General features: G+C 63.8%; 210 protein-coding genes, 3 tRNA genes and 5 pseudogenes (2 of these 218 only partly in view). 136 read left to right on the top strand and 82 right to left on the bottom strand.

The features are described from left to right. The 7 genes in view from H7692_RS03340 to H7692_RS03310 are tightly spaced (at most 3 nt apart) and all read left to right on the top strand, a layout consistent with a single transcriptional unit that may run on beyond the window. On the top strand, positions 1-874 hold the end of the coding sequence (locus H7692_RS03340) for a nitrate reductase subunit alpha (RefSeq protein ID WP_222135951.1). It extends 2864 nt beyond the left edge of the window; the window shows 874 of its 3738 coding nt (coding positions 2865-3738); the start codon falls outside the window, past its left edge; it ends in the stop codon at positions 872-874. Next, positions 871-2397, top strand: coding sequence for a nitrate reductase subunit beta (gene narH / locus H7692_RS03335; protein ID WP_222135952.1), 1527 nt, complete (start codon positions 871-873; stop codon positions 2395-2397). The genes H7692_RS03340 and narH overlap by 4 nt, the downstream gene beginning before the upstream one ends. After that, a complete protein-coding gene (gene narJ, locus H7692_RS03330) occupies positions 2397-3101 on the top strand; it encodes a nitrate reductase molybdenum cofactor assembly chaperone (RefSeq protein WP_222135953.1) in 705 nt (234 codons plus the stop codon). The genes narH and narJ overlap by 1 nt, the downstream gene beginning before the upstream one ends. A gap of 3 nt (positions 3102-3104) precedes the next feature. Next, positions 3105-3806: a respiratory nitrate reductase subunit gamma gene (gene narI, locus H7692_RS03325; protein WP_222135954.1), complete on the top strand. Its 702-nt coding sequence runs from the start codon at positions 3105-3107 to the stop codon at positions 3804-3806. Then, a complete protein-coding gene (locus H7692_RS03320; RefSeq protein ID WP_222135955.1) occupies positions 3799-4611 on the top strand; it encodes a peptidylprolyl isomerase in 813 nt (270 codons plus the stop codon). The genes narI and H7692_RS03320 overlap by 8 nt, the downstream gene beginning before the upstream one ends. Further along, positions 4608-5630: a GTP 3',8-cyclase MoaA gene (gene moaA / locus H7692_RS03315; protein WP_227339767.1), complete on the top strand. Its 1023-nt coding sequence runs from the start codon at positions 4608-4610 to the stop codon at positions 5628-5630. Before H7692_RS03320 ends, moaA begins: the two co-directional genes overlap by 4 nt. A gap of 3 nt (positions 5631-5633) precedes the next feature. After that, positions 5634-5894 (top strand): MoaD/ThiS family protein, encoded by a 261-nt coding sequence (locus H7692_RS03310; RefSeq protein WP_222135956.1) that lies wholly within the window; start codon positions 5634-5636, stop codon positions 5892-5894. 112 nt (positions 5895-6006) lie between these two features. Here the strand turns inward: H7692_RS03310 and H7692_RS03305 are convergent. Further along, positions 6007-6306, bottom strand: a pseudogene (locus H7692_RS03305) (transposase); the annotation flags it as partial. A 140-nt stretch (positions 6307-6446) separates the two neighbouring features. On the opposite strand from H7692_RS03305, the gene H7692_RS03300 reads away from it, so the two are divergent. Next, positions 6447-7259 (top strand): universal stress protein, encoded by an 813-nt coding sequence (locus H7692_RS03300; protein ID WP_222135957.1) that lies wholly within the window; start codon positions 6447-6449, stop codon positions 7257-7259. 55 nt (positions 7260-7314) lie between these two features. Further along, positions 7315-8007 (top strand): Crp/Fnr family transcriptional regulator, encoded by a 693-nt coding sequence (locus H7692_RS03295; protein WP_222135958.1) that lies wholly within the window; start codon positions 7315-7317, stop codon positions 8005-8007. 9 nt (positions 8008-8016) lie between these two features. Here H7692_RS03295 and H7692_RS03290 read toward each other — a convergent pair whose 3' ends face one another. Continuing rightward, positions 8017-8688: an OmpW/AlkL family protein gene (locus H7692_RS03290; protein WP_227339766.1), complete on the bottom strand. Its 672-nt coding sequence runs from the start codon at positions 8686-8688 to the stop codon at positions 8017-8019. 167 nt (positions 8689-8855) lie between these two features. On the opposite strand from H7692_RS03290, the gene ccoN reads away from it, so the two are divergent. Genes ccoN through hemN form a run of 10 tightly spaced genes read left to right on the top strand, consistent with a single transcriptional unit; the run spans position 8856 to position 18148 of the window. Next, complete coding sequence (gene ccoN, locus H7692_RS03285; RefSeq protein ID WP_227339765.1) at positions 8856-10514, top strand: cytochrome-c oxidase, cbb3-type subunit I; 1659 nt, start codon at positions 8856-8858, stop codon at positions 10512-10514. Positions 10515-10526: 12 nt separating this feature from the next. Continuing rightward, on the top strand, positions 10527-11291 hold the full coding sequence (ccoO, locus tag H7692_RS03280) for a cytochrome-c oxidase, cbb3-type subunit II (RefSeq protein ID WP_222135961.1): 765 nt from the start codon (positions 10527-10529) through the stop codon (positions 11289-11291). Beyond that, positions 11288-11446 carry a cbb3-type cytochrome oxidase subunit 3 gene (locus tag H7692_RS03275; protein ID WP_222135962.1) on the top strand — a complete coding sequence of 53 codons (159 nt, stop codon included), beginning with the start codon at positions 11288-11290 and terminating at the stop codon, positions 11444-11446. The genes ccoO and H7692_RS03275 overlap by 4 nt, the downstream gene beginning before the upstream one ends. After that, complete coding sequence (gene ccoP, locus H7692_RS03270; RefSeq protein ID WP_222135963.1) at positions 11439-12401, top strand: cytochrome-c oxidase, cbb3-type subunit III; 963 nt, start codon at positions 11439-11441, stop codon at positions 12399-12401. The genes H7692_RS03275 and ccoP overlap by 8 nt, the downstream gene beginning before the upstream one ends. Beyond that, a complete protein-coding gene (ccoG, locus tag H7692_RS03265) occupies positions 12388-13845 on the top strand; it encodes a cytochrome c oxidase accessory protein CcoG (protein WP_222135964.1) in 1458 nt (485 codons plus the stop codon). The genes ccoP and ccoG overlap by 14 nt, the downstream gene beginning before the upstream one ends. After that, positions 13842-14312, top strand: a complete 471-nt coding sequence (locus H7692_RS03260) for a FixH family protein (protein ID WP_222135965.1) — start codon at positions 13842-13844, stop codon at positions 14310-14312. The genes ccoG and H7692_RS03260 overlap by 4 nt, the downstream gene beginning before the upstream one ends. Next, entirely contained in the window at positions 14309-16420 is a 2112-nt protein-coding gene (locus tag H7692_RS03255; RefSeq protein WP_222135966.1) for a heavy metal translocating P-type ATPase, read from the top strand. The genes H7692_RS03260 and H7692_RS03255 overlap by 4 nt, the downstream gene beginning before the upstream one ends. Continuing rightward, complete coding sequence (gene ccoS, locus H7692_RS03250) at positions 16417-16572, top strand: cbb3-type cytochrome oxidase assembly protein CcoS (RefSeq protein WP_222135967.1); 156 nt, start codon at positions 16417-16419, stop codon at positions 16570-16572. Before H7692_RS03255 ends, ccoS begins: the two co-directional genes overlap by 4 nt. Then, positions 16569-16796 (top strand): hypothetical protein, encoded by a 228-nt coding sequence (locus tag H7692_RS03245; RefSeq protein WP_222135968.1) that lies wholly within the window; start codon positions 16569-16571, stop codon positions 16794-16796. The genes ccoS and H7692_RS03245 overlap by 4 nt, the downstream gene beginning before the upstream one ends. Before the next feature lie 56 nt (positions 16797-16852). Next, positions 16853-18148, top strand: a complete 1296-nt coding sequence (gene hemN / locus H7692_RS03240) for an oxygen-independent coproporphyrinogen III oxidase (RefSeq protein ID WP_222135969.1) — start codon at positions 16853-16855, stop codon at positions 18146-18148. 525 nt (positions 18149-18673) lie between these two features. Here the strand turns inward: hemN and H7692_RS03235 are convergent. Continuing rightward, positions 18674-19678, bottom strand: coding sequence for a cupin-like domain-containing protein (locus tag H7692_RS03235; protein WP_222135970.1), 1005 nt, complete (start codon positions 19676-19678; stop codon positions 18674-18676). A gap of 137 nt (positions 19679-19815) precedes the next feature. On the opposite strand from H7692_RS03235, the gene H7692_RS03230 reads away from it, so the two are divergent. The 6 genes from H7692_RS03230 (at position 19816) to H7692_RS03205 (ending at position 30403) form a co-directional block, all read left to right on the top strand. Next, on the top strand, positions 19816-20874 hold the full coding sequence (locus tag H7692_RS03230; protein WP_222135971.1) for a LacI family DNA-binding transcriptional regulator: 1059 nt from the start codon (positions 19816-19818) through the stop codon (positions 20872-20874). 164 nt (positions 20875-21038) lie between these two features. Then, a complete protein-coding gene (locus tag H7692_RS03225; protein WP_222135972.1) occupies positions 21039-23963 on the top strand; it encodes a TonB-dependent receptor in 2925 nt (974 codons plus the stop codon). Positions 23964-24121: 158 nt separating this feature from the next. After that, entirely contained in the window at positions 24122-26116 is a 1995-nt protein-coding gene (locus H7692_RS03220) for a glycoside hydrolase family 3 protein (protein WP_222135973.1), read from the top strand. Between the two features lie 18 nt (positions 26117-26134). Further along, positions 26135-27646 (top strand): tryptophan halogenase family protein, encoded by a 1512-nt coding sequence (locus tag H7692_RS03215; RefSeq protein WP_222135974.1) that lies wholly within the window; start codon positions 26135-26137, stop codon positions 27644-27646. Continuing rightward, positions 27646-29112, top strand: a complete 1467-nt coding sequence (locus tag H7692_RS03210; protein WP_222135975.1) for a glycoside hydrolase family 30 protein — start codon at positions 27646-27648, stop codon at positions 29110-29112. The genes H7692_RS03215 and H7692_RS03210 overlap by 1 nt, the downstream gene beginning before the upstream one ends. A gap of 10 nt (positions 29113-29122) precedes the next feature. Next, positions 29123-30403, top strand: a complete 1281-nt coding sequence (locus H7692_RS03205; protein ID WP_222135976.1) for a sugar MFS transporter — start codon at positions 29123-29125, stop codon at positions 30401-30403. Positions 30404-30413: 10 nt separating this feature from the next. Here the strand turns inward: H7692_RS03205 and H7692_RS03200 are convergent, their stop codons facing one another. Next, a complete protein-coding gene (locus H7692_RS03200; RefSeq protein ID WP_222135977.1) occupies positions 30414-31211 on the bottom strand; it encodes an endonuclease/exonuclease/phosphatase family protein in 798 nt (265 codons plus the stop codon). 187 nt (positions 31212-31398) lie between these two features. Here H7692_RS03200 and H7692_RS03195 point away from each other — a divergent pair, with 187 nt between their 5' ends. The 6 genes and pseudogenes from H7692_RS03195 to H7692_RS03170 all read left to right on the top strand — a co-directional run. Beyond that, entirely contained in the window at positions 31399-32433 is a 1035-nt protein-coding gene (locus H7692_RS03195) for a cupin-like domain-containing protein (protein WP_222135978.1), read from the top strand. A gap of 18 nt (positions 32434-32451) precedes the next feature. After that, a complete protein-coding gene (locus tag H7692_RS03190; RefSeq protein WP_222135979.1) occupies positions 32452-33141 on the top strand; it encodes a GDSL-type esterase/lipase family protein in 690 nt (229 codons plus the stop codon). Further along, entirely contained in the window at positions 33135-35015 is a 1881-nt protein-coding gene (locus H7692_RS03185; RefSeq protein ID WP_227339764.1) for a glycoside hydrolase family 2 protein, read from the top strand. Before H7692_RS03190 ends, H7692_RS03185 begins: the two co-directional genes overlap by 7 nt. Then, positions 35015-35515: a hypothetical protein gene (locus H7692_RS03180; protein ID WP_222135980.1), complete on the top strand. Its 501-nt coding sequence runs from the start codon at positions 35015-35017 to the stop codon at positions 35513-35515. Before H7692_RS03185 ends, H7692_RS03180 begins: the two co-directional genes overlap by 1 nt. Before the next feature lie 51 nt (positions 35516-35566). Beyond that, positions 35567-35812 (top strand): hypothetical protein, encoded by a 246-nt coding sequence (locus H7692_RS03175; RefSeq protein WP_222135981.1) that lies wholly within the window; start codon positions 35567-35569, stop codon positions 35810-35812. Then, positions 35811-36086: pseudogene (locus H7692_RS03170) on the top strand (integrase core domain-containing protein); the annotation flags it as partial. The gene H7692_RS03175 and the pseudogene H7692_RS03170, both read left to right, overlap by 2 nt. On the opposite strand, the gene H7692_RS03165 reads toward H7692_RS03170, so the two are convergent. Together H7692_RS03165 and H7692_RS03160 are read right to left on the bottom strand one after the other, a co-directional pair. Then, the gene (locus tag H7692_RS03165; RefSeq protein ID WP_222135982.1) at positions 36043-37536 is read right to left on the bottom strand and encodes an MFS transporter; all 1494 of its coding nucleotides are present in this window, start codon (positions 37534-37536) and stop codon (positions 36043-36045) included. The pseudogene H7692_RS03170 and the gene H7692_RS03165 overlap by 44 nt on opposite strands. 103 nt (positions 37537-37639) lie before the next feature. Beyond that, complete coding sequence (locus H7692_RS03160; protein WP_222135983.1) at positions 37640-38680, bottom strand: LacI family DNA-binding transcriptional regulator; 1041 nt, start codon at positions 38678-38680, stop codon at positions 37640-37642. 309 nt (positions 38681-38989) lie between these two features. On the opposite strand from H7692_RS03160, the gene H7692_RS03155 reads away from it, so the two are divergent. From H7692_RS03155 to H7692_RS03130, 6 genes and pseudogenes are all read left to right on the top strand, one after another. Next, positions 38990-41815 (top strand): TonB-dependent receptor, encoded by a 2826-nt coding sequence (locus tag H7692_RS03155; RefSeq protein ID WP_222135984.1) that lies wholly within the window; start codon positions 38990-38992, stop codon positions 41813-41815. Positions 41816-41887: 72 nt separating this feature from the next. Further along, the gene (locus tag H7692_RS03150; protein WP_222135985.1) at positions 41888-43396 is read left to right on the top strand and encodes a tryptophan halogenase family protein; all 1509 of its coding nucleotides are present in this window, start codon (positions 41888-41890) and stop codon (positions 43394-43396) included. Beyond that, the gene (locus H7692_RS03145) at positions 43393-45195 is read left to right on the top strand and encodes an alpha-amylase family glycosyl hydrolase (protein WP_222135986.1); all 1803 of its coding nucleotides are present in this window, start codon (positions 43393-43395) and stop codon (positions 45193-45195) included. Before H7692_RS03150 ends, H7692_RS03145 begins: the two co-directional genes overlap by 4 nt. A gap of 11 nt (positions 45196-45206) precedes the next feature. Then, complete coding sequence (locus H7692_RS03140; protein WP_222135987.1) at positions 45207-46850, top strand: alpha-glucosidase; 1644 nt, start codon at positions 45207-45209, stop codon at positions 46848-46850. Further along, a complete protein-coding gene (locus H7692_RS03135) occupies positions 46847-48895 on the top strand; it encodes a glycoside hydrolase family 97 protein (protein ID WP_227339763.1) in 2049 nt (682 codons plus the stop codon). The genes H7692_RS03140 and H7692_RS03135 overlap by 4 nt, the downstream gene beginning before the upstream one ends. Positions 48896-48979: 84 nt before the next feature. Further along, positions 48980-49126, top strand: a pseudogene (locus tag H7692_RS03130) (glucose/galactose MFS transporter); the annotation flags it as partial. Positions 49127-49180: 54 nt separating this feature from the next. Here the strand turns inward: H7692_RS03130 and H7692_RS03125 are convergent. After that, positions 49181-49815 (bottom strand): annotated as a pseudogene (locus tag H7692_RS03125) (IS3 family transposase); the annotation flags it as partial. Between the two features lie 495 nt (positions 49816-50310). On the opposite strand from H7692_RS03125, the gene H7692_RS03120 reads away from it, so the two are divergent. Further along, entirely contained in the window at positions 50311-51537 is a 1227-nt protein-coding gene (locus H7692_RS03120) for an alpha/beta fold hydrolase (protein WP_201925842.1), read from the top strand. 151 nt (positions 51538-51688) lie between these two features. After that, positions 51689-51889: a hypothetical protein gene (locus tag H7692_RS03115; RefSeq protein WP_201925840.1), complete on the top strand. Its 201-nt coding sequence runs from the start codon at positions 51689-51691 to the stop codon at positions 51887-51889. A 22-nt stretch (positions 51890-51911) separates the two neighbouring features. On the opposite strand, the gene H7692_RS03110 is transcribed toward H7692_RS03115, so the two are convergent. The 3 genes from H7692_RS03110 to H7692_RS03100 form a co-directional block, all read right to left on the bottom strand. Further along, positions 51912-52349: a DUF4112 domain-containing protein gene (locus H7692_RS03110; protein WP_222135989.1), complete on the bottom strand. Its 438-nt coding sequence runs from the start codon at positions 52347-52349 to the stop codon at positions 51912-51914. Between the two features lie 56 nt (positions 52350-52405). Continuing rightward, positions 52406-53950 (bottom strand): ABC transporter substrate-binding protein, encoded by a 1545-nt coding sequence (locus H7692_RS03105; protein WP_227339762.1) that lies wholly within the window; start codon positions 53948-53950, stop codon positions 52406-52408. Between the two features lie 50 nt (positions 53951-54000). Continuing rightward, positions 54001-54087 (bottom strand) — tRNA-Leu (locus H7692_RS03100). Positions 54088-54176: 89 nt separating this feature from the next. Here H7692_RS03100 and H7692_RS03095 point away from each other — a divergent pair. Further along, on the top strand, positions 54177-55124 hold the full coding sequence (locus H7692_RS03095) for an ABC transporter ATP-binding protein (RefSeq protein WP_201925836.1): 948 nt from the start codon (positions 54177-54179) through the stop codon (positions 55122-55124). After that, positions 55121-55888, top strand: a complete 768-nt coding sequence (locus H7692_RS03090; RefSeq protein WP_201925834.1) for an ABC transporter permease — start codon at positions 55121-55123, stop codon at positions 55886-55888. Before H7692_RS03095 ends, H7692_RS03090 begins: the two co-directional genes overlap by 4 nt. Positions 55889-55921: 33 nt before the next feature. Here the strand turns inward: H7692_RS03090 and H7692_RS03085 are convergent, their stop codons facing one another. Together H7692_RS03085 and rpsA are read right to left on the bottom strand one after the other, a co-directional pair. Continuing rightward, positions 55922-56200: an integration host factor subunit beta gene (locus tag H7692_RS03085; RefSeq protein ID WP_201925832.1), complete on the bottom strand. Its 279-nt coding sequence runs from the start codon at positions 56198-56200 to the stop codon at positions 55922-55924. Positions 56201-56403: 203 nt separating this feature from the next. After that, complete coding sequence (rpsA, locus tag H7692_RS03080) at positions 56404-58116, bottom strand: 30S ribosomal protein S1 (RefSeq protein WP_201925830.1); 1713 nt, start codon at positions 58114-58116, stop codon at positions 56404-56406. A 355-nt stretch (positions 58117-58471) separates the two neighbouring features. On the opposite strand from rpsA, the gene H7692_RS03075 reads away from it, so the two are divergent. After that, the gene (locus H7692_RS03075; RefSeq protein ID WP_227339761.1) at positions 58472-59725 is read left to right on the top strand and encodes an adenylate/guanylate cyclase domain-containing protein; all 1254 of its coding nucleotides are present in this window, start codon (positions 58472-58474) and stop codon (positions 59723-59725) included. On the opposite strand, the gene H7692_RS03070 is transcribed toward H7692_RS03075, so the two are convergent. From H7692_RS03070 to aroA, 3 genes are read right to left on the bottom strand one after another with little or no spacing between them, the layout of a single operon-like run. After that, positions 59709-60338: a (d)CMP kinase gene (locus H7692_RS03070; protein WP_222135992.1), complete on the bottom strand. Its 630-nt coding sequence runs from the start codon at positions 60336-60338 to the stop codon at positions 59709-59711. The two genes, H7692_RS03075 and H7692_RS03070, sit on opposite strands and share 17 nt — an antisense overlap. After that, complete coding sequence (locus tag H7692_RS03065; RefSeq protein WP_201925824.1) at positions 60335-60604, bottom strand: CBU_0592 family membrane protein; 270 nt, start codon at positions 60602-60604, stop codon at positions 60335-60337. Before H7692_RS03065 ends, H7692_RS03070 begins: the two co-directional genes overlap by 4 nt. Continuing rightward, the gene (gene aroA, locus H7692_RS03060) at positions 60601-61929 is read right to left on the bottom strand and encodes a 3-phosphoshikimate 1-carboxyvinyltransferase (protein ID WP_222135993.1); all 1329 of its coding nucleotides are present in this window, start codon (positions 61927-61929) and stop codon (positions 60601-60603) included. The genes H7692_RS03065 and aroA overlap by 4 nt, the downstream gene beginning before the upstream one ends. Before the next feature lie 125 nt (positions 61930-62054). On the opposite strand from aroA, the gene H7692_RS03055 reads away from it, so the two are divergent. Both H7692_RS03055 and H7692_RS03050 read left to right on the top strand, forming a co-directional pair. After that, positions 62055-62378: an FYDLN acid domain-containing protein gene (locus H7692_RS03055; protein WP_201925819.1), complete on the top strand. Its 324-nt coding sequence runs from the start codon at positions 62055-62057 to the stop codon at positions 62376-62378. A gap of 133 nt (positions 62379-62511) precedes the next feature. After that, a tRNA-Ala gene (locus H7692_RS03050) sits at positions 62512-62587 on the top strand. A gap of 164 nt (positions 62588-62751) precedes the next feature. On the opposite strand, the gene H7692_RS03045 is transcribed toward H7692_RS03050, so the two are convergent. After that, positions 62752-63201 (bottom strand): RrF2 family transcriptional regulator, encoded by a 450-nt coding sequence (locus H7692_RS03045; protein WP_201925817.1) that lies wholly within the window; start codon positions 63199-63201, stop codon positions 62752-62754. Between the two features lie 150 nt (positions 63202-63351). Between H7692_RS03045 and H7692_RS03040 the strand changes: the two genes are divergently transcribed. The 3 genes from H7692_RS03040 (at position 63352) to H7692_RS03030 (ending at position 65286) form a co-directional block, all read left to right on the top strand. After that, on the top strand, positions 63352-63915 hold the full coding sequence (locus H7692_RS03040) for a hypothetical protein (protein ID WP_201925814.1): 564 nt from the start codon (positions 63352-63354) through the stop codon (positions 63913-63915). Between the two features lies 1 nt (position 63916). Continuing rightward, entirely contained in the window at positions 63917-64621 is a 705-nt protein-coding gene (locus H7692_RS03035; protein ID WP_227339760.1) for a hypothetical protein, read from the top strand. A 65-nt stretch (positions 64622-64686) separates the two neighbouring features. Beyond that, on the top strand, positions 64687-65286 hold the full coding sequence (locus H7692_RS03030; RefSeq protein ID WP_201925812.1) for an HD domain-containing protein: 600 nt from the start codon (positions 64687-64689) through the stop codon (positions 65284-65286). Between the two features lie 89 nt (positions 65287-65375). Here H7692_RS03030 and H7692_RS03025 read toward each other — a convergent pair whose 3' ends face one another. Both H7692_RS03025 and H7692_RS03020 read right to left on the bottom strand, forming a co-directional pair. After that, entirely contained in the window at positions 65376-66179 is an 804-nt protein-coding gene (locus H7692_RS03025; protein ID WP_201925810.1) for an enoyl-CoA hydratase-related protein, read from the bottom strand. Positions 66180-66768: 589 nt separating this feature from the next. Continuing rightward, on the bottom strand, positions 66769-67407 hold the full coding sequence (locus H7692_RS03020) for a hypothetical protein (protein ID WP_201925808.1): 639 nt from the start codon (positions 67405-67407) through the stop codon (positions 66769-66771). A 77-nt stretch (positions 67408-67484) separates the two neighbouring features. Between H7692_RS03020 and H7692_RS03015 the strand changes: the two genes are divergently transcribed. Beyond that, positions 67485-69080, top strand: coding sequence for a peptide chain release factor 3 (locus H7692_RS03015; protein ID WP_201925806.1), 1596 nt, complete (start codon positions 67485-67487; stop codon positions 69078-69080). 70 nt (positions 69081-69150) lie between these two features. Further along, the gene (locus H7692_RS03010) at positions 69151-69624 is read left to right on the top strand and encodes a hypothetical protein (RefSeq protein WP_222135994.1); all 474 of its coding nucleotides are present in this window, start codon (positions 69151-69153) and stop codon (positions 69622-69624) included. On the opposite strand, the gene dinB is transcribed toward H7692_RS03010, so the two are convergent. Next, entirely contained in the window at positions 69617-70672 is a 1056-nt protein-coding gene (gene dinB / locus H7692_RS03005; protein ID WP_390881102.1) for a DNA polymerase IV, read from the bottom strand. The genes H7692_RS03010 and dinB overlap by 8 nt on opposite strands. Before the next feature lie 173 nt (positions 70673-70845). Between dinB and H7692_RS03000 the strand changes: the two genes are divergently transcribed. The 8 genes from H7692_RS03000 to H7692_RS15200 all read left to right on the top strand — a co-directional run bounded on the left by H7692_RS03000 (position 70846) and on the right by H7692_RS15200 (position 80161). Next, positions 70846-70919, top strand: a tRNA-Gly gene (locus H7692_RS03000). A 197-nt stretch (positions 70920-71116) separates the two neighbouring features. Beyond that, positions 71117-72349: a tyrosine-type recombinase/integrase gene (locus H7692_RS02995; RefSeq protein WP_227339758.1), complete on the top strand. Its 1233-nt coding sequence runs from the start codon at positions 71117-71119 to the stop codon at positions 72347-72349. Between the two features lie 260 nt (positions 72350-72609). Continuing rightward, positions 72610-77526, top strand: a complete 4917-nt coding sequence (locus H7692_RS02990) for a type ISP restriction/modification enzyme (RefSeq protein ID WP_227339757.1) — start codon at positions 72610-72612, stop codon at positions 77524-77526. Between the two features lie 29 nt (positions 77527-77555). Beyond that, the gene (locus H7692_RS02985) at positions 77556-78347 is read left to right on the top strand and encodes a hypothetical protein (protein WP_227339756.1); all 792 of its coding nucleotides are present in this window, start codon (positions 77556-77558) and stop codon (positions 78345-78347) included. A 97-nt stretch (positions 78348-78444) separates the two neighbouring features. Next, entirely contained in the window at positions 78445-78633 is a 189-nt protein-coding gene (locus H7692_RS02980) for a helix-turn-helix domain-containing protein (RefSeq protein ID WP_227339755.1), read from the top strand. Positions 78634-78637: 4 nt separating this feature from the next. Beyond that, positions 78638-79396 carry a hypothetical protein gene (locus tag H7692_RS02975; protein WP_227339754.1) on the top strand — a complete coding sequence of 253 codons (759 nt, stop codon included), beginning with the start codon at positions 78638-78640 and terminating at the stop codon, positions 79394-79396. Next, the gene (locus tag H7692_RS02970) at positions 79393-80076 is read left to right on the top strand and encodes a hypothetical protein (RefSeq protein ID WP_227339753.1); all 684 of its coding nucleotides are present in this window, start codon (positions 79393-79395) and stop codon (positions 80074-80076) included. The genes H7692_RS02975 and H7692_RS02970 overlap by 4 nt, the downstream gene beginning before the upstream one ends. Beyond that, complete coding sequence (locus H7692_RS15200; RefSeq protein WP_413541439.1) at positions 80012-80161, top strand: hypothetical protein; 150 nt, start codon at positions 80012-80014, stop codon at positions 80159-80161. The genes H7692_RS02970 and H7692_RS15200 overlap by 65 nt, the downstream gene beginning before the upstream one ends. Here the strand turns inward: H7692_RS15200 and H7692_RS02965 are convergent. Further along, positions 80158-80805, bottom strand: a complete 648-nt coding sequence (locus H7692_RS02965) for a hypothetical protein (protein WP_227339752.1) — start codon at positions 80803-80805, stop codon at positions 80158-80160. The two genes, H7692_RS15200 and H7692_RS02965, sit on opposite strands and share 4 nt — an antisense overlap. A gap of 135 nt (positions 80806-80940) precedes the next feature. Beyond that, a complete protein-coding gene (locus H7692_RS02960) occupies positions 80941-81555 on the bottom strand; it encodes a Yip1 family protein (RefSeq protein ID WP_227339751.1) in 615 nt (204 codons plus the stop codon). A gap of 261 nt (positions 81556-81816) precedes the next feature. Here H7692_RS02960 and H7692_RS02955 point away from each other — a divergent pair, with 261 nt between their 5' ends. From H7692_RS02955 to H7692_RS02945, 3 genes are all read left to right on the top strand, one after another. Further along, complete coding sequence (locus H7692_RS02955) at positions 81817-82410, top strand: EF-hand domain-containing protein (protein ID WP_227339750.1); 594 nt, start codon at positions 81817-81819, stop codon at positions 82408-82410. 140 nt (positions 82411-82550) lie between these two features. After that, on the top strand, positions 82551-83285 hold the full coding sequence (locus tag H7692_RS02950) for a response regulator (RefSeq protein WP_201925788.1): 735 nt from the start codon (positions 82551-82553) through the stop codon (positions 83283-83285). Further along, positions 83282-84634 (top strand): sensor histidine kinase, encoded by a 1353-nt coding sequence (locus H7692_RS02945; RefSeq protein WP_201925786.1) that lies wholly within the window; start codon positions 83282-83284, stop codon positions 84632-84634. Before H7692_RS02950 ends, H7692_RS02945 begins: the two co-directional genes overlap by 4 nt. 33 nt (positions 84635-84667) lie before the next feature. On the opposite strand, the gene H7692_RS02940 is transcribed toward H7692_RS02945, so the two are convergent. The 6 genes from H7692_RS02940 to H7692_RS02915 all read right to left on the bottom strand — a co-directional run bounded on the left by H7692_RS02940 (position 84668) and on the right by H7692_RS02915 (position 89520). Beyond that, positions 84668-85468 carry an acyl-CoA thioesterase gene (locus tag H7692_RS02940; protein ID WP_222136003.1) on the bottom strand — a complete coding sequence of 267 codons (801 nt, stop codon included), beginning with the start codon at positions 85466-85468 and terminating at the stop codon, positions 84668-84670. Between the two features lie 7 nt (positions 85469-85475). Beyond that, the gene (locus H7692_RS02935; protein WP_222136004.1) at positions 85476-86648 is read right to left on the bottom strand and encodes a saccharopine dehydrogenase family protein; all 1173 of its coding nucleotides are present in this window, start codon (positions 86646-86648) and stop codon (positions 85476-85478) included. Positions 86649-87221: 573 nt separating this feature from the next. Then, positions 87222-87776: a dCTP deaminase gene (gene dcd, locus H7692_RS02930; protein ID WP_201925780.1), complete on the bottom strand. Its 555-nt coding sequence runs from the start codon at positions 87774-87776 to the stop codon at positions 87222-87224. 39 nt (positions 87777-87815) lie between these two features. Further along, the gene (locus H7692_RS02925) at positions 87816-88268 is read right to left on the bottom strand and encodes a cytidine deaminase (protein ID WP_227339749.1); all 453 of its coding nucleotides are present in this window, start codon (positions 88266-88268) and stop codon (positions 87816-87818) included. Continuing rightward, positions 88265-89020: a glycoside hydrolase family 25 protein gene (locus tag H7692_RS02920; RefSeq protein WP_227339748.1), complete on the bottom strand. Its 756-nt coding sequence runs from the start codon at positions 89018-89020 to the stop codon at positions 88265-88267. The genes H7692_RS02925 and H7692_RS02920 overlap by 4 nt, the downstream gene beginning before the upstream one ends. A 2-nt stretch (positions 89021-89022) precedes the next feature. Beyond that, positions 89023-89520 carry a UPF0262 family protein gene (locus H7692_RS02915; RefSeq protein ID WP_227339747.1) on the bottom strand — a complete coding sequence of 166 codons (498 nt, stop codon included), beginning with the start codon at positions 89518-89520 and terminating at the stop codon, positions 89023-89025. Between the two features lie 128 nt (positions 89521-89648). Here H7692_RS02915 and H7692_RS02910 point away from each other — a divergent pair, with 128 nt between their 5' ends. Further along, on the top strand, positions 89649-91160 hold the full coding sequence (locus H7692_RS02910; RefSeq protein ID WP_227339746.1) for a replicative DNA helicase: 1512 nt from the start codon (positions 89649-89651) through the stop codon (positions 91158-91160). Between the two features lie 111 nt (positions 91161-91271). On the opposite strand, the gene H7692_RS02905 is transcribed toward H7692_RS02910, so the two are convergent. The 12 genes from H7692_RS02905 to H7692_RS02850 all read right to left on the bottom strand — a co-directional run bounded on the left by H7692_RS02905 (position 91272) and on the right by H7692_RS02850 (position 103633). Then, positions 91272-92075: a phosphoadenylyl-sulfate reductase gene (locus H7692_RS02905; RefSeq protein ID WP_227339745.1), complete on the bottom strand. Its 804-nt coding sequence runs from the start codon at positions 92073-92075 to the stop codon at positions 91272-91274. Further along, positions 92068-92481 carry a DUF934 domain-containing protein gene (locus H7692_RS02900; RefSeq protein ID WP_222136010.1) on the bottom strand — a complete coding sequence of 138 codons (414 nt, stop codon included), beginning with the start codon at positions 92479-92481 and terminating at the stop codon, positions 92068-92070. Before H7692_RS02900 ends, H7692_RS02905 begins: the two co-directional genes overlap by 8 nt. Continuing rightward, the gene (locus H7692_RS02895) at positions 92474-94105 is read right to left on the bottom strand and encodes a nitrite/sulfite reductase (protein ID WP_227339744.1); all 1632 of its coding nucleotides are present in this window, start codon (positions 94103-94105) and stop codon (positions 92474-92476) included. The genes H7692_RS02900 and H7692_RS02895 overlap by 8 nt, the downstream gene beginning before the upstream one ends. A gap of 1 nt (position 94106) precedes the next feature. Beyond that, on the bottom strand, positions 94107-94403 hold the full coding sequence (locus H7692_RS02890; protein WP_033073443.1) for a DUF2849 domain-containing protein: 297 nt from the start codon (positions 94401-94403) through the stop codon (positions 94107-94109). Next, the gene (gene cobA / locus H7692_RS02885; RefSeq protein ID WP_201925761.1) at positions 94400-95188 is read right to left on the bottom strand and encodes a uroporphyrinogen-III C-methyltransferase; all 789 of its coding nucleotides are present in this window, start codon (positions 95186-95188) and stop codon (positions 94400-94402) included. The genes H7692_RS02890 and cobA overlap by 4 nt, the downstream gene beginning before the upstream one ends. Before the next feature lie 116 nt (positions 95189-95304). Next, positions 95305-96435 carry an ABC transporter ATP-binding protein gene (locus tag H7692_RS02880; RefSeq protein ID WP_222136013.1) on the bottom strand — a complete coding sequence of 377 codons (1131 nt, stop codon included), beginning with the start codon at positions 96433-96435 and terminating at the stop codon, positions 95305-95307. Positions 96436-96577: 142 nt separating this feature from the next. After that, positions 96578-97420, bottom strand: a complete 843-nt coding sequence (locus H7692_RS02875) for an ABC transporter permease (protein WP_222136014.1) — start codon at positions 97418-97420, stop codon at positions 96578-96580. After that, positions 97420-98325 carry an ABC transporter permease gene (locus H7692_RS02870; RefSeq protein ID WP_201925755.1) on the bottom strand — a complete coding sequence of 302 codons (906 nt, stop codon included), beginning with the start codon at positions 98323-98325 and terminating at the stop codon, positions 97420-97422. Before H7692_RS02870 ends, H7692_RS02875 begins: the two co-directional genes overlap by 1 nt. A gap of 22 nt (positions 98326-98347) precedes the next feature. Then, positions 98348-99454, bottom strand: a complete 1107-nt coding sequence (locus H7692_RS02865) for an ABC transporter substrate-binding protein (protein ID WP_222136015.1) — start codon at positions 99452-99454, stop codon at positions 98348-98350. Positions 99455-99545: 91 nt separating this feature from the next. Further along, positions 99546-100937, bottom strand: a complete 1392-nt coding sequence (locus H7692_RS02860; RefSeq protein ID WP_227339743.1) for a glutamine synthetase family protein — start codon at positions 100935-100937, stop codon at positions 99546-99548. A gap of 13 nt (positions 100938-100950) precedes the next feature. Continuing rightward, positions 100951-102174, bottom strand: a complete 1224-nt coding sequence (locus H7692_RS02855) for an NAD(P)/FAD-dependent oxidoreductase (protein ID WP_227339742.1) — start codon at positions 102172-102174, stop codon at positions 100951-100953. Between the two features lie 112 nt (positions 102175-102286). Beyond that, on the bottom strand, positions 102287-103633 hold the full coding sequence (locus H7692_RS02850; RefSeq protein ID WP_201925747.1) for a glutamine synthetase family protein: 1347 nt from the start codon (positions 103631-103633) through the stop codon (positions 102287-102289). 147 nt (positions 103634-103780) lie between these two features. On the opposite strand from H7692_RS02850, the gene H7692_RS02845 reads away from it, so the two are divergent. Beyond that, a complete protein-coding gene (locus tag H7692_RS02845; RefSeq protein WP_227339741.1) occupies positions 103781-105097 on the top strand; it encodes an aspartate aminotransferase family protein in 1317 nt (438 codons plus the stop codon). Here the strand turns inward: H7692_RS02845 and H7692_RS02840 are convergent. Continuing rightward, positions 105094-106290: an ATP-binding protein gene (locus H7692_RS02840; RefSeq protein ID WP_227339740.1), complete on the bottom strand. Its 1197-nt coding sequence runs from the start codon at positions 106288-106290 to the stop codon at positions 105094-105096. The two genes, H7692_RS02845 and H7692_RS02840, sit on opposite strands and share 4 nt — an antisense overlap. A gap of 189 nt (positions 106291-106479) precedes the next feature. On the opposite strand from H7692_RS02840, the gene H7692_RS02835 reads away from it, so the two are divergent. Together H7692_RS02835 and H7692_RS02830 are read left to right on the top strand one after the other, a co-directional pair. Next, positions 106480-106896 (top strand): hypothetical protein, encoded by a 417-nt coding sequence (locus H7692_RS02835; protein WP_222136020.1) that lies wholly within the window; start codon positions 106480-106482, stop codon positions 106894-106896. Between the two features lie 52 nt (positions 106897-106948). Continuing rightward, positions 106949-107950 carry a fumarylacetoacetate hydrolase family protein gene (locus H7692_RS02830; protein WP_222136021.1) on the top strand — a complete coding sequence of 334 codons (1002 nt, stop codon included), beginning with the start codon at positions 106949-106951 and terminating at the stop codon, positions 107948-107950. 62 nt (positions 107951-108012) lie between these two features. Here H7692_RS02830 and H7692_RS02825 read toward each other — a convergent pair whose 3' ends face one another. The 7 genes from H7692_RS02825 to H7692_RS02795 all read right to left on the bottom strand — a co-directional run bounded on the left by H7692_RS02825 (position 108013) and on the right by H7692_RS02795 (position 115122). Further along, a complete protein-coding gene (locus H7692_RS02825; protein WP_390881103.1) occupies positions 108013-109002 on the bottom strand; it encodes a type II secretion system F family protein in 990 nt (329 codons plus the stop codon). 70 nt (positions 109003-109072) lie between these two features. After that, entirely contained in the window at positions 109073-109993 is a 921-nt protein-coding gene (locus H7692_RS02820) for a type II secretion system F family protein (RefSeq protein WP_314817345.1), read from the bottom strand. Positions 109994-110109: 116 nt separating this feature from the next. Then, positions 110110-111384 (bottom strand): pilus assembly protein CpaE, encoded by a 1275-nt coding sequence (locus tag H7692_RS02815; protein WP_222136023.1) that lies wholly within the window; start codon positions 111382-111384, stop codon positions 110110-110112. Next, on the bottom strand, positions 111381-112025 hold the full coding sequence (locus H7692_RS02810) for a CpaD family pilus assembly protein (protein WP_201925730.1): 645 nt from the start codon (positions 112023-112025) through the stop codon (positions 111381-111383). The genes H7692_RS02815 and H7692_RS02810 overlap by 4 nt, the downstream gene beginning before the upstream one ends. A 24-nt stretch (positions 112026-112049) precedes the next feature. After that, positions 112050-113552 carry a type II and III secretion system protein family protein gene (locus tag H7692_RS02805; protein ID WP_201925728.1) on the bottom strand — a complete coding sequence of 501 codons (1503 nt, stop codon included), beginning with the start codon at positions 113550-113552 and terminating at the stop codon, positions 112050-112052. 1 nt (position 113553) lies between these two features. Next, a complete protein-coding gene (cpaB, locus tag H7692_RS02800) occupies positions 113554-114585 on the bottom strand; it encodes a Flp pilus assembly protein CpaB (protein ID WP_201925725.1) in 1032 nt (343 codons plus the stop codon). Between the two features lie 48 nt (positions 114586-114633). Further along, positions 114634-115122 carry a prepilin peptidase gene (locus H7692_RS02795; RefSeq protein ID WP_201925723.1) on the bottom strand — a complete coding sequence of 163 codons (489 nt, stop codon included), beginning with the start codon at positions 115120-115122 and terminating at the stop codon, positions 114634-114636. A 92-nt stretch (positions 115123-115214) separates the two neighbouring features. On the opposite strand from H7692_RS02795, the gene H7692_RS02790 reads away from it, so the two are divergent. Together H7692_RS02790 and H7692_RS02785 are read left to right on the top strand one after the other, a co-directional pair. Beyond that, entirely contained in the window at positions 115215-116345 is a 1131-nt protein-coding gene (locus H7692_RS02790; RefSeq protein ID WP_201925721.1) for an NAD(P)/FAD-dependent oxidoreductase, read from the top strand. A gap of 91 nt (positions 116346-116436) precedes the next feature. After that, positions 116437-116613: a YegP family protein gene (locus tag H7692_RS02785; protein ID WP_201925719.1), complete on the top strand. Its 177-nt coding sequence runs from the start codon at positions 116437-116439 to the stop codon at positions 116611-116613. Between the two features lie 10 nt (positions 116614-116623). Here the strand turns inward: H7692_RS02785 and rnhA are convergent, their stop codons facing one another. The 3 genes from rnhA to ispH are packed head-to-tail and all read right to left on the bottom strand — an operon-like array spanning position 116624 to position 119027. Then, positions 116624-117082 carry a ribonuclease HI gene (gene rnhA, locus H7692_RS02780; protein ID WP_201925717.1) on the bottom strand — a complete coding sequence of 153 codons (459 nt, stop codon included), beginning with the start codon at positions 117080-117082 and terminating at the stop codon, positions 116624-116626. Next, the gene (thrB, locus tag H7692_RS02775; RefSeq protein WP_201925715.1) at positions 117079-118041 is read right to left on the bottom strand and encodes a homoserine kinase; all 963 of its coding nucleotides are present in this window, start codon (positions 118039-118041) and stop codon (positions 117079-117081) included. Before thrB ends, rnhA begins: the two co-directional genes overlap by 4 nt. After that, the gene (gene ispH / locus H7692_RS02770; RefSeq protein WP_201925712.1) at positions 118041-119027 is read right to left on the bottom strand and encodes a 4-hydroxy-3-methylbut-2-enyl diphosphate reductase; all 987 of its coding nucleotides are present in this window, start codon (positions 119025-119027) and stop codon (positions 118041-118043) included. The genes thrB and ispH overlap by 1 nt, the downstream gene beginning before the upstream one ends. Before the next feature lie 148 nt (positions 119028-119175). On the opposite strand from ispH, the gene H7692_RS02765 reads away from it, so the two are divergent. The 9 genes from H7692_RS02765 (at position 119176) to tatC (ending at position 126370) form a co-directional block, all read left to right on the top strand. Then, positions 119176-119847, top strand: a complete 672-nt coding sequence (locus tag H7692_RS02765) for a hypothetical protein (protein ID WP_201925710.1) — start codon at positions 119176-119178, stop codon at positions 119845-119847. 128 nt (positions 119848-119975) lie between these two features. Further along, on the top strand, positions 119976-121703 hold the full coding sequence (argS, locus tag H7692_RS02760) for an arginine--tRNA ligase (RefSeq protein WP_222136024.1): 1728 nt from the start codon (positions 119976-119978) through the stop codon (positions 121701-121703). Further along, a complete protein-coding gene (locus H7692_RS02755) occupies positions 121703-122416 on the top strand; it encodes an SPOR domain-containing protein (RefSeq protein ID WP_201925706.1) in 714 nt (237 codons plus the stop codon). Before argS ends, H7692_RS02755 begins: the two co-directional genes overlap by 1 nt. 110 nt (positions 122417-122526) lie before the next feature. Next, positions 122527-123534, top strand: a complete 1008-nt coding sequence (gene nagZ, locus H7692_RS02750) for a beta-N-acetylhexosaminidase (RefSeq protein ID WP_222136025.1) — start codon at positions 122527-122529, stop codon at positions 123532-123534. Positions 123535-123539: 5 nt separating this feature from the next. Next, positions 123540-124310, top strand: a complete 771-nt coding sequence (locus H7692_RS02745) for a segregation and condensation protein A (RefSeq protein ID WP_222136026.1) — start codon at positions 123540-123542, stop codon at positions 124308-124310. Further along, positions 124307-124900 carry an SMC-Scp complex subunit ScpB gene (scpB, locus tag H7692_RS02740; protein WP_222136027.1) on the top strand — a complete coding sequence of 198 codons (594 nt, stop codon included), beginning with the start codon at positions 124307-124309 and terminating at the stop codon, positions 124898-124900. Before H7692_RS02745 ends, scpB begins: the two co-directional genes overlap by 4 nt. A 24-nt stretch (positions 124901-124924) precedes the next feature. Then, positions 124925-125152 (top strand): twin-arginine translocase TatA/TatE family subunit, encoded by a 228-nt coding sequence (locus H7692_RS02735; RefSeq protein WP_201925697.1) that lies wholly within the window; start codon positions 124925-124927, stop codon positions 125150-125152. 31 nt (positions 125153-125183) lie between these two features. Further along, positions 125184-125570 (top strand): Sec-independent protein translocase protein TatB, encoded by a 387-nt coding sequence (tatB, locus tag H7692_RS15155; RefSeq protein WP_201925695.1) that lies wholly within the window; start codon positions 125184-125186, stop codon positions 125568-125570. Further along, positions 125567-126370 (top strand): twin-arginine translocase subunit TatC, encoded by an 804-nt coding sequence (gene tatC, locus H7692_RS02725; RefSeq protein WP_222136028.1) that lies wholly within the window; start codon positions 125567-125569, stop codon positions 126368-126370. Before tatB ends, tatC begins: the two co-directional genes overlap by 4 nt. Positions 126371-126405: 35 nt before the next feature. Here tatC and H7692_RS02720 read toward each other — a convergent pair whose 3' ends face one another. Together H7692_RS02720 and mgtE are read right to left on the bottom strand one after the other, a co-directional pair. Further along, entirely contained in the window at positions 126406-126531 is a 126-nt protein-coding gene (locus tag H7692_RS02720) for an entericidin A/B family lipoprotein (protein WP_201925690.1), read from the bottom strand. Between the two features lie 222 nt (positions 126532-126753). Next, on the bottom strand, positions 126754-128202 hold the full coding sequence (gene mgtE, locus H7692_RS02715) for a magnesium transporter (protein WP_222136029.1): 1449 nt from the start codon (positions 128200-128202) through the stop codon (positions 126754-126756). A gap of 158 nt (positions 128203-128360) precedes the next feature. Between mgtE and H7692_RS02710 the strand changes: the two genes are divergently transcribed. Further along, positions 128361-128810, top strand: a complete 450-nt coding sequence (locus tag H7692_RS02710; protein WP_222136030.1) for a peptidylprolyl isomerase — start codon at positions 128361-128363, stop codon at positions 128808-128810. A gap of 82 nt (positions 128811-128892) precedes the next feature. Here the strand turns inward: H7692_RS02710 and H7692_RS02705 are convergent, their stop codons facing one another. Next, positions 128893-130029 carry an NAD(P)H-dependent flavin oxidoreductase gene (locus tag H7692_RS02705; RefSeq protein ID WP_222136031.1) on the bottom strand — a complete coding sequence of 379 codons (1137 nt, stop codon included), beginning with the start codon at positions 130027-130029 and terminating at the stop codon, positions 128893-128895. 104 nt (positions 130030-130133) lie between these two features. On the opposite strand from H7692_RS02705, the gene nadC reads away from it, so the two are divergent. The 9 genes from nadC to H7692_RS02660 all read left to right on the top strand — a co-directional run bounded on the left by nadC (position 130134) and on the right by H7692_RS02660 (position 141465). Further along, on the top strand, positions 130134-130982 hold the full coding sequence (gene nadC, locus H7692_RS02700) for a carboxylating nicotinate-nucleotide diphosphorylase (RefSeq protein ID WP_227339739.1): 849 nt from the start codon (positions 130134-130136) through the stop codon (positions 130980-130982). A 97-nt stretch (positions 130983-131079) separates the two neighbouring features. Then, entirely contained in the window at positions 131080-131775 is a 696-nt protein-coding gene (locus H7692_RS02695; protein ID WP_227339738.1) for a ribonuclease T2 family protein, read from the top strand. A gap of 95 nt (positions 131776-131870) precedes the next feature. Then, on the top strand, positions 131871-132098 hold the full coding sequence (locus tag H7692_RS02690; RefSeq protein ID WP_227339737.1) for a hypothetical protein: 228 nt from the start codon (positions 131871-131873) through the stop codon (positions 132096-132098). A 1038-nt stretch (positions 132099-133136) separates the two neighbouring features. Beyond that, complete coding sequence (locus H7692_RS02685) at positions 133137-134387, top strand: lipoprotein-releasing ABC transporter permease subunit (protein ID WP_201925674.1); 1251 nt, start codon at positions 133137-133139, stop codon at positions 134385-134387. Next, a complete protein-coding gene (locus H7692_RS02680; protein ID WP_201925672.1) occupies positions 134380-135057 on the top strand; it encodes an ABC transporter ATP-binding protein in 678 nt (225 codons plus the stop codon). The genes H7692_RS02685 and H7692_RS02680 overlap by 8 nt, the downstream gene beginning before the upstream one ends. A 30-nt stretch (positions 135058-135087) precedes the next feature. Continuing rightward, the gene (locus H7692_RS02675) at positions 135088-135633 is read left to right on the top strand and encodes a hypothetical protein (protein WP_227339736.1); all 546 of its coding nucleotides are present in this window, start codon (positions 135088-135090) and stop codon (positions 135631-135633) included. A 1-nt stretch (position 135634) separates the two neighbouring features. After that, positions 135635-136111 carry a glutathione peroxidase gene (locus tag H7692_RS02670; RefSeq protein ID WP_222136038.1) on the top strand — a complete coding sequence of 159 codons (477 nt, stop codon included), beginning with the start codon at positions 135635-135637 and terminating at the stop codon, positions 136109-136111. A 158-nt stretch (positions 136112-136269) separates the two neighbouring features. After that, the gene (gene dnaE / locus H7692_RS02665; protein WP_227339735.1) at positions 136270-139761 is read left to right on the top strand and encodes a DNA polymerase III subunit alpha; all 3492 of its coding nucleotides are present in this window, start codon (positions 136270-136272) and stop codon (positions 139759-139761) included. 99 nt (positions 139762-139860) lie between these two features. Further along, positions 139861-141465: a long-chain fatty acid--CoA ligase gene (locus H7692_RS02660; protein WP_222136040.1), complete on the top strand. Its 1605-nt coding sequence runs from the start codon at positions 139861-139863 to the stop codon at positions 141463-141465. A 140-nt stretch (positions 141466-141605) separates the two neighbouring features. Here H7692_RS02660 and H7692_RS02655 read toward each other — a convergent pair whose 3' ends face one another. From H7692_RS02655 to H7692_RS02640, 4 genes are all read right to left on the bottom strand, one after another. Beyond that, positions 141606-142700: a PA0069 family radical SAM protein gene (locus H7692_RS02655; protein WP_222136041.1), complete on the bottom strand. Its 1095-nt coding sequence runs from the start codon at positions 142698-142700 to the stop codon at positions 141606-141608. Between the two features lie 153 nt (positions 142701-142853). Further along, complete coding sequence (gene moaB, locus H7692_RS02650) at positions 142854-143378, bottom strand: molybdenum cofactor biosynthesis protein B (RefSeq protein WP_222136042.1); 525 nt, start codon at positions 143376-143378, stop codon at positions 142854-142856. Further along, on the bottom strand, positions 143368-145122 hold the full coding sequence (locus H7692_RS02645; RefSeq protein WP_227339733.1) for a transglycosylase SLT domain-containing protein: 1755 nt from the start codon (positions 145120-145122) through the stop codon (positions 143368-143370). Before H7692_RS02645 ends, moaB begins: the two co-directional genes overlap by 11 nt. A 3-nt stretch (positions 145123-145125) precedes the next feature. Continuing rightward, on the bottom strand, positions 145126-145917 hold the full coding sequence (locus H7692_RS02640; protein WP_222136043.1) for a uracil-DNA glycosylase family protein: 792 nt from the start codon (positions 145915-145917) through the stop codon (positions 145126-145128). Between the two features lie 118 nt (positions 145918-146035). On the opposite strand from H7692_RS02640, the gene H7692_RS02635 reads away from it, so the two are divergent. Genes H7692_RS02635 through H7692_RS02600 form a run of 8 tightly spaced genes read left to right on the top strand, consistent with a single transcriptional unit; the run spans position 146036 to position 155815 of the window. Continuing rightward, a complete protein-coding gene (locus tag H7692_RS02635; RefSeq protein ID WP_227339732.1) occupies positions 146036-147691 on the top strand; it encodes an electron transfer flavoprotein-ubiquinone oxidoreductase in 1656 nt (551 codons plus the stop codon). 25 nt (positions 147692-147716) lie between these two features. Next, the gene (locus H7692_RS02630; RefSeq protein WP_227339731.1) at positions 147717-149351 is read left to right on the top strand and encodes a hypothetical protein; all 1635 of its coding nucleotides are present in this window, start codon (positions 147717-147719) and stop codon (positions 149349-149351) included. Continuing rightward, positions 149348-150199 carry a 4-(cytidine 5'-diphospho)-2-C-methyl-D-erythritol kinase gene (locus H7692_RS02625; RefSeq protein WP_227339730.1) on the top strand — a complete coding sequence of 284 codons (852 nt, stop codon included), beginning with the start codon at positions 149348-149350 and terminating at the stop codon, positions 150197-150199. Before H7692_RS02630 ends, H7692_RS02625 begins: the two co-directional genes overlap by 4 nt. After that, positions 150196-150927 (top strand): N-formylglutamate amidohydrolase, encoded by a 732-nt coding sequence (locus H7692_RS02620; RefSeq protein ID WP_201925651.1) that lies wholly within the window; start codon positions 150196-150198, stop codon positions 150925-150927. The genes H7692_RS02625 and H7692_RS02620 overlap by 4 nt, the downstream gene beginning before the upstream one ends. Before the next feature lie 57 nt (positions 150928-150984). Further along, positions 150985-152844 carry a dihydroxy-acid dehydratase gene (ilvD, locus tag H7692_RS02615; protein ID WP_227339729.1) on the top strand — a complete coding sequence of 620 codons (1860 nt, stop codon included), beginning with the start codon at positions 150985-150987 and terminating at the stop codon, positions 152842-152844. Continuing rightward, positions 152841-153224, top strand: coding sequence for a hypothetical protein (locus H7692_RS02610; RefSeq protein WP_222136048.1), 384 nt, complete (start codon positions 152841-152843; stop codon positions 153222-153224). The genes ilvD and H7692_RS02610 overlap by 4 nt, the downstream gene beginning before the upstream one ends. Before the next feature lie 34 nt (positions 153225-153258). Then, entirely contained in the window at positions 153259-154611 is a 1353-nt protein-coding gene (locus H7692_RS02605; protein ID WP_227339728.1) for an NAD(P)H-hydrate dehydratase, read from the top strand. A gap of 1 nt (position 154612) precedes the next feature. Next, positions 154613-155815, top strand: a complete 1203-nt coding sequence (locus H7692_RS02600) for a class I SAM-dependent RNA methyltransferase (RefSeq protein WP_227339727.1) — start codon at positions 154613-154615, stop codon at positions 155813-155815. On the opposite strand, the gene H7692_RS02595 is transcribed toward H7692_RS02600, so the two are convergent. The 6 genes from H7692_RS02595 to H7692_RS02570 form a co-directional block, all read right to left on the bottom strand. Beyond that, the gene (locus H7692_RS02595) at positions 155812-156246 is read right to left on the bottom strand and encodes an MAPEG family protein (protein WP_201925641.1); all 435 of its coding nucleotides are present in this window, start codon (positions 156244-156246) and stop codon (positions 155812-155814) included. The two genes, H7692_RS02600 and H7692_RS02595, sit on opposite strands and share 4 nt — an antisense overlap. An 11-nt stretch (positions 156247-156257) precedes the next feature. Then, positions 156258-156689: an MAPEG family protein gene (locus H7692_RS02590; protein WP_201925639.1), complete on the bottom strand. Its 432-nt coding sequence runs from the start codon at positions 156687-156689 to the stop codon at positions 156258-156260. An 89-nt stretch (positions 156690-156778) separates the two neighbouring features. Then, complete coding sequence (locus tag H7692_RS02585; RefSeq protein WP_222136051.1) at positions 156779-158188, bottom strand: alpha,alpha-trehalose-phosphate synthase (UDP-forming); 1410 nt, start codon at positions 158186-158188, stop codon at positions 156779-156781. Next, the gene (locus tag H7692_RS02580) at positions 158185-159978 is read right to left on the bottom strand and encodes a glycoside hydrolase family 15 protein (protein WP_222136052.1); all 1794 of its coding nucleotides are present in this window, start codon (positions 159976-159978) and stop codon (positions 158185-158187) included. Before H7692_RS02580 ends, H7692_RS02585 begins: the two co-directional genes overlap by 4 nt. Further along, on the bottom strand, positions 159963-160694 hold the full coding sequence (otsB, locus tag H7692_RS02575; RefSeq protein ID WP_222136053.1) for a trehalose-phosphatase: 732 nt from the start codon (positions 160692-160694) through the stop codon (positions 159963-159965). The genes H7692_RS02580 and otsB overlap by 16 nt, the downstream gene beginning before the upstream one ends. A 56-nt stretch (positions 160695-160750) precedes the next feature. Further along, entirely contained in the window at positions 160751-161944 is a 1194-nt protein-coding gene (locus tag H7692_RS02570) for a type III PLP-dependent enzyme (RefSeq protein WP_222136054.1), read from the bottom strand. Between the two features lie 219 nt (positions 161945-162163). Here H7692_RS02570 and H7692_RS02565 point away from each other — a divergent pair, with 219 nt between their 5' ends. After that, positions 162164-163822 carry an FAD-dependent oxidoreductase gene (locus tag H7692_RS02565; RefSeq protein WP_222136055.1) on the top strand — a complete coding sequence of 553 codons (1659 nt, stop codon included), beginning with the start codon at positions 162164-162166 and terminating at the stop codon, positions 163820-163822. Between the two features lie 51 nt (positions 163823-163873). On the opposite strand, the gene H7692_RS02560 is transcribed toward H7692_RS02565, so the two are convergent. Continuing rightward, a complete protein-coding gene (locus H7692_RS02560; RefSeq protein WP_222136056.1) occupies positions 163874-165046 on the bottom strand; it encodes a carboxynorspermidine decarboxylase in 1173 nt (390 codons plus the stop codon). 2 nt (positions 165047-165048) lie between these two features. After that, entirely contained in the window at positions 165049-166257 is a 1209-nt protein-coding gene (locus H7692_RS02555) for a saccharopine dehydrogenase family protein (protein ID WP_222136057.1), read from the bottom strand. 64 nt (positions 166258-166321) lie between these two features. Here H7692_RS02555 and H7692_RS02550 point away from each other — a divergent pair, with 64 nt between their 5' ends. The 4 genes from H7692_RS02550 (at position 166322) to H7692_RS02535 (ending at position 169780) form a co-directional block, all read left to right on the top strand. Further along, complete coding sequence (locus H7692_RS02550) at positions 166322-167314, top strand: threonine/serine dehydratase (protein ID WP_222136058.1); 993 nt, start codon at positions 166322-166324, stop codon at positions 167312-167314. A gap of 53 nt (positions 167315-167367) precedes the next feature. Continuing rightward, positions 167368-167787: a hypothetical protein gene (locus H7692_RS02545; RefSeq protein ID WP_201925623.1), complete on the top strand. Its 420-nt coding sequence runs from the start codon at positions 167368-167370 to the stop codon at positions 167785-167787. Positions 167788-167978: 191 nt separating this feature from the next. Next, on the top strand, positions 167979-169130 hold the full coding sequence (locus H7692_RS02540) for a DUF3419 family protein (RefSeq protein WP_390881104.1): 1152 nt from the start codon (positions 167979-167981) through the stop codon (positions 169128-169130). Between the two features lie 26 nt (positions 169131-169156). Then, positions 169157-169780, top strand: a complete 624-nt coding sequence (locus H7692_RS02535; RefSeq protein ID WP_222136389.1) for a class I SAM-dependent methyltransferase — start codon at positions 169157-169159, stop codon at positions 169778-169780. Here H7692_RS02535 and H7692_RS02530 read toward each other — a convergent pair. The 3 genes from H7692_RS02530 to murI form a co-directional block, all read right to left on the bottom strand. Beyond that, complete coding sequence (locus tag H7692_RS02530; protein ID WP_222136059.1) at positions 169777-170931, bottom strand: endonuclease/exonuclease/phosphatase family protein; 1155 nt, start codon at positions 170929-170931, stop codon at positions 169777-169779. The two genes, H7692_RS02535 and H7692_RS02530, sit on opposite strands and share 4 nt — an antisense overlap. Before the next feature lie 105 nt (positions 170932-171036). Then, positions 171037-172257 (bottom strand): 5-aminolevulinate synthase, encoded by a 1221-nt coding sequence (gene hemA, locus H7692_RS02525; protein ID WP_201925617.1) that lies wholly within the window; start codon positions 172255-172257, stop codon positions 171037-171039. 144 nt (positions 172258-172401) lie between these two features. Continuing rightward, on the bottom strand, positions 172402-173208 hold the full coding sequence (gene murI, locus H7692_RS02520; RefSeq protein ID WP_222136060.1) for a glutamate racemase: 807 nt from the start codon (positions 173206-173208) through the stop codon (positions 172402-172404). A 153-nt stretch (positions 173209-173361) separates the two neighbouring features. Between murI and plsY the strand changes: the two genes are divergently transcribed. From plsY to H7692_RS02485, 7 genes are all read left to right on the top strand, one after another. Beyond that, positions 173362-173967 (top strand): glycerol-3-phosphate 1-O-acyltransferase PlsY, encoded by a 606-nt coding sequence (gene plsY / locus H7692_RS02515; RefSeq protein ID WP_201925613.1) that lies wholly within the window; start codon positions 173362-173364, stop codon positions 173965-173967. Then, complete coding sequence (gene dprA / locus H7692_RS02510) at positions 173964-175049, top strand: DNA-processing protein DprA (RefSeq protein ID WP_227339726.1); 1086 nt, start codon at positions 173964-173966, stop codon at positions 175047-175049. Before plsY ends, dprA begins: the two co-directional genes overlap by 4 nt. Before the next feature lie 81 nt (positions 175050-175130). Then, positions 175131-176690, top strand: a complete 1560-nt coding sequence (locus H7692_RS02505) for a vWA domain-containing protein (protein ID WP_227339725.1) — start codon at positions 175131-175133, stop codon at positions 176688-176690. Between the two features lie 111 nt (positions 176691-176801). Continuing rightward, the gene (locus tag H7692_RS02500; RefSeq protein WP_227339724.1) at positions 176802-177797 is read left to right on the top strand and encodes a hypothetical protein; all 996 of its coding nucleotides are present in this window, start codon (positions 176802-176804) and stop codon (positions 177795-177797) included. A 225-nt stretch (positions 177798-178022) separates the two neighbouring features. Next, positions 178023-178628 (top strand): hypothetical protein, encoded by a 606-nt coding sequence (locus H7692_RS02495; RefSeq protein WP_222136063.1) that lies wholly within the window; start codon positions 178023-178025, stop codon positions 178626-178628. Positions 178629-178694: 66 nt separating this feature from the next. Next, positions 178695-181250 (top strand): type I DNA topoisomerase, encoded by a 2556-nt coding sequence (gene topA, locus H7692_RS02490; protein ID WP_222136064.1) that lies wholly within the window; start codon positions 178695-178697, stop codon positions 181248-181250. A gap of 108 nt (positions 181251-181358) precedes the next feature. Next, complete coding sequence (locus H7692_RS02485; RefSeq protein WP_227339723.1) at positions 181359-182465, top strand: alpha/beta fold hydrolase; 1107 nt, start codon at positions 181359-181361, stop codon at positions 182463-182465. Here H7692_RS02485 and H7692_RS02480 read toward each other — a convergent pair whose 3' ends face one another. The 4 genes from H7692_RS02480 to lepB are packed head-to-tail and all read right to left on the bottom strand — an operon-like array spanning position 182466 to position 185355. Further along, positions 182466-182906: a hypothetical protein gene (locus tag H7692_RS02480; protein WP_201925600.1), complete on the bottom strand. Its 441-nt coding sequence runs from the start codon at positions 182904-182906 to the stop codon at positions 182466-182468. 9 nt (positions 182907-182915) lie between these two features. Continuing rightward, positions 182916-183809, bottom strand: coding sequence for a GTPase Era (era, locus tag H7692_RS02475; RefSeq protein WP_227339722.1), 894 nt, complete (start codon positions 183807-183809; stop codon positions 182916-182918). Beyond that, positions 183806-184489 (bottom strand): ribonuclease III, encoded by a 684-nt coding sequence (gene rnc / locus H7692_RS02470; protein WP_227339721.1) that lies wholly within the window; start codon positions 184487-184489, stop codon positions 183806-183808. Before rnc ends, era begins: the two co-directional genes overlap by 4 nt. Next, positions 184486-185355, bottom strand: a complete 870-nt coding sequence (gene lepB / locus H7692_RS02465) for a signal peptidase I (protein WP_227340041.1) — start codon at positions 185353-185355, stop codon at positions 184486-184488. Before lepB ends, rnc begins: the two co-directional genes overlap by 4 nt. A gap of 215 nt (positions 185356-185570) precedes the next feature. Between lepB and pgi the strand changes: the two genes are divergently transcribed. The 3 genes from pgi (at position 185571) to H7692_RS02450 (ending at position 189611) form a co-directional block, all read left to right on the top strand. Next, entirely contained in the window at positions 185571-187076 is a 1506-nt protein-coding gene (pgi, locus tag H7692_RS02460) for a glucose-6-phosphate isomerase (RefSeq protein WP_222136069.1), read from the top strand. Between the two features lie 110 nt (positions 187077-187186). Beyond that, positions 187187-188533 (top strand): glutathione-disulfide reductase, encoded by a 1347-nt coding sequence (gor, locus tag H7692_RS02455; RefSeq protein WP_227339720.1) that lies wholly within the window; start codon positions 187187-187189, stop codon positions 188531-188533. Between the two features lie 61 nt (positions 188534-188594). After that, positions 188595-189611, top strand: coding sequence for an NAD-dependent epimerase/dehydratase family protein (locus tag H7692_RS02450; RefSeq protein ID WP_222136071.1), 1017 nt, complete (start codon positions 188595-188597; stop codon positions 189609-189611). A gap of 109 nt (positions 189612-189720) precedes the next feature. On the opposite strand, the gene H7692_RS02445 is transcribed toward H7692_RS02450, so the two are convergent. Then, positions 189721-191130 carry a helix-turn-helix domain-containing protein gene (locus H7692_RS02445; RefSeq protein ID WP_222136072.1) on the bottom strand — a complete coding sequence of 470 codons (1410 nt, stop codon included), beginning with the start codon at positions 191128-191130 and terminating at the stop codon, positions 189721-189723. A 110-nt stretch (positions 191131-191240) separates the two neighbouring features. Here H7692_RS02445 and H7692_RS02440 point away from each other — a divergent pair, with 110 nt between their 5' ends. The 9 genes from H7692_RS02440 (at position 191241) to H7692_RS02400 (ending at position 200610) form a co-directional block, all read left to right on the top strand. After that, positions 191241-192773, top strand: coding sequence for an acyl-CoA carboxylase subunit beta (locus H7692_RS02440; protein WP_227339719.1), 1533 nt, complete (start codon positions 191241-191243; stop codon positions 192771-192773). After that, positions 192770-193048 (top strand): hypothetical protein, encoded by a 279-nt coding sequence (locus H7692_RS02435; protein WP_222136073.1) that lies wholly within the window; start codon positions 192770-192772, stop codon positions 193046-193048. Before H7692_RS02440 ends, H7692_RS02435 begins: the two co-directional genes overlap by 4 nt. 99 nt (positions 193049-193147) lie before the next feature. Next, positions 193148-193606, top strand: coding sequence for an OsmC family protein (locus H7692_RS02430; RefSeq protein ID WP_227339718.1), 459 nt, complete (start codon positions 193148-193150; stop codon positions 193604-193606). A 337-nt stretch (positions 193607-193943) separates the two neighbouring features. Then, positions 193944-194111 (top strand): hypothetical protein, encoded by a 168-nt coding sequence (locus H7692_RS02425; protein WP_222136075.1) that lies wholly within the window; start codon positions 193944-193946, stop codon positions 194109-194111. 1 nt (position 194112) lies between these two features. Next, complete coding sequence (gene mce / locus H7692_RS02420; protein WP_222136076.1) at positions 194113-194553, top strand: methylmalonyl-CoA epimerase; 441 nt, start codon at positions 194113-194115, stop codon at positions 194551-194553. Positions 194554-194733: 180 nt separating this feature from the next. Beyond that, positions 194734-196881, top strand: a complete 2148-nt coding sequence (gene scpA, locus H7692_RS02415; RefSeq protein WP_227339717.1) for a methylmalonyl-CoA mutase — start codon at positions 194734-194736, stop codon at positions 196879-196881. Positions 196882-196943: 62 nt separating this feature from the next. After that, entirely contained in the window at positions 196944-197978 is a 1035-nt protein-coding gene (bioB, locus tag H7692_RS02410) for a biotin synthase BioB (protein WP_227340040.1), read from the top strand. A gap of 121 nt (positions 197979-198099) precedes the next feature. Further along, entirely contained in the window at positions 198100-200106 is a 2007-nt protein-coding gene (locus H7692_RS02405) for an acetyl/propionyl/methylcrotonyl-CoA carboxylase subunit alpha (protein WP_222136078.1), read from the top strand. 132 nt (positions 200107-200238) lie between these two features. Continuing rightward, positions 200239-200610: a tRNA-binding protein gene (locus tag H7692_RS02400; RefSeq protein WP_222136392.1), complete on the top strand. Its 372-nt coding sequence runs from the start codon at positions 200239-200241 to the stop codon at positions 200608-200610. Between the two features lie 3 nt (positions 200611-200613). Here the strand turns inward: H7692_RS02400 and H7692_RS02395 are convergent, their stop codons facing one another. After that, entirely contained in the window at positions 200614-202005 is a 1392-nt protein-coding gene (locus tag H7692_RS02395; protein WP_222136079.1) for a peptide MFS transporter, read from the bottom strand. Positions 202006-202125: 120 nt separating this feature from the next. Here H7692_RS02395 and H7692_RS02390 point away from each other — a divergent pair, with 120 nt between their 5' ends. Beyond that, positions 202126-202533 (top strand): MAPEG family protein, encoded by a 408-nt coding sequence (locus H7692_RS02390; RefSeq protein WP_222136080.1) that lies wholly within the window; start codon positions 202126-202128, stop codon positions 202531-202533. A gap of 208 nt (positions 202534-202741) precedes the next feature. Here the strand turns inward: H7692_RS02390 and H7692_RS02385 are convergent, their stop codons facing one another. Continuing rightward, positions 202742-203509, bottom strand: a complete 768-nt coding sequence (locus H7692_RS02385; RefSeq protein ID WP_222136081.1) for a cyclase family protein — start codon at positions 203507-203509, stop codon at positions 202742-202744. Positions 203510-203702: 193 nt separating this feature from the next. Here H7692_RS02385 and H7692_RS02380 point away from each other — a divergent pair, with 193 nt between their 5' ends. The 6 genes and pseudogenes from H7692_RS02380 to H7692_RS02355 all read left to right on the top strand — a co-directional run bounded on the left by H7692_RS02380 (position 203703) and on the right by H7692_RS02355 (position 211315). Continuing rightward, a complete protein-coding gene (locus H7692_RS02380) occupies positions 203703-205334 on the top strand; it encodes an MFS transporter (RefSeq protein ID WP_201925565.1) in 1632 nt (543 codons plus the stop codon). Positions 205335-205377: 43 nt separating this feature from the next. Then, a complete protein-coding gene (alr, locus tag H7692_RS02375) occupies positions 205378-206421 on the top strand; it encodes an alanine racemase (protein WP_227339716.1) in 1044 nt (347 codons plus the stop codon). Between the two features lie 81 nt (positions 206422-206502). Next, positions 206503-206665: pseudogene (locus H7692_RS02370) on the top strand (transposase); the annotation flags it as partial. A 230-nt stretch (positions 206666-206895) separates the two neighbouring features. Beyond that, positions 206896-207432 carry a polyhydroxyalkanoate synthesis repressor PhaR gene (phaR, locus tag H7692_RS02365; RefSeq protein ID WP_201925561.1) on the top strand — a complete coding sequence of 179 codons (537 nt, stop codon included), beginning with the start codon at positions 206896-206898 and terminating at the stop codon, positions 207430-207432. Between the two features lie 40 nt (positions 207433-207472). Next, entirely contained in the window at positions 207473-208999 is a 1527-nt protein-coding gene (locus H7692_RS02360) for an aminoacyl--tRNA ligase-related protein (RefSeq protein ID WP_227339715.1), read from the top strand. Then, positions 209000-211315, top strand: a complete 2316-nt coding sequence (locus H7692_RS02355) for a ribonuclease R family protein (protein ID WP_227339714.1) — start codon at positions 209000-209002, stop codon at positions 211313-211315. It abuts the gene before it with no gap. Between the two features lie 110 nt (positions 211316-211425). Here the strand turns inward: H7692_RS02355 and H7692_RS02350 are convergent, their stop codons facing one another. Further along, positions 211426-212211 (bottom strand): helix-turn-helix domain-containing protein, encoded by a 786-nt coding sequence (locus H7692_RS02350; protein WP_227339713.1) that lies wholly within the window; start codon positions 212209-212211, stop codon positions 211426-211428. Positions 212212-212329: 118 nt separating this feature from the next. Between H7692_RS02350 and H7692_RS02345 the strand changes: the two genes are divergently transcribed. Further along, positions 212330-212722 (top strand): hypothetical protein, encoded by a 393-nt coding sequence (locus H7692_RS02345; protein ID WP_227339712.1) that lies wholly within the window; start codon positions 212330-212332, stop codon positions 212720-212722. Here H7692_RS02345 and H7692_RS02340 read toward each other — a convergent pair. Then, positions 212719-213174, bottom strand: a complete 456-nt coding sequence (locus tag H7692_RS02340) for a universal stress protein (RefSeq protein ID WP_222136087.1) — start codon at positions 213172-213174, stop codon at positions 212719-212721. The two genes, H7692_RS02345 and H7692_RS02340, sit on opposite strands and share 4 nt — an antisense overlap. Positions 213175-213333: 159 nt before the next feature. Between H7692_RS02340 and H7692_RS02335 the strand changes: the two genes are divergently transcribed. The 4 genes from H7692_RS02335 (at position 213334) to H7692_RS02320 (ending at position 218004) form a co-directional block, all read left to right on the top strand. Then, a complete protein-coding gene (locus tag H7692_RS02335; RefSeq protein ID WP_227339711.1) occupies positions 213334-214644 on the top strand; it encodes a pyruvate dehydrogenase complex dihydrolipoamide acetyltransferase in 1311 nt (436 codons plus the stop codon). Between the two features lie 46 nt (positions 214645-214690). Then, positions 214691-216088, top strand: a complete 1398-nt coding sequence (gene lpdA / locus H7692_RS02330) for a dihydrolipoyl dehydrogenase (protein ID WP_227339710.1) — start codon at positions 214691-214693, stop codon at positions 216086-216088. A gap of 129 nt (positions 216089-216217) precedes the next feature. After that, positions 216218-216604: a hypothetical protein gene (locus H7692_RS02325; RefSeq protein ID WP_201925540.1), complete on the top strand. Its 387-nt coding sequence runs from the start codon at positions 216218-216220 to the stop codon at positions 216602-216604. Between the two features lie 74 nt (positions 216605-216678). Continuing rightward, positions 216679-218004, top strand: coding sequence for an amidohydrolase family protein (locus H7692_RS02320; protein ID WP_413541438.1), 1326 nt, complete (start codon positions 216679-216681; stop codon positions 218002-218004). A gap of 25 nt (positions 218005-218029) precedes the next feature. Here the strand turns inward: H7692_RS02320 and H7692_RS02315 are convergent, their stop codons facing one another. Together H7692_RS02315 and H7692_RS02310 are read right to left on the bottom strand one after the other, a co-directional pair. Next, positions 218030-218809 carry a tyrosine-protein phosphatase gene (locus tag H7692_RS02315; RefSeq protein ID WP_201925536.1) on the bottom strand — a complete coding sequence of 260 codons (780 nt, stop codon included), beginning with the start codon at positions 218807-218809 and terminating at the stop codon, positions 218030-218032. A gap of 2 nt (positions 218810-218811) precedes the next feature. Then, entirely contained in the window at positions 218812-219615 is an 804-nt protein-coding gene (locus tag H7692_RS02310) for a crotonase/enoyl-CoA hydratase family protein (RefSeq protein ID WP_227339708.1), read from the bottom strand. A 50-nt stretch (positions 219616-219665) separates the two neighbouring features. Between H7692_RS02310 and H7692_RS02305 the strand changes: the two genes are divergently transcribed. Continuing rightward, entirely contained in the window at positions 219666-220805 is a 1140-nt protein-coding gene (locus tag H7692_RS02305; RefSeq protein WP_227339707.1) for an acyl-CoA dehydrogenase family protein, read from the top strand. After that, on the top strand, positions 220802-221521 hold the full coding sequence (locus H7692_RS02300) for an acyl-CoA dehydrogenase family protein (protein ID WP_227339706.1): 720 nt from the start codon (positions 220802-220804) through the stop codon (positions 221519-221521). Before H7692_RS02305 ends, H7692_RS02300 begins: the two co-directional genes overlap by 4 nt. A gap of 3 nt (positions 221522-221524) precedes the next feature. Here the strand turns inward: H7692_RS02300 and H7692_RS02295 are convergent, their stop codons facing one another. Next, positions 221525-222655 carry a CaiB/BaiF CoA transferase family protein gene (locus tag H7692_RS02295; protein WP_227339705.1) on the bottom strand — a complete coding sequence of 377 codons (1131 nt, stop codon included), beginning with the start codon at positions 222653-222655 and terminating at the stop codon, positions 221525-221527. A 101-nt stretch (positions 222656-222756) separates the two neighbouring features. On the opposite strand from H7692_RS02295, the gene H7692_RS02290 reads away from it, so the two are divergent. Further along, positions 222757-224094, top strand: a complete 1338-nt coding sequence (locus H7692_RS02290; RefSeq protein WP_227339704.1) for an alkaline phosphatase PhoX — start codon at positions 222757-222759, stop codon at positions 224092-224094. On the opposite strand, the gene H7692_RS02285 is transcribed toward H7692_RS02290, so the two are convergent. Continuing rightward, positions 224095-225345 (bottom strand): acetyl-CoA C-acetyltransferase, encoded by a 1251-nt coding sequence (locus H7692_RS02285; protein ID WP_201925524.1) that lies wholly within the window; start codon positions 225343-225345, stop codon positions 224095-224097. It abuts the gene before it with no gap. A 26-nt stretch (positions 225346-225371) separates the two neighbouring features. Beyond that, positions 225372-226154, bottom strand: coding sequence for an SDR family NAD(P)-dependent oxidoreductase (locus H7692_RS02280; RefSeq protein ID WP_201925522.1), 783 nt, complete (start codon positions 226152-226154; stop codon positions 225372-225374). Positions 226155-226280: 126 nt separating this feature from the next. Between H7692_RS02280 and H7692_RS02275 the strand changes: the two genes are divergently transcribed. The 4 genes from H7692_RS02275 to H7692_RS02260 form a co-directional block, all read left to right on the top strand. Next, the gene (locus H7692_RS02275) at positions 226281-227261 is read left to right on the top strand and encodes an NAD(P)H-dependent flavin oxidoreductase (protein WP_201925520.1); all 981 of its coding nucleotides are present in this window, start codon (positions 226281-226283) and stop codon (positions 227259-227261) included. A 133-nt stretch (positions 227262-227394) separates the two neighbouring features. Then, a complete protein-coding gene (locus H7692_RS02270) occupies positions 227395-227631 on the top strand; it encodes a hypothetical protein (protein ID WP_222136094.1) in 237 nt (78 codons plus the stop codon). Between the two features lie 256 nt (positions 227632-227887). Further along, positions 227888-228379, top strand: a complete 492-nt coding sequence (locus H7692_RS02265) for a DUF302 domain-containing protein (protein ID WP_222136095.1) — start codon at positions 227888-227890, stop codon at positions 228377-228379. After that, positions 228376-228514: the 5' end (the start) of a YeeE/YedE thiosulfate transporter family protein gene (locus H7692_RS02260; RefSeq protein ID WP_201925513.1), read on the top strand. The gene runs 803 nt beyond the window's last position; 139 of the gene's 942 nt are visible here — the first part of the coding sequence; the start codon lies at positions 228376-228378; the stop codon falls past the right edge of the window. The genes H7692_RS02265 and H7692_RS02260 overlap by 4 nt, the downstream gene beginning before the upstream one ends.

The raw sequence follows: 228514 nt of genomic DNA, 5'->3' as shown, positions 1-228514 counted from the left end.
GGTGATCCTGATGCTCGCGCCCGAAACCAATGGCGAGGTCGCGGTCAAGGCATGGGCCGATCTTTCGCGTAAGACCGGGCGCGATCACACCCATCTGGCGCTGCCCAAGGAAGAGGAGAAAATTCGCTTCCGCGACATCCAGGCCCAGCCGCGCAAGATCATCTCCTCGCCGACCTGGTCGGGACTGGAGAGCGAGCATGTCTGCTACAATGCCGGCTATACCAATGTCCACGAGCTGATCCCGTGGCGCACGCTGACCGGGCGGCAGCAGCTCTATCAGGACCACAAATGGATGCGCGCCTTTGGCGAGGGCTTTTGCGTCTATCGCCCGCCGATCGATACCAAGGCGGTCAAGCCGATGCTCGATGTGGCCAAGGACGCCCCGCACGTCATCCTGAACTTCATCACCCCGCACCAGAAATGGGGCATCCATTCGACCTATACCGACAATCTGCTGATGCTGACGCTGTCGCGCGGCGGGCCGATCGTGTGGATGAGCGAGGTGGATGCGGCCAAGGCGGGTCTGGTCGACAATGACTGGGTCGAAACCTTCAACAGCAACGGCGCGCTGGTCGCCCGCGTGGTCGTGTCGCAGCGGATGAAGGAAGGCACCCTGTTCATGTATCATGCGCAGGAAAAGATCACCAATGTGCCCGGATCGCCGCTGACCGGTCAGCGCGGCGGTATCCACAATTCCGTGACCCGCGCGGTGCTGAAACCGACCCATATGATCGGCGGCTATGTCCAGCTTGCCTATGGCTTCAACTATTATGGGACCGTCGGTTCCAACCGCGACGAATATGTCATCGTCCGTAAGCTCAGCAAGGTCGACTGGCTCGAAGGGGCCCTCGCCGATGGGGAGACCGCAGCATGAAAATCCGCGCACAGATCGGCAAGGTGCTGAACCTCGACAAGTGCATTGGCTGTCACACCTGCTCGGTGACGTGCAAGAATGTGTGGACCAGCCGCGAAGGCATGGAATACGCCTGGTTTAACAACGTCGAGACCAAGCCGGGCATTGGCTATCCCAAGGACTGGGAGAACCAGAAGCGCTGGAACGGCGGTTGGGTACGTACGCCCGGCGGTTCGATCCGCCCCAAGATGGGCGGCAAGTGGCGGCTTCTGGCGAAGATATTCGCCAACCCCGACCTGCCCGAAATCGACGATTATTACGAGCCCTTCACCTTCGACTACGCCCATCTGCAGAAGGCGGGCGAAAGCAAGGCGTTCCCTACGGCACGTCCGCGCAGCCTGATTTCGGGCGAGCGGATGGAGAAGATCGAATGGGGACCGAATTGGGAAGAAATCCTGGGCGGCGAGTTCGCCAAACGATCCGAAGATTACAACTTCGAAGGGGTCCAGAAGGAAATCTACGGCCAGTTTGAGAACACTTTCATGATGTATTTGCCTAGGCTGTGCGAACACTGCCTCAACCCGACCTGTGTCGCGGCATGTCCCTCGGGCGCGATCTACAAGCGCGAGGAGGACGGCATCGTCCTGATCGACCAGGAGGCATGCCGCGGCTGGCGCATGTGCGTGTCGGGCTGCCCGTACAAGAAAATCTATTACAACTGGAAAACCGGCAAATCGGAGAAGTGCATTTTCTGCTATCCGCGCATCGAGGCGGGACAGCCGACGGTGTGCAGTGAGACCTGCGTCGGGCGCATCCGCTATCTCGGGGTGATGCTCTATGATGCCGACCGGATCGAGGAAGCAGCGTCGACCGAAAATGTCGAAGACCTGTATCAGGCGCAGCTGGATATTTTCCTCGATCCCAATGACCCGGCCGTGATCGAGCAGGCGAGGCGGGACGGCGTGCCTGAAAACTGGCTTGAGGCTGCGCGCCATTCGCCGGTCTGGAAGATGGCGATGGAATGGAAAGTCGCCTTCCCGCTCCATCCTGAATACCGCACCCTGCCGATGGTGTGGTACGTGCCGCCGCTTTCGCCGATCAGCGCCGCTGCGAACGCCGGACAGATTTCGGTCAACAACAACATGCCCGATGTGCGCTCTTTGCGTATCCCGCTCAAATATCTCGCCAATCTGCTGACCGCAGGCGACGAGGAGCCGGTGGCGCTGTGCCTCGAACGGATGCTGGCCATGCGCGGCTATATGCGTTCGAAGTCGATCGACGGCGTGCAAAACGAAAGCATCGCCGAAGGCGTTGGCCTGACCGGCGCGCAGATCGAGGAAATGTACAAGGTAATGGCGCTGGCCGACTATGAGGATCGCTTCGTCATTCCGACCGGCCACCGCGAAGATGCCGAGGACATGTTCGAGGAACGCGGCTCTTGCGGCTTTTCCTTCGGCAATGGCTGCTCGGGCGGGTCAAGCGATACCAATTTGTTCGGCGCGCCGGCGCGCAAGAAACTCCAGACGCCGACGGAGGTGTTCTGATGCAATCGCTCCATCTGATCTCGCTGCTGCTGCAATATCCGTCGTGTGAATTGCAGGCGGTGGCGGCCGAAGTTCGTCAGCGGCTGGCGGCGGACCCGGCGCTGCCGCAGGTCGCTGTCGCCGCGCTCGACCCGCTGCTCAACAGGCTCGCGACGGGCGACATCTATGATGTGCAGGAAGCCTATGTCGAACTGTTCGACAGGGGGCGGGCGCACAGCCTGCATCTGTTTGAGCATGTCCACGGCGAGAGCCGCGACCGCGGGCAGGCGATGGTCGATCTGCGCCAGCGCTATCTCGATGCAGGGCTGGAGCCGGAAGGCAACGAACTGCCCGATTATCTGCCACTGTTCCTCGACTATTGCTCGACCCTGTCCGAAGCCCGCGCGCGCGACACGCTGGCAGAACCGGGCGTCGTGTTGATCGCGCTCGCGGCGCGGCTGGCCGACAAAGGGTCGGATTACGCCCCGGTGTTTACGCTGCTGTGCGAGGTTGCCGGCCTCGAAATGGATGCGGAGGCGGCCAAAGCCCTTCCCCCGGCCGAAGACCCGGAAACGCTCGAAGACCTCGACGCGCAGTGGGAAGAGGAGGAAATCCGTTTCACCGCCGACGCTGCGCCAGATCCTACCGCTGCTTGCCCGCAGGTGAGCGCGATCCTCGACCGGATGCGCGCGCCATTGCCCGTCAACCCCGCCAACAGGAGCTGAGCCATGGACATTTTCATCAATCACCTGTTGTTCGGTATCTATCCCTATATCGCGCTGGTGGTGCTGGCGCTCGGATCGATCATCCGGTTCGACCGCGAGCCCTACAGCTGGCGATCGGGCTCCAGTCAGCTTTTGCGGCGCAGGCAGCTGATTGCGGGCTCGGTGCTGTTCCATGTGGGCGTGATCTTCATTTTCTTCGGACACTTGATCGGCCTGCTCACCCCGATCGCGCTGTTCGACGCTCTGGGGATCAGTCACGGGGCAAAGCAGCTCCTTGCGATCGTCGCGGGCGGTATCGCCGGGGCCATGGCCATCGTCGGCGCGACCCTGCTCATCCATCGCCGCTTCTTCGATCCCCGCGTTCGCGCCAATTCCAGCTTCAGCGACAATATGATCATTTTGATCCTGTGGGTTCAGCTGGCGCTGGGCCTGGCAACGATACCGATCTCCGCGGGGCATCTCGACGGGCACGAGATGGTCAAGTTCATGAACTGGGCACAGGGCATCTTCACGTTCCGGGCCGATGCAGCGAGCCACGTGGCTGATGTCCACATAATTTTCAAACTGCACCTGTTCCTGGGGCTGACGATTCTTTTGCTGTTCCCCTTCACACGGCTTGTGCACATGCTGAGCGTGCCGGTTCGCTACCTGTGGCGCAGCGGCTATCAGATCACGCGCTCGCGCCGGAGCTTCGGCCGTGGCTGACCTTCTCGATCGCAGCCCGGTGCGTGTCGGGGGGGTCGAAATCCCGGAGGCCGCCATTGCCGCCGAGGCGCAAAACCATCCCGCCCCCGATGCCGAAACCGCTTGGCGCGAAGCCGCCAAGGCGCTTGCGATCCGTCAGCTGCTGCTTGCCGAGGCCGACCGGCTAGGACTTCCAGCTGCCGAGCGTCACGACGCGCAAGGCCGGGCGCTGACGGACGAGGATGCACGAATCGACGCGCTTCTGGAGAGTGAAATTGCGGTGCCCGTGGCAACCATTGCGGAGGCCCGGCGCTTCTACGATCGCCACAGCGCACGCTTCGCCAGTGATACGCTGGTCGAGGCTGAGCATATTCTGTTCTCGGCCGACCCCAACGATTCCTTCGCCTACAGTCTCGCAGTGGGCGACGCACGCATGGCCATCCGCAAGCTGCAGGCCGACCCGGCCTGTTTTGCAGAGATCGCCCGCACAAAATCGGCCTGCCCGTCAAAGGAACAGGGCGGCAATCTGGGCCAGATCGGCAAGGGGCAGACCATCGCCGAGTTCGAAGCGGCGCTGCTTGCTCTCGATGGGGGAGAATTGTGCAGCGAACCGGTGCGGACTCGCTTTGGCGTACACGTGATCCGCGCCGGGCGCCGGGTCGAAGGGCGTCAGTTGCCGTTCGAGGCGGTCGAGGCGTCGATCCGCGACTATCTGGAGGAAGCGAGCTATCGCAAGGCCACGGCGCAGTATCTCGCGATTCTGGCCAGCCGCGTACCGATCGACGGCGTCGAACTGCCGATCGCGGACGGGCCGCTCGTCCAGTGACCGATCGTCGCGCCCGCGTCCCCGACCTGTTGGCGCTCTCGCCACCCTTGCTGGACGGGATCGGCCGCCGCTTCGAATATCTACGCTTGTCGCTGACCGAGATATGCAATTTTCGCTGCACTTATTGTCTGCCCGAAGGCTATCGCAGGCCATGCAGCCGTCCGGTCGAACTGTCAGTCGAGGAGATCGCGCGCGCTGTCGCGGCGTTTGCAAAACTGGGGCTGTGGAAAGTCCGGCTGACCGGTGGTGAGCCGACGCTGCGCCGCGACTTCGACGCCGTCGCGCGCATGGTGGCGGCGGTTCCGGGCATCCGCCGCGTGGCGATGACCACCAATGGATATCGCCTTGCCGAGAAAGCGCAGACGTGGCGCGATTGCGGGATCAGCGCGATCAACATCAGCGTCGACTCGCTCGATCCGGCACGGTTCGCGGCGATCACCGGCCACGACCGGCTCGCGGACATTCTTCGCGGGGTTGCCGCGGCGCAGGCGGCGGGGTTCGAGAGCATCAAGCTGAACGCCGTGCTGATGCGCGGCATCAATGACGATGAACTGGAGGCGATGATCGATTTCGTCGCCAGCCGCGATCTCTCGCTAAGGTTCATCGAAGTCATGCGCACGAACGACAATGTCACCTTCTTTGCCAAACGCCATGTCGCGGGACAGACGGTGATCGACCGCCTGGAAGCCGCTGGCTGGCGCCGCCTGCCGCGTCAGCCGGGCGCAGGGCCGGCCATCGAGCTTGGCCATCCCGGTGCGAAGGGCCGGATCGGCATCATCGCACCCTATGCGCGCGATTTCTGTTCGAGCTGCAACCGGCTGCGGCTGTCGTCCGACGGCCGCCTCCACCTCTGCCTGTTCGGCGATGGCGGAATCGATCTGCGCCCGCATCTGGCCGACGAGGATCCCGCGGCATTGATTAGGCGGATTCGTTCCCTGGTCGCCACCAAGGCTCCGGCGCATCGCCTGCATGAAGGACAAAGCGGTGCTACCCCGCACCTTGCATCGATTGGAGGTTAACGCATGTTCCAGACCAACGTCAGCATCGAACTATGCGGACGACTGGCCGAACCTTGCGGACGGGTTCTCAGCATCGGCATCCCCAATGGCGGGCTGTCTGTCCCCGAAATGGTCGCGCGGCTGGTACAATATTATCCCGATCTGCTGCCCGCGCTCGCGCGGGGGCGCATTCGCGCCTGCGTCAATGAAACCATCGTGCCGGATCGGTCCAGGGTGCGGCCGGGCGATCAAGTGGCGCTATTCCCGCCCGTATCGGGCGGCTGACCATCGAACATCGGCGCTTGCTGCACCGCAAGCTCGCCGCTTAATATCATCCCCAGGACGAGGCCCGCACTCCGCTATTTTACGCCGCGAGTTGTGCCAAATGTTCTGACGGCGGACAGGCAAAATATGCCGACGCCTTGCGCAAGATCTCGATGGCCTGGCGCAACTCGCGGTTCTCGCGCTCAAGGGACTTGAGACGATCAGCCATCTCGGTCGGCACAACGGCGCGCTTGCCGCTATCGACCTCGACCTTCTTCACCCACTCATGAAGCGTCTGCGGAACGCAGCCGATCTTCGCTGCGATCGACACGATGGCTGCCCATCGTGACGGATGATCGCGTTCGTGATCCAGGACGATCCGTACCGCACGTGTGCGAACCTCAGGTGCAAATTTGTTTGTTGTCTTACTCATCGCAGACCCTTCCTCTCAGGAGTTAGGGCCTCCGGCAGTCCCGGGGCGGTTCAGTCAGTTCGCAAACGGCCACTTTGACCGTGATCAATGACGCCGGGTGCATTGCGGCATTATATCCCTGTCTCAGCAGGAGATTTGACGTGCGCAACATCTTGATTCACGCCGACGATGGTCCCGGAATGCCTGCACGAATGGAGAGCGGGCTGGCGATCGGGCGGCGGCATCGGTCGCATCTGGATTTCGTGATCAGCTCGCCGTTTCAGCAGTTCATTGCCACTGATCCGTTCGGCGGCATGTATCTGGCGGGCGAGCAGTTGTCGAAAGCGCAGGCGGCCGATGCCGCGCTCGATCGGCGGCTGCGCGCGGACCTCGAACGCGAAGATGTTCCTTGGAACGTGACGTTGGCCGATGGCGACGTGCTGGCGACGCTGGCGCTTGCCGCGACGCTGGCCGACCTCGTCATCGTCTCGCTCGGCACCGCCGACCGGCGCCGCAGCTTTACCCCGCCGATGATGGCGGGCGATCTGGCGATGGCGGTCCCCGCGCCGGTCCTCGCCATTCCGGAGACTTACGGGGCTATCGATCTCGACGCGCCGGTGATGATTGCGTGGAATGGCAGCCCGCAGGCGGCGCACGCGCTGCGCGCCGCGGTGCCGCTGATGCGCGATGCGGCGCAGGTTATCATGGTCACGATCGGTCAGGATGAGGGGCAGGTCGCGGCCGACGACGCGCTGCGCTACCTGTCGCGCCACGGCGTCCACGCCGAGCTGCGCCATGTCGAGCGCGGTGTCGAGACGGTCGAGGAGGCGCTCGAACGGACCGCCCGCGACATCGGAGCCGGCCTGATCGTGATGGGCGCGTTCGGCCATACCCGGCTTCGCGAGACGTTTTTCGGCGGAGTAACCCGTTATCTGCTGGAATCGGCACCAGCACCGTTGCTGCTTATGCACTGATCCGCAGCGGGCAGCTTGGCTTTTCAACCGCCGCCGGCTGCTGTACGGCGGCAGCATGACCGATTGTTCCACCTGTGTCGTCCGCAACCGCGCGATTTGCGCAAGTCTCGACGCGACGGAAATTCGGGCGCTGGGCAAGATGGGGCGCAAGCAAAAGGTTCGGCAGGGGCAGACCTTGCTGTGGGAAGGCGACGGCGCGCCCGTGGTGGCCAATGTCCTGACCGGGGTGCTGAAGCTGGTGGTGTCGACCGCCGATGGCCGCGAACAGATTGTCGGGATCGTGTTTCCCTCCGATTTCATCGGCCGTCCATTCGGCAAGGAAAGTCCTTACACCGTCACCGCGATGACCGACGCCGAAGTGTGCATTTTCAACCGCAACAATTTCGACGAATTCGCCAGCTCGCATCCAGACCTTCAACAGAAGCTGTTGCGCCGCACACTCGACGAGCTCGACCGCGCCCGACATTGGATGATGCTGCTTGGACGCAAGTCGGCTTCCGAAAAGGTCGCGTCCTTCCTGCTTGAGATGTCCGAACGCTTGTCGGGGCAAGGATGCGGCGCGACGATGCCCCAAGGCTGGTTTGAGCTGCCCTTCGGGCGTCAGCAGATCGCCGACATCCTGGGTCTGACGATCGAAACGACGAGCCGCCAGCTTACCAAAATGCGCGGCGAAGGCGTGCTCGACCTGCCGTCTCGCCGCGAGATCGTGATCAACGACCGCGCGGCGATGGAGACGATGGCGGGCTGACCCGCTGCGTCAGAAGCGAAAAGCGAGCCCGGCGCTGACAACCCACGGGTCGAGCTTGTGCCGCGTGCGCAACACTTCGGTCGGTCCGGCGAACCAGCGCGCGGTCGAGTGCACGAGATAGCGCTTGGCATCGAACGTCACCGCCAGTCCCTTAGCGTTTACCGGGACATCGATCCCAGCCTGAAACGCCATGCCCAGCGAATCGCCCATCTTTTGCCGGGTCGCGCCGAGCGCGACCGCCGTCGCACCGGGCTTTTCGTCGATGAAGATGAAATAGCTGGGACCGGCACCGACATAGGGCCGCGCGCCGCCGTCCTTGCCGAAATGATATTTGAGCGTGAGCGTCGCGGGGACGATGTTCGCATTCGACACCAGTCCTGCACCCGCGAGGCCGCCGCGTCCGACGACATCATGCTGGGTGACGCCCGCAATCGTTTCCAGCGAGATATTGTCGCTGACGAAATACTCAATCGCCACCGTCGGCACGATATTGTCATCGGCCTTGGTCTGCGTGCCCGCAGGCAGCCCGATCAGGTCAAGCTTCACGTCGCTGATCTTGCCGTCGGGCGCGACATAGGTCGCAAGCAGCTTGAACTGGACGTCGCCGCTTTTTGCCGCGGCTTGCCCGGGAACTGCCAGCGCGACGGCCAGCGCGGCGAGGGCGAAATATCGGCACTTCATGGTTTCTGGCTCCTGTTGTGGATGAAACCGTCCCTGCGCCGCCGGCCGCTGCGCCGCATTGATGAAGCGCAAGCAATTCGTTGATCCCGATCAATGTTTCGTTGGACCCGCGCGTCCATGAGCGACGCGAAGCGCGGCGCGAAGCCGCTGGAAGCGGGGACGAACATATGGACGGTCTGGTGATGAAAGCGGGCGGCTGGCTGTCGCTGGCGCTGCTCGCGCTGGTCATGGCGGCGCTGGCGGTCGATGCGCCGTTCGCAGTGCACATGATGATCGTCGCGGCCGCCTGTCTCGCCGTGCTCTGGGCGATGATTTCACGGGCCGATTATGGCGCGATTGCGCGCGGCATATTGAAGATGCCCGCCGATCAGGGCGTCTATGACGACGATCCGGTGCGCTGGGGCGTCATCGCGACGCTGTTCTGGGGCCTTGCGGGGATGGCGGCGGGGCTGTTCATCGCGCTCCAGCTCGCCTTTCCGGTGCTCAATCTCAATCTGGAATATACGACCTTCGGGCGGCTGCGCCCGCTCCACACCTCGGCGGTGATCTTCGCTTTTGGCGGCAATGCGCTGATCGCGACGAGCTTTTACGTCGTCCAGCGCACCTGCCGCGCGCGGCTCGCCTTTCCGAACCTCGCGCGTTTCGTCTTCTGGGGATACCAGCTGTTCATCGTCCTCGCCGCCACCGGCTATCTGATGGGCGTCACCGAGGCGAAGGAATATGCCGAGCCCGAATGGTATGTCGATCTGTGGCTCACCATCGTCTGGGTCGCTTATCTCGCGGTGTTCGTCGGCACGATCGTCAGGCGCCGCGAACCGCATATCTATGTCGCGAACTGGTTCTACCTCAGCTTCATCATCACGATCGCGATGCTGCACATCGTCAATAATCTGTCGATGCCCGCCAGCATTTTCGGTTCGAAAAGCTACGCCGCCTTTGCCGGGGTGCAGGATGCGCTGACGCAATGGTGGTACGGACATAATGCGGTCGGATTCTTCCTGACCGCGGGCTTCCTCGCGATGATGTATTATTTCGTGCCGAAGCAGGCCGAGCGGCCGGTTTACAGCTATCGCCTGTCGATCATCCACTTCTGGTCGCTGATCTTCCTCTACATCTGGGCGGGGCCGCACCACCTCCATTACACCGCGCTGCCCGACTGGGCGCAGACGCTGGGTATGGTCTTTTCGATCATGCTTTGGATGCCGAGCTGGGGCGGGATGATCAACGGGCTGATGACGCTCAACGGGGCATGGGACAAGATCCGCACCGACCCGATCATCCGCATGATGGTGATGGCGCTCGCCTTCTACGGCATGAGCACCTTTGAAGGCCCGATGATGTCGATCAAGTGGGTCAACTCGATGTCGCACTACACCGACTGGACGATCGGCCATGTTCATTCGGGTGCGCTCGGGTGGAACGGCATGATCACCTTTGCCTGCGTCTATTATCTGGTGCCGCGCCTGTGGGGCCGTCCGCGGCTTTACAGCCTGCGCATGGTCAACTGGCACTTCTGGCTCGCGACCGTCGGCATCGTTTTCTACGCCGCGTCGATGTGGGTCGCGGGGATCATGCAGGGGCTGATGTGGCGCGAATATGGCGCCGACGGCTACCTCGTCTACAGCTTTGCCGAAAGCGTCGCCGCGATGCACCCGATGTATCTGATCCGCGCCGCGGGCGGGGCGATGTATCTCGCCGGCTTCCTCATCATGATCGTCAACGTCTGGGCGACGCTCGCGGGCAGGGTTCGCGCCGAAAAGCCGATGACCGAAACCCCCTACAGCGCCGCAGCGGACCGTCCGCTCGCGCCCGTGCCCGCCGAATAAGGAGCCCGGAAGATGGCCACCCACCCCACCGAAAAGCGCCTGAGCCACAAGAAGCTGGAGCGCAACGTCACGCTGCTCGGCTTCTTCTCGCTGATCGCCGTCTCCATCGGCGGCATCGTCGAGATCGCGCCGCTGTTCTGGATCGACAATACGATCGAAAAGGTCGACGGGATGCGGCCTTATACCCCGCTCGAACTGGCGGGCCGCAACATCTATATGCGCGAGGGCTGCTATACCTGCCACAGCCAGATGATCCGCCCGTTCCGCGACGAGGTCGAACGCTATGGCCATTACAGCCTGGCGGCGGAGAGCATGTATGACCATCCGTTCCAATGGGGATCGAAGCGCACCGGACCCGACCTTGCGCGCGTCGGCGGGCGCTATTCGGACGAATGGCACAAGGCGCATCTGATCGATCCCCGCAGCGTCGTGCCGGAATCGATCATGCCGCCCTACGCCTTTCTGGCCGAGCGCGATCTTTACGTCGGCGATATGCGGGGCGACCTCACCGCGCTGTCGCGCGTCGGCGTGCCCTACAGCAAGGAAGCCATCGCCGCGGCGAACGAGGATCTGAAGGCGCAGGTCGATCCGGCGGCGGGCATCGATCTGCAGAAACGCTACCCAAAGGCGCAGGTGCGCGATTTCGACGGCAATCCCGATCGCCTGTCCGAAATGGATGCGCTGATCGCCTATCTCCAGATGCTCGGCACGCTCGTCGATGTCGAAAAGGCCGCCCCGCAGGAACAGGGCGCCGCGCCGCAGGAGACGAAGCGGTGAACTATAACGATCTACGCCATTTCGCCGACAGCTGGGGGCTGCTCGCGATGACCATACTGTTTCTGGGCCTTGTCGCCTGGCCGTTCCGCAAGGGATCGCGCCGCCGCAATGAAGAGGCCGCAACGGTGATCTTCAAGGACGACGAGCATGGCTGAAACGAAGAATAGCCCGGCCTCCGCCGGTGGGAAACGCATCGACGAAGCCACCGGCACGAGCACGGTCGGCCATGAATGGGACGGCATCGAGGAACTCGACACGCCGATGCCGCGCTGGTGGCTGTGGACCTTCTACGCCTCGATCGTCTGGGCGGCGGGCTATGTGGTCCTCTATCCCGCGTGGCCGATGCTCAACAGCGCCACGCAAGGCGTGCTGGGGTGGAGCAGTCGCAGCGATCTGGAGCGCGAGATGCAGGCGCACGCGGTGCGCCGCGCGCCGATCACCAATGCCATCGCGGCGACGGCGCTCACCGACCTGCCCGCCAAACCCGAACTGATGCAGGCGGCGGTGCAGGGCGGGGCCGCGGCCTTTCGCGTCCATTGCGTCCAGTGCCACGGCGCGGGCGGCGCGGGGGTGAAGAAGCTCTACCCGAGTCTCACCGACGACGACTGGCTGTGGGGCGGCGATCTCGCGAGCATCGAATATACGATCGCGCATGGCATCCGAAACCCCGATCACAAGGCGACGCGCACCAGCCAGATGCCCGCCTTCGGACGCGACGGCATTCTCGACGCGGCGCAGATCGCCGATGTCGTCAGCCATGTCCGCGTCATCAGCGGGCAGGAAAAGCCGAGCGCGGCCGCGGCGCGCGGCGAGGCGCTGTTTCAGGCCAGTTGCGCGGTGTGCCACGGTGCCACGGGCGCCGGCGATCACACCGTCGGCGCGCCGAAACTGACCGACGCCGTCTGGCTATATGGTGGCGACCGCGACAGCCTGACCGCGACGATCGCGCAGCCGCGTAACGGCGTGATGCCGCGCTGGGGCCACCGGCTCGATCCGGTGACGATCAAGATGCTCGCGACCTATGTCTATTCGCTCGGCGGCGGCGAGAAAGCGCCGGCGCCCACTCCGGCGCCAAAATCCGAAGGGCAGGGAGCCGATGGCCAGCCCTGACGACCTGACCGGCGAAAACGCGCCGCTCTATGCGGCGCGCAAAGGCGTCTATCCCAAAAAGGTCGATGGTCCCTTTCGTCGCTTCAAATGGGCGATCATGGGGATCACGCTGGCGATCTATTACGGCACCCCGTGGATTCGCTGGGACCGCGGGCCTTATGCGCCCGACCAGGCAGTACTCGTCGATCTCGCGAACCGGCGCTTCTACATGTTCCAGATCGAGATCTGGCCGCATGAATTTTATTATGTCGCGGGCCTGCTCATCATGGCGGGGATCGGCCTGTTTCTGGTCACCAGCGCGGTCGGGCGCGCCTGGTGCGGCTATGCCTGTCCGCAGACGGTGTGGACCGACCTGTTCCAGCACGTCGACCGGCTGGTCGACGGCGACCGCAATGCACAGATCCGCCTGGCCAATGGCTCTTGGACCTTTGAAAAGATTTCAAAGCGGGCGATCAAATATCTGATCTATCTGACGATTGCGTTCTGGACCGGCGGCGCGTGGATCATGTATTTCGCCGACGCGCCGACGCTGACCGTACAATTCTGGACGGGGCAGGCGGCGCCGATCGCCTATGTCACCGTTGCGGTGCTGACCGCGACGACCTTCATCCTCGGCGGTTTCATGCGCGAACAGGTGTGCATCTATATGTGCCCCTGGCCGCGCATCCAGACCGCGATGATGGACGAAAAATCGCTGCTCGTGACCTATAAGGACTGGCGCGGCGAACCGCGCGGCAGCGTCAAGAAGGCCGAGACGCATCCCGGCGCGTTCGGCGACTGCATCGACTGCAACCAGTGCGTCGCCGTCTGTCCCACGGGCATCGACATTCGCGAAGGGCCGCAGATCGGCTGCATCACCTGCGCCTTGTGCATCGACGCCTGCGACGGCGTGATGAAACAGGTCGGGCGGCCGCGCGGGCTGATCGATTATTGCACGCTCGACGATGCCGCGACCGAAAAGACGGGCGGGGTCGGCAAGCCGGTCATGAAAACGCTGCTGCGCCCACGCACGCTGATCTATTTCGGCATATGGAGCGCGATCGGCGCCGCGATGCTGTTTTCGCTGGGCCAGCGCACGCGGCTCGACCTCGCGGTCCAGCACGAGCGCAGCCCGCTCTATGTCCAGCTGTCCGACGGGCATATCCGCAACAATTACACGCTGAAACTGCGCAACATGGAAACGCGCCCGCGCCGCGTCGCGGTAACGGTCGACGGGCTGAAGGGTGCCGCGCTGTGGACCGAGGCGGGGTCGCGCGAAACCGCGGGTCGGCGCATCGAAATCTTGCTGTCCCCCGATAGCGTCACGCGGCTCAAACTGTTCATCGCGGCGCCCGGCGACGGACCGGCGCGGCAGGATTTCACCATCGCGACGCGCGGTCTCGACGGCGATCCGCGCGGCGACAACGACATCATCCAGTTCGACCGGCCGGAGGCAGGACAATGACCGAAAAACGGGCGCGCAAGGCATTCACCGGCTGGCACATGACGGCCATTCTTGTGGCCTTCTTTGCCACCGTCGTCGCGGTCAATTTCACGATGGCGCGGCTCGCCATGTCGACCTTTGGCGGCAAGGTGGTCGAAAACAGCTATGTCGCGAGCCAGCAATATAATCAGTTGCTCGCGCGCGCCGAGGCGCAGGACCGGCTGGGCTGGACGCCGTCGGTAACGCGCGACCGCGACCGGCGCGTTCGCATCGACATTCGCAAGGATGGCGAGCCGCTCGCAGGCCTCAGCGTCGGCGCGATGGCCAGCCATCCGCTCGGGCGCTCCGCCCCTCTCGCGCTTCGTTTCGCGGCGACAGAGGAAGGCGCGTGGCGCTCGGTCGAGCCGCTGGCGGAGGGGCGCCAGCGGCTCGACATCACCATTGCGAGGGGTGCGGACGAGGCGCGCTACCGGATCGACCTCCCATGACCGCCACCGCCCTCATCGAACGCGATTTCGCGGTTCCCGACATTCGCTGCGCCGGGTGCATCGCCAAGCTGGAGCAGGGGCTGGTGCGCGATCGCCGTATCGCGGCGGCGCGCGTCAACTTCACCGAAAAGCGCGTCCACCTGTCGTGCGTCCCCGATGCCGAAATGCCCGATCTGATCGGCGCGTTCACAACCTTGGGGTTCGAAGCGCATCCGATCGGTGACGCGCTGGGAGACGCCGATCCGGCGGCAGCAGGCAGCCGCGAATTGCTGCGCGCGGTCGCGGTCGCGGGCTTTGCGATGATGAACATCATGCTGCTGTCGGTCTCGGTCTGGTCGGGCGCGACGGGCGCGACGCGCGATCTGTTCCACTGGCTGTCGGCGGCGATCGCGCTGCCGACGGTGGCCTATGCCGGGCGGCCCTTCTTCCGCTCGGCGTGGCGCGCGCTTCGTCATCGCCAGACCAATATGGATGTGCCGATCAGCATCGGGGTGCTGCTCGCGAGCGCGCTCAGCGTCTATGAAACCGCGACGCACGGCCCGCACGCCTATTTCGACGGCGCGGTGATGCTGCTCTTTTTCCTGCTCGGCGGCCGCTGGCTCGACAGCGTGATGCGCGACCGCGCCCGCGGCGGCATCACCGCTTTGCTGCGTAACATGGGCACCGGCGCGATGGTGCTCGGCGACAATGGCAAGACGCGGTGGATCGATGCGACCGCGCTGGAGCCGGGGATGGTGATGCTCGTCGCGGCGGGTAAACGGCTGGCAGCGGATGGTGCCGTTGTCCGCGGATCCAGCCGTCTCGACCTGTCGCTGCTGACCGGCGAGAGCGCGCCGCAGTTGGTCCGCCCCGACGACCGTGTCCACGCCGGCACGCTCAATCTCGATGCGCCGGTCGAAGTCAGGGTGTCCGCCGTGGGCGCAGACACCGCGCTGGCCGATATCGCGCGCCTGATGGGCGAGGCGGCGCAGGGCAAGTCGCGTTACGTCCGCGTCGCCGATCGGGCGGCGCGGCTCTACGCCCCCGCCGTCCATGCACTGGCCTTGCTGGCGTTTGTCGGTTGGATGGTGATCGGCGCGGGCTGGCACCAGAGCCTGCTGATCGCGGTGGCGGTGCTGATCATCACCTGTCCATGCGCCCTCGGGCTGGCGGTGCCGGCGGCGCAGATTGTCGCGGCGGGCGAATTGATGCGCGTCGGGGTGCTGGTCAAGGATGGATCGGCGCTCGAGCGGCTGGCCGAGATTGACCGCGCGCTGATCGACAAAACCGGAACGCTGACGCTGGGTCGCCCCGAGGCCCGCAATCTCGAACGCCTCGACCCCCATGTCCAGTCGCTGGCGCTGGCGCTGGCGCAGGCCAGCCGTCACCCGCTGAGTGAGGCGTTGACGCGCGGATTGCAGGCGCTCGACGTCGCGCGCGCCGATGTCCATTCTATCCGCGAAACGCCGGGGTTTGGCGTCGAGGCGAAGTGGGGCGAGCATGTTGTGACCCTCGGCCGCCCGAGCGACCCCATCGAGGGCGATGCGCTGGCGACCCAGCTATCGATCGACGGCGCGCTCGTCGCCACGATCCGCTTCGCCGACCGGCTGCGCCCCGACGCGCGCGCCGCGATCGACGCGCTGCGCGCCGACGGCGTCGACGTGTCGATCCTGAGCGGCGACCGCGCCGCAGCGGTGGCGCCGGTGGCCCGCGAACTGGCGTTGACTGCGCAAACCGGAATGAGCCCTCAGGACAAGCTCGCCGCGCTCGTGCGCCAGAGCGCCAAGCACAAGGTGCTGATGATCGGCGACGGCCTCAACGACGGTCCCGCGCTCGCGGCCGGACATGCCTCGATGGCGCCGGGGTCGGCGAGCGACGTTGGCAAAAACGCCTCGGACTGCATCTTTCTTGGTGACCGGCTGATGCCGATCGTCGCGACGTTGCGAATGGCGCGCCGGACGCAGGCGATCGTCCGGCAGAATTTTGCGCTGGCGATTGGCTATAATGTCATCGCGGTGCCGCTGGCGTTCCTCGGCTACGTCACCCCGCTCGTTGCAGCTCTGGCGATGTCGGGATCTTCGCTGCTGGTCGTCGGCAACGCGATGCGACTGAAAAGGGCGATCCGGTGAACGGTCTCGCAGTCCTGATCCCGATTGCGCTCGGGCTTGGCCTGCTAGGGCTCGCGGCCTTTTTCTGGTCGCTGCGCCGCGGGCAATTCGACGATCTCGACGGCGCGGCGCTACGCATCTTTGTCGAGGATGAAGAGGAGGCGGCGCCATGATCGGCCGGGCGCTCGCTTCGCTGGGCGCGGGCACCGCTCTTGCGCTGGCGCCGCTGGCAGTCGATGCCCGCGCCCTGATTGTCCCCGATTGCGGCGGCGGTCGCCACCTGCTGCTCGTACCGGATGTGCCCGGCGGTAAAGGCAAAAAGGCGTGTGCCAAGGCCTGTCACGCGATGACCGAAAGGCGCGGAAAACCATTGGGTGTCAGGAAAGGCTGTTGCTGATCGCCGCGTTGATCTGGGTCAATGCGACCGCGCCAGCCACCGCCTAATCCATCAATATGTGGAGCTATCACCCCGACCTGCTGGCGACGCCCGTCCCGCGCTACACCAGCTATCCGACTGCGGTCGAATTCGGCGAGGATGTCGGCGCCGACGATTATGCCGCGGCGCTCGACCGAATCGAGTCAGCGACACCCGTCTCGATCTATGTCCATATCCCGTTCTGCGACCAGATTTGCTGGTATTGCGGCTGCAACACCGGCGCCGCGAACCGCACCCAGCGCCTGACCGACTATTTGGGGGCGCTGCGATCTGAAATAACCATGGTCGCCAAGCGCGTCGGCGGCCGCGCGCGCGTCCAGCGCCTTGCGTTCGGCGGCGGCAGTCCCAACGCCATCGCGCCGGTCGATTTCGTCCGCTTGCTCGACCGCATCCTGACCGTCTTTGACGTCAGCAGCCCCGACATTTCGATCGAGATCGACCCGCGCGGCTTTTCCGCCGACTGGGCGCGCGTCCTCGCGGCCTCGTCGGTCGGGCGCGTCAGCCTGGGGGTGCAGACCTTCGCGCCGCATATCCAGCAGGCGATCGGGAGGGTTCAGCCGCTGGCCGACATCGAAAATGCGGTGGCCGGTCTGCGCCTGCGCGGCATCGACGCGATCAACTTCGACCTGATGTACGGCCTGCCCAGGCAGAGCCTGACCGAACTCGACACGACGCTCGACGAAACGATCCGCCTTGCGCCCAGCCGCGTCGCATTGTTTGGCTATGCACATTTACCCACGATGATCCCCCGCCAGCGGCGGATCGACGCCAGCAACCTGCCCGATCAAAGACTTCGCTTCGAACAGGCGGAACTGGGCTTCAATCGCCTAACCGAAGCCGGCTATATCCCCATCGGCTTCGATCATTTCGCGCTGCCCGCCGATCCGCTGGCCATCGCCGCAAGCGCAGGGCGGGTGAACCGCAACTTTCAAGGCTTTACCGACGACGATGCGCCCATCCTGCTCGGCTTCGGCGCCAGCGCGATCAGTAAATTTCCGGACCTGATCGTCCAGAACGAAAAGCGCGCGGGACATTATCGCGACCTTATCGCCGAAGGTCGGCTCCCGGTGACGCGCGGGGTATTGATTGACGCGATCGAACACGAGCGCGGCATGATAATTCGTGATTTGCTTTGCGCCGGTCGCGCACGCATCCGTGCATCGATGGTTGAGGCGACGCACATCGTGATGGCGGCTCTCGAAGACCGGGGCCTGATCGGCTGGGAGGCCGATAATCTGATCATCCGTGATTGTGGTCGCCCCTATGCCCGCCATGTCGCAGCGCATTTCGATCGGGTCCGCGGAAAGCTGTAATTGCGGCGATCAGCAGGAGGAAAGGAAGAACCAGCCAGCTCGTAAATTGCGGCGCAATGTTGCGTCCTAGCCTTGTCGCTTCCCGGCGAGAACTTTCTCCGCCAGCCTCCATTTGTTGACCGTCCCCGATAGGCCATCGGTCTAACCTGAGCGTTTTTCCTTTTGGTCATTTTGGCCAAAGGAGAACGATTATGGGTAGGTCAGAATTCGATTATTCGTCGTCCCGTCTGGTGTGGAATGCCGGTCGAAAGGTTGGCGCAAAGCGACCGTTAAAACCACGGCAGACTTGGGCAATTCGCGTCGGACTTTACTCAAAATCGGTCACATTTCAGGGGAGCACGTCAGCCTCTCAACTCGTAACCTTCACCGAGGGCCTCATCGCGCCAAGTTTCAGGCGATTGGGCGAAACCGTCGATGATCACAGCAGGCGGCACACCATGGCCCAAATCCAAGAGGTCAATTGTCGGCGGGTTGGTCATGATCGATCGCGATGTAGATGAGTTCGCTCGATGTCCTTGAATACAACTAGCCGCGTGGGCCGGATAGCGACCGTACGAGGGTTCGTCGCATTTCCTCGATCATTTGTGGCTTGGCTTCAGCAAGGATTCCCCTCACTCTTGGCGGCATATGGCTACCCGGATCGCCATTCGTTTCAAAGATGTAGTGATCGAACATGGCGCGCCAGACTCTCTTCTCAGCCGGTGAAAGGCCGCGTAGCGCCATGAAGCCATGCATCAGTGCGTCCCATGGCGAAGGCGCTTCCCGCTTGTCGCGCCACCAGTAATTGACCAGCAGATTTAGCGGAGATGTGGCTTCGACATGGTGATACCAACCTGTGGGAATGAAGATCGCATCGCCCGGATGAAGCTCGGACGTTTGTGACCGCTCCAGCGCACCAGGGAAGCGCGGAAAGCGAGCAGGATCTGGATCCATCGGGTCCGCGAGCGAAATCTGCGTTCCGTTTGGCACGGGGTCGAACGGTCCCATGTACAGATTGCCGACCTCTTCCGGCGCAAACAGGGTGAAGCGGCGCGTTCCGGCGGCAACATAGGCAACGTTGGGGGCGGGGTCGCTGTGGGTTGCCACCACTGCGCCTGTGCCGAGCCACAAGCGATATTCTCCGCCAGCCGGCAAAAAGTGAATGGCGTTGTCTTCCACGAATCCTGGCACGACATGGTTTGCCTGCAAGCCTTGCACCGCCACCGCTCCCGGAGGGAACGTTCCATCTCGAAGCGCGTCGAGGAATGCCGGGAAGGAGGTCTGGATTCGCCTGAAGTTGAAGGACGACAGGTCCGCTGAGTATCCGAACTTCCCCTCAACATCTTCATTGGCGTGAAGCACCATAACCTCGCGTGGATGTGCAAGACCGCTTAAGTAGCTCAGGAGATCCCGATCACCCTGAATGGCCGAGCTCACCACTGGTGTATTGCTTGCAAGGCCGCGAACGACAACCGGCTCCAGAGCTTCTGACGCTTGCTTCGTCAGCTCTCCTAGTGCGTCGGGATCCACTTCCCTGATGTCTCTCGCCATGTTGGAGCTCCTCGATAGGGGAAATAGATGTTGCACCGCCGTTTGGGAAGCGCTTCCAAAATTGGCGCTTGCCGCGCTATCCGTGTCAGATAAGAGTCGGAGCGAGGAATTGCATTTTGACAAGATGAGCGCTCAGTTTGAACAGAAAGCCCACAATCGATGACGTCGCCCGTGAAGCGGGAGTAGCCAGAGCAACGGTTTCACGCGTCCTCAATTCGAGCCCCAATACGAGTGAGCGGGTCCGCGAGAAGGTGTTCAAGGCCATTGCAAAGCTTGGCTACCAGGTAAATCACCAGGCGAGGCAACTCGCCAGTGGTACCACTCGCGTGCTGGCGCTCGTGTTTGCTGCTGACGCCGAAGTCGAACCGAACAGCTACTACCACTCTGCGATTGAGCTTGGCGCGATGCGATCCGCAACCGAATTCGGCTTCGGCTTGGTTGCCCATACGCTCGATCCGTCGAACGATGACTACCCTGCAAAAATCGTGGCCCTGGCGAGCCAAAGCAGATGCGACGGTATCGTTCTCACGCCACCATTTTCCGACGATGAGAAATTGATCGGAGTATTGCTTGAAGCCGGTGTTGCGCTCGTTCTCATCTCGGCTGGCCCCCTGACCAGTTGCCTCGCGCCGTCAGTCGGGATCGACGACAAGGAAGCCGGGTTGGAAATTGGTGCCTACCTTTACCGACAGGGGCATCGGAGATTCGGCTTCATAGGCGGGCCAAGCGAGCACCGGTCGGCAGCACTTCGCCTGGAGGGTTTGCGAGAGGCTCTCAACCGGACATCGCATTCCGATGTCTCGATCGCAGTCGTCGAAGGAAATTTCACTTTCCGCTCCGGCACAGAATTGGCCGCACAGCTTTTCGATACGCCGGACCGTCCGACAGCCCTGGTTTGCGCCAACGACGACATGGCTGCAGGTGCCTTGTTCACGGCGCACAAATTGGGCCTGAATGTACCCGGGGACATTTCTATCACGGGATTTGACGATACTCCGGTTTCGCAGATCGTCTGGCCTCCGTTGACAACGGTCCATCAACCACTGCGCCAAATGGGTGCGAAAGCGGTCGAGCTGCTTGTGAGCGCATGCGCTGGAGAGAATGGAGCTGTTGCGAATGAAGCAACGGAACAGGTTGTCCCCTACGAGTTGATTTTGCGCCAGTCCACGTCCAGGGAATCGGCTGGCAGCCAATAATCTGTGAAAGCGCTTCCAATTTGCCGTTGACTTTCGGCAAGCTTTCTAGCAATCCGTTTTTGGAAGCGCTTCCAAAGTTGCGCTCGGTTGCCGGTGGCTGAAAGAGGGTTGGCGGCATCTAAGGGATTGAATATCAGGATAAATCCTGAGCTGGGAGGGATATCATGAAGGTTTACGCTCGCTCTTCGAGTCGCATCATCGGGCTTGGTCTTACAACATCTGCTTTGGCGCTCGCCGCATCCGTTCCGACGGCGGCGTACGCGCAGGACGCTGGCGTCGAAGAGAGTGTGGCGCCGGAATCGTCCGTTGACGAAGATGGCAACATCATTCTGGTAACTGGCATTCGTGCTGGTCTCGCAACGTCGATCAGCACCAAGCGCGATGAACTGTCGATCGTTGAGGCGGTTTCGTCTGAAGATATCGGCAAATTGCCGGACGTTTCTATCGCCGAAGCGATTTCGCGCTTGCCGGGCCTTACCACCCAGCGTGTGAACGGGCGCGCGCAGGTCATTTCGATCCGCGGCATGGCTCCTGACTTTTCGACCACGTTGCTCAACGGTCGCCAGCAGGCGAGTTCAGGCGATAACCGCGGTGTCGAGTTCGACCAATATCCGTCCGAGTTGCTGTCCAGCGTGGTGATATACAAGACGCCTGACGCCAGCATTGCGGGTATGGGCCTGTCGGGTACGGCGGACCTGCGGACTGTCCGCCCGCTGGCTTATGGAAAGCGGGCCATTGCTCTCAACCTGCGCGGTGAAATCAACTCCGGCGGCCAGCTCAATGACGATGTCCGTCACTATGGCTATCGCGCGAGCGCAAGCTACATCGACCAGAACGAGGCTGGGACGCTCGGGTGGGCATTGGGTGTTGCCTACCTCGATGCGCCGTCGCAGAACCGGCACTACAAGGCTTATGCCTATGAAAATTTCGGGGGCAACCAGAGCCGCCGGGACCGGATTTCACCCGACTCCGCCGACGCCGCTCTCTTCCTGAACGGCCAGGAAATCTTTGCGTTCTCGCGCCTGAACAAGCGCGCGGCGGCGATCGGCATCCTCGAATGGGAGCCCAGTGACAGCGTTCATCTGACGGCTGATCTGTACTACTCGAAATTCAAGCAGCGCGAAGTGATGCGCGGGGCGCAGTGGTTCTCCAACGTCTGGGCTGACAACCAGAATTTCACGAACGTCACTACGCAGGATATCGGCGGGACGCTTGTTGGCGTGTCCGGCACTGTTACCGGCGTCGCACCGGTGCTGCGCAACGATTACAATACGCGCGATGATGAGCTGTTTTCGGCTGGCCTGAACGGCGAATTCAGCATGACCGACCGTCTGCGCTTCATCGGTGACTTGTCCTATTCGTCCAACCAGCGCGATGAGAGTATTACGGAAACCTACGCCGGTTTCGGATGCTGCGGACGGATCAATGTGAACAACGGTGACCGCGTATTCGACAGCATCGGGTATGATCTCTCCGGTCTGTTAAATGGTGGGTTCCCGACCTACAGCGAAGGGCTGGACTACGCCGATGCGTCACGGGTTTCGCTCGGCGACCGTGCCCCCTGGGGTGGCTGGGGTCATGACGGGGCCACCAAAGAACCGCACGTCAAGGAAGACGTGTACGCGCTCGACCTCGGTTTCGAATATGACCTCGATGGGTTCTTCGAGCAATTCGATGTAGGCGTGAATTTCACCAAGCGAACCAAGAGCAAAGCGGTTGATGAGTTTGACCTGTTCCTCAAGAACAGCAGGTTGCAGACGCTCGTTGCCGGTGAGCATCTCGCCGATCCCACTTCGCTCGACTTTGCTGGTTTCGGCAATGTGCTCGCCGTAGATCTTCGTACTGCGCTCCCAGTATACTATGATCGTGTTGTCTTCACGGATAACAACACGTTCGACAAGGCTTGGGAAATTGACGAGGAAATCCTGACGCTTCGGGCCAAGGCGACGTTCAACTCAGGAAATCTGCGCGGCAACATCGGCGTCCAGGCTGTGCACCAGCGTCAGCAATCGAGCGGCAGTGCGATCAACGCCACCTTAACTCCGCGGGTGGTCACTCCGGTCAATGTCAGCAAGGAGTACTGGGACATCTTGCCCAGCCTCAACCTGATTTACGAGCTTGGCGGTGGGCACCGGATCAGGCTCGCCGCAGCAAAAGTCATGGCACGCCCGCGGATGGATGAAATGCGCGCAAGCTTCATTCCGAGCTTCCCGCGCAATCCATGTACCCCGACCGCGCAGGTGCCGACGCCATGCGTCGTTGGCGTCGAACGGACTGGGCTTTGGTCGGCAACGGGCGGCAATGCCCTGCTTGAGCCGTGGCGAGCCAAGGCAGTCGATCTGGCCTATGAATGGTACATCGACCGGACCAGCTACATCAGCATCGCTGGCTTCTACAAGAAGCTGGACAGCTATATCTATACGCAGCGCCAGGTATTCGATTTCACCGGCTTGCCCATCCCGCCAACGTCGCTCCAGACCCCGTCTCAACCCAATGGCCTACCACCCGGGGTTCCGGTCAGTCCGCTGGGTCAGATCAACCAGCCTGCGAACGGTGAAGGGGGATCGATCAAAGGTATCGAAATCAGCGGTGCCCTTGGCTTCGGCAAACTCACCAGCGCACTTGATGGGTTCGGCGTAATCGGGAGCTATTCCTACACCGAATCCAACCTTCGGCCTACTGCGAGTACCGATGAAACTGTGCGCCAAGCGACCAGAATCCCTGGCCTTTCTGGCACCGTCTACACGATCACCGGTTATTTCGAGAAGGATGGTTTCCAGGCGCGTGCGGCCTACCGCTATCGTTCCGCTTTCAAGGGCGAGGTCACGCAGCTGTTCGCCACACGTGGGGTGACGGAAATTCTCGCGGACAAAGATGTCTCGGCGCAGATCGGCTATACCTTCCAGGAAGGATCGACGCTCGAGGGTCTGGGCATACTCTTGCAGGTTAACAACCTGACGGACTCCGCCTATCGTACCCGTATCGGCACCGACGGGGGTGGTACGCGCACGGCGGATGGCGGCTTCCTGCCCGAAACATACGAGAAATACGGCCGACAGATCTTGTTCGGGGTCAACTATCGCTTCTAGCGAAATTGGGGGCCGGTTCATTCTCCCGACCGGCCCCCATCTCACCGCTTTGAGGTGGGCAAGATCAGAGCTGGTCCCGAAGCAAATTCCGGTACCTGTCAGCATTAGCGGGTCGTCCTAGCGAGAAGCCGGGCTGCCTGCGCTAAAGGAGGGCCGCGGTGCTCAGTAAGCTTTCCAGACTCCATTTCCTCTCAGGCGTAGCACTTGTGGCTGGGCTCGGCGCCTGTGCGACCGGTTCGCAATCACTCGAGGCAAACAGCGCTGCTTCCGCAGAATGGCCACAGATCGCCAGCCCGCATTCGACTGATCCAGAAACAGAACAGCGCATTGCTGCAATCGTTTCTGGGATGAGTCTGCGCCAGAAGATCGGCCAGATGACTCAGGCCGACATCCGCTCGGTCACTCCCGAGCAAGTACGCGAACATTATCTGGGTTCTGTCCTGAATGGCGGCGGGGCATGGCCTGGGGGAAACAAGCGTTCAACGGCTGGCGATTGGGTCGCGCTTTCGCGGAGCTTTTATGATGCGTCGATGTCCACCGATATGCCGGTCAAGGTTCCGATTATCTGGGGTACGGATGCTGTCCACGGGCACAACAATGTGTTTGGCGCGACCCAGTTTCCTCACAATATCGGTCTCGGTGCAGCGCATGATCCAGAGCTGGTTGGGCGGATAGCCCATCTTACCGCCAAACAGGTGCGAGCAACGGGGATCACCTGGGTATTTGCGCCGACCCTGGCGGTGGTCCAGAACCCGCGATGGGGTCGAACCTACGAAGGCTATTCATCGGATCCGGAACTGGTCCGTTCCTACGCAAAGTCTTTCGTCACCAGCATGCAGGGCGACCTTGTCGGTCCCGATACCACGATCGCTTCGGCGAAGCATTTTATCGGCGACGGTGGAACCTGGCTAGGTAAAGACCAGGGCGAGACCCGCGCCAGCCGGGACGAATTGATCCGCACGCACGCCCCTGGATATTTTGGCGCACTCGAAACCGGCGTCCAGAATGTGATGATTTCCTACAGCGGCTGGACCGATACCGGTGCAGGTGTTGCACATGGCAAGATGCATGGAAACCGCGAACTGATCACCGATGTCCTGAAGGGTAAACTTGGTTTTGATGGCTTCGTCGTATCCGACTGGAACGCGATCGAGCAGGTTGACGGCTGCACACGTACCCATTGCCCTCAGGCCATCAACGCCGGCATCGACATGGTCATGGTCCCCGACGATTGGAAAAAGTTCATCGATGAGACCGTTGCCGACGTAGAAGCGGGAACGATCCCGATGAGCAGGATCGACGATGCCGTAACCCGGATCCTGAGGGTCAAGTTCCGTATCGGTTTGATGGAACACGCGCCGTTTCTGGATGCTTCAGCTGAACAGGACCTCGCCAGCGATTTGGTACGCGCCACCGCGCGGGAAGCCGTGGCCAAGTCGCTCGTCCTGCTGAAGAACGGACCGGCGTCGCCGCTGCCTTTGCAACGGGACGCAAAGATCCTGCTGGTCGGTGAAGCCGCCGACAAGGTTACTGCCCAGATGGGCGGGTGGTCGCTGACCTGGCAAGGCGATGAGACGGACGATTCCGACTATCCGATCGCCGACGATATGCTCTCCGCGGTGACCAAAGCATTGGGTGACGGCGGAAGCGTTGACGTCAGCAAGGACGCGCGCGGTGTCGACTTGTCCCGCTATGACGCCGTGATCATGGTAATGGCCGAAGCACCCTACGCCGAGATGAAGGGAGACATAGTCTATCCCGCCACTCTACGTCATACTTCGCGATATCCTGACCAGCTCGATACCTTGGCACGTGTCTACGGAAAGGGGGTGCCTGTTGTTTCTGTCCTGTTCTCTGGGCGGCCGGTCTATGCCAACGACCTCATGAACCTGTCCGACGCCTTCATCGCAGCCTGGCTGCCGGGTACCGAGGCGCGGGGCATAACCGATGTCCTGTTCGAGGGAACGAGCGGGCGGCCTCGTAGAGCTTTCACGGGGAGGTTGCCGTTTGCCTGGCCGGGCGTTCCTTGTCCCGAGACGGCGAACCAGCCTGAGTTGTTCAGTCGCGGGTTCGGACTCGATACGACCAAGCGTGGGGATTCGCGGCCTCTTCCGATTGACAACCGCCTTTCATGCCCTGCTCTTGCCGATTGACCAAGGAGGACAATTGGCATGGCAGGTGGATTGAAAACGATTCTGATCGTCGGCGGCGGGTCGGCCGGGTGGATGGCGGCGGCTTTGTTGTCGCACTTGTTCCAGGGCCTCTATCGCATCAAGCTTGTTGAATCCGAAGATATCGGAACCGTTGGCGTCGGCGAGGCGACCATCCCGGCCATCAAGAAGTTCAATGAATTGCTCGAGCTGGACGAGGTCCAGTTCATGCGCCTGACCCAGGGCACCTTCAAACTGGGAATTCAGTTCAACAACTGGGACAGGATCGGCTCGAGCTATATCCATGGGTTTGGCGTCATCGGCCAGGATCTGGGCTGGCTCCGATGCCACCAGTACTGGCTGAAGATAAAGCTGAAGGGCGAAGCGTCCGATTTCGCCAACTTTTCGATCAACACTGCCGCCGCACTCGAGAACAAGTTCATGCCCGCGCGTGCCGATGCCGGGGATTCTCCGATCGGTCATATTGCGCATGCCTATCACTTCGACGCCGGCCTCTACGCGAAGTTCCTGCGAACCTATGCTGAGGACCGGGGAGTCATTCGCCAGGAGGGCAAGATCGTAGATGTTGCCCTGAGAGCGGCCGATGGGTTTGTGGAATCCGTGACACTCGAAAGCGGCGAGCAGATCGCAGCCGACCTGTTCATCGATTGCTCGGGGTTTCGTGGCCTCATCATTGAGCAGGCTATGAAAACAGGGTTCGAGGACTGGACTCACTGGCTGCCATGTGACCGTGCCATCGCCATCCCGTGCCAACGATCGGACAATTTTACTCCCTATACCAAGGCAACGGCCCACGGAGCCGGCTGGCAGTGGCGGATTCCGTTGCAGCATCGAACAGGGAACGGACACGTTTTTTCAAGCCAGTACATGGACGAAGCCGAGGCGGAACGAATCCTTCTCGACAATCTTGACGGTGAGCAACTGGCAGAACCCAACCGAATTCGTTTCACCACCGGCAAGCGCGAGAAAATCTGGAACAAGAACTGCCTGGCGCTCGGTTTGGCCGCTGGGTTCCTGGAGCCACTTGAATCGACCAGCCTGTTCCTGGTCCAGTCCTCGCTCATTCGACTGATCCGGTTGATGCCCGATGGCCGCTTCGATCAGGCAAACATCGATGAATTCAACCGGCAAACCGACTTCGAGTATGAACGGGTCCGTGACTTTATCATCCTGCACTACAAAGCCACCGAGCGCGACGATACGCCGTTTTGGAAATATTGCCGCGATATGGAGGTCCCCGATACGCTTCAGCGAAAGATGGACCTTTTCAGCGCCAACGGTCGGATTTTCCGCGAGGATGAGGAACTCTTCAGCGAAGAGAGCTGGATCCAGGTCATGCTTGGCCAGGGCATGATTCCAAAGGGATATGACCCGCTCGTCGATATCCGGAGCGAGGCACAGGTTGTTCAATTCCTCGGACATATCGAGAATGTCATAGGGAAATGCGTCGCTGTCATGCCGACACATGCCGATTTTGTCGCGAAATATTGTGAAGCAAAGGCTGCGATGTGATGGGCATCAGTGTTCCCGTTTTGGGCATGCGCGCTTCGATTGGGGTGCTCGCGTTGCTGGCGTCCGCATGTTCCGGTTCCGGCGGGACAAGTTCGGCAGGCGCACCTCCGGGCGCTGGCCCATCTCCCGCAGTATCGGCCCCCGGTTGGCTGACGACAGCGGATGGGTCCAAACGTCTTTCCGCAATCACCGCAGGTCAGGTACAGCCGGATGCGGGTCAGTCGGCTGACGTTACCGTCGACCTCTCCCAGCGGTACCAGCCATTCGCGGGCTATGGGGCATCAATCACTGATGCCACCGCGTGGCTGCTGATCAAGAAGATGGGCGCAGCCGACCGCGCAGCCTTGCTGGAAGAAATCTTTGGCCCCGGTGGGGAGCTGGGACTCGATATCACCCGGATCACGATCGGGGCATCGGATTTCTCACTTACTCACTACACCTACGCCGATACCGCTGGCGATCCGGTGGCGGACATTGCTCCTGCCAGAGCCGAACTGATTCCGGCGATCAGCGAGGTCCTGTCGATCAATCCACGCCTGACGGTGATTGCCAGTCCTTGGTCAGCGCCGGCGTGGATGAAGACCAGTCAAAGCCTGATCAAGGGCAAACTTGATCCAGCGCACTATGACGATTTTGCCCGGTATCTTGTCAGCTACACCAAAGCAATGGATGCGGCAGGGGTGCCCATCGACCTCATGACAATCCAGAATGAGCCGCATTTCGAGCCGGAAGACTATCCTGGCATGCGGGTTGAACCTGCCGAGCGTGCCGCGTTCATTGGCAACCACCTGGGCCCAATGATGGACCGGGAGATTCCGCAGACCCGCTTGCTGGACTGGGATCACAACTGGAACGAACCGGAAAGTCCCAGGGCGGTCCTATCGGACCCAAAGGCGTCGCCGTTCGTGGATGGGGTAGCCTGGCATTGCTATAGTGGAGACGTGTCGGCCCAATCGGCCATTCACGCGAGTTTTCCCGACAAGGAAACCTGGTTCACGGAATGCTCTGCAGGCGACTGGAGCGGCGACTGGACATCGGCATTCCAGTGGTCAGCGAGAAACCTTGTCATTGGTGCGCCCCGGCATTGGGCAAGGGGTGTCGTTATGTGGAACCTCGCGCTCGATCAGGACCACGGTCCTCACCTGGGGGGCTGTGGGAACTGCCGCGGCTTGGTCACGATCAATACCGAGACCGGCAGGGTCACTCGCGAGCCTGAATATTATGCTTTTGCCCACGGCAGCCGCTTCCTGCCGGAACAGGCGCGGCGGGTAGGTTCCGCCGTCAATACGAATGGAGTCGAAGCTGTCGCTTTTCTCGGCGACAACGGGACCAAGGTGTCGCTTGTCGTCTTTAACGGCACTGCTGACAAGGAGGCAATTTCCTTCAGCGTTGCAGGCAAGACCTATCGCGCCGCCATGCCGCGCGGATCATTGGCAACCTACGTGATCACCGTCGCGGCAAATTAGGGATGAAACGATGAAGCAGCATTTGTCAGGCGTTTCAGCGGCGTTTGTTTCGGTAACGACACTCTTCTTCGCCTGGGGTTTCATTACCTCGAACAACGACCCGCTGATTGCGTCGCTGAAGGCAAGCTTCAGCCTCAACTATACCGAAGCGTTGCTCACCCAGCTGGTCTTCTTCGCAGCTTACGGCTTTATGTCGTTTCCCGCTGCCGCGCTGCTTGCCAAGCTGGGTTCATTGCGCTCAATCCTTGTCGCGCTGGCGACGATGATCGCTGGCTGTTTGCTCGTACAATTTATCGTTCGCTTCCAGGATTATACCTTGATTCTGGCTGCTTTGTTCATCCTCGGGGCGGGGATCACGACCCTGCAAGTCGCGGCCAACCCATTGGCCGCTGCGCTCGGCCCACCGGAAAGCAGCCACTTTCGTCTGACCTTTGCACAAGCGTTCAACTCGCTTGGCGTGGTTCTGGGGGTTAACTTCGGGTCGCGAATCATGCTCGGCGAGGATGTCTTCAAGGCCGGTCATGCTCCAATCACCGATCCGGCCGAACGAGTTATCGCGCTTCAAGCCGTTTCTCACGCATTCCTCCTGATTGCGACGATGCTTGTCGGGCTGATGGTGTTCATCTGGTTCTCGCGCGAACGGATTACCAAGGCTGCGCTAGACTTCGGTCAGGCTCCGGGAGGCTCTGTTCTGGATGCCCTTCGTTCGAGGTGGGCGCTTTTCGGTGCGCTCGCAATTGGCCTCTATGTAGGTGCCGAGGTGTCGATTGGCAGCATCATGATCAATTTCCTCAATCAGTCCGATATCATGGGGCTGCCTCTGGAGGTTGCAGGCTTCTATCTTGCGAACATCTACTGGATGGGTGCCCTGATTGGACGTTTCATTGGTTCGTACCTGTTGACCATAGTCCGTGTGCCCATCTTGCTTGGTATCGCAGCAAGTGTTGCCACAACACTTTGCCTTGTAGTCGCCGTCTCGTCCGGACCATTGGTTGGCTACGCCGCACTGGCCGTCGGTCTGTTCAATTCCATCATGTTCCCGACGATCTTCACGATCACGCTGGAGCGGGCTGGGGTCTCGCAGGCTTCGACGTCGGGATTGCTATGCGTAGCCATCGTCGGCGGCGCAGTTTTGCCCTATGCCGTCGGGCATATGGCCGACAGCGCCAGCCTGTCGGCATCCTTCTTCATTCCGATGGCGGCCTATGCCGTTATCGCAGTTTTTGCTGTCCTCGCTGTGCGGGCGCGTGCTCAAAGTTCCGGCGAAGAAGTGGTGCCGGTAGCCCACTAAGGCAGAGCGCCTATGTGCATCCTTTCCCCCGCTGCTTGGACGGAAGTCCGAGCAGCGCGGCGAACGGAAAATGGTCGGAGGGGACTCGGCCATTTAGGTGCTGGGCGAGAACCATGCTGCGCCGAACCGCGACATTCTCGCTCACGAAAATGTGGTCGATGACCAGACCAGCCGGAGGTTGGACCTCGAAGCGATTGAAGGTCGAAGGTTGCTCGCCTGCACCCGTTGAGGTTGCAGCAACCTGGGCTGACCTGAGACCTGTGAGTTGGAGCATGTCGGCAAGAGCTGGATCGTCGGAATCCGTGTTGTAGTCGCCAAGCATGATTACCGCGTCTTCGCCTCTACGGGCATCCTGCAGCCAGCGTGCCAATTGTCGCCCGCTTTCTGCCCGTGCCTGTCGTCCCACATGGTCCCAGTGCGTGTTGACGACAAGTACGCGGGTTTTGCTTCCCCTGTAACGGAGCCGCGCCCATGTCACGATACGGGGATATGCAGCGTCCCATCCGGTAGAAGGGATAGAAGGGGTTGGTGAAAGCCAGAAAGTACCGCTGGCTTCGATCCGAAACAGTCGTCGGTCGATGGCGATCGGTGACGCTTCGCCAGCCAGCTTGCCGTCATCGCGTCCGCCTCCAACGAACGCATATCCAGTCAATGCTGACTGAAGGTCCGCACGCTGATTGGGCAGGACTTCCTGCATGCCAAGCAAACCGGGGCGGAGCATCTCAATTTGGCCGATCAGGAAATCGCGACGATGGGTCCAACTATTCTGCCCATCGGCTGCCGTATCAAGCCTGATGTTATAGGTCATTGCCAAGATCGGCGCCGCACAGTGACCGTCACCAGCGCGAGCAGGTGCAGTCCACGCCACAACAAGGAGAAGTAGCAGCGTAAGGTGTGACTTGCCCCAGATTCTCATGATCGTTCTCACAGGTAGCTTGAGGAATTGGTAGCGCTTCCAATTTTCCCGTCAAAGTGTAATTCTACGGACAAGGAGGGTGATCGGTGTGAAGGATGTGCTTGTTGTCGAGGCTGCGGAAGCCAATCTCTCGTCCTTGCGGGAGAAAGGTGAACCGGTCGTGGTTCGCAGCCTGCTTGCGAGCTGGCCAATCATCAAGGCTGCGATCGGCGGTACGGACGAACTTCTGTCGCAACTCGCAGCCAACGCCTCCGGCGCTCTGCTCACATATTCGGCAGCCGATCCCTCCGAGCAAGGGCGCTTCCACTACACGCGCGACGCGCAGGAGCTGAACTTCACTCGACATGAAACCACGCTGCGCGAATTCCTCCGACTACTGGCCGACGAAGCGAGTGCTCCACGCCCCCGGGCGCTGGCGGCGCAGGGTCTCCCTGTCCACCTTTGCGTTCCCGGTTTTGCCGCGGTCCATCCAATGCCGCTTGTGCCGCCATCCGTCCTGCCGCGAATGTGGATTTGCAATCGTGCGGAGGTTGCAACCCATAACGACGAGCTGGAAAACATAGCATGCGTCGTCGCAGGGCGGCGTCGGTTCACCCTTTTCGCGCCCGAAGCAATCGGTGACCTCTACATGGGGCCCTTTGAACTCACGCCTGGAGGGACTCCGATTAGCATGGTCCATGTTTCGGAGCCTGATCACGAGCGCTTCCCGCGATTTTCGTCCGCCTTGGCACAGGCTCAGATTGCAGAGCTTTTGCCCGGCGATGTGCTCTATATTCCTTACCAATGGTACCACCATGTCGCGGCGCTCGAACCGGTCAATATCCTGGTGAACTATTGGTGGGACGCGGCGCGGCAGGACCTTGGGTCGCCGTGGGATGCACTATTGCACGGCGTGGTGGCCTTGCGTGAGCTCCCGCCTGACCAGCGTCGTGCCTGGAAGGCCATGTTCGATCACTATGTATTCGAGCTAAATGGCCCCGCAGGCGATCACCTGCCGCCGGACATCCGTGGTGTACTCGATTCGGCAACGCCAGCCAGGATCGCGGAACTCAAGCGCCACCTGATTCACAATCTTTGCAACGACGGGGCGGGCAAGACCGGCCCGTTCGCCTAGGAAGACCGGAGTCTTTGAATGAAACGGATAATTGCAATTTCGCTCAGTTTTCTTGCCGCTTGCCTGCACCCTCAGGAAGCGCTTGTGGCCCAGGAAGCGCCATTCGGTGAGGAAATTCACGTCTTCAATGTCGAGGACGAGGTCTACCCTCCTCAGGGATGTGAAACGCTGTTTGTTGGCAGTTCCAGCTTTCGCTTCTGGTTCGGCATGAAGGATGATTTCCGCAAACTGCGGATACTCGAGCGCGGCTTCGGGGGTGCCCAGATTTCCGACATCAATTATCGGTTCGATCAGGTGGTAGGGCGCTATCGGCCGCAGCGCATCGCATTCTACGCCGGTGAGAACGACATCGATGCCGGCAATTCGCCCGACGCAGTTTTCGCGGAATTCACGAAGTTCATGGAAAGCAAGACTGCTGCATTGGGCCCGACCCCGGTGTTCTACGTCTCCGCTAAGCCATCGCTTGCCCGCTGGAATCAGAATGCGAGCCAGTCGGAGCTTAATCACATGATCGAGCAGATGGCAAAGGAGCGCGACGACCTCGTCTACGTGGATATCGTTTCGGCCATGCTGAAGGATGGGAAGCCCGATCCGGCCCTGTTCATTTCGGATGGGCTGCACATGAAATCCTCGGGCTACAAATTGTGGCGCGAGCGGATTGGCAGCGCGTTCAGGCGTGCCAAAACGAGCCGAGCGCAGGGATGCTGATCGGCAAAATGCGCTTGGTGCGACTGCTGCTGGCATTGGCGGCAACGTTGCTCGTATCGCCCGCATTTGCGCAGGTTATGCCAAATGGCCCAGTCCTCTCTGCCGCTGATTTGCGCGCGAGTCAGGATCTGTCGGGCCAATGGACCTGGTCAATTGATCCCTATCGGGACGGCCAAGCCGGGTTCCATGGCGGCGATGTCGGCGAGGGGCATCGGCGCTTCGATGACACAGATGTGGCGGGTGTCCGTGCCGCCAAACCGTTGGCGCTTTACGAGTACGACATGGACGCTGCCTCGGTGGCCACCCTGCCATCGTCGTGGCTAACCCACTCAGCGCAAATGCGCCACTACCAGGGCCTGGTCTGGTACCAGCGCCGCTTCGATGCGATCCTCGACCCTGGAAAGCGGACATTCCTGCGTTTCGGTGCGGTCAATTACGCGGCCGAAGTCTGGCTCAATGGCACCCGGCTCGGGACACATGAAGGCGGGTTTACGCCGTTTGCCTTCGAGGTCACGGGACTTCTTCGCGAGAAGGGCAATCGCCTCGTCGTCGCCGCCGATTCACAGCGCAGCGATAGGGATGTGCCACCGCCCGTCACTGACTGGGAAACCTATGGCGGAATCACCCGTGACGTGCGGCTCCATACCGTTTCAGGTACCTTCGTAGACGATGCCTGGGTGCGCATGGCAGCCGACGGAACTATCGCTGCGTCCGTTCGGCTTAATGGCGAGGACAGGGCAAATTTGCCCGTTCGATTGGCAATTCCCGAACTGGGGATCATCCGGACCGCCGTTGCGGGCGCCACCGGGGAGGCGTCGTTCCGTTTCGCGTCGCCCAAACGGCTCGTACGCTGGTCACCTGAACGGCCGAGACTTTACCGCGTCGAATTATCCGCAGGTGACGATCGCTGGCATGACATTGTCGGCTTTAGAACAGTTACACTGCGCGGCAGCGAGATTTTGCTCAACGATCGACCGATTTTCCTGCGCGGCATAAGCCTCCACGAAGAGGAACTTGGGGCAGAGCCAAGCCGCATGGTATTGCATGCCGACGCGGAAAAACTCCTGGGCTTGGCAAAGGAAGGGCTGAACGCAAATTTCGTGAGGCTGGCGCATTATCCACATGGTGAGGCCATGCTGCGGGCCGCCGATCGGCTTGGACTGATCGTATGGAGCGAAATCCCGGTGTATTGGCGGATCGCGTTCGACGACCCCCAAGTGCTAGAGAAAACCCGCCGGATGCTCGCCGAAATGATCCTGCGCGATCGCAACCGTGCAGCAATCGCCATGTGGAGTGTCGGCAACGAAACCCCGGTCAGCGAGGCGCGCAACGGCTTCATGGTTCAATTGGCGAACGACGTTCGCCAACTCGATCCTGACAGGCTCGTGACCGCAGCGCTTTTGACGGGGCGTGAACAAAGAGGTGAGAAGCGAGTGGTGACGATCTCCGATCCACTTGCCGATGCAGTCGATATTCTGGCGGTGAACACCTATTTCGGTTGGTATGGCTCAGATCGACTTGAAGATATCGGCTCGCTCGTTTGGGATTTGCCGGAGAACAAACCGTTCCTGTTCTCCGAATTCGGCGCGGGCGCAAAATTCGGCCTGCGGGAAAATGGCCCGTCTCCTGGCAAGTTCACCGAGGATTATCAGGCAAATTATTATCGTGCCACGCTTGCCATGGCAGACGAAATTCCAAGTCTGGCAGGCATGTCGCCCTGGATATTGAAAGACTTCCGCTCACCCCGACGCCAGCTTCCCGGTGTCCAGGACGGCTGGAACCGCAAGGGCTTGGTCAGCGAGACAGGTGAACGAAAGCTTGCCTTCGATGTCCTGGCGCAATGGTATCGTAGCAAAGCTGCGGAGGCCAGGTGATGCCATTTTTGCCCGCAAGACTGCTGGTGAGCATGGCCACATTGGGCACAGCAAACTTGGCCTTCGCCAACGAGCAACCGGAACTGGAACTGGCCCCGATCTACACCGATCACATGGTCTTGCAGCGCGACCGCCCGACTCCGGTAACCGGGATAGCGAATCCTGGTGCCGAAGTGTCTGTTGAGCTGGCAGGGCAGGTGGCTGTCATTACCCATGCTGATGCGGCCGGCCATTGGTCCGTTGCCTTGCCTGCAAGGTCTGCGACGGCAGGACTTCGTTTGACGGCAAGTTCCGGTTCCGAAACAGTCAGCCTTGCCGACGTCGAGGTGGGTGATGTCTTCCTTTGCTCCGCCCAGTCCAACATGGAATTCCCGCTCCGTCTTGCAACGGATGCCGACAACGCCATTGCCGGAAGTGCGCGGGACGGGTTGCGACTGTTTAAGGTACCGAGGCAAGCGAGCACGGTTCCGCTCGCACGCTTCGCGCGCGAGACACAATAGCACGCTTCCGCCCCTGACAGCGCACGCGACTTTTCCGCGGTGTGCTATTTCATGGGTGTCGAGCTTCATCGGGACAGGGGTGTCCCGATCGGTCTGATCGATGCATCCTGGGGCGGATACTTTATCGAAGCGTGGCTCGATCCCGTTGTTCTTGAAAGGACGAGCCGGTTCGACACGGACTTGGCACTGACCTGGGCCCGGCAAATTGGTCCGATTTTTGTGAGAATTTCTCGGTTAGGTTTGGCCGATGCCAGCCAGAAGATTCGTGGCATGAAGAAGTCCAGGTTCAGTGAGTAGCAGGCCGGGCAAGCCCACCGACAATGCATTCGCGGAATCCTTCAACGGTCGGGTTAGGGCAGAGTGTCTCAATGCCAACTGGTTCTTGAGCTTGGCCGATGCCCGGCATACATGTGAGGCTTGGCGGCATGACTACAATCATGTCCGTCCGCACAGATCCCTCGGCAACCAGACCCCGGCGGAGCGCGCTTTTGTATCAGGGCAGGCTAGCCTGCCGCCGGGCAAACGGGCTATTGGGCGATGGGTACTGTGTCGATACGCGCCATGGCGATGAAGGCCATCATCAGGGCGAGCGCCGCAAAAGCCATCGTGTAGATCGGTTCGCCGGGAAAAAGCGCCTGCATGATCGACCCCATGACCGTCGCGACCAGAAGCTGCGGGATGACGACGAATATGTTGAAGAGACCCATGTAGATGCCGAGCTTTGCCTGCGGCAGGCTCGATGCAAGGATCGCGTAAGGCATGGCAAGGACCGAGGCCCAGAAGATGCCAATGAAGATTTCGCTGAAGATCAACTGCGTCGGATCGCGCAGCATAAAGAAGCTCGCGTAGCCGACCGCGCCGCAGGCCAGCCCGACCATGTGTGTTCGCGCCTGCCCCAGGCGGTGCGACAGCCACGGCAGCAGCGTCAGCGCAGCAATGGCCGCGACACCGTTATAGATCGCGAACAGCTCGCCGACCCAGTTGCCCGCCGCCTGATAGGCCGCACTGGCGGCGTCGGTCGTGCCGAAATGATATTGGGCGACGATGGGTGTGGTGTTGATCCACATGATGAACAGCGCTGACCAGCTGAAGAACTGTACCGCAGCGAGCCGTTTCATGAGCGGTGGCATACCGGCGAAATCGCCGACGATACTCGACAGCATGTTCGTCTCGCTACCGCGGCGAGCGAGCGTGACGGCTACCATGCAGGCGACGCCATAACCGATCAGCAATGCGCCGAGCAGCTGCACCTCGCGCAGCAGCGCGAATTCGATCTGTATCAGGATGGCTGCCAGCCCAGCCGCGATCCAGCCGACGCTGGCGACATGGCTGCGCGCCGCCAGCGCGCGCGCGGTCGGAGCATCGTTCGCATTCGCGGGTTCGAACGCGGCCATCTGCGAGGGGGTATATTCGCTGGTCGACACGATGGTCCACAGCACCGCGAGAAACAGCGCCAGGCCGCCGAACCAGAAGGCGTAGCGGACCGTGTCCGGTATCTGCCCCGGTGGAGCGACGTTCGAGATGCCCATCGATTCCATCAGGGCCGGAAACAGCGAACCGACGACCGCACCGGCGCCGATGAAGGCGGTCTGCACGGCGTAGCCGACACTATGCTGGTCCTTTCGCAGCATGTCGCCGACAAAGGCGCGAAAGGGTTCCATCGATATGTTGAGCGAGGCATCGAGGATCCACAGCATCATCGCCGCGAACCAGATCGCGGGGCTTTCGGGCATGACGAACAGGGCCAGTGCAGCCAAAATGGCGCCGGCCAGGAAATAGGGACGGCGGCGGCCGAGGCGGCCGATCCAGGTCCTGTCGCTCAGATGCCCGATAATCGGCTGGACCAGAAGGCCGGTCAGCGGGGCCGCAATCCACAGGCCGGGCAATTTTTCTATATCCTCGCCGAGCGACTGGAAGATGCGGCTCATATTTGCGTTCTGGAGCGCAAAGCCGATCTGTATTCCGAAAAAGCCGAAGCTGATATTGCATAGGCCCGCCAGGCCCTGCCGCGGCTTTTCCATCGCCCGTCTCCCGTCAATCGCGCGTGCGGCGCGTCTGTTTGCGACAGGTTTTGCAGGGCTGGCGCACAAGGGCAAGCGGTCCCCGGCTACGTATACGAATACGTCAATCGCGCACGGCGGTGCTCTGCCGGCGGACGAGGCGCGTAGGCAATACCGCCGGCTCCACCGCTTCGCCATCGATGCGGCGCAGGAGTGTGTCGACCAGCAATTCACCGGCACCCTTCATGTCCTGCATCACCGTCGTCAGCGTCGGCGACGTCAGGCTGGCGGCGGGGATGTCGTCGAATCCGATAATCGCGACATCGTCCGGTAGTTTTCGTCCAGTTTCGGCCAGCGCGCGCATGGCGCCGATGGCGATCAGGTCGCTCGCCGCGAACAGCGCGTCGAACGGTCGTCCCCCAGCGATGAGGGCGCGGGCGGCGAAATATCCCGACTCCTCCGACGAGATGGCGTCGCGCTGCAAGGCGGGGTCGGGCGTGAGTCCCGCCATCTGCATCGCACGGCACAAGCCGGTGTAACGATCGCAGAACTCCGGCGCATGATCCGATGCGTCGCCGAGAAAGGCGATATTGCGCCGTCCAATCTCGATCAGATGGGTGCCGGCCTCTATCCCCGCGCCGATATTGTCCGACCCGATCGTCAGGCCGATATTGTCGTCGTTCACCGAGCCCCAGCGGACGAATTTCGTATCCATTTCGACCAGATGCTCGAGTTTTTCGAGATAGAGCTGATAGTCGCCATAGCCGAGCAGGATGATTCCATCGGACCGGTGGCTGTCCTGATAGGCGACGTGCCAGTCGTTGTGCATCTGTTGAAAGCTGATGAGCAGGTCATAGCCGCGCAACGCACACTGGCGCGTGATCGACCCCAGCATCGATAGAAAAAAGGGATTGATCATCGATTCGTCGGGCGTCGGGTCCTCGAAGAAGAGCAGCGCGAGCGTGTGCGTCCGTTGCGATCGAAGACTGGAGGCGTTCTTGTCGACCGTATAATTCAGCTCCCGCGCGATGCGCTCGATATTGGCGCGCGTTGCAGCGCTGACCGACTTGCTTCCGCGCAAGGCGCGCGACACCGTAGGTTGCGACACCCCTGCCAGATAGGCGATGTCGAAACTCGTCGGTTTGGCCGAGGGCGGTCGCCCCATGATCCTCTCCTGCCGCGGCGGCCATGCGCCGGCCGTCGCTCTTTCGATGATTTTAGCGGCTGGCGAAGGCCGCGCAATGCTCCCATTGCGTGTGGCGCCGACGGTTCGATTGCTGCAACATTTTGGCGACAAGCGCACGGTGCGCATATCATGCGTATACGTATACCCTATGGCGACGCGTCGCGATTGGCTTCAATTACGAGGCTCAAGATGGGGAAAGCCCACGTGTCGGAGAGGAGCCTTAGGGACAATCATGTCCCCGGCTTGATGCGCGGTCTTTGCTACCCGTCTTTGCCAGGGGAGCCATTTATGACCATGCAGACCAGCCTTCGCCGCGGCGCCAGTGCCATCGCGATGGGCCTTGCCTTGACTGCCATCCTGCCCGCCGCAGCACAGGCACAGGATGCCGATCCAGGCGTTGCCGATACGGATGCCACCCACGATGAAATCGTGGTTTCGGGATTCCGGGCCAGCCTTGAAAGCGCCGTCGGCGCCAAGAAGGAGCGCGACCAGGTCGTCGAATCGATTTCGGCCGAAGATATCGGCAAGCTGCCCGACGCCTCGATCGCCGAATCGATCGCGCGTCTGCCGGGTCTCACATCACAGCGCGTTTCGGGCCGCTCGAACTCGATCTCGATCCGCGGTTTCGCGCCCGATTTTTCGACCACGCTTCTGAACGGCCGCGAACAGACTTCGACAGGCGATAATCGCGCGGTCGAATATGACCAATATCCCAGCGAAGTGATCAACCAGGTGCTCGTCTACAAGACGCCGATGGCGTCGATCGTCGGACAGGGCCTGTCGGGCACGGTTGACCTGCGCACCATCCGCCCGCTCGAATATGGCAAAAGCGTCATCTCTATCGGCGCGCGCGGCAGCCTTGCCGACCTCGGCAAGCTCAACGCGGCATCGAAGAAATATGGCTACCGGGTCAACGGTGTGTTCGTCGACCAGTTCGCGAACGATACCTTGGGCGTCGCGCTGTCGGCGAGCTATGTCGACGAGCCCTATCAGATCCAGGAATTCAACGCCTGGGGCTATGCCGGCAACGGCACGGTGGCGAGCCCGGTCGTGATCGGCGGGTCGAAAAGCTACGCGACCTCGACGCAGCTCACCCGCCTCGGCCTTCAGGGCACGCTCCAGTGGGAGCCGCACCCCAATTTCACCTCGACGCTCGACGCCTTTTACTCGGACTTCAAGGACGACCAGATCAAGCGCGGGATCGAGCTGCCGCTTGCTTTCGGCGGCGCCGGGGTCAATGTCACCGATATCGACGAAAGCGGAGAGTTCGTCTTTGCCCGCGCAGGTACGTTCACCAACGTTGAGGGCGTCGTGCGCAACGACGTGTTTGAGCGCAAGGCCAAGCTCTACAGCTTCGGCTGGAACAATCGCTGGGAAGGCGACGACGGCTGGAATGCCACCGTCGACATCAGCCTGTCGAAGACGGACCGCAACGAGCTGATCTTTGAAAGCAATTCGGGCACGGGCCGCGGCGGCGGCGTGGGTGCTGTCGACACGATCGGCTTCACTTCCGACCGCAACGGAACGGTCTTTTCGCCGACGCTGAACTACGGTGACTATAATCTCATCCAACTCACCAGCCCGCTCGGCTGGGGCGGCGACCAGACCAGCGTCGATGGCCGCCGCATCCTTGGCGGGCAAGACGGCTATTACAACAACCGCATCATCAAGGACGAGCTCTGGCAATATCGCGTCGAGATCGAGCGAGAGCTTGAAGGGTTCTTCCGTTCGATCCAATTCGGCGTCAACTACACCGACCGCTCGAAAAGCCTCGTTCCCGACGAAGCCTTTGTCGGTTTGGTCGCGAATACCGACGGGCTGACCAGTGTGCCGGTGCCGGAGGAATTCCGCCTCGGCACCACCGACCTTGCCTATCTCGGGCTCGGTCCGGTCATCAGCTACGATCCGCGCGATCTGCTCGCGGCCGGCCTCTATCAGCTCGTGCCGAACCCCTATGGCGACGTGGTGGTCAAAAGCTATGACGTCTCCGAAAAGCTGATGACCACCTATGTTCAGGCGAACATCGACCATGAAATGGGATCGTCGCTGCTGACCGGCAACATCGGCGTGCAGGCGATCTTCACCGACCAGAACTCCAACGGCGCCAGCGCGTCCTTCATCGGCACCAACCCTAACGGTTCGCCCAATATCCAGGGTATCCCGCAGAGTCGCAGCACCGACTATGTCGATGTCTTGCCCAGCCTCAACCTGTCGCTGCGTACCGCGAGCGATTTCGTGATCCGCTTCAGCGCGGCGCGCGAGATCATCCGCCCGCGCCTCGACGATATGCGCGCATCGCTGAGCTACAATACCACCGTTGGCGACCCCGGCGGCATGACCTGTCCCCCCGGGCGCCTGTGTGCGGTCGTGCGTGGCAATACGGGCAACCCCGATCTGCGCCCGTGGCGCGCCAACGCCGCCGATTTGACCTTCGAAAAATATTTCGGGTCGAAGGGCTATCTGGCGCTGCAGCTCTTCTACAAGGATCTGAAGAGCTATATCTATAATCAGGATATTGCGTTCGACTTTACCGGCTATCCGATTGCGCCGGCGGGCACCGATCTGAACGGTGACCCCATCATCGTCAACTACATGGGCACGGTGAACGTGCCGATCAACGGCGAGGGAGGAGAGCTGTACGGCGTCGAGGCCGCGGGGACGCTGCCCTTCGGCGAAATCGTCGGCGCGCTTGACGGCTTTGGTGTGACGGGTGGTGCTTCCTATACGAAGACCAAGATCGCGCCGACCCCCGGCGCGCCGGCCGAGGACATCCCCGGCTATTCCAAATGGGTCGCCAACGGGACCATTTTCTTTGAAAAATGGGGCTTCAATGCCCGCGCCAGCGCTCGTTACCGGTCGAGCTTCATCGGCGAGCTGTCGGGTTTCGGCGGCAACCGTGTGCGGCGCCGGGCCCGGCCGGAAACGATCATCGATGCGCAGATCGGCTATGATTTCCAGCCGGGCAGTGCGCTCGAGGGCCTGTCGATCTTTGTCCAGGGGCAGAATCTGACCGACGAGCCCTTCGTCACCGACGATCCGCGCGACGCGCGCGCGGTCATCGACTACCAGGTCTATGGCCGCCGTTTCCTTGCGGGCGCCTCGTTCAAATTCTAACCCTCCCTGACGGGGGAGGCGGCACCCTGCCACCCCCGTTATTTGTTGCGTAAAGCGGCATAGGCGGATCGGATGAAGCCCAAGCGGATCATCATCATCGGCGGCGGTACGGCGGGCTGGATGGCTGCGGCCTGCCTTACCCGATTCCTGCCCGCCGGCTGGACCGTGGCGCTCGTCGAATCGGATGCGATCGGCACCGTCGGCGTGGGGGAGGCGACGATCCCGCAGATCCGCCTGTTCAACCAGGCGCTCGGCATCGACGAGGATGAATTTCTCACCGCGACGCAGGGGACGATCAAGCTCGGCATCGAGTTTTCGGACTGGACGCGTCCCGGGCACCGTTACATGCACGCCTTTGGCGCGATCGGGCGCGGGCTCGGGCTCCTCGAGTTTCAGCATTATTGGCTGCGCGCGCGCGCCGCGGGCGTCGCTGGCGAGCTTGGCGCCTATTCGCTCAACGAACATGCGGCGCGCGCGCGGCGGATGCAGCGGGGCACGCTGCGCTCGTCGCCGCACCTCGCCGAAATGCCCTATGCCTTTCACTTCGACGCCGGGCTTTACGCCGCTTATCTGCGCCGCCGCGCCGAGGCTGCGCGCGCGCAGCGGATCGAGGGCAAGGTCGCCGATGTCCGTTTGGACGGGGAAGGCGGCAATGTCGCGGGAGTCACGCTGGACGACGGGCGACAGGTCGATGGCGACCTCTTCATCGACTGTTCGGGCTTCCGCGGACTGCTGATCGAGGGTGCGCTCGCAACCGGCTATGACGACTGGTCGCACTGGCTGATCAACGACCGCGCGATCGCGGTGCCGTGCGCGCACGGCGACACGCCGCAGCTGCCGTTGACCGGCGCCACCGCGCGCGACGCCGGCTGGCAATGGCGCATCCCGCTCCGGCACCGCATCGGCAATGGCTATGTCTATTCGTCGCACCATATCGCCGACGAAGACGCCGAGCGGATCCTGCTCGCCCATCTCGACGGCGCACCGCAAGCCGAGCCCAACCGGCTGCGCTTTTTGAGCGGCAAGCGGCGCAAGCTGTGGAACCGCAACGTCGTCGCGCTGGGGCTCGCGAGCGGCTTCATGGAGCCGCTCGAATCGACGAGCATCCACCTCGTTCAGTCGGGCATCTCGCGGCTCTTGAAGATGCTTCCCACCGGTGCCGCCGATCCCGCGGTCGCCGCCGAATATAACCGCCAGAGCGATTTCGAATGGGAGCGCATCCGCGACTTCATCATCCTGCACTTCAAGGCGACCGAGCGGCGCGACACGCCCTATTGGCAGGACCGCGCGGCGATGCCGATCCCCGACACGCTGGCGGCCAAGATCGAACAGTTCCGCGCGCAGGGGCTGATCTTTCGCGAGCACGAGGAATTGTTCACCGAATCGGGCTGGCTCCAGGTGCTCGTCGGGCAGGGGATCGAACCCCGCGCCTGGCACCCGCTCGCGAATGGGATCGGCGAGGCTGACCTCGCCAAATATATGGCGGGGATTTCGCTGATGATCGAACGCGAGGTGGCGGCAATGCAAAGCTATGACGATTTCCTCGCCGCGACGCGGCCGGCCGCCGGGGTCGCGGCATGATGCGCCGACTCGCCGCGCTCGCGCTGTTGCTCGCGCCGCTTCCTGCCGCTGCCGACGAGACAGCGCTGCGCGCGCGTCCGGCGAGCGACGAGATCATCTATTTCGTGCTACCCGACCGTTTTGAAAATGGCGATCCCGCGAACGATCGAGGCGGGCTGAAAGGCGACCGCCTGAAGACGGGTTACGACCCCGCGGCGAAGGGTTTTTTCCACGGCGGCGACCTCGCCGGACTCACGCAGCGGCTCGACTATATACAAGGGCTTGGCGCGACCGCGATCTGGTTCGCGCCGATCTTCAAGAACAAGCCGGTGCAGGGCGCGCCGGGGCAGGAGAGCGCCGGCTATCACGGCTATTGGGTGACCGATTTCACGCAGGTCGATCCGCATTTCGGCACCAATGAAGAGTTCAAGGCCTTCGTCGACGCGGCGCACGCGCGGGGGATGAAGGTCTATATGGACATCATCGCCAACCACACCGCCGACGTCATCACCTATAAAGAGGGCGCGGCCACGGATTTCCGCTACCGCAGCCTTGCCGACTTTCCTTATTCGCGCCGCGGCGGCCTTGATGGCCCGGCGATCAACCCCGGATTTGCGGGCGATCACGTCGCGAGCGCGGACAATTGGGAAAAGCTCACCGATCCCGCCTTCGCCTACACCCCCGTGGTGCCGAAGGGCGAGGAGGGGGTGAAGGTGCCCGCGTGGCTCAACGACCCGATCTATTACCATAATCGCGGCAACAGCGACTGGGTCGGCGAGTCCGCTCTCTATGGCGATTTTTCCGGGCTCGACGATCTGGCGACCGAAAATCCGCGCGTGGTGCACGGCTTCATCGACATCTTCGGCCGGTGGATCGACGAGTTCGGCATCGACGGTTTCCGCATCGACACCGCCAAGCATGTGAACCCCGAATTCTGGCGCGCTTTCGTCCCCGCGATGCAGGCGCGGGCGAAGGCAAGGGGGATTCCCAATTTTCACATTTTCGGCGAGGTCTATATCGACGGCGTCGATCCGGGGGCGCTTGCCGCCTATACGCACAGCGCGGACCTGCCCGCGGTGCTCGATTTCAGCTTTGCGCGCGCGGTGATCGATGCGGTGAGCGGCACCAAGGGCACCGACCTGTTCGCGCACCTGTTCGACGGCGATGTGTTGTACAAGGGCGGCGCTGATGCCGCGCTGGAGCTGCCGACCTTTCTTGGCAATCATGACATGGGCCGCTTTGCGATGTTCGTGAAGCAGGCGAACCCGCAGGCGGACGACGCCGAACTGCTCCAGCGCGTCATGCTCGGCCATGCGATGCTGCTGACGCTGCGCGGGGTGCCGACCATCTATTATGGCGACGAACAGGGTTTCGTTTCTGACGGCAACGACCAACTTGCGCGCGAGGACATGTTCGCCTCAAAGGTCGCCGTCTATAACGACAACGACCTCATCGGCACCGACGCGACCACCGCCGACGCCAATTTCGACACGGCGCACCCGCTCTATCGCCATATCGCGGCGCTCGCGGCGATCCGCCGCAGCACCCCGGCACTGATGCGCGGGCCGACAAAGCTGCGCGCTTTCTCCGACAGGCCCGGCCTACTCGCCGTCTCGCGCTTCGACCCCGACACGGGGCCCGAAATTGTGCTGGCCTTTAATACGTCTGCGGTGCCGTTGTCGGCGACCATCGCCGTTGATATGAAAAGCGCGGGCTTCACCGCGCTCCACGGCGATTGTCCGGCCCGCCCCGCGGCACCGGGCAGCCTCCGCCTTTCTCTCCCCGCCTTCGGCACGATCATCTGCCGGGCCAGCGAATAAGCGACCATAGCGTGACACCCAACCAGCCCCTCGTTCAGGACCAGTCCGAACCCGTCGCGGATGCCGACACGCCGTGGTGGAAGGGCGCGGCGATCTATCAGGTCTATCCGCGCAGCTTTGCCGATTCGAACGGCGACGGCGTCGGCGATCTCGCGGGCATCACCGCGCGGCTCGATCATATCGCCAGCCTTGGCGTTGATGCGATCTGGCTGTCGCCCTTCTACCCCTCGCCGATGGACGATTTCGGCTATGACATTGCCGATTATTGCGGCGTCGACCCGATCTTCGGCACGCTCGACGATTTCGACGCGCTGGTGGCGCGCGCGCATGCGCTGGGGCTGAAGGTCACGACCGACCTTGTTTTCGCGCACACCTCCGACCAGCACGCCTGGTTCGCCGAGAGCCGCGCGAGCAGGGATAATGACCGCGCCGACTGGTATGTCTGGGCCGACGCGCGGGCCGACGGATCGCCGCCGACCAACTGGCAGTCGGTGTTCGGCGGCCCGGCGTGGACCTGGGACGCGCGGCGCGGCCAGTACTATATGCATAATTTCCTGAGCTCGCAGCCGCAGCTCAATGTCCACAACCGCGATGTGCAGGACGCACTGCTCGATGTCGTGCGCTTCTGGCTCGACCGCGGCGTCGACGGCTTTCGCATCGACGCGATCAATTTCGCGATGCACGATCCTGAGCTGCGCGACAATCCGCCCGCGCCGCCGTCGAACAAGGTCCGCACACGCCCCTTCGATTTCCAGCAGAAAATCTACAACCAGTCGCACCCCGACATCGCGCTCTTCCTCGAACGCATCCGCGCGCTAACCGACGAGCGCGCGGGCCGCTTCACCGTCGCCGAGGTCGGCGGCGATAATGCCGATCGCGAGATGAAGCTGTTCACCGCGGGCGACCGGCGGCTCCACAGCGCCTATGGCTTCGATTATCTTTACGCCGACCGGCTGACGCCGCGGCTCGTGCGCGAAGCGGCCGAGACCTGGCCCGAGGCGCCGGGCATTGGCTGGCCGAGCTGGGCGTTCGAAAATCACGACGCCCCGCGAGCGCTGTCGCGCTGGACGCCGGAAGGCGTCGAGCCGGCAACGTTCGCAAGGATGAAGATGGCGCTCCTCTGCGCGCTGCGCGGCAATATCATCATCTATTATGGCGAGGAACTGGGCCTCGACCAGGTCGATATTCCGTTCGATCAGGTCAAGGATCCCGAAGCGCGCAAGAACTGGCCACTCACCCTGTCGCGCGACGGCGCGCGCACGCCGCTGCCCTGGACAGCAGCGGAGCCCAATGCCGGATTCTCGGAAAGCGCCCCTTGGTTGCCGCTCGGCCCGGCGCATCCGGGGATGGCAGTCGACTACCAGGAGGATGATCCCGCGTCGCTGCTCAACGTCACCCGCCGCCTCGTCGCGCTGCGGGCGGGGCACCCGGCGCTTCGCCTAGGACGAAATGCGAACTGGATCGCCGAAGGCGACCTGCTTGGTTTCGACCGTATCGCGGGGGAACAGCGCATTCGCTGCCTCTTCAACCTCGGCGGCGGTACGATCGACATTGCCGCGCTCGCCGATCGCTCCATGCCGCTCATCACGCTCAACGGCGCCGACGACATGGCGCTGCCACCATGCGGCGCGCTCTGGCTCAAAATGGAAGGATGACCATGTTCCGCCTCGCTCCCCTCGTCTTTCTCGTCGCCGCAGCGGCGCCCGTTGCCGCGCAACAGGCGCCCGCGCCGGTTACTGCGACATCGCCCGACGGCCGTCTTGCACTGACCGTTGCGACCGATGGTGACGCGCGCCCCACCTGGTCGCTGTCGCGAAAGGGCAAGCTGCTCGTTGCGCCCTCGAAGCTCGGCTTCCTTCTTTCCGACAACGTCGGCCTTCAGCGCGGTTTCCGGATCGAGGGCATCGAGCGCGCAAGCGGCGACACGCGCTGGGAACTGCCGTGGGGCGAGCGGCGCTTTGTTCGCGACCACCATAACGAACTGCTCGTCCGCTTCCGCCAGCATGACAGCTGGGGTGGCCATGCGATGAACGTGCGTTTTCGCCTGTTCGACGATGGCATCGGCTTTCGCTACGAGCTGCCCGAACAGGACGGGCTGAAGACCGCGAAGATCGCCGACGAGATCACCGAATTCGACATCGCGCCCGAAGGTACGGCGTGGTGGATCGCGGCCGGCGAGTGGAACCGCTACGAACAAGTCTATCAGGAAACGCCGATCGGCGCGGTTTCGACCGCGCACACGCCGATCACCATGCGCCTCGACGACGGCACGCACCTTGCCTTCCACGAAGCCGCGCTCATCGACTATTCGGGCATGTGGCTGAAGCGCGTCGAGGGGCGCAAGTTCCGCGCGACGCTCGCGCCGTCGTCGCGCGGCGCGCGCGTCGTGCGCGACCTGCCCTTTGCGACGCCGTGGCGGACGATCCGCATCGCCGACAGCGCGGCGGGGCTGGTCGAAAGCGACCTCGAGCTCAACCTCAACGAGCCGAACAAGCTGGGCGATGTGAGCTGGGTCAAGCCGATGAAATATATCGGCATCTGGTGGGGCATGATCCGCGGGCCGTGGAGCTGGGCCGAGGGGCCGCGCCACGGCGCGACGACCGAACGCACCAAGCAATATATCGACTTTGCCGCCAAACATGGTTTCGGCGGCGTGCTCGTCGAGGGGTGGAACAAGGGATGGAACGTCAACTGGTTCGGCCATGGCGACAAATATAGCTTTACCGAAGCGTATCCCGACTTCGACCTGAAGGCCGTCACCGACCATGCCCGCAAGAAGGGCGTGACCTTGATCGGGCATCACGAAACCGGCGGCAATATCGCGGTCTACGAAGCGCAGCTCGACGACGCGATGAAGCTTTACGGCAAGCTTGGGGTCAAGGCGGTGAAGACCGGTTATGTCGCCGACGCGGGCGGGATCATCGCGCCGGGCGAGGCGCCGGGGACGACGGTGATGGAATGGCACGACGGCCAGCGGCAGGTGCAGCACCATCAAAAGGTCGTCGAGACGGCGGCGAAATATCGCATCGCGGTCAACCCGCACGAGCCGGTGAAGGACACGGGGCTGCGGCGCACCTATCCCAACTGGGTTGCGCGCGAAGGCGCGCGGGGGATGGAATATAACAGCTGGGGCGCGTTCGCGAACAGCCCCGACCATGAACCGACGCTCGTTTACACGCGGATGCTGTCGGGACCGATGGATTATACGCCGGGAGTGTTCAGCTTGCAGGGCGCACAGGGCGTGCCGATGACTTCGACGCTCGCCAAGCAGCTCGGCCTTTACCTCGCCATCTATTCGCCGATCCAGATGGCGGCCGACTTCATCGAAAACCTCGAAGCGCATCCGCGCGAGCTCGCTTTCTTGAAGCAGGTGCCGACCGACTGGGCAGAAAGCCGCCTGATCGCGGGCGCGGTCGGCGATTATGCGATCTTCGCGCGCAAGGACCGCGCGAGCGCCGACTGGTATGTCGGCGGCGTCAACGACGGCACCGAACGCACGCTGACGCTGTCGTTCGATTTCCTCGAGCCCGGCAAGACCTATACCGCGACGGTGTGGAAGGACGGCGAAGGTGCAACCTACCTGACCGATGCGCGCCGCAACATTGCCTATGACGCGGTCAAGGTGAAAAAGGGCGACACCTACAGGCTCTGGCTCGCGCCCGGTGGCGGCGCAGCCATGCGCCTTACCTCCGGCAGATAATATTTCCTCTCGATCATGTTGCCCATGCCTATCGTGATCGCGACATTGCGCTATCGCCGATAAGATCATTCCTGGAGAAGCAGGATGGCCCATACGTCCGCCCCGGCTAGCGCTGGGGTCGCAGGAGCGGGAAGGCACGTAGATGCACCCGAGTTGCGGCTGTTCGTCATGGGGCCGTTTTTCATCTTCGGCGGGATCACGTCGCGCAACGATGCGATCATTCCGAAGCTTTAGGAAACGATGCTGCAGGACCAAGCATCCAGGGCCAGCGCCCGGCGAGGAGCACTTCTGGTTCGGCCTATCGGCCGTGAACTGGCGATCGAGCACGTTACCGGCGGTGACCGAACGCTCACCATGATCCTTGGGAAGCCTGCGCCGCCGCGGCATTGCTCGCAGACTCTGCGCGCGCATGAGCCATTCGATCCGGTGCAGGCCGCAGGATTCCCCATCGGCCAGCAGGTCGTGCCAGACACGGCGCGCACCATAGATGCGATAGCTTCCTATATGGCTGGCACGGACCTTCGCACCGATCACCTCGTCGTCGCGGGCACGCTGCGACGACGGGCGGACCAGCCAGGCATGGAAGCCGCCTCGCGAAACTCCGAGCGCCGTGCACTTCCATGCCACCGGCCAGATCCCTCGGTGCTTCGCGATGAACTTGAGTCCCTCGCGGGGCCGAAGGCGGCCGTAGGCCAACTAGGCGGCGGCTTTTTTAGGATGTCGCGCTCCGCCTTCAACTTGGCCAGCTCGCGCCGCAGGCGATCGATCTCCATCTGCTCTGGCTTCATCTGACCGTGACCGGGAAAGGCACGGCCCGGCGGATCGGCGGCAAGCTCCCGGACCCATTTACGCAGCACGTTCGCATGCACATCCAGATCGCGCGACGCCTGGGCGATCGTCACCCCGCGTTCGCGGACCATCCTCACCGCCTCAAGCTTGAACTCGCGGCTGAACTTCTGGACCTCCGATAGATGCAAACACCTTATCTTGGTGCCCACCAAACCGGCAGCAGGCCACTAAGGCGGTCGGCTTTTGAGAGTCGGGCCTTCAATCGCGGTGCCCGAAAAATGCATTGCCTGGGCCAGCCAAGGCTCCGCCCAAAAACCAGATTCAGCTTATCTTTTTATGAATCGAACAAGCGTTAGACCGTAAGAAATGTGGGGGTGAGTGTGGGGGTATGAACTGGTGATCGCAATAAAAACTATTCAATATCAATGCTTAAAGTGCAGGTTCGATACAAGCCCTGCCACCACCCTCTGGTCCGAGGGCATCTCCTCCCACCACCAATAATCCCACCTCACCGCCGCTACAATCGGCTCAGCCTGCGAACGCGGTCGATGCTTCGGTCTCGACGCCGGTTCGGCGGGCGGCTACGCCAATGCGGTTCGTGACTGCGGGGCAGGGAAGGAAGATTGATGGCCGTCGTCGCATATCGCGGCTTTGCGGGTGTCCGGCTGGAGGCCGATGTCGTCGGCGCCGAGGATGATCCGGCGGTCCTGCTGCTTCACGGGGCAGGGCAGACGCGTGCGGTCTGGTCGAGCGTGGCCGACGCGCTCGAAAAGGCGGGGCGCCGCGTCATCGCGCTCGACCTGCGCGGGCATGGCGGCAGCGAGTGGCCCGACGATGGCCGCTATGATTTCGAAACGATGGTCGAAGATTTGCGCGCGGTGCTCGCGCAGCTCGGCTCGCGGCCGATGGTCGTTGCGTCGACATTGGGCGGATGGATCGCGGTCGCAGCACTCGACCGCGATGCGGCGCTGCTTGCCTCGGGCCTTGTGCTGATCGACACGCCGGTCAATTTCGATGCACAGGTCATGCGCCGCGTCGGCGAGCGGATGCGCGAACCGGCCAGCCCGGCGCCGGGGCAGGCGCAGTGGGATGCCCGCCTGTTCGATGCTTTCGACGCCGATTCGATCGCCGCCCGGTTGCAGGGCGCGGCGCCGCGGATCGCGCTTCCGGCGCTCTATGCGCGCGGGGCGATGAGCGAACTAGTTTCGACCGCCGACGCGGCGGCCTTTGTCGGCCAGCTTCCCGACGGCGAACTCGTCGAGGTTGCCGACGCGTCGCTCGTCGTCACCGAAGACCGTATCGACGCGCTCAACGGACATCTGATCGACTTCCTCGAGCGCCGTGCGCCACGCGGATCGCCGGAATATCGGGCGGGAAGCGATGCGCGCACGTTCCGCGACGCACTCGGCTGTTTTGCGACCGGCGTGACCGTCGTGACGGCGATGTGCCCCGACGGCACGCCGATCGGCCTGACCGCGAACAGCTTTACCTCGGTATCGCTCGACCCGCCGCTTTTGCTCGTCTGTATCGCCAAGGGCGCGGGCAGCGCCCCCTATTTGCGCGGCGCCGACCGCTTTGCCGTCAATGTCCTCCAGATCGGGCAGCAACCGACGTCGAACCGCTTTGCCGGGAAGGACGAGGATCGCTTTGCCGCGACACCGTGGGAGGTCGGCGAGTTTGGGACGCCGGTGCTCAGCGGATCGCTGAGCAGCTTTGAATGCGCGCGCGAGGCTGTGCACGACGGGGGCGATCATTTCATCCTTGTCGGGCGGGTGCTGAAGGCGATTTTCGAGCCGCGCCGCGACCCCTTGCTCTATTTCCGCGGCAAGTACCGAAAGCTGCACTTCGCCTGACCGGACCGGGCGGGCCTTCGCCAAGCCTAGGCTTTGTGATAGGATAGCGCCACATTCTTCGTCCTGTGCGCGTCCGCACAGCGCGACGCGAACGACCATTCTAAATCCTGTCCATCGGCCGGCGAATCGGCCCGTACGAGGGAGAATGACGATGACCAAGAAGACGAAAAAGCCCGAAGCGCTGAACGATGCCGCGCTCGACAATGTGACGGGCGGTATCGGGCTGCTGCTTCCTGCGGTGCAAAAAGTGCGCGAGGCAGCCGCCAGCGAAGAAGACGACAAGGTGATTATCGCTGCGGGTCCCGGTGGCGGGCCGCACGTCAAGGTGTTCGACGGCTCGACCGGCGGCTGACGCCTGACGGGTGCGCGGGCGGTTACCGCTCGCGCGCGCGTCCTTCGACGACCATCGTCCCGGGGTGATGCTTGTCGAGGTGACGCTTGATGATGCGCAGGTTGCGCGTGTTCGACCGGAAGATGAAGTCGAACGCGTCGCCTGCGAGTGGGATGGCACCCAGCGCCGTGTCGATGCCCAGATTGCCGATCATCCGCCAGATCTTCCATTGCGGCATGCCGAGATTGCGTGCTTCCCAGATCAGATAGGCGCCCATCGCGGCGGTAACGATGTCGCCGAGCACGGGGACCAGCCCGACGATCGCGTCGAGCCCGACGGGGCGGTTGATCCCCGGAATGGTAAAGCTGCGTTCGAGGACGAACTCGAGCGATTCGACGCGTTTGCGCAGCGCCGCAGGATCGGTGCGATCGGCAATCAGATCATCGAATATCGCATCGAAATCTTGGGGCGAAGGGGCCATCGGGTTCCTTTCGGCAGGCGGTCGAAACGCCAACCATGGTCTTTAAGGTCAGGACCCTAGTTGGTGGCGGCGAGCATCAGGTTCAATGGGTGATGTCCGCGCCCGTTGGCGCGCAGCCCCGCCAGCCGCTGCGACGCGACCGACCAGCGCAGCGGGGTCGCGAGCGGGATGAAGGGCGAATAGCGGGCCAGAACGATCTCGGCCTCGACCAGCTGACTCATGCGCTGGCCGGCGTCGACATTGGCATTGGCAAGGTCGATCAGCGCCTGCGCGTCGCGGTTGCACAGCGTGTCGCGGCGGCACGACAGGCGGCGTAGCGCCCAAAGCGGATCGTCGTTGGGCGCAACCTCGTCGAGCAGCTTCAAATCGGCGGTTTCGGTCATCTTGACACGGCGGCTGGGGACGCCGACCGCAGCGAAATCGGCGGAAATATAAGCGAACAATATGCGGCCCCCCGGTGAATCGGGAACCGCGATCCGCAACGGAGCAATCTCGCGCCCGCCGCTGCGCCATGCCTCGACGGCGCGGCGCGCCTGTGCCTGGCGCGAGGCATCGTCATAATCATACCATGTGGGAATATAGGGAGGCGGACCGCCGTCGCGACGGTGGTGATCAGGGCGCAGCGACACCTGTGGCTGCCATTCGGCGAGGCCGAAGGCGCGAACGAGCCGGTCGCGCCGGATCGCGCGCGACAGCGCCGCCCGGTTCGAATCGATCGCCAGAAAACCGTCGGTGCGCAGCACCGTCAGGCCGAAAATACCGGGGACGGGATCGACGACGAGACGCGACCGTCCAATGTTCGATGCGACGAAATAGGGGAGCGTCGAAAAGCGCCCGCCGATCACGCCGTCGGCGTAGCCGTTCTGGAAGCGCGCGAGCGCGCGCGGCGCGGTCGCGCCGACCAGTTCGATCGACGCGGCCGGATCGTTGGCGGCGGCTTCGGCGGCCTCGCTATCCTCGGCGAGCGGGTCGGGTACGGGGCTGAGCAGCAGCGCGCGGCCGATCCGCTTTGCACGCATCGGTCCTGCACCGCCGCGCCGTCCGACGATGGCCATCGACGGCTGGGCGAGCAGGTCGAGGATGGCAGGCTGCGGCGTTGCGAGGCGAATCTCGATGACCATGTCGGTCATCGCCTTGATCGTCTCGACCTCCGGAAAGTCGTCGCGCATCAGGTGGCGGCTGCGCTCGGCGAGATAGGAGCGCAGGATCGCGGCAACGTCTTCGGCGTTGACCTTGCGGCCGTCGGTCCATTTCGCCTCGCGAATACGGAAGATATAGCTGCGCCCGTCGGTCGTGACGGTCCAGCGTTCGGCGAGTCCGGGTTCGATCTGCCCTTGATTGTCGAAGCTGACCAGTCCTTGCGAGGTCGCGTCAAGCAGGGCCGCATTGCCCGCCGACAGTTCGCCATTGACCGGGTTGGCGGCGGGGTTGACGGGGCCGATCGCCGCGATGCGGACGGGGCCGCGCTCGCCGAACAGGGAGCAGGAGCCGAGGGTAATGAGCAGCGCGCCCAAGGCGAAGCGCGCGGCACGAAACTCCGCGCGGCGTTTGTGGGTCGAGTTTGCCTGTCTTTCGTTTCGGGGCGCCATCATCTTCTTCATAGGAGCGCCGCCCCAAGGCGAAAAGGGGGGTCATCGGGATCGGTCGATATTGGTGCGGACGCCGGGACTTGAACCCGGACTTCCAGAAGGAAAGCAGATTTTAAGTCTGCTGCGTCTACCGATTTCGCCACGTCCGCACGCGCATCCGGCAAGAGACGATGGGCCGGTTGAGGTCAAGTACGTTTGCGCCTTCACCATGGCGCGCCAGTCGGTTAGACGGTGCGCCATGCAACCGGTTCTCTCCATCGCTGGGCTCGGCAAGACATATAAAAGCGGGCACACAGCGCTCTCCGACGTCGATCTTTCGATCAACAAGGGCGAAATTTTCGCGCTGCTCGGGCCGAACGGCGCGGGCAAGACGACGCTGATCAGCATCGTCTGCGGCATCGTGACGCCAAGCCGCGGCACGGTGAGCGTCGCGGGGCACGACCATGCGCGCGACTATCGCGCCGCACGTTCGATGATCGGGCTGGTGCCGCAGGAACTCCACACCGACGCCTTCGAGACGGTTCTGACCACGGTCAACTTTTCGCGCGGTCTGTTCGGCAAGCCGCGCGATCCCGCCTATATCGAACAGCTGCTCAAGGACCTGACCCTCTGGGACAAGCGCGACAGCAAGATCATGGAGCTGTCGGGCGGGATGAAGCGCCGCGTGATGATCGCCAAGGCGTTGAGTCACGAGCCCGAAATCCTCTTCCTCGACGAGCCGACCGCCGGCGTCGATGTCGAACTGCGCCGCGACATGTGGAACATGGTGCGCGGTCTTCGCGAGCGCGGCGTAACGATCATCCTGACCACCCATTATATCGAGGAGGCCGAGGAAATGGCCGACCGCGTCGGGGTGATCAGCAAGGGACGGCTGATCCTGGTCGAAGAGAAGAATGCGCTGATCAAGAAGCTCGGCCGCAAGACGCTGACGCTCAACCTCGCCGAGCCGCTGGAGAGCGTTCCGGAAGATCTGTCGCAATGGAAGCTCGAACTGGCGGGCGAGGGACACGAGCTGGTCTATGAATTCGACAGCCACGCCGAGGCGACGGGGGTTCCGTCATTGCTGCGACGGCTGAGCGACCTCGGTATTGCGTTCAAGGACCTGCACACGCGGCAAAGCTCGCTTGAGGATATTTTCGTGGGGCTCGTCCACAGCTCTGCAGATGAAGCGGAGAAGGCGGCATGATCGCGAACCTGCGGGGCATCCGCTCCATCTATATGTTCGAAATGGCGCGCTTTGGCCGGACCTTCTGGACCAGCCTGATGCTGCCCGTCATCACGACGACGCTCTATTTCATCGTCTTTGGCTCGGCGATCGGCAGCCGGATGAGCGAAGTGAGCGCCGTCCCCTATGGCCTGTTCATCGTGCCCGGCCTCATGATGCTGACGATGTTCACCGAAAGCATCAGCAACGCGAGCTTCGGCATCTATATGCCCAAATGGACGGGCACGATTTACGAGATGCTGTCGGCGCCAATGTCGCCGATCGAGCTTCTTATCGCCTATGTCGGCGCGGCGGCGACCAAATCGGTCATCATCGGATCGATCATCTTTGCAACCGCACATCTCTTCGTCGATGTCCAGGTGGCACACCCGCTGTTCATGGTCGCCTTCATGGTGCTGATGGCGGTGACCTTTTGCCTGTTCGGCTTCATCATCGGTATCTGGGCGCAGAGTTTCGAGCAGTTGCAGGTGATTCCGATGCTGGTTGTCTATCCGCTCACCTTCCTTGGCGGCGCCTTCTACTCGCTCGATATGCTACCGAAGGCGTGGCAGACGGTGACGCTGTTCAACCCCGTCGTCTATCTGATCAGCGGCTTCCGCTGGACATTCTTCGGCGCGGGCGATGTCGGCATCGGCGTCAGCATGGGCGCGGTCACGCTGTTCCTGGCGATATGCCTGGCAATCGTGTTCTGGATGTTCCGGACAGGCTACCGGCTCAAGAATTGAGCCGGGCTGCGCGGCACTCAACCAAGGCTATCCTCAGTCGTTGAGCCGCTCGCGCATTTCCTTGCCGGGTTTGAAATAGGGCACATTTTTCGCCTTTACCGCGACGGGAGCGCCGGTGCGCGGATTGCGCCCGGTGCGCGAGTCGCGGCTGCGCGTCGAAAAGGCGCCGAAGCCGCGGAGTTCGACGCGGCCGCCCTCGGCAAGCTGATCGACGATGGAATCGAAGAAGGCGTCGACAATGCGCTCGACCTCATCATGTCGCAAATCACTGTTTTCACTAGCGATCTTTTGGACCAATTCCGACCGGATCATTGGCTTCCCCTATTGTATCACGCGCATCCCGCAGGACGCAGATCACCCGGTCGTTGCCGGTGCGAATTGCGTGAGGCCCCCTCCTGACGCGGCACGGAGCCTATCATGAATCACTGTTTGGTCAAAATATATCACTGAAAGAAAAAGGCCCGCAGAGGGACACTCTGCGGGCCTTTTCTTTCGCGCAAGCGCGGAAAGAGGAATTAATCCTTCTTGCCGGCCTTCAAGGCTTCGCCGAGGATGTCGCCGAGCGAGGCGCCCGAATCCGACGAACCATATTGGGCGACAGCCTGCTTCTCTTCGGCGATCTGCATCGCCTTGACCGAGAAGTTCGGCTTTTTCGAACGGTCGAAACCGACGACCATTGCGTCGAACTTCTGGCCGACCTGATAACGGTCGGGGCGCTGTTCGTCGCGGTCGCGGCCGAGGTCGGCGCGCTTGATGAAGCCGGTCGCGCCATCGTCGCCAGCCTGGACTTCGAGGCCGTTGTCGCGGACTTCGAGAACCGAGACCGTAACGACGTCGTTCTTCTTCAACGAACCCGCGGCAGCGGTACCGCCGCCAACGGCGGGAGCACCCTTTTCAAGCTGCTTGATGCCGAGGCTGATGCGTTCCTTTTCGACATCGACGTCGAGAACGACGACCTGCACGGCCTCGCCCTTGCGGTGGAGGTGCAGCGCTTCTTCGCCCGAAATGCCCCACGCGATGTCCGACATGTGAACCATGCCGTCGACGTCGCCCGGAAGGCCGACGAACAGACCAAATTCGGTCGCATTCTTGACTTCGCCATCGACGACCGAGCCGACCGGATGCGCTTCGGCAAAAGCGCCCCACGGGTTCGACTGAGCCTGCTTGAGGCCAAGCGAGATACGACGCTTGTCGCTGTCGACTTCGAGAACGATGACGTCGACTTCCTGGCTCGTCGAGACGATCTTGCCGGGGTGGACGTTCTTCTTGACCCACGACATTTCGCTGACGTGGACCAGGCCTTCGATGCCGGGCTCAAGTTCGACGAACGCACCGTAATCGGTGATGTTCGTGACCGTACCCGACAGCTTCGCGCCGATCGGATATTTGGCGGCGACGCCTTCCCACGGATCGCTTTCGAGCTGCTTCATGCCGAGGCTGATGCGCTGCGTGTCACGATTGATGCGGATGATCTGCACCTTGACCGTGTCACCGATGTTGATGACTTCGCTCGGGTGGTTGACGCGCTTGTAGCTCATGTCGGTGACATGGAGCAGGCCGTCGATGCCGCCGAGGTCGACGAACGCACCATAATCGGTGATGTTCTTGACCGCGCCTTCGATGATCTGGCCCTCTTCGAGGTTCTGGATCAGGCCCGAACGCTGTTCGGCGCGCGTTTCCTCGAGGATCGCGCGGCGCGACACGACGATATTGCCACGGCGACGGTCCATCTTCAGGATCTGGAAGGGCTGCGGCAGGTCCATCAGCGGGCCGACGTCGCGCACCGGGCGGATATCGACCTGGCTGCCCGGAAGGAAGGCCACGGCGCCGCCGAGGTCGACGGTGAAGCCGCCCTTGACGCGGCCGAAGATGACACCTTCGACGCGGGCTTCCTTGTTGAATTCTTCTTCGAGGCGGTCCCACGCGGCTTCGCGGCGGGCGCGGTCGCGCGAGAGCATCGTTTCGCCATTGGCGTTTTCGACGCGGTCGACATAGACCTCGACTTCATCGCCGACCTTCAGGTCGGCCTTCTGGCCCGGCATGGCGAATTCGCGAAGCGGCACGCGGCCTTCGCTTTTCAGGCCGATGTCGATAACTGCCAGGTCATTTTCGATGCCGGTCACGGTGCCCTTGACGACACGGCCTTCAAAGCCGCCGTCGGCGCCGCCCAGCGATTCATCGAGCATCGCGGCGAAATCGTCGCGCGTCGGAAAAGCCGTAGAGGCCATAAATAGTATTCCTTACTTCATTTGTTCCGGCCAAGCGGTTGGTTCCGCTGGTCTTGTGGCCGATCCGTCCCGGCCGCCGGATGCGGGTCGGGACATCCTTCGAACCTGTGGGCCGAGATACGGGCAAAGCAAAATGGGCGCGATGGGTGAGCCCCATCACGCCCGACGCTCGTGTCGGAGCGGCGGTTTGACCGTGCCTCGACCGGCGTTCAGGCCCGTCGGACGGGCGGCCTATAGTGGATCGTCCCCCTTTCGGCAAGGCGAATTGCCGATAAACGCGGCGGTAAGGCTTATCGGCTATCAGTTCTGAATTGATCGAGAGGGGCGGATGCAGGCGACGATAAGCGGCGGTTTCATGGACCGGAGTGTCGAGGAGCGCTATCAGGCGGCGTCGCGGACGCTGCGCCTGCCGTTCGTGCGTATCTATGGCGTGCTCTTCATGCTCGTCGCGCTCGCCTATTCGATTGCCAATCCGCTGTTCCTGCACGCCCATGACGCTGCCTTTCTGGCAATTCTGCTCGGGTCGGTGCTGCTTCTCGCGGGCGCCTATGTCGCAGTGACCTTCTGGAGCGGCTATATCAAACAACCGGCGCTCGATTTTGCGGCCCTGCTTGGCATTTCGCTGCTTGTCGGGCTCGTCAACATCGTCCTGCTCGCCGAACTGATCGAACTTGACGACGACCTCCACGCGGTGGGCGCGATCAACCGGCTGGCGATCACGGCGTTTGCGGCGGTCGCGCTGGCAGGCCGACCGCGCCTATTCCTCTTGTGGCTCGCGCTCGAATGCGTCGTTTTCCTCGCGACGGTCATGGCGATCCAGGATCATGACGCCGGCCTTTGGTACGCAATCCTCAGCTATGTCAGCGGCGCTCTGGTCATGATCGCGATCAATTTCGCCATCGACCGGTCGAGCCGCGCCGCCTTCGCCCTATCGGAAGAACTCGAGGTCGAGCGCGCGAAGAGCGAGGAACTCGTGTTCAACATGCTCCCGCCTGCCGCTGTCGAACGGATTCGCGACGGGCGGATGGTCGCCGACAGCTATGCCGACGCCAGCGTGATCTTCATCGACATGGTCGGCTTCACCAAGCTCGCGCAGCGTGTGTCGCCCGGCCATCTCGTCGAGTTGCTCAACGCCTTTTTCAACCATGCCGACCGCTGTGCGGCAAAGCATGGCGTCGAAAAGGTAAAGACCATCGGCGATGCCTATCTCGCCATCGCGGGCGGGAACCAAAGCGTCGGCAACAGCGCCGACGTCGCCATCGCCTTTGCGCAGGATGTGCTTGCCGGGGTTGCGGCGCTGCAGCCGGTTGCGGGCACCGAAGTCGGCTTGCGCGTCGGCATCCACAGCGGGCCCGTCGTCGGCGGCGTTATCGGGGCCACGCGCATGGCCTATGATTATTGGGGCGAGACGGTCAACATGGCGGCACGCCTTGAAGGCTGCGCGCCGGTCAACGGTATCGCGATTTCCGAAAGCACATGGCTGCGCGCGAAAGGCCGCGCCGCCTTCGGTCCGCCGCATAGTGAATTGCTCAAGGGCGTCGGCGAAACCTGCGTCTATCACTCGGTGCCGCACGCACCGGCGCTGCCCGACATCAACTGGGTCGCCTGACCCGTTCCTCGACAAATGCGATCGCCGCCGCGACCGCAGCCGTAATGTCCATCGCGCTCGTATCGAGCAGCATCGCATCGTTCGCCCGCAGCAGCGGGGCGTCGGCGCGGCCGGTGTCACGCGTGTCGCGGGCGTGAATGTCGGCCAGCACGACCTCGTACCCGACATCGACGCCGCGACCGAGCATCTCGGCCTGGCGCCGGCGGGCGCGCTCCTCGGCGCTCGCGGTCACGAACAGCTTGGCATCGGCGTGCGGCGCGATGACGGTCCCTATGTCGCGCCCGTCGAGTATGGCACCGCCTGGCTGGTTGGCGAAATCGACCTGGCGCTGAAACAGTGCTGCGCGCACTGCGGGGTGGATCGACACGCGGCTCGCAAGACTTCCGGTGCTTTCGAAGCGCAGCGCCGGATCGTCGAGCAGGTCGTCGGGGAAATCGCAGGCAGCAAGCGCGTCGGCGGCGTTGTCGGCGTCACCATGGTTGAGCTGCGTCTGGTAACCGACCGCCCGATAGAGAAGGCCCGTATCGAGCACGGGCAGGCCGAAATATTCACCCAGCCGCCGGGCGATAGTTCCTTTTCCCGACGCGGTCGGGCCATCGACCGCGATAATCATGCCGCATCCTCGCGCCCGCGGCGGAGCGCCTTTGCCAATCCCCAGATGGCGATGCTCGCCCAGGCAATTTCGAGCAGGAAAGAGGCGAGATTGAAATGGACGAGCAGCGATATCATCAGCAACAGCGCGCCAATCAGGTTGACCGCGTTGAACAGCACGCCGTTCGGCACTTTTGCGCTGTTGATATAGGCGAATGCGGCGAGGACGCATGCGGTGCCGATCAAGCCGATGACATCCGCGGCGCGTCCGGGGATCCAGTCGATCATGCCTGCAACCCTGCAAGCAGCGCCTCGAAATTCGGGAAGCTCGTCGCCACGGGCGCGATGTCGTCGACCGTTACGGGCGCCTTGCTCGCCAGCCCCGCGACGGCAAAGCTCATGCAGATGCGATGATCCAGATGGCCCGCAATGGTCGCGTCGCCGGGGAGCGGATCGCCGCCGCTGCCCTCGATGACCAGCCCGTCCTCGTTTTCGGTCACGCGCACGCCGATCGCCTCAAGGCCGGCCGCCATCACCGCCAGCCGGTCGCTTTCCTTGACGCGCAGCTCGTCGAGCCCGGTCGTCGTCGTGCGGCCTTCCGCGAGCGCGGCGGCGACGAACAGGACCGGAAACTCGTCGATCATGCTCGGCGCGACAGCCGGATCGACCTCTGTGCCCTTCAAGGCGCTGTGACGGACACGTAGGTCGGCGACGGGCTCGCCGCCGACTTCGCGGCGGTCCAGTTCCTCAATGTCGCCGCCCATTGCGCGAAGGACATCGACAAGGCCCGCGCGCGTAGGGTTGAGCCCGACATTGGCGATGGTGACGTCGGAACCGGGTACGATCAGCGCCGCGACGATGAAGAAGGCTGCCGACGAGGGGTCGCCCGGCACGGCGATCGTCTGGGGCTTCAGCTCGGCTTCGCCAGTGATGCGGATATGGCGCGTGCCGTCAGCGTCGGTATCGACGCTGAGTTCGGCACCGAATCCCCTGAGCATCCGTTCGCTATGGTCGCGCGTCGGCACCGGTTCGATCACCTCGGTGATGCCCGGGGTGTTGAGCCCCGCGAGCAGCACTGCGCTCTTCACCTGCGCCGAAGCCATCGGCAGACGGTAGGAGAGGGGGACGGCCGGGGCGAGGCCGCGCACCATCAGCGGCAGGCGGCCTCCCGGCGAAGCGCTGATATCGGCGCCCATTTGCGAGAGCGGGTCGATGACGCGTCCCATCGGGCGGCCCGAAAGGCTCGCGTCGCCGACAAAGGTCGCGGTGATCGGATGGCTCGCGACGACACCCATCAGCAGCCGCGTCGACGTGCCGCTGTTGCCCATGTCGAGCGCTTCGCGCGGCTGGAGCAGTCCGCCGACGCCGACGCCGTCGATCACCCATTCGCCGCTGTCGCGCCGCTCGATCGTCGCGCCCATCGCCCGCATCGCGGCCGCGGTGGCGAGTACATCATGGCCTTCGAGCAATCCCGTGACGCGGCTCGTCCCCACCGCAAGCGCCGACAGCATCAGCGCGCGATGCGAGATGCTTTTGTCCCCCGGAATGGCGATCTTGCCTTTCAAGGCAACGGAAGCGGAAAAGCTGCGGGGCGTGGCGGTTTGATCGGTCATGGCGTGCGGCTTTTGACAGCGGCCCGACAATCTGGCAAGGCGCACGCCGATTTGGCGGATAGCTATTCAGGCGTCGCCTACTTCCCGAGATTCCTATCCGGTTTCCAAAAGGTTATGAGGCTTATATGATAAAGGCTGAATGGGGCACCAAGCGTAGCTGCCCGAAATGCGCCACCCGATTCTATGATCTGACCAAGGATGACCCGGTCAGCTGCATCAATTGCGGCTATAGCTGGATCCCGGAATCGGTACTGAAATCGAAGCAGCCGATGCCGTTCGAGGAAGCCGAGAAGCCCGGCAAGGTCGTCAAGGAAGAGTCGGCCGACGACGATCTGGATCTGGACGTCGATGTTGACGAGGACAGCGATTCGCCCGACAATGACGTCGACCTTGGCGGGGACGACGATCTGGGCGTCACCAAGGCTGACGATGACGACGACGAAAGCTGACGAAATCGGGTTTTTGAATATCGGGGGCCAAAAAAGCATCGCAGCGATGCATTTGGCCCCTTGCATCGGACGCCGGCGCTGGTAAAGGCGGCGTCCCGGTCGCACCACCCAGGGCGACCCGCAGAAATGGCACGGGGCCTTAGCTCAGCTGGGAGAGCGCTACAATGGCATTGTAGAGGTCAGCGGTTCGATCCCGCTAGGCTCCACCATTTCTCCTCGGCGCGAACGGGCGCCCCTCATGGCATATTAGAGGTCAGCGGTTCGATCCCGCCAGGCTCCACCATTTTCAAGAAGGCCCAGCCATGCCGGGCCTTTTCTTTTCAGCCAATCCTGCCGCGATCAATCGCCATAGCGGGCTTGATACGGCGCCCGTTTAAAGCACCGCCTCTTCCTTTTCATCGAACAGCGGCTCCATGCGGATCGGGTCGGCGAGGGTGATGCGGTCAAGGACGGCCGCCGTGTCGTCGCGCACCTTCAGCATCAGGCTTCGCATCCGGCATTCGGCCTCGGGCAGGCAATTCTTGCAATGTTCATGTGCATTGCGACTCGCGCAGGGAACGAGCGCGAGCGACCCGCGCGTCAGCCGGACGAGGTCGCCATAGCTGATGTCGACGGGAGGCAGCGCGAGCTGATAGCCGCCGTCGCGGCCGCGCTGCGAAATAAGCAGGCCTTCGCGTGCCATTTCGGACAGGATGACGGTCAGAAATTTCGGCGGTATATTCTGCGCGTCGGCAATGTCCGCCAACTGCACCTGTCCCTTGCCCCAATGATCGGCAAGATGCTGGAAGGCGCGGATCGTATAGCGGGTCTTCTGCGAGAGCATGGGCGGCGTAGTGAGCCAAATTTTCGTTTAATTCAACCTGTCAGGATGAGATTATATCTGCGATGTTGATGTAGGTCACAGCGAATGGCATGGAGCGCGGCCATGGGGGGCGGGAAAGCCCATTTCGGGCGCGACGAAGGTGGATAATTCATGCGTAAATTTCTGGCTGGTCCCGCAGTTCTGGCAAGCTGCATGCTGGTGGCAGTTCCGGCGCAGGCCCAGTTTGGCGGATTGCTGCGGAAAATAACAACCCCGACTCCGGCGCCGACGCCCACCGAAAAGGACAATGGCGGATGTCCCGCCGGCAAAAAGGGCGATGGAACGGGCCGCATGATCATCGGCGGCGTGATGGATCATGCCGTCGGCAAGGCGGCGCAAAAGGTCGGTGTGTACGGCTTTGTCCCGATCGCGGAGGTCAGCGGCACGCTGACGAACGCGATTGCTTGCCGTCTGGATCCGGGCGAGCAGGTCCAGGCAGCGGCAGCGACCGAAGAGGTCACGCGCGGCGAAGAGGTCGGCGCGACGGCAAACTGGACGAGCGAAACGCGCGAAAATGTCAGCGGGTCTTCGACGATCGCCGCAATCAATGACGAGCGCGGTGGTCGCAAATGCATGACCGTCAACGACTTCATCATCGTCGAGGGCGAGGAAACGCGCGTCACCAAACGTATGTGCAAGGGACGGGGCGAGTCGCGCTATGTCCTTGCCGCATAAATTGCCGCATAAAATCGCGCGGCTGACGATCGCCGCCGCCGCGCTCCTTGCGCTTGGGGCGACCGAGCGCATGGACCCCGACAATCCGACCTGTCCGCTCAATCCCAATTGGTCGGCGAACAGCGTGATGCAGTTGTCGGTCGTCGAGCGCGGCGGGGCCAAGGTCATGCTGGCGGAAGGTCGCGTCGATCCGGGGTTGCCCGACCGGCTGGCGGCAGCGCTCAAGGCTAATCCCGATGTCAGCGAAATCTGGCTGCGCTCGCCGGGTGGCGATGCGCGCGCCGGTAATGCGGCGGGACGGGTCATCCGCTCGAATTTCGGTCTCGCGACGCGCATCCCGAGCGGCTGGGCCTGTTTCAGCGCGTGCAATTTCGTCTTCATGGGCGGTCAGCCGCGCATGATCGACCCCGGCGGCCATTTCATGGTGCATATGTTCACCCGCACCGGCGACCGCTCGACGATCGACATGAGCGTCGCGATGGGCACCGACGCGACGCGCGAACTGATCGGCGACATCGAACAGGATTCGGCATTGCTCGCGAGCGAGGACAATGATTTCCTGATCCGCATGGGCATATCGCGCAAACTGCTGACCGAGGTGATGTACCGCCAACAGGCGGTCGCCAATGCCGAGGACAAATCGACGCGGCGGTGCCTGACGCTCGACGAGGCGCTGAAATATGGCGTGACCTACGCGGTCGAATAGGCGTCGGGGCAGGTTGCAAAAGGCAACCAAAGGCATAGACTGGCGCCATATAGGGAGAGCCGGCCATGACCGATATGACGCACGAGCACGCCACGTTCCGATCGATGATCGACGGCACGCAGGAAGACTGGAACATCATCGCGCGCGAGCAAAAGGCGTTTGCGCCGAATAATGGCGCGCGGATCATCGAACATTTGAAGCTGCTCGGCGGCGATTATGGCGGATTCCCGGTCGACCGGCTCGAACATTGCCTGCAGACCGCGACGCGCGCGCACCGCGATGGGCGTGACGAGGAATATGTCGTGATGGCGCTTCTCCACGACATCGGCGATACGCTGGGGGCGTTCAATCACCCCGACGTCGCGGCTGCGATCCTCAAGCCCTTTCTGTCAGAGGAAAATCTGTGGATCGTCCAGCATCACGGCATCTTCCAGGGCCATTATTTCTTCCACTATCTGGGCCTCGACCGCGACATGCGCGACCAGTTCAAGGACCATCCCTATTATGACGCCTGCGCCGAATTCTGCGAAAAATATGACGCGCCGGCGTTCGACCCCGATTATGACTCGCTGCCCCTCGAATTCTTCGAGCCGATGGTGAAGCGCCTCTGCTCGGCGCCCAAGACGAGCATTTACAAGAAGGTGATGGCCGAGGCGGCGGAGTAGGCCCTCGCCATCTGTTCGTCACCCTAGCGAAGGCCGGGGTCTCACCGGCGAGATCCCGGCCTTCGCCGGGATGACGGAAGACGGGGGCGTCAGGCCCCTTTGAACGCGGCCTCGCGCTTCTCGACGAACGCCATCACGCCTTCGACCGCGTCGGCGCTGTTGCCCGCGACGAACTGCCCCATTGCCTCGGCGTCGAGCGTTTCCGCAAAGCCTTGCGAGAGGCCCGCGCGCAAAATCTTGCGCATCGTGCCGAGCGCGACCGTTGGTCCCGCGGCGAGGCGCTGCGCGAGCGCGGTCGCTTCGTCCATCAGCGCATTATCTTCGACCACCTTGTAAACAAGGCCCCAGTCGGCCGCCTGCTCGGCGCCGATTTTTTCGCCGAGCATCATCATCTGCAGCGCGCGCGGTACGCCGATCAGGCGCGGTAAGAGCCACGACGAACCCCCGTCGGGCACCAGCCCGATGTTGACGAATGCCTGAAGGAAATAGGCCGATTTGCCCGCGAGGGTGAAATCGCCCGACAGCGCAAAGCTGCACCCCACGCCTGCCGCCGGGCCGTTCACTGCGGTGACGACCGGAATGTCGAGATTGGCGAGCGCGAGCAGCATCGGATTGTAATGGTTGCGCAATGCCTTGCGGCTGTTCGCGCCGCCGCCGACCGCCGACGCGCTGCGGTCGCCGCCGAGGTCTGCGCCCGAACAGAATCCGCGTCCTTCGCCGGTAATCAGCAACGCGCGCGCGCCGAGCCCCGGTAGATGGTCGAGCGCCGCGCGGATGTCGTCGGCCATCGCGGGCGGCATCGAATTGAGCCGGTCGGGCCGGTTGAGCGTGATCGTCGCGACATTGTCGGCGATACTGAGCTTGATCGTATCGAAGCTGGGGACGTCAGTCATGGGGAAGAATCCTCTCGCAGGCGCTTTACCTTTACGTTCACGTAAACTTTTGCCGCATTTGGGACCGATGCGCAAGGGGGAAGGGGGTATAAAGCGACTTCGAAACGAACATCTACGGCGGGGCCAAGCATTGCCGTCCACACTCGGTGGTTGTTCGTTGCCGACCCTGATCGGATGGTGGGAAACGACCGGTTGCGGCCATCAGATCCTCCCTGTGCCGCAGGCATGGGGAGGTGGCAGCCCGAAGGGCTGACGGAGGGGCTAATGGCGCAACGTCGCGGCCGCTCCACCCCTCGCTTCGCGAGCGGTCCCCCTCCCCATGGCTTCGCCACAGGGAGGAATTTGCGGCAAATTCCACCCCGAAGCGGACATCCTCAGCGCAAAAAGTCCGCTGTCCTACATTGAGTGGCTATGCCCGTCTTCGTCCCGGCTCTTTCAATGTGCGGATAAAGGATCGCCGCCCCGCGTTGCCGGGACGGGCAGCAACCGGACGCGGCATGTCCGCCGGGCACGAAAAAACGGCGCGCATTGGGCCGAACATTCCTGAACTTTGGAAGGATGCCGACGACAGCACAGGCCGGTCTCTACCCTAATCCTCGCGCCGCCGGACGAACCGCATCGTGCCTTCTGCGCGATGAAGCGTCACGCCGCGCTCCGTCGCTTCGAGGCACGCATCGCTGAAACCGACGACGCGGATATCGTTCGGCACGATTATGACGCGCAGCTTTCCGTCATCGCCTTCGGACAGGTCAAAGCGCGGCGCGGTAATGTTGTAGATGGGTTCGGTAAGCCCAACCCATCGCGGAACGCGCGGATCGTCTTCGGGCATCGTCCAGCCGTCATATTGCGTATAGCCCTCGATCGGATCGCCGTTGTCGAAGCCGATCACGAAATCGACCCCGGGGATGCCATTGCCGTTCGGCCAGGTGACGAGCAGCGTCGGAACCACGCCGTCGACTGCAAGTGGCGGCCCCTTGGTCATCGCGGGCGGCACCGGCTTGGGTTCGGTGGTCAGGCAGATCCGGTCGCCGTGCAGCTCCCAGCGTCCTTCGGCGCGTTCGTCGAGCGCGCCCGCTGCAAGGAAATATTGAAAGCGTCCGTCGGCACGGATGAGCAGTCCGCCCGCGACATCGGGCCCTTCGGCAAGATAATATTCACCGACGAAGGGCGGTTGCTGCGCAGCGGCCGGAGCAGCGATCAGGGCGACGACGAGGGGCAGCATTCGCATCGGCTGACCATGCGCGCCCCGCACGCCGGACGCCAGCCTCTTTCCACATCCGTCGCCGCCTGCTAACCGCCCGCGCCATGTCCCAGACGCATCCCGAACGCCGCACCTTCGCCATCATCTCGCACCCCGACGCGGGCAAGACGACCCTGACCGAGAAATTGCTCGTCGCGGGCGGGGCGATCCATATGGCGGGCGAGGTGAAGGCGCGCGGTCAGGCGCGGCGCGCGCGCTCCGACTGGATGAAGATCGAACAGCAGCGCGGCATTTCCGTCACCTCGTCGGTGATGACCTTCGAACATGCGGGGCTCGTCTTCAACCTGCTCGACACGCCGGGGCACGAGGATTTCAGCGAGGATACCTATCGCACGCTGACCGCGGTCGACAGCGCGGTGATGGTGATCGACGCCGCCAAGGGCATCGAGCCGCAGACATTGAAGCTGTTCGAGGTCTGCCGCCTGCGTTCGGTGCCGATCATCACCTTCGTCAACAAGGTCGACCGCGAAGGCCTGCCGCCGTTCGAACTGCTCGACGAGGTTGCCGACCGGCTCGCGCTCGACGTCTGCCCGATGAACTGGCCCGCGGGCATGGGCGGGCAATTCGAGGGGATTTACGATCTCGTCGATCCCGCAATCATGCAGCCCGGCGGCGATGCGTCGCGCATGTATGAGGGCGACAGGACTGGCGTGGCGGGGCTCGACGATCCGGCGCTCGCCGCAAGGCTCAGCGCCGACGCGCTCGCGCACCTTCGCGAAGAGACCGAGCTTGCCTCCGCCTGCTATGCGCCGTTCGACGCCGCGGCGTATCGCAATGGCGACCTGACGCCGGTCTATTTCGGATCGGCGCTCAAGGAGTTCGGCGTCATCGACCTGCTCGCCGCGCTCGCGCGCCATGCGCCGGGACCGCAGCCGCAGCCCGCCGAGCCCGCGCCGGTCGAGCCCAGCGATGAAGCCGTCACCGGCTTTGTGTTCAAGGTGCAGGCGAACATGAACCCCGCGCACCGCGACCGCATCGCCTTCATGCGGCTCTGCTCGGGGAAGTTCGAGCGCGGAATGCGTCTCACCCAAGGGGGGACCGGCAAGGCGATCGCGATAAGCCGCCCGATGCTCTTCCTCGCGCAAGACCGCGAAATGGCCGAGGAGGCTTTCCCCGGCGACATCATCGGCATTCCGAACCACGGCACCTTGCGCGTCGGCGACACCTTGTCCGAACGCACCGACATCACCATCACCGGCCTGCCGAACTTCGCGCCCGAAATCCTGCGCCGCGTCGCGCTGGTCGACCCCACCAAGACCAAGCAGCTTCGCAAGGCACTCGACGACATGGCAGAGGAGGGGATCATCCAGGTCTTCTATCCCGAAATCGGCGCGAACATGATCGTTGGCGTCGTTGGTCAGCTCCAGCTCGAAGTGCTGATCAGCCGGCTCGAGGCCGAATATAAGGTCGAGGCGAAGCTGGAAGCGAGTCCGTGGGACACGGCGCGCTGGATCGCGAGCGACGATGCCGCCGCATTGAAGGCGTTCCAGGCCGATCATCGCGGCGCGTCGGCAACCGACCGCGACGGCGCGCCGGTGTTCATGGCGAAGGATGCGTGGGAAGTCGGCTATGTGACGCAGCGCCACCCGCAGATCCGCTTCACCGCGACCAAGGAACGCGTTTTCGCTCCGGCGGCGTGAACGAAACGCTTGCGCTGTATTTGCCGCAAGCTAATCATTCCCTCGGGTCGGACGTGCGGGGAGAAGCGCGATGGACGGACGGCGTGGGATTCGAGCGGCAATGCTGCTGGGCGCGGTGGCGGCGCCCGTGATGGCACAATCGGCGATCAGCCTGCCGATTGCCAAGGGTTTCTGGACCAACGACAATCAGAAATGCGCGACGGTGCGCCATGGCTATGTCTTCGACGGAAAGCGCTGGGGCTCGCTCTATTATTACGGTCCCAACGGCAACATGGGGCCGGCGGCAGAATTGCAGCCGATCACACAGACGCGCGCGGTCGGGGGCGGCTTTACGCAGATGCAGTTCGGCGGGTTCGACGGCGCGGGCTATTTCCGGGTCAAGTCGACGGGACCCGACCGCGCGCTCTACCGCGTCGGCGCGCCGTTTCGCGAGGAAATGCAAGTGATGGACGAAATGCTCATCCGCTGCAGCTATGCGTCGCTATCGCCGAAAATGAAGGCGGCGCTCAAGCGTTTCGCGCCCGCGCTCGCGACGGTCAAATAAGGCTCAATAGGTCGGCGGGCGCTGCCTCGTCAGCGGCCGTATCGCTCTCGCCGTCGAACTTGCTCAGCGTCAAGCCGAGCAGGCGGATACCCTGTTCGGTCGGCAGCAACGGCGCGAGGATTGCCTCGCCTGCGGCGAGCAGCGCGGCACCGTCGGCCACCGGCGCCGCCAGCGACTTCGCCCGCGTGATCGTGCGGAAATCGGCGTAGCGCAGCTTGAGCGTCACCGTGCGCCCGCGTGCGCCCTTCTTCGCCGCGCGATCCCACACGACCGTGCAAACATGCGCGAGCGCCTCGCGGATCTCGGCGTCGGTGACGAGGTCGTTGAAAAAGGTGCGCTCGCCGCCGAGCGATTTGAGCGGGCGGTTCGATTTGACGCGGCGATGGTCGATTCCGCGCGCCAGATTATGGAGCCATTCGGCGCTGTTGCCGAAATGCGCGGCGAGCCACGACATGTCCTTCGCGGCGAGGTCGGCGCCAGAATAGATGCCCAGCCCCTCCATCTTCGCCGCGGTCACCGGGCCGATACCGTGGAAGCGGCGGATCGACAGCGTCTGGACGAAGGTCGCGCCCTTGCCGGGCGGGATGACCGTCAGCCCGTCGGGCTTGTTCTGATCCGACGCGAGCTTCGCAATGAACTTGTTGTACGAAACGCCGGCGGAGGCGGTGAGGCCGGTTTCGTCGCGGATGCGCCGTCGGATCAGCTTTGCGGTTGCGGTCGCGCTACCGAGCCCGGCCTTGTCGCGGCTGACATCGAGATAGGCCTCGTCGAGCGACAGCGGCTCGACCTCGTCGGCATAGTCGCGGAAAATCGCACGGATCTGGTGCGAAATCTCGCGATACACCTCGAAGCGCGGGGGGACGAAGACCAGCTCGGGGCATTGGCGCTTGGCCGTGACGCTCGGCATCGCCGACCGCACGCCGAACTTGCGCGCTTCATAGGAGGCGGCAGCCACCACCCCGCGCCGCGACGAGCCGCCAACCGCGACAGGGCGCCCGCGCAACGCCGGATTGTCGCGCTGTTCGACCGACGCGTAAAAGGCGTCCATGTCGACATGAATGATCTTGCGCACCGCGTCGGTGGCAATGTCGCTCTCATCGATGTCGTCGGGTTCGTCCACGCGCCGCGATCTAGCATGTTGCCAAAATGTTCTCAACATCCGGGCGCGCAGGTGCTTGACGGCGGCCGGTCAAACTGGCAATCGCCGCCAGCCTTGGATACGCGGGTATAGCATAGTGGTAATGCTCTAGCCTTCCAAGCTAGCTAGGCGGGTTCGATTCCCGCTACCCGCTCCAATTTCTCATACATCATTGTTCATTTGCGTCTGGAATCGGCGCAGAAAATAGCGTATTTCCATGCCTGAGCGGTCGGTGGCGTTCACTATCGGCCGGATATAACCGCTCCCTGTTGGGGGCCACTTTGGGGGCCGGGGGCCACGAAGTGAATGGGGGTGGCCCCATTTGGGGGCCACGAATGGGAAAGGCGCTGATTTATGGCCCTGACAGACGTGGCAATCCGCAATGCCAAGCCAAAGGCCAAGCCGTTCAAGCTGGGCGATTCGCTTGGGCTGTTCCTTTTGGTTCAGCCGAGCGGCGGCAAGCTGTGGCGGTTGAAATACAGGATCGACGGGCGAGAAAAAAAGCTGGGGCTGGGGACGTATCCCGAAGTTAGCTTGAGCGAGGCGCGCCGACGCCGGGACGATGCGCGCGAACTGATCGCGGCGGGCAAAGACCCTTCGCGCGAAAAGCAGCGCGAAATTCGTCAAGCGCGGGTGATGGCGGGCAATAGCTTTGCGAGCATTGCCGAAGAATATTGCGACAAGCGCAAGCGTGATGGCGACAACGGCTGGGCACCGGCAACGGCAACCCGAAGCGAATATTTGCTGAGCCAATTGCGCGGCTCAATCGGTCGGATGCCTATTAACGAAATTGAGCCTGCGGACGTGCTGGAGGCCGTCCGCAAGATCGAGCGGCGCGGCAATCTGGAAAGCGCGCGGCGAACATTGCAACTTGCGAGCATGGTGTTCCGATACGCTATCGCGACGGCGCGCCTTCGGTCGGACCCGACGCGCGACCTTCGCGGTGCGCTGACTGCCCCGCGCGTCGTCCACTATGGAGCAATCACCGAAGCCAAGCGTGTCGGCGAGTTGCTGCGCGCGATAGAAGGTTATGGGGGCCATGGCCTGACCAAGTTGGCGATGCAGTTGGCCCCGCACGTTTTCGTCCGGCCGGGGGAACTGCGACACGCCGAATGGGAAGATATCGACGTTGACGGCGCGCTGTGGACCATACCGGCCGCGAAAACGAAAATGCGCAAGGACCATCGCGTGCCGCTTTCGCGCCAAGCGGTTGCGCTGTTCCGTGAAATCCATTCGATCACGGGGCCGGTCGGCTATGTGTTCCCGTCAATCCGAACGCGCCAGCGCCCCATGAGCGAAAACACAATCAATGCCGGATTGCGGCGGCTGGGATATTCCAGCGACGAAATGACCGCGCACGGCTTCCGAGCGATGGCTTCAACATTACTCAACGAGTCGGGCAAATGGCACCCGGACGCCATCGAACGCGCGTTGGCACACGGAGATACCGACAAGGTGCGCGCAGCTTATCATCGCGGCGCGCATTGGCAGGAGCGAATCGAAATGGCGCAGTGGTGGAGTGACCATTTGGACCAACTGCGGAAAGGTGCCGATATTGTCGTGCTCGCGGAAAGAATGGCCACCTAAAACCGACGATCATTTGCACCTGCCCAAAGGCGGGTAGGGCATGCTCCGTCATCGGGCGGGAGGGGGGAGGTATATTCTCTTGGTCGCTCAAAACGGACACCGGGCCTAATCTCGATTGATACTGCTAACACAGTTTCTCGCCCGCGCGCGCGTGAGCGTTTTAGGCAGCTGAATTTTGATCTTTTCGTCACGCGCAAGAATATCTTGGCGCTTCCGTGCTTCGCGGTTAGGCATCCGCTGTCTTCGGGAGGCAATTTCAAATGAATACACCGCTTCGCCAGCTTCTTGCCCAATATCGCTTGGCGGCAAAGACCGAGCGCGAAAAGGGAACATATTTCGAGCGGCTGGCGCTGGCGTTTATCAAAAATGATCCGGGCATGGCCCAGGAATATGAGGACGTTTGGACCTTCACCGATTGGGCGAAGGCGCAGCGGCTCGACGGCAAGGATATCGGGATCGATCTGGTCGCCAAGATTCGCGGCGAGGACAGCTTTTGCGCGATCCAGTGCAAATTCTATGCGGAAGGCTATCGCATCCAGAAAGGCGATATCGACAGCTTCCTTGCCAGCAGCGCGACGCGCCATTTTTCGCGCGGGCTTGTGTTCGATACGACCGGCGCGCCGTGGAGCAGCAATGCCGAAGCGTTGCTGGATGACCTGAACGTCACCCGGATTGGGCTAGACCGGCTAGAGGAAAGCCCGCTTGACTGGACGGCATGGTTCCAGCGCGAGGAAATCAAGGTCGCCGCGCCCAAGACGCTGCGACCGCACCAACAGGACGCGCTCGCGGCGGTGCAGGCCGGGCTGGCCGACGCCGACCGGGGCAAGCTGATCATGGCGTGCGGCACCGGCAAGACCTTTACCGGGCTGAAGATCGCCGAAACGATGGCAGGGCCGGGCAAGACCGTGCTTGTGCTGGTTCCATCGCTTGCATTGATGAGCCAGACGATCCGCGAATGGACCATCGATAGCGCGACCCCGCTGCGATCCTATGCCGTCTGTTCGGACGTGCAGGTGGGCAAGCGTCGCCGCGATGCCGACGACGTGGCCGAAGTCGAGCTGCACGATCTGGATTATCCTGCGACGACCAATGCCGCGAAGCTGGCCAGCCGGGCGCACGCTCCGGCCCCCGACCGTATGACCGTGGTGTTTTCCACCTATCAATCGATTCAAGTTATCAGCGACGCGCAAAAGCGGCACGGCTTCCCCGAATTTGATTTGATCATTTGCGACGAGGCGCACCGCACGACCGGCGCGACGTTGGCGGGTGAGGACGAAAGCAATTTCGTCAAAGTCCACAATCAGGATTTCATCGGCGGCCGGAAACGCCTCTATATGACCGCGACCCCGCGCGTATTTGGCGAAGGGGTGAAGGCCAAGGCCAGCGAAGCATCGGCCGAACTGGCATCGATGGACGATCCGGCGCTTTACGGCGAAACGCTGTTCGCGCGGGGCTTCGGCTGGGCGGTCGAGAATGGCTTGCTGACCGATTATAAGGTGCTGGTGCTAGCAGTGGACGAAGCCATGGTATCGGGCGGCGTGCAGCACCGGCTGGCCGACGGCGGCACCGAATTGAAGCTCGACGACGCGACCAAGATCATTGGTTGCTATAAGGCGCTGACCAAGAACGGTCTGAAAGACGAGCTGCTGACCGATGCGCAGCCGATGCGCCGCGCGCTTGCCTTTTGTCGGGATATCGCCGCGTCCAAACTGGTCCGCACCGAATTTGCCAATGTCGTAAGCGAATATCTGGCGTCGGACGAGGGGCGGGACGCCATGGGCGACGCTGCCGTGCTCGAATGCCAGTTGCACCATGTTGACGGCACCATGGGCGCGAAAGAACGCGGTGTGCATCTGGACTGGCTGAAAGAGGATGCAGGCGAAGGCGTAGCGCGCATCCTGTCCAATGCGCGATGCCTGTCCGAAGGCGTGGACGTGCCCGCGCTCGACGCGATCCTGTTCATGCACCCGCGCAAGAGCCAGATTGACGTGGTGCAATCGGTTGGACGCGTGATGCGCCGCGCGCCGGGCAAGCAGCTGGGCTATGTCATTCTGCCGATCGGTGTCCCGGCCGGTGTGACGCCCGAACAGGCGCTGGATGACAACGAGCGCTATCGTGTCGTCTGGCAAATCCTGAACGCGCTTCGCAGCCACGACGAGCGTTTTGACGCGCGGCTCAATCAGGCGGACCTTGGCGTCGATATCAGCGATCATATCGAAGTGGTCGCGGTCAGCAATAAATTGCCGACGGCCAAAGCCAAGCAGGGCGGCGGCGGTCATATCGGCAGCGGTGGAGCAGGCGGCGACGACGGCGAACGCGGCGATGGCGACAGCACCCCGCGCGGCGGGAGCGAAAACCAGTCGGCATTCGTTTTCGACGAGTTTTCGCGCGCGATCATGGCCAAGATCGTCAAGAAATGCGGGCGGCGTGATTATTGGGAGGATTGGGCGGGGGATATCGCCAAGATCGCCCAGACGCATATCACGCGCATCACGGCATTGGTCGAAAAGCCCAATACGCCCGAACGCGCCGCGTTCGACGGCTTCCTTGCCGAAATTCGTGACGATTTGAATGGCAGCATCACCGCTGGCGAGGCCATTGAGATGCTGGCCCAGCATTTGATCACCCGGCCGGTGTTCGACGCGCTGTTCGAGGGATACAGCTTTGCCCGCAACAATCCCGTCTCCAAGGCGATGGAAGCGGTGCTGGAGGCGCTCGACGAGCATCGGTTGGATAAGGAGGCCGACAGTCTCCAGCGCTTCTATGACAGCGTTAAAAGGCGCGCGGCGGGCATCGATGACGCCGGGGCCAAACAGAAGATCGTTGTCGAGCTATACGACAAATTCTTCCGCAACGCCTTCCCCCGGATGACCGAGCGGCTGGGCATCGTTTACACGCCCGTCGAGGTGGTGGATTTCATCATCCATTCGGTCAACGAGGTGCTGCAATCCGAATTTGGTCAGACCCTTGGCAGCAAGGGGGTGCATATCATGGACCCCTTCACCGGCACTGGCACGTTTATCACGCGTCTGCTGCAATCGGGGCTGATCCGGCCGGATGAGCTGGCGCACAAATATGCCCATGAGATCCACGCTAACGAGATTGTGCTCCTTGCCTACTACATTGCGGCGATCAATATCGAGGCGGTCTATCACAGCCTTTCGGGCGGCGATTACCAGCCATTCGGCGGCATCTGCCTGACCGATACCTTCCAGCTTTACGAGCAGGAAAAGGACATGCTGGCTGAGTTGATGCCCGACAACAGCCATCGCCGCGCGCGGCAAAAGGAACTGGATATTCGCGTCATCATCGGCAACCCGCCCTATTCGGTGGGGCAGAAAAGCGAGAATGATAACGCTGATAACGTCGAATATCCCCGGCTCGACGCGCGCATCCGCGAAACCTATGCCAAGCGGTCCAAGGCAACCTTGGCCAAGGGGTTGTATGACAGCTATATCCGCGCGATCCGCTGGGCCAGCGACCGGATTGGCGATGCGGGTGTAGTCGCCTATGTGTCGAACGCGGGATGGCTGGACGCCAACACCGCCGATGGCTTGCGGCAATGCCTGACCGATGAGTTTTCCAGCATCCATGTGTTCCATTTGCGCGGGAATGCTCGCACGTCAGGCGAGCAACGCCGCAGGGAAAAGGACAATGTATTCGGGCAAGGAACGCGCACGCCGGTCGCTATCGCCCTGCTCGTGAAAAATCCCGATGCCGCCGCGAAAGGCCAAATTCGTTTTCACGATATCGGCGATTATCTGACCCGCGAGGACAAGCTGGCGGCCATCGCTCGCTTCGGCAGTATCAGCGGCATCGCCCGCGCGAACGGCTGGCTTGCGATCACTCCCGACGAGCATGGTGACTGGCTGGGTCAGCGCGACAAGGCGTTCGACGCCTTCCTGCCGCTGGGTGACAAGAAAAGCGAGGGCGCAAAGCTGTTTGAGAATTTTTCGCTGGGCGTCGTCACAAACCGCGATGCGTGGTGCGTTAATCCCAGCCGCGCTGCCGTCGAGCACAACATGGCTGCGATGATCAGCGTCTATAATGATGAATTGTCGCGCTTCGATGCTGCACACCCTCATGCAGACCGCAAGGCCCGCGGCGCGGCCTTGGATAAGTTTATCGACACAGACCCGACGAAGATCAGTTGGACGCACAATATCAAAGAGGATTTGGCCAAGGGCAAAACCGCCGCGTTCGATGCCTCGTGTTTGACCCCGAGCCTCTATCGCCCCTTCACGCATCAATGGCTCTATTACAGCCGCACGTTCAACGAGAGGGTTTACCAGATGCCGCGCATCTTCCCGATGGGCGAGATTGCGAACAATCGAGTGATTTGCGTCTCAGGTGGCGGTGAAAAAGTCGGCTTTAGCACGATGATGACTGTAGCAGTCCCCAGCCTGCACATGGTGGATATTGAGGGTTCGCAATGCTTTCCCCGCTATCTCTTTAATGACGGCGGCGATCCGGGCAGCGGCGCGACGCAAGGCGGTTTGTTTGCCGCCGCCTCATCCGCGCCGGGCAAACGGCGCGATGCCATCACCGACGAAGGGCTGACGCATTTTCAAGCCGCCTATCCGGGCGAGCCGATCACAAAGGATGATCTGTTTCATTACGCGTATGGGCTGCTGCATAGTGAGGACTACCGCGCCCGCTTTGCCGATAATCTGTCCAAGCAATTGCCACGCATCCCGGCCGTAAAACAGGCGGCGGACTTTTGGGCCTTTGTCGAGGCGGGGAAGCGGCTGGGCGATCTGCATTGCGATTTCGACAGCGCCGAGCCTTTTCCCGTCACCATCGCCGAGGGCGATCTGAGACTGGCCAATATTCCCGATCCGGTGAAATTCTACCGCGTCGATAAAATGAAATTCGGCGGCAAGCGCCCCAATCTCGACAAGACGGTGGTGCATTACAATCCGCGCATCACCATCACCGGCATTCCGCTGGAGGCCTATGACTATGTGGTCAACGGCAAACCCGCGCTCGAATGGGTGATGGAGCGCCAGTGCGTCAAAACCGACAAGGCCAGCGGCATCGTCAATGACGCCAATCGCTACGCCATCGAGACGGTCGGCGATCCGGCCTATCCGCTGTTGCTGTTCCAGCGGGTGATTACGGTCAGCTTGGAAACGATGAAGATCGTGCGGGCGCTTCCGAGGCTGGAGATTGATTGAATATCGACTGCTTTCCAAAAGGAGGAACGATGACGGCATCGGATGTGGAGGATAGCAGAGCGCTAGAGGTGTTGCGCACATGGCAGTGGCTTTTCTACGGTCCCGACGGATACAAGTCGCCGGTTGAGATGGGTTTAGGCGAAGCGGTCAGCCGACTGGCGCTAGAAGGCGTGCCAAACGCTCATCGTGCAATGCTGAGGCTGCTTTGCCGGAATGAGGTGACGGCTAGCGGGTTTTTCCGTTGGCGAAAGTATCAATGGGGAAATTACTACAGCCTAGAGGGCTCAAATGAGGTCTTGGTGCCTAATCGCTGGCAAGTTTTAGCCGACGCAATTTCGGAAGAAGCGCAAGCGCTAAAAAATCATGAGTTTCCAGCATCCTTTGTAAATCTTGAGAAACTGGAACTGACAGATTGCGACATATATGAATGGGCGTATCTGGATAACCGTTTTTCGACTGCCATTTGTCCACCCGAGACCGCGAGCACCGATAGAGATTATTTTGAGGAGTGGTATTCGGCTTGGGACATTAGCATTTATCCACGATTTCCGGCCGTAGAAGATTTTTGTGATGATGATTCCGATGTTTCTACGCCAGTGGCGAATAGAGGCGGACGACCAGCGGTGGCGGATTGGGAAAGTGCTGCGCTGGAGATCGCCGGGCGCTATTATCGAGGCGACCTGAAACCGAAGACGATCGCCGACGTTAGCCGAGAATTGGCAGGATGGTTGGGAAGCCAAGACGTATATCCATCCGATTCAGCCATTCGTCTTCATGCAAAGGGGATTTTCGACGCCTTCCAGTCTTGGGAGCGCGACTAACAAAAACTAGGTTTCTGGCAGTAAATGAAGGTTATCGGCGGACTGCCGCAACCGAACTCCCCAGAACGGTCCCGTTCAACCCCGGACGGAGATCCAAATGACTCACCAGACTATCGCAATCGAGCCGCTCGCCTATTCGGTCAACGAAGCGTGCCGCGTATCTTCGCTTGGCCGCACACGACTCTATCAATTGATCGGAGAGGGACGGCTGGAGGTTCGCAAGATCGGCAAGCGCACTTTGATACCGGCCGCTTCGCTGCGCGCTTTGGTCATCGGCGAAGGTTAGTCCCGTGGGACGACGCAACCGGCGCAACCGGGTCAATGCGACCGGCCGGAATCCGACCAGCCGCTTTGTAAGGCTCGACCACGCCTTGCTGAATAGCAACGCCTATCGAGCGTTGTCGCCCAATGCGCGATCCTTGCTGGTAGAGTTGGCGATGCTGGAAAACGGATCGAACAACGGCAGTCTCTATTTGGGCGTGCGGGACGGCGCGCATCGGCTTGGCGTCGCTGACTTGGCGGCTGCGAGCCGCGCGTTCGACGATCTCGCTCGCTTGGGCTTTATTGAGATGACAAAGGATTCTCATTTCAGCGTGAAGACAGCGGAATCGTCGCGAGCGCGATGCTGGCGATTGACTTGGGTGCCCGGTCCCGGCCGGAAGGCGTCAACGTCCGACTTCCTCAACCGTGAGCCGATGCCTAAGACGCAAGCGTGGCGGCGCATGGATCGCGGGCTGCGCTCCCTGAAAGCCTATCGCAAGGCGCGGGACGGCAATCAATTGCCGGTTATGGAATCCGAAACGATGACACCACAATGGCCCGATATGCGGACCACAGCGGTATCGGATTCCATGACGCTAAATGGCCGCAATGGCGCATTTCCGCCAAATCCGCTCATTCGGGAATTCAATACATATACAGCTGCACCATGGGGTAGGGGGGGCACGAATATCGCACCGGGTTGGTGGCGACCCGATTGGTCGGCTCACCTTGCCGCGCTCGTCTATTCTTCAACTCTGACGCACTTGGCTTTGAAGGAAGCGGCATGACCGGCAAGAGAAAGTCGAAAAGCGGCACCATTCCCGTGGAGGTCAAAACGAAAGCGGGCGAATCGGAGGCCGAAACCATGGCCCGCGTGCTGACTGGTTCATATTTGCGCCACGGTGTCGTCGCGCACGGATTGGCCGAGAAAATGTTTGGCGAACTGCCCGGCAATCCCGGCATCCAAGATTATGGACAGTGCATCAAAGGGAAAGCGGAACACGTAAAGCAGGGCGATCTGACTTTGGCGAGCGAGCTGCTAATTGCACAGGCGCTTTCGCTCGACGCCATGTTTACCGAACTTGCGCGACGGGCGACAATGAACTTCGGCGATTATCCGTTAGCCGCTGAGCGCTACGCGCGCCTGGCCTTCAAGGCGCAGTCGAACAGTCGGTCAGCCTTAGAGGCGGTGGCGAAGCTTCACCAGCCGCGCGAACAAACGGTGCGCCACGTCCACGTTAATGAGGGCGGACAGGCCATCGTTGCCGACCAATTTCACCATCACGCGGGGGGTATCGAAAATGCAAAAGTCGACAAACAACCCCATGCAACCGGAGCAACTAGCCCGAGCAAATCGCTGCCGGGCGCGGACCCGTGCGGGAACGGAGTGCCAATCGCCAGCGATCAAGGGCAAGAAGCGGTGCCGAATGCACGGCGGGAAGGGGAGCGGAGCGCCTGTGGGCAATAGCAACGCCCGAAAACATGGTGGCTATTCGGCCCAGACAAAGGCAGCGGCACGATATTTGCGGGAACTGGCGAGACTGGTGGACTAGCAGTTAGTTAGTCTCTTACAGCGCTCAAACTTTTCAAAATCAATTCGAGCCTTCATGGCGGCGGCCTGCACAGCCGCAAACGTTCCACTTCCGTCCGCAAATCTGTCGATTGCTTCGCTCGCATGGATTGCTGACATTGTCGCGCTGCGTGCCTGAACATGGGCTGCATCATCGTCGGCTTGGACAACTTGCATTTGAGACGCGACGATTAGGAACTGTGAAGCAATATTAGCCAGTCTTGGATCGCTGGCCTCGGAAGAATGTCCCATTGCATTCAATGCAGCTAATGCGTCATTTAGTGTCGTCGAGGCGTTTGCTGCCGCGCTCGCCGCATTCATCGCTCTATCTGCAGTTTCAGCCACACTCTCGCCTTGGTCAGGCACGGTTGGAGGCGTTCCACACGCGCTCAGACTAAGAACTATCAAAAGTGACGGCATTTTTTCCATAGTTTTCAATAGGGCGGGATTTTGCACATGTATAGATCGCGCAAGTTTCACAGTCAGCCATCTTTGGGGGCCATTTTGGGGGCCACTTAAAGGACCGTTTGGAAAAAATGGCCTATTCAACACGTCTCGACTGCACATTTCGATTCCCGCTACCGCTCCAGCCTCCCGAACATTCGTTGAAAAAATTTTCTTCGTCATGGAACCCGGCCCGCGCCGATGCGTTTCTTGGGCCTATGTGATCGAAAGATTGGATAGGATTGGTCCCGTCTTCGGACGGAACCGAGGGAGCCCCGCCACAGAAATGTGGCGGGGCTTACTCATTTCGGTACCTTGTCAGAGACCCTGCGCAAAGGGGCTGACGATCATCGATATGATCAGGCTGATCGCAAAGACGAGCACGATCATTGTTACGACGGCCGCAACGACATAGCCAACGGCTTTGCCTTCCGGTGCGCGCATGAGCTTGGGGAGGCCGAGATACACGAGGTAAAGGCTGTAGAGGCCGAGCAGCATTCCGATCACGCTCAAGGCTGGGATCAGGTTGAATATCCCCGCTACCCAGCTTGCCGTCGCGGAATATGCCGCCACCTTGAACGCCTGAATACGGTTGGCCGTCGCTTCGAACGTCGGGGCGAGAGCATCGATAACGAGCGCGAGTACATAGACGCCGATCAGCGCCCCGGCATATTGCAGGATAGCCGTTGTTGCCGCCGAACCGATGGAGGGGCGATAGGTGAATCCGAGGGCGGAAATGCCGAACATCGTCGATCCGATGAAACCCGCGACTGCGGGAATTGCGGCGAGAGGAAAGACATAGCGCGAATAGATATTGCCGATAGTATCGGGTTCGGCGTCGATCTTGTCCCACTCGGCAGCGGGTGACATCAGGATGCCTTTGATGCGCTCGATCAGGCCGGTGGTATTATTGCTGTTTCCTTCCATCGTCATTGCCCCTTTCCATGGAACCCTGCCTTAGTGGGTATTCGAGTTTAGCATGAATTCGGATTGCGATGTGAAATGATGTAGAAGCTTGCGCTGTGTTTCCTGTCACAGGACCAAGCCAAGCCGCTTGCCGCGACATGAACGGGCACGTCCAATTGCGACATTTTGCGACAATTTTGCGCCATTGCGGCAATTGCGTGCGATAAATGGCCCCTAAAAGCGCTTCATCGGGACCGAAAACCGGATCCCCCATGAAGGAGTACTTCCGTGAAAAAGATCACCCTCTTCACTCTGGGCGCCGCCCTGATCGCCGTTCCCGCGCTTGCCGCGCCGGGTGGCAAGATGGGCGATGCCGATGGCAATGGCGTGCTGACCCGCGCCGAAGCGCAAGCCGCCGCAACGCAGATGTTCGCGAAGATGGACGCGAATGGCGACGGCAAGCTCGACGCTACTGACCGCGCGGCGAAGCGCGCCGAAATGCAGGCCAAGATGTTCGAGCGCCTCGACGCGAACAAGGACGGCAACATCAGCCGCGCAGAGTGGGATCAACACGCCGCCGAGCGCGCCGCGAAGCGCACCGAGCGTGGCGAGAAGCGTGCCGAAGCAGGCGAAAGCCACCGCGGCAAGCGCGACGGCATGCGCGGGCATCGCGGCAAGCGCGGCGGTCATGGCATGATGATGCTGGGCCGCGCCGACACCAACGGCGACAAGGTGATCAGCCAGGCCGAGTTCCAGACCGCAGCGCTCGCGCGCTTCGACAGCGTCGATGCGAACAAGGACGGGCAGGTCACGGCCGAAGAGCGCAAGGCTCATCGTGAGGCGATGCGCGCCAAGCGCGGCCAGCGCCCCGCCAGCCAGTAAAGCTTTGGCAGGGGCCAGCGGCGACGGGCAGGGCACTCCTCCCCCCTCCCATGCATTGCCTTTGCCGCTGGTCCCTGCCAGCAAGGTTCGCCCATCGGTTCCGTGCCGGTGGGCGAACGCCTGTTTCAGACGGATAACCGATGACCGATAGCGACACGCCGCGCATCCTGCTGGTCGACGACGAGCCGTCGATCCGCGAGCCGCTGGGCGAGTATCTGGAAACGCAAGGATTTGCCGTTACGGCGGCGGCCAGTGCGGCTGAGGCGCGGTCGGTGCTGCGCGCGCAGGGGGTCGATCTGGTGGTCAGCGACATCATGATGCCTGGCGAGGACGGATTGTCGCTCACACGGCACCTGCGCGAGGCGGGCGACGTGCCCGTGATTCTGCTGACCGCACGCGCAGAGGACACCGAACGAATTATCGGGCTTGAAATGGGCGCCGACGATTATGTCGTCAAACCTTTCAACCCGCGCGAACTGGTTGCTCGGATTCGCACCGTGCTGCGCCGGACGCAGGCAAACGGACGTGCGCTCGACTCGGGCGGGACGAGCTACGCCTTCGGGCCTTGGGTGCTGCGCGAGGTTGAGCGCGTCCTTGTCGACGAAGCAGGCGAGGAGGTCGCGCTGTCGTCGGGCGAATATCATCTGCTCCACGCCCTGCTGCGGCATCCGCGGCAGGTGATGAGCCGCGACCGGCTGCTCGACCTCGTCCGTGGGCGCGAGGCCGATATTTTCGACCGCGCGATTGACAATCTGGTCAGCCGCCTGCGCAAGAAGATCGAGACCGACCCCGCGCATCCGCAGCTCGTCAAGACGGTGTGGGGCGGCGGCTATACGCTCGCGTGCGAGGTCAAACGAATCGGACCCGCGGCATGAGATTCCGTCTGTGGCCCAAAAGCCTGATCGGCCAGCTCGTCTTTGCCGTCGCGGTGATGCTGTTTGTCGCTCAGGCGGTGAACTTCGCCCTGCTCGCGCGCGGCATGAAGCAACAGATGCTCGCACATGGTGGCGGGATGACCGTGGCGCGGATCATCGACGCGGTCGACCGTTACGAGCGCGGTCTGATCGAACCTCAGCGCCAGCGGGGCGACCCTCGCGAGCGCCGCCGCCAGCGTCGCGAGCCGCGGGTCTGGACGGGCGACGCAGCTCCGCCGGTTCCTCCGGGCGCGAGCGCCATGCCGGAGCTCTCCGATTATGTGGCGACGCTGCTCGGCGACGCCAATGTCGACGCACGCGACGTCAAGGCTTGGGTGTTGCCGCAGCGTCCCCGGTTCGGGCGCACCGAGCTGCCCGGGCGGACGGCAATTGTGGTCGCGGAGGTAGGCGGACGCTATTATGCCGTGCGCGGCCGCCTGCCTGCGAGCGGAAACCGGCTGCAGGGTTTCCTGGTCTGGCAAACGCTGGTTCTCTATCTCCTCCTCCTCATCCCGATCATGATCATCGCGTGGCGCGCCGCGGCGCCACTGCGCGACCTGACGCGCGCCGCCCGCTCCAACCCCGCAGTGCGCGACGCAATCCCGATCGACGAGGAGGGGCCGTCGGACGTGCGCGACCTGATCCGCGCCTTCAACGCGTATCGCGCGCGCATCGCGACGATGCTTGCCGACAAGGACCGGATGCTCGGCGCGGTAGGGCACGACCTGCGCACGCCGCTCGCCAGTCTCCGCGTCCGCGTCGAGGGGGTCGAGGACGATCGGCTGCGCGACAAGATGATCGCCTCGATCGACGAGATGACTGCGATGCTCACCGACATTTTGGCGCTCGCGCGGACGGGGGCGGGGAATGAGGTGCAGGAGCGGATCGAGCTGTCGGCGCTCGTCTGCGAACTCGCCGAGGATTATGTCGAGCAGGGCAAGAATGTCGCGGTTGATAATGTCGTGCAGGCCGCGGTCGTCGCGCGACCGATGTTGCTGCGCCGGGCGCTGCGCAACCTTATCGACAATGGCGTCACATATGGCAGCCGCGCGCGGCTCTCGGTGCGTCTCGTGGCAGATCAAGCTCAGGTCGTTGTCGCCGACGACGGCCCCGGCCTCACCGACGAACAGATCCGTGCGCTGGTGGAGCCCTTCGCGCGCGGCGAACAGTCGCGAAACCGCGCGACGGGCGGCGCTGGGCTGGGGCTGTCGATCGCGCGCGAGATTGCGGCCGGCGAGGGCGGGGCGCTGTCGCTCGCCAATGGGGCACAAGGCGGGCTCGAGGCGGTGATCGCGCTGCCGATTGCCTAATCGTCGCCCCTGCGAAGGCAGGGACGACGGCTTTTAGGCGTAGATAGCGATTCCCTGGCTGCCGCTCATCACAGGTTCGCCCGCGCGGTTCCAGATCATCATGTCCTGCACCGAAAAGCCGCCGCGCGCATAGCCCGTCTTGGCCGACAACAGCCACCAACCGTCGTCGGTGGCAGGGGCGCCGGTCAGCATGTTGACCGTCCAGTTCATCGAACTGATCGGCCCGAACTCGCTGAACAGCGCCATTGCGGCGGGGGGTAGCGCATCGCCCATCGCAAGCAGCGTGACCATCGGATGACAGGAGGGCTCCTCGACGAAACGGACCCAGGTCAGATATTCGCCGACATCGCTTTTCCAGTCGAAGCGCGGCCCGCTGACCGGGCGCATGTCGAAATGGCGCGTGAAGGGAGGGCGAACCTTGTGGTCGGGGACGGGCTCGAGTGTGTCGGGGTCGGGGCCGTCGGGCATGGTCAGGCGAATGTGGTCGAGGTGGCTCGCGCGGTCGCCCGAGAAGGCAAAGACCGCCGCGGTCCCGAACCCCTGATCGCTCGACACGCCGGCGTCGACGAACAGCGAGGATTTCGACCGGCGCAACTCGCGCGTCGCCACCGTGCAATCGCCCCCGACGGGGCCGACAAAGCTGATCTGGGCATAGCGTAAAGGTGCATCCGTCGGATGGCGCTCCATGACTGCAGCGAGCGCGACCGCCGAACTGATGCCGCCATAGGCTGTGCGGCCCTGCATCCAGCCGGTGTCGATATGCGCGGTTGCGCTGTCGCCATCGACGCGCAGCGTGGAGAGCAGCGCGTCGAGGGCGCTGGGGGAGGTGCTCATCCTGTGCTTATTCCTCGATCTGGAAGGTCAGTCCCGCATTGGTAGTCAGCCGGTCGATCAGCGCCCGACCGAGCAGCGCACCCGGCGTCCAGATGCCGCCTTTGCTGTCATTTTCCAGCAGCGCCATCCCCGTTTCCGCAAGCATTTTCGACGTCGAGCCATAGCCGGGATCGCGGTCGCCCTGGACGCTGGCGCGGATCGTCGTTCCGTCGGGATATTCGCCGATGAACAGGATGTCGTAGAAGCCCGCCTCGCGCTCTTCCTTGCTCGGCCCTTCGCCGGGCTTCAGCTTGGCGTCGCCAAAGGGGTTCGCCTTCGCCATCGCCTCGGCCATCGCTTTCCCGGCGTCGCCGATTGTCGTCATCACCATCTCGTCATAGACAAGGTCCGCACCCCATTCGTGCCCCAACAGGAAATTGGTGCGGTGGACATTCTTTGTGTTGATCGGCGCCATGATGAAGGGTGCAGTCCAGGTGCCCGTCGCGCTGTCATGTTCGGGGACGAGCCCGGTTGGCTGCGATGGCCCCTCGAACCCCGGGGTCAGCGCGAAGGAGGATTTGAGCAGCAGCGCGAGCGACGGCTTTTTGGCGACGGCCTTCAGCGTTTCGGTCAGGCTCGCGATGGTGCCGCCCGACGCGCCGCCCTGCATCTTGCGCACGCGGCCCTTGACGCGCGGCGCGGGCTTGCCGTGCCGCTTCACCGCCTCGGCCTGCAGGAAGAGCACGCCGAGGTCGAAAGGGATCGAATCGAACCCGCAGCTGAAGGTGATGCGCGCGCCGGATGCCTTGGCCGCATCCTGATGTGCGTCAATCATCTCGCGCATCCAGCCGGGCTCGCCGCACAGATCGGCATAGGCCGTGCCCGCGCGAACGCAGGCGGCGACAAGATCGCCGCCGTAAAGCTGGTACGGGCCGACGGTCGTGAGCACGACCTTCGTGCGGTGCGCCATCGCGTCGAGGCTGGCGGGATCGTTCGCGTCGGCGATCACGAGCGGCACGTCCTTCGGCGCGCCGATCAGGTCGCGCACCTCGGCGAGCTTATCCTTGCTGCGTCCCGCCATCGCCCATTTGGGGGCGTCCTTGCGCCCAGCATAATGGTGCGCGAGATATTCGGCCACAAGCCGGCCCGTGAACCCTGTCGCGCCATAGACGATGATGTCGAATTCGCGTGCTTCGGTCATCGGCTCTCTCCCTTTACGTAAACGTTAAGTGGAGGCTAGCGCAGATGGTGCCGGGTGCCAAGGGGCGATGGCGGGGGATGAGGGCGGCGAGTTCGACGTTTGGGCGGAGGGAAAGGCGGGCGCCGAAGGGTGTCTCGACTTCGTTCGACACGAACGGACATAGGAATGCAGGAAAGCGGCCAATTGTGGGGGGGCGATCCTCCCTGTGGCGCAGGCATGGGGAGGTGGCAGCCCAAAGGGCTGACGGAGGGGCTAATGGCGCAACGCGGCGGCCCCCCTCCACCCCTCGCTTCGCGAGCGGTCCCCCTCCCCATGGCTTCGCCACAGGGAGGATTTAGCGGCAGCTCTCCACCCCAAACCGGACGTCCCGCGCGCGAAAAAAACTGCTGTCCTACATTATTCCGCTGTGCCAGCCTTCGTCCCGGCTCTTTCGATATGTGGACAAAAGGATCGCTTCCCGGCCTTGCCGGTGCGGGTAGAAGGCGGGGCGGCATGTCCGCCGGGCGTTGCAAACCGCGGCGTGCACAAGGCTGAACTTTGAGATTGCCGCTGCTGCGCGCGGCTCAATCCTTCCTACAGCTTCGGCAGCGTGACGCCCTTCTGCCCCATATATTTGCCCGAGCGGTCGGCATAGCTCGTCTCGCACGGCTCATTGCCTTGCAGGAACAGGAATTGGCACGCCCCCTCATTGGCATAGATTTTGGCGGGCAGGGGAGTTGTGTTGGAAAATTCCAGCGTTACATGGCCTTCCCAGCCGGGCTCGAGCGGGGTGACGTTCACGATGATGCCGCAGCGCGCATAGGTCGATTTGCCGAGGCAGATGACGAGCACATCGCGCGGAATACGGAAATACTCGACCGTGCGAGCGAGCGCGAAGCTGTTCGGCGGAATGATGCACACGTCGGTTTCGCGATCGACGAAGTTCTTGGGATCGAACGCCTTTGGGTCGACGGTGGTGCTGTCGATATTGGTGAAAATCTTGAACTCGGGCGCGACGCGCGCGTCATAGCCGTAAGAGGAGAGGCCATAGCTGATGCAGCCGTCGCGCCGCTGCGCCTCCACGAAAGGTTCGATCATGCCCTGCGTGCGGGCGGCTTCGCGAATCCATTTGTCGGAAAGAATGGCCATGCGTTTCTCTTGTCGGCGCGCGCGGACGAGCGCAAGCGGTCAGTCGGTTATGAGGCCCAGATCCTTGGGGCCGAAGGCGGCGGGCAGCAGTTCGCTCAGCCGATAGGTCGCGATCGACGTGCCGTCGCCCGAGGCGCAATGGACCCATATATCGGCGCGCGACCGTTCGGCGGCCTCGTTCAGTATCTGGCGGCAGCGTCCGCACGGATGCACCGGCTCGCTGCCGATCAGCGCGTCGCCGTCGGGACGGCCGCCGACGATTGCGACCTCGGCAAGCCGGTCGATCCAGCCCTCGTTCGCGATCTTCGCAATCGCCGCGGTTTCGGCACAGAGCGTCAGGCCATAGCTCGCATTCTCGACATTGGCGCCGGTGACGACATCGCCGTTATCAAGGAGCAGCGCAGCGCCGACATGATAGCCCGAATAGGGGGCGTAAGCGCGGCTCGCAGCATCGCGCGCCGCCGCAATCAGCGCATCGCGCGCGTCCGTCATAGGGTTTCTCCTTCGGGGCGTACGACGTTCCAGCCGACGGTGCCATCGGCGCCCGCAATGCGAAGATGGCCCGTTGCCTGCCACATCGTCCAGGGGTGGGCGCCATAATCGGGTTCGAAAAAGTCGCGGCGCAGCCACACGGTGCGCGCAATACTTTCGGTCACGCGATACTCGGCCTCGAACGCGGGGCCGGGGGCGATCAGGCTGCGCTTGCCCATATGTGCCTCGATCTGCGCGAGGAAGGTCGCGAGTTCGGACAGCAGCAGCGCGCGCGTCGGCCGGTCGGGGCAGCTATCGTCGAAGTCGAGCCAGACGACCGGCGGCAGCGCGTCAGGGCGCCGCGCTACGTGGCGGATGAAATTCGCCGCCTGGTCGGTCGCGAGCGTGCAAAGGCTGTAGCGGTGGATCGATCCGGTACTGATTCCCGCATCGCGCGCGGCGCGCATATTCTCGGCGTAGTGCGTGTCGGTTCCGTCGCGTCCCGTGGTGGCAGAAATATAGGCAAAGTCGGCGCCAGCGGCCTTGATCGAGCCCCAGTGGACTTCGCCGTTGCTCGCGTCGATCGTCACGCCTTGGACCGGATAGATGTCGCGCGGGGGAGCCCAGCGCGACGCCCACCAAAGCGCGATCGCAGCCGCCAGAATCAGCAACAGCAACAGACCGCCGATACGACGCAGCAGGTGCGCGCTGCGGCTGCGCCAGTCGCGAAGTTTTGCGCCGATACTCCCCAATGGTGCCGCCCCCGTCGCCATTGCTAACCCTTGATATGCAGCACGCAGATCAGCGTGAACAGCCGCCGCGCGGTATCGAAATCGACCGCGATCTTGCCGTCGAGCCGGTCCATCAGCATTTCCGCTGCTTCGTTGTGGAGGGCGCGGCGGGCCATGTCGACGGTTTCGATCTGCTGGGCGGTCGAGGTCTTGATCGCCTGATAATAGCTGTCGCAAATGGCGAAATAATCGCGGATCGGCCGGCGAAAGCGCCCGAGGCCGAGGATGATCGCCTCGAGCGGCGAGCCATCCTCGCGCGCAATCTCGAAAATCAGCCGTCCATCCTCGACGCGCAGCGTCAGGCGGTAGGGGCCGGTATAGCCATCCTCGTGCCCGCGCTGCGGCACGAATTTATTTTCCTCGATAAGGTCGAAAATCGCGACGCGCCGTTCCTGCTCGACATCGGGGTTGCGCCAGACGATCGAGCTTTCGTCGAGGTCGACCGAGATGATGCGCTGTTTGGAAGGATCGGCGTCGGTCATGCTGTCCCCGCTTCTACCGGTGCGGTGGCGAAGGGCAAGGGCGACTTATTCACAGCATTCCACAGATATGATAATCTTCGCGTCATCGCCGGTTGCGCCCGCCCGCCGCCCGTCGCATGAAGGTCTCTATGCCCGAGCTAGCCCTGTTTCCTGCCCCGGCCTCCGCCGGGGACGAGCGCCAATTACCCCGCAATATCGAGGCCGAAGCCGCGTTCCTCGGCGCGATCCTGATCGACAATCGAGTCGTCGAGGATCTGCCTGTTCAGCTCCAGCCCGCGCATTTCTTTGAAGCGCTCCACGGGCGCATATTTGCACAGGCAATGGCGCTGATCGAGCGCAACAGCATAGCCACGCCGGTGACGCTCAAGCCCTTTTTCGAGGGCGACGAGGCGATGAAGGCCGTCGGCGGCGTCGGCTATCTTGCGCAGCTGACCGGAAGCGGCGCCGGCCTGATCGGCGCGCGGGACTTTGCGCGGCAGATATACGACCTCGCGCTGCTGCGCGAACTGGTCGATGTCGGCCGCACGCTTGTCGACAATGCGCTCGACACGAGCGAGAGTGTCGACCCGCAAGCGCAGATCGAGGAAGCCGAAACCGCGCTCTACAAGGTCGCGGGCGGCGAGGCCGAAATGGGGTCGGTCAAAAGCTTCAGCACCGCGAGCCTCACCGCGCTGCAGGCGGCCGAGCGCGCGCTCAATTCGGGCGGGCATCTGTCGGGGATCACCACCGGCATCGCGAGCGTCAACGCCAAGATCGGCGGCATGCACAACAGCGACCTGATGATCCTTGCGGGACGCCCGGGCATGGGCAAGACCTCGCTCGCGACCAACATTGCCTATAACGCCGCCGAACGCTGGCGCCGCGATTCCGACGACGGCATTCCGCCCGAAAAGAATATGGGCGCAAAGGTTGCCTTCTTCAGTCTCGAAATGTCCGCCGACCAGCTCGCGACCCGCGTGCTTGCCGAACAGTCGGGCGTGTCGGGCGAGGCGTTGCGCATGGGTAAGATCAGCAAGGAGCAGTTCCAGCAATTGAGCCGCGCCGCGCAAGAGCTGCAGACGCTGCCGCTCTATATCGACGACACGCCGGGCTTGACGATCGCCAGCTTACGCACGCGCGCGCGGCGGTTGCAGCGGCGGCACGACATCGGCTTCATCATCGTCGACTATCTGCAGCTGTTACAGGGTACGTCGAAAGGCGGCGACAATCGCGTGCAGGAGATTTCGGAAATCTCCCGCGGTCTGAAGACCTTGGCGAAGGAATTGAATGTTCCGGTGATGGCATTGTCACAGCTCAGCCGCCAAGTCGAAAGCCGCGAGGACAAACGGCCGCAGCTCTCCGACCTTCGTGAGTCGGGGTCGATTGAGCAGGACGCCGACATGGTGCTGTTCGTGTTCCGCGAGGATTATTACGTCGCTGCGCGCGAGCCCAAGCGTCCGGTCGAGGGCGACGATGTGAAGATCCACGCGCAGCACGAGGAATGGGCGGCGGAGATGGAACGCGTCTTCGGCCTCGCCGAGCTGATCGTTGCCAAGTCGCGCCACGGTTCGACCGGCAAGATCCGCCTGCACTTCGAGGCGAAGACGACCAAGTTCAGCGACCTCGCCGACGAGAGCTTGGCTTATGCGGATTATGAGTAGCTGAATTCTCGTCATTGCGAGCGCAGCGAAGCAATCTACAGCGATCGAGATCTATTGCTGGCCGATAGCTGGGGATTGCCGCGCGGCTACGCCGCTCGCAATGACGTTAGGTCAAAACGCGGGATCGTTCGCCGGGTCATCGTCGATTGGCGTGACTTCGCTATGGATGCCGCATTCGGTCTTGTCCCAGCCGCGCCAGCGGCCCGAGCGCGGGTCTTCGCCGGGTTTGACCTTTGACGTGCACGGCGAGCAGCCGATCGAGGGATAGCCTTCGGCTTCGAGCGGGTGGCGCGGAAGATCGTACTCGGCGAAATAATCGTCGAGCATTTCGCGCGTCCAGTTGGCGAGCGGGTTGAATTTCAGCCGACCGGTCGAGCCGTCGAGTTCGAAGCGCGGCAGGCCCTGCCGTGTCGATGACTGGAACCCTTTGCGGCCGGTAATCGACGTATCGAAATCGGTGAGCGCCTTTTCGAGCGGCTTGACCTTGCGGATTTCGCAGCAGCCGTCGGGGTCGTAGGACCAACGCAGCTCGGTCGCGTCCTTCTTGGCGAGTTCCTCGGCGTCGGGGGTCAGGTTGACGAGGTTGAGCCCCAGCCGCGCCGCTAGTTCGTCGCGATAGGCGAGTGTCTCGGGGAAATGCTTGCCCGTATCGAGGAACAGTACCGGCATGTCGGGCGCTACGCGCGTGACGAGGTGGAGCAGCACCGCACTTTCGGCGCCAAAGCTCGACACGATCGCCGTTTCGCCGATCAGCCCCGCGCCGATGACGCTCGCGACGACTTCGGCGGCGTCCTGCCCGCGGAACAGATTGTTGAGCCGGATGACGTCAGCGTTGGTGAAACGCGGAGCGACATCGATGCGGTCGCGCGTGCGGTCTTCGGCCTTGTGTTGGGGAGAGAAAGTCACGTCAGCCATGCCTCAATTTCCATATCGGTACCGCAGCGTCGGCAGCGCCTTGATAATGATGCGGCCAGCGCGCCAGCGCGGCGTCGACATCGGCTGGGTTGAGCGGTTTTTCGGCGGCGAAACTGTCGAAGCCGCAGCGCTTCATATAGGCGATCTGGTCGACGAGGACGTCGCCCTGCGCGCGCAGTTCACCCGTATATCCGGCCTCGCGCAGGATACGCGCCGACGAATAGCCGCGTCCGTCCCGAAAGGCGGGGAAGGCGATTTCGATCAGCTTGAGCCGGTCGAGATAGGGGATGAGCGCGCGCGCATCCTCGTCGCTTTCGAGCCGCACAGCGGTCGCGTTCGACTGCGACAGAAAGGCGTCGAGCGTGACGCAGGGTTCCTCGCCGTCGACGTGGAGATGCTCAACCATAGATCGCCTCCTTGAACGGCGCCATGCCGACGCGGCGGAAGGTGTCGACGAAGCGTTCGCCTTCGGCTCGCTCGCTCAGATATTTGTCGGTGACGCGCTCGATCGCGTCGACGATGCCGTCCTCGTCGAAGCCGGGGCCGGTGATCGCGCCGAGCGACACATCCTCGGCGCCCGATCCGCCGAGCAGAAGCTGGTAATTTTCGGTGCCTTTGCGGTCGACGCCGAGGATGCCGATGTGGCCGGCGTGGTGGTGGCCGCAGGCGTTGATGCAGCCCGAAATCTTGAGCTTGAGCTCGCCCAGTTCCTTCTGGCGCCCGAGGTCGGCAAAGCGCGTCGCGATCTTCTGCGCGACGGGGATCGAACGCGCATTGGCCAGGCTGCAATAATCGAGCCCGGGGCAAGCTATGATGTCGCTGATGAGGTCGAGGTTGGGCGTCGCAAGCCCGGCTTCGTCCAGCTTTTGCCAGATGGTATGGAGGTCGGCCTTACGGACGTGAGGCAGCACGATGTTCTGGGCATGGGTGACGCGCAGCTCGTCATGGCTGTATGTCTCGGCAAGGTCGGCCATCAGCTCAATCTGCGCCGACGATGCATCGCCGGGAATGCCGCCGACGGGCTTGAGGCTGATCGTCACGATGGCATGGCCCGGCACCTTGTGCGCGGCGACATTCTGGTCGAGCCAGACGGCAAAGTCGGGATCGCTGCGGTCGACGTCATCGGGCGCCGAGGCGTCGAGCGGCGGCGGTGCAAATTGCGCGGCGATACGGTCGAACTCGGCGCGCGGCGGGTCGATGCCCAGCGTCTTCACATGCGCAAATTCTTCCTCGACCTGACGGCGATACTCGTCGGCGCCGATCTCGTGGACGAGGATCTTGATCCGCGCCTTGTAGATATTGTCGCGGCGGCCATAGCGGTTGTACACGCGCAGGCACGCTTCGGTGTAGCTGAGCAAATCCTCGAGCGGCACGAAATCCTTGATCAGCGGTGCGATCATCGGCGTGCGGCCCATGCCGCCGCCGACATAGAATGCGGCGCCGTGGACGCCGTCCTTCTCGACGATCTGGATGCCGATGTCGTGCAGGCGCATCGCAGCACGGTCTTCCTCGGCCGCGATGACCGCGATTTTGAACTTGCGCGGCAAATAGCTGAATTCCGGGTGAAAGCTCGACCATTGGCGCAGCAGCTCCGCCCAGGGGCGCGGATCGGTGATCTCGTCGGCAGCGGCGCCGGCGAACTGGTCCGAACTGATGTTGCGGATGCAATTGCCGCTCGTCTGGATCGCGTGCATCTCGACCGACGCGAGGTCGGCGAGGATCGCGGGCGCGTCCTCCAGCTTGATCCAGTTATACTGGATATTCTGGCGCGTGGTGAAATGGCCGTAATCGCGGTCGTATTTGCGCGCAATGTGCGCGAGCATCCGCATCTGTCGGCTGTCGAGCGTCCCATAGGGCACCGCAACGCGCAGCATATAGGCGTGAAGCTGGAGATAAAGGCCGTTCATCAGCCGCAGCGGCTTGAACTGATCCTCGGTGATTTCGCCCGCAAGGCGGCGGCGGACCTGGTCGGAAAATTCGGCGACGCGCGCCTCGACCATCGCCTGGTCATATTCGTCATATTTATACATGTCAGATCACCCAGTCGCCGGCCGTGGGATCGGCGGGTTTCAAAGTCAGGTCGGGGCGCACCGTCGGGCCGAGCGCCCGGATGCGGTCCTTGATGTGCGCGGGACGCGGGCCATCAGGAGTCATTTCGCCCGCGATGATATAGGGCGCGTTGACGCGGCGGGCGCCTTCTTCGGCGTGCAATATCGCCTCGCCCTGTTCGCCAACATCGGCGGCGTCCTCGATATGGATCGACCAGTCGCTGCCCGTCCACCAGGTGACAGCGCCCGTTTTCAGGTCGTTGCCCGTCAATAGTTTCATGAAATACCCCTTATATGTTCGGCGACGCCGGGCGCGCCGAGGCAGTCGAGAGCGTCGGCGCGCGCGGCGACCTTGCCGACGATGATCAGCGCCGGGCTTGCCACCCGTTCGCGCGCCACCAGATCGCCGAGGTCGGTGAGCAAGGTGCGGAGCACGCGGGCGTAAGCCGTCGTCCCGCGCTCCACCACCGCGACCGGCAGATCGGGCGAAACGCCGTCTGCGATCAACTTGTCGGCGATCGCCGAGGCGGTCGCGAGACCCATATAGATGACGAGCGTGCGGCCATGCCCCGCAAGCCCCGACCAGTCCTGGTCGGTCAGGTCCTTGCATTGACCCGCGACGAAGCTCACCGCACTTGCATCCTCGCGGTGGGTGAGGGGAAGGCCCGCCTGCGCCGCACAGCCCGCCGCTGCGGTGATGCCTGGGACGACCTCGCATGCGATTCCCGCCTCGCGCGCCGCGTCGAGTTCTTCGCCGCCGCGTCCGAAGATGAACGGGTCGCCGCCCTTCAGCCGCACGACCTGCTTGCCCGCGCGCGTTTCGCGCACGAGCAACTCGTTGATAAGTTCCTGCTTCATCGTGTGGCGGCTGCGCTGCTTGGCGACGCTCACACGCGCAACATGGCGGGGGATGAGCGCGAGCACGCCTTCGCCTACGAGGCCGTCATGGACGACAAGGTCGGCGCTTTCGAGCAGCCGCGCTGCGCGCAGCGTCAACAGGTCAGGGTCGCCCGGCCCGGCGCCGACGAGCCACAATTTGCCCGGTGATTGGAGATGCTTTTCCATGCGAGCCAAGATGGTTTGCGCGCGGCAATATGGCAAAGCAGGCTTTTTTGGCGGTGGCGAAGGTAAATTTGCCTCCCGCCATTGTCGTCCGGATCATGCCCGGTGCGACGTTCCGCCTATCCCAGCAGCACCACGGGGCTGTCGGCGCGCCAGTGCATGCTCACCCGGTCGTCCCAGGTGAAATCCTCTTGGTCATGGCGCGACAGGTTGGGGCGCGACACGCGCAGCATCGCGCCCGAATCGAGCAGGATCTCGTAAAGCGTGATGTCGCCTAGATAGCTCATGCCCTTGATGCAGCCGCGCGCGAAATTATGGTCTTCGGGCGCGTCGAGCGCCGCCGCGCGGACGGCCTTCCCTTCGCCGGGGACGTGGAGATAGATTTTCTCGGGCCGCAGCGCGACCCACACGTCCGCACCGTGCGGGCCGGTGACACCATGGTTGAGATAGACCTTGCCGAGTCCGGGGCAGTCGACCGCCGCGCGGTCGGGTTCGTCCAATGTCAACTTGCCCTCGAAGATATTTACCGACCCCACGAAATCGGCGACGAAACGATTGGCGGGATATTCATAGAGGTCCGACGGCGTTGCAAGCTGCGCGACATCGCCTTTGTTGATCACGGCGATCCGGCTTGCCATCGACAGTGCCTCGTCCTGATCGTGTGTGACGGTGACGAAGGTGATGCCGACCTGATCCTGCAGGTCGGACAGCTCGAACTGCATCTGTGCACGCAGCTTGGCATCGAGCGCCGACAGCGGTTCGTCGAGCAAAAGCACCTTGGGCCGCATGACGAGGCTGCGCGCAAGCGCGACGCGCTGGCGCTGCCCGCCCGACATCTGGTCGGGCATCCGCGCCTCATACCCGCCGAGCTTGACGAGTTCGAGCGCCTCGGCGACGCGATCCTTCGCTTCGCCGCCCTTCACCCCTGCGATCTTGAGGCCATAGCCGACATTGTCGGCAACGCTCATGTGCGGAAAGACGGCATAGCTCTGGAAGACCATGTTAACGGGTCGCTTGTTCGGCGCGATGCCCGCCATGTCCTGCCCGTCGATAAGGATTTGGCCCTCGGTCGGCAGCTCGAACCCCGCAATCATTCGGAGGAGCGTGGTCTTGCCGCAGCCGGATGGACCGAGCAGGACGAAGAACTCGCCGGCAAGAATGTCGAGGTTCACATCGTCGACCGCAGTGACTTTGCCGAAGCGTTTGGACACGTTGCGGATCTGGATGATCGGCTTGGGCGCGTTGGTCATGATGCGGTCCTGATGGTTTTGCCGCCTCCGCGCAGGCGGAGGCCGCTGTCGGTCTTTCGTAGCGTCGCAGACTTCCGCTGCCAGCGGCCTTCGCCTTCGCGAGGGCGACGGACAAGACCGGGAAGTTGATGGGGAAGTCGCATCAATGCGTGTCCGCAATTGCTTTCACGCCCTGCAACTTGAGCGCAATGAAGGTCAGCACCACGGTCAGGATGATAAGCAGGGTCGAGGCCGCATTGACCTCTGGCGTCACCGAAAAACGGACCATCGAATAGACTTTCACCGGGAAGGTGATCGTGTCGGGGCCGCTGGTGAAATAGGTGATGACGAAATCGTCGAGGCTGAGCGTGAAGGCGAGAAGTGCCCCAGCAACGAGCGCGGGCTTTATGTGCGGGATCAGCACGTCGCGGAACACCTGCCATTCGCTCGCGCCGAGGTCTTTAGCAGCTTCCTCCTGCTCGCGGTTGAAGCTTGCGAGGCGCGATCGCACCACCATCGTTACGAAAGGAAAACAGAAGGTTATGTGCGCGATCGTGATCGCGCCGAGGTTGAAAGGCCAGATGAGATCGGTGGGCCAGTCGACGGCCGCGAAAAACATCAGGAAGGCGACGCCAAGGCAGATTTCGGGGACGATGATCGGCAGCGACACGGTGCCGTCGACGATTCCTTTCAGTGGAAAGCGAAAGCGCCAGAGCATGACCGCGGCGAGCGTGCCGATGACGAGGCTCGCGAGTGTCGCGAGCGCGGCAATGGTGAGCGAATTGACGAGCGCCTCGACAAGCTGGTCGTTGCCGAGCGCCTTTTCATAATATTTGGTCGTGAAGCCGCGCCACACGACGTTCCGTTTGCTGTCGTTGAAGCTGAAGATCATCAGCACAGCTAACGGCGCGTAGAGAAAGACCATCACCGCGCCGACCCACAGCCGCATCCACAAGGTGCGGCTATATTCGAGCGGCGCGCGCGCGGCGCGGGCAAAAAGTGCCATCAGCGGACCTCCGGCACTTTGCGGCGCAGTGACTGCAGCGCGATCAGGATGAACATCGCATAGATGAGAAGAAAGGACAGCGCCGCGCCGAAGGGCCAGTCGTTCGCTTTCTTGAACTGCCGCTCGATCACATTGGCGATCATCTGGCTGTCGGTGCCGCCCATCAGATCGGGGGTAAGGTAAGCGCCGAGCGCGGGGATGAGGGTAATCATCACCCCCGCGACGATGCCCGGCGCCGCGAGCGGCACCACGATGCGCATGATGGTACGGAAATGCCCGGCGCCAAGGTCGAGGCTCGCCTCGATCAGGCTGCGGTCCAATCGGTCGAGCGCGGCATAGAGCGGCAGCACCATGAAGGGCAGGTGGACATAGACAAGGCCGAAGACGACCGCGAAATTATTGAAGAGCAGCTCGACGGGCTCCCAAGTAGGAAGCGGCTCCAGACCGACGAGCGTCTTGACCCAGCTCGCCCCGCCCCAGAGCAGACCGAGGCCCTTGTTCGCGAACCCCTGCGTTCCGAGCAGCATCATCAGCGCATAGGTGCGGATGAGGAGATTGGTCCAGAAAGGCAGCATGATGCCCAGCAGCAGCCACGGCCGCCACTTTTCGCTCGCAAAGGTGATCGCCATTGCGACCGGAAAGCCGACGATCAGGCAGATGAGCGTCACCAGCGCCGCGACGGCGAAACTCTTGGCGAAGATGGTGACATAAAGCCATTCGGTCGCGCGCTTGTAATTGTCGAGCGTTCCCGAAATGTCGATATCCGTCAGGCCGCGGTTCTCGCCGAAGCTGTACAGCCAGACGATCGCCATCGGGACCAGGAAAAAGGCGACGACCCAGAACAAGGTGGGCAGCGATACCGCCGCGAACGCTCGTTTGTTCGTGCCCCAATCCTGTTCGGCCACCCCCCGATGCCCTTATCGAGGTCTAAGCTGCCCGGACCCGCGTGAACGCCTCTTCGTACAGCGGCTGCAACTCGGGGTTGAACTGCGCATATTCGCATTTCGCGAGCTTGTCCGCCGGCGGAAAGACGACCGGGTTGTTCTTGTAGCTGTCGGGCATCATTGCCTTCGTCGCCGCATTGGGCGTCGGATAGAGGATCGTCTCGGTGATATGCTTGTCGACCTCTGCGTCGAGGATATAGTTGATGAAGGCATGCGCGTTTTTCGGGTGCGGCGCACCCTTCGGGATGCAAAGATTGTCCGAATTGAGTTGGCTGCCTTCGTTCGGAATGACGAAGTCGATATCGTCGTCCTCAGTCATCGCCTGCGCGATATCGCCATTATATTCGAGCACGACGTCGCAATCGCCCTTGAGCAGCAGATCCTGCCCGTCATCCTCATGGAATTTCTTCACATGGGGTTTTTGTCGAATCATCATCGCCTCGATCGTCTTGATATCTGCCGGGGTGAGCTCGTTGACCGATTTGCCCAGATATTTGCCATAGAGTCGAAACATGTCGCCTGCTTCCGACAGCCAAGCGATGCGGCCGGCATATTCGGGACTGTCGAACAGCAGCTTCCAGCTGTCGGGCGTCGCCGATACCTTCGACTTGCGATAACCGATGCCGAGCGCGAGCCACGTGTAGGGAATCGAAAATTTGCGCTGCAGGTCATATTCGACGTTGATATAGGCTGGGTCGATATTGCGCTTGTTCGGAATCAGGCTGTGGTCGAGCGGCATCAGCATGTCGGCCTGGATCATCCGTTCGACGAAATCGTTCGACGGCACGATCACGTCATATCCGGGGTTGCCCGCCTTGAACTTCGCAAACAGTACGTCGTTGCTGTCGAACAGGTCCATCGTCACATTGACGCCGGTCGCTTCCTTGAAATCGTCGAGCGTCGTCTCGCCAATATAGGTGTCCCAATTGTAGAAGTTGAGCTTGGCCTCTTCGCCATTGGCGAGCTTGGTACCGTCGCCTTTGCTGCAAGCGGCAAGCCCGCCGAAGCTGATCCCGACCGCCGCGACCCCCATCGCCTGCAACAGCGAGCGGCGCCCGCGGGTTTGCTTGATCAGTTCGTTCACGTCCATGACCGCCTCCCTGTATGAAGACGCCAAGCTGACTCAAACGGCGGCGCTTGGGAAGGGTATATTTGCGCTGCACCACATATCTTTGAAATTATCATGCGTTACGCAGATACCAGTCGTAATCGATCGCGGGGACGGCGGAGAAATAGCGGTCCTGCTCGACGCGCTTCAAGATGCTGAACATATCGACGAACCGTGCACCCAGATAATCGCGCATCAGGTCCGACGCGTCAAATCGGTCGACCGCCGCGAACCAGTTAGACGGCGGCTTTTCGTCCCCGGCATTGTCGCGGTCATAGCCGTTGCCGACGACCGCCGGGCCGGGGTCGGTCTTGTGGGTCATGCCGTGGTGCATGCCGGCGAGGACGGCGGCGACGGCGAGATAGGGGTTGGCGTCCGCGCCGCACGCGCGATGTTCGATATGACGGCTGGCGGGCGGTCCCGCGGGAATGCGGAAGGACACGGTGCGGTTATTCACGCCCCAAGTCGGCGCAACGGGGGCGTAGCTGTTCGCCTTGAACCGGCGATAGCTGTTCGCATGCGGCGCAAAAAGCGCAAAGGCGTCGCCGACGCTGCCGATCATCCCGCCGATTGCGTGACGCAGCGCATCGCTGCCTTCGGTGTCGTTGCTCGCGAAGATGTTCGCGCCATCGGCGTCGTTCATCGACACATGGATGTGCATCCCGCTGCCCGCCTGTTCGGCAAAGGGCTTGGCCATGAAGGTTGCCTCCAGTCCATGCGCCTGCGCGATCGCTTTCACCAGCCGCTTGTACATGATCGCGTCGTCGCACGCACCAAGCGCGTCGGGCTTGTGGCGCAGGGTGATTTCGAACTGGCCTGGGGCGAATTCCGAAATCGCGCTTTCGAGCGGCAGGCCCTGCACATCGGTGGCGGCGTAGAGCGCGTCGAAAAAGGGCCGGAAATCGTCAAGTTCGCGTAGGCCATAGACTTCGACATTGCGCGGCGTATCGCGGCTGTAGGGTGGCCGGGCGGGCCGGATGGCGCCGTCGCGCGCGCGACGCGGATCGACGAGATAGAATTCGAGCTCGACCGCGACCACCGGGGTGAGCCTCTCGGCGGCAAAACGGTCGACGACGCGGCCAAGGACGTGGCGCGGGTCGAGGTCGTGCGGCGTGCCGTCGAGCTCGTAGAAGTCGACAAGGAACTGCGCAGCCTTGTCGCCGCCCCACGGCGTGCGCACGAGCGTTCCGGGGATCGGCTTCATCGACCGGTCGGCGTCGCCATCCTCCCAGACGAGGCCGGTTTCTACCGTATCCTGCCCGGTGATGTCGACAACGGTGATCGACCCCGGCATCATCCGGCCGCTCTCATAGACGGCAAGCACCTCGTGCTGACGCAGCCGCTTGCCGCGCGGGACACCGCCCATGTCGGTATAGATCATCTCGATCGAATCGACGTCGGGATTGGCCGCGAAAAAAGCCTCGGCCTCCGAGCGCGGCGCGATCGCGCCCGATGACTTCGACATGGATTAAGCTCCTTCACCCCAAGCGGTCGCGCAGCGCATACCAGAGCAGACCGAGCGTAGCGAGAGGGCGCCGCAGCCACCACCCGCCGGGGAAGGGGCGCGATGGCAGGCTGGCGAGAACATCGAACCGCTCGGCGGTCCCCACCATCGCCTCCGCGATCAATTCGCCCGCGATCGTCGTGACGAGCGCGCCATGCCCCGAAAAGCCGTGCGCAAAAAAGATACTCCCGTTTCGCCCGATATGGGGAAGGCGGTTCATCGTCACCGCAACCGCGCCGCCCCAGCCATAATCGATTGGCGCATCGGCAATCTGCGGGAATACCTCCGCCATGAAGGGGCGGACGAAGGCGGCAATGTCGCGCGGCGGCCTCTGCGAATAGCGCTCGCCGCCGCCGAAGATCAGCCGCTTGTCGGCGGAGAGGCGAAAATAGTTGAGCACGAACCGGCTGTCAGCGACTGCGGCGTCGCTGGGCAGAAGTTCGTGGGCATGCGCAAGCGGCGCGGTCGCGATATTATAGTTCATGATCGGCACGGTGTAGCGGCCGAGGTTGGGTTCGATCTCGCCGATCCAGCTATCGGTGGCGTCGATGATGAAGCGCGCATCGAGATCGCCCGGCGCGACGCGGCGCCCCTCGACAATCCGCACGCCAGCGGCTTCGGCAGCCCTCGCAAGGCCGATAACATAGTTGAGCGGGTGAAAATGACCGCCGTGCGGATCAAAGATGCCGCCGTGATAGAGCGGGCTCGAAATATGCGCGTCCAGGCCAGCTTTTTTGACAACGTGCGTCGTATAGCCGAAGCGGCCCGCTAGATAATCTGCCTCGCGCCGTAGCGCGTCAAAATCGCCCGGCGTCCATGCAGCCTCCAGATGGCCCGCCTTCACATCGCAGTCGATGCCGTGCGTTGCGATCCGAGCCTTCACGCGATTGTCGCGCCAGCAGAGGTCGAACAGCGCATCGGCGCGCTCGCGCCCGAATTCGGCCTCCAGTTCGGATGCGGTCCAGCGAAGGCCGGGGATCAGCTGCCCCCCATTGCGCCCCGAAGCGCCGAAACCGATACGCTCGGCTTCGTAGAGAACAACCGAAAATCCACGCTCCGCACATGCGAGCGCCGCGCTGACTCCTGTGAACCCGCCGCCGATGACCGCGACGTCGCACGCAATGTCGCCTTCGACGGGGGATGGGCGCCAAGGGCTGGCGGTGGCGGCGTAGTAGCTGGCGGCCAGCGGGTCGGACATGGTGAGCCGGCCTTCTATTTCCGTTCGCGTCGAGCGGAGTCGAGACGCCAAGCGGACACGAGGGGCGTCTCGACTTCGCTCGACGCGAACGGGTGGGCCGGGGCAGGGGGCATCAAACCCGCATCAACAGATGTTCGCGCTCCCAGCTCGACACCACCGACTGGTAATTGAACAGCTCATGATCCTTCACCGCGAAATAGATTTCGAAGAAATCGTCCCCGAGCAGGTTGCGGACCTTTTTGCACGAACTGAACCGATCGAGCGCGGCCTCGAGCGTGCGGGGCAGGGTGCGTGCGCGGTTATAGGCGCTGCCGGCGATCGGCTTGGGCGGGACCATCCGGTCGACCATGCCGATATAACCGCACACGAGCGACGCGGCGATCGCCAGATAGGGGTTGCTGTCGGCGCCCGCGAGGCGGTTTTCGATGCGGCGGTTGTGCTTGTCGGCAATTGGCACACGAAAGCCGCACGACCGGTTGTCGACCCCCCAATGAACGTTGATCGGCGCGGCGCTATCGGGACGCATCCGGCGAAAGCTGTTCACATTGGGTGCCCACATCGGCGAGATTTGCGGCATGAAGCGGATCAGCCCGGCAACGAAGCTGCGGAATTGCGCGCTGTCGCGACCGTTCGCGGTCGCGAACAGATTGCGCCCTGTTTCGGCATCGACGACCGACTGGTGGACGTGCATCGCACTGCCCGGCTGTCCCGCCATCGGGTTCGCCATGAAGGTCGCATAAACCCCGTGCTGCTTTGCGACGTTGCGCACGACGCGCTTGAACAGGAACACCTCGTCGGCAAGCCGCAGCGGATCGCCGTGGATGAAATTGACCTCGAGCTGCGCGGCGCCCATTTCATGGATCATCGTATCGATATCGAGCCCCATCAGCTCGCAATCGTCATAGATATGGTCGATGATATCCTCATATTCATTCATCGCCTCCAGCCCATAGGGCTGGCTCGCAACCTCGGCGCGCCCCGACTGGCCGGTCGGCGGGGTCAGCGGGAAATCGGGGTCTGTGTTCGGCGACACCAGATAAAATTCAACCTCAGGCGCGATGATCGGGCGCCATCCTTTGGCCTCGTAGAGCGCGAGAACTTTTTTCAGGATCGTCCGCGGCGCAATGGATACTTCGCTGCCGTCGCCGTTGAACGCGTCGGCAATGACAAAGGCCGTCGGCGATTTGAACCCCGGCGCGATACAGATGGTGTCGGGGTCGGCGATCAATATCTTGTCAGGGTCCTTGTCCCAGATATCGTCGATATCCTCAGGATAATGGCCGTCGATCGTGCAGATGAAGACGCTGCCCGGGATGCGCAGCGTCTTGTCGTTGACCGACGACAGGAATTTCTTGGCAGGCAGGACCTTGCCGCGCTGCACCCCATTGATGTCGGGAACGATGCACTCGACCTCGTCGATATTGTGCTCGCTGATCCAGTGTTCCAGATTGATCGACATGGTCCCCCGATTGGGCAAAGCGCCCCCTGTTGAGTGCGCAGCCTATCGCGAAGCGTGGGGCGGCGCCAGAGGGGCAATTTTCCCGATTGTCAGCCGCTTGGCGGGCGGTCACAGTGGCGCGGCAATCAAAGCCGTAGGGAGCGCGCGATGAAGGGTGAGAATGATCCGCTGGCGTCCTTCTGGATGCCGTTCACCGCGAACCGCGCCTACAAGGCGCAGCCGCGCCAGCTCGTGTCGGCAAGCGGCATGTACTACCAGAGCGCCGACGGGCGGCAGATCCTCGACGGAACGTCGGGGCTATGGTGCAGCAATGCCGGGCATTGCCGCGCCGAAATCGTCGAGGCGATTACCAAGACCGCCGCAACACTCGACTATGCGCCGACCTTTCAGCTGGGCCATCCGTTACCGTTCGAACTTGCACAACGACTCGCCGCGCTGATGCCCGACGGGCTCGACCGGATTTTCTTTACGAACAGCGGGTCCGAATCGGTTGATACCGCACTAAAAATAGCCATGAATGTCCAGCGCGCACGCGGGCAGGGGACGCGCACGCGGTTGATCGGGCGCGAGCGCGCCTATCATGGCACCGGCTTCGGCGGGATCAGCGTCGGCGGGCTCGTCAACAACCGCCGCGCGTTCGGCGGCGGCCTTCCCGGCACCGACCATCTGCGCCACACGCACGATCCTGACCGCAACGCCTTTTCGCGCGGCTTTCCGCAGCATGGTGCGGAGCTGGCCGACGACCTCCAGCGGCTCGTCGACTTGCATGGTGCGGAAACGATTGCCGCGGTCATCGTCGAACCGATGGCGGGATCAACGGGCGTGCTCATTCCGCCGGTCGGCTATTTGCACCGGCTGCGCGACATCTGCGACCGTCACGGCATCATCCTGATTTTCGATGAAGTCATCACCGCCTTCGGGCGTGTCGGTGGGGCTACCGCCGCGAGCGAATGGGGTGTGACGCCTGACATCATCACCATGGCCAAGGGGCTTACCAACGCGGCGGTTCCGATGGGCGCAGTCGCGGTGAAGCGCGAACTGCACGACGCCGTGATCGAGAGCGTGCCGGGCGGGATCGAGCTTTTCCACGGCTATACCTATTCGGGCCATCCGCTCGCCGCCGCTGCCGGGCTTGCCGCGCTCGACGTCTATGAGCGTGAGGGGCTGTTCGAGCGCGCGCGCGAACTGGGTGCCTATTGGGAGGACGCTGCCCATTCCCTTAAGGTGGGGCGGCATGTCGTCGATATCCGTGCAATCGGACTCGTGGCCGGTATCGAGCTGGAACCGCGACCGGGCGCACCGGCCGCCCGCGCGACCGAATTTTTCCATGCCGCGTTCGACAACGGTCTGCTGATCCGCGCAACCGGCGATATCATCGCATTGTCGCCGCCGTTGATCGTCGAAAAGGCGCAGATCGACGAGATGTTCGGTAAACTTGCGGAGTTGGTCGAGCGGATCGACTAGTTTTCGGTTGCGAGTCGAAAGACGACCGAGACCGTCGTCCCCTTGCCGATTTCGCTCGCAATATCGAGCTGCCCCTGATGGCGCTCGCTGATGTGTTTGACGATCGCCAGGCCAAGGCCGGTTCCGCCGACCGACCGGCTTCGGGCCTCATCGACGCGATAGAAACGTTCGGTCAGGCGCGGAATATGGTCGGCTTCGATGCCGTCTCCTTCGTCGACAACCGACAAACGCACCCGCGTCCCTTCGCGTGCAAGCTTGACCGTCACCGGCGTGCCGGGACGGCCATATTTCATCGCGTTGGTGATGATATTGTGCGCAAGCTGGCTGAGCTGCGCTTCGTCGCCGAATATCGGCTGCTCGGCGTCGCCCAGTTCGGCAACGATGTCCCGCGCGCGCGGTTGGTCGCTTTCGCGCAGCTGCGCCACGGTTGCCCCCGCAACGACGCGCAAGTCGATTGTCGCAGTGGGGCGGCGAAAACGGTCCGCCTCGACGCGGGAAATCGAAAGCAGGTCCATTACCAATTGCTGCATCCGTCGCGCCTCGCGGTCGATGATCGAAAGGAAGCGGTGGCGGGTGGGACCGTCGTCTTCGCCGTTCATATCCTGCAGCGTTTCGACATAGCCGAGGATCGCGGCGAGTGGTGTGCGAAGCTCGTGGCTGGCATTCGCTACGAAATCGGAGCGCATGCGGTCGGCGGCGTCGATCGCCGAGCGGTCGGACAGGAAGATGATCCGGTCGGTGCCCGACAGCTTGGCGATTCGCATCGTCCAGCGCTGACCGGGGCGCGGAAAATCGGCGAGGCTCAGCGTCTCGACGGGTGCGGCATCGGCAAGACGCGACAGCCAGTCGGTTGCCGCCGGGTGGCGGATCGCGGTGCGGATGTCGGCACCGACGATATGCCGGCCGAGCAGCTTGATTGCCGCGTCGTTCGCGATGGTCACGATGTTTGCCGCCGTCCCCAGCAGAGGTTCTTTTTCCTGGTCGGCCCATTGGGCGAAATCGGGATGGTGCAGCAGCGAGCGCGGCGGGAGAACGACGGGTTCGGTATTCACCTGTACTCGTGCGTCGGAAACTGGCGCGGCAAGGGTGCTGTACAGCACGGCAACGGCCGCGATCGCGGTGATCGTCAGAATCGTGATCGACAGCGCATCCCCGCCGACCATCGCCGCGAAAAGCGCGGCTATGGCAATCATTGTCAAAGCGGCGACGAGACTGGACAGGCGGTCGAACATCCTGCCTTGTGCCTTAAACGATGCCACGTCGCCCGCAAGCCCGTTCGCACCGCTAACGATTCTTCGCCCAAGCGTCCCAAAGCGGGAAGCGGCCGCGTCCGGAGCGGTCTTTGCCTTTTCCTCGTCCGGCCATTGGGTTAAGCGTCAATCATGAAAAGTCACGATGATCAGGCGAACAATGCGCAGGAGGATGCGGGCGAAGCCGCGCCTTCGCGTCGTCGCCTGCTCATTCTCGGCGCGGCAGGCGCTTCGGCGGCGATGACGATCCGACCTGCCTTTGCGCAGACCGCGGTATCGGTGATGAATTGCCAGATTCCGGTCCCGGGTCCGGGTGGCGCGGGGCAATATATCGATGCCGGCGGCCGATTGGTGCCGCCGGGAACCAAAGGCGCCTTTCCAGGCGCCCCTCGCCCGTTCACCGGCGAAGAGGTCAAGCGCGCATTTCGTGGCCAGACTCTGCCCGGCGCGACCTACAATCAGTCGCAGGCCTATCTGCAATATATCCGGCGCTTGCAGGCGGGGCAGAGCGGCTTTACCTGTTTTGCATCGATCCAGATGCCGCGCTGATCATCGCTCCCCCGATCATGCGATGCGCGCCATCGCAGACAAAGGGACAAATGTGAAACTTGCTTCGCTCAAGCATGGCCGCGACGGTCGGTTGATTGTCGTATCGGATGATCTCGCCTGGTACGCCGACGCTACGCGGATTGCGCCGACCATGCAGGCCGCGCTCGACAATTGGGCCGACGCTGCCCCGCGGCTCGCTGCGCTGGCCGAGGATCTGAACCATGACGCAATCCCGAAAGAACGCTTCCACGAGCGCGACGCCGCCTCGCCATTGCCGCGCGCCTATCAATGGGCCGACGGCAGCGCGTATGTGAATCATGTCGCGCTCGTGCGGCAGGCGCGCGGGGCAGAGATGCCCGAGAGTTTCTGGCACGATCCGCTGATGTACCAGGGCGGCAGCGACGCTTTCCTGGCGCCGCGCGACCCGATTCCGCTCGGCGATCCCGCGTGGGGCTGTGACATGGAAGCCGAAGTTGTCGTCGTCACCGGCGATGTTCCTGCCGGGATCGAGGCGGCGACGGCGCGCGAGCATATCCTGCTGGTCGGCTTGACCAACGACGTCTCCCTTCGCGGTTTGATTCCGGGCGAACTGGCCAAGGGGTTCGGTTTTTTCCAGTCGAAGCCGTCGAGCGCGATGTCGCCGGTGTTCGTGACGCCGGAATCGCTCGGCGATCGGTGGAAGGACGGAAAACTGCACGGTACCTTATGCGTCGATTTGAACGGCGAGCCATTGGGGCGCGCCGATGCGGGCGTCGACATGACCTTCGATTTCGGCGCCCTGATCGCGCATGCTGCAAAAACGCGCAATCTGGGTGCGGGAACGATCATCGGATCTGGCACGGTGTCGAACCGCGACAGCGATGGCGGACCGGGCAAACCAATCGCTCAGGGCGGGCTGGGATATAGCTGCCTTGCCGAAGTGCGAACGGTCGAAACGATTCTGGAAGGCGCGCCCAAGACGCCGTTTATGCAAAAGGGCGATACCGTCCGCATCTGGATGGATGATGAGCGTCATCACAGCATCTTTGGCGCGATCGAACAGCAGGTTGCTTAAGCAAGAAAAAGGGGGCGGATGTTGGTCCGCCCCCTTTTCCGTTTCGCTGCAAAGCTTTTGATTTAATTGCCGCTGCCTCCAAAGGCGCCGCCCGACATCGCGTCGCTAAGCGAACAGGCCGCCGGGCCGAGAATGACGATGAACAGGCACGGCAGGATGAAGAGGATCAGCGGAACCGTCATAATTGCCGGCAGGCGTGCAGCCTTTTCCTCGGCGCGCATCATGCGCTCGTTGCGGAACTCGGCCGACAGGACGCGCAGCGCGCTGGCGAGCGGCGTGCCGTATTTTTCGGTTTGGATCATCGTGGTGACGACGCCCTTCACCGAGTCCAGATTGACGCGATAAGCGAGATTCTCGAACGCCTGCCGGCGCTCGGTCAGGAAGCCGAGTTCGATCGACGTGAGCGCAAATTCTTCGCCCAGTTCGGGGTAGGCGCGGCCAAGCTCTTTGGCGACGCGTGAGAACGCGGCGTCGACGGTCAAACCGGCCTCGGCGCAGATGACCAGCAGGTCGAGCGCGTCCGGCAGGCCCTTGCGGATGGCGTCGGTGCGCTTCTGCCGCTTGTTGTCGACAAAGAGGTCCGGCGCCTTGTAGCCGAGAATGAGCGCAGCCATGGTCGCGCCCGATCGCTTCATCGACGACAGCTCGGGCCACATCTCGAGGCCATAAATGAGGAATGCGGCAAGTCCGCCGAACACGATCGGCAGAACAAGGCGACCAAAGATCACGGCAACAGCCAGATCCTTCGACCGGATGCCGGCCTGTGCCAGCTTTTGCTGCACTTCCTTGATCTGCTCTTCCTGAAGCACCTGCAATTTGCCCAAGAAGGTCCGCATGCGGTCTGCGGTCTGATTTTTGCGAACAAGCTTCGCGCGGCGTTTCGTCGTCGAGGCGGTGATCCCGGCCTTCAGTTGTTCGCGCCGCTCGTTGAGCGCCTTGACGCGCTTGGTCATCGGGTTCCGAACGGTCACGGCGCCATAGATGGCCATGGCCACTGCAAAAACGCCGACGGCAGCAAGCATCGTGGCGGCCCACACGACATCAACACCCATTACGGTCGGGCCCGACTGCGCTCCGGTGAAGGCGGCAAGAATGAGGTTGTTGGTCATTTCAGCGCGCCCTTCAGATTTCGAAACTGATCATTTTTTTCATGATGAAGGCGCCGATGCTCATCCATACGAGTCCGCCAAGACCAGTCACAATCAGCCGTTCTTCAGAGAAGAAGCCTGCCAGATAGTCGGGGTTCATCATCCAGACGATGCCAAACACGAAGAAGGGCAGCGCGCCGACGATATAGGCGGACGCCTTGGCTTCGGACGACATGGCCTTGATCTTCAGTTTCATTTGCGCACGCTTGCGCAGCACGTCGGAAAGGTTGGCCAGCGTTTCAGCGAGGTTGCCGCCCGTCTCCCGCTGAATCGCGATGGTGATGCAAAAGAACTGGAACTCGGGCGTGCCGAGCATATTGGCCGATTCTTGCAGTGCGGCTTCCATGGTGTTGCCGATTCGGATGCGCTCGACCACGCCCTTGAACTCTTCGCCCACCGGTCCCGGCAGCTCCTGGCTAACAACCTGGAATGTTTCCGTGACGGGCAAACCCGATTTCAGGCCGCGGACGCACAAATCGATGGCGTCGGGAAAGCGTGTGTTGAACGCCGCAACACGTTTCGCGATGAGCCTGCCGAGATACCAATAGGGGCCACCTACGCCGACGAAGACGCCAACGAGCAAGGCCAGCGGAAGTGGAGTGCGAAGCATCAGCAACAGCCCTGCCGCGACAACGAACCCTCCCATCGTCGCGAAGGTATATTGGCTAAGCGTCCACGGCTTTCCCGTCCGGCGAATCCGCAGTTCCATCAATTCGCGGCGGGGAACGAGGCTCGACAGCACGGCATTGGTGTCGCCGGAGCCGGTCTGAATCGTTTTGCGCATCTGGGCCGCGACCACCGCTTCGGTCGACGCGGCGTGGCGATCCTTGACGGTGGCGAGCCGACGCGTCTTTGCCTTCGCAACCGAGGGGCCGCCAAGCAGGATGACGAGCACGACAAAGGCCAGAAAGGCGGCGGCGATGATAAGGATCACTGAAAGGTTCATGGTCGGCTTTCGTCCACTTCGGTGCGGGGTTCAGCCGGCGCGCGCGTGGCGCGCACCGCTCAAACTTACTTTGCGCCTTTTTTGGTCATCATTCCGCCGAGGCCGCCGAGCTTGCCGAGAAGCGAGCTGCCCGATTTCCCTTTCGCGGCGGCCGGGGCTTCCTCGACCTCGCTGTCGGCACCGTCGAGGATCAGGCGCATCAGATTCGTCCAGACCTGGCTCGCCTTGGTTCCCTTGCAGATTTCGGCATAGGATTTGCCGAGCTTCGCGGCCTGGCTGACGAGCTTGGGATCGAATGGAATGGTGATGTCGACCTGGCGCTCGATGGAGGATTCAAACTCCTTGCGCGACAGTTCGCCAACGGCGTTCTGGAATTTGTTGGCAACCAGAACGACGCGTGCGCCCGGAACATTCTGTTTGAACCACGAGAGCAGGCGGATTGTGTCGCGCGCCGATGCCAGCGTCACGTCGCTGACGAGCAGGATCGTGCCCGCTTCCGACACGAGGTGCGGGAAGGGAATGAGAACCTGACGCGGGATATCGACGATCGTCATTTCGAAGGCGTTGCGCAACTCTTCCTCGAGTTGGAAGAACGCAGAGCCGTCGGTCATCACCGGCTGATGGATCGGCGCTTCGGCTGACAGCAGGCTGAGCTTGTCCGATGCACGAACCATTGCTCGTTCGATGAAGAGGCCGTCAATACGGCTGGGATTGTCGATTGCGTCTATCAGCCCGCGGCCCGGTTCGAGGTCGAGCGTTAGCGCGCCGGTGCCGAAATGGACGTCGAGATCCAAGAGCGCTGTCTGGCGCTCGGCCTGCTCGCTCATCGCCCAGGCGAGCGACGTCGATACCATCGAAGCGCCCACGCCGCCGCGCACGCCGACGACTGCCATCATATGATGCGGCTTGTCGTCGTGCATGTCGGCATGTTTCGGCGCCGACAGGATCGCCTGGGCCGTCGTCAGCGATTCGCGGACCTGGTCGAGCGAAAGCGGTTTCAGGAGATAGTCCTGGATCCCGCTCGAGAGAAGGTCGCGGTAAAGGCGTACGTCGTTGACCTGACCGGCGGCGATCACGACCGTTCCGGGCTCGCAGACCTCGGCAAGCGCGTTGATGTCGTTGATCGGGTCGCCCGACTCCGACATGTCGACGAACAGGATGTTCGGGCTTGCGGAGACCGACAGCGACTGGACCGCGTTACGAAGGCCGCCCTTGTTGCACTTTTCAATCGGCCAACCCATGTCGCCCGCGGCGACGCGGATCAGATCGAGCGTCTCGTCGTCGCAGACAAAGGCATTAAACGGATCGCGCAATCCTGCTGCTTTGAAAGGAGCGTTCACTGGCCACCTCCGTTGCTGGTCGACTCGCCCTGCAGTTCGCCGGCGCCGGTCTGGGGTTTCGTCCGATAGGTGTTGATCGCGCGTGTTGCTGCGGCGGGATCACTGCGTTCGCTGCGCGTGCCCTTGATCAGGTCGTTGGGGTCCGCGACCATCGCAGCAAGATTGCTGTTGGTCGCGCAGCCATAGTTGGCCGAGGTCGCGTTGTTATAGTTGAGCGACGATTTGCTCGACCAGTCGGGGCAGCCCGGAACATGTGCCGACGCCCGGGTCACGACGACGCGGACATGGCCTGCCGGAACGGCGCCCGTCGTGACCGGCACCTCGTTGCTCATCAGCAAGCCGCGACGTTCGACCATCGACCGGATCGTCGCTTCGGCTCCGCGCGAGCCATAGAGCGACGGGTCGTCGATAGCGATGCGATCGCCATAGCGGATACCGAGCGCATCGAACCAACCGGCGAGGCGGCCCTGTTCGCTCGGAGCCATCTCGCCATTGGCGGCGGCGACGTCGAACTGGAAGATGCTGTTGCGGACGACGGGCTGGTGAACCGAGTCGAGACTGCGGTTGCTGTTGCCGGCACCGGTACAGCCTGCAAGCGACGTGGCCAGTGCCAGAGCCGTCAAAGTTGCGATATTTTTCATAACCTGCTCCTCAGAACCAGCGCATCACTTGAAGTTGAAACCGGGCGAGGCATCGCCCGCGCCGCCGCGTGGCCGGTCCGCATCGACTGCTGACGTTTCGAGGCGCGGCTTGGGCCGCTCGCCACCGCTCACCCCGTCGCTCTGCTGTCCGATCAGAAGACGCGACAGATCGTTGGTGTTCTGGAATGCGTCGGTCGGCAGCTTGATGTCGTTCGCCGATACCGGCTGCACCAGATAAGGCGTCACGACTATGACGAGTTCGGTTTCGCCGCGGCGGAAGCTGTCCGATTTGAACAACATGCCGAGGATCGGCACGTCGCCAAGGCCGGGCATCTTGTCGATGGCGCCGATCGAACGGTTGTTCATCAGGCCGGCGATCATGAAGCTTTCGCCCGACCCGAGCTCGACCGTCGTTTCGGCGCGGCGGATCGTCAGGGCGGGGATTTCGAACCCGTCCATGCGGATGGCACCTTCGGTCGACAGTTCCGACACTTCGGGACGCACGCGCAGGCTGATCCGGCCGTTTGACAGGACCGTCGGCGTGTAAGCGAGGCTGACGCCGTATTTGCGGTATTCGATCGTCGTCCCGGCGAAGTTGCCCGGGATCGGGATGGGGAACTCGCCGCCGGCAAGGAAGTCGGCGGTCTCGCCCGATATTGCCGTCAAGTTGGGCTGAGCGAGCGTCACGACCATGCCCGAACGCTCGCCAAGGTCGAGCGAGGCAATCAGATCGATGCCAAACAGGCGTCCGGCGCCGCCGATCGAATTGACGTTGGCCGGCTGGTTAAACCGATAGCCCGTCGTGCCCGCGGGAAGCGGCGGATCGCCTTCGCCCGGGAAGAGGATTTCGCCGGCGGTGCGGCCGCGTGAAATGCTGCCGAGAAAACCGTTGCCCAGCACGCCGTCGCGGTCGCGGGTCACGATATTGCCGCTGATTTCCTTGACGAGCGTCCGGTTCACCTCCGCAATGCGAACCTGCAGGTTGACCTGCAGCGGCGTCGCGGTGCGGAGGCGCGAGAGAACCTTGGTGTCTTCGCCGACGAAAGCCTGAACGAGACGTTCGGCCTCGGCGGCGTCGTCAGGCGACTGGACGGTCCCGGTGAGCAGGATCAGCCCGTTCATCGTGTTCGACGCGATATTGGCGTCGGGCATCGCGAGCGACAGCATCTGGTCGATCGTTTCGATGTTGTTGCCGACGCGTGCAACGGTCGAATAGACGACCCGGCCGCTCGCGTCAGTCGCATAGATGCTCGTTTCGCCCGGTGCCTTACCGAAAATGTAGAGCTGGCGGTTCGAGCGGACCTGGACGTCGGCCACCTTGTCATCCGCGACGAAGACATCCTTCATCGCAGCCGGGAGGCTGATCAGGCGGCCGCGTCCGACCGACAGGTCGATGCTGCTGCTCGCATTGTGCGTGGCCTGGGCGATAGCCGGGCCGGCTGGGGCGGCGACCAGCGTCGCGGCGACCAGGCCAACGGCCAGGGTACGCGCGAGTGCCGCCGCTTTGAAATTGGCTTTGCTGTTCATCTTACTTACCCCCAACCGGAACTTCGGTCACCTTGTCACCGCGCGTGATCCGCACGGTCGGGCCGCTGGGAATTGCGGCGGTGCCGCCATTGGACTGCGGCGACCCATATTGCTGCTGCGGCTGCTGCGGACGCTGGGTCACACGGCCGCGGACGGGCACCCAAAAGCGCGACACGTCGCCACCCGTCGTTGCTGATGCCCGGTTCGAGGTCGGGCGCGCAGCGGCGGCTGCCAGCATCTTCTTTTCGGCAGTGGTGCCGCCGCCGGCAGGCACGTTGATCTCACCCGAGGCGATGGCCGCGTCGAGTTCGCCAGCGCTTTCGGCGAGCGGGCGCAGTGCGAGGGACAATTTGCCCATGTTCTGCGCGACCGCGATCTTCTCGGCGATTTCCGAGGTAGCCTCGAGCGTCACCGAGCCAAAGGTGCGGACCGGAGTCTTGCCCGTTTCGTCTTCGGCGTCATAGCGCTGGTCGGTCGCGAGGACGCGGACGTTGCGCACGATGGTCTCGGCGGTGAACAATTGCTTGTCCGGGTAATTGCCGCCCTCTTCGATCTCGATTTCCTGCGCAAGCACGACATCGACGCGGTCGCCCGGGAAGACGAAGCCGGCGACGCCCTGTTCCTGCGACACCTTCACAGTGACGGCGCGCATGCCGGCGCCGAGCGCTGCGGCAAGGAAGCCACGATCGTCGGGATGGACGAGCGCACCCTGCGTGAGCGGCTGGCCCGCGGTGATCGGATAGCGCACCACCGTGCCGACCAGCGTGTTCACGTCGGTCTTTTCCTTCAGGAAGTAGGCCTTTTCGACCAGTTCCTTGGGCCAGGGCTGGAAACGGAAGCTATCGGGGCCGATGATCGTGCCGACGGGCAGTTGCCGCGTCGCGACGAGGATCATCGGTCCGTTGATTTCCGGCGCTGCGGCCGCTCGGGCCGCCGGAGCAGAGGCTCCACGCATCATCTGATTGACCCCGAATGCGGCGCCGATGGCGATCACCAGCGCGCCGACGATCAGCATAATCTTTCGCGTATCCATGACGATTTTTCGCCCTCCTGCACTCACCAGAGACGGCCGTGCTTGCCCTCAGGACAGACCGATAGCCTGAAAGTGGTTAAGATATTGTTGGTGAAGCGCCCAAAGCCCTGCGGCAGCGATGGCAACGCCGTATGGAACCTCTACGGACTTGTCGGACGGGCGTAATTTGCTGTGAACGAGCATGACGGCCGACAAGATGCCGCCGCCGACCGCCATCACGGTGAGCGCCTCGAGAAACAGGTTCACGGGAATCCAGAGCATCACGCCGCCGATCATCTTGACGTCGCCGCCGCCCATTGCGCCGAAAGCGAAGAGGCCGACGAAAATTGCGAAGACTGCAAGCGCGGCTCCGATCTGGATCGGAATTTCGGGCCAGAGCGCTAATCCCGACACGGCCCAGAAGGGAATGGCGAGGAGCGCGATTGCTGCGTTCAGCCGGTTGGAAATGGTGCGCGACCGGACATCGCTTATTGCCGCCGCGATCATAAGTGCCGCGAGCGCGAGCATTAGTGCGATCGAGAGGATGCCGCTTTCCATCGGCTTTGTCCTACGCAGCATGGCTTACCAAATAGTAACCATGTCTGCCGCGCGGCTTGCAATTCCGCGCTTGGTCGATATGCGGACGGGCAATGACGTCCGCTCTTCCTTCGTCCATCGACGTGCTGATCGTCGGCGCCGGGATTGGCGGCGCAAGCCTGGCAGCGGCCCTCGCGCCCCATCGCCGCGTGATGATGATCGAGCGCGAAGACGCGCCGGGCTATCATGCGACCGGACGCTCGGCAGCTTTTTGGCACGAGAGCTATGGCGGCGTACGCGTCCAGCCCCTGTCGGCCGCCTCCTTCGCTCTGCTCGACGCACCGCCGCCCGATTTTTCGGAGCACGGCTTTCTCTCGCCCCGCGCTGCGCTGACCATCGGGCAGCGCGAGGAGTGCGCCGCGGTTGACGCTTTCGTCGCTGAATTTGCCGAGCAGGGCGTCGATGTCATGCGCCTCACCGGTGCGGCAGTAGCAGACAGGGTCGCGGGTATCCGGCCCGAGTGGACCGAGGCGGCTTTCGAGCCCGCGTGCAGCGACATCGACGTCGGCGGGCTGCATGCGGCCTATTTGCGCGCCGCTAAACGCGCCGGAGCGCTGCTGGCCCCGCGCAAGAAACTTGTGTCGGCGCGTTGGCTCGGTGACCGGTGGGAGGCGAGCGTCGGCGGCGAGAAACTCGAGGCCGCCGTCATCGTCAACGCGGCCGGGGCATGGGCCGACCGGGTGGCAGCAGTATGCGGCGCGAAACCCGTCGGAATCCAGCCCTATCGCCGGACCGTGATGCAGTTGCGGCTCGGTGTCGCGACACCGGCCGACCTTCCCCTGATTATCCACGTCGGCGGCGATTTCTATTTCAAGGGTGTCGGTGAGGGACGGGTGTGGCTCAGCCCGCATGACGAAACCGCCACCGACCCGTGCGATGCCGCACCGGAGGAGCTCGATGTCGCCGTCGCCATCGACCGGATGCAATCGGTCGTCGACTGGCCCATTGCCGCAGTCGAACGCAAATGGGCGGGACTGCGCAGCTTTGCGCCCGACCGTATTCCGGTATTCGGCGCTGATCCGCATCAGGAGGGCTTCGTCTGGTGCGCGGGGCAGGGCGGCTTCGGTATCCAGACCTCGCCCGCAATTGGTGCACTTCTTGCGGCCCAATTGGGAGCGCCGCTTGCCGACGGACCGATTGCTTGCGTCGATGCTTCGCCATTTTCGCCGTCCCGGTTTGGCTGAGCCGCAAGCGGCGGGGTTGCGCGACCGGACGCGATGCCTAGGATGGCTGCGTTGCGCCACCGTCCGCGCGACATGACCAGCGGAGAATGACATGGCCCATTATTTCGAGATCAAGAAGAACAAGGCCGGCGAGTTCGTTGCCTATTTCAAGTATAACAGCGAAACCATCTTCTGGACCGAGGGCTATTCGAGCAAGGCCTCGGCAGTGAACGCCATCGAATCGATCAAGAAAAACGGACCGGGATCGGACACTCGCGAAGCCGAATGAGGCTTCGCGGCTAGCGACGCCCTGCTATCGCCAGCGCTGCGTCGCTGGCCAGCTTGTCGGCCAGTTCATTGTCGCCGTGGCCGGCGTGACCCTTGACCCAAAGCCATTCGATCTGGTGGCGCGCGGCTTCGGCGACCAGCCGCTGCCACAGATCGGCATTGGCCACGGGCTTCTTTGCAGCCGTCTTCCAGCCGTTGCGCTGCCAGCCATGCACCCATTTGGTGATGCCGTCGCGGACATAGACGCTGTCGGTCGACAATTCGACGCGGCATCCGCGCTTGAGCGCTGCCAGTGCCTCGATCGCCGCCAGCAATTCCATCCGGTTGTTCGTCGTGTCGGCCTCGCCGCCGGAGAGCGTCTTGACGACATCGCCCCAGCGCAGAACCGCGCCCCAGCCACCGGGACCGGGATTGCCCTTGCAAGCCCCGTCAGTCGCAACGATCACCGTTCGCTTGCTATCCGTGGTCATATACCAACGAACAGTTCGGCCGCGTCTTCGGCCTGATACCGGCGCAGGCGTGCAAGGAAGGGGGCAGGGTCTTTCCGGGTAACAAGGGCATCGGCGGGCGTGTGGACCCAGTCGTGCGCACGCGTAAGCAGGAAGCGCAGCGCCGCGCCGCGCGCGAGCAGCGGCAGTGCCGCGACTTCCATGTCAGTCAGGCAAATTTCCTCTGCATAACCTCGCATCAAGGCGCCGGCACGCGCCAGGTTGCAGTTCCTGCCGTCGTCCGAAAACGTCCAGGAGGCATGGGTGACGGCGACGTCATAGGCGCGAAAGTCGGTGGCGGCGAAGTAGAAGTCGATCAGCCCGGTCACCCGGTCGCCGAGCATGAGCACATTGTCGGGAAAGAGGTCCGCATGGATGACATGCTTTGGCAGGTCGCTCGGCCATTCGCGGTCGAGAAGGTCGAGTTCGGCGTCGACGACGGCCTGCAACCCCGGAATCACGACATCGAGATTGCCGGTGGCGGAGGCGACTTCACGCCAATGCTCGCGGCCCATGCTGTTGGCGCGCGTGCCGCCAAAGTCAGCCACGGCGCGGTGCATGGCGCCGAGCGCGGCGCCCGCCGACGCGCATTGCGCCGGGCTGGGATGCGTCAGCGATATGCCTGACAAAAATTGAATGATGCACGCGGCGCGCCCCGAAATGCGCTGAATCGCATCACCGCCGCGATCGCGGATCATCGCCGGGACCGGGCAATGTTTTTCGGAAAGATGGGCGAGGAGGTCGACGAAAAAGGGCAGATCGCCCTCGCTGACGCGCTTCTCGTAGAGCGTGAGGATGAAGCGCCCGCCAGTGGTTTCGAGCAGGAAATTGCTGTTCTCGACGCCCTCGGCGATTCCCTTGCACGACAACAGCGTCCCGATGTCGTAGCGGGCGACGAGCGCGGCAAGGTCGTCGGGATCGACGTCGGTATAGACCGCCATCAGTTAGCCGCCGGCTCGAGCCCGCGCGGCAGCTTGAAGACCATATTTTCTTCCGCCGTGACGACGACTTCCTCGGTGAGCGGGCGGAGCGCAGCGACAGCCTCGATGATCTCGCGTACCAGTTCTTCGGGTGCACTGGCGCCCGCCGTGATGCCAAGCGTCGCGATGTCGGCAATCCAGGCGGGGTCGATGTCGGTCCCTCGCTGCACCAGATGCGCCGGAGTGCCCAGTCGCTCTGCCACCTCGACGAGGCGCAGGCTGTTCGAGCTGTTGGGAGCGCCGATCACGATCATGCGATCGCACAGGCCCGCGATGGCCTTCACGGCCTCCTGCCGGTTCGACGTGGCGTAGCAGATATCTTCCCCGCGTGGTCCGGCGATCGTCGGGAACCGGTGCTGCAGCGCGGCAACGATATCGCGCGTATCGTCCACCGACAGCGTCGTCTGGGTCAGGAAAGAGAGCGCGTCGGGATTCTGCGGGGATAGTCGGGCGACGTCGTCGACCGATTCCACCAATGTCATTGCGCCTTCGGGCAATTGACCCAGCGTCCCTACAACCTCGGGATGACCGGCATGGCCGATGAAGATGATGTGTCGACCGGCTTCGTTCGCGCGCTCGGCCTGCCGGTGGACCTTGGACACCAGAGGGCAGGTTGCGTCGATATATTCCAGCCCGCGCGCCTCCGCCTTGGCAGGAACGGCCTTGGGCACGCCGTGGGCGCTGAAAACGACCGGGACGCCGTCGGGCACCTGATCGAGCGATTCGACGAATATCGCGCCCTTGGCGCGCAGCGTGTCGACGACATAGCGGTTGTGGACGATTTCGTGCCGGACATAGACCGGCGCCCCGAAGCGCTCGATCGCAAGCTCGACGATACGGATCGCCCGGTCGACGCCCGCGCAAAACCCGCGCGGCGCCGCAATCAACAGCTTCAGTTCGGCCGCCGTGCTGTGGTCGGCATGTATCGAGGACAGGGGAGCGTTCATGATGCAGGCGCTCTAGCGCAGCGCGGCATATCGGGTAAAGCGGCTTCGCACCGTTGCGCCGCGTTCATCCCCCCGATAAGAAGCGGCGCGCATGAAGCGGTCTCGACCGACCCGCTGCGCTCGCGCCTGTTTGGAAAGCCCGATTATCATGATGTCCATTTCGATTGCCTCCCGTAAGTTTCTGACCCTGTTGTTCGGCACGGCAGCCGTTGTCACCGTCACCGGGTGTGCGCGGGACAATGAAATCGAAGTGGCGGGCGGCGTCGGCATCACAGCGACGCGGAGCGCTTGCCCCGCCGTTGCTGTGCCGATGCACACGGGCGACATCACCTTGTTCGATCCGGCGAACAGCCGCGACGCGAGCGCCATCGACATCGTCGCGACGATCACCAATGTGACGCAGCAGTGCAACGACCAGGGCGAGAAAGTATATCAGCTTGCCAGTTTCGACGTGGTCGCGACGCGCCGTGATGCTGGCCCCGCACGTTCGGTTACCCTGCCTTATTTCGGAACCGTCGTGCAGGGCGGCACCGCGGTCGTCGCAAAGCGTTTGGGGCAGGTAACGGTCACTTTCCCCGAAGGGCAGGTGCGCGGGACCGGACGCGGCGAGGCGTCGGCCTTTGTCGATCGCGCCGCCGCCACGCTGCCCGCCGACATTCAGGAACGCATCACGCGCCGCCGCCGCGCTGGCGATCAGGACGCCGCGATCGACCCGCTGAGCCTTCCGGAGGTTCGCGCCGCGGTGCAGCGCGCGAGTTTCGAACTTCTTGTCGGCTTTCAGCTGACGCAGGAACAGCTCGAATATAACGTCCGACGATAATCTCGCGGCGCCGCATGGCGTTCGCATCCATACAGGCCCTGCGCGCCGTTATGGCGACGCAGGGCTTTTCGCATGTTCCAAGCTGCGCTAGGCCGCGCCAGCCTTTTTGACCGAAGATAGGATCACCCGTGACCCTGTTCCGCCGCTTTTCAGACCATATCGCTTCGGCGCTCGACGCCATTGCGGCGCGCGATGCGATCCCTGCGGGGCTCGACCGCCGCGCGATCAGCGTCGAACCCCCGCGCGATCCCGCGCATGGCGATGTTGCAACGAACGCCGCCATGGTGCTGAGCAAACCGGCCGGAATGAACCCGCGCGCGCTGGCCGAATTGCTGGCGGCTGAGCTCGTCAGCGTTGCCGAGGTCGAGGAGGCCAGCGTCGCCGGTCCCGGCTTTATCAACCTCCGCGTGTCGGCCGACAGCTGGCGCGCCGAACTGGCTGCCATTCATGGCGATGGCGACGATTATGGCCGCTCGAAAATGGGTGAAGACCGCTGCGTTAATGTCGAATATGTTTCGGCAAATCCCACCGGTCCGATGCATGTCGGGCATTGCCGTGGCGCAGTCGTCGGCGATGCGCTGGCGGCGCTGCTCGAATTCGCCGGGCATAAGGTCGTCCGTGAATATTATGTCAACGACGCAGGAGCGCAGGTCGATGTTCTCGCCCGGTCCGTGCATATGCGCTACCGCGAAGCGCTCGGAGAAGATATTGGCGCCATTCCCGAAGGGCTGTATCCGGGCGACTATCTGAAGCCGGTCGCTGCGCGGCTTGCGACAGAATATGGCGACCGCTTCGTCGGCGCACCCGAACGCGCGTGGCTCGGTCTGTTCCGTGCCGAGGCCGTGAGCGCGATGCTCGACATGATCCGCGCCGACCTCGCCAAGCTGGGCATCCACCACGATATATTCTCGTCGGAGGCCGAGTTGCAAGCAGCGGGCAAGCCCGACGAAGCCGAAAAATGGCTGCGCGAACAAGATCTTGTCTATGACGGGATGCTCGAGGCCCCCAAGGGCGAAACGCCCGAAGACTGGGAAGCTGTCGAACTGCCGCTGTTCCGTTCGACCCGTTTCGGTGACGACCAAGACCGGCCAATCAAGAAATCGGACGGGAGCTGGACCTATTTCGGCGCCGACCTCGCCTATCATTTCCAGAAGGCGCAGGATGCCGACGAGCTGATCGACATTTGGGGCGCCGATCATGCCGGCACGGTGAAGCGGATCAAGGCCGCGGTGGCCGCGCTGACGGGCGGTGAAAAGCCGTTCGATATCAAGCTTGTGCAGATGGTGCGGCTGCTCAAGAACGGCGAGCCATTCAAAATGTCGAAGCGCGCAGGCAATTTTGTCACGCTCGCCGACATTGTCGACGAGGTCGGCAAGGATGCCGTGCGTTTCACCATGCTGACGCGCAAGGCCGACGCGCAAATGGACTTCGACTTCGCCAAGGTGGTTGAGGCATCGCGCGACAATCCCGTATTCTATGTCCAATATGCGCACGCGCGGATTGCCTCGCTCAAGCGCAAGCTTGCCGACGCTGGCATTGCCAAAGCTGTGCCCGATCCGGCGCGCCTTGACGATAATGAACTCGCGATCGTCAAGCTGCTCGCGCAATTCCCGCGGATCGTCGAATCGGCGGCTGCGGCGCGCGAGCCGCACCGCATCGCATTCTATCTGGGCGACGTCGCCGCGGCCTTTCACGCCTGGTGGAACATGGGCAACGACCGGCCGGAAGCGCGGATCATCATCGCCGATGACGCCGAACTGACTGCAACCCGCCTTTATCTGGCCGATGGAATCGGGCAGGTAATCCGCAACGGGCTCCACCTGATGGGGGTAGAAGCGCTCGAGGAGATGCTTTGATGGCGGAGGAAAATGGCACCGGACTGGGGCTGGTCGACGAGGACCGCCTGCCGTGGCTCGAGCCGGCGGACAGTGTCGAGGACGATGGCGAGGTCTCGCCCGCGCGCTTGCTGATCATGGTGCTCGGCGGCCTGCTCTTGATCGGCGTGGTTCTCGGAAGCTTGTGGTGGATCCAGAACGGAGGAAAGCGCGGCAGTGGCGAGCTGATCCTTGCGCAGAAAGGCGATTACAAGGTCGCGCCCGTGGATGATGCCGCAAAAAGCTTTGACGGCGAAGGCGATGCAAGTTTTGCCGCGAGCGAAGGTGCCGAGCCGGCGGGCCGCGTCGATCCGAGCCGGATGCCCGAAGAGCCCGCCGTGACGCCTCAGGAACGCGAGGCAGCGGCGAAGGCGGCCAACGCACCCAAACCTCCCGCCGCGCAACCAGTCGCCACGAAGGATGCACCTGAACCGGCAGTATCGGAAAGTGGCGCGGCTTCGGGCGCCATGGTCCAGCTCGGGGCGTTCAGCAGCGAAGGGGCCGCGAACAAGGCATGGTCGACCCTATCGAAACGTTTCGCTTATCTGGCCGACCTCAACCGTTCGATTGCGCCCGCCAAGGTCGGCGACGGCACGGTCTATCGGCTTCGCGTCGGCGCCGGCTCAGCCCAAAATGCCGCGGCGCTGTGCGGAAAGTTGCGTGTCGCGGGCGAAAATTGCGTCATCGTTCGCTGAATCGCCTCATTCCGCCTCAACAATATTTGGCGCTACGCGCGGCTTGTGCCATGTTCGCTGATCTGCTCGCCGCGCGCAGGAGTGCGGCGATCGATGGAGATTGACGCACGATGATTCCCGCTATCTTTGGCCTTTCAGGATTGACCCTGAACGACGATGAGCGGGCGTTTTTCCGCGATTGCTCCCCCGCCGGCTATATTTTGTTCGGCCGCAACATTGCGAACCGCGAGCAGCTTCGGCGGCTGACCGACGAGCTTCGCGCGCTCGACGGGCGCGACAATCTGCCCATTCTGATCGATCAGGAGGGCGGCCGCGTGGCGCGGATGAAAGCGCCCGAATGGCCCGATTTCCCGAGTGGTGCCGCGTTCGACGCGCTGTACGACCGCGCCCCGGCGAGCGCGATCGAGGCGGCGCGGCTCAATGCGATGGCGCTCGCGTCGATGCTTGCAGAGGTCGGGATCACCGTCGACTGCCTTCCTTTGCTCGATGTGCGTCAGCCGGGCGCGAGCGACATCATCGGCGACCGCGCGCTCGGCAGCGAGCCGATGCGCGTGGCGGCGCTCGGTCGGGCAATATTGAACGGCTTGCAGGATGGCGGCGTCGTCGGCGTCGTCAAACACATACCCGGTCACGGCCGTGCGCTGTTCGATTCGCACGAGAAACTGTCGATCGTCACCGCATCGGACCATGAGCTTCAGACCGATCTCGCGCCCTTTGCCGCGCTTCGCGATGCGGCGATGGCAATGACCTGCCATGTGATTTTCGAAGCCTGGGACCCCGACCGCCCCGCGACGCTGTCGCCGATTATCATCGACAGCGTGATACGCCAGCGCATCGGCTTTCACGGGCTGTTGATGACCGACGATCTCGACATGAAGGCCTTGTCGGGCGACGTGCCCTCGCGCGCCGCCGCCGCAGTTGCGGCTGGATGCGACATTGCGCTCAATTGCTGGGCAAAGATGGACGATATGGTCGGCATCGCAAACGCGCTCGACCCGATCCGCCCGGTCGCGCTCGCGCGATTGCAGGGCGCGATGGACCGGATTGCCGGCGCGCGCGACCCCCGCCAATTCGCAGCGCTTGTCGACCAGCGCGACGCGCTGCTGGCGATGGCCTGACGTCTGTGGACGATCTGCCCCTCGAATATGAGGCGATCCCCGCAACGGCCGAGCGCGACGAAGCGCTTCAACTGTCACTCGAAAGCTGGGAGGGGCCGCTCGACCTGCTGCTGACCCTCGCGCGCAGCCAAAAGGTCGACCTTCGCCAGATTTCTATTCTCCAGCTTGTCGAGCAATATCTGGCGTTCATTTCGGAAATGCGCGCCAAGCTGGAACTTGCGGCCGATTATCTGGTGATGGCGGCGTGGCTCGCCTATCTGAAATCGGCGCTGCTGCTGCCGAAGGATCCACTTGAGGAGCCGTCGCCCGACGAACTGGCGCTTCGTCTGCAGTTGCGGCTCCAGCGGCTCGCCGCGATGCGCGAGGCGGCGGCGCGCTTGCTTGCGCGCGACTGCATTGGTCGCGACGTCTTCATCCGTCCGCAGCCGGAAGGACTGCATGACGTCAGGGTAAGGCGCTGGGATGCCTCGCTTTACGATCTTCTCTCGGCATACGGACAGGTCAAAATCCGCACAGAACCCGCGATCCATATGGTCTCGCGGCGCCCGGTCGTCACGCTCGACGCGGCGCTCCATCACCTCGAACGGTTGATTGGCGTGAGGCTCGACTGGGCGCTGCTCTCCGACTTCCTTCCGACCGATTACGACGGCCCGCTTCGCCGCTCGGCGATGGCGTCGAGTTTTGTCGCTGCGCTCGAACTGGCGCGGCAGGGGCGCGTCGACTTGCGGCAGGATGGTGCCTTCGAACCCCTTTACCTGAAAGCGGCAAGCCAATGATCGACGATCTCGAACGCGCAATCGAAGCGATGCTGTTCGCCAGCGACACGCCGCTCGACGCGCGCCAGCTCGCCGCCCGCCTCGGCGACGAAAAGACGCCGAGAGAGATCCGGGCGATCGTTCAGCGGATCGCGGCGCGTCACGACGGAAGCGGGATCGAACTGGTCGAGCGCGGCGGCCACTGGCATTTCCAGACGCCCGCCGATCTGGCGCATCTGCTCCGCCGCGAGCGCGACGATCCGCGCAAACTTTCGCGCGCGGCGTCGGAGGTTCTTGCCATCATCGCCTATCACGAGCCGGTCAGCCGCGCCGAGATCGAGGCGATCCGGGGGGTGCAAACGTCGAAGGGCACGCTCGATGTGTTGATGGAGGCCGAATGGATCGCGCCTGCCGGGCGTCGCGAGGTCCCCGGGAGGCCGCTCATCTACAAGACTACCGACTCTTTTTTGCGCCATTTCGGGCTCGAAAGTCGCAAGGACCTGCCTGGTATCGAGGATTTGCGCGCCGCCGGTCTGCTCGACCCGGTCGACCTCGCTTTCGAGGAGGCAATCGGCGAACTGGACCTAGTAAAAGACGGTGAGGAAGCCTAGATGAAGCGCTCGAGGAGAATGTAAATGGGTAGCTTCAGCATCTGGCATTGGCTGGTCGTCGGGATCATCATCCTGCTCCTGTTCGGAAAGGGACGCTTTTCCGATATGATGGGCGATGTCGCCAAGGGCATAAAAAGCTTCAAGAAAGGCATGTCGGAAGACGATACGCCGCCTTCGGCCCCCAAGCATATCGAGGGGCAGCGCGCGCCCGACGCGACGCCGACCCCGAGTGCGGAAACCGAAAACCGCTGATCCCAATCGCGCGGCGGGAATGTCCTGATCCATGTTCGATATTGCGCCCACCGAGTTGTTGCTCGTCGTGGTGGTGGCCCTTGTGGCCATCGGCCCCAAGGACTTGCCCAAGGCCATGCGCTTCGTCGGCAAATGGATGGGCAAGGCGCGCGGAATGGCGCGGCACTTCCGCTCGGGCCTCGACACGATGATGCGCGAGGCCGAGCTTGAAGAGCTCGAAAAGCAGTGGCGCGAACAGAATGAGGCGATCATGCGCGAATTTCCGCGCGTTGACGGTGTCGATGCGCCGCCGATGATCCCTGCAACGTCAACGCCGCCAGCCGATTCTCCCGTCGATCCGGAGATCGCGGCCGACGAAGCGGCGGCGAGCAAACCGGAAACGCACGAGGTTCCGCCGCGCGACGGACCGCTGCCATGACCGCCGAGACGCCGATGTCGACCGGGGATACCGACGGTGCGGGCGGCAAGATGCCGTTGCTCGATCATCTCATCGAACTGCGCTCGCGATTGCTCAAGTCGCTGGCCGCCATCGCTGTAGCGTTCGGCGTCTGCCTCTATTTTGCGAAACCGATTTTCGGTGTTCTCGTCCAGCCGCTCGTCGCGGCGGGGCAGGGGCGATTGATCTATACGCAGCTGTTCGAGGCGTTTTTCGTCGAGATCAAGGTCGCGCTGTTCGCGGCGTTGATGACCGCCTTTCCGGTGATCGCCAACCAATTGTGGAAATTCGTGGCGCCCGGGCTTTATCGCAAGGAAAAGCGCGCGCTTCTGCCCTTCCTGCTCGCGACGCCGCTTCTTTTCGCATTGGGCGCTAGCTTCGCCTATTTCATCACCATCCCGATCGCGCTCAAATTCCTGCTCGGCTATCAGGGTGAGGTGGGCGGAGTAACGCAGGAAGCGTTGCCGTCGGTCGGCAATTACCTCAGCTTCACGATGCAGTTCATCATGGCGTTCGGCATCGCCTTCCTGCTCCCGATCCTGTTGATGCTTATCGAACGGTCGGGGCTGGTTACGCGCGAACAGCTTGTGTCGGCGCGCCGCTATATGATCGTCGCGGCCTTTGTGATCGCCGCCATCTTTACCCCGCCCGATATATTGAGCCAGCTGCTCCTCGCGATACCGCTGGTGCTGCTTTACGAGCTGTCGCTATTCGCGATCTGGTTTACCCAGCGCCGACGCAAGGCGGGCGCCGAAACGGCGCCCGAACAAACCGCCGAATAAATCCGGCCGTCCCCAAAATCTGGAGGGGTAGCGCGTCAGAGCGCGCGGTCGCCTGCCTCGCCAACCGATTCGATGTCGCGGCCGACGCCCTTCACGGTGTTGCAGCCCGTGACCAGAAGACCGGCTAGCAGGGTGAGAAGGATGACACGGAAACTCGACATAAATCACCTCATCTATTCTTGACGCAAAATGGCCCGGCACGCTTCGAGGGGGGGGAGGGAATGCGAGCCGGGCCAATGTTGCTGAGCAGCGCTGCGGGGGGGCGATGATCGCTGCTCGGACGGGAAACGAACAGCGCGCGCGAAAAGTTCCCGAAAAAAATGGCCGCGATGCACTTTTTTCCCCTCCCTGCAACTAGCGTCCTGAATACAGTGGATTAGAGTTCATAAACTGGTCAGGCCGCTCGCGACGGCAAGTCCCAAAAAGGCCAGAAAACCCATCGAATCGGTCGTCATCGTGACAAAGATCGAGCTGGCGACAGCGGGGTCCTGGTCGAGCCGGTCGAGCAGTAACGGGATCGCTACCCCCGACACGCCCGCGACAAAGATATTCACGATCATTGCCGCCGCGATAACCCCGCCAAGGGCCGGGTTTCCGAACCACAACGCGGTCGCGGTTCCGGCGATCGCAGCGATCGTGCTGCCATTGAGCAGCGCAATCTTCATCTCGCGGAATACCGCGCGCCAACTGTTCGAATCAGTGAGCTGGTTCATTGCGAGCGCGCGCACGGTGACGGCGAGCGTCTGCGTTCCGGCGTTGCCCCCGACGCCGGCGACGATCGGCATCAAAGCGGCGAGCGCGACCATCTGTTCGATCGCGCCGCCGAAAAAGCCGACGATCGACGAAGCGACGAGCGCGGTGCCGAGATTTGCCACCAGCCAGCGGACGCGCGCGCCATAGGTCTCGCGTATCGGCTCGTTGATGTCGCCGTCGCCCGCGCCCGACAGGCGCAAAATATCCTCACCCGCCTCTTCCTGGATGATGTGGACGATATCGTCGACGGTGATCATCCCGACCAGCCGCCCCGCCTTGTCGACGACCGCCGCAGAAATCAGCGCATATTTCTGAAAGCGCAGCGCGACCTCTTCCTGGTCCATGTCGACGGGGATCAGCGTCTGTTCGCGGCGCATCACGTCGCTGATCGCAATGTCGCGCGGTGTGCGGAGTATCCAGCTCAGCTGGCAGGTGCCGACCGGGCGGACGAGTGGATCGACGACGAATATTTCCCAGAAATCGGTGGTGAGGTCGCCGTCTTCGCGCAGGCGGTCGATGACGTCGCCGACCGTGACATGCTCGGGCACCGCGACGAATTCGCGCTGCATCAGGCGTCCCGCGGTCTCCTCGGGAAAAGAAAGCGCGTCCTCGATCGCGGCGCGATCCTCGGGCTCCATCGCGCGCAGCACTGCCTGCTGCTCGTCGGCTTCCATATCCTCGATGATCGCGACGGCATCGTCGGTATCGAGTTCGGAGGCGAGTTCGGCGACCTGTTCGGGCGCGAGAAGATCGATCAGTTCCTCGCGGACATAATCGTTCATCTCGGCGAGCACTTCGGCCGAGAGCATGTCGCCGAGGACGCCGGCGAGCATCGGTCGCTCGTCGCTGCGCGCCAGTTCGAACAGGTCGGCGATGTCGGCAGGGTGCAGGCGTCCGACGCGTTCGCGCGCTGCCTCCGCCTCGCCGCTTTCGGCCAAGTCGATGACGTCCCGCACGAACTCCGGCTTCAACCGATCATCTTCGTCGAGTTCGCCCGTCGCTTCTGCAGGGGGCGCATCGCGGTCTCGCTCGTCGAGCGCGACATCTTCGGGGGGGCGGGAATCTTCGCGTTCGTCCATCGCGCGGTCCTCCCATCTCTCTGCGGCGTCGATGATTTTCCCTAGTCGTCCGCCCCTCGATTGGCAACGCCGCGCTGTCCGAGTGGGCAATTTAAGGGTGGCATCGGCGGCGTCCGCCGCTATGGCACCCGCAAATTCCCAAAATGCAGGAGACTACAATGTCCGACCCGACTCTTTCGCTTTCGCTTTCGACCGGCGACGTCGTCATCAAGCTGCGCCCCGACCTCGCGCCCAAGCATGTCGAGCGCATCACCCAGCTGGCGAGCGAGGGATTTTACGACGGCGTGGTTTTTCACCGCGTGATCCCCGGCTTTATGGCGCAGGGCGGCGACCCGACGGGCACCGGCATGGGCGGCAGCAAGCTTCCCGACCTGCCGGCCGAGTTCAACAGCGAGCCGCACGTCCGCGGCGTCTGCTCGATGGCACGCGCGCAGAACCCGAACAGCGCGAACAGCCAGTTCTTCATCTGCTTCGAGGACGCGCGCTTTCTCGATAACCAGTACACCGTCTGGGGCGAAGTGATCGAAGGCATGGACAATGTCGACGCGCTGCCCAAGGGCGAGCCGCCGCGCGAGCCCGGCAAGATCGTCAAGGCGACTGTATCGTAATCAGGCGTCGCCCCCGCGAAGGCGGGGGCCGCCATCAGCCGCTCAAGTCGCCAGAGGCCCCCGCCTTCGCGGGGACGACGCACTATCCGCCCACAAACCCGTTCAGCCGCTCGCAGGCGGCGATCCAGTCTTCCTTGAATGCCTGGACGACCTGTCCCGCGCTCATCGGCTCGTTCATGAGCCCGACGCCCTGGCCGACCCAATAGGTTGCGAGCTGCTTCGCGCCCTCGTGGCCGCCCTCCGCCAGCTTGTCGACCTTGCGCAGCGCCGGTTCGCTGACGAGCGACTGGAGCGGCATGGGAAGCGGCTTCGGCGCATCCTCTGCCTCCCAGGCGTCGGTCCAGGGCGAGCGGAGCTGGCGCGAGGGTTTGCCGGTGCGGCTTTTCGAGCGGATCGTGTCGCGCGACGAGGCGGCGAGCATCTTTTCCTTCACGACCGGATTGGTTTCGGCCTCTGCGGTCGTCAGCCAGACCGATCCGCACCAGGCGCCGTGCGCTCCCATCGCCATCGCCGCCGCCATCTGGCGTCCCGTGACGATTCCGCCTGCGGCCAGGATCGGCGTCGATGCGCCGACCGCCCCGACCGCTTCCGCGACTTCGGGGACGAGCACCATCGTCGCGACCTCGCCGCAATGGCCGCCCGCTTCGCCGCCCGCCACGACGAGGATGTCGACTCCCGCGCGGACCTGCGCGAGCGCGTGGTCGCGCGTGCCGACAAGCGCGGCGACAGGGACATCGTGCCGCTTGCCGAGGTCGAGCATCAGTGACGGCGGAACGCCGAGCGCGTTGGCGATGAGCTTGATCGGGTGGCGGAAGGCGACTTCGAGCAACGCCGCCGCGCCTTCGTCGGTCATATTATCGCCGAGCGCTTGTCGCGCCGCCGTCGCATCGTCCGTTCCCACAGCATCGATATCGAAGCGTGCGAGCAGGCCGGCCGCGAAGTCGCGGTGCGTCGCGGGAATCTCGGGGCGGGTGGCGCCACCGGTTTCGCCCTTGCCGGCAAAGCTGTTCGGCACGATCAGGTCGACGCCATAGGGTTTGCCGCCGATATGGGCGTCGATCCACGCCAGTTCTTCCTCGAGCCGCTCGGGCGGCAGTGCGGCGGCGCCGAACACGCCCATGCCGCCGGCTTTCGACACGGCGACGACGACGTCGCGGCAGTGCGAGAAGGCGAGGAGGGGGAATTCGATGTCGAGCATCGCGCAGATGGGGGATTGCATGGGCTTCTCCGATGTTGGCGAAAGTGCCGCGTGGCGTGCATGACAGCGCTGGTTTACGTAAACGTCAAGTTGATTTGCGGCGGCCAGCCTTTATCGCGGGGGCCATGACCGCATTCACGCTTCCGGGTTTCGACCTCCACGCCTTCGTTCGCGCCACTTTGGCCGAGGATCTGGGGAGCGGGGGCGATATTACGTCGATGGCGGTGATTCCCGCCGACGCGCGCTTCGAGGGGGTGATGGACAGCCGCGATGCGATCATCGTCGCGGGGCTGCCCGTCGCCGAAGCCTTCTTTCGCGCGCTCGATCCTGCCATCGAGATCGAAATCCTGGCCGAAGAGGGCGCCGCCGTCGCCGCGGGCACCGACCTGATGCGCCTGTCGGGCAAGGCGCGCGCGATGCTCACCGCCGAGCGTTCGGCGCTCAACACGGTCCAGCATCTTTCGGGAATCGCGACGATGACGCGCGCCTATGTCGACGCGCTCGCGGGCACGGGCGCGACGCTGCTCGACACGCGCAAGACGATCCCCGGGCTTCGCGTCCTCGAAAAATATGCGACGCGGACGGGCGGCGCGACGAACCATCGCATAGGGCTGTGGGACGCGGCGATGATCAAGGACAATCATGTCGCGGTCGCGGGGTCGGTCGAAGAGGCGGTGCGCCGCGCTGTCGCCGCGAAAATCGACGATATCATCGTCGAGGTCGACCGCATCGACCAGGTCGAACCGGCGCTGACGGCAGGCGCGACGCACCTGCTGCTCGACAATATGACGCCAGCGCAGCTTCGCGAATGTGTCGCGCTGGTCGGCGGCCGCGTCCCGACCGAGGCGTCGGGCGGGGTGACGCTCGACACCATCGGCGCCATCGGCGCTGCGGGCGTGACCTATGTGTCGGTCGGACGGCTCACCCAGTCGGCGCCCGCAGCCGACATCGGGCTCGACTTTGCGCTGGCCTAGCCTTGTTGGCGTCGCCCGCGCGCAGGCGGGGGGCGCTGGAAGCGTCACACAAGACCGGTTGCGGCCCGCGCCTTCGCGGGCGCGAAGGTTCGGGGTGGTGGCGCTGACGCTGCTCGCGCCCGCGACCGCGCTGGCGCAGGCGCCCGCCTGCACGATCCCCGACCGCATATCGGTGCCGCGCATGGAGCAGCCGCGCCGCGGCGAGCCGGTGCGGAAGCCGCCGGTGACCGGCTATCTGCTCGCGATGAGCTGGTCGCCGCAGCATTGCGCGGGGGTCCGCAATCCCAAGGGCGCGCGCGACCGATTCCAATGTTCGGGCGAGAATGGAAAATTCGGTTGGGTGCTCCACGGCCTTTGGCCCGAAAGCGACACAAGGGATTATCCGCAATGGTGCCGCCCGGCGCGGATCGTTCCGCAACCCGTGCTGCGGCGGCATTTGTGCATGACGCCGTCGGTGCAACTGCTCCAGCACGAATGGGCGAAGCACGGCACCTGCATGAGCCCGAACCCCGCCGCCTATTTCCGCGCCGCGCAGATATTGTACCGCGCGGTGCGCTTTCCCGACATGACGGCGCTCGCCAGCCACCCGCAGACCGCGGGCCGCATCCGTACCGCTTTCGCAAAGGTCAATCCCGGCATATCGGAACCGATGATCGCGGTGACGGTCGACCGCGAAGGCTGGTTGAAGGAGGTCCGCCTGTGCCTCGGCGCACGGATGCGGCCGCAGCGGTGCAAGCCCTTCCAGTCGGGGGCGCACGATTCGCGCCGCGTCCGAATCCGGCCGCTGCGTTAGCAAGACCGTTCGATGCTGTGCCGCGACGGGACAGGGGGCGCGTTAACGATCTTTTAACCTTATCGACTCGTTAGCATCGGTTTAGCCTCCGGCGCATGAACTCGGACGACATCATCGATATTCGCGGGCGCATCCGGGCCCATGGAGCGCGGCAACTGACGCTTGCGCGCCTTGCGGCCCCGACGGATTGGGAAAGCGAGTTGCGCATGGCGCTGCAGGAGCAGCGCGTGCGCCCGTCGATATTTGCCCAGGGCAGCGACCTTCGCCTGTTTGCCGAAAGCTTCGCGATCTTCTTTACCGCGGCGATGCTGTTTTTGCTCTGACGCCGGGGTCTGGGTGCTTGTTGCCCGTCCGTTCGCGTCACCCTGAACCTGTTTCGAGGAACATGGTCTGCCTTGTCCGTCGACGCCGCACTGAGCGAGAGTTCAGGCCATGGATGCTGAAACAAGTTCAGCATTGCGAAAGTCTGGTAGCGACCGATTGCGGACGTTCGATCCTCCCTGTGCCGCAGGCATGGGGAGGGGGACCGCCGCCGCAGGCGGTGGTGGAGGGGCGGCGGCGTTGCGTTATTGCCCCTCCGTCAGCGCTGCGCGCTGCCACCTCCCCATCGCTGCGCGACAGGGAGGATTGAGGGCCGCTGGCGAGCGATCGCGATCCTTTATTTCATCGTCATCCCGGACTTGATCCGGGATCCATAGCCGCCCCCTCGTCGTGGATCCCGGATCAAGTCCGGGATGACGAAACCAAGTGAGCAAGTCCGCTTTCCACCCCGTTTTCCCCATTCGCTCCCGATCTGGTCGCAATGACGTGAATCGACCGGTAGTGGACGTTCGATCCTCCCTGTGCCGCAGGCATGGGGAGGTGGCAGCCCGAAGGGCTGACGGAGGGGCTAATGGCGCAACGTCGCGGCCCCTCCACCCCTCGCTTCGCGAGCGGTCCCCCTCCCCATGGCTTCGCCACAGGGAGGATTTAGCGGCAGATACCCACCCCAAAGCCGTCATTGCGATGCTTTGCGCCAGAATCACAACGCCCGGGCTTCGCTTTCGCAAAACCCGGGCGCCTGTGACGAACACTCGCCATCCCCCTTGTGCGCAGGCCGGCGAAGGACCTGCACTCCCTGGAGCCGGGCCTTTGGGCCGCGTTGAACCAGAAGCGTTTGGCTAGGCAATGGAGGGCGCCTTGTCACCCTCTGGCAAGCAGTTGGCGCGCGGTTTTGCTTGGCCCTGTGGCCGATTGGCAACAGATGTTGCGATTCGCTCGCAACATCGGCGCGCATCGCGGCTTATTGCCAGCGGCGCGGCCGCTCCCTAAAGCACCGGCATGACCGCAACGTCCGTTGCGCCTGAAAGGCCGGCCGCCGCATGATCCTGCGATCCTATGAGCGCACTATCTTCAAACGCTATATGCTCCCCCAGCGCGGCGAAGGTTTCATCTTCGTCGCCGCGGCGTTCAGCTTTGTCGCGGTGACGCTGGGCGTCGCGGCGCTCGTCATCGTGATGAGCGTGATGAACGGCGTGCGCGCCGATCTGTTCGACAAGATCGTCGGGCTGAACGGCCATGCGGTCGTTCAGGGCTTTGGCGGGCGGCTGGACGACTGGCGCGACGTGCTGAAAGAGGCGGAGGCGACGCCCGAGGTGGTGTCGGCGACGCCCTTGATCGAGCAGCCCCTGCTCACGACCTTTTCGGGGCGCGTCGAAGGCATTTTGCTGCGCGGGATGACGGTCGAGGATATTCGCCGCAACGACGTGCTGGGCGGCAAGGTGTTGCAGGGCAACCTGCGTTCGCTGACGCCGGGGTCGGGGAATGTCGCGATCGGGTCCGAACTGGCGCGCAACCTGGGCGCGACGGTCGGATCGAACATCACGATCATCAATCCCGCCGGACGTTCGACGCCCTTTGGCACGGTGCCGCGCGAGATCAGCTATCGCGTGTCGGCGGTGTTCGAGATCGGCGTCTATGATTTCGACAAGCTCTATGTCGTGATGCCGATGGAGGATGCACAGCTCCTCCTCCTGATCGGCGACACGGTGGGGATGATCGAGGTCAAGACGGCCGACCCCGACCGCGTCGGCGAAATATTGCAGCCGCTCGCCGAAAAGGTCGCGGCACAGGCGGTGGTTTCGGACTGGCGGCAGATGAACAGCAGCCTGTTCGAGGCGCTGGCGATCGAGCGCGTCGCGATGTTCGTCATCCTGTCGCTGATCATCCTTGTCGCTTCGTTCAACATCGTCTCTTCGCTGATCATGCTGGTGCGCGCGAAGATGCGCGACATTGCGATCCTGCGGACGATGGGCGCGACGCGCGATTCGGTGATGCGCGTCTTTATCGCGATCGGCCTGTCGATCGGCGTCGCGGGGACTGCGATGGGGCTGCTCATCGGGTTCGGGCTGTTGTCGATCCGCCAGAATGTCGTGCGGTCGATGGAGTGGATCACCGGCCAGCCGCTATGGGACCCCTCTATCCGCTTTCTGACCGAACTGCCGTCGAAGCCCGACCCGTTCGAGATTATCGGCATTTCGGTGATGGTCATCCTCTTCAGTTTCATCGCGACGCTCTATCCGGCGTTCAAGGCGGCGAATACCGACCCCGTGCAGGTGCTGCGTTATGAGTGATCTGGCGCTCGAACTGGTCGGCCTGAAGCGCAGCTTTGTGCAGGGCGAGGTGACGATCGACGTGCTGCGCGGCGTCGACGCGGCGCTGAAGCGCGGCGAGATTGTCGCGCTGCTCGGTCCGTCGGGGTCGGGCAAATCGACGATGTTGCAGGCGGTCGGGCTGCTCGAAGGCGGGTTCGAAGGCGTGATCCGCATCGACGGCGAGGATGTGACGCGCATCGACCAGGGCAACCGGACGAAGACGCGGCGCGAGAAGATCGGCTTTGTCTATCAGTTCCACCATCTGCTTCCCGACTTCAACGCCATCGAGAATGTCGTGCTGCCGCAACTGATCCGCGGCGCGCCGCAGGCCGAGGCCGAGGAGCGCGCGGCCGACCTGCTCGCCCGGCTGGGGCTTGCCGAAAGGCTGCACCACAAGCCGAGCAAGCTGTCGGGCGGCGAGCAGCAGCGCGTCGCGGTCGCGCGTGCGCTGGCGAACCGGCCGCTGCTCGTCCTCGCCGACGAGCCGACGGGCAATCTGGACGAGGCGACCGCCGACCGCGTGTTCGACCAGTTCATGAAGCTGGTGCGCGATCATGGATCGGCAGCGCTCGTCGCGACGCACAACGAACGGCTCGCGGCGCGGATGGACCGCGTGCTGCGCTTGCACGAGGGGCGCATAGAGGCCTAGGCTGCAACCTCCGGGGCGAAGGGGGTGCATATGCGTAATCGACATTATCGCGCGCTCGCCGTCGCGGCGCTGGTCTGGCCTGCCGCCGCGACGGCGCAAACGCCGCCGACACCGCCGCCGCCCGCCTGCACGAGCGCCGAACACCGCGCGTTCGATTTCTGGGTCGGCGAGTGGGACGTCTTTCCGAACGGCAGCGACACGCAGGTCGCGACGAGCAGCATCGAGGCGATGTTCGGCGGCTGCGCGATCCGCGAGACCTGGAAACCGCGGTCGGGCGGGGGCGGCGGGTCGTTCAGCCTTTACGACCGCGAGCGCCGCCAATGGCGGCAGGCGTGGGTCGACAGTTCGGGAACGCGCGTCGATTTCGACGGCGGGGTCGCGGACGGCAAGATGGTGCTGACCGGACTGTGGCCGAACGTCGTGGGGCAGGGGCAGGATGCGCTGATCCGCATGACCTATTCGCGCGCGGACGACGGATCGGTGCGCCAGCATGGCGAGCAGTCGACCGACCACGGGCTGACATGGGCGACGAGTTTCGATTTCATCTATAGACAACGAACATCCGGGGAGAAATGAGATGAGCCTATATGATTTTTCGGCGCCGTTGCCGGGCGGGGGAGCGCAGTCGCTCGCCGATTATCGCGGCAAGGTGCTGCTGATCGTCAACACCGCATCGAAATGCGGTTTCACGCCGCAATATGAGGGGCTCGAGGAAATCTATCGCGACTACAAGGACCGGGGGTTCGAGATACTGGCTTTCCCGTGCAACCAGTTCGGCGCGCAGGAACCGGGCGATGCGGACGAGATCGCGAATTTTTGCACGCTCACCTATGACGTGACCTTTCCGGTGATGGCGAAAATCGACGTCAACGGATCGGACGCCGACCCGATCTTCAAGCATCTGAAACAGGAAAAGGGCGGGCTGCTGGGCAGCGGGATCAAGTGGAATTTCACCAAATTCCTGGTCGACCGCGACGGCAAGGTCGTGTCGCGCCACGCGCCGACGACCAAGCCCGAACATTTGCGCAAAGAGATTGAGGAATTGCTGGGGTAGATCTTGTTCCTCGTCATTGCGAGCGCAGCGAAGCAATCTCCAGCCTTGGTCCGACATGGGTGTGGGCTGGAGATTGCTTCGTCGCTGCGCTCCTCGCAATGACGAATTTGTGAAACGTGGCGGTGGTCGAATCACGAGAGCGGCGTTAGCGTCCCGTCATGGCCTACAGCCCCTTTGTCCCCCTGCGCGTCTTTTCCAGTTACACGATGCTCGAAGGGGCGATCGACCCCAAGGCGGTTGCCAAGGCGGCGCGCGAGCGGGGATTTCCCGCGGTGGCGGTCGCCGACCGCAACGGGCTGTACGGCGTCATGGCCTTTGGCGACGCGTGCACCGCGGCGGGGGTGCAGCCGATCGTCGGCGCGCTACTCAGCGTCGCGCGGCCCGGACAACGGCTCGCGAGCGGGGCGCCGCTGATCGACTGGATCGCGCTCTATGCGCAGGACGACACCGGATATGACAATCTGTGCGCGCTGGTGTCGGCGGCGCACCTCGGGCGACCGATCGAGCATGACCCGCATGTCGCGCTCGCCGACATGGCCGGACGCACCGACGGGCTGATCTGTTTGACCGGCGGCGGCGAGGGCGCGCTCGCGCGGCTGCTCGCCGACGGGCAGAAGACCGCGGCGGACGATTATGTCGAGCGGCTCGAGGCGCTGTTCGCGGGCCGCCTGTACATCGAACTGTCGCGGCGCGGCGATGCGGTGGAAAAGGCGGCCGAGGATGCGCTGATCGACATGGCCTATGCGCGCGCGCTGCCGCTCGTCGCGACCAATCCCGCCAATTTCGTCGAACCGCAGTTCCATCCCGCGCACGACGCGATGCTGTGCATCGCGCAGTCGGCCTATGTCGAAAGCGAGGACCGGCGCGTGTCGAGTCCCGAGGCGTGGCTCAAGCCCGCCGAGGCGATGGAGGACGCCTTTTCGGACCTGCCCGAGGCGATCCGCAACACGCTCGTCGTCGCGCAGCGCTGTGCCTTCATGGCGCCGAAGCGCAAGCCGATCCTGCCGAGCCTCGCGGGCGACCGCGAAGGCGAGGCGGCGCAATTGAAGGCCGACGCGCATGCCGGGCTGGCGGCGCGGCTGGCGCTCTATCCCGAGCTGACGGACGAGGAGCGGCAGGCCTATGTCGAGCGGCTCGATTTCGAGGTCGACGTCATCACGCAAATGGGGTTTCCCGGTTACTTCCTGATCGTTGCCGACTTCATCAAATGGGCGAAGGCGCACGACATTCCGGTGGGACCGGGGCGCGGGTCGGGCGCGGGGAGCGTCGTCGCGTGGGCGCTGACGATCACCGACCTCGACCCGTTGAAACTGGGCCTGCTGTTCGAACGCTTCCTGAACCCCGAGCGCGTGTCGATGCCCGACTTCGACATCGACTTCTGCGAAACGCGGCGCGGCGAGGTGATCCGCTATGTGCAGGAGAAATATGGCCGCGATACCGTCGCGCAGATCATCACCTTCGGGAAGCTGAAGGCGCGCGCGGTGCTCAAGGACACGGGGCGCGTGCTCCAGATGAGCTATGGCCAGGTCGACCGGCTCGCGAAGCTGGTGCCGAACCACCCGACCGACCCCTGGACGCTCGAACGCGCGCTGAACGGCGTGTCCGAGCTGATGACCGAATATAAGCAGGACGACGGCGTGCGGCGGCTGTTCGACATGGCGCGGCAACTGGAAGGCCTGCCGCGCCACAGTTCGACGCACGCCGCGGGCGTTGTGATCGGCGACCGGCCGCTCGACCAGCTCGTCCCGCTCTATCGCGACCCGCGCTCGGACATGCCGGTGACGCAGTTCGACATGAAATATGTCGAGACCGCGGGGCTGGTGAAGTTCGACTTCCTCGGCCTCAAGACGCTGTCGGTGCTGAAGGAGGCGCGGCGGCTGCTCGCGCTGCGCGGGATCGACGTCGACCTCGATACGCTCGGCTGGGACGATCCCGGCGTGTACGAGCTGCTCCAGCGCGGCGACACGGTCGGGGTGTTCCAGCTCGAATCCGAGGGGATGCGGCGCACGCTGTCGGCGGTGAAGCCGACCAATTTCGGCGACATCGTCGCGCTCGTCGCGCTCTATCGTCCGGGGCCGATGGACAATATCCCGCTGTTCGGCGCGCGCAAGAACGGGCGCGAGCCGATCGCCTATCCGCACCCGCTGCTCGAAGGCATCCTCGCCGAAACCTATGGCATTTTCGTCTATCAGGAACAGGTGATGCAGGCCGCGCAGATATTGGCGGGCTACAGCCTCGGCGGCGCCGACCTGCTCCGCCGCGCGATGGGCAAGAAGATCCAGGCCGAAATGGACGCGCAGCGCGAAACCTTTGTCGCGGGCTGCGCCGAGCATAACCAGATCGACGCCAAGACCGCGAACGAGCTGTTCGACTTGATCGACAAGTTCGCGGGCTATGGCTTCAACAAGAGCCATGCCGCGGCCTATGCGCTGCTGTCGTACCAGACGGCGTGGCTGAAAGCGCATTATCCGCACGAATTTTTCGCCGCGTCGATGTCGTTCGACAATCATCAGACCGACAAATTGTCGGTGTTCATCGACGATATGCGGCGGCTCGACATCGCGGTCGCGCCACCGTCGGTGAACGAGAGCGAGGCCGATTTCTCGGTCAGCCGGACCGAGGAGGGACTGGCGGTGCGTTATGCGCTCGGCGCGCTGAAAGGTGTCGGCGAAAAGGCGATGGAGGCGCTCGTCGCCGAGCGGCAGGCGCGCGGCGATTTCGCGAGCCTCGACGATTTTGCGGGGCGGATCGATCCGAAAATGCTCAACCGACGGCAAATCGAGGCGCTGGCAGCGGCCGGGGCGTTCGACTGTATCGAGCCCGACCGCCCGCGCGCCTTCGCCGGCGCCGAGGCGCTGCTCGCCTGCGCCAGCAGTTCGGCGCACGAACGCTCGACGGGGCAGGGCGGGCTGTTCGGCGGCGAGGTCGATCTGGCGCCCGTCCTCCAGCTTCCCTCTGCCGAGCCGTGGGCGCTCGCCGAACGGATGACGCGCGAAAAGGAAGCGTTCGGTTTCTATTTCTCGGCGCACCCGGTCGAGCAATATCAGGCGATCCTCGCGGCGCGCGGCGCGCGGAGCTATGGAGACATTTGCGACAATGTCGAAATGACGCCGGGAACGCGCGTCCCGATGGTGATGGCGGCCATGGTCGAAAGCGCGCGTGCGCGTGTGTCGCAGCGCGGCAACCGCTTCCTCAACCTGACGCTGTCCGACCGCAGCGGGCAGTTCCAGTCGAGCTGTTTCGACGAAGCGGCGGGCAAGACGCTCGAGGCGCTGGCGGCCGACGGCGGCTGCGCGCTGCTGTCGGTCGAGCTCGACCTGCTCGAAGGCGAAGAGACGCCGCGCGTGACGGTACGCGGGGCGCAGTCGCTGGCCGATATTGCCGCGACCGCGGCGCTCGAGCTGACCTGCCGTGTCGAACTCGCCGAGGCGGTAAACGATATCGCGCGGCTGCTCGAACGCCGCGACGACGCCCGCGGGCGCGTCGTGATGATCACCCCGGACCCCGATACGGGCGACGAGATTCGTATCGATCTGGGGCGCGGCTTCGCGCTCGGCCCCGATCTGGTTTCACGGCTGGAAAGCGTCGCGGGGATCGCGGACCCCGCGCTCGCACTCGTTGCGCCGCGCGATTTCCGGGTGCGCGGCTAGAACGGTCGAGCCTGCCCCACGCGGCCGCCGCATAACGCCCCTTGCCACATCTCCTTCGGCGCTCCTATCCTTGGTCAAAACAAGGAAGAGGATGTCATAATGGGAATGCAGGGCCAGCCGCTGCTCGTCACGAGCCTGATCGACCACGCCGCGCGCGAACATGGCGAGCGCGAGATCGTTACCCGCTGGGCCGACGGCAGTCTGACGCGAACCAACTGGGGCGAGGTCGGCGTCGAAGCGCGCCGTTTTTCGGCCGCGATGTTCAAGCTGGGGATGAAGAAAGGCGACCGGATCGCGACGCTCGCGATGAATCATGCGCATCATCTCGTCAGCTGGTACGGGGTGGCCGGGATTGGCGGCGTGCTCCACACGGTCAATCCGCGGCTGTTCGACGAGCAGCTCGTCTATATCTGCAACCATGCCGAGGATCGCGTGCTGCTGTTCGACGCGGCCTTTCTGCCGATCGTCGAGCGGCTGCGCGACCAGCTCACGACGATCGAGCATTTCATCCTGTTCGACGCGCCGGCGCGCGAGGGCTATCTCTCCTACCGCGACCTGGTCGATGCCGAAGACGGCAGTTTCGAATGGGCGGAACTGGGCGAACGCGATCCGGTCGGGCTTTGTTATACCAGCGGCACCACCGGCAATCCGAAGGGGGTGCTCTATGAGCATCGCTCGAACGTCATCCATGCGGTGACCGAGGTGCAGCCCGACGCGTTCGACCTGTCGGCGCGGTCGGTGATCCTGCCGATCGTGCCGATGTTCCATGCGAATAGCTGGGGCATTCCCTATGCCGCGGCGGTCGTCGGGGCGAAGCTTGTCTTTTCGGCGACCAACGACGCGCAGGTGCTGTGCGACCTGATGCACGAGGAGGGGGTCACGCACAGCGCGGGGGTCCCGACCGTGTGGATCGCGATGTTCGCGCATATGGACGCGACGGGGATGGACTATGGCGCGCTGCGTCACGTCATCATCGGCGGATCGGCGGCGCCGCGCGCGATGATCGAGCGTTTCATGAAGGCGGGGGTCTATGTCGGCCACGCGTGGGGGATGACCGAGACGAGCCCGATCGGGACGATGGGCAAGCGTCCGTGGAACTGGGACGCGCTGGGTTTCGACGAACAGGTCGACATCATCTGCCGCCAGGGCTGCCCGCCGTTCGGGGTCGAACTGCGCATCGTCGACGACGAAGGAAATGTGCTGCCGCGCGACGGCGAGACGAGCGGGCGATTGCAGTGCCGCGGACCGTGGATCATCCAGCGGTATTTCAAGGCCGACACCGACGCCGCCGACGCCGACGGATGGTTCGACACGGGCGACGTGTCGGTCCTCCACCCCGACGGCGTCATGCAGATCACCGACCGCGCGAAGGACGTCATCAAATCGGGCGGCGAGTGGATCAGCTCGATCGAACTCGAAAATGCGGCGGTCGGCGCGCCGGGGGTGCAGGAGGCGGCCGCGGTCGGTGTCTATCACCCGAAATGGGACGAGCGCCCGATATTGCTGATCGTCCGCAAGCCGGGCGCGGAGACGAGCGAGGCGGCGATCCTCGACTATCTGAAGGACAAGGTGGCCAAATGGTGGCTGCCCGACGAAATCGTCTTTGTCGATGAGCTTCCGCACACCGCGACGGGCAAGATTTTGAAACGCCAGATCCGCGACGAGTATAAGGATTACAAGCTGAAGTCGCTGGCGGAGGCGTGATGAGCAGGCGTGGCATAGCCATTATTCTTGCCGCCACGGTCTTGGTGCTTTTTCTTATGTTTTATTCGGGAATGTTCATGCACGGAGACCCATTGTGAGAGTGAGTCCGTCGCCGGGCCATCCGCTCCGATAAGCCATCGTCAGAACAACTCCATCTGCCCGTCGCGCTCGGGTGGGCGGAAGAGGTCGCTGCGGATCGGCGGGAAGCTTTTGTCGAGGCCATGTTCGCGCGCGGCGCGCTTGACGCGGGTGCGGATGAGCTGCGCCCAGACGCCGCGCCCCTTCATCCGCGAAAAGAAGTCGGGGTCGTTGTCGCGGCCGCCGCGAATGTCCTGCACCATGTGCATCACCTTGTCGGCGCGGTCGGGATAATGCGCGTCGAGCCAGGCGCGGAACAGCGGCGCGACCTCGTGCGGCAGACGCAGCAGGATATAGGAAGCGCGGATCGCACCAGCGTCCGCCGCAGCCGCCATGATCGCCTCTATCTCGTGATCGGTGATCGCGGGAATGATCGGCGAGATGTTGACCTGCGTCGGGATGCCCGCATCGACAAGCGCGCGGATCGCGGCGAGACGGCGCCGCGGGTGCGGTGCGCGCGGTTCGAGGGTGCGTGCGATTTTGGGATCGAGCGTCGTCACCGAAATCGCGACGCCGACCAGATTGTCGCGCGCCATGTCGGCGAGCAGGTCGAGGTCGCGGAGCAGGCGGTCGGACTTGGTCGTGATGAGCAGCGGGTGGCGCGTTTCGGCGAGCACCTCGATCACCGACCGCGTGACGCCCCATTCGCGCTCGATCGGTTGGTACCCGTCGGTGTTGGTGCCGATGGCGAGGGGGGCTGGATCGTAATTCTTCTTCGCGAGTTCGGCGCGCAGCAGCTTTGCAGCGTCGGGTTTGGCAAAGAGACGGCTTTCGAAATCGAGCCCCGGCGACAGGTCGTGAAAGGCATGCGTCGGACGCGCGTAGCAATAGACGCAGCCATGTTCGCAGCCACGATAGGGGTTGATCGAGCGGTCGAAGCCGATGTCGGGCGACGTGTTGCGCGCGATGATCGTCTTGGGATGTTCGGCGGTGACGGTCGTACGCAGCGGCGGCGGCGCGCCGTCGATGTCGAGCGCGAGGTCGAGCCAGTCGCCATCGGCCTCGCGCGCGAGCGAGCCGGTGCGCGTCGGGCGCAAATTGGTGGGGGCGCCGCGACCGGAAATGGGGGGCAGGGGTTTGGCTTGTTCCACCCGCATAATGTAGCGAGCCAGTGAGAACAAATAAAGAACAAATCGAGGTTCGGATGCAACCCGGTGCCTTCGTCATGCCGGACTTGATCCGGCATCCATTCCTTTCGCGTTGCTGGACCCCGGATCAAGTCCGGGGAGACGAACAGGAAGGGGGCGCGACTATTCGGTCAGGCGCGGCATCAGTTCGACGAAATTGCACGGGCGGTAGCGGCTGTCGAGCTGGGTCGCCAATATGCCCTCCCACGCGTCCTTGACGGCGCCTGTCGATCCGGGGAGCGCGAAGATATAAGTGCCGCGCGCGACGATCGCGCAGGCGCGCGACTGGATCGTCGAGGTACCGATCTTCTGATAGCTGAGCCAGCGGAACAACTCGCCAAAGCCCGGTATGTCCTTGCCGTCGAGGCGGTGCAGAGCCTCGGGCGTGACGTCGCGGCCGGTCAGGCCGGTGCCGCCGGTGGTGATGACGACGTCGACCTCTGGATCGTCGATCCAGTTGTGGAGGCGCGAGACGATCAGGTCGGCCTCGTCCTTGATGATGGCGCGCGCGGCAAGAATGTGCCCCGCCTCGGCCAGCAATTGTTCGAGCGTGTCGCCCGAGCGGTCGTCGGCTGCGCCGCGGCTGTCCGAGATGGTGAGAAGCGCGATGCGGACCGGCTTGAACGGCCGGCTGTCGTCAATCGGCATTGCTGCCGCCCGCCCAGCTCAGCCGCGTGCGATCCTTGCCATCGGGAAAGCGCGGCCATTTGCCCTGCGCGAGCGCGGCACGGCTGTCCGAGGGCTTGCCCTGCTGCGCCTCGTACATCCAGTAATTGCGCAGCACGATGCCGACATAGCCGCGCGTTTCCCAATAGGGGATCGATTCGATGTAGAGCAGCGGGTCGCCATTGTCGCGAATCTCGCTCTGCCAGCGCGCGACGGGCGCGGGGCCGGCGTTGTACGCGGCGATGACCTTTGGCAGCAGACCTCCGGTAGCCGGTTCGCGGCTGAGATATTGCAGATAGCGCTGGCCAAGTTCCATATTGACCGCGGGCGTCTTGAGATCGCCGAGCGCGGCGACCGCGCCTTCCCAGCGCACGATGTCGCGCGCGGTGCCGGGACGCACCTGCATCAGCCCGGTCGCTCCGGCCGAGCTGACCGCCGCGCGGCGGAAGCTCGATTCCTGAAGCGTATGGGCGAATACGAGCGCGGGGTCGACCCGCCAGCCGCCGGCCGGTTCCCAATTGGGCTGCGGATAGCGGGCAGCGGCGGCGAGCTTGCGTCCCTGCGGCGTGTTGTGCGCGAGATAGAGCTGGGTTTCGGGGAGGTTCAGCGCACCGGCGATACCCAGTATCTGTTCGTGATGCTCGGCGCGCCCGATGCGCGCCTGGTGGCGCAGCGTCTCGTCGGCATATTTGTCCTCGCCGATTTCAGCGAGCGCGATGGCGATGCGGATGTTCGGAAGGTCGTCGAGCGCGCGCCACGCGCGGCGGTCGGGGCGCACATTCTGTTGCTGGTGCTGCACCGGCTGGCCGAGCGTTTCGGCGGCGAGGAGACCGTAAAGCGTTTCCTCATTCGCCGCCGCGGCGCGCAGGCGCGGCTGGACGAGCGCGGGCTGCCCCGCCGCCATCGCCGCGCGGCTCGCCCAGAAATGGGCGGCGGCGCGCAGTTCGCTGTCGGGCGCATCGCGCGCGACGCGGTCGAAGGCGGTCAATGCGGTGCGATAATCGCCGAGCCGCCACGATGCGAGTCCCTGGACCCATGCGCCATGCGCCGCCCAGGCCCCGCCGTTGCCGACGCAATCGGTCGCAAGACGCAGCGCGTTGGCGTCGTCATTCTCGATATAATAGGACCAGGCGACCTTTTGCGTCCATTCGGCGCGCGATTCGGGCGACAATTTGTCGATGACCGCGTTGAGCAATGCTTCGGCGCCGGCCGGATCGTCATTCTTGATACGTTCCGGGATGCTGCTCGCAAGGCCCGCCGCGAAGGGGTCATAGACGCTTTCGGCGCCGATGCGGCGCGGTGCGCTTCCCGCCCAGCTCAGCCGCATTTGCGGTGGCAACGACGGTATGTCGGTCGCGCCGCGTTTTGCCGCGAGGCGGCCGAGCTGCGCCGCCTGCGGCAGGTCGGGCGCGCGCGACAGGATCGGCATGATGTCGGCGACCTCGGCGCGCGGGCTGTTCGCCGCGACGAGCAGTTCGGCGCGCAGGAAATTGTCGAGCGGGCCCTTGTCCTCGGCAAGCAGCGCCTTGGCATCGCCCCAGCGCTGGCCGCGGATAGCCGCGACGACATCGCGATAATGCTGTTTCTGCTTTGCCGACAAGATTTCGGGCACGGTTTGCGGCGCGATGACAAGATCGCGTTCGCCCGCGTCGACGGCCCGCGCGGGCGCGGCGTTTACTGCGGCAAGGATTGCGCAGGAAAGGAAAAGGCTGGTCCGTTTCATCATCGGTCAACGTCCCTGGTTGAACAGTTTCAGGCTGTCCCATGCCGCGGCCTTCTGAACGGGCCGCGCGAGGAGCAGGGCGGGGTGGGCGACCGCCACTGCTTCCACTCTTCCGCCATCTTGGTTAATTTCGAGTAACTTTCCGCGCGTATCGGCAAGCTCCAGCTTTGCCGCCATCCGCGTGACCTCTGTCCCCACGAGCAACAGCCGCTGCGGTCGGGCGAGGCGCAAATGGTGCCACAGCAACCGGTCGAGGTCGGGCATGACGCCGGTGTCGCATCGGCCGCCCGGAGGACGGGTGACGGCGAGGCTGGCGAGATAGCAATCGGCGCGGGCCATGCCGATCGCCCGCAACATCGCATCGAGCAGGCCGCCGGCTGCGCCCGCAAAGAGCGTCCCGTCGCGCTGGTCGTCGACTTCGGGCCAGGCGGTGAGAACCATCAGCGCGGCGCCCGCTTCGCCCTGGGGGAGCACGCGGCGCGCGTCCCATTGGCTGCCCGGTACATCGGGATGCTCGGCAAGCCAGCGCGAGAAGGCCTCCCACTCGCCGGGAATGTCTACCGGACCAGCGGGCTTGGCAGGCGCAGCTTCGGCCTGGCGTTGCAGCGCGGCGGGAAGCGGCGGCGGCGCGGCCTCGGCCGCCGGTTCGCGGGTTTGCTTGCGCGCCGAATCGTTCGCGGGAAGGGGGACGGCATCAAGCCAGCCCGCCAGCGTTTCGCCGACGAGCGCGTCCAGACCGGCGAGCGACCACCAGTCGTGATAGCTTTCCGCCGCGCGCAAAAGGTTTCGCCCACCCATGAATTGATTCAAACAGGCTGTTGACGGACGCGTCAATTGGCGGGCATCGCAATACGTGACAAAATGAGTGCCGCTTACGACGAATGAGCGGTGCAGGGACGGCAGAAAGGTATTTGCGGTGAGCGAACGGGAATCGATGCCCTATGACGTGGTCATCGTCGGCGCGGGTCCGGCGGGACTTTCGGCGGCGATCCGCCTCAAGCAACTGGCGAACGAGGCAGCACGCGAACTGTCGGTTTGCATCCTCGAAAAAGGGTCCGAAGTCGGCGCGCATATTTTGTCGGGCGCGGTGATCGACCCCAAATCGCTCGACGAACTGCTCCCCGATTGGCGCGAGTCCGGTTGCCCGCTCGCCGAGGTGCCGGTGAACGACAACCAGCATTGGGTGCTCACCAAGACCAAGAAATATGGCCTGCCCGATTTCATCTCGCCGGGCTTCATGCACAATGAAGGCACCTACACCGGAAGCCTCGGCAATCTCTGCCGCTGGCTCGCCGAACAGGCCGAAGGGTTGGGCGTCGAGATTTTCCCCGGATTCGCCGCGGCCGAAATCCTCTATAACGACGATGGTTCGGTGAAGGGCGTTGCAACGGGCGACATGGGCATCGCGCGCGACGGCAGCCGCAAGCCCGACTATGCGCCGGGGCTGGAACTCCATGCCAGATATACCTTCTTCGGCGAAGGCGTGCGCGGGCATCTGACCAAGATGCTCAAGCCGCAATTCGGCCTCGACGCCGATTGCGAGCCGCAGGTCTATGGCCTTGGCGTCAAGGAACTCTGGGACATCGCCCCGGAGAATCATGCGCCGGGCCGCGTCATCCACACGCAGGGCTGGCCGCTCGACGAAAATTCGAATGGCGGCGGGTTCCTGTATCACCAGGCGAACGGACAGGTCGCCCTCGGTTTCGTGACTTGGCTCAACTATCGCAATCCGCACACCTCGCCCTTCCAGGAAATGCAGAAGTGGAAGACGCACCCCGCGATTGCGAAGATATTGAAGGGCGGCAAGCGCGTCTCCTATGGCGCGCGCGCGATCAGCGACGGCGGCTACCAGTCGGTGCCGAAGCTGGCTTTTCCGGGCGGCGCGCTGATTGGCGACAGCGCCGGATTCCTGAACGTTCCGCGCATCAAGGGCACGCACACCGCGATGAAGTCGGGCATGATGGCGGCCGAAGCGGCATTTGCGGCGGTGAGCGCGGGGCGCAGCAGCGACACGCTCGACGCCTATCAGGCGGCCTATGACGACAGCTGGGTCAAGAAGGAGCTGAGCGTCGTCCGCAATGTCCTGCCGCTCGTCGAAAAATGGGGCGATCTTGCGGGAACGATGCTCGCGGGAATTATGATGTGGCTGGAAAATTTCGGTATCCGCGTGCCCTTCACGATGAAGCATCATCCCGACAACACCACGCTCTATCGTGCCGACATGATGCCCAAACCCGATTATCCGAAACCCGACGGCGTTCTGACCTTTGACCGGCTGTCCTCGGTATTCCTGTCGAACACCAATCATGAGGAAGACCAGCCGGTCCACCTGCAACTCAAGGATCCTTCGATCCCGGTCGAATATAATCTGCCGCTCTATGACGAGCCCGCGCAGCGCTATTGCCCCGCGGGTGTGTATGAGATCGTCGGCGAGGAAGAGGGCGATCCCAAATTCGTCATCAACGCGCAGAATTGCGTCCACTGCAAGACGTGCGACATCAAGGACCCGACCCAGAATATCAACTGGGTCACTCCCGAAGGCGGCGGAGGCCCCAATTATCCGAATATGTAAATTCGTCCCGGCCGCCGCACTGGCCATGAGCGTTGCGGCGCCGAGCGCGGCGTCGGCAGCCGACGACAGCAACGCTGCGCTCAATGCGCTGGTCCGCGCGCGAATCGCGGAAGAAAACAGCGAGCCTGCGGAAGCGCTGTCGGCGCTGTCGGCGCTGGCATCTCACGCCCCGGAGCTACCCGGTGTGCGCCGCCGGATGCTGGAACAGGCGATCGAGGCGGGCGATCTGGCGGCCGCGCGCAATGCCGCGTCTCAGCTCTGGAATGAGGGCGAGCGCCGTTTCGACGCGCAGCTCGTGCTGCTGGTCGATGCGATGCGCCGGTCGGATTGGGCCGCCGCGCGCGGCTATTTGCGCGGACGGTCCGACAAATCGGGCGGCGATGTGATCGCGCAATTGATCGAACCCAGCTTCAACGCATGGATCGACGTCGGCGCGCGCCAAAAAATGCCACACCGCCATCTGCTTGCTGCCAGCGGACCGGCGCGTACCGAACCCGCGCTTGCGCTCGAGGGGGCGCTCGTCCGGCTCGCCGTGCGCGATACGGCCGAGGCGCTGCGGCTGATCGACGAGATTGTCCTGACCGATCGCACGAGCCAGGTCGTCGCGCTGCGCGTTGCAGCCACCCTCGATCAATCGGGGCAGGCCGATGCCGCCGAGCGGCTGCGAAAGCGGATTGCGCTGGCCGCGGGCGCGCGCGAAGACCCGCTGCTGCTGCTTCCCGACCAATCGGTCGCGACACCGCGCGCAGGTACCGCGCTCTGGCTCGCCCTGCTCGCCGACGGACTGGCGCGCACGCCGAATGCCAATCCCAAGGTTCCGCTGCTGTTCGCGCGCGCCGCCTTTTGGCTGAACGATGGCGACTGGCTGGTGCGCACGGCACTGGTCGAAGCGCTGGCGGCGAACGAACAGGCGTCCGACGCGCTCGCGCTCACTGCCGCGCCGCGTGGCGGAACAACGCCGCGCGTGCTCGCGATGCGGCGCGCCGAACTGCTTGCCGAAGCGGGCGATTTTGCCGCGGCGCTGCCCATTGCCGAAGAAGCGGCGGCGCAATCGCCGCGTGCGCGCAGCCTCTATGTCCGCTTCGCCGACCTTGCGCGGCGCGCCAAAGACGCCGATGCGGCCGCCCGTGCCTATGCTGGGATCGAAGCGACGCTGGGCGATGGCGATGACGATATGGCGCTGCGCGCGACCTTGCTGGTGGCGCGCGCCGAACTTCTGCTCGAAGCCGACGATTGGGAAGGCGCCGCACCGCTCCTCGAACGCGCCGTCGCCTTGCGGCCGTCGGACGCGCAGATACTGAACTATGCGGGCTATTCGGCGCTCGAACGCCGTCAGAATGTCGAGCAATCGCTCGCGCGCATCAAGATGGCGTGGGAGCAGCAGCCGACCAATGCGGCGATCACCGACTCGCTGGGCTGGGCCTATTTCCTCACCGGGCGCGTCGACGAAGCGGTGCCGCTCCTCGAACGGGCGCAGTTGGGCGAGCCGACCAATGCGGTGATCGTCGAGCATCTGGGCGACGCCTATTGGGAGGCGGGACGCAAATTCCAGGCGCGCTATGTGTGGCGCGCCGCCGCGCTGCTCGCCGACGCCGATGCGGCGACGCGGATCGAGGCGAAGCTGCGCGACGGACTGACTCCCGCGACCATCGCGCCATGAGCGGCGCGATGCGCGAGACGGGGTGGGCCAAGATCAACCTCGCGCTGCATGTCCGCGCGCGGCGGGACGACGGTTATCACGAGATAGAGACGCTGTTCGCCTTCGTCGACGGCGGCGACGCGATCGAGGCGGAGGTTGCTGATGCCGATAGGCTCAGCATCGACGGCGAATTCGCCGAAGGGCTGGACGCAGGCGCCGACAATCTGGTGCTGCGTGCGGTGGCATTGTTGCGGCGGATTCACGGAGGCGACCGCGTGCCGCCTCTGGCGCTTCGCCTGACCAAGGCGCTTCCGGTTGCAGCGGGAATCGGCGGCGGATCGGCGGACGCGGCGGCGACCGCGCGGCTCGTCCGGCAACATTTCCTTCCCGAGGTCGGAGAGGCCGAACTGATGCGCGACGTCGCGCCGCTCGGCGCCGACGTCGCGGCCTGCGTCGCGAGCCGGACGTGCCTGGGCACAGGGATCGGCGAGCGCGTGCAGGCGGCGCCCGAACTTCGCCTGACCGGCACGCCCGTGCTGCTCGTCAATCCGCGCGCGCCGGTCGCGACCGGACCGGTGTTCGCTGCGTGGGACGGGTTCGACCGCGGGCCGCTGTTGGTCGGTGCCGAAGTGCGCGCGCAGCTGTTCGCCGCGCGCAACGATCTGCAACGCGCGGCGGTCGCGCAATGTCCGGCGGTGATCGACATACTCACCGAACTGGGGGCGCTGAAGCCGTGGCTCGCGCGCATGTCGGGGTCGGGCGCGACCTGTTTCGCGCTGTTCGACGCTGCGGCCGAGCGCGACGCGGCGGCGGCCACGCTCGCCGCGAGCCACCCGCACTGGTGGCAGATGACGGGCGCGCTGCGATGAGCGAGGCGTGGGTCGATCTCGGCGCGGCGAAAGCGGGCGGGGTGCTGCTGATCGGAGACCATGCGTCGAACCATGTGCCGTCCGACATCGAGCTGGGGATCGACCCCGCGCTGCTTGGCGAGCATATCGCGGTCGACATCGGCGTTGCCGAGGTCGCGGCGCTGCTCGTCGCGCGCGGCGCGGTCGATGCCGCGATCCTCGGCGGGGTGTCGCGGCTCGTCGTCGACTGCAACCGCGACGAGCATGCGCCCGGCGCGGTGCCGGTGGCGAGCGACGGTCACGCGATCCCCGGCAATGCGCTGAGCCACGAAGCGCGCGAGGCACGGCTCGACCGCTTCTTTCGACCCTATCATGCGCATATCGCCGAGGTGATCGCCGCGGCACGCCCCGCCTTCATCCTGTCGCTGCACAGCTTTACCCCGCGCCTTGCGAGCGACCCCGGACTGGCGCGGCCGTGGGAGGTGGGAATCCTCTATAATCATGACGAGCGCCTGGCGCGGATCGCGCTCGAATATTTTGCGGCCGAGGGGCTGAACGTCGGCGACCAGCTCCCCTATTCGGGCAAGCTGCTCAACGCGACGATGGACCGCCATGCCGAGGCGAATGGCATCGCCTATGTCGGGATCGAGATGCGGCAGGATCTGGTCGGGGCGCCCGCCGATCAAGCGGCATGGGCGGGGCGAATCGCGCGATTGTGCGATGCAGCGATGTTGAAACTCGCGGCATAGACGTGTAGAGGCGCAGGCACCGCCTAGATTGAAATATTATTATCAGGACTGACAAAAATGCCTTCTTATCGTTCGCGTACCACGACCCACGGCCGTAACATGGCGGGCGCGCGCGGCCTTTGGCGCGCGACGGGGATGAAGGACGATGATTTCGGCAAGCCGATCATCGCGGTCGTCAACAGCTTTACCCAGTTCGTCCCCGGCCACGTCCATCTGAAGGACCTTGGCCAGCTCGTCGCGCGCGAGATCGAGGCGGCGGGCGGGGTCGCTAAGGAATTCAACACGATAGCGGTCGACGACGGCATTGCGATGGGGCACGACGGGATGCTCTATTCGCTGCCCAGTCGCGACCTCATCGCCGACAGCGTCGAATATATGGTCAACGCGCATTGCGCCGACGCAATGGTGTGCATTTCCAATTGCGACAAGATCACCCCCGGCATGCTGATGGCGGCGCTGCGCATCAATATCCCGGTCGTGTTCGTGTCGGGCGGGCCGATGGAGGCGGGCAAGGTCGTGCTGAAAGGCAAGGAGGTCGCGCTCGACCTGGTCGACGCGATGGTTGCCGCTGCCGACGAACATTATAGCGACGAGGAAGTCACCGCGATCGAACAGGCGGCGTGCCCGACGTGCGGTAGCTGTTCGGGGATGTTCACCGCCAATTCGATGAACTGCCTGACCGAAGCGCTGGGGCTGTCGCTGCCGGGCAATGGATCGACGCTTGCGACGCACGCCGACCGCAAGGCGCTGTTCCTGCGCGCCGGGCGGATCGTCGTCGAAATGTGCCGCCGCCATTATGAGGAGGACGACGCGAGCGTCCTGCCGCGCAACATCGCGAGTTTCGAGGCGTTCGAAAATGCGATGAGCCTCGACATCGCGATGGGCGGGTCGACGAACACGGTGCTCCACCTGCTCGCCGCCGCATATGAAGCGGGCGTCGATTTCACGATGGAGGATATCGACCGGCTGTCGCGCCGCGTTCCCTGCCTGTCAAAGGTCGCGCCGGCCAAGAGCGACGTGCATATGGAGGATGTCCATCGCGCGGGCGGGATCATGGCGATCCTCGGCCAGCTCGAACGCGCCGGGCTGCTCCACGCGCATGTGCCCACGGTGCATAGCGCGACGCTGGGCGACGCGCTCAACAAATGGGATATTTCGCGCACCAACGATCCCGACGTACAGAAATTCTTCATGGCCGCGCCCGGCGGCATCCCGACGCAGACGGCGTTCAGCCAGGATCGGCGCTGGGATGCGCTCGACCTCGACCGCGAGGCCGGGGTGATCCGCTCGGCCGACCATGCCTTCAGCAAGGACGGCGGGCTCGCGGTGCTGTCGGGCAATATCGCGCGCGACGGCTGTATCGTGAAGACCGCGGGGGTCGACGAGAAGATCCTGAAATTTTCCGGTCCCGCCAAGGTGTTCGAGAGCCAGGATGCGGCCGTCGCGGGGATTCTGACCGGGCAGGTGGTCGAGGGCGACGTTGTCGTGATCCGCTACGAAGGGCCGAAAGGCGGCCCCGGTATGCAGGAAATGCTCTATCCGACAAGCTACCTCAAATCGAAGGGGCTGGGCGCCGCCTGCGCGCTGATCACCGACGGGCGCTTTTCGGGTGGCACGTCGGGCCTGTCGATCGGCCATGTGTCGCCCGAGGCGGCCGAGGGCGGCACGATCGGCCTTGTCGAGGACGGCGACCTCATCGAGATCGACATTCCGGCGCGCACGATCATGCTCGCGGTCGCCGACAGCGAACTCGCGGCGCGGCGCGCGGCGATGGAGGCGAAGGGCGATGCCGCGTGGCAGCCCACAAAGCCGCGTCCGCGCAAGGTGTCGGTCGCGCTTGAGGCCTATGCCGCGATGACGACGAGCGCGGCGCGGGGCGCGGTGCGCGACCTGTCGCAGCTGAAAGCCGCGCGGTGACGCGGGCGGGCGCCGCGCTGCTTGTCCTGCTGTTTTCAGGCTGCGACAGCGCCCCCGACAACCGCACGCTCGCCGAGGCCGAGGCGCGCGGCGACAGCGCCGCGCTTGCGGACGGCCGTATCGACTGCGCGCTCGAAGGCGCGGCGCGGTTCGCGCGCGATTGCACCTTGCAGGAGATCGCCGGTGCCAGCGGCACGGTGCTCGTCGTCGGGCGGACCGACGCAGGATACCGCCGGCTGCGCATCACCGGCGACGGGCGCGGTGTCGAAACGGCCGACGGGGCGGAAGCCGCGCGCGTGACCATCGTCGGCGACGGGCTGATCGAGGTCGGCGTCGGGGGCGATCGCTATCGCCTTCCCGCCAACACCGGCGGCAACTGAGGCGACTTTCGCCGCGATGTGATAGGGAAGGGCGATGACCGTTCCCGCCGATGCCCCCATTCTGACCGCCGCCGCGATGCGCGAGGCGGAAGCGGCGTGCGCTGCGGCGGGCGTATCGCTCGCCGAATTGATGGAGCGCGCGGGCGCGGCCGTCGCCGATATCGTGTGGCGCATGGCGGCGGGGGCGCCGATCCTTATCCTGTGCGGACCCGGCAACAATGGCGGCGACGGCTATGTCGCGGCGCGCTTGCTGCGGGCACGCGGGGCAGAGGTGCGCGTCGCGGCGCTCGGCGAGCCGAAATCCGACCTTGCGAAAGCGGCGCGCGCCGCGTGGACGGGCGAGGTCGAGGCGTTCGATGAGCGCACGGCGCCGGCGCCGGTCATCGTCGATGCGCTGTTCGGCGCGGGGCTGTCGCGGCGTCTGTCAGACGATCTGGCGGGGCTGCTCGGGCGCTTTGCCGGACGGCGCGTCGTCGCGGTCGATTTGCCGAGCGGGATCGAGAGCGACGGCGGCGAGGCGTGGATGCCGCCGCTGCCCGCGCATGTCACCGTCGCGCTCGGGGCGCTCAAGCCCGCGCATCTGCTGCTCCCGACCGCACCGGCGTGCGGCCGCACATTGCTCGCGAGCATCGGGATCGACGCGGCGCGGACGATGCGGACCTTGCCGCCGCCGCCGCTGCCCACGGGCGATCCGGCGGCGCACAAATACAGCCGTGGAATGGTGCTCGTCGTCGCGGGTCCGATGGCGGGCGCTGCGGAGCTTGCTGCGGGAGCTGCGCTCCGCGCGGGGGCGGGTTATGTCGTCCTCGACGGCGCCGGGCGGGCGCCCTTGTCGGCGGTGATTTGCGACGACGGCGATGCTTTAGCCGAACGCGCCGCGGACCCGCGCCTCGGGGCGATTGTCGTCGGGCCGGGATTTCCGGCGGGCGAGGGTCTGACGCGCTCGCTCGATGTCGCGCTGGGTTCGGGCAAGCCACTGGTGCTCGACGCCGCGGCGATTGCGGCGGGGCTGACGGCGCTGGCATCGGGCGAGCGGCGCGCGATCCTGACGCCGCACGAAGGCGAATTTGCGCGCAGCTTTCCGGACGCAGGTGGCAGCAAGATCGACCGGACATTGGCGGCAGCACGCCAATCGCGGGCGGTCGTCGTCCACAAGGGCGCCGACACGGTGATTGCGGCCCCCGACGGGCGGGTGGTGGCCGCTTGGCCGGGGTGCCCCTGGCTCGCGAGCGCGGGGACGGGCGACGTGCTCGCCGGCGCGTGCGGCGCGATGCTCGCACGCGGCGGCGATGCCTTCGAAGCGGCGGTCGCGGCGGTGGGCTGGCATATCGACCGCGCCGCGCGTATAGGCCCCGGCCTTGTCGCCGACGATCTGATTGGGAAATAGCATGACCGACACCGCGTTGATCGAGCGCATTGCCGCGCGCGGCGACGGCGTGACCGCCGACGGGCGCCATGTCGCGGGAGCGGTCCCCGGCGACCGGATCGCCGCAGACGGCACGCTGATCGCCGGTCCGAACCGCTCCGAGCCCGTGTGCAGCCATTTCGGAAAATGCGGGGGGTGCCAGCTCCAGCATGTCGCTGAAACTGCGCTCGCAGATTTCGTGCGCGACCGCGTCGCAGGCGCGCTCGCGGGGCAGCAGGTGGCGGCGACCGACATCCTTCCGGCAATCGTTTCGCCGCCGGCGAGCCGCCGCCGCGCGGCGCTCACTGCGCTCAGGGCGGGCAAGCATGTTGCCGTCGGCTTCAACGCGGCGCAGAGCAACCAGATCGTCGATATGCGGCAATGCCCGCTGCTGCTCCCCGAATTGTTCGCGCTCGTCGCGCCGATCCGCGGACTGCTCGGCGCGATCGCGCCGCAGCGGCGGCCCGTGAAAGTCAAGCTGCAGATGCTCGATCAGGGCGCCGAGGTCGTGCTCGAGGGCGTGCGCGCCGAGGGGCTCGATGCGGCGATGGCGTTGCAGGATTTCGCGGGCGCGCATGCGCTCGCGCGGCTCGCGATCGACCAGGGCGACGGGCTCGAACCGCTGTGGCAGCCCGAGCCGCCGACGGTGCGCTTCGGCGAAATCGCGGTCGAAGTGCCGCCCTTTGCTTTCCTGCAGGCGACGGCCGCGGGGCAGGCGGCGCTCGTCGAGGCGGTGCAGCGCGCAATCGGCGATGCGCCCGCCGTGGCCGACCTGTTCGCCGGGGTCGGGACTTTTGCCCTGTCGGTGCAGCAGGGGCGCAAAGTCTATGCCGCCGAGGGAGCGCGCGACGCGATTGCGGCGCTGACGGGCGCGGCGAACCGGGCGCGCGCGCTCGTCGCCACCGAGCATCGCGACCTGTTCCGCCGTCCGTTGGTTCCGTCCGAGCTCGACCGCTTCGGCGCGGTCATCCTCGACCCGCCGCGCGCGGGCGCCGAGGAGCAGGTTGCGCAGCTTGCGTCATCGGCAGTGCCGGCGATCGCCTATGTGAGCTGCAACCCCGCAAGCTTTGCCCGCGACGCGAAGCAGCTTGTCGCGGGTGGCTATACGCTCGACTGGGTGCAGCCCGTCGGCCAGTTCCGATGGTCGACCCATGTGGAACTGGCCGCGCGCTTTTCGAGGGCCTAGTTCAGCACAAAGCCCATGAAGGCGTGGATGCACAGCGCGAGCAGGAAAAGGCTCGCAAACACGAAAATGCCGAAGCGCCACAACACGCGGTTCACGGTGACCTGGACCAGACTGTGGACGATGCGCAGCGCGACATAGGCCCACGCAAGCTGGGCGTTGAGCCCGCCGCCCATCCCGCCGACGGCAAGGGCAATCGCCACCGCGTAAAAGAGCGTCGGCTGTTCCATCAGGTGATTGTAATTGTGCGCCTTCCACTGCACCTGCGGCGGAAGAAGCTCGTCGAGGCTTCGTCCGGTCGTCCCGACCAGGTTTATCGCGTCGACCTTGGCGCGGCTCATCGCCGGAATGCGCGTGGCATACATCCATACCCACATCACCATCGACCAGAGCGCAAGCGTCGCGACTGGACCGAGAATGGCGTTCGTATCCATGATCTTGCTCCTCAGCCGAGGGTTGCGATGACCGCCAATATGGCGAGCGCGAACAGGCAGAATGTGGCGAGCGAGAAAATTGCGAAGCGCACCGGGATGCGGTTCACGGTCGTCTGCCACAGGCTGTGGACGATGCGCAGAACGACATAGGCCCATGCAAGCCCGCGCGTCAGCTCGGTGTCGCCGCCCGAGAGGTGCAGGAAGACGATGACGGCGTAGAAGATCGTCGGTTGTTCGCACAAATGCGTGTAATTGTGCGATTTCCAGTTGACCGCCGGCGGCAGGATTTTTTCGACATCGACCCCGCGTCCACCCGGAGGGGCGGCCTTCAGATCGATACCTGCCTTGGCCATTGCGGAAAAACGCGTGAGCGCGACCCAGCCGAGAATGAGGAGCGTCCACAACGCGAGCACCGCTCCGGGTGCCAATAGGCTTTCAGACATCGATTGTTCCCCTTTGATCTTGCGGCTCGTTCACGACCCGGCCGTGGGGAAGGATGCTAGGTTAAGCGTCGCAATTTGCAACGCAAATTTCAGTGCATTGCAGGTTCAAGCGCTTCGGTGGAATTGCCGGACAATTGTTCGATGAAATCCGCCGCCCAGCCGATAACATCGGAATCGCGCACGACGGCATTCAGTGCCTCCCACCGCTCCTTGCGCTCGGCGAGCGGCATGTTCATCGCGGTCCATATCGCGCGCGTCACCTCGTCATGGTTGAGCGGATTGACGAGCAGCGCGTCGGTAAGCTGTTCGGCAGCGCCCGCAAAGCGCGAGAGGATGAGCACGCCGGGATCGTCGGGGTCCTGCGCGGCAACATATTCCTTGGCGACAAGGTTCATGCCGTCGCGGATCGGGGTGACGAGGCCGATCTTGGCGGCGCGGTAAAAGCCGAACAGTTCGGCGCGGCCGAAGCCGCGGTTCACATAGCGAATGGGGACCAGATCGACGTCCGAATGGGCGCCGTTGAACTGCCCCGTCTTTTGCTCGAGCGTCGCGCGGATTTCCTGATAGGATCGAACATCCTCGCGCGAGGGCGGGGCGATCTGGATATAGAGCAGCTTGTTGACCATGTCGTCATGCTGGTTGAACAATCGCTCCATCGCGTCGATGCGTTCGGGCAGCCCCTTGCTGTAGTCGAGCCGGTCGACGCCGATCACGACGGTGCGGTTGCGCGCGCTGCCCACGAGGCGGTCGTGCGCGCGCCGTGCCGCGTCGCTCTCGCCAAGCTCCATGAACTCCTTGTGGTCGATGCCGATGGGAAAGGCACGCGCGACGGTGGTGCGTCCCTCGTGGCGCACGATGCCCGCATCCTCGTCGACGTCGGCATGCAGCTCCTTGCGGCAATAGTGCAGGAAGCTTTCGAGCCATTCGACCGACTGAAAGCCGATCACGTCATAGTGGAGCATCGCGGCCACCAGCCGCTCGTGAAAGGGCAGCGACACGAAAAGTCGCGCGGGCGGCCAGGGGATATGGAGGAAGAGGCCGATCCGGTTCTTCAGCCCCTGCGCGCGCAACCGTTCGGCGAGCGGCAGGAAATGATAGTCCTGGACCCAGACGACATCATCGTCCTCGACGAGCGGCACGAGGCTGTTGGCAAAGCGTTCGTTGACGCGTTCATAGCCCATGCCGAACTCATTCTCATATTCGGCAAGGTCGATGCGATAGTGAAAGAGCGGCCACAGCGTGCGGTTAGCGTAGCCGTTATAATATTCGTCGACATCGTGCGGCTCGAGGTCGATCGTGGCGGTGGTGAAACCGTCGGCGCGCTGCATCGTGAGTTGGCCTGTGAAGCGGTCCACCTCGTTGCCCGACCAACCGAACCAGATGCCGCCGCGCGCGCGCAATGCGCCGTTCATCGCAACCGCGAGTCCGCCCTGCGCCCCGGCGGCGCCGCGGCCCTTGGTGACCGACACACGGTTCGAAACGACGATAAGGCGGCTCATCGGACGGTATCCCAGCTTCGCGACAACAGCCCCGCGCAGTTGATAATGCCAACCAGCGAATAAGTCTGCGGAAAGTTCCCCCACAGCTCGCCGCTTTCGAAGTCGAGATCCTCGGACAAGAGGCCCGAGGCGGTCCGGTGCGCGAGCATCGTTTCGAACAGTCCGCGCGCCTCGTCGCTGCGCCCGCACATATGCAGTGCCTCTATCAGCCAGAAAGTGCAGATGTTGAAGGCGGTTTCGGGCTGGCCGAAATCATCCTCGCTGTCATAGCGCAGCATATGCTCGCCGCGGCGTAGCGCCATTTCGATCGCAGCGAAGGTCGACTGGAAGCGCGGGTCGTCGGCACGGATGAAGCGCAGCTCGACCATCTGGAGCAGGCTGGCGTCGAGGTGGTGGTGGCCGAAGGCCGCGCCGAAATGCTGCTTTTCATCGGACCATGCTTCGGCCTCGATCCGCGCGCGAATCTTGGCGGCGCGGTCCTTCCAGAATGAGGCGCGCTCGGGTCGGCCGATGCGCTCGGCCACATTGCCGAGGCGGTCGCACGCGGCCCAGCTCATCACCGCCGAATAGGTGTGGACGAGTTGGCGCGTGCGGAACTCCCACAGTCCGGCATCGGGCTGGTCGTGCATCTTCCACGCGACCTCGCCGACGCTTTCGAGGCTCTCGAAATCGCGCTCGTCGGCCATGCGGAACAGGCGCTGGTCGAAAAAGCCCTGCACCGTCGGCAGCACGATCTGGCCATAAGCATCGTGCTGGATTTGCGTCCAGGCGGCGTTGCCGATCCGGACGGGCCCCATGCCGCGATAACCCGCAAGGTTCGCTGCGACGCTTTCCTCCAGCTCGGCAAAACCCATCACCGAGTAAAGCGGCTGGATGTGGCCGCCCGCAGCGCGGTCGACAATGTTGCGCAGATAGGCGAGATATTTTTCGAGCACGTCGAGCGCGCCGAGCCGGTTGAGCGCCTGCACCGTGTAATAGGCATCGCGAATCCAGCAGTAGCGATAGTCCCAGTTGCGCTCGCTGTGCGGCGCTTCGGGGATCGAGGTCGTCAGCGCGGCGACAATCGCACCGGTTTCCTCATGTTGGCAGAGCTTGAGCGTGATTGCGGCGCGGATCACCGCTTCCTGCCAGTCCATCGGCGTCGCAAGGCCGCGTACCCAGCTTTGCCAGTAGAGCTCGGTCGCCTCTTCCATCGCCCGGATCGAATGGGCGACATTGCCCGTGAAAGGCTCGTCGGGGCCGAGGAAGAAATGCAGGTCCTGTTCGACGCGGAAGCTCCGCCCCTCGTCGATATAGCCGATAGGGGCGTCGGTGGTCAGGCGAAGCTGGTGGTCGCCGATCAGGAAGCGCTTGTGGTTGGTGCCGCGGGTCGTCCGCGCGGCTTCGGTTCCATAATGGTGCATCGGGGTGAGCAACATCTCGAGCCGCGGATTGCCCGCGACGGGGCGGATGATGCGAATGAAAGCCACCGGGCGGTACATGCGCCCCGAATGCTGGTAGCGCGGGCAGAAGTCGATGACGTCGACCGCGCTGCCGTCCTCGGCCTCCAACCGGGTGACGAGCATCGGCGTATTGCGGCGATACTGCGACGTCGCGCTGACCTGTCCGGCCAGACGAAGCCGCCACACGCCCTCGTCCTGCCGCTCGCCGCCGAGCAGCGCGCAGAAGGTCGGGTCGCCGTCGACGCGCGGAACGCAGCCCCAGACCAAGCCCGCCGCGTCGTCGATCAGCGCGCTGACCTGGCAATTGCCGATCGGCCAGAGCGAAAGCGAGCTCAGCGGTTCAGCCATCGATGCACCTCCGTCGGATTATCGAGCCGAAAATCGGCCGCGGTCGGGCGCTGCGGGCCAACGAGAATGCCGTGGCCGCGGCCGTCCAGCACCGCGGCAAAACCGTCCTCGTCGGTCACATCGTCGCCGATGAACCACGGCGTTGCGCCCTCGAAGCCGGGCGTCGCCAGCAGGGCGGCGACTGCGGTGCCCTTGTGGGTGCAGCGTGGTCCGAGTTCGACCACCATCTTCCCGCGCCGCGGCGCAAGCCCCTCGCTCTCGGCCAGTTCGTCCATAAGGACAAACACACTTGGCGCGGCGTCGGGTTCCTGCCGGTAATGCACGGCGATGCCGTGGGGCTTGGTTTCGACCAAAATGCCCGGCCAGCGGCGCGCGAGGTCGTCGATGCGCGCGCGCCCCGCAGGCGATATCGGCGGCGCGGGCGCGGCGACCTCGCCCATTTCGGCGCCGTGCGACCCCACGATGATCAGGTCGCGCACCTCCAGAAACTGGCCGAGGTCGGCGAGCGAGCGCCCACTGACGATCGCGAGCCTGCCGTCGAGCCGGTCGCGCAGTCGATGGAGCCGCGCGTCGAGGTCGGCCGGAACGGCGATCCCCCCGGGCGTGTCGGCGATCTCCACGAGGGTGCCGTCGAAATCGAGGAAGAGGGCAACGGGACGTCCGACCACCAGCTCGGCAAGCGGCGGCGGCGGCGGGAGGTCGAGATTTTTGTGCATTGCGGCAAAGGCTAGAGGCGGCGACCCCGATGGTCAACCGCCCCGGCCGATGCCGGTCAGAACAGCTTGGTCACCGTCGCGCTGCGGCGTTCCTGTTCGACTTCACCCGTGTAGAGGCTCGCCATCGGCTCGTCGCTGACGACATGCGTCTCGTCGGCGCCAAAGCCGTTGAACTTGGTCCGCATCGCGCAGCCATAGGCGCCGAGCATCCCGATCTCGATAAAATCGCCCGCCTTGATGTCGGCGGGCAGGAAGAAGGGCCCGGCCATATGGTCGAGATCGTCGCACGTCGGGCCGTAAAAGCTGAACGGTACTAGCTCCGCACCGCTTTCGGCATCAGATTGCAGCGCAACCGGGAAACGCCAACCCACATGCGCGGCGTCAAACAGTGCGCCATAGGCCCCGTCGTTGATATATAGTTCGTTGTCGCGGCGCTTTTCAACGCGGACGATCAGCGAGCTGTACTCGGCCGACAGCGCGCGGCCGGGCTCGCACCACAGCTCGGCCGAATAGCTGATCGGCAGGCTTTCGAAGCTGCGGTGGATGGTGTCGAAATAGGCGTCGAGCGGCGGGGGCTCCATGCCCGGATAGGAGGATGGAAAACCGCCCCCGACATCGACGATATCGACGGTGACCGATGCGCCGACGATTGCCGCGCGCACGCGCTCCATCGCCTGCGCATAGGCGTGGGGCGTCATCGCCTGGCTGCCGACATGGAAACAGATGCCGAGCGCGTCGGCGGCCTGCCGCGTTGCCATGAGCAGTTCGGCCACGTCTTCGGGCTCGGCGCCGAACTTGGCGGCGAGGCTGAGCTTCGAATGGTCGGACGAGACGCGCAGGCGGACGAGCAGGTTCAGATCCTGCGCGCCTTCGGTGGCGCGGACGATCTTTTCGAGCTCTTCCATCGTGTCGAGCGAGAAGGTGCGGACACCATGCTTCCAATAGGCTTCGGAGATTGCCTCCTCGGCTTTCACCGGGTGCATGAAGCAAAGCGTCGCTTGCGGCAGCGTGCGGGCGACCAGCCGAACCTCGGCGATCGAGGCAACGTCATAATGAGTGACACCCGAATCCCACAGCACGCGCAAGAGGTCGGCGGACGGATTCGCCTTGACCGCATACATGGTGGTGCCGGGAAAACGCTCGATGAAGAAACGCGCTGCGCGCCGCGCCGCGTGCGGGCGGACAAGCGTAACAGGTTCGACCGGCGAAAGTGCCTGAATCAGCCCGTGGGCGCTATGATGCTGGTGCAATGCAAGGGACCCCCAAAATGAAACGGTAAACGACAAGGCTGCCTTGCGGTTATTGGAAGTCCCCCTGGGGCAGCGGAGGGCGCATATATGGCGGGGGGTCCTGTCTGTAAAGACCCCGAACGAAGGTTTCTGTTCCATGCGATGTCAAATTAGGCCAATCGTAGCGTGCGAGATATTGCGGTCGAAAATGGTCGCGACCGTCAATCGGGACAGCAACGCATGACAGCTCCGGCCGACGTAAATCATACATTTTCGGACAGCGAGCTCGTCGAGCTTTGCGCGTTCGGTTCGATCGAATCCTATCGTCAGGGCGATCTGATTCTGGCCGAAGGAACGATGGCGCCCGACTGCATCGTCACATTGTCGGGGCACACGGACATTTTCGCGACGACCGACGAGGGCCCGATTCGCGTCGGCTGGATGGAGCGCGGCCAGTTCGCCGGCGATCTGTCGGTGCTGACCGGACAGCGCCATCTGTCGCGCATCGAGATGGGTGCCGACGGCGAAATCCTGCGGATTGCGTATCCAGAGTTCCAGCGGCTGATCGCGGGCAACTCGCATTATTCGGATATTTTTGTCCGTGTTCTCTCGGCGCGGCGCGAATTCAGCAAGACGCGCGGCTTTGCGGTGACGATCGTGATCGGCGCAGCGATGGATCGCAGCGTCTATGCACTGCGCGACCTGCTGCAAAAGCATGGGGTGGCGCACCGCTGGTTCGACCCCGACGAAGGGCCGGTAGCGGCACATCTGCTTGCCGAACGCGGGATCGACGAGACGCAGCTGCCGGTCGTGATTCTTGGCGCTGCCGATGTTTTGATCCAGCCGACCCCCGAACAGCTTGCGGCGAGTCTGGGACTCGATCTGCTCCCTGACGGCGCAACCGCCGATGTCGTCGTTGTCGGCAGCGGTCCGGGCGGGCTCGCCGCCGCGGTCTATGCGGCGTCGGAGGGACTCGACGTCATCGCGATCGACGCGCTCGCGCCCGGCGGTCAGGCGGGAACCTCGTCGAAGATCGAAAATTACCTCGGCTTCCCGACCGGCATATCGGGCAACGAGCTCGCGCGGCGCGCGACGGTGCAGGCGCAGAAATTCGGTGCGCGGCTGGTTGCGCCGGTGCGCGCGGCGGCGATCGAGCGCGACGGCGACGCCTATTGCCTGACGCTCGCCGACGGGCGCAAACTGCGGTCGCGCGCCGCCGTCATCGCGAGCGGCGCGCAATATCAGCGCCTGCCGATCGAAGGCATCGAAGCCTATGAGGGGCGCGGCATCTATTATGGCGCGACGCCGATGGAGGCGCAGCTGTGCGGCAATGCCGAAGTCACCGTCGTCGGTTCGGGCAATTCGGCGGGGCAGGGCGCGATCTATCTCGCGAGCGTGGCGAAGAAGGTCCATGTGATTTTCCGCCGCCGGTCGCTGCGCGAGACGATGTCGGAATATCTGGTCAAGCGGCTGGAGGAACATCCCAATATCGAAATTGTCCCGACGACCGATGTCATCGCGCTGCACGGCGAGGACCGGCTGGCGGGGCTCACCTATCGCTGCCGCGAAACGGGCGACGAAGGCCATTGCGATTGCGGCTTCCTGTTCCTGTTCCTTGGCGCGAGCCCGAACACCGGCTGGCTGCCGAAGGAAATGGTGTGCGACGATCGCGGCTTTGTGAAGACGGGCGCCGATATCGCGCCGATCGAGCTGGTGCGCGCGGGCTGGTCACTCGACCGCATGCCCGCACGTTACGAGACGAGCTGGCCGCGCATCTATGCCGTGGGCGATGTCCGCAAGGGCTCGGTCAAGCGGGTCGCGTCGTCGGTGGGCGAGGGGTCGGTCGTCGTCAGCGACATACACGCAGCGCTGGCGGAGATAGTGCCCGCCGCTGTCTAGCGTCCTGACCCTAACCGTCATCCCGGCTTTCGCGGGGTTGACGGAAACAAATCAGCTCAGCCGCGTCTTGAAGTCCTCGTAACCGAATTCGCGGATCAGCTCGAGTTCGTCGGTTTCGCTGTCCCATAGCCAGATCGACGGCAGCGGAACGCCGTTGAAGCTGTTCGTTTTGACCATCGAATAATGCGCCTGGTCGAGAAAGGCGAAGCGCTGGCCGACGCGCGCGCCGCCGGGGAGGCGGTAGTCACCGATCACGTCGCCCGCTAGGCACGACGGCCCCCCGAGGCGCACCGTCGCGCCGCCGCTTTCTTCGCCGAGCATTGCGGGGCGATAGGGCGCCTCGATCACGTCGGGCATGTGGCAGGTCGCCGAAATGTCGGTGATGCCGATCGGCATGCCATTGTCGAAGAGGTCGAGGATTTCGCCAACGAGAATCCCCGCGTCGAGCGCGACCGCTTCGCCCGGCTCGATCATCACCTCGCAGCCCGTCGCAACGCGGATCATCTTCAAAAAGGCAATCAGGTCGTCGATCTGGTAATCGGCGCGCGTTACATGATGACCGCCGCCGAAATTGATCCATTTGAGCTGACCGAAAAAGGGGCGCAGCACGGGCTCGACCGCCGCCCAAGTCCGGGCGAGCGGGGGGAAATCCTGTTCGCACAGGCTGTGCATATGGATGCCGTCAACGCCTTCCAGATGCTCGGGAAGCAACTGGGTGACGGGAAAGCCGAGGCGGCTGCACGGCGCCGCGGGATCATATTTCGCGACCTCGCCTTCGCTGTGCATCGGGTTGATCCGCAGGCCCACGTCAAAGCGCTCGCCCGCGCCGCGAAGCTCGTCGAGCAGCGGACGAAACCGCTGGAGCTGCCCCGGCGAATTGAAGATCAGATGGTCCGAAAGCCGCGCGATTTCCGGCAGGTCTTCGGCCTTGTAACCCGCGCAATAGGTGGCGACTTCCCCGCCATATTCTTCGCGGCCGAGACGCGCTTCGAAAAGCCCCGACGCGCAGACGCCGTCGAGCACGCCCGCAACGGTGGGGCCGAGCGACCACATCGAAAAGGCCTTGAGCGCCGCGAGCACGCGCGCGCCCGACGCATCGCCGATCCCGCGCAGCACCGAAAGATTCGCGCGCACCTTCGCCGCATCGACGACAAAAGCGGGCGAGGGGACACGGGCGAGGTCAAAGCGGGCGAAGGCTCCGGGATCGCCGGCACGGGTTTCCATCGTCAGAAATCCAGCGGCGCGTCGAGTTCCTTCACCTGCCACGGCAGGCCGTGCTTCATCAGCATGTCCATGAAGGGATCGGGGTCCATCTGCTCCATGTTGAACACGCCGTCGCCGCTCCAGGTGCCGCTGACCATCATCGCCGCGCCGATCATCGCGGGGACGCCGGTGGTGTAGCTGACCGCCTGGTTGCCCGTTTCGGCATAGGCGTCCTCATGGTCGCAGATGTTGTAGAGGTAGAGGGTCTTTTCCTTGCCGTCCTTGCCGAGGCCGGTCGCGATGACGCCGATGTTGGTCTTGCCCTTGGTCGTCTCGCCGAGGCTCGACGGTTCGGGGAGGACGGCCTTCAGGAATTGCAGCGGGATGATTTCCTTGCCCTCGTAGATCACGGGGTCGATGCGCGTCATGCCGACATTCTGCAGCACGGTGAGGTGTTGGATATAGGCATCGCCAAAGGTCATCCAGAAGCGGATGCGCTTGATTTCGGGCAGGTGCGTTTTCAGGCTTTCGATTTCCTCATGATACATGAGGTACATATTCTTTGGCCCGACTTCCTCGAAGTCGAACTGCTGCTTGACCGACATCGGCGGGGTTTCGACCCACTCGCCATTCTCCCAGTGACGCGCGACCGCGGTGACTTCGCGGATGTTGATCTCGGGGTTGAAGTTGGTCGCGAAATGCTGGCCGTGATCGCCGCCGTTGCAATCGAGGATGTCGAGCGTATCGATGCGCTCGAAGTGATGCTTTTTGAGCCAGGTGGTGAAGACGCTGGTGACGCCGGGGTCGAAACCCGAACCGAGCAGCGCCATCAGTCCCGCCTCCTTGAAGCGGTCGTAATAGTCCCATTGCCAATGATATTCGAACTTCGCCTCGTCGCGCGGTTCGTAATTGGCGGTGTCGAGATAGTGCGCGCCGGTCGACAGGCACGCCTCCATGATCGTCAGATCCTGATAGGGCAGCGCGAGATTGACGACGTGTGTCGCGCCGATCGATCGGATCAGCGCGGCGGTCGCGTCGATATGGTCGGCATCGACCTCGGCGGTCTTGATCGTGACGCCGGTGCGCGCCTTCACCGACTCGGAGATCGCGTCGCATTTGAACTTGCGGCGGCTGGCCAGCGTGATGTCGGGAAAGATGTCGGCGTTCATCGCCATCTTGTGAACCGCAACCGAGCCGACGCCGCCCGCGCCGATCACCAGAACCTTGCTCATCGAAAATCTCCTGTCGCGGCGCGTCGCCGCTTGTCTTCTATGCCGCGCCCTATAGGACGAAGCCATGACACAGCAAAGCCCCGATCCCCTGCTTCGTTCCGACCGTGCGCCGAGCCTTGCCGGTATCGAACGCGCGGCGGAGAAGGTCGCTGCATTGCTTCCGCAAACGCCGCTGCTGCCGATCGAGGTCGATGGCGCGACGATCTGGTGCAAGGCCGAATGCCTGCAGCCCGTCGGCGCGTTCAAGATCCGCGGCGCGTGGCACCGGCTGACCGACCTGACCGATGAGCAGCGCGCGGCGGGCGTCGTCGGCGTTTCGAGCGGCAACCACGCGCAGGGCGTTGCCTGGGCGGCGCGGCGGCTGGGCATCAAGGCGACGATCGTCATGCCGAGCAACGCGCCCGCGTTGAAGCTCGCCGCGACGCGCAAGCTGGGTGCCGAGGTGGTGCTGTACGACCGCGTCACCGAGTCGCGCGACGCGGTGGCGGCGAAGCTGATCGCGGAGAGCGGCAGGACGCTGGTACACGCCTATGGCGATCCGTGGATCATCGAGGGGCAGGGGACTGCCGGGATCGAGGCGCGCGCGCAGCTTGTGGAACGTGGGATAGAGGGCCCCGACAAGGTCGTCGCCTGTTGCGGCGGCGGCGGGTTGACCTCCGGCCTCGCGCTCGCGCTTCCCGACGCCGAAATCGTCGCGGTCGAACCCGAGGGGTGGGACGATGTCACGCGCAGCCTTGCCGCTGGCGAAATCCTGGCGGTCGAAGACCTGGCCTATCCGACCGAATGCGATGCGCTGCAGACGCCAGCGACCTATCCGATCAATTTCGCGGTGATGCAGGCGCGCGGCGTGCGCGGAGTCGTCGTCACCCGCGAAGAGGTGCGCGACGCAATCCGCCTCGCCTTCGAGCGGCTGCATCTGGTGCTCGAACCTGGCGGCGCAGCAGCATTGGCGGCCGTGATCGCGGGCAAGGTTGCGCCGGGCAAGGCAACGCTCGTCACCCTGTCGGGGGGCAATGTCGACCCGCAGAAATATGCGGAGATATTGGCAGGCTATTGAATACTCGGCCAATGTCTGGTTCGATGCGGTGTATCAACCGGAGGAGAGTTGCCATGCGAATGCGTTCGATACTGTTCGGTGCGACGGCGGCGATGCTGCTGACAGGTTGCGAAAAGGCCGATGCTCCTGCGCCCGACGACACCGATGCGGCGCCGGTCGAAGCGGCGGAGTCCGACGCGTCGGCTGCACCGCACCAATATGCGGACTGGGCAGGGCAGTGGACGGGTGTCGAGGGCATGTATGTCACGATCACGCCGAGCGAGCCGGGGCGCTATTCGCTGGAGATGCAATCGGACCTCGATACCAAGGGCACCTATGAAGGCCGCGACGGCGCAACCGGCATCGAATTCGAACGCGGCGGCGAGACGCTGAGCCTGACTGCTTCCGATGGCGATGCCACGGGCCTCAAACATCTGGCCGGGAAGAAAGACTGTCTGACCGTCAAGACGGGCGAAGGTTATTGCCGCGATTGAGCTTTCGGGCGCGGTGACCGAAAAGGCGGCTTTGTCGCCGTTTTGTCACTGAAACGACGCGGGAATCGCAAATTAGGCTGGCATGCGCGGCCCCGGAAACATTTGTCCGGGATATTTCGTTCATGGCCAGCCTGCCCAATCGCAAGATCGCCGCCGCCGTCGTCCGCGAGGATGCGGCGCACAGGCAACGCCTGCTCGACCGCGCGTTCGCGCTCGCCTTCAAGGGGCTCGTCTATGCGCAGATATGGGAAGATCCGGTCGTCGATATGGAGGCGCTCGCGATCGCGCCGGGGCATCGCGTCGCGACGATTGCGAGCGGCGGTTGCAACGTCTTTTCCTATCTGACCGACGATCCGGCCGAGATTGTCGCGGTTGACCTCAACACCGCGCATGTCGCGCTGAACAATCTGAAACGCGTCGCGATCCTGCACCTGCCCGATTACGCGCATTTCCGCCGCTTTTTTGCCGACGCCGACGATGCGGCGAATATCGCCGACTACCGCACATTCGTCGCGCCGCACCTCGACGAGACGAGTCGGCGCTATTGGGAAGGACGCGACCTTGTCGGGCGGCGACGCATCAACGGCTTCGCGCGCGGCCTTTACAAGCGGGGCCTGCTCGGCGGCTTTATCGGTCTGGCCCATCTGGTCGCGCGCCTGCACCGGATCGATCTGGGCGAATTCCTCGCCGCGAAAACGGTCGAGGAACAGCGCGCAATTTTTGACTCGAAGTTCGCACCCTTCTTCGACCGCAAGCTGATCCGCTGGATCACCGACCAACGCTCGTCGCTCTTTGGGCTCGGCATCCCTCCGGCGCAATATGACGCGTTGGCGGACGGCAAGCCGATGGCCGATGTGTTGCGCGCGCGGCTCGAAAAGCTGGCGTGCGACTTCCCGCTCGACGACAATTATTTCGCGTGGCAGGCGTTCGGGCGCGGCTATGGCAAGGGCGTCGCCGCACCGCTGCCCCCTTATCTGCAAGAGGTGAATTACGCGGCCGTAAAGGCGCGCGCCGAGCGCGTCACGATGCTCCACGCCAATATGACCGACATGCTGGCGGCATCGGATGCGGCGAGTTTCGACCGCTATGTCTTTCTCGACGCGCAGGACTGGATGAGCGACGCCCAGCTCGCGGCGCTGTGGGCCGAAGTGACGCGGACGGCGCGGGCCGGCGCCCGCGTCCTGTTCCGTACAGCCGCCGAGCCTAGCCTGCTTCCGGGCCGCCTGCCCGATGCGCTGCTCGATCGCTGGGAGTATCGCGCCGAAGAATCGCGGGACTACACGCGCCGCGATCGCTCGGCCATTTATGGCGGCGTCCACCTTTATACTCTCAAGGCGGATTGATCGTGGCGGGGGGGCATGGCGAGCTGATGGACCGCGTCTATCGGACGCAGCGGCATGTCTATGACATCAGCCGCAAATATTATCTGCTCGGACGCGACGGGCTGATCGCTGATCTGGCGCCGCCGCCGGGGGGAGCGGTCCTCGAAATAGGGTGCGGGACAGGGCGCAATCTCGTGGCAGCAGCGAAGGCATGGCCTGACGCGCGATTTTTCGGCGTCGACATCTCCGAAGCGATGCTCGAAACCGCGCGCGCAGCGATCCGAAAGGCCGGGCTATCGGACCGTGTGGTCGTCGTCGCTGCCGACGCCTGCGACTTCGCCGCCGCCGAATTGTTCGGTCGGTCGACATTCGATCGCATATTCATCAGCTATGCGCTTTCGATGATTCCCGACTGGCAGGGCGCGCTGGTCGCGGCCGCGCGGCATGTCGCGCCGGGCGGGCGGCTCGAGGTCGTCGACTTCGGTCAGCAGGAGGGCTTGCCGCCACTGTGGAAACGGGCGCTGTTCGGCTGGCTTGCGCAGTTCCACGTCGCCCCGCGCGCCGACCTCGGCCCGTTGATGGCGGGTCTGGCAAAGGAAACGGGCGGCGCGGGTTATTGCCGCAGCCTCTATCGCGGATATGCGCTGCGCTGCGGCCTGGCGCGGAGCTAGCCCGCAGCAATGTCGGTCAGATAATCCTCCGAAAAGTCGGTGCGTATCTCGCACCACAGCAGCTTATGGTCGGACATCTGGTTTCGCCGGAATGTCGCCTTGAAATAGTTGATCTGCTGATCCCGGGTGCGCGGGCGCTTCTTGCTGTCGAGCTTGAATCGTTCGGGCTTCACATGGTCGACATAATGACCGGCGTCGGCGTCGCGATAGACGTGCGCCAGCATGTCGAACACGCCCGACCGGATCACCTGAAACCCCGGGTGCGCGGACTTGAACGCGATCTGGTCATAATGATGACTGTTGCCGAGGTTCGTGGTGTGGAGCTTGGTCGGAATTTCGAACCCCGCGTCGCTCAGCGCCTGCATCGTTTCGTGCGTGGGCGAGACGATATTGAAGTCGCCGAGCAATATATAGCTATAGTCGCGCGCGGCGTCCTGCGGCTCGGTCCAGCCATCCTCCTTGGCGCGCTTGACCGCGGCCTTCATCTCGGCAGCCTGGCGATCCGACAGAAAGCCCGCGATCTTGGCGATTTCGTCGCGGCGGTGTTTCAGGTCTGGCGGGTTCTTGTCGTCACCATAGTGAATATGGACGGTACAGAGCTTGAACTTGAACCAGCTCGACCGGAAGGCGACCGAAAAGGGGGTTCGCGCGAACTGCACCTTGCGCGTGGCGCCATCGGCGCCGGGCGCCGCGATCTCCTGCCCCTCCGGAAGCACGATTTCGCCGGTTTCCTTGCAGAACACGACCTTCGAGCGGCGATAGAGGAAGGCGAGGCGTTCGTTGTTTCCGGCATCAGTGCGCTCGCCATGCCCGCCGGCAGCGTCGGTGACCAGATAGTCCCAGTCCGACCCGAGATGCTTTTCGAGCAGCGTTTCGAGCGCCGTCAAATCGCGGTTGACCTCCTGGATCGCGACGAGGTCGAAATGATCAATGATCTCAGCGATATAGAGCATCGATTCCGGCCGTCGGCGATAGCCGCCGCCATTGCCGAAATGCATGATATTCCAGGTCGCAAGGCGCAGGCTGTGCGGCGCGGTCGTGTCGGTCACTTCGGCGCGCAGCGCGGCTTTCAGGGCAATCAGCCGCTCGGCAACATGTTTCTGGTGGACGGGGTCGTCGAATTGCCAACGCAGCGAATGGATCATCGTCATGGCCGTCTCCTGCATTGCGGACAGCCATGAAGGGCGACCGCAGCCGATGGTTCGATGCGATCCCCGAAGATGTGGCCGGTTTCCCCGGTCCGATTATGCTATTTGTTATGCCGCCTTGAGCAGCCGAATCTCGAGCCGGTCCCAGATTTCGACGAGCGCTGCCGTGAGGTCGCGCATCATCGCTTCGTTGTGCGCCGGACCCGGCGTGAAGCGCAGGCGTTCGGTGCCGCGCGGCACGGTCGGGAAATTGATCGGCTGCACATAGACGCCATATTCGGCGAGCAATATGTCGCTGATCTTCTTGGCGCGCACCGGATCGCCGACCATCAGCGGGACGATGTGCGTCGTCGAGTCCATGACCGGCAGGCCCGCGTCGCGGAAGCTCTGTTTGAGGAAGGCCGCGGCCGCCTGTTGCGCGTCGCGCTCGGCGCTCGACTCTTTCAGATGGCGCACGCTCGCGAGCACGCCCGCGACGAGCACCGGCGACAGGCTGGTCGTGAAGATGAAGCCCGGCGCGTAAGAGCGGATCACGTCGATGATATTCTTCTCGGCAGCGATATAGCCGCCCATTACGCCGAACGCCTTGCCAAGCGTGCCTTCGATGATCGTCACGCGGTGCGCCGCCTCGTCGCGGTCGGTGATACCGCCGCCGCGCGGGCCGTACATGCCGACCGCATGGACCTCGTCGCAATAGGTGAGCGCGTTATACTTGTCGGCAAGGTCGCAGATCGCGTGGATCGGCGCGACGTCGCCGTCCATCGAATAGACGCTTTCGAACGCGATGACCTTTGCTGCCTCGGGATCGTCGGCGGCGAGCATCTCTTCGAGATGATCGAGGTCATTGTGGCGCCACACGCGCTTTTCGCAGCCTGAATTGCGGATACCCGCAATCATCGATGCATGGTTGAGCTCGTCCGAATAGATGATGCAGTTCGGCAGCAGCTTGCCGAGCGTGCCGAGCGTCGCCTCGTTCGAGATATAGCCCGAGGTGAAGAGCAGCGCGCCTTCCTTGCCGTGAAGGTCGGCAAGCTCATGTTCGAGGTCGATGTGATAATGCGTGTTGCCGCCGATATTGCGCGTACCGCCCGAACCCGCGCCGACGTCGTGCAGCGCCTCTTCCATCGCGGCGACGACCTTCGGATGCTGGCCCATTGCGAGATAATCGTTCGAGCACCAGACGGTGATCGGCTTCGGCCCGTTGTGGCCCGCAAAGCAGCGCGCATTGGGATAGGCGCCCTTGTTGCGCAGGATATCGATGAAGACGCGGTAGCGGCCTTCCTCGTGCAGCCGGTCGATGGCGCGTGCGAAAATATCGTCGTAGTTCACGTGTCAGCCCCGCAGTCAGGTGCTCATTCAAGCGTATCGGCCGCACCCGCAGGCGGCTTTATTCCGTGCCGCAATAACGGCAGAGCGCCGCGAAGGCCAGTGCGAACGATTCGCAATTTCTGCCGAATCCCACTCGAAAGACGATCAAATCGTCTCGATCCGGTCGATTCCAAACGGAAGGAGCGCGGTGAGCGGAGGTGGGGGGCGTTCGGGGCTGGCGGTGAAGACGGCCAGCCCCGATGGCGCCTCCGCCGGCCAATCCTGTCCTTCGGTCAGGTGCGCAATGCGGCGCGCGATCCCGTCGGCTCCGTCGATAAACTGCACGTCCGGACCGGCGGCGGCCTCTAACTCGTCGGCAAGCAGCGGGAAATGCGTGCAGGCGAGGACGATCACGTCGAGTGCGCCGCCGCGCGGCTGGTCGCGAAGGCCCGAAATTGCGCGCGCGATGACAGCGGGGTCGACCGGCTCGCCGCGCAGCTTCGCCTCGGCTGCGGTGACGAGGCCGGGGCTGCCGTGGCGCAGCACCGTCTTGTCGGCGGCGAAGCGCGCGCTCAAATCGTCGACATAGGGCTGGCGCACGGTCGCGACGGTGCCCAGCACGCCGATAACGCCGCTTTGGGTGAGCAAGGCGGCGGGCTTGATCGCGGGGACGGTGCCGACGATCGGAACGTCGAGCGCGGCGCGGACATGCGCGAGCGCAATTGTCGAGGCGGTGTTGCAGGCGATGACAACGATGCGCGGCTGGTAACGCTCGACGAGGCGGCCGAGCAGCGCGGGAACGCGCGCGGCGAGTTCGGCCTCGCTCTTCTCGCCATAGGGAAGCCCGGCATAGTCGGCGGCGTAGACGACAGGCGCACGGGGCAGCAGCGCGCGCGTCGGACCGAGCACGGTCAGGCCGCCGAGGCCGCTGTCGAAGAAAAGGATCGGGGCGTCAGGAGCGGGCGGCTGCATGGTCGTCGCCTAGCAGGGAGCAATGCAGGGCTCAATTGTCCAACATCCTTGATGGCGAACAAGCTATGTCCATTTCGGCAATCAACGATCGCCGAAGCCGTTGATTGATTTGTCCAACGCCGCCAAAAGGAAGCCGAGGGAGCCGGGAGTGCCATGACCGCCTATCTATTGATCGTCGCAGGCTATTTGCTCGGTTCGATCCCGTTCGGGGTGATATTGACGCGTGCCTTCGGCGCCGGCGACCTGCGCCAGATCGGGTCGGGCAATATCGGAGCGACCAATGTGTTGCGTACCGGGCGCAAGGGGCTGGCGGCAGCGACGCTGATTCTCGACGGTGCGAAGGGCGCGGTCGCGGTGCTGCTTGCGCGCCAGTTCGCACCCGAGCTTGGCGAGCATGGCGCGATGATCGCGGGCGCGGCGGCGATGATCGGCCATTGCTATCCCGTCTGGCTGCGTTTCAGGGGCGGCAAGGGGGTCGCTACGCTGATCGGCCTTGCTCTCGCGCTCGCCTGGCCCATCGGGCTGGTTGCCGCGGCGGTGTGGCTTTTGACGGTGCTGCTGCTGCGTATCTCGTCGCTGGGCGGGATGATGGGCGCGATTGCGGCGCCGGTTGCAGCGCTGCTGCTGGGCTATTCCACCTATGCTGTCGGCCTGGCGGGGCTCGCGGTCATCCTGCTCTGGCGGCACCGCGAAAATATCGCGCGGCTGCGTGCGGGGACCGAACCGCGCGTCGGCGCGAAGAAGGACGGCGCCGCGTGACGCCAGCCGAGCGGCTGGAGCGGCTGCGCCTGATCCGCACGCCGCATGTCGGCCCGGTAAGCTGGCACCAGTTGATGCAGCGTTTCGGGTCGGGCGAGGCCGCGCTGGCCGCGCTCCCCGACCTCGTGCTGCGCGGCGGTGCCGGCAAGGCGCGCATCGCCCCCGCCGAGCTTGCCGAGCGTGAATATGCGCGCGCTGCCGAACTTGGCGCGCGGCATGTCTTCAGTGACGAAGACGACTATCCGCCGCTGCTGCGCGAGGTCGAGGGGGCGCCGCCGGTGCTGATTGTCCGCGGCCGCACCGATATGCTGCGCCGACCGTGCCTGGCGATCGTCGGCGCGCGCAACGCATCGGCGATCGCATGCCGGTTCGCGCGCCAGATCGCGAGCGAGCTTGCGGCACGCGACGTCACGGTGGTGAGCGGGCTTGCGCGCGGCGTCGATACGGCGGCGCATGTCGGCGCGCTCGGCGGAGCGACCGCAGCGGTGATCGCGAGCGGGCTCGACATCGCCTTTCCGCCCGAAAATGCCGAGCTGCAGGAAAAGATCGCCTGCGACCAGTTGCTCATTGCCGAACAGCCGCCGGGAACCGAACCGCTGGCGCGCCACTTCCCGGCGCGCAACCGCATCATCGCTGGCGTTGCGCACGGAACGCTCGTGATCGAGGCGGCGCCGAAATCGGGTTCGCTCATCACCGCGCGACGCGCGGGCGACTACGGGCGCGAGGTGATGGCGGTTCCCGGCTCGCCGCTCGACCCGCGCGCGCAGGGGTGCAATCTGCTGATCCGCGAAGGCGCGACGCTCGTCCAGACGGTCGACGATGTGCTCGAGGCGCTGGGGCCGATCGACGCGCGCATGGTGCGCGAGCCCGCACGGCCGTTCGTGGCGGTCGCACCGGCGCATGACGGCAATGTCGGCGACCGCGATGCGGTGGCGCAATTGCTCGGGCCAACGCCGGTCGCCGTCGATGAGCTTGTGCGCCAGTCGGGGAGGGCGGCCGCCGACGTCCAGCTGGTGCTGCTCGAACTCGAGCTGGCGGGGCGGGTCACGCGCCACGCGGGGGCGCGCGTGTCGCTGGCCTGACGGCAACCTCCCAATCGGTTCAGCGCGCGTTCACGGCGCCGGGAACAGGTTTGTGATACTGTATCACATTCGGGGAGGCTGATGATGCGAGCGAGATTCCTGACCGCGACGACGATATTCGCGCTTCTGGCGACGGGATCGGCGCCGCTACCGGCGCTGACAGCCGCCGCCGCAACGTCGAAACCCGCGCAGCCCTATTGCCGCAACGCGGGACCGCTGCCGCAGCTCGATCCCGAGGCCGAGCAGCAGCGACCCTACGCGTCCGACCGCCCGACCCCGCGCAAGAAGATCCGCGACGACCGCGCCGCGCCGCTCATGTCTCCGCCGCCGCCACCCCCGCCGCCACCCGCGCCGCCGCCCATGCCGGTGATGGAGAGCGCCGCGGATACGGGTTCGGTCGTGGCGACCGGATCGCGCATCGGCGAAGCTGCGGAGCCACCGCGGACCTCGGCGCGCGATGCGAGCGAAAGGGCCGCGAGCAGCATGCCGCCACATCGGCGCCCCTATCCGCGACCGCAGCCGCAATCGGGCATATTGACCGCGGGCGAGCATGACGATCTGCTCAACCCCGAGCTCTACGCCGCCTATGTGGGGCGCAGCGATCTGGGGCAGGATATTCGCGTCCTGCCGCGCGTCGACACGATGCGCGTCGTGACGGTGAAGGTGAACGACCGCAACGGCCAGCCGATCCCCTTTGCCGACGTCGTGGTGACGTGCAGCGACGGCAACAGCATCACGATGGCGACGCAGGCGGATGGCAGCGCGGTTTTCTTTCCCGGCCTCGACCGGCTGAGCGAGCGGATCACCGTTTCGGCGCGCAAGGCAGGGCGGCAGATCGCCGACGCGCGCCCCGTGCTCGTCGCCGATGCGCCGGGCGGACAGAGCATCGGGCTGACCGCGAACCAGATGGCGACCAAGGCGACGAAGCTTGACCTGATGCTCGTCATCGACACCACCGGCAGCATGGGCGACGAAATCCGCTACCTGCAGGCCGAGTTGCGCGCGATCATCGCGGCGATCAGCGAGAAGCACCGTAACCTCGACATCCGCACCGGCTTTGTCTTCTATCGCGATGCGGGCGACGAATATGTCACGCGTACGGTCGGTTTCGACCACGACGTCGGCAAGGTGCAGGGCACGCTGGCACGCCAGCATGCGACCGGGGGCGGCGATTATCCGGAGGCGATGGACCAGGCGTTGATCCGCGCGGTCGGACAGGATTGGCGTCCCGATGCGGTCAAATCGCTGCTGCTCGTCGCCGATGCGCCGCCGCATGACGACAAGTTCGGTCGCACCTGGGCGGCGGCTGAGGTCGCGCGCGCCAAGCGCATCCATATTACGCCGGTTGCAGCGTCGGGGGTTGCCGACAAGGCCGAATATGCGATGCGCGCGATGGCGGCGGCGACCCAGTCGCGTTACCTGTTCCTGACCGACGACAGCGGCGTCGGCAATCCGCACGCGCCGCCGGCGGTCGACTGCTATCTGGTGACGCGGCTCGACGCGCTCGTCCGGCGCGTCATTGACAGCCAGATCAGCGGCCGTCGGATCGAGCCCGACGAGCATGAGGTGATCCGCAGCGTCGGAAAATATGACGCGGGCAAGTGCGTCCTGCCGGCCGATTTCAAGTGGCAGCAAGGCTAAACGCCTGACTTTGGGTCATTGACTTGCCCCTGCATCTGGCCGATGCAGGGGCGGGGTCGCGTCTTGAGAACGCCCGCGCCGCTGATTGGCCGGGCGTCGGAGGACGATCCCATGAAAATTTTGCTGCCCGTAGTCGCCGCGCTGGCGATGCTGGCCTGTCCCGTCGCCGCCACCGCAGCCGACAAGGACCCCGTCAAGATCAGCGGAGCTTCCGCCGCCAAGGGCGTAACGACCGTCGCGGTTGGCGCCTTCAACGTCGGCTTTATTTTTGAATCGATCGACCAGACCAAGAAGACCGGCGGCCTGATGGGCGCGTTCGGCGGGACGACCAAGGCGCAGAGCGAACTCGTCGGCGTCACCCCCGAAATGATGCAGGCGATCACCGATGCGGCTTACGCCGATTTCGTGTCGCAACTTTCCGCCCAGGGGTACAGCGTCCAGCCCGCCGCCGACCTGTTCGGTCACGCGGCGATGGCCAGGGCCAAGTCGCAAAAGGTGCCGCTCGATATCAACATCGCGCTCGAAAAGGGAAGCAAGGGCAAGGCGACCTATTTCAAGCCGAGTGCGCTGCCGTCGCTGTTGATGATCCCCGGCGATTTTACCGGTTCGGGTATGAGCAGCATGGGCCTCAACATGTCGGCCGGGCAAGCGAGCATGGCGCTTTCCAACTATGCGCGGCAGGCGGGGGTCGGGGTGATCGACGTCGTCTATCTGATCGACTTTTCCGAACAGAAGCGGCCCGGCTTCTTCAGCTTTGGCGGCGGCATCAACGTCAACAGCGGGCTGTCGGTCGCGCCCGACTTTTCGCGCATGACGCTAATCGCGCCGAACGGCAAGCAATCAGTGATTACCGTCAAGGCGCCGGTCGGCGTCGAGGGCGATTTCATAGAGAAAAGCGACGCATCGACGGGAACCGAAAAGACGGTGCAGTCCGCCGCCAATGTCGCGGGCGGTTTCGCCGCGGCAGCGGGCATCGGCCTACCGCGCTTTGGCAAGACGCGCAAATTCGAGTTCGCCGCCAAGCCGGGGAATTATGAGGAAGGCGCGGCGAAGGCGGCGAGCCTTGCCAATGCGTTGTTGATCGGGCGGCTCGGCGCGCTGCGTTGATCCCGATTTGCGGGTGCCGACGACGCCGCTGAACGGGACCGCGCGGCATCCGCAATCGCTGCGCCTTATTGCGATTGGCAGAGTGGTGGCAAATCCGGCTTGACGAAATCGCGCCGATGCGGCCACCATCGCCAGTCACGCGGCGTAGGGGCTTGAATGTAAATGCAATATGACGCGAGTTTGCTCGTTCCTACATTGCGGCGGGCCTGGGAAATGGCGATCAATATGCCGACAACCGCTTCGGTCGCCTGGCTGGCCACCGCGACGGCAGGAATTGCGTTGGACGTCGCCGCCGCGCGGATGAGCAGCGCCGGAAGCTGGGTGCTGGTTGTCTATGGCATCGTTATAACCGTCATTCAGGTCTGGATCACCCGCGAAGCATTGGCGCGCGAGGGGATTGCAGCTGCGGTGCCGGTCGCCAATTCGCTGAGCGTTTATTTGCAGTCGCTGTTGATCGGACTCGGCGTTCTGCTGGGGTTGATCTTGCTCGTCTTGCCCGGCCTGTATGTTTTTGCACGCTGGTATCTGGCGCCGGTTCTGCTCGTGCGCGACGGCGGAGGGCGCCGCGCGGCGATGGAGCGAAGCTGGGACATGCTCTTGCTCCATTGGCCCGCTGCGCTGGGCGTCGGGTTGATCATGTTCGTAATGTCGGTCGCGCCGCTGGCCGTCGAACTTGCGGCGCCGGCGTTGGCGGCCGAATATGGCTTCGCTTGGCTGTTGGCCACGAACCTTGTCGCGGCAGTCGGTATTGTCGGGGGTTATCTTGCGTCGGTGGGGCTGCTCCTGAACATCGAGCAACCCGTCTCGACATTGCAGGAAATTTTTGGTTGACGATCCCGCTCGCGGCGCCACCCTCGCGCGTACGTACGTAAGGCACAGCTAGGACAAAATTTTTTCATGCAATTGGTGATTGTCGAATCGCCCGCAAAGGCGAAGACGATCGAGAAATATCTCGGTCGCGATTTCAAAGTGCTGGCGAGCTATGGCCATGTGCGCGACCTGCCGCCCAAGGACGGCTCGGTCGATCCCGACGACGGGTTCGCGATGCAGTGGCAGCTCTATCCCGACAAGGCGAAGCGGCTGAAAGACATTCAGGACGCGGCGAAGCAGGCCGACCGCCTGATCCTCGCGACCGACCCCGATCGCGAGGGCGAGGCGATCAGCTGGCATGTGCAGGAATTGCTGCGCAGTAAAAAGGCGCTGCCGCAGGTTGTCGACCGCGTTACCTTCAACGCGATCACCAAGGATGCCGTGACCGAGGCGATGGCGCACCCGCGCGGGCTCGACGACGATCTGATCGACGCTTATCGCGCGCGCCGCGCGCTCGATTACCTCGTCGGGTTCACATTGTCGCCGGTGTTGTGGCGCAAGCTGCCCGGCGCCAAATCTGCGGGCCGCGTGCAATCGGTGACCTTGCGCATGATCGTCGAGCGCGAGCGCGAGATCGAGGCTTTTGTTGCGCAGCAATATTGGTCGATCACCGGGCTGTTCGAGATGGCGGGGACGGCGTTCAAGGCGCGGCTCGCGCGCTGGCGCGGCGACAAGATCGAGCGACTGACGATCGGCAGCGAAGCCGATGCGCGCGCCGCCGAAGCCGATGTGAAAGCGGGCCATTTCACCGTCGATACGGTCGAGACCAAGCCGCTGACGCGCAACCCGCCGCCGCCCTTCACGACGTCGACCTTGCAACAGGAAGCAGCGCGCAAGCTCGGCTTCTCCGCTAGCCATACGATGCGCGTCGCGCAGGACCTCTATGAGGATGGCGCGATCACCTATATGCGTACCGATGGCGTCCAGATGGACGGCAGCGCGATCAGCGCCGCACGAAAGGCGATCGCGACGCGCTACGACGGGGGCTATGTTCCCGACAAGCCGCGCCAGTATCAGACCAAGGCGAAGAACGCACAGGAAGCGCACGAGGCGATCCGTCCGACCGACTTTGGCAAGGACAAGGTCGGCGGCGGCGATCATGCGCGCCTCTATGACCTGATCTGGAAGCGTGCGCTCGCGAGCCAGATGGCGTCCGCGCGGCTCGAGCGGACGAGCATCGACCTGACCGACGGCACCGGCAAGACCATGCTGCGCGCGACCGGGCAGGTCGTGAAATTCCCAGGCTTCCTTGCGCTGTATGACGAAGGCCGCGACGACGCGAGCGACGACGATGACGCGCGCCTGCTCCCCGCGATGGACAAGGGCGACGCGCCCGCGAAGACTGGCGTCGAGGTCGAACGCCACGAAACGCAGCCGCCGCCGCGTTATTCGGAGGCGAGCCTCGTCAAGAAGATGGAGGAGCTCGGCATCGGGCGTCCGTCGACCTATGCCTCGATCCTCCAGGTGCTCAAGGACCGTGCCTATGTGCGCGTTGAAAAGAACCGCTTTTATCCCGAGGAAAGCGGGCGGCTGCTGACGGCGTTCCTCGAGCGTTTCTTCGAACGCTATGTCCAATATGATTTCACCGCCGGGCTCGAGGAAGAGCTTGACGATGTGTCGGGCGGGCGCGCGCAGTGGCAGGCGGTGCTCGATCGTTTCTGGCGCGATTTCAAACCGCGCACCGGCGAGGTGATGGAGCAGAAGCCGTCGGAGATCACGGCGGCGCTCGACGAATTCCTCGGCCCCTATCTGTTTCCCGACAAGGGCGACGGCAGCGACCCGCGCGTCTGCCCCAATTGCGGCACGGGCAAGCTCGCGCTGCGAGGCGGCAAGTTCGGGCCGTTCATCGCGTGCAGCAACTATCCCGAGTGCAAGTTCACGCGCAAATTCGCGCAGCCTGGCGGCAATGGCGAGGCCGACAATGGCCCCGAAACGCTCGGCACCGATCCCGACACCGGGCTGGAAGTCACCAGGCGCAGTGGGCGCTTTGGTCCCTATATCCAGCTTGGCGACGGCAAGGAGGCCAAACGCTCGTCGATCCCGAAAGACATTCCGGGCGAGGATTTCGACCTCGATTATGCGCTGCGGCTTTTGAGCCTTCCGCGTGAGGTCGGTGTCCATCCGGAAAGCGGCAATGTCATCATGGCGGGACTGGGGCGTTACGGCCCCTATCTGCTCCACGACGGCAAATATGCGAAGCTGACGGGTACCGCAGAGATTTTCGAGATCGGGATGAACGCTGCGGTCGCGCGCATCGCTGACGCCGCCAACGGTGGCGGGCGCGGCCGTGCCAAGGCAGAGCCGCTCAAGACCTTTGGCGCGCATCCGACGAGCGGCGGCGAGATGAAGTTGATGGCGGGACGCTTCGGCCCCTATGTCACCGACGGCACGACCAACGCGACGCTCCCCAAGACGGTCGAGCCCGACGCGCTCACCGAGGAAGAAGCAATTGCGCTGATCGACGCCCGTGCGGCGAAGGGGCCGGCGAAGGGCAAGAAGAAGGCCGCGGCGAAGAAGAAGGCGCCTGCCAAGAAGGCGACCGCGAAAAAGGCACCTGCGAAGAAGAAGGCCGCGGCGGAATAGCCAACCACGTCATCCCGGCGTTCGCCGGGATGACGCGTTGGTTTGAATATGATAGCCTCCCCCAAAACGGGGAGGTTTTGCTTTATGCGTTCGTTGCTTGCTGTCTGCGTGGCGTCGTTTCTCACGCTCTCGTCGCCAGCGTCGGCCCAACAGGTCGGCGCGCTCGTTTCCGCCGATCCGGTCGTCGAGACCCCGCCCGGCATGCAGGCATGGCGCATCCGGTACTGGACGAGCAACGCCGCAGGAGCGCGCCAGCAGGTGACCGGCATGGTCGTGGCGCCGCGCGAGGCGATGCCGCGCGAACTGCGCCGGGTCGTTGCCTGGACGCACGGTACGTCGGGCGTGGTCGAAAAGTGCGCGCCATCGGTCAGTCCTGGCTTTTACGACGCAACGCCGGGGCTCGCCGAGATGATCGCGCAAAATTATGTCGTCGTCGCGCCCGACTATCCGGGGCTCGGCAGTGCGATGCCGCATCCGTATCTGGTCGGGACGGACACCGCCTATTCGGTGCTCGACGCGGTGCGCGCGGCGCGCAGTATTTCGGGCGCCGCGGCGGGGAGCCGTTTTGCCCTATGGGGCGAGTCGCAGGGCGGCCACGCCGCGCTGTGGACCGCTGCCTCGGCGCGCCGTTATGCGCCCGACCTGACGCTTGTCGGCACCGCCGCGGCCGCGCCGCCGACCGATCTTGCCGCGAACATGCGACAGGCGAGCGATGCCAATGTGCGCGCGATGCTGCTCGCCTTCACGCTGCACAGCTGGTCACAGCATTTCGGCTATTCGCTCGATGGCTTCACGAACAAATCGACGCAGGGCGTTATCCGCCGTCTCGCCGAAAACAACTGCATCGAGCTGCACAACAAGCCGAAGATCGGCACGATCCTCGGTATCCTCGCGGTGCGGCAGGCGATGGGGCGAAAGGATGTCACGCGCCTCCAGCCCTTCGCCGCGACGATGCGCGCGAACAGCGTCGATGCCGCAAGCGTGCCGGGACCGCTGCTGATCGCGCAGGGAAGCAAGGACACGATCGTCGCGCCCGCCGTTACGCGGAGCTTTGCCAAGGCGGTGTGCAAGCGCCGCACACCGCTGCGCTGGCTCGAAGTCCCCGGCGGCGGCCACACCGACAGCGCGCGCGGCAATGCGACGGGCGAGACGCTGGCGTGGATCGCCGCGCGCTTCGACGGACAGACGCCGCCGGACGATTGCCGGCGGCTCTGATCAGTCGAACACTTTGGGATCGACGCCCCCCCTGTTCGAAAACCACGCGACAGCGTCGGGACGAAAGAGGCAGATGATCGAGGCGAGCGTGAGCGCGGCTGAGACGAGTGATGCACCAAGGGCGAAGCCGCGGAGCCCTTCAGAATGGAATGGATCAGCCAGCGCTGCAAGCGCGCTAAAGCCCATCCACACGACGTAAATCCATTTGACCACATTGCTCGCCCTGCGGGCGATTCCGTACCAGAAAGCGACCGATATAGCCGCCATGGCCACAAGGATGACGACGACGATGGTCACGGCCACGTTTGGCGGAATCGTCGCCGCGTCACGCGCGATATCGGCCATCATCCTGTCCCACGCGAACACGGGGCTGAGAAAGCCGACGAACAGGGAAAGCCAGAAGAGACGCTCGAAATAGATGATCGAAACCGGTCGTTGCATCGCTTGCTCCTAATCCACCCAATCAAGCCCCATGTCGCGATAGACGCTGCGGTCCTCGTCCCAATTTTCCTTGACCTTGACGTGCAGGAACAGGTGGACCTTGCGCCCCATCAGCTCGGCGAGTTCGGCGCGGGCCTTCGCGCCGATTTCCTTGATCCGGCTACCGCCTTTGCCAAGCACGATCGCGCGCTGGGTATCGCGCGCGACAAAGATTTGCTGGTGGATTTCGGCGCTGCCGTCGGGGCGCGTCTTGAAGAGCTCGGTTTCGACGGTCGATTGATAAGGCAGTTCCTCGTGGAGCTGGCGATAAAGCTGCTCGCGCGTGATCTCGGCGGCGAGCATGCGTTCGGGGGCGTCGCTGACCTCGTCCTCGGGGAAGTGCCACGGCCCCTCGGGCATCAGCGCCGCGAGATGCGCCTTGAGTTCGGGGACGCCGTCGCCGCTGCTCGCCGCGATGAAAAAGGTTTCGTCGAAGGCGAGCCGCGAATTGAGCTCGGTCGCGATGGTGAGCAGCTTGTCCTTCTTGACGAGGTCGACCTTGTTGAGGACGAGATATTTTTTCTCGGGCCGCCCCGCGACGCCCTCGAGCACGCGCTCGACGCGCCCCGTGAGCTTGGCGGCGGCGTCGACCATCACGAGAATCGCCTCGGCCTCCTCTAGGCTGCCCCACGCCGCCGCGACCATCGCGCGGTCGAGGCGGCGGTTCGGCGCGAAGATGCCGGGGGTGTCTATCAGGATGATCTGCGTGTCGCCATCCATCGCGACGCCCATCAGCCGCGTGCGCGTCGTCTGTGCCTTGGGGCTGACGATCGCGACCTTCTGGCCGACGAGCGCGTTGACGAGCGTCGACTTGCCCGCATTGGGCGCGCCGACGACGGCGACGAAACCGCAGCGCTGGGTCATTTTTCTTCTTTCTGTATCAATTGGTCGAGCAGCGCCGCCGCCGCCGCCTTTTCGGCGGCCTGCTTCGACGCGCCTTCGCCCTCGGCCTCGGCAAGTTTGCCGACCGACACGGCGACAAGGAAACGCGGCGCATGGTCGGGGCCTTCGCGGCGGACAAGACGATATTCGGGCGGGCGTCGCTTGCGCGCGAGCGCCCATTCCTGGAGCGCCGCCTTAGGATGTTTGGGCGCGGCGAGTTGCCCTTCGATGCGATCGCCCCAATGGGTGAGGATGAAGCGGCGCGCAGCCTCTTCGCCCTTGTCGAGCCAGATCGCGCCGATCAGCGCCTCGATCGCGTCGGCCGCGATATTGTCGCTATGGCGCCCCCCGTCGTTGCGCGCTTGCGCGCCAAAACGGATCAGTGCGGAAAGATCGAGCGCGTGCGCGATTGCGGCGCAGGTCGCACCCGACGCAAGGACGTGGAGCCGCGACGACAATTCGCCCTCGCTCGCCTTGGGAAAACGCGCGTAAAGCTCGGACGCGATCACGAGGCCGAGCACGCGGTCGCCAAGGAATTCGAGCCGTTGGTAATCGGCGCGTCCCGTACTTCCGTGCGTCAGCGCAAGGTCATAGAGCGCGAGGTCGCCCGGTTCGCAGCCGATGATCCCGGCGAGCGCCCCGGTGTCGAGCGCATCGCTCAAAAGCTTTCCCCGATGCGTTTCCAGCGGGCGGCGGTGAGCCAACTGATGGGGTTGAACCAGCTCGCCGAGCCGTCGGTCGAGAACATGCTGACAAGCGCGTGGCCGACGAGATTTTCCTCGGGCACCGCACCGCCCAGCCCGCCTTCGTACAGCGGAACGCGGCTGTCGGCGCTGCGGTCGCGGTTGTCGCCCATCAGGAACACGCTGCCGTCCGGAACCGTATAGGGTGGCGTGTTGTCGACGGGCAGGTCGGCAATGTCGAGAATGGCATAGCTGCGCCCGTCGGGCAGCGTTTCGCGGAACTGCCTATAGCGGCACTGACGTTGGCCATCCGGGCCGATTTCTTCGAATTCCGTCGAATAACAGACAAGCGTGCCTTGCGCGCGCGATGCTTCGACCATGTTCGGCGTGACCGGAATGACGAAATCGGCCATCGGCTCGCGTTTGAGCGGCTCGCCGTTGAGCCAGACGATGCCGTCGCGCAGCTGTACCGTGTCGCCGGGAACCCCGATGACGCGCTTGATCCAGTCATCCTTGGCGAGCGGCGGCGCCTTGAAAACCACGACGTCGCCGCGCTCGGGTGTGCGGCCGAACAGGCGTCCGGGGATCAGCGGGACGCTGAACGGCAGGCTGTGCTTCGTGTAGCCATAGGCCATCTTGTTGACGAGCAGATAGTCGCCGATCAGCAGGCGTGGCTGCATCGATTCCGATGGAATATTGAACGGCGACAGGAAAAAGCTGCGGAATATGAGCACCGCGATCGCGAGCAGGCCCAAAAAGCGGAGCGTGTCGACTGCCTCTTCCTTTGCGGAAACGGGTGCCGGGGTCGGGCTGGGCGTGTTCGGGGGCGAATTTTCGGCAGTCATGCTGGCGTCAGTCATGCCGCGCATTGGCGACGAATAGGTCTGCGCGTCAAGCAAATATCGGCGGAACGCGCTGGCGCGGTGTCGCCTGTGGGCTTAGAGAAGGGGTTGCATTTCATCCCCGTTCGCACCGCGCGAAGTCGAGATGCCCATGGCGCCGGAAGGGGCGCCGGGTGTCGCGACTTTGCTCGACGCGAGCGAAAATCAGAGGGAATCCGATGACGACCGCTTCCGAAGCCTGGAAGGCACTAACCGCGTGGCAGCCGCAAAAACTCGCCGACCTGGTCGCGCACGATCCCGAGGCCCGCTTGCAGTCGCTTGTCCGCAACGTCGCCGATATTCGCTTCGACTTTGCAAAGACGCATCTCGACGGTGCGGCAATCGACGCCATGCAGGGGCTTGCCACAGCGCAGGATTTCGCGGGACGCCGCAAGACATTGTTCAGCGGCGGGATTGCCAATCCTACCGAAGATCGCGCTGCCGAGCATAGTGCCGAGCGCGGCGAGGGAGCGTCCGATTCGGTCCGCCGCGCGCAGGCGCTCCACCACCGGATGCGGATGCTCGTCGACGCGATCGAGGCGGGGGCGTTCGGCGAAATCCGGCACCTGTTGCACATCGGCATCGGCGGTTCTGCGCTCGGCCCCGACCTGCTTGTCGATGCGCTCGGGCGGCACAATAGCCGTTATGACGTTGCCGTGGTGTCGAACGTCGACGGTGCGGCGCTCAGCGAAGCCTTCGCCAAATTCAGCCCCGAGCATACGCTTGTTGCGGTGGCATCGAAGACCTTCACCACGACCGAGACGTTGCTCAATGCCGAATCGGTGCTGCAATGGCTCGACGAGGCGGGGGTTGCCGATCCCGCGGGACGCTTCATCGCGCTTACCGCCAATCCCGACAAGGCGATGGAGTGGGGGGTCGACGAAACGCGCATCCTGCCGTTCAGCGAGACGGTCGGCGGGCGCTATTCGCTCTGGTCGTCGATCGGCTTTCCTGCCGCGCTCGCACTCGGGTGGGATGCCTTTGCCGAACTGCTCGAAGGCGCGGCCGAGATGGACCGGCATTTCCGGCTGGCCGACGGCGCCGACAATGTCTGCCTGCTCGCCGCCTTCGTCGACCAGCTCTACGCCAATCGCCTTGGCTGTCAAACGCGTGCGGTCTTTGCCTATGACGAGCGTCTGCGGCTACTTCCTGATTATCTGCAACAGCTCGAAATGGAATCGAACGGCAAGGCGGTGACGCTCGATGGTGCGCCGCTGGGCCGTGCGAGCGCGTCGATCACCTGGGGCGGCGTCGGCACCGACGCGCAACATGCGGTGTTCCAGCTTTTGCACCAGGGCACGCACCTGACCCCGGTCGAATTCATCGTCGCGCGTGAGCCCGACCATGTGCTCGACGCGGCGCATCATGAAACGCTGGTCGCCAATTGCATCGCGCAGGGCGCGGCGTTGATGGCCGGACGCGCAAGCGACGACGGCGCGCGCAACTATCCGGGCGACAGGCCGTCGACGACGATCCTGCTCGATCAAGTCAGTCCGCACACGCTTGGCGCGCTCATCGCCTTTTACGAGCACCGCACCTTCGCCAATGCGGTGCTGCTTGGGATCAACCCGTTCGACCAGTTCGGCGTCGAGCTGGGCAAGGAAATGGCGAAGGGGCTGGCCGAGGGCACGATCGACTTCGACCAGGCGACGCAGGCGTTGATGGACGCGGCGCTTGGGGGGTGAGGCTGCAGCCACTGACACTGAGCGCAAAAATCGATTGGCATCCCGCGCACGCGTAACCACATAGGCCGCGGCTGCGAATGGCAGCGCATGAAAATTGTCAGGGGCCCCCAATGAGCGACTTCGACTTCGATCTCTTTGTCATCGGTGCCGGATCGGGCGGCGTCCGTGCCTCGCGCGTCGCGGCGTCGCACGGCGCGCGCGTCGCCATCGCCGAGGAGCATCGCGTCGGCGGAACCTGCGTCATTCGCGGCTGCGTCCCCAAGAAACTGCTCGTCTATGGCGCGCATTTCGCCGAGGATCTGAAGGATGCGCGCCAGTTCGGCTGGGACGTTCCCGACTGCAAATTCGACTGGGACCGGCTGCGCGACAATGTGCTGAACGAAGTCACGCGGCTTGAGGGGCTTTATGGCGAGACACTCGACAATCACAAGGTCACGCTGTTCAAGACGCGCGCGACGGTCGTTGGACCGCAGAAGGTGCGGCTGGCTGACGGGCAGGAACTCACTGCCGAGCGCATCCTGATCGCGACGGGCGGATGGCCCTTCGTCGCAGATTTTCCCGGGAGCGAGCATGCGATCACCTCGAACGAGGTCTTCCATCTCGAAAGGCTGCCCAAGCGCGTTGTCATCGCGGGGGGCGGCTATATCGCCAATGAATTCGCCGGCATCTTCAACGAATTCGGCAGCAAGGTGACGATCGTCAACCGCAGCGATACGATCCTGCGCGGATATGACGAGCAGATCCGCGACCGGCTGCTCCAGATTTCGATGACCAAGGGCATCGATTTCAAGTTCAACGCGCCCTTCCGGTCGATCGAGAAAAATGAGGACGGGTCGCTGACCGTCCATCTCGAAAACTGCGAGCCGATCGTCGCCGACGCGGTGCTCATCGCGACCGGACGTGTGCCCAACACCAAGGGGCTCGGCCTTGAAGATGTCGGCGTCGATCTCGACACGAAGGGCGCGATCAAGGTTGACGACACCAACCAGTCGTCGGTGCCCAGCATCTATGCCGTCGGCGACGTCACCGATCGCATCCAGCTCACACCCGTTGCGATCCGCGAAGGACAGGCATTCGCCGATACCGTCTATGGCGGCAAGCCGACGACGGTCGATTATCGCAACGTCCCGAGCGCAGTGTTCAGCCACCCGCCGATCGGCGCGGTCGGGATGACCGAGGCCGAAGCGCGCAACACGCTGGGCACGATCCGCACCTATACGAGCGACTTTCGCGCGATGAAGAATGTCCTCGCCGGACGCAACGAGCGCGCGCTCTACAAGATGATTGTCGATGCGGCGACCGACCAGGTGGTCGGGCTGCACATGATCGGCCCCGATGCCCCCGAAATCCTGCAGGCCGCGGCGGTTGCCGTGAAAGCCGGGCTGACCAAGGCCGATTTCGACGCCACGGTCGCGCTGCACCCCAGCATGGCCGAGGAACTGGTGCTGCTGAAATAAGGGTTCGGTCCCCCGAACGCTTTGCGCTATCCTGGCTGTATCGACGGCGAGGGGATGGCGCATGGTGGGCGCGGCGTTGGTTACGGGCGGAAGCGGCTATATCGCCGGCTTCCTTATCCGGCAGCTGGTTGCCGAAGGCTGGACGGTTCACGCGACGATCCGCAGCCTTGCGCGCGAGTCCGAAGTGCGCGGATCGCTATCGGTCGATAATGACCGCCTGAAATTCTTCGCCGCCGATCTTGAGCATGACGCGGGTTGGGCCGAAGCGATCGTCGATTGCACGCATGTCGCGCATGTTGCGTCTCCCTTTCCGCTGGGCGTTCCCAAACATCCTGACGAACTCGTCGTTCCGGCACGCGAAGGCGTGTTGCGGGCGCTGCGTTTCGCGCGCGCTGCCGGGGTGAAGCGCTTTGTCCTGACCTCGTCGATGGCGGCAATCGCCTATGGCCACGGCAAGGGCGTGCGAATGAACAACGAGGCCGACTGGACGAACCTCGATGATCCCGATGTCATGCCCTATGTCCGCTCCAAGACCGTTGCCGAACGCGCGGCGCGCGATTGGATGGCGGCCGAGGGCGGCGATATCGAGTTTGTCTCGGTCAACCCGGCGGCGGTATTCGGTCCCTTGATAAGCGACGATTTTTCGACGTCGATCGAGGTCGTGAAGCAGCTTTTGGAAGGGAAGGTGCCAATGTGTCCCGACGTCGGTTTCGGCATCGTCGACGTCCGCGACGTTGCCGACCTCCACTATCGCGCGCTCACCGCGCCCGATTTGCGCGACGAGCGTTTCATTTGCTCGGGCCCGTTTCTCAAGATGATCGACGTCGCCGAAATCCTGCGGACCAATCTGGGTGATAGGGCGCGCAAGGTGCCGACGCGGCGAATGCCGGATTGGCTCCTGAGGGCATTAGCGATTTTCCGCCCCGAACTGCGGCAGCTCGTCGCCGAACTCGGCAATGTGCGCGGCGGCGACAGCCGCCATGCGATGCAAAGGCTCGGCTGGTCGATGCGGCCGCCCGAGGAGGCTATTCTCGCGACAGCGCATTGCCTGTTCGAGCGAGGACTTGTGAAGGTTTGACCAACGCGTCGTACCCCGCGAAGGCGGGGGCCGCCCGAGGCGAGCGCGCCAGGCCGGCAACAACCCCGCCTTCGCGAGGGCGACGCTTGGTACTTGGCGGAGGCTTTCGCTACCCGATCCGATACGGCACCACGTCCCGTCGATCCGGGTCCACCAATATCGGCCGATCACTCGGCGGAAAGGCGCGCTGGTCGCAATCGTCGCGCGGGCAGATGCGGCACGACAGGCCGATCCGCGTTGCAGCCTGCGGTGCGTCGACATCGACACCGTCGGCATAGACGAAGTCGGCGGCATATTGCGCCTCGCACCCAAGCGCGACGGCATAGCGGCGCGGGAGGCGAGCATAGCTGCCCGACGGTTTGACCAGCCCCTTCGCCATCGACACATAGCGCAGCCCGTCGGGGGTTTCGGCGAGCTGGAACAGGATGCGGTCGGGGATCGCGACTGCCTCGTGAACGATCCACAGCGGACAGGCGCCGCCGAAGCGCGCGAATTGCAGGCGCGTTGCGCTGTGCCGCTTGGTGATATTGCCCGCCATGTCGACGCGACAGAAGAACATCGGGATGCCGCGCGCGCCGGGGCGCTGGAGCGTCGAGAGGCGGTGGCACGCCTGCTCGAAGCTGACGCCATATTCGAGGCGCAGCCGGTCGATGTCGTGGCGCACCGCGCGCGCGCTGGCGCGGAAGGCGCAATAGGGCATCAGCAGCGCGCCCGCGGCATAGTTCGCGAGGCCGACGTGGAGCAATTGCCGCGCCGCGGCGGTGCGCAGCGGCGAGGCTTCGACGATCGCTGCAATATCCTCGGCGAGCGCGAGCGCGGCGAGTTGGTGCGCAAGCTGGAAGCGGCGGCTCTCGGCGGGCTGCGAGGGGTCGATGACGAGGTGGCGCATCGTCGCGTCATAATCGCGCAGCGCGGGGGCCTGACGATAGACGATCGAAATGCCGAGCGCGTCGCGCAGCCTTTGCTCGATCCGCTCGACGGGCGGCGAGGCGGTTTGTCCGCCGAGTTGGTTCGCAAGCGCCTCGGCGGCGCGGTCGAGCCGGTCGACATAATTGCCCGCATCGTGGAACCAGTCGCGCACCTCCTCCCACGGCAGGCGGCTGCCCTCGGCAGTACCGCCGGTGAGCGCTTCGTCGATGATCTGGAGCCGCTGGCCTGCGCGACGATAGGCGGCGTGGAGCGCGACGAACTGGTCGGCGAGCTGCGGCTGCTGGAGCGCCGCGCGTTCGAGCTGGTCGGGGGGCAGGGGGGAGGCCGCAAAGAGCGGGTCGGCCGCGGCCTCGCGCAGCGCCCCCGCACGGCGATCGCCCGCGTCGGCGGCGACCTCTTCCCATTCGAGCGGGAACAGCCGTTGCAGCCGATCGAGCAGCGCCGGGGTCAGCGGGCGGTCGTCATGCTCGATCTGGCTGAGATAGGAGGCCGAAATGCCGAGCTGGGCGGCGAAGTCGGATTGGCGGATCGCGCGGGTTTCCCGAAGTTGGCGAAGTTGTCGCCCAGCGTAGAGTCGGATTTGCACCATCGGTGCGATGCTACTTTGCAAAGATCGACTTTGCAACTTTGCAAATTCGCATTTGCATCGGCGCGCCGGCGCAGGCAGACGGCGCATTCGAGACACTATCGGAGAGCCGCATGTCCGCCAATATCGCCGAAATGGAACGCCGCCGCGCCGCTGCTGCCGTGGGCGGAGGGCAGAAACGCATCGACGCGCAGCATGCCAAGGGCAAGCTCACCGCGCGCGAACGGCTGCTCGTGCTGCTCGACGAGGGGTCGTTCGAGGAACTCGACACCTATGTCGAGCATGACTGCGTCGATTTCGGGATGCAGGACCAAAAGGTGCCGGGCGACGGCGTCGTCACCGGATCGGGGACGATCAACGGCCGTCTCGTCTATGTCTTCAGCCAGGATTTCACCGTATTCGGTGGCTCGCTGTCGAAGCGCCACGCCGAAAAGATCTGCAAGGTGATGGACAAGGCGATGCTGGTCGGCGCGCCGGTCATCGGCCTCAACGACAGCGGCGGCGCGCGCATCCAGGAGGGCGTTGCCTCGCTCGGCGGCTATGCCGACGTGTTCCAGAAAAATGTGCTCGCGAGCGGCGTCGTGCCGCAGATTTCGCTGATCATGGGCCCGTGCGCGGGTGGGGCGGTGTACAGCCCCGCGATGACCGACTTCATCTTCATGGTGAAGGATTCGAGCTATATGTTCGTCACCGGCCCCGATGTTGTCAAAACGGTGACCAACGAGGTGGTGACGCAGGAAGAACTGGGCGGCGCGATTACGCATACGACCAAGAGCTCGGTCGCCGACCTGGCGTTCGAGAACGACATCGAGGCGCTGCTCGCGGCGCGCGATTTCTTCGATTATCTGCCCGAAAACAACCGCAGCGGGGTGCCCGAACGGCCGACCGCCGACCCCTATGACCGGATCGAGGAAAGCCTCGACACGCTGATCCCGCCGAACGCGAACCAGCCCTATGACATGCAGGAGCTGATCCGCAAGACGGTCGACGAGGGCGATTTCTTCGAGGTGCAGCCGGCGCACGCCGCGAACATCATCTGCGGTTTCGGACGCATCGAGGGGCGCACCATCGGTATCGTCGCGAACCAGCCGCTGGTGCTGGCGGGCGTGCTCGACATCAATTCGTCGAAGAAGGCGGCGCGCTTCGTGCGTTTCTGCGATGCGTTCGAAATCCCGATCATCACCTTCGTCGACGTTCCCGGCTTCCTGCCGGGCACCGCGCAGGAATATAACGGCATCATCAAGCATGGCGCGAAGCTGCTCTTCGCTTATGCCGAGGCGACGGTGCCCAAGATCACGGTAATCACGCGCAAGGCCTATGGCGGCGCATACGACGTGATGGCGTCGAAGCATCTGCGCGGCGATTTGAACTATGCCTGGCCGACCGCCGAGATCGCGGTGATGGGCGCGAAGGGCGCGGTCGAGATCATCTTCCGCAGCGACATCGGCGACCCTGAAAAGATTGCCGAGCGCACGAAGGAATATGAGGACCGTTTTGCGAACCCGTTCGTCGCGGCGCAGCGGGGGTATATCGACGAGGTGATCTATCCGCACTCGACGCGGCGACGGATTGCGCTGGGGCTACGGAAGCTGCGGAACAAGCAGTTGGAGAACCCGTGGAAGAAGCATGACAATATTCCGCTATGATCTCGAAACTGCAAAAGATCAGGCGTCTGCTGTGGGACGAATGGGACCCCATAGGGGTTAATGGCATTGCTCCTGACGACGAATATGACAGCTACGCTCACCGCATTTTCGCGATGCTGGGGGAGGGCAAGCGGGTTGATGAAATCGCCGACTATCTGAGGTGGGCGGCGAGCGAAAATATGGGGTTGGGTGGTGCCGGCAGAGAGGAAGCGATTGCTTCGGATGCCCAAGCTATCGCTTTGAAGATTATGACAGTTAGCGAAGGTGAAGCATGAAACTAGGCCGCCTGAACCATATCGGCGTTGCGACGCCGTCGATTGCCCACTTGCCGCAACGCGACGGGCGCGCGCAAACGGACTTGGAGGACTGTCAACATGGCCAAATATGAAGCATTGATCGAGTGGGAGGCTTTGCCGACGGACGATGTCGCGGGCGGCAAATATGGGCGGGGGCACCGCTGGACGTTTGACGAGGGGGTGACGGTCGCCGCGTCTTCGTCGAAACATATCGTGCCACTGCCCTGGTCGGTCGAAGCGGCGGTGGACCCGGAAGAGGCGCTCGTCGCCTCGGCTTCGAGCTGTCACATGTTGACCTTCCTCTATATCGCGGCGAAGGCGGGATATCCCGTGCGGACCTATCGCGACGCGGCGGTCGGCACGATGGGGAAGGGCGAAGACGGAAGGCTGCAAATCACCCGCGTCGATCTGTCGCCAGAGATCATATGGGAAGACGCGGCGCCTGATGGCGACACTTTGGCGCGCCTGCACCATGAGGCGCATGATCAATGCTTTATCGCGAACAGCGTCAAATTTCCCATCGAGGTGACTGGATGACATGGGGCTGCGGAAGTTGCGGAACAAGCAGTTGGAGAACCCGTGGAAGAAGCATGACAATATTCCGCTGTGACCCTTCATTGTCACCCCGGACTTGATCCGGGGTCCATTTCTACGCCGCTGCGAGAATGGATGCCGGATCAAGTCCGGCATGACGAATTTGGAGAGAATGTATGAAGCTAGGCCGCCTGAGCCACATCGGCGTTGCGACGCCATCGATTGCCGACAACATCAAGCCCCTCCCCTTCAGGGGAGGGGTTGGGGTGGGGTCTATCGACCTTGCGCAAGGCTGCGGGACCCCACCCCCGGCCCCTCCCCTGAAGGGGAGGGGGGAAGGATGAAACTCGGTCGCCCCAACCATATCGGCGTTGCGACGCCGTCGATCGCCGACAACATCGTCATTGCGAGCGCAGCGAAGCAATCTCCAGCTATCGGCCTCGCGCTGACCTGCGCGCTGGGGATTGCCGCGTCGCCTGCGGCTCCTCGCAATGACGGGGGTTGGTGAGATGAAACTGGGCCGTCTGAACCATATTGGCGTTGCAACCCCTTCCATCGCCGACAGCATCGTCTTTTACCGCGACGTGATGGGCGCGACGCAGATTCATGCGCCGTTTGACCTGCCCGAACAGGGGGTGAAGGTGTGTTTTGTCGATACGCCCGGTGCTGATGGCGCGCTCAATGGCACGCAGATCGAGCTGATCGAGCCGCTGCCGGGCAACACGTCGATCGCGGGCTTCCTCGAGAAGAACCCGGCGGGGGGGCAGCATCATGTTTGTTACGAGGTGCCTGACATTCATTCGGCCAAGGCCGCGTTTGAGGCGCTGGGCAAGCGGGTGTTGGGGGAACCGCGGATCGGGGCGCATGGGACGCTGATTTTCTTCCTCCACCCCAAGGATATGGGCGGGGTGCTGACCGAGATTATGGAGACGCCGAAGGGGGCGCACTAGAACCCTTCAACCCTCTCCCATCGGGAGAGGGATGCGAAGACTTGCCAGCTTGCTGGCTAGTCGGAGCTGGGTGAGGGGATGGACGCTATCGAGAGGGCACGGACCCTCACCAACTTCGCCTAAGCCTGACGGCTAAGGCTGCGTATCCTCTCCCGAGGGGAGAGGGAATAGGATTGCATTATGACCGACAAACCGACCATCGCCGACTGGCAGGCCGCCGCCGAAAAGGAGGTGAAGGGCCGCGACCTCACCTGGCACACGCCCGAGGGGATCGACGTCAAGCCGCTCTACACCGCCGAGGATGTGCGCGAAGACCCCGGCCTGCCCGGTTTTGCGCCCTTCACGCGCGGGGTGAAGGCGTCGATGTATGCGGGGCGCCCGTGGACGGTGCGGCAATATGCGGGCTTTTCGACCGCCGAGGAATCGAACGCCTTCTATCGCCGCAACCTCGCGGCAGGGCAGAAGGGCCTCAGCGTCGCCTTCGACCTTGCCACCCACCGCGGTTATGACAGCGACCATCCGCGCGTCGTCGGCGACGTCGGCAAGGCGGGGGTCGCGATCGACAGCGTCGAGGATATGAAGATCCTGTTCGACGGCATCCCACTCGACAAGATGTCGGTCAGCATGACGATGAACGGCGCGGTGATCCCCATACTCGCCTTCTTCATCGTCGCGGGCGAGGAGCAGGGGGTCGAGCGCGCGCTGCTCGACGGGACGATCCAGAACGACATCCTCAAGGAGTTCATGGTCCGCAACACATACATCTACCCGCCCGAACCGAGCATGCGGATCATCAGCGACATTTTCGGCTACACGTCGCGCGAGATGCCCAAGTTCAACAGCATCTCGATTTCGGGCTATCATATGCAGGAAGCCGGCGCGACGCAGGTGCAGGAGCTCGCCTTCACCATCGCCGACGGCATCGAATATGTGAAATATGGCGTCGCGTCGGGGCTCGACATCGACAAGTTCGCGGGGCGCCTGTCCTTCTTTTTCGCGATCGGCATGAACTTCTTCATGGAGGCGGCAAAACTGCGCGCCGCGCGCGTGCTGTGGCACCGCGCGATGACCAAGCTGGGCGCGCAGTCCGAACGCTCGAAAATGTTGCGCACCCATTGCCAGACCTCGGGCGTGTCGCTGACCGAACAAGACCCGTACAACAATGTTATCCGCACGACGATCGAGGCGATGGCCGCGATGCTCGGCGGGACGCAGAGCCTCCACACCAACGCGCTCGACGAGGCGATTGCGCTGCCGACGGACTTTTCCGCCCGCATCGCGCGCAACACGCAGATCATCCTGCAGGAAGAGACGGGGATGACCAATGTGGTCGATCCCTTGGGCGGCTCCTATTATGTCGAGGCGCTGACGCAGGAGCTGGTCGACAAGGCGCAGGCGATCATCGACCGCGTCGAGGCCGAGGGCGGCATGGCAAAGGCGGTTGCCGCAGGCTGGCCCAAGGCGATGATCGAGGAAGCCGCCGCGGCGCGGCAGGCGCGCGTCGACCGCGGCGACGATGTGATCGTCGGCGTCAACAAATATCGCCTCAAGGACGAAGACCTGCTCGAAACGCTCGAGGTCGACAACACCAAGGTCCGCGAAGCGCAGGTCGCGCGGATCAACCGGGTGAAGGCGAGCCGCGACGAGGCCGCGTGCCAGGCGGCGCTGAAGGCGCTGCGCGATGCCGCCGCCGCGCCGCAGTCGGTCGAGACGAACCTGCTCGCCCACGCGGTCGAGGCGGCGCGCGCGCGCGCGACATTGGGCGAGATTTCGTCGGCGATGGAGGAAGCGTTCGACCGCTATGCGACCGTGCCGACGCCGGTGAAGGGCGTCTATGCCGCGCCCTACAAGGACGACAGCCGCTGGGCGCAGGTCGTCGACGGGGTGAAGGCGGTCGAGCGCAGGCTCGGGCGCAAACCCAAGCTGCTCGTCGCCAAGATGGGGCAGGACGGGCACGACCGCGGCGCCAATGTCATCGCCTCGGCCTTTGGCGACATGGGGTTCGATATCGTATCGGGGCCGCTGTTCCAGACGCCCGAGGAAACGGTCGTGCTGGCGCTTGAGAACAATGTCGACGCGGTCGGCGCGTCGAGCCTTGCCGCCGGCCACAAGACGCTGATCCCCGAACTGATCAAGGGGCTGAAGGCCGCCGGACGCAGCGATATCAAGGTGATCGCGGGCGGGGTGATCCCGCCACAGGACTATGATTATCTGCGCGACGCGGGCGTGCAGGGTATTTATGGGCCGGGATCGAATGTCGTCGAATGCGCCGCCGATGTGCTGCGCCTGCTGGGACATAATATGCCGCCGATTGGAGAAGCTGCGTGAATTTGAATACGACCCGTTCCCCTGCGCAGGCAGGGGCCCAGAGCGACATTGAGCCGTCGATTCTGGACCGCACTGGGCCCCGGCTTTCGCCGGGGTGCGACGATGAAGTTCGTCGCAACTGGACCCGCGACGAAATCGCGGCGCTGTTCGACCTGCCGTTCGACGAGCTGATGTGGGAGGCGCAGGGGGTTCACCGGCGGCACCATGCGCGTGGGCAAGTGCAGCTTTGCACGCTTCTGTCGATCAAGACCGGCGGCTGCGTCGAGGATTGCGGCTATTGCTCGCAATCGAAGCATGCCGACAGCGGCCTGAAAGCCACCAAGCTGATGGACGTCCGCGCGGTGCTGCAGGCGGCGGCGCAGGCAAAGGATTCGGGGTCGAAGCGCTTCTGCATGGGCGCCGCGTGGCGCAACCCCAAGGACCGCGACATGCCCGCGATCGTCGAGATGATCGAGGGCGTGCGCGCGATGGGCATGGAAACCTGCATGACGCTGGGGATGCTGACGAAGGAGCAGGCGCAGACGCTGGCGGTCGCGGGGCTCGACTATTACAACCACAATATCGACACCTCGCCCGAAAATTACGGCAATGTCATCACGACGCGGACCTTTCAGGAGCGGCTCGACACGCTCGAGGAAGTGCGGAGCGCCGGGATCAACGTCTGCTCGGGCGGGATCGTCGGCATGGGTGAGACGCGGGCCGACCGCGTCGGCTTTATCCACGCGCTCGCGACCCTGCCCGAACATCCGGGCAGCGTGCCGATCAACGCGCTGGTGCCGGTGAAGGGGACCGTGCTCGGCGACATGCTGGCGGACACGCCGCTCGCCAAGATCGACGACATCGAATTCGTCCGCACGATCGCGGTCGCGCGTATCACCATGCCGCTGAGCATGGTCCGGTTGAGCGCCGGGCGCGAGAGCATGTCGGAGGCGACGCAGGCGCTCTGTTTCATGGCGGGGGCGAACAGCATCTTCACCGGCGACAAGCTGCTGACGACCGCGAACGCGGGCGACAATGCCGACGCGGCGCTGTTCGCGAAGCTGGGGCTGCGGCCGATGGAGAGCGAAGAGCCGATGCGGATGGAAGCGGCGGAGTGAAGTCCCCCTCCCGCTTGCGGGAGGGGTTAGGGGAGGGCCTGTTCCCTCCGAGAAAGTTTCGATCTTCGGTTGCGGACAGGCCCTCCCCCGGCCCCTCCCGCAAGCGGGAGGGGAGAATAGAGTGTTCAAAAAAATCCTGATCGCCAATCGCGGCGAAATCGCCTGCCGCGTTATCAAGACCGCGCGGCGCATGGGCATTGCGACCGTCGCAGTCTATTCGGACGCCGATGCGCGCGCGCCCTTCGTACAGATGGCCGATGAGGCGGTGCATATCGGGCCGTCGCCCGCGTCCGAATCCTATCTGGTCGCCGACAAGATCATCGCCGCGTGCAAGCAAACGGGCGCCGAGGCGGTGCATCCGGGCTATGGCTTCCTGTCCGAACGCACCAGCTTCGCCGAGGCGCTGGCGAAGGAAAATATCGCCTTCATCGGCCCGCCGGTGAACGCGATCGCCGCGATGGGCGACAAGATTGAATCGAAGAAGCTCGCGCTGGAAGCGGGAGTCAATGTCGTCCCCGGCTTCGTCGGCGAGATTCGCGACACCGAGCATGCAGTCGAGATCTCGAACGAGATCGGCTATCCGGTGATGATGAAGGCGTCGGCGGGCGGCGGCGGCAAGGGCATGCGGCTGGCCTATGACGAAAAGGACGTCCGCGAAGGCTTTGAGGCGACGAAGCGCGAGGGGCTCAACAGCTTTGGCGACGACCGGGTGTTCATCGAGAAGTTCATCCTGAACCCGCGCCATATCGAGATCCAGATCCTCGGCGACCAGCATGGCAACATCCTCTATCTGAACGAGCGCGAATGCAGCATCCAGCGCCGCCACCAGAAGGTCGTCGAGGAGGCGCCGTCGCCCTTCGTCACCGAGAAGATGCGCAAGGCGATGGGCGAGCAGTGCGTCGCGCTGGCGAAGGCCGTCGGCTATTACAGCGCGGGCACGGTCGAACTGATCGTCTCGGGCGCCGACCCGACCGGCGAGAGCTTCTACTTCCTTGAAATGAACACGCGGCTTCAGGTCGAGCATCCGGTGACCGAGGCGATCACCGGCATCGACCTTGTCGAGCAGATGATCCGCGTCGCGGCGGGCGAAAAGCTCGCGATCACGCAGGACGACATCAAGATCGACGGCTGGGCGATCGAGAACCGCGTCTATGCCGAAGACCCCTATCGCGGTTTCCTTCCATCGACCGGGCGCCTCGTGCGTTACCGCACCCCCGTTCCGGCGTGGGAAGGTGACGAGCGCGGCGTCGACGGCGTGCGTGTCGATGCGGGTGTCGAGGAGGGCGGCGAAGTGTCGATCTTTTACGACCCGATGATCGCCAAGCTCGTGACCTGGGGCGAGACGCGCGACGAAGCCGCCGATCTGCAGGTCGCGGCGCTCGACCGTTTCGAAATCGAGGGCCTGGGCCACAACATCGATTTCGTCTCGGCAATCATGCAGCACCCGCGCTTCCGCTCGGGCGAACTCACGACCGGATTCATCGCCGAGGAATATCCCGAAGGCTTTGTTGGGGCGCCCGCTGCCGACGAGGTGACGCGTGCGCTTGCGGCCATCGCGGGCTTCATGGCGAGCGCCGAAGCCGACCGCGCGCGGCGCGTCGATGGCCAGCTTGGCGAGCGGCTCGACCCGCCCGCCAAATGGCAGGTGTCGGTCGGCGGCGCGAGCCACAAGGTCAAGGTCGGGACCAAGCATATCAAGGTCGACGGCGAGGCAATCGACATTGCGCTCGAATATACGCCGGGCGACCGGCTGGTGGTCGCCGAGATCGACGCGCGCGAGCTGGCGGTGAAGGTCGCAAGGACGCGCACCGGCTGGCGGATGACGACGCGCGGGCGCATTCACGACGTGCGCGTGCTGCCGTGGCACGTCGCGCCGCTTGCCTCGCACATGATCGAGAAAATTCCGCCCGACCTCTCGAAATTCCTCATCTGCCCGATGCCGGGCCTGCTCGTCGCGCTCCATGTGGGCGAGGGCGATGCGGTCGAAGCCGGGCAACCGCTCGCGACCGTCGAGGCGATGAAGATGGAGAATATCCTGCGCGCCGAAAAGGCAGGCGTGGTGAAGGCGGTCAACGCGGCGCAGGGCGACAGCCTGGCGGTCGACGCGGTGATCTTGGAGCTGGAATAAGGCTGCGCCCACTTCACTTCGTCATTGCGAGGAACAGAGTGACGAAGCAGTCTCCTGCTATCGCCTGAACGGACCGATAGCTGGAGATTGCTTCACCCGGCTTCGCCGGGATCGCAATGACGGACATTGAAAATGCATGTGAACCATCAAAATGACGCCCCCGCGGCCGATCCCATTACCTTCGACGATTTCCTGAAAGTCGATATCCGCATCGGCACGATCGTTGCGGCCGAGCCCTTCCCCGAAGCGCGCAAGCCCGCCTTCAAGCTGAAGATCGACTTTGGCCCCGCCATCGGCGTCAGGAAAAGCAGCGCGCAGATCGTCGACCGTTACGCGCTCGACGAACTGCCGGGGCGTCAGGTCGCGGCCGTCGTCAACTTCCCCCCGCGCCAGATCGGCAAATATATGTCCGAGGTGCTGACGCTCGGTTTTGCGGACGAAGCGGGCGCGGTCATCCTGTTCGCGCCCGACCGTGCCGTTCCCAACGGATCGCGGCTGTTCTGACCGTCAGGCGACGGCTGGGACCGGATCGCCCATCAGGCGGCGCGCGAGGAACAGCTTGAACATCAGGAAGGCGACAAGGCCGACGACCGCGGTGCCGACGTGGAACAGCCAGAAGCTCGTCGTCGGCATCGTCGCATACCAGGTCCCGACTTCGCCCACGATCTTGTTCGCGCCGAAAAAGGCGAGGTAGTAGATTCCGATCACCGTCGCGTTGAGCGCGCGTGGCGCCATCTTGGTGAAAAGCGCGAGGCTCACGGGCAGGATGTGCGCAAAGCCGATGCTGTTGAACAGGTGAAACATCAGCGGCCAGAACAGCCCGATCTTTCCGTCGCCCTGTGTCGCCGCGGCCATGAAAAGGCAAAGACCACCCGCGACCGTGAAAAAGCTTCCGATGACCATCTTCCCCAGTTCGTCGGGCTCGCGATACCGCTTGCCATACCAGACATAGAAAGCCGCCACCGCGGCGAGCATCGAGAAGCTGGCGGTCGCGTCGATCGTGATCATCCAGCTCGTCGGCAGCGTGGTGCCGAAGAAGGTGAGCTGGAAATGCTGGTCGGCCCAGACGAGATAGGCATTGAAAATCTGTTGGTTGGTAAGCAGCGCAACCGCCATCACCGGCACGAGCGTGAGCACGGCGACGACGCGCAGCCAGTCCTGCCGCGACATTGGTTCGCTGACCCTTGCCGCCGCGTTTGCCGAGGGGCGATTATCGGCGGGTAGCCACGGACCAGCCATGATGTAGAGGATAAGCCCGATCACCATGACGACACCTGCGGTGCCGAAACCCCAGTGCCAGCCGACCTTTTCGCCCAGCGTCCCGGCGACGAGCGGAGCCGCGATCACGCTGACGTTGATCGCGATATAGAATATCTGAAACGCCATCGCGCGGCGCAGGTCGTTGGGGCCGTAGAGCTCGCCCACCTGGCTCGCGATATTTCCCTTGAACAGCCCGACGCCGACGACGAGCGACAGCAATGCAAACAGGAACGCTCCCTCGAACGCCATCAGGAAATGGCCGAGCGCCATGATTGCGCCGCCCGCGATCAAAGTGGCACGGCGTCCCAGCCAGCGATCGGCGATCAACCCGCCGAGGATCGGGGTCAGATAGACGAGCGATGTATAATCGCCGAAAATCTTGGACGCGAGCGGCTGGCCCTCGATGCCGCCATACCAGCCCTTGAGCCAGTCGAGTCCGATCACTCCCGCAGCATTTTCAGGCAGCAGCAGATATTTGACCATGTAGAGGACAAGCAGCGTCTGCATCGAATAATAGGAGAAACGCTCGCAACCTTCGACAAAGGCGAGGTAGCCGAGGCCCTTGGGATGACCAAGGAAGGCGCGGTCGGCGCGTGCGGCTTCAGCATCGAGTTCGGGCGTCGCTTCGGCGATGGTCATTTATATCACTCCCGGGACATATAATTTTGCGGCGCACCCTAGCGCCTTCGATGCAACTTGCCAGTGGCAATCGACCGGCGCGCGGTTAGGGTGGCGCATTGTTCAGAGGGGGAGAATATTATGACCTTGCCGGTAACTGCCTTTGTCGCCGCGGTGTGTGCGCTGCTGCTGCTTGCGACCGCGATCGACACGGTGCGCCAGCGACTGCGTGTCAAGGCCGCGTTCGGCGATCATGGCGACGCGAAACTGATCAGCGCGAGCCGCAGCCACGGAAACCTTGCCGAATATGCGCCGATCACGATCATCCTGCTCGGACTGCTCGAGACGGCGCGGGCGAACCATATGGCGCTGATGGTGATCGGCGCGATCTTCCTGATCGGCCGCGTCGCGCATGTCATCGGCCTGTATGCGCCGGTGGTCGCAGGCAAGCCGCCGCTGGGGCGGCAGGTCGGGGTTTTGGCGACTTTCGGCACCTTGTTGGTGCTCGGCGGGTGGACATTGTGGATGCTTGCGACGGTCAATTTGTAACCGGTGGCGGCTTCGGGGTGGGAAGCGGACGTTAGCATGACCATAGGCCCTCCCCTTCAGGGGAGGGCAGCGAGACTTGCGAACTTGTTCGCTAGTCGCAGCGGGTGGGGGCCATCGGCCTTGCGCAAGGTCGATAGCCCCCACCCCAACCCCTCCCCTGAAGGGGAGGGGCTTAAACGGCCGCAACCGGTCATGAGCGGCCCAACCCTCAATCCTCGATCAACGCGACCGCCCGGATCCAGCCCGCGCTGGCGCGCTCGATCTTCACCGGGAAGCAGCTGAGCGTCCAGCCGGTCGGGGGCAGGGCGGCGAGGTTGGTGAGCTTTTCGATCTGGTAATAGGGACGGATGCGGCCCGCCTTGTGGCCTTCCCAGATGATCGACGGGTCGCGCGTCTCGGCCCAGCGCTTCGCAGTGTGACTGAAGGGCGCATCCCAGCTCCATGCGTCGGTGCCGACGACTTTCACGCCGCGCTCGGTCAGATACAGCGTCGCCTCGGCACCCATGCCGCATCCCTGGTCGGTGAAATTGTCGGTGCCGTAGATCGCGCCCGACTGGACGAGCACGATGTCGAGCGGTTGCAGCGTGTGGCCGATGCGCGCCAGCTCGCCCTCGACCTCGGCGGCGCTGATGACATGGCCTGCGGGGTGGTCCGAAAAATCGAGCTTCACGCCGGGGCGAAAGAAAAGGTCGAGCGGCGCTTCGTCGATGCTCGGCGCGGCGGTCGCGCCTTCGTCGGTCGTCGAGTGGAAATGCCAGGGCGCGTCCATATGCGTGCCGTTGTGCGTGCTCAAAGTCAGGCTTTCGACCGCCCAGCCTTCGCCGTCGGGTAAATCGTCGCGGGTCAGGCCGGGGAAGAACATCGCGATCTGCTCCCACGTCGTTTCGTGGGTCATATAGGTGATTTGCGGGCGCATCACGGGCGGGTCCGACACGACATCGTTGGTGATCGGGATCGACAGGTCGATGAATTGCATGAGCCACAGCCTGCCACCTTATTGACGTTACGCCAAGAAGGCTTGCGCGGCGTTGCGAGACAGCTACACCGGCCCAAACCCGTTCGTGTCGAGCGAAGTCGAGATACCCGTGGGTCGTGTATGCCTTCACGGCATCTCGACTTCGCTCGATGCGAACGGAGAGGGACAGGTCAAAATGGCCGAGGGAGAGACTATGACCGATGCAGCCGCCGTCGCCGACCATGGCGCGGTCTATCAGCCGACCCAGAAGGACATCCGCATGGTCATCGCCGCATCGTCGGCGGGCACGGTGTTCGAATGGTATGATTTCTTCATCTACGGCACGCTCGCGGCGATCATCGGCAAGGCCTTTTTCCCCAGCGACAATGCGACGCTCGAAATTCTGCTCGTCTGGGCCGGTTTCGCGGTCGGCTTCGGCTTTCGCCCGCTCGGTGCGGTGCTGTTCGGTTTTCTCGGCGACCGGCTGGGGCGCAAATATACCTTCCTCGTCACCGTCACCTTGATGGGCATTGCGACCGCGGGGGTCGGGATGATCCCGTCGGCAGCGACCATCGGCATTGCCGCACCGATCATCGTCATCCTGCTCCGTATTCTTCAGGGGCTCGCGCTCGGCGGCGAATATGGCGGCGCGGCCATCTATGTCGCCGAACATTCGCCGCCCGGAAAGCGCGGCTTTTATACCAGCTTCATCCAGGCAAGCGTCGTCGGCGGCTTTGTGCTCAGCCTGATCGTCGTGCTTGGCTGCAAGGCGCTGATGCCCGATGCGGTGTGGGAAAGCTGGGGGTGGCGAGTGCCGTTCCTGCTGTCGCTGATCCTGCTTGGCATTTCATTGTGGATGCGGCTGAAGCTGTCCGAAAGCCCGGTGTTCCAGGCAATGAAGGCCGAAGGCGAGCTCGCGAAAAACCCGCTCAAGGAAAGCTTTACTTATCCGGGCAATCCCAAGCGCATTTTCGTCGCGCTGTTCGGCATCGCCGCCGGGCTCACCGTCATATGGTACACGGCAATGTTCTCGGGCCTGTCGTTCCTCAAGGGCCCGATGAAAGTGGATGACACTGCTGCCGAGATCATCGTCGGCACCGCAGCGGCAATCGGCATGGGATTCTTCATCTGGGCGGGGCGCCTGTCGGATCGCATCGGGCGCAAGAAGCCGATCGTGTGGGGCTACGGCGTGACGCTGGTGCTGCTCTTTCCGCTCTTCTGGCTGATGGGCAGCGTCGGCAACCCGGCGCTCTCCGCAGCGGCGGAGCGCGCGCCCGTCGTCGTCACCGGGTCGCAGTGCAGCTTTGATCCCTTCGCGCAGCAGCAGGCGACGGTGTGCGGCCGCACGCTCGGCGAGCTCACCCGGCTAGGCGTTCCCTATTCGATCGTCGAAAGCGAAAGCGCATTCGACAAGGTGCAAGTGACGATCGGCGATCGCAAAGTGGCGGGAGAGGACCCCGCGATCCTGCAACCGGCGCTCGAAGCGATGGGCTATGATTTCGAAAAGCAGATCCCGTCGGCGCTCGGCATCGCGATCATCATCGCCGCACTGCTCGGCCTCAGCGCGCTTTCGGGTTTTACCTATGGCCCGGTCGCAGCGCTGCTCGCCGAAATGTTCCCGCCGCACGTCCGATACTCGTCGCTGTCGATCCCCTACCACCTCGGCACCGGATATTTCGGCGGTTTCCTGCCGCTGATCGCGAGCTTCATCATCGCCAAGACGGGGAATGCCTATGCCGGCCTCTGGTACACCTGGTTTGTCGTCCTCGGCGCCTTTCTGATCACCGCCTTCATGCTCAGGGAGCCCGTGGAGGGCGAATGGGACAAGACGCCGACGCTCAAGTGAACGGTCGTTGGCGCTGGCGCCAAAGCCGTCTAGGGGCGGGGTCATGATCGATATTGCTTCGCCGCAGCGGCTCCATCTCGATTCCGATGCGCTCGTGCACAATTGGCGCTGGCTGGCCCGTCATGGCGGGGCCGAAGCGGGCGCGGCGATCAAGGCCGACGGTTATGGGCTCGGCGCGCGCACCGTGATGGAGCGGCTTGCTGCGGCGGGGTGCCGGCATTTCTTCGTCGCGACATGGGGCGAGGCGGCGGCGCTGATGCCGCTGCCCGAAGGCGTCGCGCTGTCGGTACTGCACGGCGTCGGCGCAGAGGACATGATCGCGGCACGGATGATTCCCGCGCGGCCCGTTCTCAATAGTCCCCAACAGGTCGCGCGCTGGCGCGAAGCGGGGGAAGGGCTTCCGTGCGACGTCATGATCGACACCGGAATGAACCGCCTCGGTTTGCGCGTCGAAGAGGCGATGGCGGGCGCGCTCGACGGGCTGGCAATCGAAACATTGCACAGCCACCTCGCGTCGGCAGACGAGGATAGCGATCAGAACGGACAGCAGCTTGCGGCTTTCCATGCCGTGCGGACGCAAATTGCCGCGCGTCGCTACAGTCTCGCGAACAGCGCGGGCATCTGCCTGGGCGCCGATTATGGCTTCGATCTCACGCGTCCCGGCATTGCGCTATATGGCGGCATTCCGCGGCGAGAGGCCGAAGGCCACATCCGGCAGGTCGCCTTTCCCGAGGCGCGGGTTCTGCAAGTTCGCGACGTCCCGGCGGGAGAGACGGTCGGTTATGGCGCTGCCTGGACGGCGCCGCGCGATAGCCGGATTGCGGTGGTCAATCTGGGCTATGCCGATGGCTATTTGCGCTGCCACGCCGGGTCCGGCGGCGGCCGATGGAACGGCAGGAAGCTCCCGCTCGTCGGCCGCGTATCAATGGACCTCACCGCATTCGACGCGCGCGACGCGACGGAGATCGCCGAAGGCGACTGGGTGACGGTTGATTACGACCTGCCGCGCGAATCGGCGGCGTGCGGGTTGTCGCAATATGAGCTGCTCACGGGCCTGGGCGCGCGGTTCGATCGCCGAGAGAAATAGCCAACTGCAATTTCTTTAGGGTCAGGGCCAATTGGTTCGAGGTAGTGATTGCGATTCAGGCGGCCACGAAGGAGCGTGAATTTGAACGATTTATCCTGGCTGACGGATGAACGGATGGCTCGCCTTCGGCCTATGTTCCGAAGAGCCATGGGCGTAAGCGCGTTGATGATGGGCGAGTTTGAACGGGATAATCTTCGTCAGTCGCAATGGGCCGAGGTGGCGCGATGCGCCGAAGGGCTATGGTCATCGCTCTCACCGCCACCGTAATCTTCTGGCACTGATCAATGCGTCCCGATCCTAAGGAGCGTCGCGGATCGACTCGGTCCGGTTCCCGACGAAACTTTCGTCGAATGGTCACTCGTCCGACCGGCCGTGTTGCGATGCATCAATATTTGGTGCTAATGCTCGGACCATTAGGTGCGATACCGTCCTTGCGCTGTCCGCGTTCGGATATTTACAGGAGTTCGGGTCCCGATGGCGAAAGCGAAGGCGGCGGACGGCGAGGCCGTCACGATCAAGAAATATGCCAACCGGCGCCTCTATGACACCGAACGCAGCTGTTACATCACGCTCGAGGATCTGGGGACGATGGTCCGCGACGGGCGCGATTTCCGCGTTGTCGATGCGAAAAGCGGCGAGGACATCACGCATAATGTGCTGACCCAGATCATCATGGACGAGGAAACGCGCGGCGAGACGCTGCTGCCCGTAAATTTCCTGCGTCACCTGATCGGCATGTATGGCGACAAGATGCAATCGATGGTGCCGCAATATCTCGAAGCGTCGATGGCGACCTTTCGCAAGAATCAACAGGATGTTCGCGCGGCGTTCGAGGGAGCGCTCGGCGCGAACCCGCTCGCTGAACTGACGCGCCGCAATTTCGAGATGTTCCAGCAGGCTGCGGGCGCTTTCATCCCCGGCGCAGCGGGCTCCAAGGCCAAGGACGATGAGATCGAGGCCCTGAAGGCCGAGGTCGCTGCGCTCAAGGCCGAACTCGCCAAGAAGAAGTAGAAGGGGGCGCCCACGCGCTCCAGCAACGAAAACAGGAACGATGATCAAACATGCGCTCAGCGTAACGCGTCAGGCCGATTTTGCGGCCTGGTATCAGGATGTCATTGCCGAAGCCGACCTTGCCGAAGAATCGGGCGTGCGCGGCTGCATGGTGATCAAGCCGTGGGGCTATGGCATCTGGGAGCGCATCCAGACGGTGATGGACGCGGCGATCAAGGATGCAGGCGTCCAGAATTGCTATTTTCCGCTCTTCATCCCGCTCTCCTTCTTCGAAAAGGAAGCCGACCATGTCGACGGCTTTGCCAAGGAAATGGCGGTCGTCACGCACCACCGGCTGATCGGCGACGGCAAGGGGCGACTGATCCCCGATCCCGAGGCAAAGCTCGAAGAGCCGCTGATCGTTCGCCCGACCTCCGAAACGGTGATCGGATCGGCGATGAGCCGCTGGGTGCAGAGCTGGCGCGATCTGCCGCTCAAGGTCAACCAATGGGCCAATGTCGTGCGCTGGGAAATGCGCACGCGCATGTTCCTGCGCACGAGCGAATTCCTCTGGCAGGAAGGCCATACCGCGCACGCCGACCGCGATGATGCGATGGCCGAAACGCTCCGTGCGCTCGAAATGTATCGCGCCTTTGCCGAGGATGTGCTCGCGATGCCCGTGATCGCGGGCGAAAAGCCCGAGAATGAGCGCTTCCCGGGCGCGGTCGCGACCTATTCGATCGAGGCGATGATGCAGGACGGAAAGGCGCTGCAGGCCGGCACGTCGCACTATCTTGGCACCGGCTTTGCCGAAGCGGCGAACATCCGTTTCCAGGACCGCGACGGCGGCCACAGCCTGTGCCACACGACGAGCTGGGGCGTGTCGACGCGGATGATCGGCGGCGTCATCATGACGCATGGCGACGACGACGGGCTGCGCTGCCCGCCGCGCATCGCGCCGCACCAGATCGTCATCGTGCCGATGCTGCGCGAAAATGACGAGGACGCCGCAATCCTCGATTATTGCCGCGACCTCGAAGCGAAGCTCAAGGCGCTCGACGCGTTCCGCGAACCTGTACGCGTGCTGCTCGACACGGGTGCGACCAAGGCGCAGACGAAGCGCTGGGGCTGGGTCAAGAAGGGCGCTCCGATCATCGTCGAGGTCGGTCCGCGCGACGTCGCGGGCGGCAACGTCGCGGTGATCCGCCGCGACCGGCTGTATCAGGAAAGCGGCAAGCTCAGTTCGGCCTTTGTCGCGAAAGACGCGTTCGTTGCCGATGCGGTCGCGATGCTCGAGGATATTCAGGCCGGGCTCCACGCCGAAGCCAAGGTGCGTCTCGAAACCAATATCCGCCGCGACGTCACCGACCTGGCGGGCCATTTCGGCGGCGACGACAAATTCGTCGGCTGGGTCGAGGTGCAATGGGCGCGCCCCACCGGCGAAAAACTCGATGGGATCGTTGAGCAACTCAAAGCGTTGAAACTGACGATGCGCAACACCCCCCTCGATGCCGCGCCCGCCGACGGCGCCTGCTTCTTTACCGGTGAGCCGGCGGTCGAACGCGTGCTTATCGGACGGACATATTAATTGGCAAAAGGCCCCAAGCGACCCCAGCCTGCAGGGCTACCCTCGCGCGAGGAGATCTTGCGCTTCATCGAGCAGAGCCCTGCGGCCGTCGGCAAGCGCGAGATTGCCAAGCATTTCGCCGTCCGCGGAGCCGACAAGATCGCGCTGAAGGCGCTGCTCAAGGACATGACCGACGAGGGGCTCGTCGACATGGCGCCGGGGCGGGCGTTTCATAAACATGGCGGACTGCCGCGCGTCACCGTGCTGCGCGTCGCGGCGGTCGAGGGCGATGTCGTGTGGGCGGTGCCCGAGCGGTGGGAGGGCGCCGGCGCGCCGCCGCGCTTACGCGTGATGGAAAAGGGACGGCGGAGCTCCTTGGGGGTCGGCGACCGCATCCTCGCGCGCACCGAGGAGCGCGGGAAGGGCCATGTCGCGCACCCGATGAAAAAGCTCCAGGCGGGCGGCGAAAGCATCATCGGCGTACTCGTTTCCGACACCGGGCCTGGCGGCAAGCCGATGACCTGGCTGCGCCCCGCCGACAAGCGCGCGCGCTTCGACTTTGCGGTCGCCGATATGGGCGACGCCGCCATCGGCGACCTTGTGCGCGCCGAGCTTTCTGGCCGCGGCCCCGCGACCAAGGCGCGGGTGATCGACCGCATCGGTGATCCCTTCGCGCCGCGCGCGCTCAGCATGATCGCCATAGCGCGGCACGAAATCCCGCACATTTTCGGCGACGAGACGCTGGCCGAGGCCGAAAAGGCCGCGAAGCTGCCGCTCACTCCCGACGGGCGCGACGATCTTCGCGAATTGCCCATCGTTGCGATCGACCCACGCGATGCGCGCGACCACGACGACGCCGTGTGGGCGGCGCCCGACGACGATCCCGCGAACAAGGGCGGCTGGCGCGCAATCGTCGCGATCGCCGACGTCAGCTATTATGTGCGCCCCGACAGCGCGCTCGACCGCGAGGCGCGACGACGCGGCAACAGCGTCTATTTCCCCGACCGCGTCGTCCCGATGCTTCCCGAAACGCTGTCGGCGGGGGTCTGTTCGCTGAAGGCGGGCGAGGACCGCGCCGCAATGGCGTGCCACCTGACGGTCGACAAGCATGGCAAGGTGACGTCATGGCGTTTCTCGCGCGCTCTCGTCCGGCTGCGCGCGAACATCGCCTATGAAGATGCGCAAGCGGCCTATGACGCGGGGCAGGGCGCCGATGGGTGGGGCGAGGATGTCCTGCCGTCGCTCCAGAATCTCTGGAGCTGCTGGATCCTGCTTGCAAAGGCGCGCGCGGCGCGATCGCCGCTCGACCTCGACCTGCCCGAGCGGCAGGTGATGCTCGACGAAGCGGGTAGCATCGCCGAAATCCGCGTCCGCGAACGGCTCGACGCGCACCGGCTGATCGAGGACTATATGATCGCCGCCAACGTCGCGGCGGCCAAGGCGCTCGAGGCGAAGAAGTCGCCCGTCATGTACCGTATCCACGAACCGCCGAGCCGCGAAAAGCTCGTCAGCCTGAAAGATTATCTCGACACCTTCGACCAGAATTTCGCGCTGGGGCAGGTGATCACCCCTGCGGTGTTCAACCGGCTGATCGACGGCTTTTCCGGCGACGACCGGCTGCCCGAGATCATGCAGGCGATCCTCCGCAGCCAGACGCAGGCCTATTACGGCCCCGCCAATGCCGGACATTTCGGCCTCGCGCTCGGCAGCTACGCGCATTTCACCTCGCCGATTCGCCGCTACGCCGACCTGATCGTCCACCGTGCGCTGGTCGATTCGTACAAGCTGGAGGTACCCGGCAAGCCCAAAGGCTTCCCCGAGCGCACCGGCCTGGGCGAGGCCGACCGCAAGGGGCTGTCGCACATCGGCGAGGCAATCAGCGCGCTCGAGCGCCGCGCGATGGAGGCCGAGCGCGAGACGGTCGACCGCTATGTTGCTGCCTATCTCGCGACCAAGGTCGGCGAGATCGTCGCCGCCCGGATCACGGGCGTCCAGCCCTTCGGCTTTTTCGCCACGGTCGACGGCCTCGGCGGCGACGGGCTGGTGCCGGTATCGACGCTGGGAAGCGAACGCTTCATCTATGACGAGGCGGCGCGGACGCTCGACAGCGAGCATGGCCGCACCAGCTACGGCGTCGGCCAGCGGCTCGACCTCAGGCTGATGGAGGCGAACCCGGTTAGCGGCGCGCTGCGCTTCGAGCTTCCCGATGCCCCCGAGGGCGGATTCCGCAACCGCCCCTTGCGCCGTGACGGGGTCAAGAAGGACAAGGCGGGCAAGCATATGGTCGGCAAACGCGGGCGACCCGCGAATGTCCGGCACAAGGGCAAGCGCCGCTGATCCACCCTCGTCATTGCGAGGAGCCGAAGGCGACGCGGCAATCTCCAGCTATCGACCTCGTGCCCGGACGATAGCTGGAGATTGCTTCGCTCCGCTCGCAATGACGAAGCCTATTGCGGAGCCGCCATTTTCTGCAACAGCGCTGCACTCGCCGCATCTGCCGGAAAAAATGCCTCGATCGCCAGTTCGGACAGGGTGATGTCGATCGGCGTGCCGAACACTGTCACCGTCGACACGAAGGACAGGCGTCCCGCCGGCGTGTCGAGAAGCAGTGGTACCGCAATGCCGTTCGCGGCATGCTCGCCATCATTTGCCGCCGCGGCGCCATAGCCCGCCAATTCGTCGCGCAACGCCGCGAGCTGCGGATCGCCGCTCGCCTCGACCTGGCCGTCGAGCCGGTGAAGGATGTGCGCGCGCCATTCGCCGATATTGACGATCTGCGGCGCGAGACCGCCCGGATGGAGCGCGATGCGCAGCACATTGACGGGCGGCTCGAGCAGTTCGGGCGCGACGCCCTGTGTCAGCAACGCGATCGCGCCATTGGCGGCAATCATGTTCCAATGACGGTCGACCGCGAGCGCGGGATAGGGCTCGTGCCCGCGCAGCACATGCTCGACGATCGCGCGCATCCCTTCCATTTCGGGGCTGTCGAGTGGTCGCTCCTGAAAATCGGGCGCATAGCCTGCCGCAAGCAGCAGCGCATTGCGCGCGCGGTGCGGCACCTCCAACCGGTCGGCAAGTCGCTGGACCATCGCGGCGCTCGGCCGCGACCGCCCGGTCTCGATGAAGCTCAGATGCCGGGTCGAAATCTCGCTGTCGAGCGCGAGGTCCATCTGGCTCATCCGGCGGCGCGTCCGCCATTCGCGCAATTGTTCGCCAATCGGGGCAGGCTTCATCGCCATTCTCCTTTGCGGCAACAGCTATACCTCGGTCGTCGTCATAGCCATTACCTGCCGCGTAATCGACGCGCGTCATTGGCTCCGTCAAATGCGGTGCATCGAAAGGAGAATGACGATGCGCTTTTTCACCCTCAAGAACACCCTGCTGGTCGATGCGGTCACCTGTGCCGGCCTGTTCGTCCTCTGCGTCTTTGCGACTGCGACGGTCGCCGCACTTCTCGGCCTCCCCTCCGATGTGGTGACCGTCGCAGGCTGGATCGGCCTGCCGAGCGCGCTGCTGATGCTGTTCGTCGCGACGCAGAAGACGCCAAGCAAGGGACTCGCGAACCTGATCGCGGTCGGCAATCTCGGCTGGGTCGCGGCAAGCTTTGCAGTGCTCGCCATTTTCGGGGGCCAGATGACGTGGCTGGGCATCGCGGTCGTCGCCGCCCAGGCGCTCGTGGTCCTCTATTTCGCGCTGCTCGAAGCCAAAGGCGCGGCTGCGCTTCCACGCCCGGCGACGGCCTAACTCAACGCATCGAGCCGGGCGATGTCGATGCCGCCCGGCACCAGCATCACCGGGCAGGGGAGCGTTCCGGCATCCTGTCCGGTGAAATGCGACACCAGCGGCCCCGGCGCGCCGCTGGCGGCCGTCGCGAGAACAAGCGCGGCGATTTCGTCCTGGTCACCGATCACCTCGCGCACGACCTCGGCGGGCTTGCCCGACTTGATCATGATCTGCGCCTTGATGCTGGCTTCCTCTTCGATCGCTTTTGCAGCGCTCTCGGCGAGCTGTTCGGCATGTTCGCGCGCTTCGGCCTCGATCGTCGCCTGCACACCGCCAAATGCGACGAAATCCTGCGGCGGGATTATCGCGAGCACCGCGACGCCGCCTCCCGTCCGCGCCGCGCGCCGCGCCGCAAAGCGCAGCGCGAGGTTCGCCTCCGGACTGTCGTCGATCACCACCAGATACGTCCTCATGCCCCGACCCCGTTGTTCTTGTCGGCGCGGAGACTGCTTTACATTCGTATGAAAGGCAAGATTGGCCGGATGGACCTTGACCATTGATGCTCTTATGGCGAGGGAACAAACCGTAGCGGCAGGTTCGCCTGCCAGACTGACGAGGGATAACGCCGGATCATGCCAATCGAACTCAAAATGCCCGCGCTTTCGCCGACGATGGAAGAGGGCACACTCGCCAAATGGCTCGTCAAGGAAGGCGACGAGGTCAAGTCGGGCGACCTGCTCGCCGAGATCGAGACCGACAAGGCGACGATGGAGTTCGAGGCGATCGACGAAGGCACGATCGCGCAGATATTGGTCGCCGAGGGCACCGACAATGTCGCCGTCGGGACCGTCATCGCGGTGATCGCGGGCGAGGGCGAAGATGCGAGCGCGGCGAAGGCCGCACCGGCTCCTGCGGCGAAGGCCGAGCCCAAGGAAGAAAGCGTCGCTCCCGCGCCGGCGGGGGCCGCAAGCGAAACGGCACCCGCGTCGGCGGCCGCCGCCTCCGCGGGAGCGGCGCCCAAGGCTGCGCCGGCAGATAAGGGCGACCGCATCAAGGCGAGCCCGCTCGCCAAGCGCCTCGCCGCCGAACGCGGCATCGACCTCGCCGCGCTGACGGGCAGCGGACCGGGCGGACGGATCGTCAAGGCCGACCTTGAAGGCGCGCCGACGGGCGCAGCCGCACCGGCGCCTGCCGCTGCTGCGGCGCCCGCGTCTGCCCCGGCGCCGACGCCGACGCAGCCCTTCACGACCGACATTCCGCACAGCGCTGAAAAGCTCAGCAACATGCGCAAGACGATCGCGCGCCGCCTGACCGAGAGCAAGCAGCAGGTCCCACACATCTACCTCACGGTCGATGTCCAGCTCGACAAGCTGCTCAAGCTGCGCGGCGAGCTCAACGGCGCGCTCGAGCCGCAGGGCGTCAAGCTCAGCGTCAACGACCTGCTCATCAAGGCGCTCGCCAAGGCGCTGATCCAGGTGCCCAAGTGCAACGTCAGCTTCGCGGGCGACCAGCTCATCAGCTATGAACGCGCAGACATCTCTGTCGCGGTCAGCGTGCCCGCGGGGCTCATCACCCCGATCATCGTGGGCGCCGACGAAAAGTCGGTGAGCAAGATTTCGACCGAGATGAAGGAACTCGCCGGCCGCGCCAAGGAAGGCAAGCTCCAGCCGCACGAATATCAGGGCGGCACTGCCAGCCTGTCGAACATGGGCATGTTCGGCATCAAGCAGTTCGAAGCCGTCATCAACCCGCCGCAGGGCATGATCATGGCGATCGGCGCGGGCGAAAAGCGCCCCTATATCGTCGACGACGCGCTCGCGATCGCGACCGTGATGTCGGCCACCGGCAGCTTCGACCACCGCGCCATCGACGGCGCGGACGGCGCGCAGCTGATGCAGGCGTTCAAGCAGATTGTCGAAAACCCGCTGGGGTTGGTCGCGTAATTTCTCCCTCTCCCCGCAGGGAGGGGCGCTGGTGATGGAGTGAATTTTGGCTGAGACTTCCTACGACCTCATCGTTCTCGGTTCGGGCCCCGGCGGCTATGTCGCGGCGATCCGTGCGGCGCAGCTCGGGCTCAAGACCGCGATCGTCGAGCGCGAGCTGCTCGGCGGTATCTGCCTCAACTGGGGGTGCATCCCGACCAAGGCGCTGCTGCGTTCGGCCGAGGTCTATCATTATATGCAGCATGCGGGGGCCTATGGGCTGAAGGCTGCGGAGATCAGTGCCGACCTCGACGCGGTGGTGAAGCGGTCGCGCGGCGTCGCGTCGCAGCTCAACAAGGGCGTCACCGGCCTGATGAAGAAGCACAAGATTGCCGTGCATATGGGCACCGGCAAGTTGACCGCGCCGCGCAAGCTCGAGGTGACGGGCGACAAGGGCGTCGAAACCCTGACCGCGAAGAATATCATCGTCGCGACGGGCGCGCGCGCGCGCGACCTGCCCTTCGCGCCCGCCGATGGCAAGCGCATCTGGACCTATCGCCACGCGCTCGTGCCCACAGAGATGCCGAAGAAGCTGCTGGTCATCGGATCGGGTGCGATCGGGATCGAGTTTGCAAGCTTTTACAGCGATATGGGCGCCGACGTTACCGTCGTCGAAATGCTCGACCGGCTCGTCCCCGTCGAGGATGCCGATGTGTCGACGTTCCTCGAAAAGCAGCTAAAGAAGCAGGGCATGACGATCATGACCGGCGCGGGCGTCGAGGAGCTGAAGGCAACCGCCGGCGGCGTCTCTGCGAAGATCAAGGCAAAGGACGGCAAGGTCGAGAGCGCCGAGTTCAGCCACGCCATCGTTGCCATCGGCATCGTTCCCAATACCGAGAATATCGGGCTGGAGGCGCTCGGCGTCAAAACGACGAAGGGGCACATCGACACCGACGCGATGTGCCGCACCAATGTCGCGGGTCTGTGGGCCATCGGCGATGTCACCGCGCCGCCGTGGCTCGCGCACAAGGCGATGCATGAAGCGGTTATCGCGGCCGAAGCCATTGCCGGCGGCCACCCGCACGCGATGGACGTGCGCAACATTCCCGGCTGCACCTATTGCCGCCCCCAGATCGCGAGCGTCGGCCTGACCGAGGCGAAGGCGAAGGAACTGGGTTACGAGGTGAGGGTCGGCAACTTCCCCTTCATCGGCAATGGCAAGGCGATTGCGCTCGGCGAGGCCGAAGGCTTCACCAAGACGGTTTTCGATGCAAAGACCGGCGAGCTTCTGGGTGCACATATGATCGGTGCCGAAGTGACCGAGCAGATCCAGGGCTATACGATCGGCAAGACCGCCGAGCTGGTCGAGGATGATTTCATCGGCACCGTCTTCCCGCACCCGACGCTCAGCGAGACGATGCACGAAGGCGTGCTGTCGGCATACGGCCGCCCGTTGCATATTTGATCATGCGATCCTCCCCGTCGCGAAGCGATGGGGAGGGGGACCGCTTGCCGCAGGCGAGTGGTGGAGGGGCCCCTCCGTCGGCCCCTGCAGGGCCGCCACCTCTCCATGGCTGCGCGACAGGGAGGATTTTTGGCCCCGAAACGACTATCGCCAGTCATTACAGCCGCTTTACTGGCCGCCGTCGTCCTGCTCGGCCTTGCGGTCGGCGCGGGCTGGACCGAGGCGGCAGACTGGCAGGTCTCGCGTAGCCTGTCGCTCCGCGTCGGCGAAAGCGACCCCGTCTTCATCGCCTTCATGCAGGGCGTCAGCTGGATTGGCGGCGGTACACCGCGCTGGATCATCGTGATCCTGCTTTGCGGCGTCGTGTGGCATTGGTGCGGCGCGCGCTGCGCCGTCGCGCTGGGCGGCGCATCTTTGCTGTCGAACCTCGCGTCGAGCCTGATCAAACTCGGCTTTGCGCGGGTCCGGCCCGACCTCATCGAGCATCTCGATCAGGTGCAGCGAGCCCGATCCTGACCGCATTTTTCGGCTGTCCTATTTCTCGCCGATTTGCCATCAGGATGCGGGGACCAACAACGGGTGGATCGGCGATGCAATGCAGTGTGAAGTTTCGCAGTTTTCTGCGGGGAATCCTTTTCGGCGGCGCGGTGATTGCCGGCGCTACCACGGCCGCCGCGCAGGACGGCAGCGGGCAATCGGTCATCACGGCGGCGCGGTACGTCGATGTGCTGTCGGGGAAGACGATCGAACATCCGGCGATTTTCGTCGGCGCCGATGGCCGCATAACGAATATCACCGACGCACGCACCGTGCGCTGGAGCAGCAACGTCAAGCATATCGATCTGGGGGAGCGCACGCTGCTCCCCGGCCTCATCGACATGCACGTCCATCTCGACGGGCCTGCCGACATCGGCGGCTATCGCGGGCTCGAGTTCACCGACAGCTTCTGGGGCATGACCGCGGTCGGCGCGGCGCGCACGATGCTCGACGCGGGGTTCACGACGGTGCGCAACGTCGGTGCCGACTATCGTAACGACATCGGGCTCAAACAGGCGATAGAGGCGGGCTATGCCGTTGGGCCGCGTATCGTCCCCGCGGGCTATGCGCTTGGGGCAACGGGCGGACATTGCGACAGCACCTTCCTTCCGCCGAGCCTGGAACATGAGAATAAGGAAGAAGGGATCGGCGACACGCCCGAGGAACTGCGCCACCAGGTCCGCCGCCAGCGCAAATTCGGGTCCGAAGTCATCAAGGTATGCGCCACCGGCGGCGTTTTCTCGCGCAATACCGAACCGGGTCAGCAGCAATTGTCCGAAGAGGAATTGCGCGCGATCGCCGACGAGGCGCATCAGTGGGGCCTTCGCGTCGCGGCGCACGCGCACGGCGCCGACGGTATCCGGGCGGCGATCGCAGCGGGAATCGACACGATCGAGCATGCAAGCCTTGTCGACGACGAAGGCATCCGCATGGCGGTGCAACGCAAACGCCCGGTCTGGTTCTCGATGGATATCTACAACACCGAATATACGCAGGCCGAGGGTGCGAAAAATGGCGTGCTCGAGGACAATCTGCGCAAGGACCGCGAGATCGCGCAGATCCAGCGCGACAATTTCCGCAAGGCGCACAAGGCGGGCGTGCGGATGGTCTTCGCCTCGGACGTTGGCGTCATGCCGCACGGCGACGGCGGCCAGCAGTTTCGCGTGATGGTCGAATATGGAATGACCCCGCTCGAGGCGATCCAGGCGGCAACGCGCAACGCCGCGCAGGCGCTTGGCCGCGAGCGCGACGTCGGCGCGATTGCGGTGGGACGCTATGCCGACATCATCGCGGTCGACGGCGATCCGCTGGTCGATGTGCGCGAACTCGAAAGTGTCGATGCCGTGGTCAAGGGCGGGGTGCTGGTACGCGGGAAGTAATGGACGTCGCCCCCGCGACGATTGGTTAAACGACTAGTTTGTCCACCATGGCTTCGTGCATTTCGGGCGTGAAGTTCAGCACCGACTCGGCGTAGCTCGCCACGTCGCCATGGTCGCGGCGCACCGTGGCGAGCGCGGCGTCGAGAAAGACGGGATTGACCGACATCAGCATCCGGACCGCATCCTCCCTGATCTCGGCTCCATAGCGATCGCGGATATGCGCCGCACCCTGCGCGATCCGCTCCTCGATCTTCCCCGCGCTGTTGGTGAGGAGGTAGTCGTGCATCAGATCGTCTTCATGGACGCCGAGCAGCCGGTGAACCACCGCGACGGCAAAGCCCGTCCGGTCCTTGCCCGCCACGCAGTGGACAAGGCTGGGCGCGTCATATTCCGAAAGTGCAGCGAGATAGAGGCGCAGCGTCGCGACAAGCGCGGGGCGATAGGGCATGCCGGCATAGGTATCGACCATCCGCGCGCGCGCCGTCTCGACATCGATGGCGCCGCCGGCGGCCTGAAGATGCGGCGCAAGCCCCGCGGTGACGCCGCCCGCGAACAGCACGCGCGCCGAGAAACTCTCGCTGCGGCGGCAGGGATGCAACGCACGCTCGTCGTCGCCGCGCAGGTCGACGACCGTTTCGAGGCCCAGCCGGTCGAGCGCCGCCAGATCCTCGTCGGTTGCGGCCTCATGGTGCGCGGATCGCCACAGCACGCCGTCGCGGACGCGCCCTCCGCCTTCGACGGCATAACCGCCATAATCGCGGAAATTGTGAATGCCCGTCAGGGGCAGGACGCGTTCGGCCAGCATGGTCAGTCTCCTGTAAAAACCGGCTCCCTTTTTTCAACGAAGGCGTTGATCGCTTCGCGATTATCGGCGGTCTCGTGCACGATCGCCTGATAGGCCGCGCTGAGCTCGAGGATATCGCTCAATCGGCTGTGCTGCGCCTCGCGGAGCAGTCGCTTGGTCAGGCGCAGCGCGCGCGGCGGGTTGCACACGATGCGTTCGGCGATGGCGATTGCGCGGTCGAGCAGTTCGTCGTCGGGAACGACTTCGGTGACGAGGCCATAGTCCTTGGCTGTGGCCGCGTCGAAACGGTCGCCGGTCAGGAACAATTCGGCAGCGCGCGGATAGCCGAGGATCTTTTGAAGAAGCCATGCGCCCCCGTCGCCGGGAACGATCCCGACCTTGATGAAGCTGCAAGCGAACTTGGCGCTTTCGGCGGCAATGCGGATATCGCAGGTGCAGGCAAGGTCGCAGCCAAGCCCGATGGCATGGCCGTTCACCGCAGCAATCATCGGGATTTCGCAGTCCATCAGCGCGCGGATCACCGCCTGAACGCCCTTGCGATAATTGCTGCGCGTCGCATCGGGCTGGTCGAGCACGCCGATGCCCTTGCGTTCCTGCATCGATTTCAGATTGCCGCCGGCGCTGAACGCCTTGCCGCTCCCCGTCAGGATGATCGCGCTGACGCCGCGATCCTCGCCGAGTTGCCGCAGTGTCTGGACAATGTCCTGGCAGTCGTCGTGCGTGCCGATCGCGTTCATGCTTTCGGGCTTGATCATCGTCAGGATGGCGATTTTCCCGCGCCGCTCGACCTTCAGAAACTCGCCCATTGTCGTTATCCCTTTTCTCGCCTGCAAGGCTATTGCATGGCGGTGCTGTGATGCAAGGCTTTACGCTCTTTGATTTCGACCCGCCGGGCGACACGATTGCCCTGCGCGCCGACCTGCGTGCCTGGTTGTCCGAACATCAGCCGCAGGGCGATGTCGTGCGGCGCGCCAATTGCTGGGCGAGTTTCGAACCCGATTTCAGCACGGCGCTCGGCAAGGCGGGCTATATCGGCATGACGCTTCCCGAACGCTATGGCGGCGGCGGGCGGCATCCGCTCGAACGCTATGTCGTGATCGAAGAATTGCTCGCTGCCGGCGCCCCGGTTGGCGCACACTGGATCGCCGACCGTCAGACGGGACCACTGATTCTCCGCTATGGCAGCGAAGAACAGCGCGAGCTGTACTTGCCGGGGATTGCCCGCGGCGAACTTTATGCCTGCATCGGGCTGTCGGAGCCCGGCGCGGGGTCCGATCTTGCGGCAGTGCAGACAAGCGCGCGCGAAACGGCCGACGGGTGGCGCGTCAACGGCCAGAAAATCTGGACGACGGGCGCGCATTTCTCGCACGTCATTCTCGCGCTTGTGCGGACGGAGGAGGGGAGCGAACGCAATGCGGGTCTCAGCCAGTTGCTGATCGACCTAGACACGCCCGGCATAACCATTCGCCCGATCGTCGATATGGCGGGCAACCATGACTTCAACGAGATTTTCTTCGACGATGTCCTCGTTCCGCACAGCGCGCTGGTGGGCGAGCGCGGGCAGGGCTGGCGACAGGTCACCGCCGAACTCGCGCTCGAACGCTCGGGGCCGGAGCGCTATCTGTCGAGCCACGCGCTGTTCGCGGCGCTGATCGATGCCGCCGGCGCCGATCCCGATCCGGCGCTCGCGACGTTGATCGGTGAGTTGACGGCCGAAATGTGGACGCTGCGCCAATTGTCGATGTCGACTGCGGCCAAGCTCGCCGCGGGCGAGGACCCGATGGTCGAGGCGTCGATGGTCAAGGAACTGGGGAATGCCTTCGAGCAGGATATGCCCCGGCGCGTCCAGGCGATCGTCGATTGCGGTTGGGACGATGAAAGCGATTTGGCGCGGCTGTTGCGCGCGCTGCTGATCGCGTCGCCCAGCTTCTCGCTTCGCGGCGGCACGCGCGAGGTCATTCGCGGCATCATAGCCCGTGGATTGGGGCTGCGATGAGCGCGGTTCGCGACATGTTGTGCGACACGGCGCGCGCTGTGTTTGCCGAGGCTGCGTGCGAAGGGCTGGCGCCCGTGGAAGCCGCCGGTTTCGGCTTGCTTCTCGTGCCCGAAAACGAGGATGGGCTGGGGGGCGATTGGGGCGACCTTAACGCCGTGCTGCGCCTCGCCGGAACGCTTGTGCCCGATTTGGGCGTTGAAGAACTCATGCTGTCGGGATTGCCGGAGGCGTCCGAAGCGCATCGCGCCGCGGCCACCGTTGGGTTGATGGCAGGGGCGATGGGTCAAGCGCTAACGCTGTCGATCGAGCATGTGAACACGCGCCAGCAGTTCGGCAGGGCGCTGGGCAAGTTCCAGGCGGTTCAGCAATCGCTTGCGGCGATGGCGTGCGAGGTCGCGGCGGTCGATGCCGCGGCAGCCGCCATGGCCGCGCGGCTCGACGCGACGGCATTCGATGCCGCCGCTTCGGGCTTCGAAATTGCGGCCGCAAAGCTGCGGGCAAATCGCGCCGCCGGCGTCGTGACCGCTGTCGCTCACCAGGTGCATGGCGCGATCGGCTTCACGCGCGAATATGAGCTTCATCGCGTAACGATCCCGTTGATGCGCTGGCGCAGCGCACATGGGAATGATGCCTATTGGGCGGGGCTGCTCGGCAGGCAGGTCGCCGACCTGCGCGCGCGCGGGCTGTGGGAGAGCATGACCGCGCGCGCGGGGTAGAGTTCAGCGTGCCACGCCGCTTTCACGCAGCGCCGCGATTCGTGTCGCGTCATAGCCGAGCGACGCGAGTACTTCGTCGGTGTCTGCTCCGACCGTCGGAGCCTGCCGTGGCGTGTCGTTCGTGGTCGCCGAATAGCGCGGAGCGGGTGCGGGTTGCGTGGCGCCGCCAACCGTCACGAAGCTTTGGCGCGCGACATTATGTGGATGTTGCGGCGCCTCTTCGAGCGACAGCACCGGCGCAAAGCAGACGTCGGTCTTCTCCATCAATTTGCACCATTCGTTGCGCGTTCTGGTTGCGAATAGCGCGGTGAGCTTTTCCTTGAGCGGTCCCCATTGCGACGGATCGAGCTGGGCATCGAATGCGGGATCGGCGCTCAGGCCGGTCTTTTCGCGCAACAGCGCATAGAATTGCGGTTCGATCGATCCGATCGAGATGAACTTCCCGTCGCTGCAGCGATAGGTGTCGTAGAAATGCGCACCGCCGTCGAGCATGTTGACCCCGGCTTCGTCCTTCAGGCGCCCCATCGCCTTGAACCCCCAGGTCATGCCCGCAAGCAGGGCTGAGCCGTCGGTCATCGCGCAGTCGATCACCTGGCCCTCGCCCGTTTTGGCAGCGTGGAGCAGCGCCGACACCATGCCAAAGGCGAGCATCATTCCGCCGCCGCCGAAATCGCCGACATAGTTGACCGGCGGAACCGGCTTTTCGCCTGCGCGTCCGATCCCGTGGAGCACACCCGAAAGCGAAATATAATTGATGTCGTGTCCTGCCGCCTGTGCATAAGGACCGAACTGCCCCCAGCCCGTCATCCGGCCGTAAACGAGCCGCGGGTTATCGGCGAGCAACACGTCCGGACCGAGGCCCAGGCGCTCCATGACCCCGGGACGATAGCCTTCGATGATGCCGTCAGCGCTTTTGCACAGGTCGCGCGCAACCCCCACGGCGTCGGGCGCTTTCATATCGAGCACCACCGACGAACGGTTACGCGAGAGCGGGTCGCGGGGGTCGAGCGCGGCGCCGGGGCGGTCGATTCGAATGACCTCGGCACCATGATCGGCGAGCATCATCGCACAATAGGGACCCGGCCCGATGCCTGCGAATTCGATGATCCTGATTCCGTTCAAAGGGCCTGTCATTTTTGTCTCCCGTTCGTGTCACTATTGTTTTCACGGTGCAGCCGCACTGTCATATTCGCTTCCTAAGCGGCCAGCGTAGATTCGCTTCTGGAGATAAGCCCATGCTCGACCGTCGCCAATTCGCCGGGGCTGCACTCGCCTTTACCGGCCTTGCGTTGCAAAGCGGCGCGGCGCGTGCGGGGATGATGGCGACCGATCCGGGCTACGGCCCGCTCCAACCCGATCCGGCAGGTCTGCTCGACCTGCCTCCGGGCTTTTCCTATCGGATATTGTCGTCGTTTGGCGATGCAATGAGCGACGGCAATGTCGTTCCCGATCGCGCCGACGGGATGGGGTGCTTCAAACTCGACAACGGCCGGATCGCGCTGGTCCGCAATCACGAATTGCAGCCCAAGCATGTTGCCGATGGTCCGTTTGCGCGCAACGGGCACCTGCCCGACGAGGCGTTCGATCGGGCAGGGGGCAGCGCGCTTCCCGGAGGAACAACGACGCTCGTCCTCGACCCCGAAACGTTTGCGGTCGAGCGGCAGTATCTGAGCCTCGTGGGGACGATCCGCAATTGTTCGGGCGGCGTGACGCCCTGGAACAGCTGGCTCAGCTGCGAGGAGAATGTGGCCGCTCCCGCCGATGGTGTCGGAAAGCCGCACGGCTGGATATTCGACGTTCCCGCCGACGGCGGCACATTGGTAAAGGCAGAGCCGCTCAAGGCGATGGGACGCTTCATGCGCGAGGCCGCGGCGGTCGATCCGCGCACCGGCATCACCTATATGACCGAGGATCGCGACGACAGCCTCTTCTACCGCTTCCTGCCGGACGATCCCGGATCGCTTCATCGCGGCGGGCGACTGCAGGCGCTTGCTTTTACCGACCAATGGCTGCGCGACACGCGCAACTGGGCCGGGCAGAAGATGGCGCCAGGAAGCTGGCAATTCGCCCGCTGGATCGACCTCGACGATCCCGAAAGCCCGAACGACGACCTGCGCCTGCGCGGCGCGAAAGAAGGGGCCGCGATTTTTGCGCGCGGCGAGGGCATCCATTGGGGACAGGACGAACTTTATTTCACCTGCACGTCGGGCGGACGCGCCAAGCAGGGCCAGATCATGCGCTACCGCCCCTCGCGGCACGAGGGGAAATCGCGCGAGAAGTCGGCGCCGGGACGGTTGCAGCTGTTCCTCGAATCGACCGACCCCACCCAATATAGCTTCGGCGACAATCTGACCGTCGCGCCGAACGATCATCTTATCGTCTGCGAAGACCAATATGGCGATACCGTCGACAATCATCTGCGCGGCGTCACTCCTTTTGGCGAGGTCTATGCCTTCGCACGCGTCAGAACCCAGACCGAACCGGCGGGGGCCTGTTTCTCCCCCGACGGTAAGACGCTGTTCCTCAACCTCTATAGTCCGACCAAGACCGTCGCGATCACCGGCCCCTTCTGATCAGAGCCGTTCGATGACAATGGCAGGCGCCATCCCGCCCGCCGCGCACATTGTGACCAGTCCATAGCGCCCGCCCGAGCGTTCGAGCTCGTCGAGCGCGGTGCCGATGAGGATCGACCCCGTCGCGCCGATCGGATGGCCGAGCGCCATCGCGCCGCCATTGACGTTCACCTTGGTGCGATCGAGATCGAGGTCGCGGATGAATTTCTCTGCAACGACGGCAAAGGCTTCGTTGATCTCCCAGACGTCGATGTCGTCCTTTGTCAGCCCGGCCTTTTCGAGGACTTTCTTCGCCGCAGGGACCGGCGCATTGAGCATCAACGTCGGGTCGTCGCCGACATTGGCATAGGCGACCACGCGCGCGCGGGGTTTGAGGCCGTGCTTGTCGGCATAATCCTTTGACGTGATCAGCAGCGCGGCTGCACCGTCGACGACCCCGGACGAGTTGCCGGCATGATGGAAATGCCGGATCTCGAGATCGGGATAACGGCGATTGATCTGTTTGCGGAACGTCACGCCGCCCCCAAGATCGAAATCGGCCATCGCCGCGAAGCTGGGTTTAAGTGCGGCGAGGCCTTCGGCGGTGGTTTCGGGGCGAGGGAACTCCTCGCGGTCGAGCGCGACGCTGCCGTCCGGATTGCGGACGGGAACGACAGATTTCGCAAAGCGCCCTTCCTTGATCGCCCGGTCGGCGCGCTGCTGGCTGACCAACGCCAATGCATCGAGATCCTCGCGGCTGATCCCTTCGATGGTCGCGATCGCATCGCCGCAGACGCCCTGATGCGATTGGGGATGAAGCTCGTCGAGTGCCTCGTGGCCCGAGCCCATCAGCCGCGGCGGAATGCCCGCGTTCGCCTGTTCGGCGGCGTGCGCGGTGGTGAAGCTCATCATCTCTGTCCCGCCGGCGATGACGCAATCTTCCATGCCGCTCATCACGCTGGCCGCAGCGAAATTGACCGAACTGATCCCCCCACCGCAAAAGCGGTCAAGCGTTGTGCCGCTCGCCTTTGTGTCATAGCCGGCCGACAGCGCCGCCATGCGGCCGAGGTCGCCGCCCTGCTTGCCTACCTGTGACGAGGTCGACCACACGATGTCGTCGACCGTTGCAGTGTCCAGATTGTTGCGGTCGCGAATGGCGGCGAGCACTGTTGCCGCAAGATGTTGCGGGTGGAGGTGCGACAGTGCGCCCTTGCCGGGCTTGCCGATCCCGCGCGGAGTGCGGACGGCGTCGATGATATAGGCTTCGGACATTATCTGTTCCTTTCGTGGGGAGCGTATCAGCGCGGTGCCATGCGGATCGCGCCGTCGAGGCGCACCGCTTGGCCGTTGAAATAGGTGTTGCGAACCATCTCCATCGCGAGGCTCGCATATTCCTCGGCCTTGCCCAGCCTTTTGGGGAAGGGGACCGAAGCCTCCAGGCTTTCCTTGACCTTCGGGTTCATGTTTCCGAGCAGTGGCGTCCCAAACACGCCGGGCATGATCGAATTGACGCGAATGCCAAGATCCATCAGGTCGCGCGCCATCGGAAGCACGAGACCATTCACTCCGGCCTTTGCCGAGCCATAGATGACTTGCCCGATCTGTGCGTCTTGCGCGGCGACCGAGGCGGTGAAGATAATCGCACCGCGTTCGCCATCCTCCATCTCGGGAAGCGTCGCCATGCCTTCGGCGGCGATCGAGCCGATGCGATAGCTCGCGGTCAATATACCCGCGACGCCATATTCATAATCTTCGGTCGGCGTGCGGCGATATTCGCCCGTATCCTTGTCGAACGCCAGCGTCTTGCCGCGGCGCGAGGTCATCGCGCAGTGGACGCAGACGCGCTCCTGACCGTGCGCGGCGCGGGCGGCGGCAAATCCGTCGAGCGTGGACTGCTCATTGGTGATGTCGACATGGACGAACAATCCGCCGACCGACACTGCGACCTCTTTGCCGAGATTGTCATTGATATCGAATATCGCGACCTTCGCGCCCGCCGCCGCAAGTGCTTCGGCCGTCGCGCGTCCAAGGCCCGAAGCTCCGCCCGTGACGATTGCGGCCGTCGTCGAATCGATCTTCATCGCTGCTTGTTCCCCTCCACCGCTTTCCGGTCTTGCCAATCAACCGGACGTTGACGTAAACGTCAAGTCTAATTCGAGCGCCGCAATACCGTAGCGTCATGCTCGCGGCCAGAGGGAGGGACCGGAATGGCTTTCAAGACCCGCATCACCGAGATGCTCGAAATCGAACATCCCATCGTTCAGGGCGGGATGCAGAGCGTTGGCTATGCCGAGCTGGCGAGCGCGGTGTCGAATGCGGGAGGGCTCGGCATATTGACTGCGCTGACGCAGCCGTCGCCGCAGGCGCTACGCGAAGAGATCGAGCGATGCCGCGCGATGACTGACAAGCCGTTCGGGGTGAACATGACCGTGTTCCCGACGATCAACGCGCCCGATTATAGCGCCTATGCGCAGGCGATCATCGACGGCGGAGTCAAGATCGTCGAAACCGCCGGGACGCAGGCAGTACGCGAGATCTGGGACATGCTGAAGCCGCATGGCGTCACCATCCTCCACAAGTGCACCGCCGTCCGCCACGCGCTGTCGGCCGAGCGCGCGGGGTGCGACATCATTTCGATCGATGGCTTCGAATGTGCGGGCCATCCGGGCGAGGACGACATTCCGGGGCTGATCCTGATCCCCGCGGCCGCCGACAAGGTGAAAATTCCCCTTCTTGCGAGCGGCGGCTTCGGCGACGGGCGCGGACTCGTGGCCGCGCTGAGCCTTGGCGCCGACGGTATCAACATGGGTACGCGATTCTGCGCGACGGTGGAGGCGCCAATCCACGACAATGTGAAGCAAGCCTATATCGACAATGACGAGCGCGGCAGTTTTCTGATCTTCCGCAACTTCAAGAACACCGCGCGCGTCGGCAAGAGCGCGGTCAGCGAAGAAGTAGTGCGTCGCCTCGCGCAACCCGATGCGAAGTTCGAAGATGTGCTGCCGCTCGTCGCAGGCGCCGCGGGGCGCGAACTGCTCCAGACGGGCGATCTGTCGAAAGGCGTATTCTGGGCGGGGATGGTCCAGGGGCTGATCCACGACATTCCGACCTGCCAACAGCTCATCGACCGCATCATCGACGAGGCCGCAGAGATCGTCGATGGCCGGCTTGCAACGATGCGCGCCTGAACCGGCCTGAAATCTCTCGGCCGTGGCGAAAATTCGACGAGCCGATGGGGCCGTTCAGTAATCGACGCATCGAACCGACCGCTTCATGTGTTGCTGTTCCCGACAGGGAATTATCGAACAGATGGAGTGTTATATGGGCTTGTTCCGAAAAATCTCGATCGGCCTCGCCGTCGGTACGTTGGCGGCCGCGCCGACGGTTGCGTCGGCCCTTCCGACAATCGACGGCGCGCGCGCTGTGACCGCGCCGAGCGGAGCGAATGAACTCGACGGAAACAACAGCTGGCTGATCGGCGTCGCGGCGGTCCTTATCGGCGTCGCCGCGATCATCGTTGCGACCGACAATGACGACGACGAACCGGTCAGCCCCTGATTGAAGAACAGAAACGGAAGCGGCGGGGGCGGCAGGATGTCCTGACGATCCCGTCATTCCAGCATTGGTGCCGGACCGGACATCGGACCGAAGCAGGCGTTTGCCGCTGCATCGGAGCGGCTCGTTATCGGCCCTCCGACATGCCGGCCGCGCCCGAGAATGCGCTGCGGGCATCAAATCCATAGCGACGCTTGATTTCCGTGCGCGGCAAGGGTGAGCGATATTGGCCTGCGACAATCTTCGCAGGAGTTCCCCAATGAATCGCACCAAGCGTATCGCGTCGGCGTTGGCCGCCGCCCTTGTCCTATCAATCGTTTCGAGCGCGCAGGCCGAAGATGTGCCGGTCCGCGCCGCAACGGCCACCGATGTGCTCACGCTTTCGAGCGCGAACGGCTTTGACGACACCGTCGCAAAGTTGACCGCCGATGTTGCCGACAAGGGCATCCGCCATTTTGCGACCATCGACCAGGCCGCACTCGCGCGCGGCGCCGATCTGCCGCTGCGTCGCTCGACGCTCGTGATCTTCGGCAATCCGCCGCTTGGCGTGCAGTTCCTGCAATCGAACCCGCTTTCGGGCCTTGATTGGCCGGTGCGGATGCTCGTCACCGAAGATGCGGCGGGCAACGTCAAGGTCGCCTGGACCGATTTCGGCGCGATTGCGCGGCGCTATGACATCACCGACCGTGCGGCGCAGTTCGCCATGGCGAGCGAGGTTGCCGCGTCGATTGCCACCGCTGCGACGCGATGATCCCTTCGACCGGCATTTTTGCAGTCGGCCTCGTTTCCGCCGCGCTGATGGGGCTCGCCATTCAGCGCGGCGCGACCTGTATGGTCGCCGCGGTCGACGAGATCGTCACTACGCGTCGCGCCACGCGCGCGGCGG

The organism is Sphingopyxis sp. P8, assembly GCF_020622175.1.
GTDB classification, from domain to species: Bacteria; Pseudomonadota; Alphaproteobacteria; order Sphingomonadales; family Sphingomonadaceae; genus Sphingopyxis; species Sphingopyxis jiangsuensis.
This window is presented reverse-complemented; position numbering and strand designations above follow the sequence as displayed.

What these genes read in the sequence shown, in the direction of transcription:
- narH (WP_222135952.1), top strand. Translation starts at nt 871, where the DNA reads ATGAAAATCCGCGCACAGATCGGCAAGGTGCTGAACCTCGACAAGTGC.
- narJ (WP_222135953.1), top strand. Translation starts at nt 2,397, where the DNA reads ATGCAATCGCTCCATCTGATCTCGCTGCTGCTGCAATATCCGTCGTGT.
- narI (WP_222135954.1), top strand. Translation starts at nt 3,105, where the DNA reads ATGGACATTTTCATCAATCACCTGTTGTTCGGTATCTATCCCTATATC.
- H7692_RS03310 (WP_222135956.1), top strand. Translation starts at nt 5,634, where the DNA reads ATGTTCCAGACCAACGTCAGCATCGAACTATGCGGACGACTGGCCGAA.
- H7692_RS03295 (WP_222135958.1), top strand. Translation starts at nt 7,315, where the DNA reads ATGACCGATTGTTCCACCTGTGTCGTCCGCAACCGCGCGATTTGCGCA.
- H7692_RS03290 (WP_227339766.1), bottom strand. Translation starts at nt 8,688, where the DNA reads ATGAAGTGCCGATATTTCGCCCTCGCCGCGCTGGCCGTCGCGCTGGCA.
- ccoN (WP_227339765.1), top strand. Translation starts at nt 8,856, where the DNA reads ATGGACGGTCTGGTGATGAAAGCGGGCGGCTGGCTGTCGCTGGCGCTG.
- ccoO (WP_222135961.1), top strand. Translation starts at nt 10,527, where the DNA reads ATGGCCACCCACCCCACCGAAAAGCGCCTGAGCCACAAGAAGCTGGAG.
- ccoP (WP_222135963.1), top strand. Translation starts at nt 11,439, where the DNA reads ATGGCTGAAACGAAGAATAGCCCGGCCTCCGCCGGTGGGAAACGCATC.
- ccoG (WP_222135964.1), top strand. Translation starts at nt 12,388, where the DNA reads ATGGCCAGCCCTGACGACCTGACCGGCGAAAACGCGCCGCTCTATGCG.
- H7692_RS03260 (WP_222135965.1), top strand. Translation starts at nt 13,842, where the DNA reads ATGACCGAAAAACGGGCGCGCAAGGCATTCACCGGCTGGCACATGACG.
- H7692_RS03255 (WP_222135966.1), top strand. Translation starts at nt 14,309, where the DNA reads ATGACCGCCACCGCCCTCATCGAACGCGATTTCGCGGTTCCCGACATT.
- H7692_RS03245 (WP_222135968.1), top strand. Translation starts at nt 16,569, where the DNA reads ATGATCGGCCGGGCGCTCGCTTCGCTGGGCGCGGGCACCGCTCTTGCG.
- hemN (WP_222135969.1), top strand. Translation starts at nt 16,853, where the DNA reads ATGTGGAGCTATCACCCCGACCTGCTGGCGACGCCCGTCCCGCGCTAC.
- H7692_RS03235 (WP_222135970.1), bottom strand. Translation starts at nt 19,678, where the DNA reads ATGGCGAGAGACATCAGGGAAGTGGATCCCGACGCACTAGGAGAGCTG.
- H7692_RS03225 (WP_222135972.1), top strand. Translation starts at nt 21,039, where the DNA reads ATGAAGGTTTACGCTCGCTCTTCGAGTCGCATCATCGGGCTTGGTCTT.
- H7692_RS03215 (WP_222135974.1), top strand. Translation starts at nt 26,135, where the DNA reads ATGGCAGGTGGATTGAAAACGATTCTGATCGTCGGCGGCGGGTCGGCC.
- H7692_RS03210 (WP_222135975.1), top strand. Translation starts at nt 27,646, where the DNA reads ATGGGCATCAGTGTTCCCGTTTTGGGCATGCGCGCTTCGATTGGGGTG.
- H7692_RS03205 (WP_222135976.1), top strand. Translation starts at nt 29,123, where the DNA reads ATGAAGCAGCATTTGTCAGGCGTTTCAGCGGCGTTTGTTTCGGTAACG.
- H7692_RS03200 (WP_222135977.1), bottom strand. Translation starts at nt 31,211, where the DNA reads ATGACCTATAACATCAGGCTTGATACGGCAGCCGATGGGCAGAATAGT.
- H7692_RS03190 (WP_222135979.1), top strand. Translation starts at nt 32,452, where the DNA reads ATGAAACGGATAATTGCAATTTCGCTCAGTTTTCTTGCCGCTTGCCTG.
- H7692_RS03185 (WP_227339764.1), top strand. Translation starts at nt 33,135, where the DNA reads ATGCTGATCGGCAAAATGCGCTTGGTGCGACTGCTGCTGGCATTGGCG.
- H7692_RS03180 (WP_222135980.1), top strand. Translation starts at nt 35,015, where the DNA reads ATGCCATTTTTGCCCGCAAGACTGCTGGTGAGCATGGCCACATTGGGC.
- H7692_RS03175 (WP_222135981.1), top strand. Translation starts at nt 35,567, where the DNA reads ATGGGTGTCGAGCTTCATCGGGACAGGGGTGTCCCGATCGGTCTGATC.
- H7692_RS03165 (WP_222135982.1), bottom strand. Translation starts at nt 37,536, where the DNA reads ATGGAAAAGCCGCGGCAGGGCCTGGCGGGCCTATGCAATATCAGCTTC.
- H7692_RS03160 (WP_222135983.1), bottom strand. Translation starts at nt 38,680, where the DNA reads ATGGGGCGACCGCCCTCGGCCAAACCGACGAGTTTCGACATCGCCTAT.
- H7692_RS03155 (WP_222135984.1), top strand. Translation starts at nt 38,990, where the DNA reads ATGACCATGCAGACCAGCCTTCGCCGCGGCGCCAGTGCCATCGCGATG.
- H7692_RS03150 (WP_222135985.1), top strand. Translation starts at nt 41,888, where the DNA reads ATGAAGCCCAAGCGGATCATCATCATCGGCGGCGGTACGGCGGGCTGG.
- H7692_RS03145 (WP_222135986.1), top strand. Translation starts at nt 43,393, where the DNA reads ATGATGCGCCGACTCGCCGCGCTCGCGCTGTTGCTCGCGCCGCTTCCT.
- H7692_RS03135 (WP_227339763.1), top strand. Translation starts at nt 46,847, where the DNA reads ATGACCATGTTCCGCCTCGCTCCCCTCGTCTTTCTCGTCGCCGCAGCG.
- H7692_RS03120 (WP_201925842.1), top strand. Translation starts at nt 50,311, where the DNA reads ATGGCCGTCGTCGCATATCGCGGCTTTGCGGGTGTCCGGCTGGAGGCC.
- H7692_RS03115 (WP_201925840.1), top strand. Translation starts at nt 51,689, where the DNA reads ATGACCAAGAAGACGAAAAAGCCCGAAGCGCTGAACGATGCCGCGCTC.
- H7692_RS03110 (WP_222135989.1), bottom strand. Translation starts at nt 52,349, where the DNA reads ATGGCCCCTTCGCCCCAAGATTTCGATGCGATATTCGATGATCTGATT.
- H7692_RS03105 (WP_227339762.1), bottom strand. Translation starts at nt 53,950, where the DNA reads ATGAAGAAGATGATGGCGCCCCGAAACGAAAGACAGGCAAACTCGACC.
- H7692_RS03095 (WP_201925836.1), top strand. Translation starts at nt 54,177, where the DNA reads ATGCAACCGGTTCTCTCCATCGCTGGGCTCGGCAAGACATATAAAAGC.
- H7692_RS03090 (WP_201925834.1), top strand. Translation starts at nt 55,121, where the DNA reads ATGATCGCGAACCTGCGGGGCATCCGCTCCATCTATATGTTCGAAATG.
- H7692_RS03085 (WP_201925832.1), bottom strand. Translation starts at nt 56,200, where the DNA reads ATGATCCGGTCGGAATTGGTCCAAAAGATCGCTAGTGAAAACAGTGAT.
- rpsA (WP_201925830.1), bottom strand. Translation starts at nt 58,116, where the DNA reads ATGGCCTCTACGGCTTTTCCGACGCGCGACGATTTCGCCGCGATGCTC.
- H7692_RS03075 (WP_227339761.1), top strand. Translation starts at nt 58,472, where the DNA reads ATGGACCGGAGTGTCGAGGAGCGCTATCAGGCGGCGTCGCGGACGCTG.
- H7692_RS03070 (WP_222135992.1), bottom strand. Translation starts at nt 60,338, where the DNA reads ATGATTATCGCGGTCGATGGCCCGACCGCGTCGGGAAAAGGAACTATC.
- H7692_RS03065 (WP_201925824.1), bottom strand. Translation starts at nt 60,604, where the DNA reads ATGATCGACTGGATCCCCGGACGCGCCGCGGATGTCATCGGCTTGATC.
- aroA (WP_222135993.1), bottom strand. Translation starts at nt 61,929, where the DNA reads ATGACCGATCAAACCGCCACGCCCCGCAGCTTTTCCGCTTCCGTTGCC.
- H7692_RS03055 (WP_201925819.1), top strand. Translation starts at nt 62,055, where the DNA reads ATGATAAAGGCTGAATGGGGCACCAAGCGTAGCTGCCCGAAATGCGCC.
- H7692_RS03045 (WP_201925817.1), bottom strand. Translation starts at nt 63,201, where the DNA reads ATGCTCTCGCAGAAGACCCGCTATACGATCCGCGCCTTCCAGCATCTT.
- H7692_RS03040 (WP_201925814.1), top strand. Translation starts at nt 63,352, where the DNA reads ATGCGTAAATTTCTGGCTGGTCCCGCAGTTCTGGCAAGCTGCATGCTG.
- H7692_RS03030 (WP_201925812.1), top strand. Translation starts at nt 64,687, where the DNA reads ATGACCGATATGACGCACGAGCACGCCACGTTCCGATCGATGATCGAC.
- H7692_RS03025 (WP_201925810.1), bottom strand. Translation starts at nt 66,179, where the DNA reads ATGACTGACGTCCCCAGCTTCGATACGATCAAGCTCAGTATCGCCGAC.
- H7692_RS03020 (WP_201925808.1), bottom strand. Translation starts at nt 67,407, where the DNA reads ATGCGAATGCTGCCCCTCGTCGTCGCCCTGATCGCTGCTCCGGCCGCT.
- H7692_RS03015 (WP_201925806.1), top strand. Translation starts at nt 67,485, where the DNA reads ATGTCCCAGACGCATCCCGAACGCCGCACCTTCGCCATCATCTCGCAC.
- H7692_RS03010 (WP_222135994.1), top strand. Translation starts at nt 69,151, where the DNA reads ATGGACGGACGGCGTGGGATTCGAGCGGCAATGCTGCTGGGCGCGGTG.
- dinB (WP_390881102.1), bottom strand. Translation starts at nt 70,672, where the DNA reads ATGGACGCCTTTTACGCGTCGGTCGAACAGCGCGACAATCCGGCGTTG.
- H7692_RS02995 (WP_227339758.1), top strand. Translation starts at nt 71,117, where the DNA reads ATGGCCCTGACAGACGTGGCAATCCGCAATGCCAAGCCAAAGGCCAAG.
- H7692_RS02990 (WP_227339757.1), top strand. Translation starts at nt 72,610, where the DNA reads ATGAATACACCGCTTCGCCAGCTTCTTGCCCAATATCGCTTGGCGGCA.
- H7692_RS02985 (WP_227339756.1), top strand. Translation starts at nt 77,556, where the DNA reads ATGACGGCATCGGATGTGGAGGATAGCAGAGCGCTAGAGGTGTTGCGC.
- H7692_RS02980 (WP_227339755.1), top strand. Translation starts at nt 78,445, where the DNA reads ATGACTCACCAGACTATCGCAATCGAGCCGCTCGCCTATTCGGTCAAC.
- H7692_RS02970 (WP_227339753.1), top strand. Translation starts at nt 79,393, where the DNA reads ATGACCGGCAAGAGAAAGTCGAAAAGCGGCACCATTCCCGTGGAGGTC.
- H7692_RS02965 (WP_227339752.1), bottom strand. Translation starts at nt 80,805, where the DNA reads ATGACGAAGAAAATTTTTTCAACGAATGTTCGGGAGGCTGGAGCGGTA.
- H7692_RS02960 (WP_227339751.1), bottom strand. Translation starts at nt 81,555, where the DNA reads ATGACGATGGAAGGAAACAGCAATAATACCACCGGCCTGATCGAGCGC.
- H7692_RS02950 (WP_201925788.1), top strand. Translation starts at nt 82,551, where the DNA reads ATGACCGATAGCGACACGCCGCGCATCCTGCTGGTCGACGACGAGCCG.
- H7692_RS02945 (WP_201925786.1), top strand. Translation starts at nt 83,282, where the DNA reads ATGAGATTCCGTCTGTGGCCCAAAAGCCTGATCGGCCAGCTCGTCTTT.
- H7692_RS02940 (WP_222136003.1), bottom strand. Translation starts at nt 85,468, where the DNA reads ATGAGCACCTCCCCCAGCGCCCTCGACGCGCTGCTCTCCACGCTGCGC.
- H7692_RS02935 (WP_222136004.1), bottom strand. Translation starts at nt 86,648, where the DNA reads ATGACCGAAGCACGCGAATTCGACATCATCGTCTATGGCGCGACAGGG.
- dcd (WP_201925780.1), bottom strand. Translation starts at nt 87,776, where the DNA reads ATGGCCATTCTTTCCGACAAATGGATTCGCGAAGCCGCCCGCACGCAG.
- H7692_RS02925 (WP_227339749.1), bottom strand. Translation starts at nt 88,268, where the DNA reads ATGACGGACGCGCGCGATGCGCTGATTGCGGCGGCGCGCGATGCTGCG.
- H7692_RS02920 (WP_227339748.1), bottom strand. Translation starts at nt 89,020, where the DNA reads ATGGCGACGGGGGCGGCACCATTGGGGAGTATCGGCGCAAAACTTCGC.
- H7692_RS02915 (WP_227339747.1), bottom strand. Translation starts at nt 89,520, where the DNA reads ATGACCGACGCCGATCCTTCCAAACAGCGCATCATCTCGGTCGACCTC.
- H7692_RS02910 (WP_227339746.1), top strand. Translation starts at nt 89,649, where the DNA reads ATGCCCGAGCTAGCCCTGTTTCCTGCCCCGGCCTCCGCCGGGGACGAG.
- H7692_RS02905 (WP_227339745.1), bottom strand. Translation starts at nt 92,075, where the DNA reads ATGGCTGACGTGACTTTCTCTCCCCAACACAAGGCCGAAGACCGCACG.
- H7692_RS02900 (WP_222136010.1), bottom strand. Translation starts at nt 92,481, where the DNA reads ATGGTTGAGCATCTCCACGTCGACGGCGAGGAACCCTGCGTCACGCTC.
- H7692_RS02895 (WP_227339744.1), bottom strand. Translation starts at nt 94,105, where the DNA reads ATGTATAAATATGACGAATATGACCAGGCGATGGTCGAGGCGCGCGTC.
- H7692_RS02890 (WP_033073443.1), bottom strand. Translation starts at nt 94,403, where the DNA reads ATGAAACTATTGACGGGCAACGACCTGAAAACGGGCGCTGTCACCTGG.
- cobA (WP_201925761.1), bottom strand. Translation starts at nt 95,188, where the DNA reads ATGGAAAAGCATCTCCAATCACCGGGCAAATTGTGGCTCGTCGGCGCC.
- H7692_RS02880 (WP_222136013.1), bottom strand. Translation starts at nt 96,435, where the DNA reads ATGACCAACGCGCCCAAGCCGATCATCCAGATCCGCAACGTGTCCAAA.
- H7692_RS02875 (WP_222136014.1), bottom strand. Translation starts at nt 97,420, where the DNA reads ATGGCACTTTTTGCCCGCGCCGCGCGCGCGCCGCTCGAATATAGCCGC.
- H7692_RS02865 (WP_222136015.1), bottom strand. Translation starts at nt 99,454, where the DNA reads ATGGACGTGAACGAACTGATCAAGCAAACCCGCGGGCGCCGCTCGCTG.
- H7692_RS02860 (WP_227339743.1), bottom strand. Translation starts at nt 100,937, where the DNA reads ATGTCGAAGTCATCGGGCGCGATCGCGCCGCGCTCGGAGGCCGAGGCT.
- H7692_RS02855 (WP_227339742.1), bottom strand. Translation starts at nt 102,174, where the DNA reads ATGTCCGACCCGCTGGCCGCCAGCTACTACGCCGCCACCGCCAGCCCT.
- H7692_RS02850 (WP_201925747.1), bottom strand. Translation starts at nt 103,633, where the DNA reads ATGTCGATCAATCTGGAACACTGGATCAGCGAGCACAATATCGACGAG.
- H7692_RS02845 (WP_227339741.1), top strand. Translation starts at nt 103,781, where the DNA reads ATGAAGGGTGAGAATGATCCGCTGGCGTCCTTCTGGATGCCGTTCACC.
- H7692_RS02840 (WP_227339740.1), bottom strand. Translation starts at nt 106,290, where the DNA reads ATGATTGCCATAGCCGCGCTTTTCGCGGCGATGGTCGGCGGGGATGCG.
- H7692_RS02835 (WP_222136020.1), top strand. Translation starts at nt 106,480, where the DNA reads ATGAAAAGTCACGATGATCAGGCGAACAATGCGCAGGAGGATGCGGGC.
- H7692_RS02825 (WP_390881103.1), bottom strand. Translation starts at nt 109,002, where the DNA reads ATGGGTGTTGATGTCGTGTGGGCCGCCACGATGCTTGCTGCCGTCGGC.
- H7692_RS02810 (WP_201925730.1), bottom strand. Translation starts at nt 112,025, where the DNA reads ATGAAAAATATCGCAACTTTGACGGCTCTGGCACTGGCCACGTCGCTT.
- H7692_RS02805 (WP_201925728.1), bottom strand. Translation starts at nt 113,552, where the DNA reads ATGAACAGCAAAGCCAATTTCAAAGCGGCGGCACTCGCGCGTACCCTG.
- cpaB (WP_201925725.1), bottom strand. Translation starts at nt 114,585, where the DNA reads ATGGATACGCGAAAGATTATGCTGATCGTCGGCGCGCTGGTGATCGCC.
- H7692_RS02795 (WP_201925723.1), bottom strand. Translation starts at nt 115,122, where the DNA reads ATGGAAAGCGGCATCCTCTCGATCGCACTAATGCTCGCGCTCGCGGCA.
- H7692_RS02790 (WP_201925721.1), top strand. Translation starts at nt 115,215, where the DNA reads ATGACGTCCGCTCTTCCTTCGTCCATCGACGTGCTGATCGTCGGCGCC.
- H7692_RS02785 (WP_201925719.1), top strand. Translation starts at nt 116,437, where the DNA reads ATGGCCCATTATTTCGAGATCAAGAAGAACAAGGCCGGCGAGTTCGTT.
- rnhA (WP_201925717.1), bottom strand. Translation starts at nt 117,082, where the DNA reads ATGACCACGGATAGCAAGCGAACGGTGATCGTTGCGACTGACGGGGCT.
- thrB (WP_201925715.1), bottom strand. Translation starts at nt 118,041, where the DNA reads ATGGCGGTCTATACCGACGTCGATCCCGACGACCTTGCCGCGCTCGTC.
- ispH (WP_201925712.1), bottom strand. Translation starts at nt 119,027, where the DNA reads ATGAACGCTCCCCTGTCCTCGATACATGCCGACCACAGCACGGCGGCC.
- H7692_RS02765 (WP_201925710.1), top strand. Translation starts at nt 119,176, where the DNA reads ATGATGTCCATTTCGATTGCCTCCCGTAAGTTTCTGACCCTGTTGTTC.
- H7692_RS02755 (WP_201925706.1), top strand. Translation starts at nt 121,703, where the DNA reads ATGGCGGAGGAAAATGGCACCGGACTGGGGCTGGTCGACGAGGACCGC.
- nagZ (WP_222136025.1), top strand. Translation starts at nt 122,527, where the DNA reads ATGATTCCCGCTATCTTTGGCCTTTCAGGATTGACCCTGAACGACGAT.
- scpB (WP_222136027.1), top strand. Translation starts at nt 124,307, where the DNA reads ATGATCGACGATCTCGAACGCGCAATCGAAGCGATGCTGTTCGCCAGC.
- H7692_RS02735 (WP_201925697.1), top strand. Translation starts at nt 124,925, where the DNA reads ATGGGTAGCTTCAGCATCTGGCATTGGCTGGTCGTCGGGATCATCATC.
- tatB (WP_201925695.1), top strand. Translation starts at nt 125,184, where the DNA reads ATGTTCGATATTGCGCCCACCGAGTTGTTGCTCGTCGTGGTGGTGGCC.
- tatC (WP_222136028.1), top strand. Translation starts at nt 125,567, where the DNA reads ATGACCGCCGAGACGCCGATGTCGACCGGGGATACCGACGGTGCGGGC.
- H7692_RS02720 (WP_201925690.1), bottom strand. Translation starts at nt 126,531, where the DNA reads ATGTCGAGTTTCCGTGTCATCCTTCTCACCCTGCTAGCCGGTCTTCTG.
- mgtE (WP_222136029.1), bottom strand. Translation starts at nt 128,202, where the DNA reads ATGGACGAACGCGAAGATTCCCGCCCCCCCGAAGATGTCGCGCTCGAC.
- H7692_RS02710 (WP_222136030.1), top strand. Translation starts at nt 128,361, where the DNA reads ATGTCCGACCCGACTCTTTCGCTTTCGCTTTCGACCGGCGACGTCGTC.
- H7692_RS02705 (WP_222136031.1), bottom strand. Translation starts at nt 130,029, where the DNA reads ATGCAATCCCCCATCTGCGCGATGCTCGACATCGAATTCCCCCTCCTC.
- nadC (WP_227339739.1), top strand. Translation starts at nt 130,134, where the DNA reads ATGACCGCATTCACGCTTCCGGGTTTCGACCTCCACGCCTTCGTTCGC.
- H7692_RS02690 (WP_227339737.1), top strand. Translation starts at nt 131,871, where the DNA reads ATGAACTCGGACGACATCATCGATATTCGCGGGCGCATCCGGGCCCAT.
- H7692_RS02685 (WP_201925674.1), top strand. Translation starts at nt 133,137, where the DNA reads ATGATCCTGCGATCCTATGAGCGCACTATCTTCAAACGCTATATGCTC.
- H7692_RS02680 (WP_201925672.1), top strand. Translation starts at nt 134,380, where the DNA reads ATGAGTGATCTGGCGCTCGAACTGGTCGGCCTGAAGCGCAGCTTTGTG.
- H7692_RS02675 (WP_227339736.1), top strand. Translation starts at nt 135,088, where the DNA reads ATGCGTAATCGACATTATCGCGCGCTCGCCGTCGCGGCGCTGGTCTGG.
- H7692_RS02670 (WP_222136038.1), top strand. Translation starts at nt 135,635, where the DNA reads ATGAGCCTATATGATTTTTCGGCGCCGTTGCCGGGCGGGGGAGCGCAG.
- dnaE (WP_227339735.1), top strand. Translation starts at nt 136,270, where the DNA reads ATGGCCTACAGCCCCTTTGTCCCCCTGCGCGTCTTTTCCAGTTACACG.
- H7692_RS02660 (WP_222136040.1), top strand. Translation starts at nt 139,861, where the DNA reads ATGGGAATGCAGGGCCAGCCGCTGCTCGTCACGAGCCTGATCGACCAC.
- H7692_RS02655 (WP_222136041.1), bottom strand. Translation starts at nt 142,700, where the DNA reads ATGCGGGTGGAACAAGCCAAACCCCTGCCCCCCATTTCCGGTCGCGGC.
- moaB (WP_222136042.1), bottom strand. Translation starts at nt 143,378, where the DNA reads ATGCCGATTGACGACAGCCGGCCGTTCAAGCCGGTCCGCATCGCGCTT.
- H7692_RS02645 (WP_227339733.1), bottom strand. Translation starts at nt 145,122, where the DNA reads ATGATGAAACGGACCAGCCTTTTCCTTTCCTGCGCAATCCTTGCCGCA.
- H7692_RS02640 (WP_222136043.1), bottom strand. Translation starts at nt 145,917, where the DNA reads ATGGGTGGGCGAAACCTTTTGCGCGCGGCGGAAAGCTATCACGACTGG.
- H7692_RS02630 (WP_227339731.1), top strand. Translation starts at nt 147,717, where the DNA reads ATGAGCGTTGCGGCGCCGAGCGCGGCGTCGGCAGCCGACGACAGCAAC.
- H7692_RS02625 (WP_227339730.1), top strand. Translation starts at nt 149,348, where the DNA reads ATGAGCGGCGCGATGCGCGAGACGGGGTGGGCCAAGATCAACCTCGCG.
- H7692_RS02620 (WP_201925651.1), top strand. Translation starts at nt 150,196, where the DNA reads ATGAGCGAGGCGTGGGTCGATCTCGGCGCGGCGAAAGCGGGCGGGGTG.
- ilvD (WP_227339729.1), top strand. Translation starts at nt 150,985, where the DNA reads ATGCCTTCTTATCGTTCGCGTACCACGACCCACGGCCGTAACATGGCG.
- H7692_RS02605 (WP_227339728.1), top strand. Translation starts at nt 153,259, where the DNA reads ATGACCGTTCCCGCCGATGCCCCCATTCTGACCGCCGCCGCGATGCGC.
- H7692_RS02600 (WP_227339727.1), top strand. Translation starts at nt 154,613, where the DNA reads ATGACCGACACCGCGTTGATCGAGCGCATTGCCGCGCGCGGCGACGGC.
- H7692_RS02595 (WP_201925641.1), bottom strand. Translation starts at nt 156,246, where the DNA reads ATGGATACGAACGCCATTCTCGGTCCAGTCGCGACGCTTGCGCTCTGG.
- H7692_RS02590 (WP_201925639.1), bottom strand. Translation starts at nt 156,689, where the DNA reads ATGTCTGAAAGCCTATTGGCACCCGGAGCGGTGCTCGCGTTGTGGACG.
- H7692_RS02585 (WP_222136051.1), bottom strand. Translation starts at nt 158,188, where the DNA reads ATGAGCCGCCTTATCGTCGTTTCGAACCGTGTGTCGGTCACCAAGGGC.
- H7692_RS02580 (WP_222136052.1), bottom strand. Translation starts at nt 159,978, where the DNA reads ATGGCTGAACCGCTGAGCTCGCTTTCGCTCTGGCCGATCGGCAATTGC.
- otsB (WP_222136053.1), bottom strand. Translation starts at nt 160,694, where the DNA reads ATGCACAAAAATCTCGACCTCCCGCCGCCGCCGCCGCTTGCCGAGCTG.
- H7692_RS02565 (WP_222136055.1), top strand. Translation starts at nt 162,164, where the DNA reads ATGACAGCTCCGGCCGACGTAAATCATACATTTTCGGACAGCGAGCTC.
- H7692_RS02560 (WP_222136056.1), bottom strand. Translation starts at nt 165,046, where the DNA reads ATGGAAACCCGTGCCGGCGATCCCGGAGCCTTCGCCCGCTTTGACCTC.
- H7692_RS02555 (WP_222136057.1), bottom strand. Translation starts at nt 166,257, where the DNA reads ATGAGCAAGGTTCTGGTGATCGGCGCGGGCGGCGTCGGCTCGGTTGCG.
- H7692_RS02550 (WP_222136058.1), top strand. Translation starts at nt 166,322, where the DNA reads ATGACACAGCAAAGCCCCGATCCCCTGCTTCGTTCCGACCGTGCGCCG.
- H7692_RS02545 (WP_201925623.1), top strand. Translation starts at nt 167,368, where the DNA reads ATGCGAATGCGTTCGATACTGTTCGGTGCGACGGCGGCGATGCTGCTG.
- H7692_RS02535 (WP_222136389.1), top strand. Translation starts at nt 169,157, where the DNA reads ATGGACCGCGTCTATCGGACGCAGCGGCATGTCTATGACATCAGCCGC.
- H7692_RS02530 (WP_222136059.1), bottom strand. Translation starts at nt 170,931, where the DNA reads ATGACGATGATCCATTCGCTGCGTTGGCAATTCGACGACCCCGTCCAC.
- murI (WP_222136060.1), bottom strand. Translation starts at nt 173,208, where the DNA reads ATGCAGCCGCCCGCTCCTGACGCCCCGATCCTTTTCTTCGACAGCGGC.
- plsY (WP_201925613.1), top strand. Translation starts at nt 173,362, where the DNA reads ATGACCGCCTATCTATTGATCGTCGCAGGCTATTTGCTCGGTTCGATC.
- H7692_RS02505 (WP_227339725.1), top strand. Translation starts at nt 175,131, where the DNA reads ATGATGCGAGCGAGATTCCTGACCGCGACGACGATATTCGCGCTTCTG.
- H7692_RS02500 (WP_227339724.1), top strand. Translation starts at nt 176,802, where the DNA reads ATGAAAATTTTGCTGCCCGTAGTCGCCGCGCTGGCGATGCTGGCCTGT.
- H7692_RS02495 (WP_222136063.1), top strand. Translation starts at nt 178,023, where the DNA reads ATGCCGACAACCGCTTCGGTCGCCTGGCTGGCCACCGCGACGGCAGGA.
- topA (WP_222136064.1), top strand. Translation starts at nt 178,695, where the DNA reads ATGCAATTGGTGATTGTCGAATCGCCCGCAAAGGCGAAGACGATCGAG.
- H7692_RS02480 (WP_201925600.1), bottom strand. Translation starts at nt 182,906, where the DNA reads ATGCAACGACCGGTTTCGATCATCTATTTCGAGCGTCTCTTCTGGCTT.
- era (WP_227339722.1), bottom strand. Translation starts at nt 183,809, where the DNA reads ATGACCCAGCGCTGCGGTTTCGTCGCCGTCGTCGGCGCGCCCAATGCG.
- lepB (WP_227340041.1), bottom strand. Translation starts at nt 185,355, where the DNA reads ATGACTGCCGAAAATTCGCCCCCGAACACGCCCAGCCCGACCCCGGCA.
- pgi (WP_222136069.1), top strand. Translation starts at nt 185,571, where the DNA reads ATGACGACCGCTTCCGAAGCCTGGAAGGCACTAACCGCGTGGCAGCCG.
- gor (WP_227339720.1), top strand. Translation starts at nt 187,187, where the DNA reads ATGAGCGACTTCGACTTCGATCTCTTTGTCATCGGTGCCGGATCGGGC.
- H7692_RS02450 (WP_222136071.1), top strand. Translation starts at nt 188,595, where the DNA reads ATGGTGGGCGCGGCGTTGGTTACGGGCGGAAGCGGCTATATCGCCGGC.
- H7692_RS02445 (WP_222136072.1), bottom strand. Translation starts at nt 191,130, where the DNA reads ATGGTGCAAATCCGACTCTACGCTGGGCGACAACTTCGCCAACTTCGG.
- H7692_RS02440 (WP_227339719.1), top strand. Translation starts at nt 191,241, where the DNA reads ATGTCCGCCAATATCGCCGAAATGGAACGCCGCCGCGCCGCTGCTGCC.
- H7692_RS02435 (WP_222136073.1), top strand. Translation starts at nt 192,770, where the DNA reads ATGATCTCGAAACTGCAAAAGATCAGGCGTCTGCTGTGGGACGAATGG.
- H7692_RS02430 (WP_227339718.1), top strand. Translation starts at nt 193,148, where the DNA reads ATGGCCAAATATGAAGCATTGATCGAGTGGGAGGCTTTGCCGACGGAC.
- H7692_RS02425 (WP_222136075.1), top strand. Translation starts at nt 193,944, where the DNA reads ATGAAACTCGGTCGCCCCAACCATATCGGCGTTGCGACGCCGTCGATC.
- mce (WP_222136076.1), top strand. Translation starts at nt 194,113, where the DNA reads ATGAAACTGGGCCGTCTGAACCATATTGGCGTTGCAACCCCTTCCATC.
- scpA (WP_227339717.1), top strand. Translation starts at nt 194,734, where the DNA reads ATGACCGACAAACCGACCATCGCCGACTGGCAGGCCGCCGCCGAAAAG.
- H7692_RS02400 (WP_222136392.1), top strand. Translation starts at nt 200,239, where the DNA reads ATGCATGTGAACCATCAAAATGACGCCCCCGCGGCCGATCCCATTACC.
- H7692_RS02395 (WP_222136079.1), bottom strand. Translation starts at nt 202,005, where the DNA reads ATGACCATCGCCGAAGCGACGCCCGAACTCGATGCTGAAGCCGCACGC.
- H7692_RS02390 (WP_222136080.1), top strand. Translation starts at nt 202,126, where the DNA reads ATGACCTTGCCGGTAACTGCCTTTGTCGCCGCGGTGTGTGCGCTGCTG.
- H7692_RS02385 (WP_222136081.1), bottom strand. Translation starts at nt 203,509, where the DNA reads ATGCAATTCATCGACCTGTCGATCCCGATCACCAACGATGTCGTGTCG.
- H7692_RS02380 (WP_201925565.1), top strand. Translation starts at nt 203,703, where the DNA reads ATGACCGATGCAGCCGCCGTCGCCGACCATGGCGCGGTCTATCAGCCG.
- alr (WP_227339716.1), top strand. Translation starts at nt 205,378, where the DNA reads ATGATCGATATTGCTTCGCCGCAGCGGCTCCATCTCGATTCCGATGCG.
- phaR (WP_201925561.1), top strand. Translation starts at nt 206,896, where the DNA reads ATGGCGAAAGCGAAGGCGGCGGACGGCGAGGCCGTCACGATCAAGAAA.
- H7692_RS02360 (WP_227339715.1), top strand. Translation starts at nt 207,473, where the DNA reads ATGATCAAACATGCGCTCAGCGTAACGCGTCAGGCCGATTTTGCGGCC.
- H7692_RS02350 (WP_227339713.1), bottom strand. Translation starts at nt 212,211, where the DNA reads ATGAAGCCTGCCCCGATTGGCGAACAATTGCGCGAATGGCGGACGCGC.
- H7692_RS02345 (WP_227339712.1), top strand. Translation starts at nt 212,330, where the DNA reads ATGCGCTTTTTCACCCTCAAGAACACCCTGCTGGTCGATGCGGTCACC.
- H7692_RS02340 (WP_222136087.1), bottom strand. Translation starts at nt 213,174, where the DNA reads ATGAGGACGTATCTGGTGGTGATCGACGACAGTCCGGAGGCGAACCTC.
- H7692_RS02335 (WP_227339711.1), top strand. Translation starts at nt 213,334, where the DNA reads ATGCCAATCGAACTCAAAATGCCCGCGCTTTCGCCGACGATGGAAGAG.
- H7692_RS02320 (WP_413541438.1), top strand. Translation starts at nt 216,679, where the DNA reads ATGCAATGCAGTGTGAAGTTTCGCAGTTTTCTGCGGGGAATCCTTTTC.
- H7692_RS02315 (WP_201925536.1), bottom strand. Translation starts at nt 218,809, where the DNA reads ATGCTGGCCGAACGCGTCCTGCCCCTGACGGGCATTCACAATTTCCGC.
- H7692_RS02310 (WP_227339708.1), bottom strand. Translation starts at nt 219,615, where the DNA reads ATGGGCGAGTTTCTGAAGGTCGAGCGGCGCGGGAAAATCGCCATCCTG.
- H7692_RS02305 (WP_227339707.1), top strand. Translation starts at nt 219,666, where the DNA reads ATGCAAGGCTTTACGCTCTTTGATTTCGACCCGCCGGGCGACACGATT.
- H7692_RS02300 (WP_227339706.1), top strand. Translation starts at nt 220,802, where the DNA reads ATGAGCGCGGTTCGCGACATGTTGTGCGACACGGCGCGCGCTGTGTTT.
- H7692_RS02295 (WP_227339705.1), bottom strand. Translation starts at nt 222,655, where the DNA reads ATGACAGGCCCTTTGAACGGAATCAGGATCATCGAATTCGCAGGCATC.
- H7692_RS02290 (WP_227339704.1), top strand. Translation starts at nt 222,757, where the DNA reads ATGCTCGACCGTCGCCAATTCGCCGGGGCTGCACTCGCCTTTACCGGC.
- H7692_RS02285 (WP_201925524.1), bottom strand. Translation starts at nt 225,345, where the DNA reads ATGTCCGAAGCCTATATCATCGACGCCGTCCGCACTCCGCGCGGGATC.
- H7692_RS02280 (WP_201925522.1), bottom strand. Translation starts at nt 226,154, where the DNA reads ATGAAGATCGATTCGACGACGGCCGCAATCGTCACGGGCGGAGCTTCG.
- H7692_RS02275 (WP_201925520.1), top strand. Translation starts at nt 226,281, where the DNA reads ATGGCTTTCAAGACCCGCATCACCGAGATGCTCGAAATCGAACATCCC.
- H7692_RS02270 (WP_222136094.1), top strand. Translation starts at nt 227,395, where the DNA reads ATGGGCTTGTTCCGAAAAATCTCGATCGGCCTCGCCGTCGGTACGTTG.
- H7692_RS02265 (WP_222136095.1), top strand. Translation starts at nt 227,888, where the DNA reads ATGAATCGCACCAAGCGTATCGCGTCGGCGTTGGCCGCCGCCCTTGTC.